The organism is Nitrosomonas sp. Nm84 (genome assembly GCF_003201565.1).
Taxonomy (GTDB): Bacteria; Pseudomonadota; Gammaproteobacteria; order Burkholderiales; family Nitrosomonadaceae; genus Nitrosomonas.
In genome coordinates this window covers 1-230,686 of the sequence record NZ_QJJP01000001.1, presented here as the reverse complement: position 1 = coordinate 230,686, position 230,686 = coordinate 1, and the positions used below count along the sequence as shown (strand labels likewise).

Annotated in this window: 212 protein-coding genes, 6 tRNA genes and 6 pseudogenes (1 of these 224 cut by a window edge); 115 read left to right on the top strand and 109 right to left on the bottom strand. The window is 44.7% G+C overall.

Annotated features, from left to right (window positions below; translation table 11 throughout):
- Nucleotides 1–928, top strand: partial view of a glutamate-1-semialdehyde 2,1-aminomutase gene (hemL, locus tag C8R34_RS01140; RefSeq protein ID WP_110337003.1) — the 3' portion only. It extends 353 nt beyond the left edge of the window; 928 of the gene's 1,281 nt are visible here — the last part of the coding sequence; the start codon falls outside the window, past its left edge; its stop codon occupies nucleotides 926–928.
- Between the two features lie 69 nt (nucleotides 929–997).
- Here the strand turns inward: hemL and C8R34_RS01135 are convergent, their stop codons facing one another.
- Complete coding sequence (locus tag C8R34_RS01135; protein ID WP_258364295.1) at nucleotides 998–1,660, bottom strand: cytochrome c; 663 nt, start codon at nucleotides 1,658–1,660, stop codon at nucleotides 998–1,000.
- A gap of 143 nt (nucleotides 1,661–1,803) precedes the next feature.
- On the opposite strand from C8R34_RS01135, the gene C8R34_RS01130 reads away from it, so the two are divergent.
- The 4 genes from C8R34_RS01130 (at nucleotide 1,804) to rdgB (ending at nucleotide 4,685) form a co-directional block, all read left to right on the top strand.
- A complete protein-coding gene (locus C8R34_RS01130; protein WP_110336999.1) occupies nucleotides 1,804–2,403 on the top strand; it encodes an SPOR domain-containing protein in 600 nt (199 codons plus the stop codon).
- A gap of 118 nt (nucleotides 2,404–2,521) precedes the next feature.
- Nucleotides 2,522–3,328, top strand: a complete 807-nt coding sequence (map, locus tag C8R34_RS01125) for a type I methionyl aminopeptidase (protein ID WP_110336997.1) — start codon at nucleotides 2,522–2,524, stop codon at nucleotides 3,326–3,328.
- 24 nt (nucleotides 3,329–3,352) lie between these two features.
- The gene (rph, locus tag C8R34_RS01120) at nucleotides 3,353–4,090 is read left to right on the top strand and encodes a ribonuclease PH (protein ID WP_110336995.1); all 738 of its coding nucleotides are present in this window, start codon (nucleotides 3,353–3,355) and stop codon (nucleotides 4,088–4,090) included.
- Nucleotides 4,083–4,685 carry an RdgB/HAM1 family non-canonical purine NTP pyrophosphatase gene (gene rdgB / locus C8R34_RS01115; protein ID WP_132467042.1) on the top strand — a complete coding sequence of 201 codons (603 nt, stop codon included), beginning with the start codon at nucleotides 4,083–4,085 and terminating at the stop codon, nucleotides 4,683–4,685. The genes rph and rdgB overlap by 8 nt, the downstream gene beginning before the upstream one ends.
- Before the next feature lie 139 nt (nucleotides 4,686–4,824).
- On the opposite strand, the gene fghA is transcribed toward rdgB, so the two are convergent.
- From fghA to C8R34_RS01100, 3 genes are read right to left on the bottom strand one after another with little or no spacing between them, the layout of a single operon-like run.
- Nucleotides 4,825–5,667: an S-formylglutathione hydrolase gene (fghA, locus tag C8R34_RS01110; RefSeq protein WP_110336993.1), complete on the bottom strand. Its 843-nt coding sequence runs from the start codon at nucleotides 5,665–5,667 to the stop codon at nucleotides 4,825–4,827.
- A gap of 2 nt (nucleotides 5,668–5,669) precedes the next feature.
- Nucleotides 5,670–6,776 carry an S-(hydroxymethyl)glutathione dehydrogenase/class III alcohol dehydrogenase gene (locus C8R34_RS01105; protein WP_110336991.1) on the bottom strand — a complete coding sequence of 369 codons (1,107 nt, stop codon included), beginning with the start codon at nucleotides 6,774–6,776 and terminating at the stop codon, nucleotides 5,670–5,672.
- Nucleotides 6,777–6,782: 6 nt separating this feature from the next.
- A complete protein-coding gene (locus C8R34_RS01100; RefSeq protein WP_110336989.1) occupies nucleotides 6,783–7,280 on the bottom strand; it encodes a low molecular weight protein-tyrosine-phosphatase in 498 nt (165 codons plus the stop codon).
- A gap of 356 nt (nucleotides 7,281–7,636) precedes the next feature.
- On the opposite strand from C8R34_RS01100, the gene C8R34_RS01095 reads away from it, so the two are divergent.
- From C8R34_RS01095 to dnaJ, 5 genes are all read left to right on the top strand, one after another.
- Nucleotides 7,637–7,951 carry a hypothetical protein gene (locus tag C8R34_RS01095; protein WP_258364294.1) on the top strand — a complete coding sequence of 105 codons (315 nt, stop codon included), beginning with the start codon at nucleotides 7,637–7,639 and terminating at the stop codon, nucleotides 7,949–7,951.
- Between the two features lie 284 nt (nucleotides 7,952–8,235).
- Nucleotides 8,236–9,624 (top strand): adenylosuccinate lyase, encoded by a 1,389-nt coding sequence (purB, locus tag C8R34_RS01090; RefSeq protein WP_110337140.1) that lies wholly within the window; start codon nucleotides 8,236–8,238, stop codon nucleotides 9,622–9,624.
- Nucleotides 9,625–9,746: 122 nt separating this feature from the next.
- On the top strand, nucleotides 9,747–10,343 hold the full coding sequence (gene grpE / locus C8R34_RS01085) for a nucleotide exchange factor GrpE (protein ID WP_110336987.1): 597 nt from the start codon (nucleotides 9,747–9,749) through the stop codon (nucleotides 10,341–10,343).
- A gap of 67 nt (nucleotides 10,344–10,410) precedes the next feature.
- Nucleotides 10,411–12,345, top strand: a complete 1,935-nt coding sequence (dnaK, locus tag C8R34_RS01080) for a molecular chaperone DnaK (RefSeq protein ID WP_110336985.1) — start codon at nucleotides 10,411–10,413, stop codon at nucleotides 12,343–12,345.
- 108 nt (nucleotides 12,346–12,453) lie between these two features.
- Nucleotides 12,454–13,560 (top strand): molecular chaperone DnaJ, encoded by a 1,107-nt coding sequence (gene dnaJ / locus C8R34_RS01075; RefSeq protein WP_110336983.1) that lies wholly within the window; start codon nucleotides 12,454–12,456, stop codon nucleotides 13,558–13,560.
- 45 nt (nucleotides 13,561–13,605) lie between these two features.
- On the opposite strand, the gene C8R34_RS01070 is transcribed toward dnaJ, so the two are convergent.
- From C8R34_RS01070 to C8R34_RS01060, 3 genes are all read right to left on the bottom strand, one after another.
- On the bottom strand, nucleotides 13,606–13,842 hold the full coding sequence (locus C8R34_RS01070; RefSeq protein ID WP_110336981.1) for a YdcH family protein: 237 nt from the start codon (nucleotides 13,840–13,842) through the stop codon (nucleotides 13,606–13,608).
- 71 nt (nucleotides 13,843–13,913) lie between these two features.
- Nucleotides 13,914–16,100 carry a primosomal protein N' gene (locus C8R34_RS01065; RefSeq protein WP_110336979.1) on the bottom strand — a complete coding sequence of 729 codons (2,187 nt, stop codon included), beginning with the start codon at nucleotides 16,098–16,100 and terminating at the stop codon, nucleotides 13,914–13,916.
- A 131-nt stretch (nucleotides 16,101–16,231) separates the two neighbouring features.
- Nucleotides 16,232–17,647: an adhesin gene (locus C8R34_RS01060; protein ID WP_110337138.1), complete on the bottom strand. Its 1,416-nt coding sequence runs from the start codon at nucleotides 17,645–17,647 to the stop codon at nucleotides 16,232–16,234.
- Nucleotides 17,648–17,873: 226 nt separating this feature from the next.
- On the opposite strand from C8R34_RS01060, the gene C8R34_RS01055 reads away from it, so the two are divergent.
- The 8 genes from C8R34_RS01055 (at nucleotide 17,874) to C8R34_RS01020 (ending at nucleotide 23,143) form a co-directional block, all read left to right on the top strand.
- On the top strand, nucleotides 17,874–18,986 hold the full coding sequence (locus tag C8R34_RS01055) for an aromatic ring-hydroxylating dioxygenase subunit alpha (RefSeq protein ID WP_110336977.1): 1,113 nt from the start codon (nucleotides 17,874–17,876) through the stop codon (nucleotides 18,984–18,986).
- Between the two features lie 59 nt (nucleotides 18,987–19,045).
- Entirely contained in the window at nucleotides 19,046–19,891 is an 846-nt protein-coding gene (locus C8R34_RS01050; RefSeq protein ID WP_110336975.1) for a DMT family transporter, read from the top strand.
- An 85-nt stretch (nucleotides 19,892–19,976) separates the two neighbouring features.
- Nucleotides 19,977–20,333, top strand: a complete 357-nt coding sequence (locus tag C8R34_RS01045; protein ID WP_110336973.1) for an STAS/SEC14 domain-containing protein — start codon at nucleotides 19,977–19,979, stop codon at nucleotides 20,331–20,333.
- Between the two features lie 128 nt (nucleotides 20,334–20,461).
- Nucleotides 20,462–20,941, top strand: coding sequence for a hypothetical protein (locus tag C8R34_RS01040; RefSeq protein ID WP_258364293.1), 480 nt, complete (start codon nucleotides 20,462–20,464; stop codon nucleotides 20,939–20,941).
- Complete coding sequence (locus C8R34_RS01035) at nucleotides 20,941–21,324, top strand: SirB2 family protein (RefSeq protein ID WP_110336969.1); 384 nt, start codon at nucleotides 20,941–20,943, stop codon at nucleotides 21,322–21,324. Before C8R34_RS01040 ends, C8R34_RS01035 begins: the two co-directional genes overlap by 1 nt.
- A 47-nt stretch (nucleotides 21,325–21,371) precedes the next feature.
- Nucleotides 21,372–21,890: a GNAT family N-acetyltransferase gene (locus tag C8R34_RS01030; RefSeq protein ID WP_110336967.1), complete on the top strand. Its 519-nt coding sequence runs from the start codon at nucleotides 21,372–21,374 to the stop codon at nucleotides 21,888–21,890.
- A 172-nt stretch (nucleotides 21,891–22,062) separates the two neighbouring features.
- Nucleotides 22,063–22,314 carry a hypothetical protein gene (locus C8R34_RS01025; RefSeq protein ID WP_110336965.1) on the top strand — a complete coding sequence of 84 codons (252 nt, stop codon included), beginning with the start codon at nucleotides 22,063–22,065 and terminating at the stop codon, nucleotides 22,312–22,314.
- Between the two features lie 31 nt (nucleotides 22,315–22,345).
- Nucleotides 22,346–23,143, top strand: coding sequence for a carbonic anhydrase (locus C8R34_RS01020; RefSeq protein WP_110336963.1), 798 nt, complete (start codon nucleotides 22,346–22,348; stop codon nucleotides 23,141–23,143).
- Nucleotides 23,144–23,286: 143 nt separating this feature from the next.
- On the opposite strand, the gene lon is transcribed toward C8R34_RS01020, so the two are convergent.
- From lon to C8R34_RS00975, 9 genes are all read right to left on the bottom strand, one after another.
- Nucleotides 23,287–25,704: an endopeptidase La gene (gene lon / locus C8R34_RS01015; RefSeq protein WP_110336961.1), complete on the bottom strand. Its 2,418-nt coding sequence runs from the start codon at nucleotides 25,702–25,704 to the stop codon at nucleotides 23,287–23,289.
- Nucleotides 25,705–25,871: 167 nt separating this feature from the next.
- Entirely contained in the window at nucleotides 25,872–27,149 is a 1,278-nt protein-coding gene (clpX, locus tag C8R34_RS01010) for an ATP-dependent Clp protease ATP-binding subunit ClpX (protein WP_110336959.1), read from the bottom strand.
- A gap of 65 nt (nucleotides 27,150–27,214) precedes the next feature.
- Nucleotides 27,215–27,856 (bottom strand): ATP-dependent Clp endopeptidase proteolytic subunit ClpP, encoded by a 642-nt coding sequence (gene clpP, locus C8R34_RS01005; protein WP_110336957.1) that lies wholly within the window; start codon nucleotides 27,854–27,856, stop codon nucleotides 27,215–27,217.
- Complete coding sequence (gene tig, locus C8R34_RS01000) at nucleotides 27,840–29,162, bottom strand: trigger factor (protein WP_110336955.1); 1,323 nt, start codon at nucleotides 29,160–29,162, stop codon at nucleotides 27,840–27,842. The genes clpP and tig overlap by 17 nt, the downstream gene beginning before the upstream one ends.
- Before the next feature lie 109 nt (nucleotides 29,163–29,271).
- Nucleotides 29,272–29,356: transfer RNA gene (locus C8R34_RS00995), tRNA-Leu, on the bottom strand.
- A 61-nt stretch (nucleotides 29,357–29,417) separates the two neighbouring features.
- Nucleotides 29,418–30,176 carry a YciK family oxidoreductase gene (locus tag C8R34_RS00990; RefSeq protein WP_110336953.1) on the bottom strand — a complete coding sequence of 253 codons (759 nt, stop codon included), beginning with the start codon at nucleotides 30,174–30,176 and terminating at the stop codon, nucleotides 29,418–29,420.
- Nucleotides 30,177–30,338: 162 nt separating this feature from the next.
- Complete coding sequence (gene groL / locus C8R34_RS00985) at nucleotides 30,339–31,997, bottom strand: chaperonin GroEL (RefSeq protein WP_110336951.1); 1,659 nt, start codon at nucleotides 31,995–31,997, stop codon at nucleotides 30,339–30,341.
- Nucleotides 31,998–32,054: 57 nt separating this feature from the next.
- The gene (groES, locus tag C8R34_RS00980; RefSeq protein ID WP_110336949.1) at nucleotides 32,055–32,345 is read right to left on the bottom strand and encodes a co-chaperone GroES; all 291 of its coding nucleotides are present in this window, start codon (nucleotides 32,343–32,345) and stop codon (nucleotides 32,055–32,057) included.
- Nucleotides 32,346–32,643: 298 nt separating this feature from the next.
- Nucleotides 32,644–33,327, bottom strand: a complete 684-nt coding sequence (locus C8R34_RS00975) for an OmpA family protein (protein WP_110336947.1) — start codon at nucleotides 33,325–33,327, stop codon at nucleotides 32,644–32,646.
- Between the two features lie 817 nt (nucleotides 33,328–34,144).
- Here C8R34_RS00975 and cheY point away from each other — a divergent pair.
- Together cheY and cheZ are read left to right on the top strand one after the other, a co-directional pair.
- Complete coding sequence (gene cheY, locus C8R34_RS00965) at nucleotides 34,145–34,546, top strand: chemotaxis response regulator CheY (RefSeq protein WP_110336943.1); 402 nt, start codon at nucleotides 34,145–34,147, stop codon at nucleotides 34,544–34,546.
- Between the two features lie 46 nt (nucleotides 34,547–34,592).
- Complete coding sequence (gene cheZ, locus C8R34_RS00960; protein WP_110336941.1) at nucleotides 34,593–35,342, top strand: protein phosphatase CheZ; 750 nt, start codon at nucleotides 34,593–34,595, stop codon at nucleotides 35,340–35,342.
- A 274-nt stretch (nucleotides 35,343–35,616) separates the two neighbouring features.
- Here cheZ and C8R34_RS00955 read toward each other — a convergent pair whose 3' ends face one another.
- From C8R34_RS00955 to C8R34_RS00940, 3 genes are all read right to left on the bottom strand, one after another.
- Complete coding sequence (locus C8R34_RS00955) at nucleotides 35,617–37,347, bottom strand: thiamine pyrophosphate-dependent enzyme (RefSeq protein ID WP_110336939.1); 1,731 nt, start codon at nucleotides 37,345–37,347, stop codon at nucleotides 35,617–35,619.
- A gap of 749 nt (nucleotides 37,348–38,096) precedes the next feature.
- Nucleotides 38,097–38,170 (bottom strand) — tRNA-Cys (locus C8R34_RS00945).
- Between the two features lie 112 nt (nucleotides 38,171–38,282).
- Nucleotides 38,283–38,357 (bottom strand) — tRNA-Gly (locus tag C8R34_RS00940).
- 374 nt (nucleotides 38,358–38,731) lie between these two features.
- On the opposite strand from C8R34_RS00940, the gene C8R34_RS00935 reads away from it, so the two are divergent.
- From C8R34_RS00935 to C8R34_RS00860, 16 genes are all read left to right on the top strand, one after another.
- A complete protein-coding gene (locus C8R34_RS00935; protein ID WP_110336935.1) occupies nucleotides 38,732–39,877 on the top strand; it encodes an MFS transporter in 1,146 nt (381 codons plus the stop codon).
- An 80-nt stretch (nucleotides 39,878–39,957) separates the two neighbouring features.
- Entirely contained in the window at nucleotides 39,958–41,370 is a 1,413-nt protein-coding gene (gene leuC, locus C8R34_RS00930; protein ID WP_110337136.1) for a 3-isopropylmalate dehydratase large subunit, read from the top strand.
- 7 nt (nucleotides 41,371–41,377) lie between these two features.
- A complete protein-coding gene (gene leuD, locus C8R34_RS00925; protein ID WP_110336933.1) occupies nucleotides 41,378–42,016 on the top strand; it encodes a 3-isopropylmalate dehydratase small subunit in 639 nt (212 codons plus the stop codon).
- Between the two features lie 26 nt (nucleotides 42,017–42,042).
- The gene (leuB, locus tag C8R34_RS00920; protein WP_110336931.1) at nucleotides 42,043–43,104 is read left to right on the top strand and encodes a 3-isopropylmalate dehydrogenase; all 1,062 of its coding nucleotides are present in this window, start codon (nucleotides 42,043–42,045) and stop codon (nucleotides 43,102–43,104) included.
- 155 nt (nucleotides 43,105–43,259) lie between these two features.
- A complete protein-coding gene (asd, locus tag C8R34_RS00915; protein WP_110336929.1) occupies nucleotides 43,260–44,372 on the top strand; it encodes an aspartate-semialdehyde dehydrogenase in 1,113 nt (370 codons plus the stop codon).
- Between the two features lie 193 nt (nucleotides 44,373–44,565).
- Complete coding sequence (locus tag C8R34_RS00910; protein WP_258364292.1) at nucleotides 44,566–47,094, top strand: FimV/HubP family polar landmark protein; 2,529 nt, start codon at nucleotides 44,566–44,568, stop codon at nucleotides 47,092–47,094.
- A gap of 64 nt (nucleotides 47,095–47,158) precedes the next feature.
- Nucleotides 47,159–47,956 carry a tRNA pseudouridine(38-40) synthase TruA gene (truA, locus tag C8R34_RS00905; RefSeq protein ID WP_110336925.1) on the top strand — a complete coding sequence of 266 codons (798 nt, stop codon included), beginning with the start codon at nucleotides 47,159–47,161 and terminating at the stop codon, nucleotides 47,954–47,956.
- Between the two features lie 26 nt (nucleotides 47,957–47,982).
- Nucleotides 47,983–48,600: a phosphoribosylanthranilate isomerase gene (locus tag C8R34_RS00900; protein WP_110336923.1), complete on the top strand. Its 618-nt coding sequence runs from the start codon at nucleotides 47,983–47,985 to the stop codon at nucleotides 48,598–48,600.
- Complete coding sequence (trpB, locus tag C8R34_RS00895; protein WP_110336921.1) at nucleotides 48,597–49,796, top strand: tryptophan synthase subunit beta; 1,200 nt, start codon at nucleotides 48,597–48,599, stop codon at nucleotides 49,794–49,796. Before C8R34_RS00900 ends, trpB begins: the two co-directional genes overlap by 4 nt.
- Nucleotides 49,797–49,927: 131 nt before the next feature.
- A complete protein-coding gene (gene trpA / locus C8R34_RS00890; protein WP_110337134.1) occupies nucleotides 49,928–50,752 on the top strand; it encodes a tryptophan synthase subunit alpha in 825 nt (274 codons plus the stop codon).
- Nucleotides 50,753–50,764: 12 nt separating this feature from the next.
- Nucleotides 50,765–51,634, top strand: coding sequence for an acetyl-CoA carboxylase, carboxyltransferase subunit beta (accD, locus tag C8R34_RS00885; RefSeq protein ID WP_110336919.1), 870 nt, complete (start codon nucleotides 50,765–50,767; stop codon nucleotides 51,632–51,634).
- Between the two features lie 62 nt (nucleotides 51,635–51,696).
- Entirely contained in the window at nucleotides 51,697–52,992 is a 1,296-nt protein-coding gene (folC, locus tag C8R34_RS00880; RefSeq protein ID WP_110336917.1) for a bifunctional tetrahydrofolate synthase/dihydrofolate synthase, read from the top strand.
- Between the two features lie 24 nt (nucleotides 52,993–53,016).
- Nucleotides 53,017–53,709, top strand: coding sequence for an SPOR domain-containing protein (locus C8R34_RS00875; RefSeq protein ID WP_110336915.1), 693 nt, complete (start codon nucleotides 53,017–53,019; stop codon nucleotides 53,707–53,709).
- A 17-nt stretch (nucleotides 53,710–53,726) separates the two neighbouring features.
- The gene (locus tag C8R34_RS00870) at nucleotides 53,727–54,224 is read left to right on the top strand and encodes a CvpA family protein (protein WP_110336913.1); all 498 of its coding nucleotides are present in this window, start codon (nucleotides 53,727–53,729) and stop codon (nucleotides 54,222–54,224) included.
- Between the two features lie 136 nt (nucleotides 54,225–54,360).
- The gene (purF, locus tag C8R34_RS00865) at nucleotides 54,361–55,881 is read left to right on the top strand and encodes an amidophosphoribosyltransferase (protein WP_110336911.1); all 1,521 of its coding nucleotides are present in this window, start codon (nucleotides 54,361–54,363) and stop codon (nucleotides 55,879–55,881) included.
- 90 nt (nucleotides 55,882–55,971) lie between these two features.
- On the top strand, nucleotides 55,972–57,147 hold the full coding sequence (locus C8R34_RS00860) for an O-succinylhomoserine sulfhydrylase (protein ID WP_110336909.1): 1,176 nt from the start codon (nucleotides 55,972–55,974) through the stop codon (nucleotides 57,145–57,147).
- A gap of 157 nt (nucleotides 57,148–57,304) precedes the next feature.
- Here the strand turns inward: C8R34_RS00860 and C8R34_RS00855 are convergent, their stop codons facing one another.
- A complete protein-coding gene (locus C8R34_RS00855; RefSeq protein WP_110336907.1) occupies nucleotides 57,305–57,796 on the bottom strand; it encodes a peptidylprolyl isomerase in 492 nt (163 codons plus the stop codon).
- Nucleotides 57,797–57,826: 30 nt separating this feature from the next.
- Nucleotides 57,827–58,426, bottom strand: a complete 600-nt coding sequence (locus C8R34_RS00850; protein WP_110336905.1) for a peptidylprolyl isomerase — start codon at nucleotides 58,424–58,426, stop codon at nucleotides 57,827–57,829.
- A 151-nt stretch (nucleotides 58,427–58,577) separates the two neighbouring features.
- Here C8R34_RS00850 and cysS point away from each other — a divergent pair, with 151 nt between their 5' ends.
- A complete protein-coding gene (cysS, locus tag C8R34_RS00845; RefSeq protein WP_110336903.1) occupies nucleotides 58,578–59,963 on the top strand; it encodes a cysteine--tRNA ligase in 1,386 nt (461 codons plus the stop codon).
- Between the two features lie 11 nt (nucleotides 59,964–59,974).
- On the opposite strand, the gene C8R34_RS00840 is transcribed toward cysS, so the two are convergent.
- The 4 genes from C8R34_RS00840 to C8R34_RS00825 all read right to left on the bottom strand — a co-directional run bounded on the left by C8R34_RS00840 (nucleotide 59,975) and on the right by C8R34_RS00825 (nucleotide 64,230).
- Nucleotides 59,975–60,628 (bottom strand): class I SAM-dependent methyltransferase, encoded by a 654-nt coding sequence (locus tag C8R34_RS00840; protein ID WP_258364291.1) that lies wholly within the window; start codon nucleotides 60,626–60,628, stop codon nucleotides 59,975–59,977.
- Between the two features lie 137 nt (nucleotides 60,629–60,765).
- Nucleotides 60,766–61,686 (bottom strand): flagellar motor protein MotB, encoded by a 921-nt coding sequence (gene motB, locus C8R34_RS00835; RefSeq protein WP_110336899.1) that lies wholly within the window; start codon nucleotides 61,684–61,686, stop codon nucleotides 60,766–60,768.
- Between the two features lie 38 nt (nucleotides 61,687–61,724).
- Nucleotides 61,725–62,585 (bottom strand): flagellar motor stator protein MotA, encoded by an 861-nt coding sequence (gene motA, locus C8R34_RS00830; protein ID WP_110336897.1) that lies wholly within the window; start codon nucleotides 62,583–62,585, stop codon nucleotides 61,725–61,727.
- 505 nt (nucleotides 62,586–63,090) lie between these two features.
- On the bottom strand, nucleotides 63,091–64,230 hold the full coding sequence (locus C8R34_RS00825) for a glycoside hydrolase (protein WP_110336895.1): 1,140 nt from the start codon (nucleotides 64,228–64,230) through the stop codon (nucleotides 63,091–63,093).
- Nucleotides 64,231–64,987: 757 nt separating this feature from the next.
- Here C8R34_RS00825 and C8R34_RS00820 point away from each other — a divergent pair.
- Nucleotides 64,988–65,401, top strand: coding sequence for a hypothetical protein (locus C8R34_RS00820; RefSeq protein ID WP_110336893.1), 414 nt, complete (start codon nucleotides 64,988–64,990; stop codon nucleotides 65,399–65,401).
- Between the two features lie 99 nt (nucleotides 65,402–65,500).
- Here the strand turns inward: C8R34_RS00820 and C8R34_RS00815 are convergent, their stop codons facing one another.
- The 4 genes from C8R34_RS00815 to C8R34_RS00790 form a co-directional block, all read right to left on the bottom strand.
- Nucleotides 65,501–67,066 (bottom strand): glyoxal oxidase, encoded by a 1,566-nt coding sequence (locus C8R34_RS00815; RefSeq protein ID WP_110336891.1) that lies wholly within the window; start codon nucleotides 67,064–67,066, stop codon nucleotides 65,501–65,503.
- A gap of 784 nt (nucleotides 67,067–67,850) precedes the next feature.
- Nucleotides 67,851–68,312 carry a hypothetical protein gene (locus C8R34_RS00805; protein WP_110336889.1) on the bottom strand — a complete coding sequence of 154 codons (462 nt, stop codon included), beginning with the start codon at nucleotides 68,310–68,312 and terminating at the stop codon, nucleotides 67,851–67,853.
- A gap of 299 nt (nucleotides 68,313–68,611) precedes the next feature.
- A complete protein-coding gene (locus C8R34_RS00800) occupies nucleotides 68,612–68,992 on the bottom strand; it encodes a hypothetical protein (protein WP_132467041.1) in 381 nt (126 codons plus the stop codon).
- A gap of 385 nt (nucleotides 68,993–69,377) precedes the next feature.
- A complete protein-coding gene (locus tag C8R34_RS00790) occupies nucleotides 69,378–70,904 on the bottom strand; it encodes an NAD(P)H-hydrate dehydratase (protein ID WP_110336883.1) in 1,527 nt (508 codons plus the stop codon).
- 86 nt (nucleotides 70,905–70,990) lie between these two features.
- On the opposite strand from C8R34_RS00790, the gene purL reads away from it, so the two are divergent.
- From purL to C8R34_RS00775, 3 genes are read left to right on the top strand one after another with little or no spacing between them, the layout of a single operon-like run.
- Nucleotides 70,991–75,007, top strand: a complete 4,017-nt coding sequence (gene purL, locus C8R34_RS00785; RefSeq protein WP_110336881.1) for a phosphoribosylformylglycinamidine synthase — start codon at nucleotides 70,991–70,993, stop codon at nucleotides 75,005–75,007.
- 35 nt (nucleotides 75,008–75,042) lie between these two features.
- Nucleotides 75,043–76,275: a ChaN family lipoprotein gene (locus tag C8R34_RS00780; protein WP_110336879.1), complete on the top strand. Its 1,233-nt coding sequence runs from the start codon at nucleotides 75,043–75,045 to the stop codon at nucleotides 76,273–76,275.
- 18 nt (nucleotides 76,276–76,293) lie between these two features.
- Nucleotides 76,294–78,339 (top strand): M1 family metallopeptidase, encoded by a 2,046-nt coding sequence (locus tag C8R34_RS00775; RefSeq protein WP_110336877.1) that lies wholly within the window; start codon nucleotides 76,294–76,296, stop codon nucleotides 78,337–78,339.
- 131 nt (nucleotides 78,340–78,470) lie between these two features.
- On the opposite strand, the gene C8R34_RS00770 is transcribed toward C8R34_RS00775, so the two are convergent.
- From C8R34_RS00770 to C8R34_RS16775, 7 genes and pseudogenes are all read right to left on the bottom strand, one after another.
- Nucleotides 78,471–78,860 (bottom strand): PIN domain-containing protein, encoded by a 390-nt coding sequence (locus C8R34_RS00770; protein ID WP_110336875.1) that lies wholly within the window; start codon nucleotides 78,858–78,860, stop codon nucleotides 78,471–78,473.
- Nucleotides 78,860–79,054 carry a type II toxin-antitoxin system VapB family antitoxin gene (locus tag C8R34_RS00765; protein ID WP_110336873.1) on the bottom strand — a complete coding sequence of 65 codons (195 nt, stop codon included), beginning with the start codon at nucleotides 79,052–79,054 and terminating at the stop codon, nucleotides 78,860–78,862. Before C8R34_RS00765 ends, C8R34_RS00770 begins: the two co-directional genes overlap by 1 nt.
- A 177-nt stretch (nucleotides 79,055–79,231) precedes the next feature.
- On the bottom strand, nucleotides 79,232–80,266 hold the full coding sequence (locus tag C8R34_RS00760; RefSeq protein WP_110336871.1) for a bestrophin family protein: 1,035 nt from the start codon (nucleotides 80,264–80,266) through the stop codon (nucleotides 79,232–79,234).
- 187 nt (nucleotides 80,267–80,453) lie between these two features.
- Complete coding sequence (locus C8R34_RS00755) at nucleotides 80,454–80,666, bottom strand: DUF2945 domain-containing protein (RefSeq protein WP_110336869.1); 213 nt, start codon at nucleotides 80,664–80,666, stop codon at nucleotides 80,454–80,456.
- An 11-nt stretch (nucleotides 80,667–80,677) separates the two neighbouring features.
- The gene (locus C8R34_RS00750) at nucleotides 80,678–81,235 is read right to left on the bottom strand and encodes a DUF488 family protein (RefSeq protein ID WP_110336867.1); all 558 of its coding nucleotides are present in this window, start codon (nucleotides 81,233–81,235) and stop codon (nucleotides 80,678–80,680) included.
- Between the two features lie 115 nt (nucleotides 81,236–81,350).
- Nucleotides 81,351–81,620, bottom strand: a complete 270-nt coding sequence (locus C8R34_RS17240; protein ID WP_309146169.1) for a DapH/DapD/GlmU-related protein — start codon at nucleotides 81,618–81,620, stop codon at nucleotides 81,351–81,353.
- A gap of 201 nt (nucleotides 81,621–81,821) precedes the next feature.
- Nucleotides 81,822–81,902, bottom strand: a pseudogene (locus C8R34_RS16775) (maltose acetyltransferase domain-containing protein); the annotation flags it as partial.
- Between the two features lie 452 nt (nucleotides 81,903–82,354).
- On the opposite strand from C8R34_RS16775, the gene hchA reads away from it, so the two are divergent.
- The 3 genes and pseudogenes from hchA to C8R34_RS00730 all read left to right on the top strand — a co-directional run.
- Nucleotides 82,355–83,224: a glyoxalase III HchA gene (gene hchA / locus C8R34_RS00740; RefSeq protein WP_110336863.1), complete on the top strand. Its 870-nt coding sequence runs from the start codon at nucleotides 82,355–82,357 to the stop codon at nucleotides 83,222–83,224.
- Between the two features lie 190 nt (nucleotides 83,225–83,414).
- Complete coding sequence (locus C8R34_RS00735) at nucleotides 83,415–83,597, top strand: hypothetical protein (RefSeq protein WP_110336861.1); 183 nt, start codon at nucleotides 83,415–83,417, stop codon at nucleotides 83,595–83,597.
- 105 nt (nucleotides 83,598–83,702) lie between these two features.
- Nucleotides 83,703–83,892, top strand: a pseudogene (locus C8R34_RS00730) (transposase); the annotation flags it as partial.
- Nucleotides 83,893–84,078: 186 nt separating this feature from the next.
- Here the strand turns inward: C8R34_RS00730 and C8R34_RS16770 are convergent.
- The gene (locus C8R34_RS16770) at nucleotides 84,079–84,201 is read right to left on the bottom strand and encodes a hypothetical protein (protein WP_258364290.1); all 123 of its coding nucleotides are present in this window, start codon (nucleotides 84,199–84,201) and stop codon (nucleotides 84,079–84,081) included.
- A gap of 121 nt (nucleotides 84,202–84,322) precedes the next feature.
- On the opposite strand from C8R34_RS16770, the gene C8R34_RS00725 reads away from it, so the two are divergent.
- Complete coding sequence (locus C8R34_RS00725; RefSeq protein ID WP_110336859.1) at nucleotides 84,323–85,021, top strand: SDR family oxidoreductase; 699 nt, start codon at nucleotides 84,323–84,325, stop codon at nucleotides 85,019–85,021.
- 191 nt (nucleotides 85,022–85,212) lie between these two features.
- Here C8R34_RS00725 and C8R34_RS00720 read toward each other — a convergent pair whose 3' ends face one another.
- The gene (locus C8R34_RS00720) at nucleotides 85,213–85,830 is read right to left on the bottom strand and encodes a hypothetical protein (RefSeq protein ID WP_110336857.1); all 618 of its coding nucleotides are present in this window, start codon (nucleotides 85,828–85,830) and stop codon (nucleotides 85,213–85,215) included.
- A 339-nt stretch (nucleotides 85,831–86,169) separates the two neighbouring features.
- On the opposite strand from C8R34_RS00720, the gene ycaC reads away from it, so the two are divergent.
- The 4 genes from ycaC (at nucleotide 86,170) to C8R34_RS00700 (ending at nucleotide 92,267) form a co-directional block, all read left to right on the top strand.
- On the top strand, nucleotides 86,170–86,799 hold the full coding sequence (gene ycaC / locus C8R34_RS00715) for an isochorismate family cysteine hydrolase YcaC (RefSeq protein WP_110336855.1): 630 nt from the start codon (nucleotides 86,170–86,172) through the stop codon (nucleotides 86,797–86,799).
- A 153-nt stretch (nucleotides 86,800–86,952) separates the two neighbouring features.
- Nucleotides 86,953–88,827: an amidohydrolase gene (locus C8R34_RS00710; protein WP_110336853.1), complete on the top strand. Its 1,875-nt coding sequence runs from the start codon at nucleotides 86,953–86,955 to the stop codon at nucleotides 88,825–88,827.
- A gap of 469 nt (nucleotides 88,828–89,296) precedes the next feature.
- Entirely contained in the window at nucleotides 89,297–90,871 is a 1,575-nt protein-coding gene (locus C8R34_RS00705) for an alginate export family protein (protein WP_110336851.1), read from the top strand.
- A 37-nt stretch (nucleotides 90,872–90,908) separates the two neighbouring features.
- Entirely contained in the window at nucleotides 90,909–92,267 is a 1,359-nt protein-coding gene (locus tag C8R34_RS00700; RefSeq protein ID WP_110336849.1) for an alginate export family protein, read from the top strand.
- A gap of 108 nt (nucleotides 92,268–92,375) precedes the next feature.
- Here the strand turns inward: C8R34_RS00700 and C8R34_RS00695 are convergent, their stop codons facing one another.
- The 10 genes from C8R34_RS00695 to C8R34_RS00650 all read right to left on the bottom strand — a co-directional run bounded on the left by C8R34_RS00695 (nucleotide 92,376) and on the right by C8R34_RS00650 (nucleotide 104,323).
- Complete coding sequence (locus C8R34_RS00695) at nucleotides 92,376–92,777, bottom strand: hypothetical protein (RefSeq protein ID WP_110336847.1); 402 nt, start codon at nucleotides 92,775–92,777, stop codon at nucleotides 92,376–92,378.
- 66 nt (nucleotides 92,778–92,843) lie between these two features.
- Nucleotides 92,844–93,749, bottom strand: coding sequence for a 3-hydroxyacyl-CoA dehydrogenase (locus tag C8R34_RS00690; RefSeq protein ID WP_110336845.1), 906 nt, complete (start codon nucleotides 93,747–93,749; stop codon nucleotides 92,844–92,846).
- Nucleotides 93,750–94,132: 383 nt separating this feature from the next.
- Entirely contained in the window at nucleotides 94,133–95,527 is a 1,395-nt protein-coding gene (gene cls / locus C8R34_RS00685; RefSeq protein ID WP_110336843.1) for a cardiolipin synthase, read from the bottom strand.
- Nucleotides 95,528–95,614: 87 nt separating this feature from the next.
- Complete coding sequence (locus tag C8R34_RS00680) at nucleotides 95,615–97,030, bottom strand: dihydrolipoyl dehydrogenase (protein WP_110336841.1); 1,416 nt, start codon at nucleotides 97,028–97,030, stop codon at nucleotides 95,615–95,617.
- A 181-nt stretch (nucleotides 97,031–97,211) separates the two neighbouring features.
- Entirely contained in the window at nucleotides 97,212–97,598 is a 387-nt protein-coding gene (locus C8R34_RS00675; RefSeq protein ID WP_110336839.1) for a hypothetical protein, read from the bottom strand.
- Nucleotides 97,599–97,732: 134 nt separating this feature from the next.
- On the bottom strand, nucleotides 97,733–98,518 hold the full coding sequence (locus C8R34_RS17235; protein WP_110336837.1) for an OmpA family protein: 786 nt from the start codon (nucleotides 98,516–98,518) through the stop codon (nucleotides 97,733–97,735).
- Nucleotides 98,519–98,535: 17 nt separating this feature from the next.
- A complete protein-coding gene (locus tag C8R34_RS00665; protein WP_258364289.1) occupies nucleotides 98,536–98,874 on the bottom strand; it encodes a DUF4398 domain-containing protein in 339 nt (112 codons plus the stop codon).
- 930 nt (nucleotides 98,875–99,804) lie between these two features.
- Nucleotides 99,805–101,061 carry a folate/biopterin family MFS transporter gene (locus C8R34_RS00660; RefSeq protein WP_110336833.1) on the bottom strand — a complete coding sequence of 419 codons (1,257 nt, stop codon included), beginning with the start codon at nucleotides 101,059–101,061 and terminating at the stop codon, nucleotides 99,805–99,807.
- 166 nt (nucleotides 101,062–101,227) lie between these two features.
- Complete coding sequence (locus tag C8R34_RS00655; protein WP_110336831.1) at nucleotides 101,228–103,024, bottom strand: ABC transporter ATP-binding protein/permease; 1,797 nt, start codon at nucleotides 103,022–103,024, stop codon at nucleotides 101,228–101,230.
- Between the two features lie 21 nt (nucleotides 103,025–103,045).
- Nucleotides 103,046–104,323 (bottom strand): NRAMP family divalent metal transporter, encoded by a 1,278-nt coding sequence (locus C8R34_RS00650; protein ID WP_110336829.1) that lies wholly within the window; start codon nucleotides 104,321–104,323, stop codon nucleotides 103,046–103,048.
- 213 nt (nucleotides 104,324–104,536) lie between these two features.
- Between C8R34_RS00650 and C8R34_RS00645 the strand changes: the two genes are divergently transcribed.
- Entirely contained in the window at nucleotides 104,537–104,941 is a 405-nt protein-coding gene (locus tag C8R34_RS00645) for a hypothetical protein (RefSeq protein ID WP_110336827.1), read from the top strand.
- A gap of 8 nt (nucleotides 104,942–104,949) precedes the next feature.
- On the opposite strand, the gene C8R34_RS00640 is transcribed toward C8R34_RS00645, so the two are convergent.
- The 3 genes from C8R34_RS00640 to C8R34_RS00630 form a co-directional block, all read right to left on the bottom strand.
- Nucleotides 104,950–105,252, bottom strand: coding sequence for a hypothetical protein (locus tag C8R34_RS00640; RefSeq protein ID WP_110337132.1), 303 nt, complete (start codon nucleotides 105,250–105,252; stop codon nucleotides 104,950–104,952).
- Nucleotides 105,253–105,323: 71 nt separating this feature from the next.
- Complete coding sequence (gene ybaL, locus C8R34_RS00635) at nucleotides 105,324–107,033, bottom strand: YbaL family putative K(+) efflux transporter (protein ID WP_110336825.1); 1,710 nt, start codon at nucleotides 107,031–107,033, stop codon at nucleotides 105,324–105,326.
- Between the two features lie 182 nt (nucleotides 107,034–107,215).
- On the bottom strand, nucleotides 107,216–109,111 hold the full coding sequence (locus C8R34_RS00630; RefSeq protein WP_110336823.1) for a hypothetical protein: 1,896 nt from the start codon (nucleotides 109,109–109,111) through the stop codon (nucleotides 107,216–107,218).
- Between the two features lie 382 nt (nucleotides 109,112–109,493).
- Here C8R34_RS00630 and C8R34_RS16350 point away from each other — a divergent pair, with 382 nt between their 5' ends.
- On the top strand, nucleotides 109,494–109,664 hold the full coding sequence (locus tag C8R34_RS16350; RefSeq protein WP_181415464.1) for a transposase: 171 nt from the start codon (nucleotides 109,494–109,496) through the stop codon (nucleotides 109,662–109,664).
- A gap of 87 nt (nucleotides 109,665–109,751) precedes the next feature.
- Here the strand turns inward: C8R34_RS16350 and C8R34_RS17325 are convergent.
- From C8R34_RS17325 to C8R34_RS00575, 9 genes and pseudogenes are all read right to left on the bottom strand, one after another.
- Nucleotides 109,752–109,915, bottom strand: a pseudogene (locus tag C8R34_RS17325) (spermidine/putrescine ABC transporter ATP-binding protein); the annotation flags it as partial.
- 86 nt (nucleotides 109,916–110,001) lie between these two features.
- Nucleotides 110,002–111,516: a ubiquinone biosynthesis regulatory protein kinase UbiB gene (gene ubiB / locus C8R34_RS00615; protein ID WP_110336821.1), complete on the bottom strand. Its 1,515-nt coding sequence runs from the start codon at nucleotides 111,514–111,516 to the stop codon at nucleotides 110,002–110,004.
- 128 nt (nucleotides 111,517–111,644) lie between these two features.
- Entirely contained in the window at nucleotides 111,645–112,244 is a 600-nt protein-coding gene (locus C8R34_RS00610; protein ID WP_110336819.1) for an SCP2 domain-containing protein, read from the bottom strand.
- A 694-nt stretch (nucleotides 112,245–112,938) separates the two neighbouring features.
- Nucleotides 112,939–113,907: a septal ring lytic transglycosylase RlpA family protein gene (locus C8R34_RS00605; protein WP_110336817.1), complete on the bottom strand. Its 969-nt coding sequence runs from the start codon at nucleotides 113,905–113,907 to the stop codon at nucleotides 112,939–112,941.
- Nucleotides 113,904–115,004, bottom strand: a complete 1,101-nt coding sequence (gene rodA, locus C8R34_RS00600; RefSeq protein WP_110336815.1) for a rod shape-determining protein RodA — start codon at nucleotides 115,002–115,004, stop codon at nucleotides 113,904–113,906. The genes C8R34_RS00605 and rodA overlap by 4 nt, the downstream gene beginning before the upstream one ends.
- Nucleotides 115,005–115,174: 170 nt before the next feature.
- The gene (gene mrdA, locus C8R34_RS00590) at nucleotides 115,175–117,088 is read right to left on the bottom strand and encodes a penicillin-binding protein 2 (RefSeq protein ID WP_110336811.1); all 1,914 of its coding nucleotides are present in this window, start codon (nucleotides 117,086–117,088) and stop codon (nucleotides 115,175–115,177) included.
- The gene (mreD, locus tag C8R34_RS00585) at nucleotides 117,085–117,636 is read right to left on the bottom strand and encodes a rod shape-determining protein MreD (protein WP_110336809.1); all 552 of its coding nucleotides are present in this window, start codon (nucleotides 117,634–117,636) and stop codon (nucleotides 117,085–117,087) included. Before mreD ends, mrdA begins: the two co-directional genes overlap by 4 nt.
- Nucleotides 117,617–118,507, bottom strand: a complete 891-nt coding sequence (mreC, locus tag C8R34_RS00580) for a rod shape-determining protein MreC (RefSeq protein WP_110336807.1) — start codon at nucleotides 118,505–118,507, stop codon at nucleotides 117,617–117,619. The genes mreD and mreC overlap by 20 nt, the downstream gene beginning before the upstream one ends.
- 77 nt (nucleotides 118,508–118,584) lie before the next feature.
- Nucleotides 118,585–119,643, bottom strand: a complete 1,059-nt coding sequence (locus C8R34_RS00575; protein WP_110336805.1) for a rod shape-determining protein — start codon at nucleotides 119,641–119,643, stop codon at nucleotides 118,585–118,587.
- A gap of 138 nt (nucleotides 119,644–119,781) precedes the next feature.
- Between C8R34_RS00575 and gatC the strand changes: the two genes are divergently transcribed.
- The 8 genes from gatC to C8R34_RS00535 all read left to right on the top strand — a co-directional run bounded on the left by gatC (nucleotide 119,782) and on the right by C8R34_RS00535 (nucleotide 131,279).
- Complete coding sequence (gatC, locus tag C8R34_RS00570) at nucleotides 119,782–120,069, top strand: Asp-tRNA(Asn)/Glu-tRNA(Gln) amidotransferase subunit GatC (RefSeq protein WP_110336803.1); 288 nt, start codon at nucleotides 119,782–119,784, stop codon at nucleotides 120,067–120,069.
- 122 nt (nucleotides 120,070–120,191) lie between these two features.
- Nucleotides 120,192–121,640, top strand: a complete 1,449-nt coding sequence (gene gatA / locus C8R34_RS00565; RefSeq protein WP_110336801.1) for an Asp-tRNA(Asn)/Glu-tRNA(Gln) amidotransferase subunit GatA — start codon at nucleotides 120,192–120,194, stop codon at nucleotides 121,638–121,640.
- A gap of 23 nt (nucleotides 121,641–121,663) precedes the next feature.
- A complete protein-coding gene (gene gatB / locus C8R34_RS00560; protein WP_258364302.1) occupies nucleotides 121,664–123,127 on the top strand; it encodes an Asp-tRNA(Asn)/Glu-tRNA(Gln) amidotransferase subunit GatB in 1,464 nt (487 codons plus the stop codon).
- 382 nt (nucleotides 123,128–123,509) lie between these two features.
- Nucleotides 123,510–124,184: a response regulator transcription factor gene (locus C8R34_RS00555; protein ID WP_110336796.1), complete on the top strand. Its 675-nt coding sequence runs from the start codon at nucleotides 123,510–123,512 to the stop codon at nucleotides 124,182–124,184.
- 416 nt (nucleotides 124,185–124,600) lie between these two features.
- A complete protein-coding gene (locus tag C8R34_RS00550) occupies nucleotides 124,601–125,326 on the top strand; it encodes a response regulator transcription factor (protein ID WP_110336794.1) in 726 nt (241 codons plus the stop codon).
- Nucleotides 125,327–125,561: 235 nt separating this feature from the next.
- Entirely contained in the window at nucleotides 125,562–126,566 is a 1,005-nt protein-coding gene (locus tag C8R34_RS00545) for a multicopper oxidase domain-containing protein (protein WP_110336792.1), read from the top strand.
- A 39-nt stretch (nucleotides 126,567–126,605) separates the two neighbouring features.
- Nucleotides 126,606–129,389, top strand: a complete 2,784-nt coding sequence (locus C8R34_RS00540) for a multicopper oxidase domain-containing protein (protein WP_110336790.1) — start codon at nucleotides 126,606–126,608, stop codon at nucleotides 129,387–129,389.
- Between the two features lie 450 nt (nucleotides 129,390–129,839).
- Nucleotides 129,840–131,279, top strand: a complete 1,440-nt coding sequence (locus tag C8R34_RS00535) for a mannose-1-phosphate guanylyltransferase/mannose-6-phosphate isomerase (RefSeq protein WP_110336787.1) — start codon at nucleotides 129,840–129,842, stop codon at nucleotides 131,277–131,279.
- Nucleotides 131,280–131,294: 15 nt separating this feature from the next.
- On the opposite strand, the gene C8R34_RS00530 is transcribed toward C8R34_RS00535, so the two are convergent.
- The 15 genes and pseudogenes from C8R34_RS00530 to C8R34_RS00460 all read right to left on the bottom strand — a co-directional run bounded on the left by C8R34_RS00530 (nucleotide 131,295) and on the right by C8R34_RS00460 (nucleotide 142,939).
- Nucleotides 131,295–131,516 carry a heavy-metal-associated domain-containing protein gene (locus C8R34_RS00530; RefSeq protein WP_258364288.1) on the bottom strand — a complete coding sequence of 74 codons (222 nt, stop codon included), beginning with the start codon at nucleotides 131,514–131,516 and terminating at the stop codon, nucleotides 131,295–131,297.
- A 20-nt stretch (nucleotides 131,517–131,536) separates the two neighbouring features.
- Nucleotides 131,537–133,930 carry a heavy metal translocating P-type ATPase gene (locus tag C8R34_RS00525; protein WP_110336785.1) on the bottom strand — a complete coding sequence of 798 codons (2,394 nt, stop codon included), beginning with the start codon at nucleotides 133,928–133,930 and terminating at the stop codon, nucleotides 131,537–131,539.
- Between the two features lie 74 nt (nucleotides 133,931–134,004).
- Nucleotides 134,005–134,634, bottom strand: coding sequence for a hypothetical protein (locus tag C8R34_RS00520; RefSeq protein ID WP_110336782.1), 630 nt, complete (start codon nucleotides 134,632–134,634; stop codon nucleotides 134,005–134,007).
- Nucleotides 134,635–134,755: 121 nt separating this feature from the next.
- The gene (tatC, locus tag C8R34_RS00515; protein ID WP_110336779.1) at nucleotides 134,756–135,550 is read right to left on the bottom strand and encodes a twin-arginine translocase subunit TatC; all 795 of its coding nucleotides are present in this window, start codon (nucleotides 135,548–135,550) and stop codon (nucleotides 134,756–134,758) included.
- Between the two features lie 75 nt (nucleotides 135,551–135,625).
- Nucleotides 135,626–136,015 (bottom strand): Sec-independent protein translocase protein TatB, encoded by a 390-nt coding sequence (gene tatB / locus C8R34_RS00510; protein WP_110336777.1) that lies wholly within the window; start codon nucleotides 136,013–136,015, stop codon nucleotides 135,626–135,628.
- Between the two features lie 317 nt (nucleotides 136,016–136,332).
- Nucleotides 136,333–136,485, bottom strand: a pseudogene (gene tatA, locus C8R34_RS16750) (Sec-independent protein translocase subunit TatA); the annotation flags it as partial.
- 34 nt (nucleotides 136,486–136,519) lie between these two features.
- Nucleotides 136,520–136,870: a histidine triad nucleotide-binding protein gene (locus tag C8R34_RS00500; protein ID WP_110336773.1), complete on the bottom strand. Its 351-nt coding sequence runs from the start codon at nucleotides 136,868–136,870 to the stop codon at nucleotides 136,520–136,522.
- A gap of 3 nt (nucleotides 136,871–136,873) precedes the next feature.
- Nucleotides 136,874–137,200, bottom strand: coding sequence for a phosphoribosyl-ATP diphosphatase (locus C8R34_RS00495; RefSeq protein WP_110336771.1), 327 nt, complete (start codon nucleotides 137,198–137,200; stop codon nucleotides 136,874–136,876).
- Nucleotides 137,197–137,589, bottom strand: a complete 393-nt coding sequence (gene hisI / locus C8R34_RS00490; RefSeq protein WP_110336769.1) for a phosphoribosyl-AMP cyclohydrolase — start codon at nucleotides 137,587–137,589, stop codon at nucleotides 137,197–137,199. Before hisI ends, C8R34_RS00495 begins: the two co-directional genes overlap by 4 nt.
- Nucleotides 137,590–137,639: 50 nt before the next feature.
- Entirely contained in the window at nucleotides 137,640–138,419 is a 780-nt protein-coding gene (gene hisF, locus C8R34_RS00485) for an imidazole glycerol phosphate synthase subunit HisF (RefSeq protein ID WP_110336767.1), read from the bottom strand.
- Nucleotides 138,420–138,490: 71 nt separating this feature from the next.
- The gene (gene hisA / locus C8R34_RS00480) at nucleotides 138,491–139,246 is read right to left on the bottom strand and encodes a 1-(5-phosphoribosyl)-5-[(5-phosphoribosylamino)methylideneamino]imidazole-4-carboxamide isomerase (RefSeq protein WP_110336765.1); all 756 of its coding nucleotides are present in this window, start codon (nucleotides 139,244–139,246) and stop codon (nucleotides 138,491–138,493) included.
- Between the two features lie 54 nt (nucleotides 139,247–139,300).
- Nucleotides 139,301–139,945 (bottom strand): imidazole glycerol phosphate synthase subunit HisH, encoded by a 645-nt coding sequence (gene hisH / locus C8R34_RS00475; protein ID WP_110336763.1) that lies wholly within the window; start codon nucleotides 139,943–139,945, stop codon nucleotides 139,301–139,303.
- 26 nt (nucleotides 139,946–139,971) lie between these two features.
- Complete coding sequence (hisB, locus tag C8R34_RS00470; RefSeq protein ID WP_110336761.1) at nucleotides 139,972–140,559, bottom strand: imidazoleglycerol-phosphate dehydratase HisB; 588 nt, start codon at nucleotides 140,557–140,559, stop codon at nucleotides 139,972–139,974.
- Nucleotides 140,560–140,600: 41 nt separating this feature from the next.
- Nucleotides 140,601–141,686: a histidinol-phosphate transaminase gene (hisC, locus tag C8R34_RS00465; RefSeq protein WP_110336759.1), complete on the bottom strand. Its 1,086-nt coding sequence runs from the start codon at nucleotides 141,684–141,686 to the stop codon at nucleotides 140,601–140,603.
- A gap of 65 nt (nucleotides 141,687–141,751) precedes the next feature.
- Nucleotides 141,752–142,939, bottom strand: a complete 1,188-nt coding sequence (locus tag C8R34_RS00460; RefSeq protein WP_110336757.1) for a class I SAM-dependent methyltransferase — start codon at nucleotides 142,937–142,939, stop codon at nucleotides 141,752–141,754.
- A gap of 87 nt (nucleotides 142,940–143,026) precedes the next feature.
- On the opposite strand from C8R34_RS00460, the gene C8R34_RS00455 reads away from it, so the two are divergent.
- Complete coding sequence (locus C8R34_RS00455) at nucleotides 143,027–143,767, top strand: pteridine reductase (protein WP_110336755.1); 741 nt, start codon at nucleotides 143,027–143,029, stop codon at nucleotides 143,765–143,767.
- Nucleotides 143,768–143,774: 7 nt separating this feature from the next.
- Here the strand turns inward: C8R34_RS00455 and C8R34_RS00450 are convergent, their stop codons facing one another.
- Nucleotides 143,775–144,113: a YraN family protein gene (locus tag C8R34_RS00450; protein WP_110336753.1), complete on the bottom strand. Its 339-nt coding sequence runs from the start codon at nucleotides 144,111–144,113 to the stop codon at nucleotides 143,775–143,777.
- The gene (locus C8R34_RS00445) at nucleotides 144,100–145,215 is read right to left on the bottom strand and encodes a penicillin-binding protein activator (RefSeq protein ID WP_110336751.1); all 1,116 of its coding nucleotides are present in this window, start codon (nucleotides 145,213–145,215) and stop codon (nucleotides 144,100–144,102) included. Before C8R34_RS00445 ends, C8R34_RS00450 begins: the two co-directional genes overlap by 14 nt.
- A 10-nt stretch (nucleotides 145,216–145,225) precedes the next feature.
- On the opposite strand from C8R34_RS00445, the gene rsmI reads away from it, so the two are divergent.
- The gene (gene rsmI, locus C8R34_RS00440; RefSeq protein ID WP_110336749.1) at nucleotides 145,226–146,074 is read left to right on the top strand and encodes a 16S rRNA (cytidine(1402)-2'-O)-methyltransferase; all 849 of its coding nucleotides are present in this window, start codon (nucleotides 145,226–145,228) and stop codon (nucleotides 146,072–146,074) included.
- Nucleotides 146,075–146,124: 50 nt separating this feature from the next.
- Nucleotides 146,125–147,162: a dihydroorotase gene (gene pyrC / locus C8R34_RS00435; RefSeq protein ID WP_110336747.1), complete on the top strand. Its 1,038-nt coding sequence runs from the start codon at nucleotides 146,125–146,127 to the stop codon at nucleotides 147,160–147,162.
- 39 nt (nucleotides 147,163–147,201) lie between these two features.
- On the opposite strand, the gene C8R34_RS00430 is transcribed toward pyrC, so the two are convergent.
- From C8R34_RS00430 to C8R34_RS00405, 6 genes are all read right to left on the bottom strand, one after another.
- Nucleotides 147,202–147,570: a DUF393 domain-containing protein gene (locus C8R34_RS00430; protein WP_110336745.1), complete on the bottom strand. Its 369-nt coding sequence runs from the start codon at nucleotides 147,568–147,570 to the stop codon at nucleotides 147,202–147,204.
- Between the two features lie 13 nt (nucleotides 147,571–147,583).
- On the bottom strand, nucleotides 147,584–148,201 hold the full coding sequence (locus C8R34_RS00425; protein ID WP_110336743.1) for an exopolysaccharide biosynthesis protein: 618 nt from the start codon (nucleotides 148,199–148,201) through the stop codon (nucleotides 147,584–147,586).
- Nucleotides 148,202–148,266: 65 nt separating this feature from the next.
- Complete coding sequence (locus C8R34_RS00420) at nucleotides 148,267–149,490, bottom strand: ABC transporter permease (protein ID WP_110336741.1); 1,224 nt, start codon at nucleotides 149,488–149,490, stop codon at nucleotides 148,267–148,269.
- A 63-nt stretch (nucleotides 149,491–149,553) separates the two neighbouring features.
- Nucleotides 149,554–150,312, bottom strand: coding sequence for an ABC transporter ATP-binding protein (locus C8R34_RS00415; protein ID WP_110336739.1), 759 nt, complete (start codon nucleotides 150,310–150,312; stop codon nucleotides 149,554–149,556).
- Nucleotides 150,312–151,457 carry an efflux RND transporter periplasmic adaptor subunit gene (locus tag C8R34_RS00410; protein ID WP_110336737.1) on the bottom strand — a complete coding sequence of 382 codons (1,146 nt, stop codon included), beginning with the start codon at nucleotides 151,455–151,457 and terminating at the stop codon, nucleotides 150,312–150,314. Before C8R34_RS00410 ends, C8R34_RS00415 begins: the two co-directional genes overlap by 1 nt.
- A 71-nt stretch (nucleotides 151,458–151,528) precedes the next feature.
- Complete coding sequence (locus C8R34_RS00405; protein ID WP_110336735.1) at nucleotides 151,529–153,043, bottom strand: M48 family metalloprotease; 1,515 nt, start codon at nucleotides 153,041–153,043, stop codon at nucleotides 151,529–151,531.
- Nucleotides 153,044–153,274: 231 nt separating this feature from the next.
- Between C8R34_RS00405 and C8R34_RS00400 the strand changes: the two genes are divergently transcribed.
- Nucleotides 153,275–153,535, top strand: coding sequence for a hypothetical protein (locus C8R34_RS00400; RefSeq protein WP_110336733.1), 261 nt, complete (start codon nucleotides 153,275–153,277; stop codon nucleotides 153,533–153,535).
- A gap of 53 nt (nucleotides 153,536–153,588) precedes the next feature.
- The gene (locus C8R34_RS17320) at nucleotides 153,589–153,678 is read left to right on the top strand and encodes a PEP-CTERM sorting domain-containing protein (protein WP_375342109.1); all 90 of its coding nucleotides are present in this window, start codon (nucleotides 153,589–153,591) and stop codon (nucleotides 153,676–153,678) included.
- A 78-nt stretch (nucleotides 153,679–153,756) separates the two neighbouring features.
- Here C8R34_RS17320 and C8R34_RS00395 read toward each other — a convergent pair whose 3' ends face one another.
- The 6 genes from C8R34_RS00395 to C8R34_RS00365 all read right to left on the bottom strand — a co-directional run bounded on the left by C8R34_RS00395 (nucleotide 153,757) and on the right by C8R34_RS00365 (nucleotide 159,610).
- Nucleotides 153,757–155,388 carry an NAD+ synthase gene (locus C8R34_RS00395; protein WP_110336731.1) on the bottom strand — a complete coding sequence of 544 codons (1,632 nt, stop codon included), beginning with the start codon at nucleotides 155,386–155,388 and terminating at the stop codon, nucleotides 153,757–153,759.
- A gap of 31 nt (nucleotides 155,389–155,419) precedes the next feature.
- Nucleotides 155,420–156,796 (bottom strand): phosphomannomutase/phosphoglucomutase, encoded by a 1,377-nt coding sequence (locus C8R34_RS00390; RefSeq protein ID WP_110336729.1) that lies wholly within the window; start codon nucleotides 156,794–156,796, stop codon nucleotides 155,420–155,422.
- 98 nt (nucleotides 156,797–156,894) lie between these two features.
- Entirely contained in the window at nucleotides 156,895–157,104 is a 210-nt protein-coding gene (locus tag C8R34_RS00385) for a zinc-finger domain-containing protein (RefSeq protein WP_110336727.1), read from the bottom strand.
- A gap of 24 nt (nucleotides 157,105–157,128) precedes the next feature.
- On the bottom strand, nucleotides 157,129–158,049 hold the full coding sequence (locus C8R34_RS00380; RefSeq protein WP_110336725.1) for a branched-chain amino acid transaminase: 921 nt from the start codon (nucleotides 158,047–158,049) through the stop codon (nucleotides 157,129–157,131).
- 414 nt (nucleotides 158,050–158,463) lie between these two features.
- The gene (locus tag C8R34_RS00370) at nucleotides 158,464–158,934 is read right to left on the bottom strand and encodes a hypothetical protein (RefSeq protein WP_110336723.1); all 471 of its coding nucleotides are present in this window, start codon (nucleotides 158,932–158,934) and stop codon (nucleotides 158,464–158,466) included.
- A gap of 361 nt (nucleotides 158,935–159,295) precedes the next feature.
- Complete coding sequence (locus C8R34_RS00365) at nucleotides 159,296–159,610, bottom strand: BolA family transcriptional regulator (protein WP_110336721.1); 315 nt, start codon at nucleotides 159,608–159,610, stop codon at nucleotides 159,296–159,298.
- Nucleotides 159,611–159,874: 264 nt separating this feature from the next.
- Between C8R34_RS00365 and C8R34_RS00360 the strand changes: the two genes are divergently transcribed.
- Nucleotides 159,875–160,348: a PepSY-like domain-containing protein gene (locus C8R34_RS00360; protein ID WP_110337128.1), complete on the top strand. Its 474-nt coding sequence runs from the start codon at nucleotides 159,875–159,877 to the stop codon at nucleotides 160,346–160,348.
- A gap of 13 nt (nucleotides 160,349–160,361) precedes the next feature.
- Here C8R34_RS00360 and nadB read toward each other — a convergent pair whose 3' ends face one another.
- Nucleotides 160,362–161,960 (bottom strand): L-aspartate oxidase, encoded by a 1,599-nt coding sequence (gene nadB / locus C8R34_RS00355; RefSeq protein ID WP_110336719.1) that lies wholly within the window; start codon nucleotides 161,958–161,960, stop codon nucleotides 160,362–160,364.
- A gap of 295 nt (nucleotides 161,961–162,255) precedes the next feature.
- Here nadB and rpoE point away from each other — a divergent pair, with 295 nt between their 5' ends.
- The 14 genes from rpoE (at nucleotide 162,256) to lpdA (ending at nucleotide 174,948) form a co-directional block, all read left to right on the top strand.
- Nucleotides 162,256–162,855 (top strand): RNA polymerase sigma factor RpoE, encoded by a 600-nt coding sequence (gene rpoE, locus C8R34_RS00350; protein ID WP_110336717.1) that lies wholly within the window; start codon nucleotides 162,256–162,258, stop codon nucleotides 162,853–162,855.
- 1 nt (nucleotide 162,856) lies between these two features.
- Complete coding sequence (locus C8R34_RS00345) at nucleotides 162,857–163,405, top strand: sigma-E factor negative regulatory protein (RefSeq protein WP_110336716.1); 549 nt, start codon at nucleotides 162,857–162,859, stop codon at nucleotides 163,403–163,405.
- A 104-nt stretch (nucleotides 163,406–163,509) separates the two neighbouring features.
- Complete coding sequence (locus C8R34_RS00340; protein ID WP_258364287.1) at nucleotides 163,510–164,391, top strand: MucB/RseB C-terminal domain-containing protein; 882 nt, start codon at nucleotides 163,510–163,512, stop codon at nucleotides 164,389–164,391.
- Between the two features lie 201 nt (nucleotides 164,392–164,592).
- A complete protein-coding gene (locus C8R34_RS00335; RefSeq protein ID WP_309146168.1) occupies nucleotides 164,593–166,050 on the top strand; it encodes a DegQ family serine endoprotease in 1,458 nt (485 codons plus the stop codon).
- Nucleotides 166,031–166,324: a glutaredoxin family protein gene (locus C8R34_RS00330; protein WP_309146165.1), complete on the top strand. Its 294-nt coding sequence runs from the start codon at nucleotides 166,031–166,033 to the stop codon at nucleotides 166,322–166,324. Before C8R34_RS00335 ends, C8R34_RS00330 begins: the two co-directional genes overlap by 20 nt.
- 98 nt (nucleotides 166,325–166,422) lie before the next feature.
- Entirely contained in the window at nucleotides 166,423–168,219 is a 1,797-nt protein-coding gene (lepA, locus tag C8R34_RS00325) for a translation elongation factor 4 (RefSeq protein ID WP_181415467.1), read from the top strand.
- A 103-nt stretch (nucleotides 168,220–168,322) separates the two neighbouring features.
- Nucleotides 168,323–169,126: a signal peptidase I gene (gene lepB, locus C8R34_RS00320; RefSeq protein WP_110336711.1), complete on the top strand. Its 804-nt coding sequence runs from the start codon at nucleotides 168,323–168,325 to the stop codon at nucleotides 169,124–169,126.
- A 27-nt stretch (nucleotides 169,127–169,153) separates the two neighbouring features.
- The gene (locus C8R34_RS00315) at nucleotides 169,154–169,522 is read left to right on the top strand and encodes a DUF4845 domain-containing protein (protein ID WP_110336709.1); all 369 of its coding nucleotides are present in this window, start codon (nucleotides 169,154–169,156) and stop codon (nucleotides 169,520–169,522) included.
- A gap of 29 nt (nucleotides 169,523–169,551) precedes the next feature.
- The gene (gene rnc / locus C8R34_RS00310; RefSeq protein WP_110337122.1) at nucleotides 169,552–170,256 is read left to right on the top strand and encodes a ribonuclease III; all 705 of its coding nucleotides are present in this window, start codon (nucleotides 169,552–169,554) and stop codon (nucleotides 170,254–170,256) included.
- Nucleotides 170,257–170,309: 53 nt separating this feature from the next.
- On the top strand, nucleotides 170,310–171,203 hold the full coding sequence (gene era / locus C8R34_RS00305; protein ID WP_110336707.1) for a GTPase Era: 894 nt from the start codon (nucleotides 170,310–170,312) through the stop codon (nucleotides 171,201–171,203).
- A gap of 34 nt (nucleotides 171,204–171,237) precedes the next feature.
- Nucleotides 171,238–171,963 (top strand): pyridoxine 5'-phosphate synthase, encoded by a 726-nt coding sequence (gene pdxJ / locus C8R34_RS00300; protein WP_110337120.1) that lies wholly within the window; start codon nucleotides 171,238–171,240, stop codon nucleotides 171,961–171,963.
- Nucleotides 171,960–172,337: a holo-ACP synthase gene (acpS, locus tag C8R34_RS00295; protein ID WP_110336705.1), complete on the top strand. Its 378-nt coding sequence runs from the start codon at nucleotides 171,960–171,962 to the stop codon at nucleotides 172,335–172,337. The genes pdxJ and acpS overlap by 4 nt, the downstream gene beginning before the upstream one ends.
- 2 nt (nucleotides 172,338–172,339) lie before the next feature.
- Complete coding sequence (gene nagZ, locus C8R34_RS00290) at nucleotides 172,340–173,392, top strand: beta-N-acetylhexosaminidase (protein WP_110336703.1); 1,053 nt, start codon at nucleotides 172,340–172,342, stop codon at nucleotides 173,390–173,392.
- Nucleotides 173,393–173,487: 95 nt separating this feature from the next.
- Nucleotides 173,488–174,948 carry a dihydrolipoyl dehydrogenase gene (gene lpdA, locus C8R34_RS00285; protein WP_110336701.1) on the top strand — a complete coding sequence of 487 codons (1,461 nt, stop codon included), beginning with the start codon at nucleotides 173,488–173,490 and terminating at the stop codon, nucleotides 174,946–174,948.
- Nucleotides 174,949–174,974: 26 nt separating this feature from the next.
- On the opposite strand, the gene C8R34_RS00280 is transcribed toward lpdA, so the two are convergent.
- A complete protein-coding gene (locus C8R34_RS00280) occupies nucleotides 174,975–175,424 on the bottom strand; it encodes a hypothetical protein (protein ID WP_110336699.1) in 450 nt (149 codons plus the stop codon).
- 440 nt (nucleotides 175,425–175,864) lie between these two features.
- Here C8R34_RS00280 and C8R34_RS00275 point away from each other — a divergent pair, with 440 nt between their 5' ends.
- From C8R34_RS00275 to C8R34_RS00225, 11 genes are all read left to right on the top strand, one after another.
- Complete coding sequence (locus tag C8R34_RS00275; protein WP_258364286.1) at nucleotides 175,865–176,557, top strand: carbonic anhydrase; 693 nt, start codon at nucleotides 175,865–175,867, stop codon at nucleotides 176,555–176,557.
- 114 nt (nucleotides 176,558–176,671) lie between these two features.
- Nucleotides 176,672–177,286 carry a cytochrome c biogenesis heme-transporting ATPase CcmA gene (ccmA, locus tag C8R34_RS00270; RefSeq protein ID WP_110336695.1) on the top strand — a complete coding sequence of 205 codons (615 nt, stop codon included), beginning with the start codon at nucleotides 176,672–176,674 and terminating at the stop codon, nucleotides 177,284–177,286.
- Nucleotides 177,287–177,288: 2 nt separating this feature from the next.
- A complete protein-coding gene (ccmB, locus tag C8R34_RS00265) occupies nucleotides 177,289–177,948 on the top strand; it encodes a heme exporter protein CcmB (RefSeq protein WP_110336693.1) in 660 nt (219 codons plus the stop codon).
- 198 nt (nucleotides 177,949–178,146) lie between these two features.
- Entirely contained in the window at nucleotides 178,147–178,893 is a 747-nt protein-coding gene (locus tag C8R34_RS00260) for a heme ABC transporter permease (RefSeq protein WP_110336691.1), read from the top strand.
- A complete protein-coding gene (gene ccmD, locus C8R34_RS00255) occupies nucleotides 178,890–179,075 on the top strand; it encodes a heme exporter protein CcmD (protein WP_110336689.1) in 186 nt (61 codons plus the stop codon). Before C8R34_RS00260 ends, ccmD begins: the two co-directional genes overlap by 4 nt.
- Entirely contained in the window at nucleotides 179,072–179,521 is a 450-nt protein-coding gene (gene ccmE, locus C8R34_RS00250; protein ID WP_110336687.1) for a cytochrome c maturation protein CcmE, read from the top strand. Before ccmD ends, ccmE begins: the two co-directional genes overlap by 4 nt.
- A 77-nt stretch (nucleotides 179,522–179,598) precedes the next feature.
- The gene (locus tag C8R34_RS00245) at nucleotides 179,599–181,659 is read left to right on the top strand and encodes a heme lyase CcmF/NrfE family subunit (protein ID WP_110336685.1); all 2,061 of its coding nucleotides are present in this window, start codon (nucleotides 179,599–179,601) and stop codon (nucleotides 181,657–181,659) included.
- Nucleotides 181,656–182,186: a DsbE family thiol:disulfide interchange protein gene (locus tag C8R34_RS00240; RefSeq protein WP_110336683.1), complete on the top strand. Its 531-nt coding sequence runs from the start codon at nucleotides 181,656–181,658 to the stop codon at nucleotides 182,184–182,186. Before C8R34_RS00245 ends, C8R34_RS00240 begins: the two co-directional genes overlap by 4 nt.
- Nucleotides 182,187–182,199: 13 nt before the next feature.
- Complete coding sequence (locus tag C8R34_RS00235; RefSeq protein ID WP_110336681.1) at nucleotides 182,200–182,724, top strand: cytochrome c-type biogenesis protein; 525 nt, start codon at nucleotides 182,200–182,202, stop codon at nucleotides 182,722–182,724.
- Nucleotides 182,721–184,058, top strand: coding sequence for a c-type cytochrome biogenesis protein CcmI (ccmI, locus tag C8R34_RS00230; RefSeq protein WP_110336679.1), 1,338 nt, complete (start codon nucleotides 182,721–182,723; stop codon nucleotides 184,056–184,058). The genes C8R34_RS00235 and ccmI overlap by 4 nt, the downstream gene beginning before the upstream one ends.
- A gap of 5 nt (nucleotides 184,059–184,063) precedes the next feature.
- Nucleotides 184,064–184,528 carry a peroxiredoxin gene (locus C8R34_RS00225; protein ID WP_110336677.1) on the top strand — a complete coding sequence of 155 codons (465 nt, stop codon included), beginning with the start codon at nucleotides 184,064–184,066 and terminating at the stop codon, nucleotides 184,526–184,528.
- Between the two features lie 123 nt (nucleotides 184,529–184,651).
- Here the strand turns inward: C8R34_RS00225 and C8R34_RS00220 are convergent, their stop codons facing one another.
- The 3 genes from C8R34_RS00220 to C8R34_RS00210 form a co-directional block, all read right to left on the bottom strand.
- Entirely contained in the window at nucleotides 184,652–187,618 is a 2,967-nt protein-coding gene (locus C8R34_RS00220) for an EAL domain-containing protein (RefSeq protein WP_110336675.1), read from the bottom strand.
- Between the two features lie 638 nt (nucleotides 187,619–188,256).
- On the bottom strand, nucleotides 188,257–188,709 hold the full coding sequence (locus tag C8R34_RS00215; protein WP_207896419.1) for a hypothetical protein: 453 nt from the start codon (nucleotides 188,707–188,709) through the stop codon (nucleotides 188,257–188,259).
- A gap of 23 nt (nucleotides 188,710–188,732) precedes the next feature.
- The gene (locus C8R34_RS00210; protein ID WP_110336673.1) at nucleotides 188,733–189,014 is read right to left on the bottom strand and encodes an encapsulin-associated ferritin-like protein; all 282 of its coding nucleotides are present in this window, start codon (nucleotides 189,012–189,014) and stop codon (nucleotides 188,733–188,735) included.
- Between the two features lie 478 nt (nucleotides 189,015–189,492).
- On the opposite strand from C8R34_RS00210, the gene C8R34_RS00205 reads away from it, so the two are divergent.
- The 10 genes from C8R34_RS00205 (at nucleotide 189,493) to C8R34_RS00160 (ending at nucleotide 198,508) form a co-directional block, all read left to right on the top strand.
- A complete protein-coding gene (locus C8R34_RS00205; RefSeq protein WP_110336671.1) occupies nucleotides 189,493–191,676 on the top strand; it encodes an EAL domain-containing protein in 2,184 nt (727 codons plus the stop codon).
- A gap of 383 nt (nucleotides 191,677–192,059) precedes the next feature.
- Nucleotides 192,060–192,509, top strand: a complete 450-nt coding sequence (locus tag C8R34_RS17315) for a PQQ-binding-like beta-propeller repeat protein (protein ID WP_110336669.1) — start codon at nucleotides 192,060–192,062, stop codon at nucleotides 192,507–192,509.
- Nucleotides 192,510–192,656: 147 nt separating this feature from the next.
- A complete protein-coding gene (locus tag C8R34_RS00195) occupies nucleotides 192,657–193,457 on the top strand; it encodes a transporter substrate-binding domain-containing protein (protein WP_165872483.1) in 801 nt (266 codons plus the stop codon).
- Nucleotides 193,457–193,834, top strand: a complete 378-nt coding sequence (locus tag C8R34_RS00190) for a hypothetical protein (RefSeq protein ID WP_110336665.1) — start codon at nucleotides 193,457–193,459, stop codon at nucleotides 193,832–193,834. The genes C8R34_RS00195 and C8R34_RS00190 overlap by 1 nt, the downstream gene beginning before the upstream one ends.
- A 26-nt stretch (nucleotides 193,835–193,860) precedes the next feature.
- Nucleotides 193,861–195,009, top strand: coding sequence for an ABC transporter permease (locus C8R34_RS00185; RefSeq protein WP_110336663.1), 1,149 nt, complete (start codon nucleotides 193,861–193,863; stop codon nucleotides 195,007–195,009).
- 4 nt (nucleotides 195,010–195,013) lie between these two features.
- On the top strand, nucleotides 195,014–195,814 hold the full coding sequence (locus C8R34_RS00180; RefSeq protein ID WP_110336661.1) for an ABC transporter ATP-binding protein: 801 nt from the start codon (nucleotides 195,014–195,016) through the stop codon (nucleotides 195,812–195,814).
- Nucleotides 195,811–196,722: an MlaD family protein gene (locus C8R34_RS00175; protein ID WP_110336659.1), complete on the top strand. Its 912-nt coding sequence runs from the start codon at nucleotides 195,811–195,813 to the stop codon at nucleotides 196,720–196,722. Before C8R34_RS00180 ends, C8R34_RS00175 begins: the two co-directional genes overlap by 4 nt.
- Nucleotides 196,723–197,340 carry a membrane integrity-associated transporter subunit PqiC gene (locus C8R34_RS00170; protein ID WP_110336657.1) on the top strand — a complete coding sequence of 206 codons (618 nt, stop codon included), beginning with the start codon at nucleotides 196,723–196,725 and terminating at the stop codon, nucleotides 197,338–197,340.
- A 354-nt stretch (nucleotides 197,341–197,694) separates the two neighbouring features.
- A complete protein-coding gene (locus C8R34_RS00165) occupies nucleotides 197,695–198,087 on the top strand; it encodes a nucleotidyltransferase domain-containing protein (protein ID WP_110336655.1) in 393 nt (130 codons plus the stop codon).
- Nucleotides 198,080–198,508: a DUF86 domain-containing protein gene (locus C8R34_RS00160; RefSeq protein ID WP_110336653.1), complete on the top strand. Its 429-nt coding sequence runs from the start codon at nucleotides 198,080–198,082 to the stop codon at nucleotides 198,506–198,508. The genes C8R34_RS00165 and C8R34_RS00160 overlap by 8 nt, the downstream gene beginning before the upstream one ends.
- A 183-nt stretch (nucleotides 198,509–198,691) precedes the next feature.
- Here the strand turns inward: C8R34_RS00160 and C8R34_RS00155 are convergent, their stop codons facing one another.
- The 5 genes from C8R34_RS00155 to C8R34_RS00135 form a co-directional block, all read right to left on the bottom strand.
- Nucleotides 198,692–199,357 (bottom strand): hypothetical protein, encoded by a 666-nt coding sequence (locus C8R34_RS00155; protein WP_110336651.1) that lies wholly within the window; start codon nucleotides 199,355–199,357, stop codon nucleotides 198,692–198,694.
- Nucleotides 199,358–199,661: 304 nt separating this feature from the next.
- Nucleotides 199,662–201,989, bottom strand: a complete 2,328-nt coding sequence (locus tag C8R34_RS00150) for a nitric oxide reductase activation protein NorD (RefSeq protein ID WP_110336649.1) — start codon at nucleotides 201,987–201,989, stop codon at nucleotides 199,662–199,664.
- A 57-nt stretch (nucleotides 201,990–202,046) separates the two neighbouring features.
- Nucleotides 202,047–202,853: a CbbQ/NirQ/NorQ/GpvN family protein gene (locus C8R34_RS00145; RefSeq protein ID WP_062557613.1), complete on the bottom strand. Its 807-nt coding sequence runs from the start codon at nucleotides 202,851–202,853 to the stop codon at nucleotides 202,047–202,049.
- 105 nt (nucleotides 202,854–202,958) lie between these two features.
- Entirely contained in the window at nucleotides 202,959–203,315 is a 357-nt protein-coding gene (locus C8R34_RS00140; protein ID WP_110336647.1) for a ribulose bisphosphate carboxylase small subunit, read from the bottom strand.
- Between the two features lie 76 nt (nucleotides 203,316–203,391).
- Nucleotides 203,392–204,813 (bottom strand): form I ribulose bisphosphate carboxylase large subunit, encoded by a 1,422-nt coding sequence (locus C8R34_RS00135; protein WP_110336645.1) that lies wholly within the window; start codon nucleotides 204,811–204,813, stop codon nucleotides 203,392–203,394.
- A 198-nt stretch (nucleotides 204,814–205,011) separates the two neighbouring features.
- Between C8R34_RS00135 and C8R34_RS00130 the strand changes: the two genes are divergently transcribed.
- Both C8R34_RS00130 and C8R34_RS00125 read left to right on the top strand, forming a co-directional pair.
- Nucleotides 205,012–205,926 (top strand): LysR family transcriptional regulator, encoded by a 915-nt coding sequence (locus C8R34_RS00130; protein ID WP_110336643.1) that lies wholly within the window; start codon nucleotides 205,012–205,014, stop codon nucleotides 205,924–205,926.
- Between the two features lie 216 nt (nucleotides 205,927–206,142).
- Nucleotides 206,143–206,367 (top strand): hypothetical protein, encoded by a 225-nt coding sequence (locus C8R34_RS00125; protein WP_110336641.1) that lies wholly within the window; start codon nucleotides 206,143–206,145, stop codon nucleotides 206,365–206,367.
- A gap of 25 nt (nucleotides 206,368–206,392) precedes the next feature.
- On the opposite strand, the gene C8R34_RS00120 is transcribed toward C8R34_RS00125, so the two are convergent.
- Nucleotides 206,393–206,719 carry a hypothetical protein gene (locus C8R34_RS00120; protein WP_110336639.1) on the bottom strand — a complete coding sequence of 109 codons (327 nt, stop codon included), beginning with the start codon at nucleotides 206,717–206,719 and terminating at the stop codon, nucleotides 206,393–206,395.
- Complete coding sequence (locus tag C8R34_RS00115) at nucleotides 206,716–207,237, bottom strand: EndoU domain-containing protein (RefSeq protein WP_165872482.1); 522 nt, start codon at nucleotides 207,235–207,237, stop codon at nucleotides 206,716–206,718. Before C8R34_RS00115 ends, C8R34_RS00120 begins: the two co-directional genes overlap by 4 nt.
- 172 nt (nucleotides 207,238–207,409) lie before the next feature.
- On the opposite strand from C8R34_RS00115, the gene rimO reads away from it, so the two are divergent.
- The 3 genes from rimO (at nucleotide 207,410) to C8R34_RS00100 (ending at nucleotide 210,551) form a co-directional block, all read left to right on the top strand.
- The gene (gene rimO / locus C8R34_RS00110; RefSeq protein ID WP_110336635.1) at nucleotides 207,410–208,744 is read left to right on the top strand and encodes a 30S ribosomal protein S12 methylthiotransferase RimO; all 1,335 of its coding nucleotides are present in this window, start codon (nucleotides 207,410–207,412) and stop codon (nucleotides 208,742–208,744) included.
- Between the two features lie 39 nt (nucleotides 208,745–208,783).
- The gene (gene earP / locus C8R34_RS00105; RefSeq protein ID WP_110336633.1) at nucleotides 208,784–209,908 is read left to right on the top strand and encodes an elongation factor P maturation arginine rhamnosyltransferase EarP; all 1,125 of its coding nucleotides are present in this window, start codon (nucleotides 208,784–208,786) and stop codon (nucleotides 209,906–209,908) included.
- A gap of 79 nt (nucleotides 209,909–209,987) precedes the next feature.
- The gene (locus C8R34_RS00100) at nucleotides 209,988–210,551 is read left to right on the top strand and encodes an elongation factor P (protein ID WP_110336631.1); all 564 of its coding nucleotides are present in this window, start codon (nucleotides 209,988–209,990) and stop codon (nucleotides 210,549–210,551) included.
- A gap of 91 nt (nucleotides 210,552–210,642) precedes the next feature.
- Here C8R34_RS00100 and C8R34_RS00095 read toward each other — a convergent pair whose 3' ends face one another.
- On the bottom strand, nucleotides 210,643–211,551 hold the full coding sequence (locus C8R34_RS00095) for a TIGR01777 family oxidoreductase (RefSeq protein ID WP_110336629.1): 909 nt from the start codon (nucleotides 211,549–211,551) through the stop codon (nucleotides 210,643–210,645).
- 290 nt (nucleotides 211,552–211,841) lie between these two features.
- Between C8R34_RS00095 and C8R34_RS00090 the strand changes: the two are divergent.
- Both C8R34_RS00090 and C8R34_RS16740 read left to right on the top strand, forming a co-directional pair.
- A pseudogene (locus C8R34_RS00090) lies at nucleotides 211,842–212,029 on the top strand (transposase).
- Nucleotides 212,030–212,188: 159 nt separating this feature from the next.
- Nucleotides 212,189–212,894: pseudogene (locus tag C8R34_RS16740) on the top strand (IS3 family transposase); the annotation flags it as partial.
- 464 nt (nucleotides 212,895–213,358) lie between these two features.
- On the opposite strand, the gene C8R34_RS00075 reads toward C8R34_RS16740, so the two are convergent.
- The 3 genes from C8R34_RS00075 to gltX form a co-directional block, all read right to left on the bottom strand.
- A tRNA-Glu gene (locus C8R34_RS00075) sits at nucleotides 213,359–213,434 on the bottom strand.
- A gap of 44 nt (nucleotides 213,435–213,478) precedes the next feature.
- Nucleotides 213,479–213,554: transfer RNA gene (locus C8R34_RS00070), tRNA-Ala, on the bottom strand.
- Between the two features lie 53 nt (nucleotides 213,555–213,607).
- Nucleotides 213,608–214,999 (bottom strand): glutamate--tRNA ligase, encoded by a 1,392-nt coding sequence (gene gltX / locus C8R34_RS00065; RefSeq protein ID WP_110337118.1) that lies wholly within the window; start codon nucleotides 214,997–214,999, stop codon nucleotides 213,608–213,610.
- Between the two features lie 191 nt (nucleotides 215,000–215,190).
- Between gltX and C8R34_RS00060 the strand changes: the two genes are divergently transcribed.
- The 6 genes from C8R34_RS00060 to C8R34_RS00035 all read left to right on the top strand — a co-directional run bounded on the left by C8R34_RS00060 (nucleotide 215,191) and on the right by C8R34_RS00035 (nucleotide 224,082).
- Nucleotides 215,191–216,783, top strand: a complete 1,593-nt coding sequence (locus tag C8R34_RS00060) for an acyl-CoA ligase (AMP-forming), exosortase A system-associated (RefSeq protein WP_110336625.1) — start codon at nucleotides 215,191–215,193, stop codon at nucleotides 216,781–216,783.
- On the top strand, nucleotides 216,776–218,011 hold the full coding sequence (locus C8R34_RS00055; protein WP_110336623.1) for a pyridoxal-dependent decarboxylase, exosortase A system-associated: 1,236 nt from the start codon (nucleotides 216,776–216,778) through the stop codon (nucleotides 218,009–218,011). Before C8R34_RS00060 ends, C8R34_RS00055 begins: the two co-directional genes overlap by 8 nt.
- A 452-nt stretch (nucleotides 218,012–218,463) precedes the next feature.
- Nucleotides 218,464–219,255: a PEP-CTERM/exosortase system-associated acyltransferase gene (locus tag C8R34_RS00050; RefSeq protein WP_110336621.1), complete on the top strand. Its 792-nt coding sequence runs from the start codon at nucleotides 218,464–218,466 to the stop codon at nucleotides 219,253–219,255.
- Nucleotides 219,256–219,458: 203 nt separating this feature from the next.
- Entirely contained in the window at nucleotides 219,459–219,767 is a 309-nt protein-coding gene (locus C8R34_RS16735; protein ID WP_258364285.1) for a hypothetical protein, read from the top strand.
- 31 nt (nucleotides 219,768–219,798) lie between these two features.
- Entirely contained in the window at nucleotides 219,799–221,148 is a 1,350-nt protein-coding gene (locus C8R34_RS00040) for an OprO/OprP family phosphate-selective porin (RefSeq protein ID WP_258364284.1), read from the top strand.
- Nucleotides 221,149–221,271: 123 nt separating this feature from the next.
- Nucleotides 221,272–224,082: an EAL domain-containing protein gene (locus tag C8R34_RS00035; protein WP_258364283.1), complete on the top strand. Its 2,811-nt coding sequence runs from the start codon at nucleotides 221,272–221,274 to the stop codon at nucleotides 224,080–224,082.
- Nucleotides 224,083–224,126: 44 nt separating this feature from the next.
- Here the strand turns inward: C8R34_RS00035 and C8R34_RS00030 are convergent, their stop codons facing one another.
- Genes C8R34_RS00030 through C8R34_RS00015 form a run of 4 tightly spaced genes read right to left on the bottom strand, consistent with a single transcriptional unit; the run spans nucleotide 224,127 to nucleotide 228,340 of the window.
- Nucleotides 224,127–225,326 carry an ABC transporter permease gene (locus C8R34_RS00030; protein WP_110336613.1) on the bottom strand — a complete coding sequence of 400 codons (1,200 nt, stop codon included), beginning with the start codon at nucleotides 225,324–225,326 and terminating at the stop codon, nucleotides 224,127–224,129.
- Nucleotides 225,323–226,525, bottom strand: a complete 1,203-nt coding sequence (locus C8R34_RS00025) for an ABC transporter permease (protein ID WP_110336611.1) — start codon at nucleotides 226,523–226,525, stop codon at nucleotides 225,323–225,325. Before C8R34_RS00025 ends, C8R34_RS00030 begins: the two co-directional genes overlap by 4 nt.
- A complete protein-coding gene (locus C8R34_RS00020) occupies nucleotides 226,512–227,195 on the bottom strand; it encodes an ABC transporter ATP-binding protein (protein WP_110336609.1) in 684 nt (227 codons plus the stop codon). The genes C8R34_RS00025 and C8R34_RS00020 overlap by 14 nt, the downstream gene beginning before the upstream one ends.
- Nucleotides 227,192–228,340, bottom strand: coding sequence for an efflux RND transporter periplasmic adaptor subunit (locus tag C8R34_RS00015; protein ID WP_110336607.1), 1,149 nt, complete (start codon nucleotides 228,338–228,340; stop codon nucleotides 227,192–227,194). Before C8R34_RS00015 ends, C8R34_RS00020 begins: the two co-directional genes overlap by 4 nt.
- 130 nt (nucleotides 228,341–228,470) lie before the next feature.
- Between C8R34_RS00015 and C8R34_RS00010 the strand changes: the two genes are divergently transcribed.
- Together C8R34_RS00010 and C8R34_RS00005 are read left to right on the top strand one after the other, a co-directional pair.
- Nucleotides 228,471–230,102: a DNA mismatch repair protein MutS gene (locus C8R34_RS00010; protein WP_110336605.1), complete on the top strand. Its 1,632-nt coding sequence runs from the start codon at nucleotides 228,471–228,473 to the stop codon at nucleotides 230,100–230,102.
- 178 nt (nucleotides 230,103–230,280) lie between these two features.
- A tRNA-Asn gene (locus tag C8R34_RS00005) sits at nucleotides 230,281–230,356 on the top strand.
- The last annotated feature ends 330 nt before the right edge of the window (nucleotides 230,357–230,686 follow it).

The window sequence follows — 230,686 nt, the reverse complement described above, 5'->3', positions numbered from 1 at the left end:
AGCAGGCATGAGCGTGATTCGGCTAGCGCGTGGTTTTACCGGCAGAAGCAAAATCATCAAATTTGAAGGTTGTTATCATGGTCACGATGATTCATTGCTGGTTAAAGCGGGTTCCGGTGCATTAACATTCGGCAATCCGAGTTCTGCCGGCGTGCCAGCGGAAACAGCCGGTCATACGATTGTCCTGGATTACAACGACATAACGGGTATTGAAGAAGCATTTAATAAATGGGGGCAGGAAGTCGCTGCGGTGATTGTTGAGCCGGTTGCGGGGAATATGAATCTGATCGCTCCCAAGGTGGATTTTCTCGCCAGACTGCGGACATTGTGCACACAGCACGGCAGCGTACTGATATTTGATGAAGTCATGACAGGATTCCGCGTGGGTCTTGGATGTGCGCAAGGTCTGTACCAAATCAAACCTGATTTGACCGCATTGGGTAAAGTGATCGGTGGTGGCATGCCGATGGCCGCATTCGGCGGACGTCGCGATATCATGCAATGCCTGGCGCCGTTGGGGCCGGTATATCAAGCAGGTACGTTGTCAGGTAATCCGGTGGCGGTTGCAGCGGGGCTGGCTACACTGAAACAGGTACAAATCCCCGGTTTCTATGAAAAATTAGGCAATAGGACACAGCAATTAGTCGATGGAATTACGGCTATCGCAAAAAAACACGGGATTGATTTTTGTGCGCAATCAATCGGCGGTATGTTCGGGTTGTATTTCAGCAAGGATATTCCCACCAGCTTTGCCGAAGTGATGCGGTGCGACAAGGCAGCTTTTAATCGATTCTTCCATGCGATGCTAGAGGAAGGAGTCTATTTCGCGCCGTCGGCATTTGAAGCCGGTTTTGTATCGTCCATGCATGGTGACAATGAATTGGATAAGACATTGTCGGTGGCAGAAAAAATATTTAAGAGTTGGTAAAACTGGGAGTAATAAAAAAGGCGACATCTGCCGCCTTTTTTATTGTTTACTGGGGTAAATGTTGACAGCTTAACGCATAGTAGAAATATACGTTGCAACGGCACGCTTTTCTGCTCCGCTCATACGAATAAGTACCTTGTGCATGACATCATTATCGTTTGCACGATCGCCCGTGTTAAACAGACTCAATTGCGTCAATGTATATTCTGCATGCTGACCAGCCAATGCAGGATAACGCGGCGGAATGCCGGATCCCGTAGGGCCATGGCAGCTTGCGCAGGCGGGAACACCATGTTCAATATTTCCGCCATGATAGAGAATTTTTCCGGTTGTAAGCAGTTTTTCATCATTAGCAGGTACTTGACTTGGCGTGTGTTTTTGTTTGGCGTAATACTCGCCAAGTTTTTTCATATCTTCCGGTGAAAGCGCTGCGACCATCGAGGACATGACAGGGCTGTTACGTTTTGGTGGAGCGCTTTCAGTTGCTTTAAAATCAGTCAACTGCTTGATGATATACTCGGCATGTTGTCCAGCCAGGATAGGATTCATCGGAATGACGCTGTTACCATCCGCAGCGTGACAACCTGCACATACGCCGGAGGCTATTTCTCCAGCTGTCGCAGGAGCGGCAGGAGCATCGGAAGTAGGAGCAGCAGGAGCATCGGTTGTTGTTTCAGCTGAAATAGGTGCAGACAACACCAGCGCCATCAGCACGATCATATTCTTAATCATTTTCATATTCCGTATTTTAAAAAGCATTTATATGTTGGTAGGGTGGATGTGTTTGACAATTAGTACTAATTATATTTTAGCAAGGCAAAAGCACGTTAACAACAAAATTAAGCTAATATCAAAATTTAGAATTTTATTTTTCAATGAAAATAATCTTTATTCTTTTATTGATTGTTAACATGGTTGCTTGTGTTGCTGGAATGCAATTGCGTTCTCATAAGGAAAATACAGTACAAGCGCCAATATTGTTGAATCCCGAGAAAATTGTTTTATTGCCGATTGATGATAATTGCCTGGAGTGGGGTGGTTTTTATGAAGAGCAATTACAGTATGGCGAGACGGTGCTGTCGGAAATCGTTCCTGAGCAATCCTATCGCCTGGAAGAAGCCGGTAACGCGACGATGTATTGGTTATATATTCCCCCCTTGTCGAGCAAGGAGGCTGCGAATCGTATGATCAACAAGTTGCGTAATCTCGGTATTGTCAGTTTTCGTGTACGGGAGGATGATAAATGGAGAAATGCTGTTTCCTTGGGTATGCTATATGATAAAGATGATGCATTGCAGCAATTACAAGAAATAGAGAAAAAGGGGATTACAGGTGCTACGATTGAGGATCGTAACGTTACACTGAAGAAAATTGTAATTTATAATCCGACGCCAACGATTAAAGAACAGGTACAAAAATTAGTCGAACAATTTGAAGGTACCCGTTTGATCCAAAACCAGTGTGAACGCTTATAATGCACAGTGAATAAAATAGAATGATTAGGCGGGATAGCTTGGAAATTGTTGTTGCAACATACTGAAATATATTTTTGTAAATAATCGGAAACTAATCAAACAAGTAAGTAAGATAATAATGAAGGTATCGATAAAAACACCGCAAGAAATAGAAAAAATGCGTATTGCCGGGCGGCTGGCTTCTGAAGTATTGGATTACATAACACCATTTGTTATCGCTGGAATTACTACTGAAGAACTGGATGTGCTTTGCCATAATTATATGGTGGACGTACAGAAGACGATACCCGCACCGCTTAATTATGCGCCTTCAGGACATTCTCCATATCCCAAATCGATCTGTACCTCGGTAAACAATCAGATTTGTCATGGCGTTCCTGGCAAGAAGACGCTAAAAAGTGGCGATATCATTAATATTGACATTACAGTCATTTACGAGGGGTATCATGGTGATACCAGTCGCATGTTTTATGTTGGTGAGCCATCCATACAAGCGAGACGTCTATGCGAAGTCACTTTTGAGGCAATGTGGCGCGGCATTGATGAAATAAAACCGGGTAAGTTTTTGGGCGATATCGGAAATGCTATTCAAAGATTGACTGAAGGTGTGGGCTATAGTGTGGTCAGGGAATTTTGTGGACACGGTATCGGTGCAAAGTTTCATGAAGATCCGCAAGTACTTCATTATGGACGTCCCAGAACAGGTCTGGAGCTTGAGCCGGGTATGATATTCACCGTGGAGCCCATGATTAATGCCGGTAAAGCGGCTATCCGTCATCTACCGGACGGTTGGACCGTTACCACTAAGGATGGCAGTCTGTCCGCACAGTGGGAGCATACCATTCTGGTTACCGAAGGCGGCCATGACGTGCTGACGGTATCGGCAGGTGCACCTGCCAAGCCGGTTTATCGCTTTGCAAGTTAATTTTATACCCGGAAATTATTAATTATGACACGCAGCCATCATCGCATCTCGGCGCAAATCCGTCCTGTCAGAATTACTCGTCATTACATTAAGCATGCCGACGGTTCGGTGCTGATAGAATGCGGCGACACCAAAGTGATCTGCACCGCCAGCATCAGCGAACAGATCCCACCGTTTTTGAAAGGTCAGGGACAAGGCTGGTTGACCGCCGAGTACGGTATGCTGCCGGGTTCAACACATTCGCGTATGCAACGCGAAGCTGCCAAAGGCAAGCAATCAGGACGCACGATGGAAATTCAGCGCTTGATTGGGCGCGCTTTACGCGCTGTTGTTGATTTAAAGAAGCTGGGAGAGCGCACCATTCAAATTGATTGCGATGTCATTCAAGCGGATGGCGGTACTCGTACTGCCAGTATTACGGGAGCGTTCGTGGCGCTGCACGATGCTGTCGAGAAATTAATTTATCAACAATTGATTGAAACCACACCGATCATTGATCATGTGGCGGCGATTTCGGTAGGCGTTTATCAAGGTATTCCGGTGCTGGACCTGGATTATATTGAGGATTCTTCGTGTGATACGGACATGAATGTGGTGATGACCGGGAGCCTGGGGATCGTCGAAGTGCAGGGAACGGCGGAAGGCAATGCATTCAGCCGGAAAGAACTGGATATCATGCTGAATATGGCGCAGCACGGCATTCAGGAACTGATTGCAATCCAGAAGGAAGTTTTGGCACAGGAAGCGGCCAGTCATGGATAAGCTGGAAAAACTAGTGATTGCAAGCAATAATCAGGGCAAGTTGCGTGAAATTAATGCGCTGCTGGCACCTTTGTCGATCGAAGTAGTGCCGCAGTCTGATTTTAATGCCGGTGAAATTGACGAGCCGCATAGCACCTTTGTTGAAAATGCCCTGGCCAAGGCGCGCCATGCCAGTCGTTGTTCAGGATTGCCGGCGCTGGCGGATGACTCCGGAATTTGTGTTAGTGCGCTGAATGGTGCGCCGGGTGTTTCTTCAGCGCGCTATGCCGGAGAGCCGAGATCCGACCAACGCAATAACCTGAAATTGATCGAAGCGCTTAAGAATAAACCAGATCGGCATGCTTATTATTATTGCGTGATTGTTTTAGTACGTTCCGCTGATGACCCACAACCCATTATTGTCGATGGATCCTGGCATGGCGAAATTATTGAGCATCCGCAAGGTAGCGGCGGATTCGGTTACGATCCATATTTTTTTGTGCCCGAGTTTGGTAAAACCGCGGCGGAGTTGTCGGCGGAACAAAAGAATTCGATCAGTCATCGCGGCAAAGCGTTGGCGCAATTATCGGCGATTTTGCAGTCCGGAAAATTCTAGCAGGTCGTTAAAACTATCTGCGTTGTCACTAGGGTGTTAAAAACAGGCTCAAATTATTGATCATCCATAAATTGCGTTTCTTCACCTGTTTTTGCCTGGTATCGATTTGCCTCGAGAATGTTTTTCAACGGCCTGCTGATCAAAACAGGGCAGTGCGATGATGTTTCAAGTGATCATCGATAAATGTGCTGATGAAGTAATAGCTGTGATCGTAGTCCTGATGGTAACGCAACGTCAGTTTTTGACCGGTTGCGGCGCAGGTATTTTCCAGGTGGTGCGGATGCAGTTGTTCGGTCAGAAATTGATCATTCAAGCCTTGATCGATCAGGATATCCGGCACCTTATGGCCATCCTCGATCAATGCGGTAGCATCGTATCGGCGCCAGTTTTGCTGATCTTCGCTCAAATAATTGCGGAACGCCTTTTGTCCCCACGGGCATTGCATCGGTGCGCAAATCGGGGCGAATGCCGATACTGAGCGGTAAATTTCCGGGTAGCGCAGGGCCAGCGTCAATGCACCATGCCCGCCCATCGAGTGACCGAAAATACCAATGCGGTTTGCGTCGGCGGGAAATTGCTCGACGATAATGCTGCACAATTCCTGTGTGATGTAGCTTTCCATGCGGTAATTCTGCGACCAAGGAGCTTGCGTCGCGTCCAAGTAAAATCCCGCGCCGGCACCGAAATCCCAGGCATCGGTTTCACCCGCAATGCCGGTCTGGCGCGGACTGGTATCCATCGACACCAGCATTAATCCATATTCAGCGGCGTAGCGCTGCGCACCAGCTTTGATCATGAAAGTTTCTTCGGTGCAGGTGAGTCCGGCCAGGAAAAATAGTACCGGAATGCGCTGCTGCTCCGCTTGCGGCGGTTGATAGACTGAAAAGCGCATCGGTAAACCGATAACCGTCGATGGATGCTGATAAAAGCTCTGTATGCCGCCAAAGCAGCGATGCTGGCTGCGGGTTTCGAGTGTTGCCACGGTCAGTAAATCACCACGGAGCGAATCGATTCGCCGGTTTTCATCAACTGAAAGCCGTCATTGATGTTGTCCAGCGACAATGTGTGCGTGATGAGCGAATCGATATCGATTTTTCCTTCCATATACCAATCGACAATTTTAGGCACATCGGTGCGGCCGCGTGCGCCGCCGAAAGCGGAGCCTTCCCATTTTCTACCGGTAACCAGCTGAAAGGGGCGTGTGCTGATTTCCGCACCGGCTTCAGCGACGCCGATAATGATGCTGCGCCCCCAGCCTTTATGCGTACATTCCAGCGCTTGCCGCATGACTTTGGTATTGCCGATGCATTCAAAGCTGTAATCAGCGCCGCCATCGGTCAGTTGTACCACGGCATCCACAATGTTCGGAACATCGTTCGGGTTGATGAAATGCGTCATGCCGAATTTGCGTGCCATGGCTTCGCGTTGCGGATTGACATCAATGCCGATGATTTTGTCAGCACCAACCATTCTGGCACCTTGGATGACATTCAAACCGATTCCACCCAGACCGAAAACTGCGACGTTGCTGCCTGCTTCAACTTTGGCAGTATAAATGACAGCACCGAGGCCTGTGGTCACGCCACAGCCGATATAGCAGACTTTGTCAAAAGGCGCGTCTTCGCGAATTTTCGCCAACGCAATTTCCGGCACCACAGTGTAATTTGCGAAGGTCGATGTGCCCATATAATGAAATAGCGGTTTCCCATCGATGGAGAAGCGCGACGTGCTATCTGGCATCAGGCCTTTGCCTTGTGTGGTGCGGATGGCCTGGCACAGATTGGTTTTTTTGGATAAACAGAATTTGCATTCACGGCACTCCGGTGTGTAGAGCGGAATGACATGATCGCCCTTACGCAACGATTTAACGTTAGGACCGACATCAACTACTACACCGGCACCTTCATGTCCCAAAATGGCAGGAAACAAACCTTCCGGATCGGTGCCAGAAAGCGTGTAATAATCGGTATGGCAAATGCCGGTGGCTTTGATTTCGACCAATACTTCACCAGACTTCGGGCCTTCCAGATCGACCTGTTCGATCGCTAATGGTTGGCCGGCTTTCCAGGCAACAGCGGCTCTTGTTTTCATTGCAATTTATCCTTTATTATTTTGAGATTGCAGATGCGTCAGCAAACCTTGGCTGGCTTCTTCAACCATATCCAGCACCAGTTCAAAACCTTGATGCCCGCCGAAGTAAGGGTCAGGCACTTCAACATGCGCATCAGCATTTTTTCCATATTGCATGAATAATTGAATCTTGTTGATATGCTGCTGAGGGCTGCGCTGTTGCAGTAATGTAAGATTTTCCTTATCCATCGCAAGAATATAGTCAAATTCTTCGAAATCGCTGGACTGTACTGCGCGAGCACGCAAATCGTGCATTTTATATCCACGCTGTAATGCTGTGTTCTGAGCGCGGTGATCCGGTGGATCGCCAATGTGGTAAGCATGTGTACCGGCGGAATCCACTTCAATGCTGTGATCAACGCCGGCTGCTTTGACAAAATGTCTGAATACTGCATCGGCGGTGGGCGACCGGCAAATGTTGCCCATACAGACAAATAATACTTTTATTTTTTTATTCTTGTTCATAGTAAATCTATGGGTGTGATTGGATTTCAGAAATAGCAGGTTTAAAAATAGAAAAATTTGAGCGATACGAGGTAAAGATTAACACGACATTCGCTAAAACGAAATTCAGTTTTGGGTGTGGCGAGGCCTTTAGTAAGGAATAGCGTGCTTCATATTACGGTATTTCTTAATGAAAATACCTGATCGCGATTTCCATCGCGACATAAGATTAAGCGCCATAAATCTTGAGTTGAAATTTGTTGAATTTTATAAAAACAAATCCGTAATCCAGGAATAGCCATGGACAATCAAATTGTTTTTCTAATATAGATAGATGTCAATCGAATTTAGTTGAAATGAGCGAGAGGAGTAAATATATGTCATTAAAAAACTCAATTAAGGAATTTAAGGCTTATCTAGGTGACCGGGAGTCGCTGCTGGATACGAATTATCAGAAAATCGCTGAGAGGATCGAATTGCACTGGGGTTATAAAGAAATTCATTTGTATATCAACAAATTACTCGTTGTTGACAAAGATAGAAGCAGGGAAGGATTTCCATTGGCAGCATTACAGGAAATTTATACTTTGCAAGAAATACATAACAAACTATTTCCTGGAGCAACAATGTTGTCAAATGACAAGCCGCAGAGTATTTCTGATGGGCGTAAGAACAAAAATATATTGTTTTAGTTTGAGTTTTGATATAAGCACTACTTTCGTTTTGTTACAGATTGAATAGTAGGCATACTTACTATTTCCCTTTATTGATTCCCATTGATATGAGATAAATGATATCTCGATATTTTTGGGAAATATCAGATCGGATTTATTCCAAGATAAGCCAGTCTTCACTTTATACCTTCCATGGTTTTAAGCAGAGGAGGGTTTTTTATTGTATTTTTGGAAGGATCATTTGACGCAATTAATATGCAGACAGCATGTTAAAATGTGGTCTCCAAAAAAATATGAATACCATGAATTTTCCTGCTATTACCGCATTATCTCCGTTGGATGGTCGCTATCACACTAAGGTCGAGCCGTTGCGGCTTTATTTTAGTGAATTTGCACTGATTCGCTATCGTGTTCAAGTTGAAGTGGCATGGCTTAAAGCATTGAGTAGTGAACCCGGAGTTATTGAAATTCCAGATTTTTCAACGGCAACCAATACTCAGCTTGATAGTTTGGTGGTTAATTTTTCAGTTGCCGACGCGGAAGCGATTAAGGCCATTGAAGCCACCACGAATCATGATGTGAAGGCTGTTGAATATTGGCTAAAGCAAGTGTTAGCGAGTAACGCTGAAATTACCAGAGCGGCCGAATTCATTCATTTTGCCTGCACTTCTGAAGACATCAATAATCTGTCCCATGGCCTCATGTTGAGAGCCAGTCTGGAACAAGTGATGCTACCCGCGCTCGATAAGATTATTCTCCGATTGATCGAATTGGCACAGCAATTGGCGGATGCGCCGATGCTTGCGCGCACACATGGTCAGCCGGCAACGCCGACGACATTAGGCAAAGAGATTGCCAATGTGGTTTATCGCCTGCAGCGCAGCAAAAAACAGTTGGCAGCAATCGACATATTGGGCAAAATTAATGGCGCTGTCGGCAATTACAACGCACACTTATCCGCTTATCCAGATCTGGATTGGGAAAAATTTGCACAACAGTTTGTTGAAAAATTAGGTCTGCAGTTTAATCCCTATACGACTCAGATTGAGCCTCACGACACCATTGCAGAATTATTTGATGCGTATGCAAGAATTAACACTATCTTGTTGGATCTGAATCGTGATATCTGGGGATATATTTCATTGGGTTATTTCAAGCAAAAAACCAAAGCGGATGAGGTGGGCTCTTCAACCATGCCGCATAAGGTGAACCCCATCGATTTTGAGAATTCAGAGGGTAATCTAGGTATTGCCAATGCATTATTGCGTCATTTGAGCGAGAAATTACCAATATCGCGCTGGCAACGGGATTTGACCGATTCCACGGTGTTACGCAATATGGGTGTTGCGTTAGGGCATACTTTGCTGGCTTATGATTCTTGTATGAAAGGATTAAATAAATTGGATGCCAACCCTGCTCAATTGCTGGGTGATCTGGATAATGCCTGGGAAGTCCTGGCCGAACCGATTCAAACCGTGATGAGGCGTTATGGCGTGGCTAATCCTTATGAACAACTGAAGGCGCTGACACGTGGCAAAGAGGGAATTACCAAGGAAACATTGCATCAGTTTATTGCTGGCTTGACGATTCCTGGCGCAGAAAAAAATCGGTTGTTGATGATGACTCCCCGTAATTATATTGGCAAAGCAAGCGTTTTGGCTCAAAGAATCGAAGGGCAAAAGACTCCATAGAATAATTTGTTGATTTAATGCCTGGATTTTTAAATTTAAACAAGCATAAATAAATTTCTGTTAAATGCTTGAAATTCAGATAGGCGACCACCATATCGCCAAGATAATTATTAGGAGGTACGATGCAGAGTTCAGAAAATTCAAATAATCCAGAATCAAATCAGGCAGAAATTCCGTATGCTGCCGAGGAAAACAAAATACCCGGCATAACCGATGATGCCACTATTCAAACTGAGCAAAAAAAAGATCCGTCATCGCCTAATCTTGAGCACTTACTGAAAGAAGCTGAAATCAAAGCAGCCGAACATCATGATGCCTGGATACGAGCTAAGGCTGAAACGGAGAATATTCGTAAACGCGCTCAAACCGATGTCGCGAATGCGCATAAATATGCCATTGAGAATTTTTCTACTGAATTGCTGACCGTAATGGATAGCCTGGAAGCAGCGCTGGCAGTTGAAAATGCAAGTTTGGAGAATTTCAAGAATGGTATGGAGTTAACGCAAAAACAGCTGATTAATGTGCTTGATAAATTCAACATCAAGGCGATTGACCCCAAAGGAGAAAAATTCGATCCTCATCAACACCAGGCAATGTGCATTGTTGATTCGGAACTATCTCCTAATACGGTGGTTCAGGTTATGCAAAAAGGCTACAAATTGCATGATCGCGTGATTCGCCCTGCACTTGTATCGGTTTCAAAAGCACAAAGTACTTGAATTTTTTTCAAGCATCTCCACTTCAGATCAGTTGATAGACAGAATTAATCTTTAAAAGGATCCAAATATGGCAAAAATCATAGGTATCGATTTGGGTACCACGAACTCTTGTGTAGCCGTTATGGAAAGCGGCAAACCCAAAGTCATTGAAAACTCGGAAGGTACACGCACAACCCCATCTATTGTTGCTTATACCGAAGATAATGAAGTGTTAGTAGGTGCCTCAGCCAAGCGGCAAGCGATTACTAATCCAAAAAATACGTTATTCGCAGTGAAGCGCTTAATCGGACGCCGTTTTGACGAAGAAATGGTGCAAAAAGATATCAAGATGGTGCCTTACAGCATTGTCAGAGCAGACAATAATGATGCATGGGTGGAAGTGCGCGGCAAGAAAATCGCACCACCGGAAGTTTCAGCGCAAGTGTTGATGAAAATGAAGAAAACCGCTGAAGATTACTTGGGTGAGCCAGTCACTGAGGCCGTCATTACCGTACCCGCTTACTTCAATGACTCGCAACGTCAGGCAACCAAAGACGCCGGACGAATTGCAGGTCTGGAAGTAAAACGCATTATCAATGAACCAACGGCAGCCGCATTAGCTTTTGGGATGGATAAAAAAGAAGGCGACCGGAAAATAGCAGTATATGATCTGGGTGGTGGTACTTTTGATATTTCCATTATTGAAATTGCCGAAATTGAGGGCGAGCATCAGTTTGAAGTATTGGCAACTAATGGCGATACTTTCCTCGGTGGTGAAGATTTTGATTCGCGCGTGATTGAATATCTGGTTGATGAATTCAAGAAAGAAACCGGTATTGATCTGAAGAAAGATATGCTGGCATTGCAGCGCTTAAAGGATGCTGCAGAAAAGACAAAAATTGAATTGTCATCCAGTCAACAAACGGAAGTCAATTTGCCGTATATCACTGCCGATGCATCCGGCCCTAAACACTTGGCTGTCAAGATAACCCGCGCCAAGTTGGAAAGTCTGGTTGAAGAACTGATTGAACGTACGGTTGGGCCTTGCCGTACTGCAATTAAAGATGCCGGTTTATCCGCTTCTGATATTGATGATGTGATTCTGGTCGGCGGGCAGACACGCATGCCTAAAGTGCAGGATAAGGTTAAGGAAATATTCGGTAAAGAGCCGCGTAAGGATGTGAATCCCGATGAAGCGGTTGCTGTCGGTGCGGCTATTCAAGGTGGTGTGTTGCAGGGTGATGTCAAGGATGTTTTACTATTGGATGTGACACCTTTGTCTTTGGGTATCGAGACACTTGGCGGTGTGATGACCAAACTCATCCAGAAAAATACTACCATTCCGACCAAAGCACAGCAGGTATTTTCCACCGCAGAAGAGAATCAGACCGCGGTGACCATTCACGTGTTACAGGGTGAACGTGAAATGGCGTCGGGAAATAAAAGTCTGGGGCAATTTAACTTGAGCGATATTCCACCGGCACCACGTGGCATGCCGCAAATCGAAGTGACGTTTGATATCGATGCCAACGGTATTCTGCATGTATCAGCGAAAGACAAAGCGACCGGCAAGGAAAACAAAATCAAAATCCAAGCAAGTTCCGGTTTGTCGGATGATGAAGTTGAACGTATGGTAAAAGATGCAGAAGCGCATGCCGAGGAAGATCATAAAGCATTGGAATTGATTTCCAGCCGCAATCAGTGCGATGCCATGATCCATTCTGTTAAGAAATCCCTGAAAGAGCATGGTGATGAACTGAGTGGTGAGGAAAGATCCAAGATTGAGGCTGCATTGAAAGATGCAGAGGAAGTGCTTAAAACCGATAAAAAAGAAGATATCGATGCCAAGACTCAGGCATTGACTGAAGCCGCACATAAACTGGCTGAGAAAATGTATCAACAAAAAGATCAGCCGGATCAACAAGCACAACCCGGTGCTGGATCTTCATCCGGTCAACATGAAAAACCGGTAGAAGGTGAGGTAGTTGATGCTGAGTTTGAAGAAGTGAAAAATAAGAAATAGATTTTGGTAGAGAAATCAAACGCAGAGGCGTAAGAGAAGATTCTGATATCTTTTCTGCGCACTCTGCGTTTTGGTGTTTAATTTTTATTCCAGTAGCAGGAAATCAATATGAGTAAGCGCGATTACTATGAAGTACTCGGTGTCAGCCGTGGTGTCGACGAAAATACCATCAAGAAAGCCTATCGCAAGTTGGCAATGAAACATCACCCTGATCGTAATGCCGGTGATGTTAAATCAGAAGAAATGTTTAAAGAAGCCAAAGAAGCTTATGAGATATTGACGGACGCTAATAAGCGCGCAGCTTACGATCAGTTCGGTCATGCGGGTGTTGACGCTAATGCCGCAGGTGGTGGTGCGCAGGGATTCAGTGATGCCTTTAGCGATATTTTTGGTGATATTTTTGGCGGCCGTGGCGGGCGCTCGAATATGCATCGAGGTTCTGATTTACGCTATAACCTGGAAATTTCCTTGGAGCAGGCAGCACATGGAACAGAAACGAAAATCCGTATTCCTACCATGGAAAAATGTGAAACCTGTCATGGTGACGGCGCTAAGCCGGGCACATCACCTAAAACCTGCTCTACCTGTAACGGCCATGGACAGGTCAGAATGCAGCAGGGATTTTTCTCTATCCAGCAAACATGTCCCAAGTGTCAAGGCAACGGCAAAATTATTGCGAGTCCGTGCACAACTTGTCATGGTGTAGGGCGTGTAAAACAACATAAGACATTGAATGTAAAAATTCCAGTGGGTGTTGATGATGGCGACCGTATTCGTGTTTCGGGTGAAGGCGAAGCTGGCTCGAATGGTGGCCCGCCTGGCGATTTATATGTAGTGATTCATTTATCGGCACACTCGGTTTTTCGCCGTGAGGGTGATCATTTACATTGTGAAATACCGATTAGTTTTAGTGCCGCCGCATTAGGTGGGGAAATTGAAGTGCCTACTCTGGAAGGGCATGCAAAAATTAAGGTGCCAGCGGAAACGCAGACAGGAAAGATTTTTCGTTTGCGCAATAAAGGCATCAAAGGCGTACGTAGTCATGACAAAGGCGATCTGCTTTGCCATGTGATTGTGGAAACTCCGGTCAAACTGACGGCGCGTCAAAAAGAACTCTTAGAAGAACTTGAGGCAATTAGCCTGGAAGATGGCCCTCGTCACAGCCCTCGGGCTAAATCATGGATGGATAAGGCTCGTGAATTCTTTTCGGAATAACCGAAGGAACGCTATTCCTGCCTTCTGAAAAAGAAGGCGGTTACCTTATGAATTGGTAATTATTTCATACAGCTTATCTTTATGCGCAAGGCGTTTCTTTTTTAATTCTTCCAGATATTCGTCAGTGGTGTTTTCAACGCCTTCTTCAATTCTAAGGATCTCGCGATTGATATCATGATATTCCTCAAACAGGCGCGCGAAATGATGATTGCTGCCCTTTAATTCGTGGATCCGGTCATGATATTCCGGGAATTCATGGTGTAAGTCATGTTTTTCTAGCATTAGAGACTCCTTCCTGATAATTGTTATAGTCTAATTCTGGGTTAATTGCAGGGAATGCGTGCTGATTTGGATCAAAATTCAAGTGGATCCACATCCAATATCCAACGAATTTTATGCGTAGGCAAGGTGTTAATTTGTATATTCCATTGCGCAAGAAATTCCTGCAATTGCTTGCGTGACGCTGATTGTACCAGTAAGTGCGCACGCTCCAAACCTTTTAAGCGGAGCATTTGTGCCGGTACCGGATCGAATATCTCTACTGATTCAGGTGGGTTGGCAAGATTTTCGGCTTGGCTAAGAAAATCCAGTACCGTTTTAATATCATGGGCTTCAGCGCGCAATAGTGCTTGATAAACATAAGGCGGGAATCCGGCCATTTTTCTTTCAGCCAATAGGGTTTGTGCCAATGCATCATAATCGTGCCGCTGCAAAGCCTGATACAGTGGGTGATCGGGAAATTCAGTCTGAATCAGCACGTGACCGGCGACATTGGCGCGTCCTGCGCGTCCTGCGACTTGCATCAGCTGTGCAAATAAGCGTTCACTGGCGCGAAAATCGGTGCTGTACAGCGAAGTATCGGCATGCAAGATTCCCACCAATGATAGATTAGGAAAATCATGTCCTTTGGCCAGCAATTGCGTGCCGATCAGGATATCAACTTGTTGCGTATGGATTGCTTGCAGAATGTCTTGCCAGGCGTTTTTGCGGCGAATACTGTCGCGATCGATGCGCAAAATCCGTGCGGTTGGAAAATGCATTGTCAATGTTTCTTCTATGCGCTGAGTGCCTTGCCCGAACGGGGCAATATCCTGATTCCCGCATTGCAGACAGGCACGCGGAAAGTGTTCCTGATGGCCGCAATGGTGACAGCATAATTTCTTATCACGCAAATGGACCACTAAGCGGCTGGAACATCGTTGGCAGATTGCTGTCCATCCACAGGATTTACACAACAGCACTGGTGCATAGCCACGCCGGTTGATAAAAACAAGACTTTGATGTTGCTCTTTCAGACACTGATCCAATGCTTGGATGAGTGGTTCCGATAGGCCTTCCTGAGTCTTATTGATGCGGGTGTCAATGCATTGAATGAGGGGGAGAGCAGCATTCTGTACGGCGCGAGAAAGCAATCGTACATGCCGATAACGGCCGGTGAGTGCATTGTAATAGCTTTCCAATGATGGGGTGGCGGAACCCAATACCACTGGAATATTCATTTGTTTGGCACGAAAGATAGCCAGATCGCGTGCGGAATATCGTAATCCATCTTGTTGTTTGAAGGAACTGTCTTGTTCTTCATCGACGATGATCAATCCGAGGTTTGGTAGTGGAGTAAAAACTGCCAAGCGTGTTCCCAGTATGATCTTAGCCTTACCCTGTTGTGCTTGCAGCCAACCTGACAAGCGCTCCGTATCGTTGAGCCCGCTATGCAGATTGGCGAGAGGAATGGTGGGGAAGCGTGCGCGAAAAACCGCTTCCAGTTGTGGTGTTAAGCTGATTTCAGGTATGAGTATCAGCGCCTGTCGGTGTTGTGCCAGCACAGATTGAATGACTCTGAGATAAACTTCGGTCTTGCCGCTACCGGTAACGCCGTGTAGTAACCAAGTGATGAATTGCTGGCTGTCAGTAGTGATGGCATTTACAGCAATTTCTTGCTCGGGTGTCAGTACGGGAGGTGCTACAGTCTTTGTTGCCGCAACGGTTTGAACAGGCGATGCTATCACCCATCCCAAGCGCATCCATTCTTGTAAATATTTGATGGTGCGCGGTGAGATTTGTTTGGCTTGGAGACTGGTTAATACGGTTGTTTGCTGAAGTTCGGTAAGCAAGCGGCGAGCGATTCGGTTACGCGCAGGAATACTGGACAAATCAACCTGTTTTCCCATGTCGGAAAGGCAGAATTGGTGGTTGTTCGAGGATTCTTTCAGTTTTGCCGATTTGTTGTTGCGTAGTTTGGCGGGCAAGCTGTTCATGATCACCATACCGAGCGGATGATGATAATACTGACTGCAAAAATGAAATAAATCCATAAGCACGATGGGTAGCGGTTCTATTTCTCGAAAAATGCCGTGCGCGGGCTTCAGTTTCTCAATAGGAACTTGGGTTTTTGTACTAATAGCGATAATGACGCCGGTAACTCGTTTTCTTCCAAAAGGTACGCAGGCACGCAAACCGATATCGTGCTGGGTTGCGTCATCTGATAGATAATCAAATACTGTGTCGACTGGAACATTAAGTGCGACACGGATGATCGGCATAAGTAGTGTAAAGACGAGTTAATTCAATTGGATGCTGCTTGAGACGGGTTACTCACCGGGAATCTGATGCATTCCGGCGAGTAACTGACATTAGGATTAAACGTTTTTCAATGGTTTGTTGACAATCCGATTTATTTGGAAACCCGATAAACCGTGACGGATTCTTCGCCTTTCTTGTCCAGCTTGGCGCTGTTTCCGTCAGGGTTGATCGAAAAGCCGGTTGGGGTGTTGTTGTCTAAATCAGAAAAACCGGCACATCCGTTGGTGTTGTAGGTAAAGCTCGATAAGTTGAGTCTACTGGCACCCTTGTCGTAGTTGTAGGAAGCAAACTCGATACCGGGTTTTCCGCATTTCGCCTGATCTTCACGTTGTGTCGCACCGGTCGGATCAATCATCAAAAATTTGCCATTGGGGAAAAAAACTAAAGTTTGTGTTTTGATGGCTTCGCTGTCATAAGCCCAAGCGCCTACGATACCGTTCGCATCGTTATCAATTTTTGAATAGCGTGTTTCTTTGATTTCTTTTTCTACAACTTCATTTTCATCGCTCAATTGGATCGGTTTTGCGATATGGAAAAGTTCACCAAACACACTGGTTTCTGCACGTGCTCTTTGCACAATGACGATATCGGAGTTGATCAACTCAAAACCATCGGTGCGAACGCGTCGGGTTGGCCCTGGATGTGAGAAACCGGCTTTTAAATTGGTATCTACAGAAGGTGTGCTAGTCAGCTTAAATCCGCGATTATCAAAGTCATCAGCTTTAGCGACGCCATATTCAACGCCGGATTGAAAGATGGTTTTGCCACCACAAACTCGGTTCTCATCGCAGGAATCATCCGTTCTGGCGTCGCCTTGCAGGTATTCACCGCTGCTGTCAGCAGCAACTCGCAGCACGCTGGCTGTTTGGTTGGTATAACTGACCCAGATCTGGGCGCTGAGGAGAGCAACACCTTGCGAAAGAAAGTGTGTGCGAGCCTCTTCGGGAGTTCTGGCTTCGCCATCAATACCGCCGGCCGCCATGATACTTTTTAAATCAGCGGAATCGGCAAATGTTTCCGGATTGCTTTCCAAATTAATGGATCCCTTGATGGCTGCGGCCGTTTCACTCGAAATGGAAATGCCGTTTGAAAGGTTGCTATCCGAATCCAGAGATTGCAGCAGAACCAGCAGATTTTGCAATTTATTGTCACTATCGCCGGCTAACTCAATCGGTGTCACAATCTGTGAACCCTGGACATTGCCCAGTGTCAAACCGCCCAGTTTAAATTCAATTTTGTCACCGTGGTTAAAATTAAATTGACCTACGCCATCGGTTATGCCGGATTTGCCGGAAGTAGCGGCATAGGATACGCCGGAAACGGCGGAATCGACTAAAATACCAGTAGCTGGGCCGGTAGGCATGGTTCTATTCGTTGTTGATGATGCGGAGGACGACGTTGCTGCTGCTTTGTCGTCACCACTATCACAGGCGGTTAAACCGACAATTAATACAGTGGGTAATAGATATGCCCATGAATTTTTTCTCAACTGGTGTGTGGATTTCATTAAGATGCTCTCTTTTTGATTAATTAAATAATTCAATCTTGTACAATTTGCATTCTTTGTACGCATGATAAGTTAGTAGATGAATACTGATATTTTACTATCAACATTGCTATTATAGCCATGCAATCGTTTTTTCGTCTTAACTTGCTCAAATGGGTTTTAAATTTTGGTCTTTTCGTGTATTTTCGCCGCTCATTTTTTATTTGGGAGAATATAGGGTATCAATATGTCTAACATGGCTGAAATCTCACAACTGACAGAGATGTCAGTACAGCTTCCTGTTGATTGGTACTTGGATCCGCAGATTCTTGAGGTTGAAAAACGTATTCTGTTTGATCAAGGATCGAGGTACGTGGGACATGAACTCATGGTGCCCAATGTTGGGGACTATTATGTACCAGAATGGATGAATAATGCCAAAGTATTGGTGCGGAATGAACAGGGTATTGAGCTACTTTCCAATGTTTGCCGTCATCGACAGGCAATTTTGTTGAAAGGCAAAGGCACAAGCAACACCAAAAGTATTGTGTGTCCCATTCATCGTTGGACTTATGCATTGAATGGTAAATTGTTGGGCGCGCCGCATTTTGATCGCAACCCTTGTTTGAATTTAGGCATGACACCATTGCAAAGCTGGAATGGTTTGTTGTTTAGCGGCAAGCGCAAGGTTTCACAGGATATGGATAAACTGAGCGTGCTGAAGGATTTTGATTTTTCCGGTTATCTATTGGATCGTGTGCAGATTGAGCACTATGGTTGTAACTGGAAAACATTTATTGAGGTTTACCTGGAAGATTATCATGTCGATCCATTTCATCCGGGTTTAGGTCATTTTGTGGATACCGAGAAACTCGAATGGGAATTTGGTGATTGGTATAGTGTGCAGACGGTAGCTATCAATAGTGCGCGGTTACAGAAACCTGGCAGTCCGGTATATGCCAAATGGCACAAACAGGTGCTACAGCAAACGGAAGGAGAAATGCCGCCGTATGGGGCGATATGGTTGCTTTATTATCCCAATATCATGCTGGAATGGTATCCGCATACATTGGTAATCAGCACGATATTGCCGACAGGCGTTGAAAGTTGTACGAATGTAGTTGAGTTTTATTATCCGGAAGAAATTGCATTATTTGAGCGCGATTTTGTTGAAGCTGAACAGGCTGCTTATAAGGAGACCGCGTTGGAAGATGACGAAATTTGCAAGTCGATGACTGCCGGCAGGCGTGCATTATATGAGCAAAATCTGAATGAAACAGGGCCATATCAAATGCCGATGGAAGCTGGAATGGAACGTTTTCATCAATTTTTGCAACGGGAAATCGGACCGCATATTTGATTATCGGTTAACTGCAATTTCTGTGTTCTAGGAAGATTAAGCAAGTGCGTTCATTGTGGATGTTGGTGGCTGCTTTTATGTTTGCCTGCATGGGTGTGCTGGTAAAGTTGGGTGCTGCTCATTTTTCCAGTACGGAACTAGTATTTTACCGTTCGTTGTTTGGCGTTTGGATGACCTATTTGATTATCCGTTACTATCGCCTCTCGGTACGCACGCCGCATTGGCGGATGCATTGCTGGCGTGGCATTACTGGCTTGGTCAGTCTGTTGATGTTTTTTTATTGTCTGACGCAATTGCCTTTGGCCACGGCTGTTTCACTGAATTACACCTGGCCGCTTTTTGCTGCGCTGTTTTCTACTCTGATTTTGAAAGAGCATATACACTGGCCATTAATTTGCACTATTCTGCTTGGTTTTATCGGAGTCATTTTGCTGTTGCGTCCGACATTGCCTGAAAATGATTGGATGGCTGGTTTAATGGGTATGGCTTCCGGTTTTTTTGCAGCGATTGCGTATATCAATGTCAAGCAGTTGGGTAACCTGGGTGAATCGGAATGGCATGTGGTGTTTTATTTTACCTTGATCAGTACGCTGCTGACCGGTGTGTGGTTGTTGTTTACAACATTCAGTCCGATTACTTGGACTGGCTTGTTGTTGCTACTGGGTACCGGCATGACGGCAACATTGGCGCAATTGGCTATGACACGTGCATATCATCAAGGCGCGACATTGTTAGTGACTTCGTTAGGCTATAGCACTGTGCTATTTGCGAGTCTCTTGAGTGTATTGCTGTGGAATGAAGTACTATCGCCAGTTGCATGGCTGGGAGTGGGATTGATTATTCTGGGTGGATCGCTCAGCGGTATTTTGAGTTTTAAACTACCAGTCACCATTCCACATAAGTAATTTTATGGCGATTCACCGGAAAGCAAAATTTGCACCATCCCTTGTAATTGCCTATGATGAGCTTGTTATCATTTGAGGTGGAATCATGATTACTATCCAAAAGAAAAACAATCTGATCATTGTCGCAGTGATTGGTGAGTTTACGTTGACTGACTATAAAGAATTTGAGCATCAGGTGCTGTATCAATCACATTTTGACGGCAAAGCAAACCTTTTATTCGATTGGCGCGATATGCTGGATTACACCGTTGATGTTGCATGGGAGGAGATAAAATTCATGCGGGATCACGGTAGCGATTTTAATCGAGTTGCTGTGGTTACTGATGACGAGTGGCAAGCGTGGGGGGCTTGGGTTTTCAATCTTTTTGTTAATGCAAATGTGTCGGTATTCAGTAACTACGAGGAAGCCGAAGAATGGACTTCTGATAAGGTGGATAGCTGAGACAATTGACTGTTATCTTGAATACTTGTTTTTGTGGATATGCCGCATTCATTGAGTCTTAAGAAGATATAGTATATATTCCGGTTCCGATTTCTCTGTAGGTAATAAAAAGGCGTATGGATGAGTTTGTGTTTGCCAGAGTATTACATGTGCTGGGTGTAATTCTTTGGATTGGTGGTGTTGCAATGGTCACCACAGTACTATTGCCTACTTTGGCACGTATGCAATCGGCAACTGAGGCGATGGTTTTTTTTACGCAATTCAGGCGACGATTCGCTGCACAGGCACGTTTTTCCACATTATTTGTGGGCGTAACGGGCTTTTACATGGTGTATGTACTCGATGCCTGGCAGCGCTTCACACAATGGCAGTACTGGTGGATGCATGCCATGGTGCTGATCTGGCTGCTATTTAGCGTGATGTTATTTGTCATGGAGCCGCGCGCACGACGCCGACAAACTGCCGGATCCATACAGGAAAATGTTTCCGCAGAAACGTTCACCAAAATTCGACGTAAGCACTTGCTGTTACTAATATTGAGCTTGATCACCATTGCCGGTGCGGTAGCCGGTAGTCATGGCTGGGTGATTCCGGGAATTGAATCATAATGGACTACGCGTTGCTAAAAATGATTCATGTCGGCAGTGTTATCGTGAGTTATACGTTATTCTTCCTGCGCGGCGTCTGGCTGCTACAGGATTCGAAAAATCTACGTCAGCGCTGGGTAAGAATTCTGCCGCATGTTGTGGATACCATTTTATTGATCAGTGCTGTGGCACTGGCAATGACCATTCAGCAAAGCCCACTGGAACATTCCTGGTTAACCGCCAAGGTAATCGGCTTGCTGCTCTATATTGTCCTTGGCATGATGGCCATGCGATTGGGGAAAACTCGACAAACGAAAATTATTGCCTGGGTTGCGGCACAGTGCGTATTTATTTATATCGTATTGGTTGCGCTGACCAAGAGCCCGGCATTGGGCCTCTTCTAACGAGCAAGACTGCTTCTCGACCCAGAAGAGTACCGCGTTATTGATTGATGGATTATTCCCATTGTTACCTTGAAAAAGCTGGGTATGACCAAGCGCAAGCGATATCAGATCTGGTGAATCTGACTTATCGCGGAGAAACAGGTTGGACCAAGGAAACCCAGATTATTCAAGGTGACAGAACCAGCCGGCAGGAGATAGAAGTTGTCTTATCTAAATCCGATGCGCATTTTTTAGTTGTCAGTTATCCGCAAGCACTGGCGGCATGTATTTATGTCGCCAAAAAACAGGCGCATGCGTATATCGGTTTTTTCTCGGTTCATCCCAGTTTACAAGGAAAAGGACTCGGCAAACATGTGCTTGAGCAAGCTGAAACATTTGCACAGAAAAATATGGGAGTACAAAAGTTTGTCATGTTTGTAGTGTCTCAACGCACCGAATTAATTGCCTTCTATGAACGTAGAGGTTATTTGCGTACGGGTAGAATCGAAGCTTATCCACTGAATTTGGGTATTGGCATACCGAAAATTGCCGGATTAACGATTGAGTACCTTGAGAAGATTATTTGATCGGATACAGCTTATCTGGACTGTGTAGGAACTGATTCTTGTTTGTTTTAACTATAATAACATTGTTCTTTGTAGTTGTTTTCGTTGACATTTTATTAACATTTGCCGTGGTATTGTGTATAACGCATGCGGTAAAATTGTGATCAAAATTCTTTATAGATGAGGAAAAATCATGCTTATAAAACTTTTTATGGTTGTTGCACTGAGTTTAAGTGTTTCTTGTTTTGCCGAATCAGGAAGTAATCAATCAAAATCATTGATTGATACGAATCAACAAACACAGTCATCGTCTGATACAGGTCAATCGCCACAATCTTCGAAGTCTGATTCATTAATGAAAAAGAGAGATGCTCAATCAACGGAGGATCCCGATTCTAAAAAGAAACCGCCGATGATTCAGTACTGTAAAGAGCATCTTTGTTAATTCAGAATTACTTGAGATAGGAGTTTAATTAATGAAAACTAAAATATTGAGAAGTTTGGCTTCCGCAATTTTTACATGCTCTGCAACCATCGCTTTTTCTGCTCCACCGCACTGGAGTCACGATGAACAACCAACATGGTGGGCAATTGAGGATACATCTCAGGATGTACCTCTGAAGTATCCTTACGGTGAATGCGGCATAGGCAAGCGCCAATCCCCGGTTGATCTTGCTGCGGCAACAATAAGCAACACGAAGACACTAAATAGATTGCAAGCCTTGTATGGTACTGATACGCCGGTCTTTTTTAATGGTGGTCATGGTGTACAAGTAAATACCTCACTTAATTATGCAGGTGAGTTGAAAGTTGGAGAAGAATCTTTCCCATTAATTCAGTTTCATTTTCATGAGCCCAGTGAGCATGTCGTCGGCGGTAAAGCATTTCCAGCCGAGCTACACTTTGTTCATATCAATGATGATGGAAGAATAATAGTGCTTGCTACCGCTATTGATGTTGGGGATGAAAATCCAATATTCCAAACGATTCTGGATAATACTCCTCATGAAGCAGGCGGACAGAATCCGGATACTGGCATACAAATCAATCCGGCGCTTTTGCTTCCTGCTACACTTGATCCTGAAAATCTGGATTTTTATACTTTTGCGGGCTCTTTAACTACCCCACCATGTAGTGAAGGGGTGCAGTGGTTTCTTTTATCAAAGACTATCACAATATCAGCAGCGCAACTGGAACAACTAAAAGGGTTTTATACCAATAATGCGAGATCAGCTCAAGATCTAAATGGGCGGACTATATTGTCAACAGAGTAATCTAGATAAGGAAAAGTGGTAAATGTATGAAATTAAGTGCGGTTCACTTGATTACTACATCTAAAAAGACTACGAGCCTTTAATACCCCTGATTCTCCATTAAAGGTATCTTTAATGGAGAATCAATCAAGGATCAACAGTTTTTAGTGCTTAATTACACTTTCTATTAGTTTATCCTCAGTATTGGGTTGCATAGATGATGATTGCTGAGTAATCGGAACGGAAAGTAATTCTGGTTTATGCTCCAGTGCTAGATCAAGTACCTGATCTATCCATTTAACGGGGTATATGGTTAGCTGGTTTCTCACATTTAAAGGAATATCAGTTAAATCTTTAATATTCTTATCGGGAATAATTACTCCTTTAATGCCGCCGCGGTGTGCAGCTAGTAGTTTTTCCTTTAAACCACCTATCGGAAGTACTTCGCCTCTTAAGGTAATCTCGCCTGTCATTGCTATATCTGCTCTCACAGCGATATTTGTTAGAACAGATACCATTGCGACACATATACCGATGCCTGCGCTCGGACCATCTTTGGGCGTGGCGCCCTCTGGGAGGTGTATATGGATATCATTTTTTTGATAGAAATCTTCGGGTATACCTAATAAATGAGAGCGACCTCGAACTACAGAAAGAGCGGCCTGTATAGATTCTTGCATCACTTCACCCAGTTTCCCGGTAGTAATAGTTTTTCCCTTTCCAGGCAATACAACGGCTTCAATAGTCAATAACTCGCCACCCACTTCTGTCCAAGCTAGGCCGGTTACTTGCCCAACTTGGTTTTTTTCTTCAGCAACGCCATATGTATAGCGTCTTACTCCTAAAAACTTGTCTAGGTTACGTGATGTAACAACTATTCTATTTTTTCCTTTCTTAAGTAACATTGCCTTTACAGCTTTCCGGCAGATCTTGGAGATTTCTCGTTCCATTGCCCGTACACCAGCCTCTCTCGTATAATAGCGAGCGATGTCCTGTAAAGCAGAATTTGAAATAGTTAACTCATTTTCCTTGAGGCCATGATTCTGCATCTGCTTAGTTAATAAATAGCGCGTGGCTATATTCAACTTCTCGTCTTCTGTATATCCCGATAATTGGATGACTTCCATACGATCAAGCAACGCCGGAGCAATATTCAGAGTATTTGCAGTTGCCACGAACATGACGTCGGATAAATCATATTCCACCTCAATATAATGATCCACGAATGTATTATTCTGCTCTGGATCAAGCACTTCTAGCAAAGCAGAAGATGGGTCTCCACGGAAATCCATACCCATCTTATCTACCTCGTCAAGTAAAAAAAGTGGGTTCTTAACACTTACTTTACTCATGTTATGTAGGATCTTACCTGGCATTGAGCCGATATAAGTTCTGCGATGTCCGCGAATCTCAGCCTCATCTCGAACGCCACCGAGTGACATGCGTACAAATTTCCTATTTGTGGCATGTGCAATTGACTGACCTAGCGAAGTTTTTCCAACACCAGGAGGGCCAACGAGGCAAAGAATCGGGGCTTTCATTTTATTGACACGTTGTTGTACTGCCAAATACTCAACAATTCGCTCTTTAACTTTCTCCAAACCATAATGATCTTTTTCAAGCGTCGCTTCGGCTGCTTTTAAATCATGATTAATTTTGCTCTTCTTTTTCCATGGCAAAGCCACGAGTGCATCAATATAATTACGTACCACTGTTGCTTCTGCGGACATGGGAGACATTAAACGAAGTTTTTTTAACTCTGATTCAGCTTTAGTGTGCGCTTCTTTAGGCATTTGAGCAGACCTGATCTTTTTCTCAATTTCTTCTAGATCTGCACCATCCTCACCTTCACCCAATTCTTTTTGAATGGCTTTAACTTGCTCATTAAGGTAATAATCGCGCTGACTCTTTTCCATCTGACGCTTAACTCTGCCGCGAATACGCTTTTCAACTTGCAGTATATCTAACTCAGTTTCCAATAAGCTTAACAAATGCTCTAAACGCTTGGATACCTCAAAAATTTCTAGTACTTCTTGTTTTTGTTCAAGCTTTAATGGTAAGTAGGCGGCAATAGTATCTGCTAGACGTCCAGCATCATCTATACCACTCAATGAGGTAATTATTTCGGGTGGAATCTTCTTGTTGAGTTTTACGTATTGATCAAACTGGGTTAGGATAGCACGTCGCATTGCCTCTGCTTCAGAGTTACTCTCGACATCCGATGGCACTTGCAATGCCCTACCCGAGAAGTGGGTTTCAGAATCAATTAATTCCAGAATACGAGCACGATAATTGCCTTCCACCAATACCTTAACAGTTCCGTCAGGTAGTTTTAGCATTTGTAATAAGCTAGCGACGCTACATACATCATAAAGATCCCCAGGTGCGGGGTCATCTTTAGATGCTACTTTCTGAGCGGCAAGTAGAATGTTTTTATTCGATTCCATTGCAAGCTCAAGCGCTTTAATAGATTTCTGTCTTCCCACAAACAGCGGAATAACCATATGAGGAAAAACAACCACATCACGTAACGGTAGAAGCGGCAGAATCAAATGTTCAGAACTATCATCTAAAGAGGTCATATCTACTCATCTATAAAATTTACAACTTGTTAATAAGGTATGCACATCAATAAGAAAAATCAAGACAGTACCACTTCAAATCCAGGCGAAAATAATCAAAATAGAAAATACATATGCACATTTATTCTTATTGGTACTAATAGATTGCTACTTCTTAATCAATTGAATTATTTAGAACGCTTGGCGATTTTTGGCTGATCTGAGTAAATTAGTATTGGCTTAATATCATCATTGGTTGAATTATGATCAATGACTACTTTGGAAATGTTTTCTAACGAAGGAAGATCGTACATAATATCCAATAGAATTTCTTCCAGAATTGAACGCAAGCCGCGCGCACCTGTTTTACGCGTCAAAGCTCTTTTTGCTATTGCTTTGAGGGCTGGTTCTCGAAATTCCAGATCGACACCTCCCTCCATATTAAACATTTTCCAGTATTGTTTTACGAGAGCATTTTTAGGTTCTGTTAGGATTTGAATTAATGCTGCTTCATTGAGCTCCTCTAACGTTGCGACAACTGGTAAACGCCCTACAAATTCAGGTATTAGGCCAAATTTAACTAAATCTTCTGGTTCTATTTGTTGAAGAACCTTATTTATGTCCTTCCTATTATGATTTTTTACATCGACACCAAAACCAATTCCACTTTTTTCTGTGCGCGCTCTAATCACTTTATCAAGACCGTCAAATGCACCACCACAAATAAACAGAATATTGGTGGTATCCACTTGAATAAATTCTTGATTAGGATGCTTTCGTCCCCCCTGAGGAGGAACCATAGCAATGGTGCCCTCAATTAATTTTAATAGTGCTTGCTGAACACCTTCACCTGAAACATCACGTGTAATTGAGGGGTTATCTGATTTACGTGAAATCTTATCAATTTCATCAATGTATACAATGCCTCGTTGTGCTTTTTCAGCATCATAATTACATTTTTGAAGTAATTTCTGAATAATATTTTCAACATCTTCACCGACATAACCTGCTTCTGTTAAAGCTGTGGCGTCTGCCATAATAAAAGGTACATCCAATAACCGAGCTAAAGTTTGTGCGAGTAATGTTTTACCTGATCCAGTCGGACCAACGAGCAGAATATTACTTTTTGAAAGCTCAATATCATCTGCATCATCCGATTTTGCTACGTTTCTCAGGCGCTTATAATGATTGTAGACTGCCACAGATAATATCTTTTTTGCTGATTCTTGCCCAATCACATATTGATCAAGTATCTGGCATATTTCTCGAGGTACAGGTAAGTTTGACTTAACCAGTTTTGTTGACTCATCCCCTTGCATTTCTTCACGAATGATGTCATTACACAAATCAATACATTCATCACAAATAAATACAGAGGGACCTGCGATAAGTTTTCTTACTTCATGCTGACTTTTGCCGCAAAAAGAACAATAAAGAAGTTTCTCGCTACTAGCTTTGTCTGGCATATTTTTATCCCACAGTAACCGAGTTTAAATACCCGTGATTAAAAAAATTGTTCAAGTATTTCACTTTAATTTGCACTTTCTTCTCTATGCGCCAGTACTGCATCAACTAAGCCATAATTTACTGATTCAGTTGCACTCATGAAATTATCCCGATCCGTATCTTTTTCTACATCGGATACTGGATGCCCCGTATGCTTTGCCATGATTTCGTTTAATCGAGCTTTAAGATACAAGATCTCACGTGCATGTATCTCAATATCGGAAGCTTGTCCTTGAAACCCGCCCAGTGGCTGATGAATCATTACGCGCGAATTTGGTAAACAGTAACGTTTTCCTTTTGCTCCTGCAGTTAGTAATAACGCTCCCATACTTGCTGCTTGCCCAATGCATAAAGTACTCACATCTGGCTTAATATATTGCATTGTGTCATAGATAGCCAAACCTGCAGATACAATGCCGCCGGGTGAATTAATATAAAAATGGATATCTTTTTCTGAATTCTCGGATTCTAGAAATAGAAATTGTGCAACAACTAGATTCGCACTTGCTTCTGTAACAGGACCGACCAAAAATACAACTCTCTCCTTTAATAAGCGCGAATAAATATCATAGGCACGTTCACCGCGTCCGCTCGTCTCTATCACCATAGGAATCAAACCCAGATTCATAGGCTCTGTATTTGACATATTATCAAGTAGTCGCGTCATTTCTGGATATCCCCATTAACTCATCAAATGTTACAGTTTTATCTATTAAATTTATTTTATTGAGCGCCCAATTTACTACATTTTCTTCTAACGCTAATGACTCAGCTTCTTGTAAACGTTCTGAAGAAGCATAATGCCATTTAATGACTTGTTCCGGGTTCTCGTAACTTTGTGCCGCATCTTCTATTATATTTCTAACCTGTTCACGCGTAGCTTTCAACGCATGCACTTTTACGAGTTCTGAGAGAATTAGACCCAATTTAACTCGATATTCTGCCTTTTCTTTAAAAAAATCTGGTGCAAGAGATATTTCTTCAGTCTTCATTCCGCGTGCTTCAAGATTACTCTTTGCATTTTGCATTAGCCGTTCTATTTCTTGATTAATTAAAACGCGGGGAGCGGCAATCTGTGTGGTATCCAATAATGATTGCATAATTTGTTCTTTAATTTTTGATCTGACTCGTTTAGAAACTTCACGCTCCAGATCCTGTTGAATTCCTTCATGCAATTTTTTAATATCCCCATCGGGGATACCTAATAACTTAGCAAAATCAGTATCCACATTCGGTAGTATAGGCTCTTCCAGCTCATTTAATTTCACTTCAAAGGCGGCAGTTTTTCCAGCAACGCTTTTGCCATGATAGTCTTCCGGAAAAACAACATCAAATGATTTATTATTACCTATTTTCATACCAATAAGCGCAGCTTCGAAATCCTTAAGAAATTTCCCGTCTCCAATTATCAACTGAATATCTTTGGCCTTTCCCCCTTCAAAATCAACACCATCTATTGCGCCATGATAGTCTATCTTAACCCGATCCCCTTTTTTTGCTGTGCGAGTAACCGGCTCATATGTCACGCGTTGTTTGCGGATCATCTCCAGAGTTCTGTCAATATCGGCGCCCTCTATTTTTACATTAGGTCGATGTATGCTTTGTTTGTCTAGATCACCGATAGTTATTTCAGGATAAACTTCAAATGTTGCGCTAAATATATAAAGTGCATCATTATTATCTAGTGATTTCGCTTCAAATTTCGGGTATCCAGCAACCTGCAAATTCAATTCCTTGATGGTATCTGTGAAATCCTTATGTATGGCATCATTCAGAACGTCTTGTTGAACTTGCGCGCCATACATTTGTGTAACCATTTTTAATGGGACTTTTCCAGGACGGAAACCATGTAACTTGGTAGTTTTTGCCAATCGTTTTAGGCGATTTTGAATTTCACTCTGCAATTTTTCTACAGAAATTGTAATGTCGAAACGGCGTTCCAATGCACCGAGGTTTTCTATGTTTGATCCCATTAAGATTCCTGACTGATTAAATATTTCTCAACACAGCAATGCTATCCATTCGCCATTTTAATTCTATGATATTTGACGAATAAGGTAGTTCTGTAATACTTGAACAACTTGGTGCGAAAGGGGGGACTCGAACCCCCACACCTCTCGGCGCCAGAACCTAAATCTGGTGCGTCTACCAATTCCGCCACTTTCGCATTTTCTTTTATCTTACAATCTTGGTGATTATACCTTTTAATCCCGCTAACCGCAGCCAGATCATTCATTTCCCTGACAAAATACTATCTCGCCACTCACGCCTTTGCTATCTGATCCCATCAAATACAAATACGTTGCCATTAAATCTTCAGGCTGTCGCATTGTTTGCTTAATCTCGCCTGGATGAGTTTTGGCACGTTGTGGCGAATTCACAACTCCAGGCACAATGGCGTTGATACGCAAATTTGGCACAATTTCCCACTCATCAGCTTGAACTTTCACTAACGCTTCAATACCCGCTTTCGCAACCGTAAACCCTCCCCAATAAGCTGATGGATTATGTCCATGAGAACTCGATGTCATAATAACACTGGCATCAGGAGCAGCTTTTAGCAGAGGTAAGCATGCCTTAGTCAGGGCAAAAGGAACAATCAAGTTAACATGCAATAATGTTCGCCATTGTTCAACGGTCTGATTTTCTGCCGGACTCAAGCCATATAGAAATGCGGCATTATGCAAAATTCCATCCAACCGCCCTAATTGTTGCTCTATCGCTTGAGCTATCACCACAAAGTCCTTGTCCTGTGCATTTTCTAGATTAAGCGGATAAATGAGCGCTTGTGCTTTTCCTACCGCTTCAATCTCATCATAAACACGCTCTAGTTTTTCCACTTTACGCCCGTGCAAGATTACCGTTGCGCCATGGTTTGCATAGGCTATTGCCGCGGCACGTCCCAAACCTTGCCCAGCACCTGTGATAAGAATTACACGATCTTTGAGAAGATTCTGTGGTGCTAAGTAACTTTCTAATTTTTTCATAATTGGAATTTATCACGATAAGGCACTATTAGAGAAAAAATAAAACACCTGATAAGTGCCCCTATTTTCCATTTGTTCCAATAAAGACAAAAAAACAGACCCCATATTTCTTGGGGTCTGTTTTTTATATCAATTATCGAGTAATCTGAACAGATATCGATATTACATATCCATGCCACCCATGCCACCCATGCCACCCATGCCACCCATGCCGCCCATACCGCCAGCTGCTGCAGTATCTTCTTTGGGCAGCTCCGCAACCATTGCATCAGTAGTTAACATTAAGCTTGCGACTGAAGCCGCATTCTGCAGAGCGGAGCGCGTAACTTTTGTTGGATCCAGAACACCCATCGCTACCAGATCTCCATACTCACTTGTTGCTGCATTGTAGCCAAAATTACCTTTACCTTCAGCAACTTTGTTTACAACAACAGATGGCTCATCACCACAATTGATTACAATCTGACGCAGTGGTTCTTCAAGAGCACGTAAAACAATCTTAATACCTGCATCCTGATCATGATTGTCGCCTTTAGTTTGTTTCACAGTTGGAATGGCACGTAATAATGCCACGCCACCACCAGGAACAACACCTTCTTCGACTGCTGCTCGCGTTGCATGTAACGCATCTTCAACCCGCGCTTTTTTCTCTTTCATTTCGACTTCAGTAGCAGCGCCAACTTTAATAAGTGCAACACCACCAGCCAGCTTGGCTACGCGTTCCTGCAGTTTCTCTTTATCATAATCGCTGCTAGCTTCATCTATCTGAGCACGAATCTGTTTAACACGACCCTCAATATTACCGGCATTGCCTGCACCGTCAATAATCGTGGTATTTTCTTTGCCAACTTCGATACGCTTGGCTTGCCCCAGATCATTCAACGTAGCTTTCTCTAAAGTTAAACCAACTTCTTCAGCAATCACTGTACCGCCTGTCAGAATCGCAATGTCTTCCAGCATGGCTTTACGACGGTCACCAAAACCTGGTGCTTTGACGGCACAAGTTTTAAGAATGCCACGAATGTTGTTCACGACTAAAGTTGCCAGTGCTTCGCCATCGACATCTTCAGCGATAATCAATAATGGTTTACCTGCTTTGGCTACTTGCTCCAAAATGGGCAACAATTCACGGATATTAGAGATCTTTTTGTCATGCAATAAAATAAAAGGATTGTCTAACAAGGCAATTTGTTTTTCTGCGCTACTTACAAAGTAAGGGGAGAGATAGCCGCGATCAAACTGCATACCTTCGACCACTTCCAGTTCATTTTGTAGTCCTGATCCATCTTCCACAGTGATTACGCCTTCCTTGCCAACTTTGTCCATCGCATCAGCGATGATCTTGCCTATTTCATTATCAGAGTTCGCAGAAATACTGCCAACTTGAGCAATTTCTTTGGCTGTTGCACATGGCTTTGACAGTTTTTTCAACTCACCAATGGCTGCAGTCACTGCTTTGTCAATCCCACGTTTGAGATCCATTGGATTCATACCTGCGGCAACATACTTCATACCTTCTTTAACGATAGCTTGAGCTAGTACCGTTGCAGTAGTGGTACCATCACCGGCTACATCAGATGTTTTACTCGCTACTTCTTTCAACATCTGCGCGCCCATATTCTCAAACTTATCTTTTAGTTCAATTTCCTTAGCAACCGAAACACCGTCCTTAGTAATGGTTGGCGCACCATAAGAACGATCCAATACCACATTCCGGCCTTTTGGCCCTAAGGTTACTTTTACCGCATCGGCTAAAATATTAACACCGGCTACCATTCTATGACGCGCTGAATCACCAAACTTCACTTCTTTTGCTGACATAACTGTTCTCCTAATTTCTCAAAATATTGTCTCTGGTAAGTAATTGGATCAATGCGCTTAACCTTCAACCACACCCATAATGTCTTCTTCCCGCATCACTAAAAGCTCCTCGCCTTGAACCTTGACAGACTGTCCAGCATATTTGCCAAACAATACCTTGTCACCAACCTTAACTTCTAGTGAACGAACTTTTCCATCATCACCAACCTTACCTTTTCCTACTGCTAGAATCTCACCTTGATCGGGTTTCTCTGCTGCACTGTCTGGAATAACAATACCTGATGCAGTTTTACGCTCATCTTCTAATCGCTTAACGATCACACGATCATGCAAAGGACGAATTTTCATGCTGTTTTCTCCTATTAAATTAATAATTCGTAGTTTATGCAATAGCTTGCTGTTTATTTGAAGAACTTCTGAAACAATCAGAGTTGTAATATTACAAGAATTATTAGCACTCATTAACTATGAGTGCTAATAATAGGATCTATCCTTAAGAATTTCAAGAGCAGGAAATACAGAATTTTTCTATGTATATGTAAGGAAGGAAATAAATCCGGAATAAAAAAGAAACATTAGGAATTAAATCAGCGTCGATTCACGCAATAAATTACAAAACAGGTGCGCGGCATTTGACTTAAAATCCTTAGGGTTTATGTGATGTGGGAGATGCCTCTGGTGATGCTTGCTGCTCCGTTACAAAGATTTCTACACGGCGATTTTCTGCTCTTCCTTCTGGTGTGTTATTTGATGTAATTGGTTCGTGAGAACCACGACCATCAATATGGATACGATTAATGGATATACCTCGTCCAACCAGATAATCGCGTGTGCTGGCAGCCCGATTAACTGATAAGGGATTATTAATCGTATCGCTGCCAGTATTATCTGTATGACCTACAATTGTGATGATAGTGTTCGCATTATTAGTCAGGCTTGCTGCGAAGTTATCAAGAATCGGCTTAAAACCTAATTTGATATCAGATTTGCCAGAATCAAAAGAGATATCACTGGGAATATTTAGTTTGAGTCGATTGTCTTCAGTTTGTGAAACTTGTACGCCAGTACCCGCTGTAGCAGTTTCCATTTGCTGTTTCTGTTCTTCCATTTTTCTCGACCATAAATAACCCGCGCCTGCCCCTAGTAACGCTCCCGAGCCTGCGCCGATTGCAGCGCCTTTCCCACCACCGATGAGTGCACCAATCGCAGCACCAGCACCAGCACCAATTGCAGATCCTTGAGCCGTTCCGCGCTGTGACTCAGACATTGTTGCACAACCACCTAATGTTGCGGTAATTGCCAGAATCATAAGTATTGTTCGTGTTTTCATAAAAATTTCCTTATTCATAATAGCGGGTTGAGTTGAAGCAGAAGTTAAGTTAATAATAAGTTCATTTTTTAGTATGTCTATGGATTTTATTCAGTTTGACACTTGGAGGATGACTATAGGTTTTAAGTTGCGCCTAGTCAGTCAATTTCAGCGAATTTACCGGTATTTCACCCTTGTTACTGAAAATAGTGTATAGAATTTAATTTAAATTTCATATGAAATTTTAGATGGTATGGTTAGTTCTACATGGAATTTCGTGACCAATCATATGACTCCGGACAATTATTTTGAAACGCCGAGATAAGTGATTTGAAACAAAGAAAAGACCAACCCATTACACGTTAAATCAGTATCAAATAATCCGAAAATTTAAAGCTTGCCACGAATAAAAAAGAACCGTTGCAACCATGTTGCCGCCACATGGCGATGGACGGTTCTAATTCACAGTAATGAACGGCAATCAGGATCCGATAAACCGATGGACTCCATTTTTGACAGCACATCGCAATGCAGAATGTGTCCAGCTTAGTGGAGATCAAAAACAGCGAGCCGCTTGATTCTCCATACACCAGATTTGACTATAGCTCTCCATTACATTACATCAATCAGGAAAATCCGAGACGATTCAGTTGGGCGTCTATTGCTCCATATTTCAGAATAATTTTATAAACCTGGTCTAAACTTCGGCAACCAATTGTCGATAAAAAGAGCATACAGAAAACCACATACACAAATCAGTTAACTAATTTCTAAGAGTGACCAAAGATTCATTGACTCTGGTAGTTGATAAAAATAGTGCTTATTTATGGAGAAAAAAATGCCTGACAAAAATTTAAAATTCTTGGTAGTGGATGATTTTTCTACCATGCGTAGAATTGTTCGCAACCTTTTAAAAGAACTTGGATTTGTCAATGTTGATGAGGCTGAGGATGGAGCAGTCGCCTTGCGCAAACTACAGGATGGTGATTTTGATTTTATTGTATCGGATTGGAACATGCCCAATATGGATGGATTAACCATGCTTCAGAATGTTCGCGCCAACGAAGCATTAAGAAAGATTCCTGTACTTATGGTTACTGCTGAAGCCAAGAAAGAAAACATCGTGGCTGCTGCACAGGCTGGTGCAAGTGGTTATATCGTAAAACCTTTCACGGCAGCAACACTTGAAGAAAAATTAAACAAAATTTTCCAAAATATGGAAAGTAAGGCATCCGCCTAATTGGTGCAGTGTTTATTTCTTTTCACAGCAAACTATTGAGTCCAAAATGAATACAAAACATCTTATAAAAGCAAAATCTGATGATGCGTTTCAAGATAAAGCCAACCTCAAATCGATCAAATTGACTGATACATCACCCGTATCTGCCATAAAAGATATGGAAGAAAATAAATTAATTGTAACCGATAGGAAAGTCATTGATCAGATTGGGCAATTAACTCGGAATTTGCATGATAGCTTACGTGAGCTAGGATATGATAAGCGCCTTGAAGCAATTGCATCCGAAGTACCCGAAGCACAGGATAAGCTATCTTATGTTGCTAGCAAAACCGAGCAGGCTGCTGAACGTACGCTCAACGCAACTGAAATTGCAATGCCTATTCAAGAAAAACTATCAACAGATGCAGTTCATTTATCTGAACGGTGGAAGCATGCTCTCGAAACACAGCAGACAAACGCTGATACTGAGAAATTCAAGGCATTATTAATTGACACACTTCATTATCTAGATAGGATTCCTGAGAAAACCAACGCTACAAATGCACAGCTGTTAGAAATCATGATGGCACAGGACTTTCAGGATCTGACAGGCCAGGTAATCAAAAAGATTGCGCATATGGTACAAAGTTTGGAGAAAGACTTGATAAATTTATTGCTCGCAAATGTTTCGACCAAGAAAAATATTCCTGTAGAAGACGGTCTTATGAACGGACCAGTAACGAACCCAGAAAAAAGAAGTGATGTGGTGTGTAATCAAGACCAAGTTGATGATCTGCTAGCTAGTCTTGGATTCTAAGTCAGGACCCGGTAAGATAAACTGAGATGCGTTATGTCTCTCTCATAAAAAGGTGACTCTTGGGGTTATCTTTGACTAATACAGGAGTACATGAATGCCCTGCCTGCTAAAGCACATGTTTCGTTTTGTTCTGACTGATTAGAAAAACCATTAGTCGCGCAGCCGGTTAGATCCCAAATAATCAATGATACGATCACAAAAATCTTCACAAGTATTTTTCGTCACACTAAGATTGAAGCTTTAAACAGCCTTGAGAGGTGACTTAATTGGCATATCACAGATCTCGGATATATTTGATATTTGTCCTAAACGCATCCCAGACTTCGTCCATCCGACCTCCCAGCGCCAGCTTGGCCTGTGATTGTATATAACGAGACATTACGCCGACCGAAGTGTGCGGCGGCAGAGTCGGAGCATGCGGGTTAGTGAACACATTTACAAGCGCTGGGCCATTATGTAGCAATGCTACCTGAAGAACATTTTCGAGCTTGGCGGGATTAGTAACCGAATAACCTCGAATGCCACAAGCTTCGGCCACCATCGCAAAATCTGGATTGATCATTTTTGTCTGCCAGTCGGGCAGGCCGGCCACCTGCATTTCCAGTTCAACCATACCCAAACTACGATTATTAAAAACGATCAGTTTTATCGGTAGTTTATACTGGGCAATCGTCACCAGATCTCCCATAAGCATCGAGATACCTCCATCGCCACAAAATGCGATGACTTGACGCTCGGGTGAGTGCAGTGCAGCACCGATAGATTGCGGCATCGCATTGGCCATAGATCCGTGCGAAAAACTACCCAACAATGTGCGCTTCCCGGTGCCGTATAGATAGCGTGCCGCCCATACTGTACTCATGCCGGTATCTGCAGTGAAGATTGCGTCAACGTCGGCTAGCCGATCAATCATCGCGGCGACAAATTCAGGCTTAATCAAGTTTTCCTCGCCGGGATCCGCAGCATGCGCACGGAGATCTTCCTCCACTTCGACATAGTCCGTCAGACAGGCACTTAAAAAAACATCTTCTACCTTAGGATCGATTAATGGCAGCAACTTCCGCAACGTGGGGCCAATATCACCGCACAGCCCCATGTATAATGCAACTCGTCGACCAAGTCGTTCTGGTTTGGTATCGATCTGTACAATTCTGGCTGGACTATTTAGGAATTCCTTCCAAGGAAAATCGCTGCCTAGCATAAGCAGCAGCTTGCCTCCGGTAATGGCGCGAGCACCGGCCTTATTGCCCAGCAAACCCGTCAGTCCTACAGCGTAAGGGTTATCGTATTCCAACATCATCTTGGCCTTAAGCGTATAAGCCACCGGAGCCTTGAGAAGACGAGCCAACTCAATCACCTCAGCACGGGCATCAGCACAGCCAATGCCTGCATAAATGCCGATGTCATCGGAACTATTGATCAATTCCGCCAATAGCTGAATTTCAGCATCGGAAGGAGCCATAACCGGCTGTGGTCGATACAAATCAGTACACAGTGCGTCATCATCGGCGTCACATGTCATCAGATCTCCAGGGAAAGCACATATGCCTACACCTTTACGATTCCATGCGTGCTGAAGCGCCTGTTGCAGCATTCGCGGTAATTGCTGCGGTGTCGTCGCCACCTCATTGTAATGACTGCATCCGTCGAACATGCGAAGATCGGTGGATTGAAAGCTCTCAGTGCCGTAATCCTCAGAGGTAATGGTCGAGGGCAGGGCCAACACGGGTGCACCCCAGCGATGAGCATCATAAAGACCGTTGATAAGATGGACATGGCCCGGCCCGGAACTGCCAGCACAGCACCCGATATCACCAAGCACACCTTCAGCCATGGCAGCATAGGCACCAGCTTCTTCATGGCGAACGTGAATCCAGTCGATGCTGCCATCTCGACGTAGAGCGTCGTTGAAGAAATTCAGGCTATCACCAGTGACGCCATAAATGCGACGGATACCAGCAGACTTGAGCATTTCGACCAATTGTTCGGCAACGGTGAGACCCATGCGATTCTCCTGAATTTTTAAGTGCGACAGCTTGATAAGAACTCAAATAGGAGCATTGAAATATGCAAGATGCTCGCGCATGATAGTTATTTAAAAATAGATTTTCCAAAAAATGATGCAGCTATTCATACACCGATTCAAACAAATCCTCTATAGAAACAATAAGTAATTGAATGTATATGCAATTCTTAAAATATACTGGTTAAAGATATTTCGCAAAACATCGACGGAAACATTTTATATTTCATAGTCAATGCTTAACTGTGGCAAATGAATACATATCTCATAGTTGTACCTTTAATACATTAAAATAAAGACGCTGGGTTTTCTGTTCGTTACCGTACATAGCACATTCAGAATTGGCGGAGTAGTCACAAAAAACTTGGATTGCTTTGAACTTGCGATTCTGATATGTGCTGTCAAGATGGAGCTGGTCATAATGATCTTAATAGCGTAACCGCCAGTACTTGCGTCCATCTTGATGAACCTAAAGATCAAGCCCTTGGCCATCATGAAGTTTACGTATTTTGGCATCTTCAACAACTGAATTCTTGCAGGCTAAGTCTGTCAGTAATTCTTTCAAGGCTATAATAATGCGGTAACTTTGGGTGTGAAAAATAGCTACCACACTTTTTACTGGCTTCTAGCGGATTATTCTGGATTGCTACGAAATGGAGTTTCTTGTAGAGCGGCTTAATTATTATGTATTATGTTTAATGGATTACTTCGGATTCGTACGGAATGGGAGATGGAGGCGGGGGTCGGAATCGAACCGGCGTAGACGGCTTTGCAGGCCGCTGCATGACCACTCTGCCACCCCGCCATGAGTACATAATTTCTATATGCGCTGTAAATCTTACGGAAAAAGCTTGTGAGAGACTACTTGATTTCCGGTTATCAAAAGACATTTCATAAGAACCATTTTTTGTAAAAAATGGAGCGGGAAACGAGGCTCGAACTCGCGACCCCAACCTTGGCAAGGTTGTGCTCTACCACTGAGCTATTCCCGCAATATGAAGTTCCTGTGCGACTTAGATCACTTTGTAAGCAAAGGGTGGATTATAGTGATGCTGTACGTTTTGTCAAGAAATGCCGGTTGATAATTCTTGCTGCAAGTATTGGTCAAATGATGTTTGATGTTACTAGAGAGATGATCGCATTGAATCGATTTAATCTCTCGTTTTATTGCCGCTAATCGTGCAAAATAACTTTCTTGTTTCTTGTAAAATTAATGTCATGATGATTTTGAGATACCGGTGATTTTGTATTTCTTTTGATCAACCAATTGATATTATAGGATTTTTGCTTTCAATTAAATTCTCTATTTCATAGCGTCGCTAAAAGCTATAATTTTCTATCGTTACAGCGTCAATTAGCTTACTTTATGCACTTACTTCCTTATTGGCGTCTTTCCGGTTTTTATTTCTTTTATTTTGCTTTTGTTGGTGCATTTGCACCGTATTGGAGCCTATATCTGCAATCGCTGTCATTTAATGCGCTGCAAATTGGCGTGCTGATGTCATTGCTGCTGGTTACGCGTATTTTTTCCCCGGCTGTTTGGGGCTGGTTGGCAGATCATACTGGCAAGCGTGTTCGAGTAGTTCAGGTTGCCGCTGTCAGTGGCTTTTTAAGCTTCTGCGGATTTTTTTGGGTCGAGTCTTTCGCCTGGATATTTTTTGTCATGCTGTTAATGAGCTTCTTTTGGAGTGCATCTTTGCCATTGATGGAAGCGATTACGCTGTCTCATTTGGGGGATTATACTGACAAATATGGACGTATTCGCTCATGGGGCTCGGTTGGATTTGTTTTTGCAGTGATCGGTATCGGCTATTTCTTGGAAAGTGTGGAGATTGGTTGGTTGCTTTGGATTGTGCTGGCGCTCAAGCTTGGGATTGTGATTTTTTCTTATCAAATTCCTGAAAAGGAAATTATCAATTATGCCACCGGACTTCATTCGGTAAGGCAGATTTGCATGCATCCGGCAGTGATGGCCTTTTTATTCTCCAGTTTCTTGATGTTGTTTGCGCATGGTGCTTACTATACGTTTTTCTCAATTTATTTGGTTGAGCACGGCTATGACAAAGGATTTGTTGGATTATTGTGGGCTGCCGGCGTTGCTTGCGAAATTGCCATTTTTTTTATTATGCCGTGGCTGATGCAGCACTTTAGTTTAAAGCACATTTTAATTTTCAGTTTCGCGTGCGCTATCCTGCGATTTCTGATGATTGGGCAAGGTGTTGAATGGCCGATCATTATTATTCTTGCGCAGGTTTTACATGCAGCGACTTATGGTGCACATCATATTGCGGCGATGATGGCGATCCATCAATTTTTTCAAGGCCGCCATCAAGCGAAAGGTCAGGCGATTTATACCGGTATTGCTTATGGATTGGGAGGGGCTTTGGGATCGGTATTTAGCGGATATACCTGGGATTGGCTAGGTGCGAATGTGACTTTCTTTATCAGCGCTGTTGCAGCGTCAATCGGGTTGATTTTAATCGCATGGAAAATGAAATCGTTCAATAATTAATACAATATAACGTGCTGAGTTTGTTGAATCAGTAAACTTTATGGGATAATTGCGCATTAACCCAATTTTAAATTTGTATGATGCAAACGCTATACGACAAGCTTTGGAACCAACATGTAGTGCATGCTGAATCTGCCGAGCCGGACAGCATGACGTTGATCTATATTGACCGCCATCTGGTGCACGAGGTGACCAGTCCGCAAGCATTTGAAAGTTTGAAGCTGGCTGGAAGGAAACCTTGGCGCCTTGATTCCATTCTTGCGGTTGCGGATCATAACGTGCCGACAACCGATCGTAGTCATGGTATTCATGATCCCATTTCTCGTTTACAAGTCGATACGCTGGATCAGAATTGCGATGAATTGGGGATTACCGAATTTAAGATGCAGGATCTGCGTCAAGGTATTGTGCATGTCATTGGTCCTGAGCAAGGTGCAACATTGCCCGGCATGACGGTTGTTTGTGGCGACTCACACACCAGTACACACGGTGCGTTTGGTTGTTTGGCATTTGGTATCGGCACTTCAGAGGTCGAACATGTATTGGCGACGCAATGTTTATTGATGAAGAAATCCAAAGCTATGCGCATTTCTGTTGATGGCAAATTGGGTCTGGGGATTACCGCTAAGGATATCGCCTTGGCAATCATCGGTGAAATTGGTACTGCGGGTGGAACAGGCTATGCGATTGAATTTTCGGGCAGTGCCATTCGTGCGTTATCCATGGAAGGGCGTATGACGCTGTGTAATATGGCGATTGAAGCCGGTGCGCGCGCCGGTATGGTGGCTGTTGATGATACAACGATCGATTACATCAAAGGACGGCCTTTCGCGCCACAAGGGGAATTATGGGGTAGAGCGGTTGCCTATTGGCGCACACTCCATAGTGATAACGATGCGATCTTTGACCGAACAGTGGTTTTAGATGCTGCGCAAATCAAACCTCAGGTAACCTGGGGAACGTCGCCTGAAATGGTGACGACGATCGATGGTGCGGTGCCCGATCCTGCTCTCATTAGTGATGAAGTGAAGCGCCATGATATGCAACAAGCATTGAATTACATGGGGTTGTACGCAAATACACCGATTCAACAGATTACTCTCGACAAGGTATTCATCGGTTCCTGTACTAATTCGCGTATTGAAGATTTACGTGCAGCTGCGCACGTTGTCAAAGGAAAACATGTTGCGGTTAATATCAAACAAGCGCTGGTTGTGCCTGGTTCGGGCTTGGTTAAGAAACAAGCCGAACAAGAAGGGCTGGATCAAATTTTTCTGGCAGCAGGATTTGAATGGCGCGAACCCGGATGTTCCATGTGTCTAGCTATGAATGATGATCGATTGACAGCCGGTGAACGATGCGCTTCGACCTCGAATCGTAATTTTGAGGGCAGGCAAGGGCCTGGCGGCAGAACGCATCTGGTCAGCCCGGCAATGGCTGCGGCGGCTGCCATCGCCGGACATTTTGTCGATGTGCGTAAGATAGGCGGATAACATATCAATGGAAAAATTTCATACGGTTACTGGTTTGGTGGCGCCACTGGATCGCGCAAATGTCGATACCGATGCCATCATTCCGAAACAATTTCTTAAATCAATCAAGCGCTCGGGTTTCGGTCAAAATTTATTTGATGAGTGGCGCTACCTGGATCACGGGGAACCCGGAATGGATCCGATAAAACGCCAACCGAATCCGGAATTCGTGTTGAATCAACCGCGTTATCAAGGTGCGCAGATATTGCTGGCACGTGCAAATTTTGGTTGCGGATCGAGCCGGGAGCATGCGCCTTGGTCGCTTCAGGATTTTGGTTTTCGAGTCATCATCGCTCCCAGTTTTGCGGACATATTTTTTAACAATTGCTTTAAGATCGGCTTATTGCCGATCATTTTGGATGCGACAGTATTGGATCGTTTGTTTGAAGAAGTAAAATCAACCGCAGGATACTGCCTTACAGTCGATCTGCAGAAACAAACTGTCGTTACGCCTAAAAATGAAGCATTCGGCTTTACTGTCGATGCCTTCCGCAAACATTGTCTGGTGAACGGTTTGGATGAGATTGGTTTGACCTTGCAACATACAGAGAAAATCAAGCAATTTGAACAAAAGAGACGCACTGAGCAGCCTTGGCTGTTCATGTAAATGACATCGCTGAAAGTTAGGATATTATGAAAATTGCTGTTTTAGCAGGCGACGGCATCGGGCCGGAAATTATCGCACAAGCTGTGCGGGTGCTGAATGTTTTAAAAGCAGGTGGCCTAGCTGTTGAATTGGAATATGGATTGATTGGGGGTTGTGCGGTCGATGCAACCGGAGAGCCGTATCCTGAAGCAACGCATCGATTGGCCAGTCAAGCGGATGCGGTTTTGTTAGGCGCTGTGGGCGGTCCGCAATATGATGATTTGCCGCGCCAGCAGCGCCCTGAAAGAGGTTTGCTCGCTATTCGCAAGGCGCTTAATTTGTTTGCCAACTTGCGACCGGCGATACTCTACCCGGAGCTGGCGAATGCCTCCAGCCTGAAATATGACGTAGTTGCCGGCCTCGATATCATGATCGTGCGTGAGCTCACTGGCGATATTTATTTCGGCGAGCCGCGTGGCATTGAACTGCGTGACGGACAACGTGTCGGATTTAATACGATGATATACAGCGAAGCAGAGATACGGCGCATCGCACATGTTGCTTTTAAAGCAGCCAACAAACGGCACGGCAAATTGTGTTCTGTTGATAAAATGAATGTGCTGGAATGTACGCAATTGTGGCGCGATATCGTGATCGAAGTATCAAAAGAGTACCCGCAAGTGATACTCTCGCATATGTTGGTCGATAACGCCGCAATGCAATTGGTACGCAATCCTAAGCAATTTGATGTCATTGTTACCGGAAATATGTTTGGTGATATTTTATCTGATGAGGCCTCGATGTTAACGGGATCCATTGGAATGCTGCCTTCCGCTTCTCTGGATGAAAATAATAAAGGTTTGTACGAGCCGATTCATGGCTCCGCACCGGATATCGCCGGAAAGGATGTGGCTAATCCGCTCGCTACGATATTGTCGGTTGCCATGATGTTACGCTACACGTTTAATCAGGAAGATGCAGCGCAACAGATAGAAAATGCTGTTAAGAAGGTTCTGGCACTAGGTTACAGAACAAAGGATATTGATGAGCCGAATATGAAGTCCGTTGGTACAACAGCGATGGGTGATGCGGTATTATCAATGATGTGAAATGTATTCCGAATAGCGAATTTCATGAAATGATAGAGAATTAAGGTGAATTTCATGTATTAATCATTTGTTATCAATTTGCAAAGTAAGCTAATATTTGTGCGGTGTTTTTTTATTTGATAACCGATTGTCAATTTTAGGATAAGAGAAAAGCAATGAAACAAGTTGGTTTTGTTGGTTGGCGTGGAATGGTCGGCTCCGTGTTAATACAGAGAATGCGCGAAGAAGAAGATTTTTCTTTGATAGATCCTGTTTTTTTTACAACATCTCAGAAAGGTGGCACAGGTCCTGAAATTGGTAAAGAAATTCCACCCTTAATGGATGCCTTTGACATCGCTCAGCTGAACGCAATGGATGTTATTATTTCGTGTCAGGGCGGTGATTATACGAATCAAGTGATTAAACAATTGCGTCAATCCGGATGGCAAGGATACTGGATAGATGCCGCATCAGCGTTACGCATGGAGGATGATGCCGTTATCATACTGGATCCGGTCAATATGCCCGTGATCAAACAAGCATTGCATGATGGCGTGAAAAATTACATTGGTGGCAATTGCACGGTAAGTTTGATGCTGATGGCGGTTGGCGGTCTGTTTGAAAAAGGTATGGTGGACTGGATGAGCGCCATGACCTATCAGGCTGCATCAGGTGCTGGGGCCAAGAACATGCGCGAGTTGTTGCAACAAATGGGTGAAGCCCATAGAGTTGCAAAAGATTTACTGGATGACCCAGCTTCGAATATTCTGGATATTGACCGTGAGGTAGCTGGTACTTTGCGCGATAAGAAATTTCCAACAGAAAATTTTGGCGTGCCATTGGCGGGAAGCCTGATTCCATGGATTGATAAAGAGGTGGCCAATGGGCAGAGTCGTGAAGAATGGAAAGGCCAAGCGGAAACTAATAAAATCCTTGGAAGAAGTGATCGGCAGATACCGGTTGATGGAATCTGCGTACGTGTTGGCGCAATGCGATGCCATAGCCAAGCTTTGACAATAAAATTAAAACAAGATGTACCACTGGATGAAATTGAAGAAATTATCGCCAGTGCTAATGATTGGGTACACGTTGTTCCTAATGAGCGAGGAGCAACTACTTCAAGATTAACACCTACCGCCGTAACCGGGTCGTTATCGATACCGGTAGGTCGCTTACGCAAATTGGCGATGGGCGGGGAATATCTATCAGTTTTTACAGTAGGCGACCAGCTGCTATGGGGAGCTGCGGAGCCATTGCGAAGAATGTTACGTATACTGATTGAACATTGAATGTGTTCACAATCTCCAGTTTTTCAAATTGGTTGGTAGCATGTTATGGGTGATCAAGGGTTTTCTGAAATGAATTAACCTGATTCCAAGCATAATCTCATTATGTGATTATCTTACAATGCTCGCCTGCTGGTATTTATTTTCAAAGAACTAAAGGGGTATCTCAGTGTATAAAACTTCTTTTAGAGTAAGTTTGTTTGTAATCATTCTGATGTTACCTTGGGCCGCTATCCATGCAGCGGGACTCGGTAAATTGACACTCAATTCAGCGTTGGGGCAACCGTTGAGTGCCGAAATCGATATTGTTACCGCCAACCGTGATGAAATTTCATCTCTAAAAGCCAGTATTGCAACTCGAGAAGCTTTTTCTCAAGCCGGCATTAATTACGAGCCTAATTTCTCGACGATTAGAGTTTCGATAGAATCAAGAACAGATGGCAGTCCATTTGTTAAACTTGCTTCGCCTCAGGCTGTTAATGATCCATTTCTAAATATATTGGTGGAATTGAATTGGGCTTCAGGGCGCATATTACGTGAATATGCCGTCTTGCTTGATCCAGTTGAAGCCAATGTACAAGATATCGCTGCACCCAAGGTTAGTCCGAATCCGGTAGCAAATGCAGCTCAGAAAAATGTAGAAAAAGCGCCTGATAGTAAGAGGAATCGACCCGAAAAAAGCTCGTCTAAGCAAGCAAATCGTTCTGCGAATCAAACCAGTGACACCTATGGACCGGTAATTCGGGGAGATACGCTATCGTCGATTGCACGCCAAGTTTTACCCGCGGGTGTCGATCTTAATCAGATGCTGGTGGCACTCTATCGTGCAAACCGTGATGCTTTCATTGCAAACAATATGAATTTACTCAGGGTTGGTGCGGTGCTAAAAATACCTGAAAAAAATGAGGCTGCGGCGATCGATGCATCAACGGCAAGAACTGAAATTAGAATGCAAGTTGCGGATTGGCATAATTATCAAAGCAAAATAGCAGCAATCCATAGTGAATCACCATCTGCCAATATTCAGCAGTCTGATCAAGGGAAGATTACAACAAGTATCGATAAAAAATCGTCTTCAACTCGTGAGTCTGCCAAGGAAGTATTGCGATTATCGAGTGGTGCTCAACCAGCGGATAAAGATGGTCAGATGCCTGAATCCGCTTTAGTAGATCGCCTGCGTATGATGGAAGAAGATGCCATTGCACGAAATCTGGCGTTGAAGGAAGCTAATGAGCGTGTAGCCATGCTGGAGAAGAGTATCGATAATCTGAAACAGTTATTGGAATTGAAAGATTCCGTCTTAGCACAGGCGCAAATAAAAGCAGGTGCTGGCGCCAAGGCTGAGGCCAAGCCGGAAGTGCGCCCGGCAGAGACTGTTAGCGCTATACCTGGAAGCGAAGCTAAACCGGATATCAGTGCTTCGCAAGTACCAGAGCAAGAAGCGCCGCCTGCAAATGAAACAACGATAAAAACAAACGTGGAACCGCAGTCACCGCAAGAAACCGAAGGAGATTCGCTGACCGATCAGATGGTTGGGAATATTGAATACATTGGCGCTGCGACAATTTTAATATTGCTAGCCGTGTTGCTGTATCTTAAAAAACGCCGTAATCAATCGGAAGAAGAAAATGAATTAGATGAAAAGAATACTGATTTTTCTTCCGCGATGAAATCAAGGATGGCCTCAATGGCTGCTGCACAGGCGATGCCTGCGACTGAAATAGATCATACGTTTTCTGAGCATGAAAAGGATGATTTAACCTATGAGAATATGAATTCTCATCCTGAAAGCGAAGGATATGGCGATAGATTTGATAAAGATTCGACTGATTACGAAGAGCATACTGAGCAAATTAAGGAATCCGAGTCAGAAACTAGATTTGCTTCTGAGTTATCGGATGGAAATGAAGTATCGGCCGATGGCGCACAATCAAATCATCCGGCAATCAATCTGAATTTGCAAGAGGATTTTTCAGAAGATAGAGATCAATCAACTGATTTTATTGATAATTATAGTTCTGAAGACTCTGAGAATAAAATCGAATTTGATTTAACGGATGAAGCGAATGAGATTGAGCAAGGTGTAGTTAAAGAACAACCTCTTTCTGCGGTTCATGATGCTGAAGATAAAATTGAATCATCAGATGGTCCTGAAAGCTTACAACAAGAAATTAACGCTTCAGATTATGAGTTAGAGATTGATCTTGACGATTCAAAACATGCTTTGGATCCGATAGATTTTGAAGATAAAGTATCGGAAAAAGACAACTCGATAGCGTTTGAGTCTACGCATTCGGATATCGATCTGGCAGAGAAAGAATCTGCCAATGAAATCGAAATACCTAAAATAAATGCTGAATCCAGATCGGTGGATAATGATTCTAATACATCTGAATTAATGGATGAAGCTTTGGATTTTGATCAGCATCAGGAATCTACAGATAATACCAAGCGGTCGGAACCAGTACCGCATGTACCGGAGCTTGGCTTGGCTGATATTGATCTGGATATCGAAGATTCGGACTCAGTTGACAAGAAAAATCAAGTATCGGATTCAAACGAGAAAAGCGAGCAATGGCAGGAAATTGAAACCAAATTGGACTTGGCGAAGGCTTATCAGGAAATGGACGATAAAGAAGGCGCCAAAGAAATGCTCGAAGAAGTTATTCGTGATGGTGATACAAAGCAAAAGAAAGTGGCAAGAAAATTGTTAAAGAGCTTGTAATAATGAACATTCTCTGCATAGTGACATGGGATATTCAGCAATTTGAAACGACAGTTTTTAATTTGTGCGCGTAGCCCTTGTCCTAGAGTATGATGGCAGCCGCTACTGCGGGTGGCAGAGTCAACCGCAGAGTTGCTCCATCCAAGACGCACTTGAAGCGGCTTTATCTGCGATAGCAAAAGAAAGAATTCGTGTCATTACCGCCGGGCGTACCGATACCGGTGTCCATGCATTGTATCAAGTAGTCCATTTTGACACCTCGGTGCATCGCCCTCTCACTGCATGGGTGCGCGGTGTCAATGCATTTTTGCCCAATGATATTGCTATTTTGTGGGCGACTGAAGTATCAGACAAGTTTCACGCGAGATATAGTGCGGTGGAGCGGCGATATCTGTATTTGTTGCTGAGCCAGCCGGCTAGACCGGGCATCCATCATCATAAGGTCGGGTGGCATCATTTGCCGCTTGCGCTGGAGAGAATGCAATTCGCCGGGAATATTTTAATTGGCGAACATGATTTTTCCGCTTTCCGGGCAGCCGAGTGCCAAGCAAAATCCCCGATACGAACAATGACGCAGTTGCATATCACCCGTCACGGGAATCTTTTCGTTTTTGATTTACGTGCCAATGCATTTTTGCAGCATATGGTAAGAAATATTATCGGTTGCCTTGTTTATATCGGTAAAGGAAAGTATCCTCCTGAATGGATGTATGAATTGCTGGAAAATTGCGATCGAACATACGCAGCACCGACTTTCTCTGCTGCAGGCTTATATCTGGCTGGTGTGAAATATGACGGCGACTGGTGCATGCCGGAATTGGCCGAAGTTCCATTGATTCCGGGCATGTCCTTATATCATTAAGTTTACAGAGAGAATTGTTGGTTATTATGTCAGTGCGCGTGAAAGTATGCGGTATTACACGGTATGAAGATGCAAAGATAGCGGTTCAGTGCGGTGTCGATGCAATCGGTTTTGTCTTCTGGCTGCACAGCGCGCGCTATATTGATCCGGATTCAGCGCACCGGATTGCGGCACATATACCGCCTTTTGTTTGCACTGTCGGTGTTTATGTTGACCCAGATGCCGCTTGGGTGGCAGAGACCACTCGAGTGGCCAAATTAAATCTGCTGCAATTTCATGGTAATGAAACGCCGGAGTTTTGCAGTCAATTTTCCCAACCTTATATTAAGGCGATTAGAGTCAAACAAGATACGGATTTGTTACAATATGCCGAGCGCTATAATACAGCGAGCGGATTATTGCTTGATACGTATGCTGCTGATATGCCCGGCGGTACAGGCCATGCATTTGATTGGCAATTGATTCCACAGCACCTGCCGCTGCCACTTATACTTTCCGGTGGCTTAAATCCGCATAATGTGGCAATGGCAATCAAACAAACCAAACCGTGGGCAGTTGATGTTTCAAGTGGCGTGGAAGCTTCGAAAGGTATTAAAGATGAAGAAAAAATTTTTGCTTTCATGCAAGGAGTTAGACAATCGTGAGTGCTTATGACCTTCCCAGTAAAGATGGCCATTTTGGTCCTTATGGAGGCATTTTTGTTGCTGAAACATTAATTGCTGCGCTGGAAGATTTACAAAAGCAGTATGAACACTATCGTAACGATCCTGATTTTCAGGCAGAGTTTGCTTATGAATTAAAGCACTATGTGGGACGTCCCAGTCCGATCTATCATGCTAAAAGATGGTCTGAACACTTGGGTGGCGCTCAAATACTGTTGAAGCGTGAGGATTTGAACCATACTGGCGCACATAAAATAAACAATACGATCGGGCAAGCGTTGCTTGCACGGCGCATGGGTAAAAAGCGTGTCATTGCAGAAACTGGTGCGGGCCAGCATGGCGTAGCCAGCGCTACGGTAGCGGCACGCTATGGCATGGAATGCGTTGTTTATATGGGCTCTGAAGACGTGAGGCGCCAAGCCACCAATGTCTATCGCATGAAGCTTTTGGGGGCGACCGTCGTGCCGGTGGAATCGGGATCTCGAACATTAAAAGACGCACTGAACGAAGCGATGCGTGACTGGGTTACCAATGTTGAAAGCACTTTTTATATCATTGGAACCGTTGCTGGACCGCATCCCTATCCCATGATGGTGCGGGATTTCCAGGCGATTATTGGAAATGAAGCCAAAGTGCAAATGCAAGAAGATTTTAATCGGCAACCGGATGCGCTGATTGCCTGTGTCGGTGGCGGATCCAATGCAATCGGCTTATTCTATCCGTATATTGATGATGCCAGTGTTCGGTTGATTGGCGTGGAGGCTGCGGGAAAAGGCATTGATACAAATCAACACGCGGCGACCTTGTCGACGGGAAAGCCGGGTATTTTACACGGAAACCGCACCTACCTTATCCAGGATGAAAATGGTCAAATTATTGAAACACATTCAATTTCAGCCGGTCTTGATTATCCCGGGGTGGGACCCGAGCATGCCTGGCTTAAAGATTGTGGGCGCGCTGAATATGTCGCGATCACTGATGATGAAGCACTAGAGGCATTCCATACACTGTGTCGCTATGAAGGTATCATGCCGGCGTTAGAATCAAGTCATGCACTAGCTTATGCTGCCAAATATGCGCCGACCTTGCCTAAAGATAAACTGCTACTGGTTAACCTGTCCGGTCGGGGTGATAAGGATATGGCTACTGTTGCGCAAATGTCCGGCTTAACTCTTTAGTAGCCTAACAGATAATAAATGCTATTTATAATTTAATTTCCTGAAAAGAATCGAGATCGGATAGAGAGATGAGCCTAGATAGTATTAAGAATTTCCTGAATTTTTTTAGTGGACAGGATGATACTAAAAAAATGAATCGTATTGCCAAGACATTCGCCGCATTAAAAAAACAAAACCGCAAGGCGCTCATACCATTTATTACGGCGGGTGATCCTAATCCGGGAATTACCGTACAACTGATGCACCGGCTTGTACAATCGGGTGCTGATATTCTTGAGCTGGGTGTGCCTTTTTCAGATCCGATGGCGGACGGACCAACGATACAAAGATCTTCAGAGCGTGCTTTAAAACATGACGTCAGTCTTAATGATGTATTTGGCATGGTGGCGGAATTTAGGAAAATAGACACGAATACCCCCGTGGTTTTGATGGGCTATGCAAATCCTGTTGAAGCAATGGGTTATGCAGCGTTTGCAATCAAAGCGAAAGAATGTGGCGTCGATGGTGTTTTAATCGTTGATTATCCGCCTGAAGAATCAGGCAAGTGGGTGCAATGTCTGGATCAACAGGAGATTGATGCAATTTTTTTACTGTCTCCCACAACGCCTCAACAGCGTATTGAGCATGTAGCGAAAATGGCCAAAGGCTATATTTATTATGTTTCATTAAAAGGAGTAACGGGTGCATCACATCTTGATCTTCAAGAGGTGAGTACAATGTTGGCGCAGCTGCGCAATTATATTTCATTACCGATTGGTGTCGGATTCGGTATTCGCGATGGCGCAACTGCCAAAGCAGTGGCTGGTTTGGCGGATGCGGTAGTAGTTGGCAGCCGTATCATTGAAGAAATTGAAAGATCTCCTGATGCAGAACTGTTGGATAATGTTGGAAACTTGCTGAACTCGCTACGTAAAGCTATCGATGGCAACGAAAGTAATACTCAACCCACAGCTTAGGAAGCAACACTTATGAGTTGGTTTCAGAATATCATTCCGCCAAAAATTAAAAGAAAAGAAGCCGGTGAAAAGAAAATAGTGCCGGAAGGCTTGTGGAGTAAATGCAGCACTTGCGAAGCTGTTCTATATTATACGGATTTGGCCAAGAACCTGAACGTCTGCCCGAAATGTGGTTTTCATAATCGTATTTCTGCAAGAAGTCGCCTTGATCAATTGCTTGATCCCAAAGATCGACGTGAGATTGGTGCCGAAGTGATTGCCACTGATGTGTTGAAATTCAAAGATAGCAAGCGTTACGTGGATCGCTTGACGCAAGCAAAAGAAAGTACTGATGAAAGCGATTCTTTGGTGGTCATGCAAGGAACTATCAAGACAATTCCTGTCGTTGCTGCAGTGTTTGAATTTGGTTTTATGGGCGGTTCCATGGGTTCTGTGGTGGGCGAGCGTTTTATACGTGGTGTTAAAGCCTGTATTGACCAGCATTTGCCTTTCGTTTGCTTTAGCGCCAGCGGTGGTGCACGCATGCAAGAAGGTTTGTTTTCACTGATGCAAATGGCTAAAACAACCGCTGCTTTGACACAATTAAGCCATAACAAATTGCCTTTTATATCGGTTTTGACGGATCCAACGATGGGCGGTGTTTCAGCGAGTTTTGCTTTTATTGGCGATGTAGTCATCGCGGAACCTGGTGCACTGATTGGTTTTGCCGGTCCGCGCGTTATTGAACAGACAGTCCGGCAAACGCTTCCGGAAGGTTTCCAGCGTGCTGAGTTTCTATTGCAGCATGGCGCGATCGATATGATCGTAGATCGACGGCAAATGCGCGATAAAATCGTTAATCTTTGTACGCAATTGATGCGTATTCCTGCACCTGCATCTTAGTTCCAATATTAAATTACCTAACATTTTTTTGCCATTTATCAATGAGTAATCATTCATATTAAATGGATGCACCAACTAGAGAACCTGATTCGCTCGCTGATTGGTTGGTTTATCTTGAAGCGCTTCACCCAAAAACCATCGAAATGGGATTGGAACGTGTGAATCAAGTTCGATTGGCACTTGGATTAATGCCCGAATTTCCGATCATCATGGTGGGAGGTACCAATGGTAAAGGTTCGGTTTGCACAATGTTGGAATCGATACTCCATTGTGCTGGCTATACAGTAGGTTGTTATACTTCACCGCATTTACTGCGCTATAACGAGCGCATCCGGATTGATAAAAAAGAAATTGACGATAAAACGCTCTGCCATGCATTTGAGCGAATAGATGCTGCTAGAAAAGATTGTCATACGTCATTAACTTTTTTTGAATTTGGTACCCTGGCTGCTGTGGATTTGTTTGTTCAGGCGCGTGTTGATGTGGCGATTTTAGAAGTTGGTCTGGGCGGTCGCCTCGATGCTGTGAATATTTTTGATGCTGATTGCGCAATTTTAACCAGCATTGACCTTGATCATGTTGATTATCTTGGAGATACGCGAGAAAAAATAGGTTTTGAGAAAGCTGCAATTTTTAGAAAAGATAAACCGGCGATTTGTGCGGAAATTGATTTGCCGGACTCTGTTCATCAGCAGATTGAGAATACCGGTGCCAATTTTTTTCAATTTACGAAACAATTTGGTTTTTCAAAACAAGATGCACAGTGGAATTTCTGGGGGCCGAAGGGGTGGCGGCATTCTTTACCTTTCCCTGCCTTACGCGGTGAGAAACAATTGCAGAATGCGAGTACCTGTCTGACCGCATTGGATACGCTGCATGAATTATTGCCTGTCAGCATGCAGGATGTGCGTCAGGGCTTAATTGAAGCGGTTATACCTGGCAGATTTCAGATGGTTTCAACGCAACCGATGATCATTCTGGACGTGGCACATAATCCCAGCGCGGCTTCAGTTTTGTCTAAAAATTTGGCCGCTACGAAGCCGATTGGGCGGACTTATGCGGTATTTGCCATGCTGCAAGATAAAGATATTCATGGTGTTATTCAGCAATTAAAAAATGATATTGATTGCTGGCTGGTATCAACGCCCCATTCTTCGCGCGCCGCTACAGCAGATTATTTGATCAATGAGCTTCATAAAGCGGGCATTTCAAGTGATGAATGGCACGTTCATCAATTTCCAGATTGTGTGACGGCGTTTGTTTTTGCCTGTGAACAAGCGACTAAAAATGATAGAATTTGCGTATTTGGATCTTTCTATACGGTGAGTGACGTGTTGCGGTACGTGAACACGCTTTGAGTAAGCGATAATCGGATATTTCAAATGACTAAAAATATCAGTGAAGAAGAACTGCTACTAAGAAAACGGGCCAGACGGCGCTTGGTTGGTGCAATTGTTTTAGTAATCTTCTCTGTAATTGTGCTGCCAATCATCTTTGATGAGCCTAAACTTGAAAATGAGCAGCATGAAATTGCGATTAATTTACCAACACCGAGTAAAAATGCCAGAACGAATGCTGTATTGCCACCAAAAGAAGAGCTAACCGGACATGAAACGTCCGAGTTTGGCTCTTCATCTGAATTACAAGATAAATCTAAAGTTAACCAGTCGGACATTGAAGAAACAACAGAATTGCTGGGCGTGCGAAAACGTACACCGATTCCTGGCATTAAGCCGAAGATTGATAACAGACATTTAGCTGAAACTAAAAGCACACCTGTGGCTGTAAATACTGCGAGCACAAGCACCGCAACCGGTGCCGACACAACAGCAACTGCAGATGTATCAAAAGGTTTTGTGATACAGCTTGGTGCATTTTCTGATCAATTAAAAGCTAAGCAACAGGTTGAGAATTTGATATTCAACGGATTCAAAGCATATACCGAAACACTTAAAACCGGTAATGCTGAAGTAACGCGTGTACGAATTGGATCATTTGCGACTCGTAATATTGCTGAAAATGAATTAAAAAAGTTAAAAAAACTTGGATTTGATGGCGTCATCACTTCCAAATAGATATTGCTAATTAAATAATGACCGTTTTTGATTACATCATTTTCGGAATTTTTCTTGTATCAATTGTTTTAAGTATTATCAGAGGATTTGTTCGGGAAACGCTATCTGTAGCAGGTTGGGTAGTGGCGTTTATAGTTGCGGGAGCCTACGCTCCTTATTTTGAGCAATTTCTTCCTGCTGAAATCGCTGAGGAGACATTAAGATTCTCACTTGCATTTGTTTTGGCATTTCTTTCGGTATTACTTGTAACGGCTTTGATAACAATGTTGCTGTCCGCATTGATTAAAGGCATCGGACTAGGATTTATAGATCGGTTACTGGGTTCTGTATTTGGTTTCTTAAGGGCGCTGATTATTGTAACGGTAATAGTTTTACTGGCGGGACTTACGACTATTCCCAATCAGACTTTCTGGCAACAAGCCGTTTTAAGTCGACCCCTGGAAACGATAGCAATGGAGGTTTTGCCCTGGCTACCTAATGAGCTATCAAAACGTATTAGTTACGAAAGAAAATAAGATTTTCAATATCATTAATTATTAGAAAGTTTTAAATATATTTGCTTGTAGAATACTATTTTCTATAAAGCGTTTTTATTTTTTGTCTTGGATTTCATGCTTAGGCTGAAGAGAGCAGAATTTACGGAGTATTTCTATGTGTGGAATTCTCGGCATCGTTGCACAATCACCAGCTAATCAATTGCTTTATGATGGCCTGCTAATGCTGCAACATCGTGGGCAGGATGCGAGCGGTATAGTGACCGCACAAGGTAATACTTTTCATATGCATAAAGGGTGTGGTTTGGTGCGTGATGTGTTTCGTACAAGAAATATGCGCGCGCTTGTCGGCAATATGGGCATCGGCCATGTTCGTTATCCTACCGCAGGTTCTGCAAGTTCCTCCGCCGAGGCGCAGCCTTTTTATGTGAATTCACCTTTTGGTATTGTATTAGGTCACAATGGAAATTTAACGAATGCTGAGCAACTGAGTCAAGAATTGTTCAGGACTGATCTGAGGCATGTCAATACCAACTCAGATTCTGAAGTATTGTTGAATGTTCTGGCGCATGAATTACAGGCGAGTGCGCGTAACTATCAACTTGATCCTGAAACGATTTTTACTGCTGTGGCCGGCGTGCATAAACGATGCAGAGGCGCTTACTCTGTGATCGCAATGATTGCTGGCTATGGGTTACTGGCTTTTCGTGATCCTTATGGAATACGGCCTTTAGTATTCGGTAGTATTCAAAATGAGTTGGGTGATGAATATTTAATTGCTTCAGAAAGTGTCGCCTTGGATACATTAGGTTTCAAGCTTATTCGTGATGTAGCGCCGGGTGAAGCAATTTTCATTGATGAAGCGGGAAATTTCTACAGCAAGCAATGCGCAACAAAACACTCGTTGAATCCCTGTATTTTTGAATACGTATATCTAGCCCGCCCTGACTCAGTCATTGATGGTATTTCTGTATATGAGACGCGATTGAATATGGGCGAGCATCTCGCTGAGAAGATTAAGCAATCAATGCATCACCTCGATATCGATGTCGTTATTCCAATACCGGATTCAAGTCGCCCCAGCGCTTTGCAACTTGCTAATCAATTAGGCGTTAATTTTCGGGAAGGCTTTGTTAAGAATCGCTATGTCGGTCGTACTTTTATTATGCCGGGTCAGCAGCAACGACGTAAATCGGTACGGCAAAAATTAAATGCGATGAGTATTGAGTTTCGTGGTAAAAACGTGTTACTGGTTGATGATTCAATTGTACGTGGTACTACCAGCCGAGAAATTGTTCAGATGGCCCGCGAAGCAGGCGCAAATAAAATTTATTTTGCGTCCGCGGCACCACCCGTTAGGTATCCTAATGTGTATGGTATTGATATGCCCACACGCCAAGAATTGATTGCAACAGACCGCAATACCGAGGAAATCTGTCGCGAAATTGATGCGGATTATCTTGTTTTTCAAGACTTAGATGCACTTAATCACGCTGTTTCAAAAATGTCACCGTCTATCAAAAATTTCGAAACTTCTTGTTTCGATGGAAATTACATTACCGGTGATGTGACCGCTGAATACTTACGTGCCATTGAGTTACAACGCAATGCGCATTCTTCTTTAGGGCAATCCAGATCGAATACGCAACTTGATTTAAGTTTAGTTATTTCTGATTAATTCTAACTGGAAATAATTTGATCAGTAGTAATGAAATAGCACAAGATTTCACAATTCAAAAATTTTAGTTATCGCTGAGACCTAATCAATATGTCAGATCATCTGCAGCCAGAAACACTTGCACTTCATACCGGTATTCATCGCAGTCAATTTAATGAACATTCTGAGGCGATGTATTTAACTTCAAGCTTTGTGTTTGATAGTGCCGCCCAAGCAGCAGCTCGTTTTTCTGGAAATGAACCTGGTAATATTTATTCCCGATTTACTAATCCAACAGTAACCGCATTTGAAGAGCGGCTTGCCGTATTCGAAGGCGCGGAAACATGTATAGCCACTTCTTCCGGTATGTCGGCAATACTTGCTTGCGTCATGGGGTTATTGTCTGCAGGCGATCATATTGTGGCTTCTCGTAGTTTATTCGGTGCGACGGTAAATTTATTCAATAACATATTAAAGAGATTTGATATTGAGACAACATTTGTATCGGCTACCGATGTTAATTCATGGGAAGCTGCTGTAAGACCAAGCACCAAGCTCTTTTTCCTGGAAACACCTTCCAATCCATTGACGGAAATTTCCGATATTGTCGAATTATCAAAAATTGCTAAGAAGGCAAATAGTTGGTTAGTCGTGGATAATTGTTTCTGTACACCCGTCCTGCAGAAACCGCTTGAGTTGGGAGCTGATATCGTTATTCATTCCGCGACGAAATATCTCGATGGACAAGGTAGGGTACTGGGAGGAGCCGTACTGGGTAATAAGGACTTGCTGATGGATGGCGGTATATATGGATTTTTGCGTACAGCGGGGCCAACACTGAGCGCATTCAATGCCTGGGTTATATTGAAAGGTCTCGAAACACTTAAAATACGTGTGGAGACACACTCGGCGCACGCGCTGCAAATGGCGCAATGGCTTGAATCCCAACCGAATGTGACACGCGTATTTTACCCGGGGTTGATTTCGCATCCGCAACATGAGTTGGCAAAACGTCAACAGAAATCAGGTGGAGGAATTGTTACGTTTGAAGTGAAGGGTGGTAGAGACGCAGCTTGGCGCGTTGTTGATTCTACCCGTTTGATTTCGATAACCGCCAATCTGGGGGATGCCAAAAGTACATTGACCCATCCCGCAACAACAACCCATGCGCGTATCAGTCAAGAAGCACGCGACGCTGCGGGTATATCTGATGGATTGCTACGTATTGCAGTAGGATTAGAAGCAGTGCAAGATCTTCAAGCTGATTTGGCACGTGGGCTATCGTAACCTTGAATCTCTAGAGAGCTAGCTTGTTGAAAAACGTTTTCAGGAGCACGAGCCGCCGATGCCACGCAAAAACAGATGAGAAAGCACAGTTTATGCGTGATCAATGAGCAGTTTTGAACACCGTAGCGGTTAACACAAATAGTTTTTCAGTGGTTTGCTAGATAACTTCAGCTTTCTGGATGATGATATCGTCAAGCGGAACGTTCTGATGGCCCGCATGATCTCCGGTTTTGACCTTCTTGATTTTATCGATTACATCCTGGCCTTCAATTACTTTTCCAAATACGCAATAGCCATAGCCTTGTGGGGATGATGATTTGTAATTTAAGAAACCATTGTTGGTTACATTAATGAAAAATTGTGCTGTTGCTGAGTGCACATCTGCAGTACGCGCCATTGCGATAGTATAGGCATCGTTTTTTAGCCCATTAGCAGCTTCATTTTGTATGGGTGACTGCGCTTTCTTTTGCTTCATTCCCGGCTCAAACCCGCCACCTTGAATCATAAAGTCGTCAATAACGCGATGGAACAGTGTGTTGTCATAAAATCCATTGGTTACGTAGTTTAGAAAATTCTGTACAGTTTCAGGTGCTTTGTCGCTATCGAGTTCAAGTGTAATTGTCCCCAAATTGGTTTGTAATCTAACCATATCAATCCTTTTATTAATTTGTGATGCTCTTTATTGTGAATTTTTCTCAAGAACAGGTAATTGAATCATATCTTCTATGATTATGCTGGTTTTAGGCACATCACCTGGAAATGGACCACCGGAACCAGTTGGTATTGATGCAATTTTTTGTACAATATCAATGCCACTGATCACTTTACCAAATACAGTATAGCCATACCCACTCTGATTGGAGGTTTTGTAGTTAAGGAATCCGTTATTTGCAACATTGATAAAAAACTGTGCAGTTGCGGAATGTGGATCGGCTGTACGCGCCATCGCAATGGTTCCAACTTCATTCTTTAAACCGTTAGCCGCTTCATTTTGTATGGGTGATCGAGTAGGCTTTTGACTAAAAGTAGTATCAAACCCGCCACCTTGGATCATGAAATTCGGAATTACACGGTGAAATATCGTGTTTTTATAATATCCGCTGTCAACATAATGTAAGAAATTCTCTACGGTTTTAGGCGCTTTATCCGGATAAAGCTCGAAAACTACATTGCCAATATTTGTTTTCATCTCGACGGTTATTATATTGGCTGCAGCAATATTTAAGCTGACTGAAGTTAAAAATAGAAAAATCACAAACTGGCGCAATCGTGTGAGCATATTTGGTCCTGTTGGGTGTGTAGTGGGGATGAGAGTTTCGTTCTGGCAGTATGTTATACTCATTCAGTAATTTCTAGTCCAGTCTCCAGAACGTCCAGAATTTTATCAAAAAGACAAGCAGTTCTACAATTTTATCTCTATTAACCTCTTTATGCTTAAAATTTATAACTCAATCGCTCGCGAAAAACAAGATTTCGTGCCATTAACGCCTGGGAAGGTGAAAATATATGTGTGTGGTATGACTGTCTATGACTATTGTCACTTGGGACACGCAAGGGTTTTAGTTGTATTTGATACGGTCGTGCGCTGGTTTAAGGCAAATAATTTTGCTGTGAGCTATGTACGGAATGTGACTGATATCGACGATAAAATTATTAAGCGCGCACAAGAAAATCATGAATCCATTGAGGATCTGACGAATCGTTTTATTCAGGCGATGAACGAAGATGCTTCAGCATTGGGTATTGTGTCGCCCACCTACGAGCCACGTGCAACAGATTATGTGGAACAGATGATCAGCATGATCAACACCTTGATCAGTAAAAAACTTGCCTACCCTGCCAGTAATGGAGATGTTTATTATTCAGTGCATGATTTTCCAGGCTACGGAAAACTTTCAGGCAAATCGCTGGATGATCTCCGTGCAGGTGAGCGGGTTGAAATCGATTCCAACAAAAAGGATCCATTGGATTTTGTTCTGTGGAAAGCGGCAAAGCCTGGCGAACCGTCTTGGGAATCGCCTTGGGGAAAAGGGCGTCCGGGCTGGCACATTGAGTGTTCGGCAATGAGCGAACAGCTATTGGGTGTACATTTTGATATTCATGGAGGCGGTCAGGATCTGCAATTTCCGCATCATGAGAATGAAATTGCACAAAGCGAAGGGGCTCATGATCATCCATTTGTTAATTATTGGATGCACAATGGGTTTGTGCGTGTTGACAATGAAAAGATGTCGAAATCGTTAGGTAATTTTTTTACTGTTCGAGAAATACTCAAACATTATCAAGCCGAAGTTGTGCGCTTCTTTATTCTGCGCGCGCATTATCGCAGCCCATTAAATTATTCGGATCAGCATCTCAAGGATACAAAACTTGCACTGGATCGTTTGTATATCGCACTCAAAGAAGCTGGCCCGACTGAGGAGAAAGCGGCAATCAACTGGAATAATGCGGCTGCGCGGAAATTCCAAGACGCCATGAACGATGATTTTAATACGCCTGAAGCAATTGCCGTATTGTTTGAGCTTGCCAGTGATATTAATAAAACGGACTCACAGGAGAGTGCGGGGTTACTGAAAACACTAGGTGGTTTATTGGGCTTATTACAGCAAAATCCGCAAGATTATTTACAGAATAAAGCGGCTGTCAATATGCCGGACTCTTTAGCTCAAGACACCATTGAAAAATTGATTCAGCAACGTATCACTGCACGTAAAGAAGGGCGGTACTCCGATGCTGATGCGATTCGTAAGAGTCTCTTAGAACAAGGGATCATTCTCGAAGACAGCTCACAAGGAACTACGTGGCGGCGTCAATAACATTCCAAACACTATATTTTCCACAAATATAGCGTTGAGTTTGAAAAATCGTTGAGCTGAATGCTTTTGTGTGGTGTGAGTCCTGGAATCATGAACGTATTACTGATCAGTAAGCTGCCCGGGCGCATTTCTTTACTGGCTTTGCGCCATAGTGATTCCATCGGAACCGGTGACAGGTAGGCGTATACCACATCATAGTTTGAGAAATCGTGATTCCAGAAATCACCCCAGAATATTTTGCAGGGTAAAGTGCGAAACACATTTCTTAATCGGCTGATTAAAAACGGTAAGGGCGCTGATTCGATACCGTAAAATTTACCATTCTTATGTACATCTGCCAGATTATTTAATAAGCCGCCGCAACCGCTCCCCAAATCAATAAAAGAAAACTCACCTTGCCTGGGCAACAATGATTCAAGCGCAATGTTCACATTTTTGCTTGAAAGATACAGTGGCACCTGAGTTTTGTAGGTTTTTCCATAAACTGATAATAAGCAAATAAAAAACAACAAAAACCAAAGTGGGGAAATATTGAATGCCAGCGTTGTGATGATGAGCGGCATAAACACAAGGTGAATAGGTGTCCACCAATAGGGCATGCGTACATAGTAACTGATGAATCCCGCCAATAAACCCTGCACCATACTCCACTCGAATATGCTCATTGCGATGAAGGATTGAGAGATTATGACAAGCACTACCAATAGTATGGAAACTATCTGAATAAGTAGAGCAGTCATTGAAGAATTTTGATGTTTTAACATAGAATATTGGGAATCATATCGTTAAATGACGAATGCTTTTATGGGGTTTGCAATAATGCTTTGTCAGGCTCGTCTTGTACATCGATATCGACGGTAGGATTATCCATAGTGACCGCTTTTTCAGCTTTTTCATTCATTACTACGATGCTGATCCGACGATTGATCGGATTTAGCGGGTCATTTTTGTCAAATAATACCGCAGAAGATAAGCCAACTACTTGGAGCACTTTATTGGTATCCATACCGCCTGCAACGAGTTCTCGCCGTGATGCATTGGCTCGATCTGCTGATAATTCCCAATTGCTGAAACCTTTATCACCCGATGGAAACGGTTTGCCATCAGTATGTCCGGAAAGACTGATTTTGTTATTGACATCGTTGAGCATTTTTCCAATTTCTCGCAGAATGGTTTTGGTATAGGATTGTAGTTCAGCTTTACCAAGCGCAAACATGGGGCGATTCTGCTCATCGACAATTTGAATTCTTAATCCATCTGTTGTGATATCCAATAAAAGCTGATTTTCAAATTTCTTTAAGGCTGGATTCGCTTCGATGGCTTGCTCTATCTTTTTCTTTAGCCCTTCCAATTTAATCAGTTCAGCGCGTTCTCGTAGAATTTTCTTGGTTTCGCTATCAATTTTTTGTTCATTGATATCGCCTTTCCGCACTTGGCCTTCTTTGCGAGTTAAATCTGTACCGCCACCTTTAAGGACACTGCTACTGTCGCCGCTACCCGATCCGCCTGACATGGCAACTTTCAAAGGTGTTTTAAAGTAATCCGAAATACCTTGCAATTGCGCTTTGGTTGACGATCCCAATAACCACATGAGCAAAAAGAAAGCCATCATAGCGGTGACAAAATCGGCATAGGCAATTTTCCAAGCGCCACCATGATGGCCACCCGCTACTTTTTTAATCCGCTTGATGACTATCGGTCGTTGCGCAAGATCATCAGCCATAGGTATTCTCTCAATTTAAATTAGATATTATTTAACGATTACTTTGCCTTGCTTTGCTTGACATGTTCTTCCAATTCCATGAAAGAAGGTCTCTCGGTGGTAAATAAGACTTTCCGGCCAAACTCAACAGCCAGAACAGGAGAATAACCATTTAAATTTGCCAACAGAGTGATTTTGATACATTCATATAACTTACTGGATTCGTGTAGGTTATGTTCAAGCTTACCGGCTAAAGGACTGACAAAGCCGTAAGCAAGTAAAATTCCTAAGAATGTACCCACCAGTGCCGCAGCAATCAAAATACCCAGTTCTGCAGGAGGGAGATGAACCGATTCCATGGTATGCACGACCCCCATCACAGCCGCAACAATACCAAAAGCAGGTAAACCGTCACCAAGCTTGGATATGGTATGGATAGGTACTTCGCCTTCTTGATGGTGGGTTTCTAATTCGCTATCCATTAAGTTTTCTATTTCTAGAGAATTAAGGTTCCCACCAACCATTAGCCTTAAGTAATCAGTGATAAATTCTGTGATATGGTGATCAGCTAAGATATCAGGATATTTTGTGAAAATAGGACTGTTGCTGGGGTCGTCCACGTCTGATTCAATGGACATCAATCCTTCTTTACGAATTTTTCCGAGCACCTCATAGAGCAGTGTCATTAAATCCATATACAATGCTTTGGTATACTTGGAGCCTTTAAAAACAGTAGGTAAAGCCTTCATGGTTGCCTTAAGTGCTTTATTTGAGTTACCAACTACAAACGCACCAACAGCAGCACCACCAATCATAAGAAGTTCGACTGGTTGCCATAGCGAAGCGAGATGGCCGCCCGCTAAAGCGAAACCACCGAATACCGAGACAATAATGATAATGTAACCAACAATTACGAGCATTGTGCTGACTCCCAGGAATGTAATGATTTAACCATTGATGGTAGATTCTGGTTTGAGAAGGTAACATATCGTTACAAAATTCATTCTTAGAGATAAAACGAGTTTTCCCCGTATTTTCTAGTCTTTTATTATTATTACTGTTTATCACATATAATCATGCTAATAGAGTTGCATCCAAATGACTTGATGCAGAGGACATTAGATAAAAAAGGCTTTGTTAGTGAATTGGATACCCTAATCGATATCTGTGATGCGTAGGCAGCGCTAGTCTTGAGTCGTTGTTTCCAGCAACTACGCGTAGCAGGTAGTATTTGGCGAATTAGATAAGCGATAATTAAACAAAAACAGCGAGATGGTTGGAGTCCTTCGTTATTGGTGCGTCGGTGATAGTAGCTGGTTCATTTTGATTATGACCGCTAAATGAATGGAGATTAATTAAGACTAAGACGAAGGATATATCTTAGGAAGTATAGCCTTCGTCTAATGTATGTTTAAGCTACTGTTGCTAGTCGATACAGGAGGCAATGCTGGTTGGACAGACTGAATTTAGGCCACCCGAAGGAGTCTTTTTTTGTGCTGCTTGATTTAGCATTAGTAATACATCATCATAGTAACCTGGAGAGCGTGTCCATAAGATGTAATTGGCCTTCAGTTTATCTCTCCCAAAATTAAGCAACTCGGTTATGGTTGGCTGATAGCCAGTGTCATCGTGTTTGGTGTTCTCATAATTTGCCTTTTCTACTTGAGCTAACAGAGGAATAACGTTGGTAAGCTGAGGAAAGTAGGTATAGAGTCCTCTGGGTGAATATTTCGACCCTGGAAAGAGCAATCCTGGTTCTTGTGGAAAAATGTCTGTAGCACCCAATGTTGCCCCCATTGTTTTTAATCCATTAATAAGTGAATCTAGAATTCCACGTGGATAGTTTGTAAGCTGGAACGTCATTGTATTGGGAAAATTATTACGCATGCGCTGATTGATGTTGAGCAGATTACTGTAATATGCGTCTATTTGAGCGCTGGTTAGTGGTTCTAGCAGTTGTCCCATGGTAGTTTCTTGTAGACCGAAACCTTCAAAGTTAGGGTGGGAATTTAAATGCTTGCCCAGTGCACGAACCAATGCACCTAAGCGATCACGCACTGCAGTATTCCACAGCTTGAGATTGTATCCTTTGGTATAAGCAAATACTCCGCCTTCATAAATTGCAGCTTTCAGGTAATCTGGTATGAGGATTTCGTTAGGATCGTATGATTTTATTTCCAGCAAAATTATAAGGCGTTTGTCTCGCGCCGCAAGCTCAGTAAGGTGTTTATCGATAGATGCAAAATTATACACACCTTTTGCTGACTCCAACTCTGACCATTCGTAACGTATTGCTATTCCGCGTAGTGCAGAATATGTATCGAGTTCATTGTATATTTGGTCCATATATCTGGCGCTATCTTTGCCTGAACCTACGAGCATAACGTAGTGACCAGGATGCCATTTGATGGGATTTGGAGTGACCGCTCCGTTAGCATACGTTCCCCAAGTGATCAATATCATGCTTAGGATAAATAATAATGTAGTCAATGTGCTGTGTGTTTCTCTAGCTAAGTGAGTAGAGGTAGTGTTGGCTCGAGTTTTAACGATATTTTCAGTGTACATATGAAAGATTCCTTTTAAAGGTGGGAAGCTGTCTGAGAATAGAGTGGCTTGTTACAGAAAACTTGTCAGATCATGTTTCTCGATTATTTTTCAAATGGAATCATGTGAATTTCCACAAATATTCAAAAATATGACTGGATATCGTTTTCCCTCACTGCGATAGCTATTCTCGGACAGCCTCTTGGGATTTACACTTTGAACTTCTTACTGGAAGCAATTAATGATCATCTTCTATAGATGGAATGTATCTTTATAATTTAATGTAAGATTTTTTCTTGCATTGTTTGCTTCGAGAATTTTTGAACGACAAAGTAACACCGAAACTTTAGTGTTTAAAAGAGAGGTTTAAATAGACTAATTCTCAGAATCAAATGAATCGTTGTGTGGCAACTAGTTGTTAATTAATTGTTTTCTATGATGTGGTTTTGTTCGTATATGTCAAGGCAAACTAGTTAACAGGATATGTTATAACTATGTGCTAGTTGAAGATCGCTCGGTGAGCCAGATTTTTATGTGTAGGATATTCGGATAGAGGATATAGACTTTCTAGTAAGGAATCTGAGAAAGTATTAAAATATTCTCCTGACATTACTGTGGTGGAGATATAAGTAGAAATGGATAGGAGTATATCTAAAGCTCATGTTTTTATTGATAGCCGAGAGAATTAATTGGAAAGTTAATTATTTGAACTCGATCACACTGATCAATGGAGATTGAAAGTAATTATCAAGGATATAGATAAACAAATGATGACAGAATGATTATTTTAGAGCGATGCATGCTTCCTATTTTGCTATTGGCTTTATTGGTTACTCAAGTTTCTGGGTGCTCTGTTTTTATGGCCGCAAAACAACCGGTTAAGAAAGATATCAGCTTATTTAGTATAGGTGTGCCAAGGACTGTACTAATTGCCGAATACGGCGCACCCATTATCAGTGAATATAAAGATAATAAAAAAATTGAAATCTTTAAGTTTGTTCAAGGATATAGCACGGGAGCCAAAGTAAGCAGAGCCTTTTTCCATGGCGCTGCAAGCGTTGTTACGTTGGGATTATGGGAACTCGTGGGTATACCGACTGAAATAACATTCAGTGGTGATGAAATGGCTTATTTAGTTAAGTATGATGAGAACGATTTAGTTGATGAAGTAATTGCTATAAAAACAGAGTAGATATTACGAGTTAATAGCCCCGTGTTACAAAACACGGGGCTATTTTATCCTGACCGTAGCTATTAGTTACCATGCGGATTGTGAATCACAAGCGATTTTTTAGCCAATTTGTATGATTCTTGCGATGGAAGGTACTCCTGAAGCATCCCATACAAAAACCATATAGAAACCTGGAGGCGCTATATTGGCCGTTGCCGGTGTTCGCACGGTCACAATGTTGCCTGCGAGTGGGACGGGTAGATCAAAAAAACGCGTCTCGTGATCAAATGTATGCGTGGCTGCACCTACACGTATAAGCGTGACTTTGGAAATGCTGGCGGTTGCTTCGATTGAAAATTCTTGATCCCAAGTGATCATTGTTGTCGGGGCATCAATAATTTCCGGACGAGGTGCAAATTCGCCACTGCCATCTGTTTTAAACAGATAAGGCGGGTAGAAAATTTCACCGTTTAGTTGTTTGAGTGGACCTGGTGCACCACCTCCTCCAGTGATTACAGTTCCATCCGGAAGCAAGAGTGAAGCGGAATGATATAATCTCGCTGTAGCTGCGCTTGCTGTGGTTGTCCAATTCCCAGTATTTGGATCCCAAAGCTCAGATTCTAATGCCATGCCTACTAGATCATTGCCAGTTGATGAACCGCCATTGACCCAGACCCGGCCATCGGCAAGTACAGTAGCACTGCCATACTGACGATCTTTTGCTAGAAGACCGGCTGGGGCTACAATAGGTTCACCGGTACCATTGATATCAACGGTTACGGCTACACGATCTCTGCGGACAGCGAGAATTCGACCAGGAGCGAACATCACACTGGGTATGTTATTGCGTCCCACTGCAGTTTTTGTTTTGTATCTAGTGAGTGTACCAGTACCTGAAATATCGAGCTTATACATTGGCCCATTGTGTCCAAGAATAAATATCGTACCTTGTGGATTCACCCAGGCTCGCGGATAAAACCACGAGGCGCCGCCGAGTCCTCCGTAAGCAGAATCACTGTTTGCTGTGCTGAGTGATCGCCAATTGCCAGCCACCGATCGTACCTCCGGTATGGGCGAATAGGTTTCCACGGTAGCTGGAATAGTTGATGTTCCTGCAAAATTTCTATCGTTACGACCACCCAGTATGACATGTTCGCCATTTGGCATAGTTACTGCCGTCGCGTACCAGCGCTTATAAGCCATATTTTGAGTTTGGCGTATGAGTGTATCCGTAGTCGGATCAAAGATATTAACATCACTATTTGCATAATTACGTTTTGTGTTCACCAAAGCATCTCCGCCGACGATCAGCGCATGGCCGGTTGCAGGGATCAGTGCTTGACCGGCGCAAAAAATATCTGTGTTGGTGGTATTGGGTAAAGTTTCAAACGCATTGGTGCCGGTACCCAAAGAAGGATCCCAAATCGCATAATGCAATTTGGCATTCTGTATACCAGCTGGAGTTGTCCCATAAGCAAATACTCGTCCATCGGGCATAAGCATCATGGCAAGCGGTATGATTGGCCAATTGTGCAGGGGGCCAAATTGTCCTTTCAAGTGCACTTCTGGTCCTGTTGCCAGTGCAGGCGTGATAGCTTCGTAAGTAAATGAGAAGAGGGCAAAAGTAGCTGTTATCAGATACTTTAGGTGCCAAACTCCTCGCGCAGGAAGAAAATGTTTAAACATTATATATAGCTCCTGATACTGAATATAAGAAGTGGAAAAGCATCGATTCTTTTATCATCATGAGGAATAATAAAAGATCTATATTAAACAAACAACAGCGTGCTCATAAACGAGCAGAAAAAACGCTGCGTTATCGCTTATTTATCAAACTTTACTATAGGTGATAGATAAAGATTTGTCATGGGTCAAATCTACTTATTTTATAAGCAAAACATCCTGTGTTTTGGCTAAAAAACTGAATATCTAATTAAATTGGTTTATAAAATGTTCTGTATGAAGATGAGTAAACTACATACGGTGGCGTTGTCGATTAATATGATTTTGTAGGAATCAAGGTAGAGTGATAGATGATAACCATATCGATGTCTTTTTTGAATGTTTTATAACATGTTTGTATCAATCATCAATAAATGTATGGTCAAAAAAAGCAAATACCCCAATAGCAACGCCGCTAACAAACTGAGTATGCACCAAATAAGAAAATTTCTTCAACTCAGTGGGTGTGTAACGTAAGGTCAACAACAGACCGAAGATTCCTTGCCAAACGATCAGTACCAGCAAGGCTGGAAAGAAAAGGATGTGATTATATCGAGAGAATCCCATCATGGTGATATGTAATAGAATGATGGCGACTGTTGGCGATGCCGATGTAAATATGCGTGCGATTCATCCAAGTAAACAAGCGATTAAGATGGGATGGGTTAACCGGGGATGTATAATCCGGCAACAAACGCTGAGCCAATTTTCCCTGGCCCAATGCCAATTTTACAGTGAAAGATTTATGTTAGCGTGTTTGATAACCCATGACCTTAATGATTTCCCACTTGAAATCATGAATGTGAACATCTTCATTGGCTAAGGGCATCGATAAAGCGCCTTTCGATACCGGCGGCAGATCCAGATCAATATGATGTATTTTGGGGTCGTGCGACATGGTGGCATGCGCGTCCATGTGGTGATGGCCGTGGATGGGTTCCATGCTGACAACCAACTGTGTTACATGGTAATTTTCATTGCCGTTGTAGATCGTACCACTAAAAATTCCCCAGCCGAATCCGGCATTAATTTTCAATTTCTGAACGGCTGCTGCGGGCAACTCAATCAAGCGGGATTGTTGTGCATCAGATTGTTGGCAACATGGTGCAACGGTCGGAGATTCGCCAGCCATCGCCGCATGTGAAACGACCAACATTACCAGCGATGACTGCACGAGCATATGCTTAATTGATTGAGATAGATTAGCCATTGAATATCCTTAATGCAGTAAAATTTAAACAAAGATTGATCAGGATTATAAATCAAGGGGCGGATTTTATTGGAACAGATGATGTAGCATCAAGGTAGGACTACGATTCTTATCGTGCCGAATGAAATTGTGGTTTGCAGAAATGAGCGATAGATTGTCCAATGCATGAAACTTCGATTCAATGCATTTTACTTATTAGCAAATCACAATATATTTTGCTGACCGAGTATAAATTGCAAAGTCTGGTATTGTTTGTCTTGCCGAAGGCGCGTTCCAATAACAGACTTTAGATAAAAAAATCAATTTGTAGTGGGTAGCTTTACCAAGGAACGTGGGATTAGGTTATGGCTCTTTAATTCAAATGATCCGGTATATGTACCATTAATAACGTATTCATAGGTTCCTGCAACTAAACCATAGACTTGCAATGGATGGAATATAAGGGAATCACCGGCAGTACATGGCGTTTCTTCCTCTGGAAAGCGCTGCGTATCGAAAGCTACGGTTACTTCGAATTTCTCGTCATTTTGCCTGTCGCTGATGATGGGATAGCCACCGCATGCAGTGTGAAATTGACCTCTTATTTGAAGATAAACCTGAACGGGTAAGGATTCTGTGATAATCAAATCAACTTGTTTAATGCGGTCGTTAGCGATTGAAAGTGTATCAACTCTTTCCAATCGCCATGCATCGATGGATCGAACTGCAGCATTGCCCTTTGGTACAGACCCGGCTGGTTATGAGTATCGATGCGTGGTATATGCAGGGTGTCTGAATAATAAAAGGGGTATGTCTCTCCTGAATAATAAACAGAACCTTCCGACGTCGAATAAACAGTAGCTTCCGCGAGTATTTGCGTGGGTAAAATCAGAAATAGGCTTATGATTAAAGTAATCAGAAACGAAATTTTGTTTTTTTGCTGACGGATCATTTGGATAATCTATCTATCTTAAGTTTAATAAAGAACTAAATTGTTAACATTTAATTGAAACGCTATAAAATATACTCAATTGTTTTTGAAAGTATACTTGCTTTCCTGCAGCACTGTAAGAAATTGTTACCTTGCTATCGAGATGTATTGATCTTCTGATAAATCCAATCATTCAGCGAAACACGCGCAGCAGCAATAATTTCCGATGCAGTCATGCCCAATGGGCCGTGATTATGTTGCAGCAGGCTATCGGCGGCGGCACCATGCAGGTAAACCGCCAGCAACAGCGCATGATCCGGATTCAAGCCTTGTGCGATCAACGAACCGATCATTCCCGCCAGCACATCGCCTGTGCCCGCAGTACTGAGTCCGGGATTGCCGCTGGTATTTATGTAACGTTCTCCATCGGGAAAGCAGCAGATGCTGCCGGCACCTTTCAGTACTACGTAGCAATTGAGTTGTTGTGAAATTTTACATGCGGCATCCATACGGCTGTTTTGTATGGCATCGGTATCCGTTTTTAAAAGACGGGCCGCTTCAGCGGGATGCGGAGTCAAAACACTCGGAGTTTTACGTTGGCTGAGTTTCTTGGCCAGGTGCGGATGCATGGCGATCAGATTTAATGCATCGGCATCCAGCACTAAGGTCCATTCGGTACTGAGTGCGCAATCCAGCCAGGACAGCGCTTCCGGTTCGTCACCTAAACCGGGACCGACCACCAGACAGTCTAACGATTTCAGTTTGAAAAGCTCCGGAGGCGAGCGCAACATTAATTCAGGTTGTAAAAAGTCAACGGGTGGGGCAAGGCGAGTCAGCAAGCCGAGGTAGACGCGTCCAGCGCCCAGATGTAATGCTGAGCGGCCGGCAAGCAACGTCGCGCCGACCATACCGGTAGCGCCGCCCAGAATGGCGAGATTGCCGAACGTGCCTTTGTGGCTATTGGCACAGCGGGGAGGGGGCAGCAGCGATTGTGCCAGTTTTTTATCAAGCAGCCAGATGTGTGGCACGGGTGGTGAGGCGAGCGGGATATCCAGATCACACAGCACAACCGTGCCGCAGCACTCAGGCCCGAAGTTGGTGAACAGACCGGGTTTTAATCCGATGAATGTCACGGTAATGGTGGCGTGTATTGCGGCACCGTAAATGCAGCCGTCATCGCTGCCCAGGCCGGATGGAATATCCAACGATGCGATGGGAACATTCATCTGATTGATGCGATCCACCCATTCCCGGTATTTGCCTTCGATCGGGCGGTGCTTGGATTGATCCAGACCGATACCGAATAAACCATCAATTACGACATCCCAGTGTTGATCGCCGGGGATGTCGGCGGAAATTTCGCCGCCGCTGGCGAGCCAGGCTTGCATCGCTTGCTTGGCGTCGAACGGTTCGCGGTCGCGGTCGCCGGTAAAAGCCACAGTAACCGCATGGCCCCATTCCTGTAGATAGCGTGCCACAACAAAAGCATCGCCGCCGTTATTGCCTGGGCCGGCGAGTACCAGCACAGAATGATTCGTGTGTTTAAGCAATTGGTTGCGAATGACTTGCGCAGCAGCCAGACCGGCCTTCTCCATCAAATGGGGAGGATCGGGCAGCATTGCGGCCTGATGTTCAATGTCACGTATTTCAGCAGTCAAAAAAACAGCATCGGCATTTATCATATTTGTTAGCATCGTCGGATGAGCAGCGATAAGTATATCTTCTCGTGTAAAATTGTAATCTTTAAATAACCGTTTGATATTCCCTGATGCTCCAATTCTGTGGTGGACGTGCGCTATCTTCGTTTCGTCTGGAAAAATTACTCAAAGAAATTAACACGCTGGATCTGCAAGTATCCTCGGTAGCTACCGAATATTGGCATTTTTGTTCGATGACACGGAATTTGCAGATTGAGGAATTCAACGCGCTGAGGAGGTTACTCAATGATGACTCGGCTCAGGAAAGCAATCAGCATCCTGGTGAATTCTTCTTGGTGTTGCCGCGTCCGGGCACAATTTCCCCCTGGTCCAGTAAAGCGACGGATATTGCGCATCACTGCGGGTTAACTGCAGTGATGCGCATTGAGCGTGGTATCGCATATTACATTCAATGTCATACACAGCTCTCAATTGAAGATAAAGCGCGTCTCGTGTCTTTGCTGCATGACCGCATGACGGAAGCCGTGTTTGCTTCGTTTGACGATGCAACCAAATTATTTCAGCATTTTGCACCGAAACCGCTCAACGCGATTGATGTGCGGCATGGCGGTATCGAAGCGCTGCGGCAGGCGAATCAAGCCATGGGACTGGCATTATCAGCGGATGAAATCGAATATTTGTTGCAACATTTTCAACGAGTGCAACGCGATCCGACGGATGTTGAATTGATGATGTTCGCCCAGGCCAATTCCGAACATTGCCGCCATAAAATATTTAATGCGGATTGGATTGTGGATGGAAAATCGCAGGATAAATCGCTGTTTGCGATGATACGCAACACCCATCAAACGCATCCGCAAGGCACGTTAGTGGCTTATGCGGATAACGCCAGCGTCATCGAAGGCGCAGAAATTGCACGTTTCTACCCCGGCGATCGGCAGGTTTATGGCTATGCCCAGGAACAAACGCATATCTTGATGAAAGTCGAAACGCATAATCATCCGACCGCCATTTCGCCTTTCCCCGGTGCGGCCACCGGTGTTGGCGGGGAAATCCGCGATGAAGGTGCAACCGGTCGTGGTGCCAAGCCAAAGGCCGGATTATCCGGTTTTTCGGTGTCCAATCTGAATATCCCCGGCTACACGCAACCGTGGGAATACGATCGTTTCCCTTCTGCCGATGACTCATCAACTTACGGCAAGCCGGCGCGCATTGCTTCGGCGTTGCAGATCATGCTGGAAGGGCCGATTGGCGGGGCAGCGTTTAATAATGAATTCGGACGGCCTAACCTGGCGGGTTATTTCCGTACTTTCGAGGAGCGTGTCGCCGGAGAAATGCGCGGCTATCACAAACCGATCATGTTAGCGGGCGGCGTCGGGCAGATTTCCGATCGGCACGTGCGCAAGGAAAAATTTCCACCGGGTGCATTGCTGATTCAACTGGGTGGACCGGGTATGCTGATCGGCTTGGGCGGCGGCGCGGCTTCCAGTATGGATACCGGCAGCAATACCGAAGCACTGGATTTCGATTCGGTGCAGCGCGGTAATCCGGAAATGGAGCGGCGCGCGCAGGAAGTGATCGACCGCTGCTGGCAGTTGCAAAGAACCGGCGCTGATAATCCGATTTTATTCATTCATGATGTCGGCGCGGGCGGTTTATCCAATGCGTTTCCGGAATTGGTGCATGATTCCGGCAGAGGCGGGCGGTTCAATTTGCGCGATATTCCGTCCGAGGAAACCAGTATGTCGCCAATGCAAATCTGGAGTAACGAAGCGCAGGAGCGCTATGTTCTGGCGATCAAGCCGGAATCACTGGCGGTATTTCAAAGCATTTGTGAGCGCGAACGCTGTCCGTTTTCCGTCGTGGGTGAAGCCACTGCCGATGAACAATTGATCGTGACTGATCAGCAATCGGCAACGCCGCCGGTGGACATGCCGTTGCCGGTATTGCTTGGTAAGCCGCCGAAAATGACGCGCGATGTGATGCACAATAACAGCATATTACCCGCCATTGATTTGTCCGGTGTGAATCTGACCGAAGCCGCCTACCGGGTGTTACGTTTGCCTGCGGTGGCTGACAAAACCTTTTTAATTGCCATTGGTGATCGCAGCGTCGGCGGATTATCGGCGCGTGATCAGATGGTCGGTCCGTGGCAGATTCCGGTTGCCGACGTCGCTGTGACTAGCATGGGTTACCAAACCTATCTGGGTGAAGCATTTGCCATTGGGGAACGTACGCCGTTGGCGCTGATCGATCCTGTGGCGGCAGCAAGAATGGCAGTGGGAGAAGCCATCACCAATATCGCAGCGGCACCGATTGCGGAGATCAGCAAAATCAAACTATCCGCTAACTGGATGGCGGCAGCCGGCCATCCGGGCGAAGATGCCGGGTTATATGACGCGGTGCATAGCGTCGGCATGGAACTATGCCCGCAACTGGGCATCAGCATACCGGTGGGGAAAGACTCGATGTCGATGAAGACGGTCTGGGAAGAAACAGACAAAAACACCCATGAAAGAGTCCGCAAGGAAGTGACAGCGCCGTTGTCGCTGATCATTTCCGCATTTGCCAATGTCACCGATGTGCGCAAAACCTTGACGCCGCAATTGCGCACCGATTGCGGCGATACCGAATTGATCTTGATCGATCTAGGGCAGGGACGAAATCGGCTGGGTGGCTCGGCGTTGGCGCAAGTGTATAAGCAAGTGGGTAATGTGGCACCCGACATCGACGGCAAGACAGGCGCAGACAGGCTCAAGGCATTGTTTGCTGCGAGCCAACAGTTGAATCAGGAAGATAAGCTGTTGGCGTATCATGACCGCTCCGATGGCGGCCTGTTCGTGGCATTGTGCGAAATGGCCTTTGCCGGATACACCGGATTAACGGTGAATCTTGATCAATTGTGTTTTGATGCGCATAGCAGCGATATCGACGGTTCTGAATTGCAGCCGGAACAACTGGGTGGCAGGTTTATGGAGCGTTTGTTTGCGGTGCTATTCAATGAGGAATTGGGTGCTGTACTGCAAATTAACACCGCGCAACGCCATGACGTCATGCAGGTGTTGACCGCAGTCGGCTTGCGCGATGTCAGCTTTGTGATCGGACGGTTGAATGCCACTGATGAAATCCGCTTTATGCGCAATAACAAGCCGGTGTTGGCGGAAAAGCGCGTGGATTTGCAGCGCGCCTGGTCGGAAACTACCTATCAGATGCAAAAACTGCGTGACAATCCGGTGTGTGCGCAACAGGAATACGATCGTATTCTCGATGTCGCAGATCCCGGTCTTCAGGTTGCACTGCGTTTTGATGCGAATGAGGATATCGCCGCACCGTATATTCAAACCGGCGTGCGTCCTCGCATGGCGATTCTGCGCGAGCAAGGCGTCAATGGCCATGTGGAAATGGCGGCAGCGTTCGACCGGGCAGGCTTTACTGCATTCGATGTGCACATGAGCGATATCATTGCAGGTCGTGTGTTATTAAAGGATTTCAAAGGATTTGTCGCATGCGGCGGTTTTTCCTATGGCGATGTGCTCGGTGCGGGTGAAGGTTGGGCCAAATCGATTTTATTCAATGCGCGTGCACGTGATGAATTCGAGGCTTTTTTCCAGCGCGGCGACACGTTCGCATTGGGTGTTTGCAATGGTTGTCAGATGATGAGCAATCTGCATGAAATCATTCCCGGCGCTGAATCGTGGCCGCGTTTTAAGCGCAATGTGTCGGAACAGTTTGAGGCGCGTTTTGCCATGGTGGAAATACAGCCAGGCCCATCATTATTTTTTGACGGCATGGCAGGTAGCCGGATGCCGATCACGGTAGCCCACGGTGAGGGCAAGGTTGAATTTTCTGCCGGTCAACCTGACAATGTGGCTGCATTGGTGACGGTACGTTTTGTGGACAATCATGGGCAAGTCACTGAACAGTATCCCTATAACCCCAATGGATCGCACCAAGGAATAACCGGGCTAACCACATTGGATGGGCGTTTTAATGTGCTAATGCCGCATCCGGAGCGGGTGTTTCGGGTTACGCAGCATTCCTGGTATCCCGAGCATTTGAAGTCCGATGCAAAGGAAGATGGACCCTGGATGCGCTTGTTCAGAAATGCCCGCAAATGGGTTGGATAGCCCGAATCAATTGATCCGTTAACAGGATAACAAAAATGACAAATTTTAGTGTAACTCGACGCAACAGAATGCTGAGTATGATCGTATTGCTACTGAGTTTATGTTGGAGTAACGCCTGGGCCACCGCCGTTAAACCGGCGAAAAAACCCACACTCAATCAGTGTGTGGCATTAGGGGATTGGGTTGTGCCGGGCTCCGGTCGGACGACGCAACAGGACGTGATTGCACGCGCAGCAAAAGCATCGGTAGTATTGCTGGGTGAAACGCACATCAATGCAGATCATCACCGCTGGCAATTGCAGACACTCATTGCCCTGTATGCGATGCGTCCCAATATGGTCATCGGTTTTGAAATGTTTCCACGTCGCGTACAAGCAGCGTTGGATCAATGGGTGGCCGGCAAGCTGAGTGAAAAAGAGTTTCTGCGGGTTGCCGAGTGGGATCGGGTATGGAATACCGACGCCAATCTGTATCTGCCATTATTTCATTTCGCGCGCATGAATCGTATTCCGATGCGGGCATTGAATATTGAAACAAACCTGCGCCGCCAGGTAGCGGAAAAGGGTTTCTATGGCATTCCGGTGGAAGAGCGCGAAGGCTTGACGCACCCTGCAGAACCCAGCCAAGCGTATGTGGATTATTTACTGCCGATTTATAAACAGCACGATCGCAAAGATAAGAAAACAGGCGAAATCTCCCAGGACGATGCTGATTTCAGACGTTTCATCGGCGGTCAACAACTATGGGATCGTGCCATGGCGCAAATATTGCAACAAGCCGTGGCGGAATCCACCGGCGCGGAAAAACCGCTGGTCGTGGGTGTTATGGGCACGGGCCATGTGCTGCACGGTTTTGGTGTCGCGCACCAATTGCATGACCTGGGCGTCAGGAATGTTGCCGCATTATTGCCGTGGGACAGCGATAAATCCTGCAAAAACCTCGTGACAGGCGTGGCGGATGCGGTATTCGGCGTGTTGCCGCATGTTTCCGAATCTTTCCGGCCACAATTCCAACGCCTGGGAATTCGCTACGAAATGGGCCGAGGCGGCGCCGTGGTGCTGCAGGTGGAAAAAAACAGCATTGCTGAAGCCGCCAAGTTGCAGGATTCCGATGTGATTATTGAAATGGCAGGGCTACCGCTTAAAGAGACCGAAGATGTGATCAATATCGTTAAACGTCAGGCGCCGGGAACCTGGTTACCGCTAACCATCAAAAGAGACGAGCAGGAATTACAGATCATTGCCAAATTTCCGGCATTGAAACACTAACCCTTACTGCACGAAACTATGACGGAACGTACATTCATCAAATTCTGCTGGGTTTTTTTATTGAGCTGCGCTATTGCACAATTTGCGCTCGCTGCGCCAGCTCATGAGCCTACTAAGGTTAACGAAATTGATTATGACATCACGGTGCGAATCGATCCGGCTAATCGTACCTTCGAAGGAAAAAGCATCATCACCATCAAACGGCCCAAGGAGTTACGCTTGTTGTTGGGCGCCTCCTTTGAAGTCACCCACGCACTTTTTAACGATGCGCCACTGGGCATTGGCCGTGAACGGAGCAATCAACCGCATTCCTGGCACATACCATTTAGTTTCAGCCAGGAGTATCAATTTGTGATTCATTGGCAGGGAAAATTGGCGCCGCTGGATGATTCGCTCGATCATCAACAGACGCTGGGCAGACCCATCGCTGTCAGCGGTGCAGCCGGCACGTTTCTGCCCGATGCGTCCGGCTGGTATCCGCGCGTTGCAGGCGAACTGGCGCGCTATAAAGTCAAGCTGGAATTGCCTGCGGGGCAACGTGGTCTGGTCGCAGGTCGATTGACTGAGGAAAGTGATTCGGAACAAGGCTATCAAGCAGCGTTTGAATTTTCTCACCCGGCAGAAGGCATCGATTTGATGGCCGGGCCGTATGTGGTTGAAACGCAGACACATCAGAGCATCAACCAGCGTCCAGTCCAGTTGCGCACTTATTTTCATCCGCAAATCAGCGGCTTGTCAACGGATTACTTGGATGCCGTGAAGCGTTATCTGAAAATGTATGAAGCGTGGATCGGCGAATATCCGTACAGCGAATTCAGCGTGGTTTCCAGCCCGACTCCCACCGGCTTCGGCATGCCCACACTGACTTATCTTGGCATCAATGTGTTGCAATTGCCGTTTATCCGCGATACCTCGCTCGGCCATGAAGTGCTGCACAATTGGTGGGGCAACGGGGTGTATCCGGATTACAGGAGCGGAAATTGGTCGGAAGGCCTGACGACTTTCATGGCCGATTACACGTATAAAGAACAGGAAAGCAGCGAAGCCGCGCGGGAAATGCGCCTGGGCTGGCTGCGTGATTTCGCCGCACTGCAACCGGGACAAGACGCACCGCTGACGGCATTTACTTCGCGTACCCATGGCGCATCGAAGATTGTCGGCTATAACAAAGCTGCGATGTTTTTCTTCATGCTGCGGGATCAATTGGGCGATGAGGTTTTTCAGCGCGCGCTGCAGGGATTATGGGCGGTACAGCGTTTTAAGATCACCTCCTGGCAACAATTGCAAAAGATGTTTGAAATCATTTCAGGGCACAATCTGCAGCCGTTTTTCACGCAATGGCTGGATCGCAGCGGCGCACCCACGATTGCGATCAGCGAAGTGAACAGTATTCCGGCTGATTCCGGTCATGGATTGACGATTACATTGAAACAATCCGATCCGATCTATCAATTACAGGTTCCGATTGCCATCCAAAGCGAGCAGGGCACGCAAACTCATGTACTCGATTTGCAGCAGGAGCAACAGACTTTCACGCTGACGCTGTCGGAAAAGCCCTTGTCCGTTTCACTCGATCCGGAGTTGCGCTTATTCCGCCAATTGGCGCCCGGCGAAGCACCGCCTATCCTGCGCGAAGTGATGGTTAATCCATCGACACAGACTGTTCTTTTATCTGATAAAACCGACGTGCGGAAAATCGCCGAAACACTTGCCGGTAAATTGCAAGACCAGAATCCACACATCATTGCATCCAACGCGCCATTATCCGCAGCACCGACGCTCATCATCGGCCTGCAATCCGAAGTCGATGCCTGGCTTGCCGCCAAACAATTGCCAGTCAGACCGGATGAAATCAACAAAAAGGGCACTGCACAAGCGTGGACATTAGCACGTAACGATGGCGCATCACTCGCGATCATTTCCGCAAAAGATGCCGCATCACTTGAAGCCCTGATCCGTCCGTTACCACATTACGGGCGGCAGAGTTATATTGCGTTTGATGGTCGGCAGGCGGTTGAGAAAGGGATTTGGCCGATGCGGGTGCAGCAGGTGATAGTTGAATGATGGCGTCAGGAGAGTTGAGTTCTTATGCCTGAATAATGGATGAAATTGCAGATAGATCGCGATTCGGTATCTAATCCCATGACCCCACTGAATATGTGTCAGAGAATCGAATCACCAAAGTTTAGACGTTGTTAATCTTTTGCTCGGTATAGTTTGACTTTAATAACTTGGCCCAACATTTGGAAATGTTTGTCGAGCGAAAATATTGTACAGTGGTTTTCCTTTGCATTTTGAGCAATGATGAGATCGGGAATGCCAATCCCATTGGATCCGGATTTTAAGTACTTGAATTGCGTATCCATAATATCGTCCCAATCAATTTGCAGCGGGAGTCGATTTATTTCGCTCAGCAATTTAACTACTTTTGCTTGCCGCTTCAGCTTTAAGAAGGGGATTAATTCGGCCAAAATAAAATCGTTGGTAACGATAACGTTTTCGTCGATGAGATCATCCAGTTCGGCTGATTTATTACCGGTTCGAAAATAATCGATCCAGGCAGACGTATCGACCAATACCGCCATTACTGGCGCACTCGAATTTCATCAAGGTTAATATCCAATTCGATTTTTCCTTTGAATTTCTTAAGATCCGAAATTTTTGATTTCCGGATTAACTCCTCTAGTGCCAACACGATAACAGCGGTTTTGGTTTCGGTGTGGGTTACTCGCATTGCTTTATTGAGTAAATTTTCGGGTAAATCCAGAGTGGTTCTCATGATATCTCCTTATGTAATGCATACAAGTGCAGGTAATTATGCATAAAGGATCAAGGTTGGTGTTTGAATTAAACGGCCTGCACGAGATACTGTATGATTACTCTCTTTGTAAATTCCGAATAGGTTTTTTGCCGTTTTTGACACCGTTTTTGTTGCATTTCTGTTGCAACAGAGCCCTCACATCAGTATTCCGTTTTTTGCTCCAACACTGGGAGGCAGTTTTTTTTCTCCCAGCATTTCAAGAAGATCAATTTCAATAGTACGGCATAGGGAAAGCATGGGGATGTCAAAACCCATTCCTTGGAATGGATTCTCCGAATAGTCCCCGACTAGCTCCATCATCACATAAACCCATCCGACCACTGTCGTGATGGAAATGGCGATAAAAATACCCCAATCGTCAATCTGTAGTAAGGAGGGAATCATGCTAAATGGGAAAAGGAAAATGAACAGGCCTATAAAGTAACGATTTATGTTCGCATACTGCCTGGGCAGCGGAAATTTCTTGATGCGCTCGCTTTTTCCTTGATGTTCGTAACAATGAGAAAGCACTTTCATTAATTCCATCTGACCAAAATCGTTAATTAGACCTTGCTCTCGCAATCTTGATAGATCTCTGGATTGCTCATTAATAATTTGCGTGGCTGTGTTGGCATTTGCTATCAGTCTGTCATGTTCATCGGCGGGAAGAAATTTTCCCAACTCAATGCGCGCGACTTCTTCTTCAATCAGACCTAGACCGTATTTTTTCTGGTAATACTTGGCTCGGCTTCCTGTATGTCCTTTTTGTCCAGCAAGCTCCCAGGGAGTGACAATTAAAAGTTGGCTTCTGAGCGTGTAAAGCCAAGCAATGTGTCTGTAAATGAGTCTTTTCTTTATTTGATGGATAGTTTCGTCGGATTGCTTATTTTGGGTAAATTGGTTGGAGATATAACCATCTACATACATTCCCCAAGTTCTACTGCTATTAACTATTGCTCCCCAAATTTTGCGAGCTTCCCACATTCGAGCGTAAGCATTACTGTTTTTAAAACCGATAAAAATAGCGACCGCAGTACCAATAATTGAAACAGGAAGCCATGGTAGCTGAAATGTTACTATCTTGAAGTAATACATCAAGGCGATTGCGGAAGACAGCATCAGGAGCCAAACCAGATGTAGCCAGCTCCAGTCGAATAGGTTAGGTAAAGAGATATTTCTTCTAACAAACATCTAACTGCTCCGTTATGTTTTTAATAATCGTTCTTCTTTTATGTGAGTGTCTGAGTCGTCTCGGTTTTTCAGTGCGGCAGATACGCTCTCTTTTTGCAAATGATTTTTGAGAGATCATGCTGTTTCCAACCGAAAAACATGCAACCGTCAAGTTCGCAAGCAGCGGATTCGCCCCGCGCAAGCGATCCTAATCCAATTTCGTCAACGCCTTGCCCAAGTGAGCGGCGATATGATCGGTCTTGTCGCTTTTAATCTCGTATTGCGGGCGATCTGCCGAGGCACGATGCGTGTAGCCCTTGTAATCAAAATCGGACGTGTGCACTTTTATTATTGTCCCCGAAACGATTCCTGCCTCGGAATTCCAACTCACATGATCGCCAATCTTAAATTGTGCTGCCATTTTTTACTCCTTTACTCCTTGTGAGAGTTAAACAAATTTTCATTTGAATAGTAAACTCGCCCATTTTCAATACGCGCAGGCGATGTGTATGGATGCTCGATCGCCTTGCCAACGCTCATAATGTGCATCACATTCCAGCCTTTTGCCTTCAGATAATCCGCAACCATCGAGCGATGGCATCGCCACCAAACCGCCTCGGCACACATAAATGCCGTTACTTTTTCGGCGCCGATCTCTTCGAGTTGCTCGGCTCCCTTTTTAAATTCCGGTGTCTCCATATAATCCGCGTAGCCGCGAAACGACGCATTCCGCCATCGGTCGTTCACCGAGTCGGGTTGTACGCGACGCCTCCCGCCGAGTGCCTCAATATGTTGATAATCTATATTTGCTGCCCTTAACGACGCTTCAAGATTACCTTGATTAAAATTTGGATATTTCCGCGAACCTGGAAAGTGACGAATATCCGCTACAATCTCGACACCAAAAGAATCAAGCATTGCGATGAATTCTTTGGTTGTGTGAGTAGAGTGACCGATCGTGTAGATCGTTTTGTTCGGATCCTTACTCATGCTGCGTCTCATATTTGATCTGTACTATCAAAATGGAGTCTATCGGTTTTAGCGGCAGGCAGATTGGCATAGTACTACTTGTCGTAGCGGGTCCGGCTGAGCGATGGATTGGACGTCATTCTTCTTCGGTATTCGTTTCGAGGGTGCGTATGACTCGACATGGATTTCCAGCAGCGAAGACACCGGCAGGAATGCTCCGTGTGACAACACTTCCTGCGCCAATCACAGCGCCAGCGCCGATGGTAACTCCGGGACAGATGACCGCTCTGCCGCCGATCCAGACATCGTGTTCAACAGATATAGGGCTTCCAGATTCCAGGCCCCTGCGTCGCTCGGCCGCGTTCATCGGATGCGTTGCACCGTACAGATGAACGCCAGGACCCAACAGTACATTGCTTCCAATCTTGACGGGAGCGATGTCAAGAATGACACAATCGTAGTTTAGGTAAGTGTTCAGGCCTATGTGAATGTTGTATCCATAGTCGCAGTGGAACGGCGCGGTGATCATGACGGATTCGTGTGCGTTCATGAGTTCCTTGAGTATGGCGATCGCTTTCGTGGCTGCTTCGGGTGGCAGGGTGTTGAATTTGTGACAAAGTATACGCGCGCGCAGACGGTCTGCGATCAAATGTGGGTCTGCCGGATCGTAGGATTGGCCGGCAATCATCTTATCGCGTTCGCTCAGGGTGCTCATACGGGTGGGATACGATGCCTAACGTTGGGATCGCTGGATAACAAGAAAGCGCAGCTTTCCGAGTTTTTGTGAATTGAAATGGCATGCAGCATATATTTTAGGTATACAAAAAAGTGCCAGGTCTAGAATCAAGAATTTTTACGCTTGTGCTTATATGAAGAATAACGCCAATAATCGTTGGGTGCAATTGATAGCGAATACCTGGGTCAGGTCGCGAATCAAGAAAAATAGACGTACACTGTAGGCCATGACAAGATCCCTCTGTTTAGAATTTTATTGCGATTAGAAATTCCGGTTCTGTGGGGTGCTTGGGGTTACCTCAGTTTGACAATCGAGACAATTTTTCTGTACATTCAGGCTCTCGAAAAAGGGGATTTATTCTTTTTATACATCGCATCCAAATACGCCCAAACAAGGAGGAATCCATGAGCGATACACAACACGAAGACCGCAGACCAACTCCAGATTTGGCCGAAGAAAACGCCTGTTTCCCCTCACCCTATTCACTGACTCAGTACACCTCTTCAAAGACGGATTTCGACGGCACAACCTATCCTAATCCATATAAGGGTGGAAAGTGGAAAGTATTGATGATCGCATCGCAAGAACGCTACCTGATGATGCAAAACGGCAAATTCTTTTCCACCGGCAACCATCCCGTCGAGATGTTGCTGCCGATGTATCATATGGACCTTGCTGGGTTTGAGATTGACGTCGCCACACCGTCTGGCGATCCGGTAAAGCTCGAGATGTGGGCCTTTCCTCAGGAGGACGAGGTAGTCAAAGCGACATACGAAAAGTATCGCGCCAAGCTTAAAGCGCCGAAGAAGCTGCCAGAGGTTGTGAAGGATCTGGATAATTATATCGGTGTGTTCATTCCCGGCGGTCATGGTGCTCTGAACGATGTTCCCTTCAGCGAGGACGTGAAGAAGGCGTTGTTTTGGGCACATAACAACGATCGCTACGTGATTTCGTTGTGTCATGGACCAGCCGGACTACTTGCCGCAGGTCTCGGTGAAAATAAAGAAGACTTCCTGTTTCGTGGTTATGAGGTCTGCGTTTTTCCTGACAGCCTTGATACCGGCGCCAATATCGAGATCGGCTACATCCCCGGTCCGATGCCTTGGCTGGTCGGTGAGCGCCTGCGCGAGCTGGGCGTTAAGATTCTCAACTCCGATATTACCGGGAAGGTTCATAAGGATCGTCGCCTGCTGACCGGCGACAGTCCATTGGCGTCTAACAATCTCGGCAAACTGGCTGCGGAGACACTGCTCGCCGACGTTGCTACGCGATGAATCTCTCATCGACTGGGGCTGCTTTCAATAAAATATGAAAATATGGGGATGGATCCAGGACTGAGAATGTTTTCGATAGATTGCATGTTTTTTGTTGGGATCTATGCCCGCGATCACCCCTTGCTTCTTCCCGTAACACTGCCTCTTATTCTTCCTCTTCCTGCCGCGCTCTAATCAATGAGATTAAATCATGAGCGAAAAGACTAAAGTTACTTTATATACAATCCTTTTGTTAGCGATATTTACAGCATCGTTTGTACATGCCAATAACGAGAAAGAGTCTTGCGAATCCAATGGGGGTGTTTATGCCAGACAATCCATGACCTGGTCGTATGAATGCATGATACCCGACCCCGCTGAAGTAAAACCATAATCAACTGGCAGGGACTGTGAAATATCCAGAATAATATCTTGATGTCTGCGCAATATTTTGACTAATGCCCAGGTTAATTTTTTCTAAATCCGTAAGGGTAAGTGAGGTCGAGGCGCTGCGGGTAAGGTTGCGGTATTTGGCATATTGAAACGCGGAGGTAAGGTCTATACCAAGGTTGTTGGAGATACCAAGACATAAATGCTGATGCTTGTCCATTACTAGAAAAATAGCACCTGACAGCATAGTTTATACAGACTGTTACCATAGTTACAATGCTCTCGACGTGAATCATTTCTAATTTCCACGGTTTCTCAAAGAATGCGAATTCATATTTAACCTGGTCTACTACAGCCACCTTACTTAAATTGATTTGTGGCAGAACAATACAAATACTTCCTCAAAAGACACTCAATAATTAACAAGCCTATTAAAAGTTATATAACACCTTGGCAATTAGCTACGGCCATATGCGATATTGGCCTTAATTCTCGGCAATTTGCAATTCATCTTCTGATAGTTTCGGGATCTTGTCTAACGTTTTACAAAGAGTTTGCAGTTCCTTCACAATTATCCCTGTAAGTTCAATCGTTGTTTCATTGTTCATACAATTGTTCCAGTGCCTGATTACACTGTTTATTAGGATTTGAGGAATACGCTCATTGACGCCGGTTGTCGAAATGGGTAATCATTTTCGTTCTATCAATCGATATCGCTAGTGAGGGAGTATGAAGACAGCGCTGATTACCGGTGCCAATCGTGGCATTGGACTTGAATTTGTTCGGCAGTATGCCATGGATGGCTGGTGTGTTTTTGCTTGCTGCCGCAGTCCGGTAGTAGCCGATGCATTGAACCACTTGGTTGTGCAATATCCAGATCGGGTAACTACGTATCCGCTAGATGTCGCCAATCATCAGCAGATTGAACAATTGGCACAAGCATTATCCAATCGACCGATTGATTTGCTAATCAATAATGCCGGAGTTTATCCAACGGAGCAGGGTGATGCTTTCGGAGAAACGGATTATGCCGCGTGGGCCCATACTTTTGAGGTCAATACCATGGCGCCCCTGAGAATGGTCGAAGCGTTTATTCAACAAATTTCCAGCAGTCAGCTCAAAACTATTATTACCGTCACCAGCAAGATGGGCAGCATCGCAGATAATCGTGGTGGCGGCAGTTATAGTTATCGTTCCAGCAAAGCGGCTGTCAATATCGTGATGAAAAGCTTGTCGATTGATTTGAGCACAAGCGGAATTACCGCAGTGCTGCTGCATCCGGGATGGGTAAGAACCGATATGGGAGGCCCTAATGGATTAATCTCAGTTGAACAAAGTGTGACAGGGATGCGCGATGTTATCAGTCGTTTAAAATTTAAGGATTCCGGAAAATTTTATGCATTCGATGGACAAATTGTGCCTTGGTGAGAATTTCTGACTTAACACTTATTGAACGTGCAAGGCAAGATATGGCGGAAAGTATTACTTTGATACGGGGAAAACGAACTGACTGGCGTTACAAAAGTAAAAATAATCGGGTTCTTTTGAAACCCCGCTTTTACAGCGGGGTCGCGCATAATCTGCCAAATATTCTGCAAGATTTAAAGAAAACTGCAACCTTACTTCAGCATATCCTTAAATTTTCCTACTTGCGGCGGCGAGGCTAGGTCAGTTTTGTTAAATGTGAATAAGAATAATACGGTATACGCGTTATAAAAAGTGCCGGCAACAAACGGGGAGGACGATGCCAGAAACCGTCCGGAGGGCAATTCAAAAATATCAAAATGGAATCGCGCGTATCCGGATTGATTCTCTGATTTGTAAAACGCTAATTCAGGTAATGCAATGGGTATCAGCGAGGCACTAATAGGCGGAAGGCCGAAGAAAGTAGTTGACAGTTCGGTACCGAGTGAATTGACTATGATATTCACACGGTGGCTCGCATTTTCATCCTGAACATTATAACCATTTAGTCCCAGCCATCCGCCAACAATTCCTTTCATCACATCTTTGTCTCCGCTGACTCCGGTAACATCCAGTTTAACCGTTGCGCCCCGCGGAATAGGAAAAGGTAAGTCGCGTTGCTTAGGCAGGCTACGCATCGCTGCTTCGGTAATCAGTAACTGCTCGGTTGCGGTTCTGGCCGAGTTGGTTACTTTTTGTGTCGATGAGCATGCAGAAAGCAGCCCGGCTAAGGCTACACTCAAGCAAAATGCTTTAACAATTTTCTTGATCATAATTTTTTGCTCCGGATTTTTATTTGTCGATTTTATTCTGCTTAAGCAGCAGAGCAATAGTAGCACAATGTGCAATCAAAACTTACAGATACATGATGACAATGACAATGACAATGACAATGAATGGTTTTGATTCGAAATTTAAAAATAAGAGATTTTAACTGCAAAAATTACAAAAGGAGTCTGTACGCGAACACACGGAGCTCCTTTAATTTTTCCTCTAGTATCTTCACTCGCTAACATCATAGTCTAGAGCCTGAATATTTTGCTTAGAACTTAGAGTTTGGCTGAGCCCATTTTTTAGATATCTCATTATTGACAACCATAAGGAATAAGAAAATGAATAGTAATTTTAAATACAACCGGCTTGACAAGAATGAAGCTGCATTACTGCTGGTGGATCATCAAGCAGGTTTGATTTCGTTGGTACAGGATTTTTCACCAAATGAGTTCAAGGATAGTGTGTTAGCCCTGACGGCCTGTGGCAAGTATTTCAAATTGCCGACCATCCTGACCACCAGTTTCGAAGATGGCCCGAATGGACCGCTCGTTCCGGAAATTAAAGCCATGCACCCCGATGCACCTTATGTCGCGCGTCCAGGTAACATCAACGCATGGGACAACGAAGATTTCGTCAACGCAGTCAGAAAGACCGGTCGCAAGCAGCTGATCATCGCTGGCGTAGTCACCGAAGTTTGCGTAGCCTTTCCGGCATTATCTGCAATTGAGGAGGGTTACGAGGTATTCGTGGTCACCGATGCCTCCGGTACTTTCAATAATATAACCCGCGATGCTGCTTGGGCGCGCATGGAATCCGCCGGTGTACAGATGATGAGCTGGTTCGGTGTGGCCTGCGAATTGCATCGCGACTGGCGTAACGATATCGAAGGTCTGGGTGCGCTATTCTCCAGTTACATTCCTAACTACCGGAATTTGATGACCAGTTACTTCACCATGACCAAGAAATAAGATGGTACGGAGCGCGAGAGAGCGAATAGCTACGGCGTTTCAGCTATCGCGCTTCGTCTGATTTTCTTGTATTACCACTGAGGAGGCGCTCGATTTCAACAGCGTGAGGTTTTCCGCAAGTAATCGCACTCCCCATATCGTCTAAAGGAGAGAATGATGAATAGCCCTAAAGCCCAATTGATCCTTCGCAACGGCAAATTCACGACACTTGATCGTCAGTATCCACAAGCTACGGCTGTTGCGATTTCCGATGGCTGCTTCAGCGCCGTGGGGGATGACAGTGAGGTCATGCGCCTGGCCGATAGCACTACACAGGTAATCGATCTCAATCAGCGCCGCGTCATTCCGGGTCTGATCGACTCGCATCTACACTTTATCCGTGGCGGACTCAATTACAACATGGAATTGCGCTGGGATGGCATTCCCTCGCTGGCTGACGCCATGCGTCGCCTGAAAGAACAGGTGGCGCGTACGCCCGCTCCGCAATGGGTGCGCATTGTTGGTGGCTTCACCAAAATGCAATTTGCCGAGAAACGCTTGCCGACACTCGACGAAATCAATGCAGTTGCACCGGATACACCCGTTTTCATTTTGCACCTCTACGATCGTGCCCTGTTGAATCGCGCAGCACTGCGCGCTTGCGGCTACGATCAGGATACACCTAATCCACCAGGTGGCCTGATAGTCAAGGATTCCAAAGGGGAACCGGTAGGCCTGCTGCTGGCAGAACCCAATGCGACGATCCTGTATGCGGCGCTTGCCAAAGGTCCTAAGCTGCCTTACGAGTATCAGATCAATTCCACGCGCCATTTCATGCGGGAAATGAACCGCCTGGGCGTCACCGGTGTCATCGATGCCGGCGGTGGTTTTCAGAACTATCCGGACGACTACAAGATTATTGAAGAATTGCACCAAGCCAATGAGCTGACCCTTCGCATCGCCTATAACTTGTTCACGCAAAAAGCCGGAGAAGAGGTTGCCGATTTCACTAAGTGGACAAAGATAGGAAAGCCTGGCGACGGCGATGGTTACTACCGGCATAACGGCGCAGGCGAAATGCTGGTTTTTTCTGCAGCAGATTTCGAGGACTTCCGCATGCCACGTCCGGATATGGTACCGAACATGGAAAATGATTTGGAGGCGGTCGTGCGTATTCTCGTCAGCAATCGTTGGCCATTCCGTCTGCACGCCACCTACAACGAAACCATCTCGCGTGCACTGGATGTATTCGAAAAGGTGAACCTGGATATTCCCTTTGATGGATTACACTGGTTCTTTGATCATGCCGAAACTGTGACTGATGCCAATCTCGAACGCATCGCCAAACTTGGCGGCGGCATTGCCATACAGCACCGCATGGCCTACCAAGGTGAATTTTTCGTGCAGCGTTACGGCATCAAAGCGGCTGAGCGCACGCCGCCTTATCGGCGCATGCTGCAAATGGGTGTCAATGTCGGTGCTGGCACTGACGCCACCCGCGTGGCCAGCTACGATCCTTGGAATGCCCTTTATTGGCTGACTAGCGGTAAAACTCTGGGGGGGCTCTCGCTGTACCCAGCAGCGAACCTCGTCGATCGCGAGACTGCGCTATTTCTGTACACGCAGGCGAACACCTGGTTCTCCAACGAGGAAGGTGTCAAAGGCCAAATTAAAGTTGGTCAATACGCGGACCTCGCCGTACTGTCCGCCGATTATTTAAGCGTGCCGGAAGACGAAATTCGCAATCTTGTTTCGGTCCTGACGATCGTCGGCGGCCGCATTGCATATGGTGACGACGAATTCAGCGCGCTTTCCCCACCTCTGCCGCCAGCCATGCCCGATTGGTCTCCGGCGAATCACTACGGCGGTTATTTCAAGCCCTCGGCTGATGCAGCAGCATTAAACAAGTTGGCTCAGACAACCTGCAATTGCGGAATCAGTTGTTCCGTGCACGGCCATGCGCATGGACGCGCGTATCAGGATGCTGTGAATGCCGGTGACCAGCATGGTTTCTGGGGCGCACTCGGCTGTTCGTGCTGGGCAGTATGATGCATGAGACCTTTGCAAGGTATTATTTTATGAAATCTTAAGATAATAAAAACAATAAATTAGAAAAAAAAGATGATGCCTCTGCAAGAGCCTCTGTATTAAACCTTACTTTTTCAATAATAGGCATGTATCAGCAAACAGCTCAAGAACACAAAATTAATCGGATTGCCATTACGGTTCTAGAATTCCCAAAGATGTTAAATTTTCAAATGAACGGAATATTAAGCATCTAGATGATGGTTAATCTTATGATTATAAATAATAAATATTATTTTTGATGATTGCCGATGACATGAAAGAGCGTGCAGCAATCTGCTGGAATCAGCGAATGCTTTGATCGAGTCAAGTCATAGTAAAGCAGCTTCCTCAATTCGTCTGCAGTGATTCCTTAACTAAACAACAGCTAAGAATGTTCAAATTTTGAATCCTTATTTAATCTGATCTATTACAAGTCCCAAACTTAAAACCTATGAATACAAGATTTCTTGGTCAGTTACTTTTAACTGTATTAATAGCGGCTTATGGTGAATGGCTTTTTGTTGATAAATATTTTTTTATAAGCTCGGCAAATGCTGAGGATGTAAAGATCGCAAATGCCGACAAACCATTGCTACTTGGAGAAAAGATATTTATAAGTCAAAGCAATATACTTCATCCCTGTTGTAAGGAAGATAACCGGAATGAGCTATCAAAAAAAGAGACAGAGAGCATCCATTATAAATCGCTGCGCTATCTGGAAGACTATCGCTATCTGAGAAACTCTCAAAATACCGATTTTTGGCGCCCAGTAAAATATATTCCGTTAGGAAAATACATTCCATTAGGTGACCAGGAAGATTGGTATCTAAGTATTGGTGGAGAAATGCGACAACGCTACGAATTTAACCGCAATGAATTGTATGGTGAAGAATTTGTCGGTAATAGCCATAATTGGCTTCAGCGTTATATGTTGCATGGCGACTTGCACTTGGGCACCAATGTTCGCATATTTTCCCAATTTATGAGCACGTGGCAAGATTGGCGAAAAACAGGTCTCAGACCAGAGGTCGATGAGAATGCATTTGATCTCCATCAAGGATTTATGGATTTAACCGCTAGGCTTGGCGGCAATAATTCAGTAACTTTGCGCTTCGGTCGACAAGAATTGGAATATGGCTCAGGACGGCTGATCGCGGGTCGTGAAGTACCCAATAACCGGCGTTCATTCGATGCTATCAAGCTATTGTTTAATTTTGGAAATTGGTCAATAGATAGTTTTCTTGGTCAACCAGTCAAAAATTTAACTGGCGTATTTGACGACGTTCGTAACTCGGATAGATCTCTATGGGGCATCTACGCAGTTAGCGCTTGGCAGCTTTTGCCCGATGGCCATATCGATCTGTATTACTTGGGCTCCGATAATCGCCATGCCGTTTTCACACAAGGCAGGGGGCATGAGACTAGGCATACAGTTGGCACACGAATCTGGGGAAATCCTTTACCTTGGAAATACAATTTCGAATTCATTGGTCAGTTTGGACAATTTGACTCAAACGATATTAGAGCCTGGGCCGTTGCTTCCGATACGCATTACATTTTTTCGCAATTACCCTTGAAGCCTCAATTTGGAATGCGAGCAGACATTACCAGCGGGGACAGCAAATCATCTACACTGGGCACTTACAATCCGCTGTTTCCTACTGGTGCTTATTTCAATCTTGCAGAACTGGGCGGGCCGTCCAATCTTCTCCATCTCCATCCAACGCTTGGCTTTTCGCTAACGGAAAAACTAAAGGCTTCCTTCGATTGGGGATTTTTTTGGCGGCAAAATGTCAATGATGCACTTTATTCCATCACTACTATTCCTATCTTTTCTCCTACTTCCACTGTCGAACAGAAGCATTTTACGGGCAGCTCTCCAGCAGTGGTATTAACCTGGGAACCTGTTCCGCATGTCACAGTTTTGGCGAGCTATGTGCATTTTTTCCCCAGCGATTCTTTTAGAACCGGGCACGAGGCCAAAGAAGTGGATTACTTTACCACTTGGGTAACTTATAAATTCTAGTAAATCCCTTAGTAGGGCTTACTCAGGAAGTATAAGTATGCGCCAGCAGACGGCTAAAAAACGCAAAACCAACTTAATTGCTCTGGTAATGTTTGTCATGTCATTACCAGTGACCGCATCCGAATATAAGCCGCTACGATTCGAAGAAAATTGGGGCGCAAATTGCAACAAAATGGCACCCAAATGCTGGAATATTGCCGAGGGAGCTACGCTTACACTCGGCGCCGACGCGCGCGTGCGCTCCCAAGGTTATTGGCCTCTGGAATTCGGTATCGATAACAACAACAAGGGTGACAGCTACACGCTGTTTCGAGGTTTGGTGCATGGCGATATGCGTTTCGGCAAACATGCTCAGATATTCGCGCAATTCGGTGCCTATGATGAGTCGGGACGTCGCGGAGGCCCAGTGCGCACCGACCAAAGCAATCTTGATTTGCAGCAGGGTTTTCTGGCATGGAATGGCGATAGATTTTCCCTCCGCGTTGGTAGACAGGAAATGACTTTAGGCACCTCGCGCTTGGTCTCGGTACGGGAAGGCCCCAACATTCGTCTTGCTTTCGATGGCGTACGCGTCGGTTGGCAGCAAGGACCACATCGCATTGATGCGCTCGCCTTCCGGCCAGTCCTCAATAAGCCGGAAGCTTTTGATGATGCGAATAATAAATCGCAGTCGCTGTACGGTTTATATGCTACTTTAGCTCCGGAAAGTATTGCACCGCTCAAAATCGATCTCTATTGGCTCGGTTATGAAAGAGATCAGGGGCGGTTTGCAGCAGCGCAGGGGCGGGAACACCGGCATTCTTTCGGCACTCGGTTGTTTGGTTCTGCTAAGAATTGGGACTGGAACCTGGAAGCGGTATACCAGATCGGCGATGTCGGTAGCCAAACCATCCGTGCTTGGACCGTCGCGTCTGATACGGGTTATACCTTTGCTACGCTGCCGTGGTCACCTCGACTAAGTTTGAGAGCGGATATTGCCAGCGGTGATAAGAAACCTGGCGACGGGCAACTCGGTACCTTCAACGCACTCTATCCTAATCCCACTTATTTCACCGAAGCAGCACTATTGGCACCGGCTAATGTCATGGACGTGCAACCAATCGTGACCATCAAACCTGTTCCTACACTAACCCTCGCTGTGGGTTGGAATTTTCTATGGAAACATAATAAAGCCGATGCGGTTTACACGCCACCCGCACCCCTGGTGGCGATACCTGAAACCATTGGGACCGATCGTTACATTGGTGATCAGGTTAAGCTGGAAGGCAGCTATCGCCCCCATCCGCAATGGGAAATACGCGCTGCCGCAGTCCATTTTAACACCGGGGAAGCCTTGACGCAGGCCGGTGGCAAAAGCGTGCATTTTTTCAAGACAAGCCTGGCATTCCGCTGGTGAGCGAGCTTGTCACAACAATGTATTGCACGCCCCGCAATGATTATCAGGTCTGTATAGTGAATTTTGTAGGCTTCAGCAGGAAATTCATAGTAGTCACAAATTATGTGTTTATCGAATATCTGATGATTTCGTAACTTGACCTTGATTGGTTAGTAAATAGCTCAGCCATACACATCCCATAAACAAGTCGACACCTCCCATGAGTAGCGGTTTCAACGGGATTTCATTAGCAGCCCACGCAATCAACAATGCGGTAAATATGTTCAGTTTTCCGGCCACACCGACCCACAACAGCGGTCGGTTGAATTCTCGTTGTCGAGCCAAATAAAGATAAACAAACGCCCAAATCAAAATAGTACCCGCTCCAAATACTGAATAAATCAGCTGCGGTGGGGCTGGTAACTCCGCCGCCTTTCCAATCGTCGCTGGAAACGCGAATGAAATGAATCCCATTATGTTATAAATAACTGAGAAATATAAAAGAATTCTTGATAGCGATTTTAAATCCATGGTATTCCCTTGATCGAGTGGTATCGGAAATTTTGTCGTGAAGTGCAGTTATGTGGCTTAGGTAAATTAATTTTTGGGATAAAGAAAGTCGGTTTTTTCAAATTCTGGATTGGGATAGGTGTAATATCCTTCGCCAGCCAATAATCCAGTCTTACCTTTATCGATGAATTCTGTTTTTAGATACTCGGCTAATGCAGCCATTTCTTTGTTGCCAGCATCGCCTTGGCCTTTCGCAATGTGGTAACACACATTCATTCCCATTTTGTCGATCATCTGAGCTGGCCCGATTTTTCCTTCCATACAAATGCGCCAGGTCCGATCAAGATATTGAGGTGTGCAAACACCTTTCTGGAGGAGTTGTAATGCAGCGACGGCAAAAGGGATGAGCAGTGAATTCAACACGTATCCCGGTTGTTCTTGATGGATAGGAATCGGAACCAATCCTATTTCTTTAGCAAATTCACAGACGGTGTCGAATGTTGCTTGAGACGTTCCTGAAATCATCATGATCTCACCGACATTTGCTTCCCATACATTGACGCAAAAATGAAGCGTTGTCGATCGCTCGGGACGATCCACGTTTTTCATTACTTCGCTGGGTAGCAACGACGATGTATTGGTGCAAAAAATCGTTTTCTGGGGAGCCAGCTCAGAGATCTGCTTCCAAAGTTCCTTCTTGATTTCCATATTTTCTGGCACCTGCTCGATAATCAGATCGGCATCCTTCAGTGCGTCTTTCAAATCTGTGGTGTAACGGAGACGAGCCTTCGTCGCATTAACCTCCGCTTCGGTTGCACCACGTTTTTCCATGAAATGTTTTCCATAGGTATCATGGAAGGCCTTGCCTTTTTTGATACCATCTTCGAAGGCGTCATAAACGGTAACGTTCTTACCATGCCATGCGGTCATCCAAGAGACTTGAGAGCCCATAACTCCAGCACCAGCAGTAGTAACGTTTTTGATCGATGTCATTTTCTTTCTCCCGGTAATCTAAGTTCGTTGAAACAATATTGCTATAAGCGATAGCAACATCAATTGAGCTTTTCGTTTGTAGCAGAAGCCAGAAAAACTCTCAATGCTTTGTATTCACCAAGTCTGAATCAATTTATCATGGAGCTATTTTCCTAAAAAATAGATCATTAGAATCAATCCACGGTATTTAGAATCTCCAATCCTTGACCAGCTTACCCTAAAAAGCTTATATCAGAAGCTCTCATGAATAATGAAAAAAATTATATGATATATGCTGATTTTCATGGCGTCTGAGATTAAGTCTGGATAAAACGTATATGTTTTATTTTCATTTAAAAAATCAGTGCATTAAAATATTGTTTTCGCCTACGCGCTAAAGCAATTCATAGCCAGCGCGCCCACAGTCGTGCCGCTCTTTCTTTGATGCGAACACCGATTGAGCGTTTTCTCCATTCCTCGAGCACGACCTGTTTGGAAGACTCCAGGTCTTGCTCGAACAGTGCATGCATTTGTGTACCAAAATCCGCTCCCAATATGATTGCATTAATTTCTTGGTTGTTAAGGAAGCTGCGCCAGTCGAGATTGGTTGAGCCTATGGTTGACCACACGTCGTCTACGAGTGCGGTTTTGGCATGCAGTAATGCGTCTTGCCGCTCATAGATTTTTACGTTGGCACTCAATAACTCATCGTAATAGGAACGCGATGCATAGAACACCATGTTTGAATCTGTTTTTTCGGGTAGCAGTAACCTTACGTCCACGCCACGCTGAGCCGCTTCCTTCAGTGCGGTAAGCAATTTCGGATCGGGGACAAAATAGGCATTAGTCAGAAAGATTTGGTTTTCCGCACTATTAATAGCGGAAAGTAAAGTGACATAGATCTGACTATAAGGCTCTTCGGGTGAGCTGCCGATGGCGCGGACTACTTCATTTCCTTTCTTAGTAAGCTCAGGAAAATAATTCCTGGATGCCAATGGTTCACCTTTTTGTTCGCCCCATGTGGTCATAAACAGCTTCTGAAATTCACTGACAACCGGACCTATCATACGTAAATGAGTATCTCGCCATGGCGGATCGTCATCGGTCGGCTTAGATCTGCTGAATGATCCTTTAGAATATACGCTGCTGATATTGATACCTCCCACAAAAGCAATCTGTCCATCGACTATCAAAAGCTTACGGTGATCGCGTGCGTTGATTTGCCAGTCTTTTTGTACAACGAGTGGATTGATTGGATTGAATTCCAGCACATTTGCACCGCTTTCCTTTAACGGTTTGAAGAACTCTTTGGGTGTATAAATTGACCCAAAGCTATCATAAATGAGATTTACCTGCACTCCGCTCCTTTGCTTACTAATTAGCAGTTCAGCAAAACGACGTCCGATTTCATCATCTTCGATAAGAAAGGTCTCCATGTTGATATGATCCTTCGCATTTTCTATGGCTGAATACATGGAGTCATAGGTTTTGGGGCCGTCTACCAGCAGTTCTACTTTGTTGCCCATAACCAGCGGGCTGCCGACAATCTCTGATTCCAGTACCAGATGCCTATCGAAGATGGGGGTATCTGCACTATCCTTTTTAAGTCTAGCGAGAATCGCTTTGCTCTGTTGGGTAGTTAAGGGGCCATGCGCGCCATTGAATTGAACAATATGCGATGGCCGCATTGCCATATCTGGCGCTATGATGGGTATTGATTTGCAGCTTACAAAAAGCATCAGGCAAAACATCATAGCGATAAATTTAGCAATTTTTGCAACTTCGATCTTTACATGCATTAGCCTTTCCTTCATGTGGTTTTCATTCGCCTATGAAATGAAAAAAGCAAATCTGGCATAACCAGAAAAAACCGGGTTAACAGCCTGTTAATCCAGTGCTTCCATATTAAACTCACCGCACGTGGACAGATCGGATTCATTGCCAGCAGGAAGCTGTGCCGCCAATGTACGCAATGCGGTACGCAAACCTTCTTCCAGAACCGGGTGATAGAAGGGTATGCGTAGTAATTCTTGCACTGTGAGCGAACGATCAATCGCCAATGCGAGTAAATGTGCCATGTGCTCTCCTGCAGGTGCACACATTTCCGCACCTAGTAGCCGGCCACTCTCCATTTCCGCATAAATATGCAAAATGCCTTTATTACGTTGGCCTGTACGCGCACGTCCCTGGCGCTCAAAACGCACTTCACCAACTAATGTTTTCGTATGGTCGAGTGACTGGTAACGGCTGCCCACGACTGCAATGCCCGGATTAGAAAAAACGATAGCAAGTGGTGTTCGGCGCTTAAAACAAACAGGGATAGGGCGCATGGCATTGAAGCCTGCAATGTGACCTTCATCAGCCGCTTCGTGCAATATCGCTGCTTGATCATTGGCATCGCCAGCCATAAATACGCGCAAATCGGCTACCTGCATGGTGTTGGGATTGACCTGCGGGATACCATGTTGATCGAGTGGAATCCCTAATGTTTCGAGACCTAGATCGCTGATATTGGGATGTCGCCCCAAGGCAGCAAGAACGCCATCGACTACTATTTCTGCAGCTCCAGTGCGTACTTTCAGCCCTTCACCGGCAGCGGCTAATTCAGCTTTATCTCCCAAGTGCAGGGAAAACTCACGTCCCAGTAACTCTATCGCGACTGCATTGACCTGCGGATCCGTTAATCCAGCAATTGTTGGTCGACTACCAAATCCCACCACTTCAATGCCCAGCCGGGAAAGCGCTTGCGCCATTTCAATACCAATAGGACCCATTCCTAATATTGCCATTCGAGAGGGCAGGGTTTCCTGCTCAAATAAGGTATCTGTGGTAAGCAATCGCTTCCCCAGTGACCTCCAAGGCTTGAAAACAACCGGACTCGATCCGGTTGCAATGATGATGTTATGTGCGCGTAATTCCTGCCCGTTGACTTCCAGCCTGCCTGGCGCAAGTAAACGCGCACGCCCGGAAATTGCGCGTTCGCCCAAATCTTGGGTAGTTTTTACAGTGCTGGCGACGAAATCATCGCGTAGGCGTCTTACACGCTGGAGTACGGCGGGTATATCGCAGGTAAGGAAGTCAGCGCCCTGAATACCGAATTCCGCAAAGGTATTGCGGCGATGAAAAGCATTCGCCGCTTCAATCAATGTCTTGGACGGCATGCAACCGACCCGGGCGCAGACAGTACCCCACGGGCCGTCATTAATGATTACGAAGCGTTGTGTATGTTTTCTCACTGCGCGTAATGCAGACAATCCGGCACTGCCTGCTCCGATGATTACAACATCCAATGTTTCATTCATGGCTTCTTCCTTTATAAGAGGTGTATCAGATTTGAGTGTATAATAGTCCGGTTGACTTGGCTCAGATAAATGACGATGAGGAATAAAGTGGAAGCCATAACAAGCAAAGCCCTAGACCGCGGATTATGTTTCAGTCTAGAGCCTCACAATTTACCTGCATGTCTGCAGAGAAGTTTGCTTTCTAAAGTTTCATCTGAGTTTTTGTTTCGTTTGTTTCTTGACTTTTAACAGTCTCTGTCTCTGCAGTACATACGTCTTTTGCGTTACCATCAAAGTCATCACATTTCTCCATAGCTACTGAATAATCAGCATCGATCTGTGCGATACGCGCTTTATAAAGATTTTTATTTGCTTGGTCGGTGTCACGACGTACTTTTACTTCTGCGATACAGATGTCTTTAGCGTTGCCTGAAAGCGATCTGCATTTTTCTTTGTCCACTTTAAATGATGCTCCAATTCTATCTTTATGAGCCATATATTCATCTTTTGACATATTTCCGGCGAGTGCACTGGTGCCGCCAAATACGATGCCTATTAGTACGAGTAAAGTAGTATTGCGAGTTTTCATAATTTTTCCTTGCATATTTATTTTTGGCAACGCTATGAATTCAATTTTGCACTGTCACACGATATAACGATACCCGGTTAGTTGGATGTGGTCGGTTCGGTAACGAACTTACGTCGTGTGCTGAAGGAAAATCGTTAACGGGGGGAAACGACCCCGTTTTCATTGGATAAGATAATTTCTACGCGCCGGTTTAATTGGCGATTCTCGGCGGTATCGTTGCTGGCTACCGGAAAAGATTCGCCATACCCTTTCGCAGCGATACGATTACTACTGATTCCGCTGTCCAGCAAAGCCATCCGTACGGCATGAGCACGGCGCTCAGAAAGTCCTTGATTATAGCTATCGCTACCGGTGCTGTCGGTATGCCCTTCGATCAGTACGGTGCGCTCAGGATATTGTTTGAGAAAATCGGCCAATTTATGCACGGTTCGTAGCCCATTGACCTCAAGCTGTGCCATATTGGTGCGGAATAGTACATCCTGCAGAGTTATCACCAAGCCGCGATCCGTTTTTTTAGCCTTTAATTCCTCCAATTGTCTTTTAGCTTCTTCGGCTTCAGCCGTTCTTGCCTCAAGCAGAACCCGGTCACGCGCTGTATTGGCGTTGGCAACAACTGCTTCAGCTGCTTTCGCCTTGGCAGTTTCTTGCGCGATAGCAACTTGCTGGTTTGCCATATAAGCTAAGTGATTTACTGTGGCGTCACTTTCTCTCTTATTCAAGGCGTTATCTGCTTTATCCAGGAATTTGCTGGCTTCTTTCAATTCAAGCGCAGCCATATCAGTGACCTGTGGATTTGTCAGTGCGTTGTTGTAATTGCTATGTGCTTCAATAAGTGACGGGTTTTGTGGCATTGAGCTACAGCCAGAAAAAATAATTGCGGGAACGACCAGAATCATAGAAAAATACCAATTGTTTTGCATGATAAGCTCCCTAAAGATTATTGGATTTGGCGGTCGATTTCTTGGCGTAACACACGACTGGATTCTTGCAATGCCTCCGCTGCTTTTTGTGCTTTATTTGTTCGAGCCATTGCTTCCGCTAATTGGGCATCAATCTGCGCTTCTTCTGCAAGCTGTCGAGCTAGGACATAATTTTTATCTCCCATAGCATGTTTGGCACCTTCCATTTTATCGATTGCAGATTTGAGCTGTAGTGGGGCAAACTCATTACCACCAGCGCTGAGTGCAGTATCGATCGCAGTTTTGGAAGTTGCTATCTGTTCAGTAGGTGCCGGAGTGCTTGCGCAACCTACCAGAAAAATTGTGGAACATGTCATTACACCCACCATGCGCATCATTGGGTACAATTTTATGTCATTAAAAGTTTTCGGTATTTTCTTGTCCATGGGATTAAACCTCACTATGCATTGTTCAATAGATAAGTATGCAGTGCTTTTGTCACGATTTATTGGTATTCAAAAATCCACATAAACCGGATTTTTGAATATCAATAAAAGCCGGATTCGCATTTCCATCGTACAGGGAGCGGTGCACAATTCGATTGTATTATCTTCGCAGCACATCAATCTGAAAGCTCAGTAACAATACGAACCAGCGAGTTAAGCGGCAAGCAAGCGTTCGAATTCTGTCTTAACAACTTGATAGCATTTGCAAGAACGAACTTCCAGTCCTTCCCGGTCCAACACGGTGATGTGGCCTCGCTTGTAATGGATCAATCCCGCTTGTTGCAGTCTTTCGAGCCTCTGCAATACCTTCGCGGTGCACGCCCTCCATATTGGAGATCAATTCCTAGGTTATCACCAGTTGATATCCATCAGTCATCATTGACAACTCATATCTGTATTAACCACAGCCATATCACTACACACGCTACGCTACGTTAAGAACAGAAGTGTATGGGAAGTATAGTATGTTTTTTTAATAAGCTATGTTCGGTGACGCACATAGCATCTAGGGAAGATCAGAATAAGTGCCTGCACTAGCGAATTGCTGTGTTAGCAGGAGGCAGTTGAAAAATTTTATTTGTGTTGTCGCTACGGTGTAAAAACAGATTAAAGATGCTCATTTATTAGACAAAAATTGCGCTTTCCCGCCTGTTTTTGCGTTGTATCGATTGCCTCGAAAATATTCTCCAACAAACTGTTAGGTGGTGCTCGGAAATTCTCCCCATCTATCCGATATATTGCATTTGCTGCATTCCGTCCGCATTGCACCTCATCTTGCTCGGCGGTTTATTCAGAGCTTCTCTAACGGTGGCGGCGTTGCGCGCGTGCCTCGATGCGTTCGATGTGTATCATGGGCACGAGCAGCCAGATTGCGGCGGTTGCGAACGACGAAATGACGACCAGCCAGATGTAGGCGAATGATCCTTCGCCGAGTTCGGTATACAAGTGTGCGCCGACATTTTGCGAAGCCAGTGTACCAAGGTTGAAGATGGCCATGAGTAGCGCGAAGAATGTGGCTTCTGCCCGCCTAGGGCAGGCGCGTGCCGCGAGATCCAAGAATGCGAGGGTGGTGATCATGCCCGCGATGCCCCAGATCACATGGATCAGCAGCGCGGAAAATTCCCCCATATAACCTAGGTAAGTCAGCAATGTGATGACCGATAGGCCGATGGCGAAATTAATGAGGCGTCGCAGTGGTGTTGAGCGCGCCAGTGGCGCATAGATCAGCGCGCCCAGAATGCTGGCCGCCGAATCGACCGCATTTAGGAAGCCGATGTATTGTTGGTTGAAACCGAGTACGTCAATCTGGTAGTAAAGAAATGCCGGTCCAAACGATGGACTGAAATTAAACAGGAAAATGAAGGCACCAACCAGCCACACCGAACGCTCCCCAAATCCGGACCGTAATGCTGTCCAGATCGCTTTGAATTCCCTCTTTCGGGGATTAATGCGCTTCTCGCGCACGAAAAATCCAGCCATCAGTAACACCACCAGAGGAAATAGGGCGGCAACCGTAAAAGCGGCTTGCAACTGCCGGTACTCGGCAAAATACCCGCCCAGCAACCCGACAATGATCGATGCAGCGGTGATCGCAGTCCATTGTACCGACTGGAAGGCGCCGGTCAGCCCACTTAATTTGCCTTTTTCCACCATCAGTGCATCGGTTAATACGTCGTTGTAGGCGAGACCGAATCCCATGATCGTATACAGGAGGGCAAGTTCCCAATAGGAATAGTTCGCTGAAAGGCCGGCAACCAATCCTGCCATGCATGCCAGGGCAGAAGTCACAATCAGATAGCTTTTGCGCCGTTGGCCGAACAGTGGCACGAAGTCTGAGATTAATCCGTACAGCGGTTTGATAAACCAGGGAATCGATGCCACCAGGAAGAAAGCTGCCACGTCATCAGCTTCAAAACCCTGATCCTTAAAGTTAATCGCAATTACCTGGTTGGGTAGTGCGGCCATGCCCTGGGCGAAGTAGACAATGGCAAACAAAATGGCTAGACGCCGTGCCTCGGCAGTCTTGAACGGATGCAAACGCTGCAACCAGTTCTTCATCGACGCATTCGTCGGCGCAGCATGATGCTGCCTGTCGTGAGAAGGATTTCACGTTGATTCTTACGGATGGTTTTTTTAATCAATTGCGAAAATCGTCGGTTCTATGCTTCGTCTGTCGGTGCGTTGATTTTAACTGTGTTGATAGGAATAAATCCAGTCAGTACAGTTAAACTTGGCGGCGCTCATCTGTTTCTTCTTGTTGCTGTAATTCCCACATACGCGCATACGTACTCTTGGCTGCTAGTAATTGCTGGTGAGTTCCCCGTTCAATGATGCGGCCATGATCCATGACCAGAATTTGATCGGCATCGGCGATGGTGGAAAGCCGGTGGGCGATGGTCAGTGTGGTGCGGTTTCTGGCGATGCGTTTCAATTCCGCTTGAATGCGTTTCTCAGATTCGGAATCCAGCGCCGATGTCGCTTCATCAAAAATCAGAATGTCGGGATTTTTCAGAATCGTGCGGGCAATAGCCACACGTTGTTTTTCACCGCCGGATAACTTCAAACCGCGTTCACCGACGATGGTTGCATATTTTTCCGGCAGGCTTTCGATAAAGTCATGGATATGCGCGGATTGCGCGGCTGCAAAAACTTCTTCCTGAGGTGCATCCGGTTGCCCATAAGCGATGTTGTAATAGATGCTGTCGTTAAATAGCACCGTGTCTTGCGGCACGATGCCCATGGCTTTGCGCAAGCTTTGTTGCGTAACGTCGCGAATATCCTGATCATTGACCAGGATACAGCCTGACTGTACGTCATAAAAACGGAACAGCAAACGTGCCAGCGTGGATTTCCCCGAACCGCTGTGGCCTACCACCGCAATATTTTGTCCGGCGGGAATATCGAAGCTGACATCAAACAGGATCTGGCGATTGGATTCATAGCTAAAATTGACGTGACTGAAACGAACGGTTGCATTTTGGGCAGCAAGGCTCTGGGCATCCGGCTTGTCCTGAATTTCCTTGTTTTCGTCCAATAACGTGAACATACGTTCCATGTCCGCCAATGAGTGCTTGATTTCGCGATAAACAAAACCGAGGAAATGCAATGGCATGTAAAGTTGTAGCATAAAGGCGTTGATCAGCACCAGATCACCCAAGGTCATGCTGCCCTCGACGACTTTATCGGCAGCCAATAACATCAGCAACGTGACACCCACGGCAATAATGGCGCTTTGTCCGGCGTTCAGCGTGGCCAATGACGTTTGATTACGCACGGCGGCTTTTTCCCAGGATTGTAAATGCTCATCGTAACGCCGCGCTTCCCAGGCTTCATTGCCAAAGTATTTCACTGTTTCGTAATTCAGCAGACTGTCGATTGCTTGCGTGTTGGCTTTTGAGTCCATGTTGTTCATGGTGCGGCGAAAAATCATGCGCCACTCGGTAACGATCAACGTCAGTGCAATATAGGCCAGCAAAGTCAGGAAAATGATAGTGGCGAACCAGATGTCGTACTTGCTGATCAATATCGCCAACACCAAACCAATTTCCAATAGCGTGGGCAGGATGTTGAACAACATAAAATTCAGCAGGAAGGAGATGCCGCGCGTACCACGCTCGATATCGCGTGAAACGCCGCCGGTCTGACGTTCCAGATGAAAACGTAATGACAGTGAGTGTAGGTGTACGAATACTTTGTTTGCAACCCGGCGGATTGCACGTTGCGTCACTTTGGCGAAAATCGCGTCGCGCAATTCTCCAAATAACGTACTGCACAGCCGCAAGACGCCATAACTGATTAATAAAAACACTGGTAATACCAGCACGGCGTGCGGTTGATCCAAAGCATCGACAATTTCCTTCAGCACCAACGGCACCGAAACATTGGCAAGCTTGGCCAATACCAGCAGGCTGAGCGCCAAAATAACCCTGACTTTGAATTCCCATAAATAGGGCAGCAGGGCGGCGATCGTTTTCAGGTTGCTGCGTGTGGCCGCAGGTTTCTCAAGGCGAGTAGGGCGCATCGGAATTTGCTGATAACTCAATTACAGTAATAAATAAATGATGGAGCATGCGGATAAGGCGGCTACTCCCAGCCAGCACCAGATCCACATGAATTTCCCGGGACGGTGCTGTTCGGGCATACTGTTGCTGAACATTGCCTGCATGTTGAGTATCGCGAGAATGGGCGCGGCTACGAATGCTACTACGGTGGCGATTTTTACCATGTCTCGCATCGATGTCAGATAAAAGAATATGATGAATAAAGCGCCAGTAATGATAATGAATAACCAGATTAAATAAGTTTTTTCTTGGTCGCGATGCTTGATGCGGTGTGGAAACAACAATTCAAGCGAGATGCTGATCGTACGCGGAAATCCATCCAGTACGGTTAACGTAGTGCTGAACATGGTGGTCAGTGCGGCAATGGCAACAATCGGATAAGCCCATTCTCCCAGCGCTTGCTCATACATGTTCATCAGTTGACCTGCAAATGCCGCACCGCCGGCAGCAAACGTTTCGCCGCTGCCGTACATCACGAGCGCGCCTAATAGCAGGAAGCATATCGCTAGAAACGCAGTGCCGATGTATCCCACCCTGAAATCGAACAATGCCGCTTGCATGCTGGTGATTTTGCCGTCGCTCTCGTTTTTGCTTTGTGACCAGATGGAATGCCATACGGAAAGATCCAGTGGCGCAGGCATCCAGCCCAGAAATGTTGCCAGAAATACTAGATGCACGGTATCAGAGAAAGAGAAAAACACGGTGGCCGTTTGATGGTGACCTGGATTATCGAATAACAGCATGATTACTGCGGTAACCGAAGTGACAGTGAGTACCAAAATGATGATTTTCATCAACTTATCCAACAGCACATAGTGACCACTGACCAGTAGTGTGCAGGAAAATAGTAGTAATGCGCTGCTGATGATAAAGGCAACCATCTGCGGATCGTGTCCGCCAAGTCCTTCAAGTCCAAAGATATTGGTGATCAAACCGGTAGTAACTACAGTAATCGCAGCCTGAACGATAAACATGGTGGATATCGTCATGAGTAGATACAACCATATCGCCCATTTTCCGAGTTTTAGGTAGCCATGCAGTATGTTTTGTCCTGTCGCTGCGGTATAGCGCGGCCCGAATTCAAAGAAAGGATATTTAATCAAATGGATAATGATGACGGCAATGATCAGATCAAATCCAAACATTCCACCTGCTTGCGTAGACTGCACCAAGTGAGATACGCCAACGGCGGCGCCTGCATACAATAACCCAGGGCCCAAGCGTGACAGAAAGTGACTAAAAAATTTGTTGAGTGACATTGTTTTTATTTCTTATGAATGGAATCAAAGTGTGCTCAATGTATCAAATGTTTATCAGTAGCCTGCTCAGCGTGGCCGCAATATTTATTTTTTTACTGCCTTGAGTTCATTGCGCAATGGCGGTAAGGTAACACAAGTACGGGCAGTATATTTTGTTGCAAGCGCATCAATAACCATTACACTAGAATTTTAAAGTACATTGCTGAATCAATCATGGAAATTACCTGTCATCGAGATCTTGAAATCAACCGAGAAGCGCGTTACTTGCCGGCAAGCACTTATAATTTGGCTATCACGCTGTTATCGCGGTGCCCTACCAAACATTTATTTGTTCCTATCCGCAGCATGCAATACATGGCGATTATTGACAGTGAAGAGTTTGTGTTTATTGATGGAGAACGTAAATGCTGGATAGATATTGCATGGCAAAATTTTAAGCCGCATGTGCGTGACGCTTTGGATCAGCCGGTCGCTTATCAAGCAGCTTATTACCGTGACAATATGTCAGTGATCATGGCGCGTTTGCAAAGTGAATTTCCGGCGGCATTGCAAGCGTTGATCAACAAGGAAAGACTGGAGGGACCGGCGAGGATTATCAATTTTCCGGCAAAAAGATAACAGGCCTGCTAATCATCGTCCTTAAGTTCGGTATCCCAGCCTTTTTTCTTGGCATTCTCAATAGCCAGCGTATATAGCCGCGTATGCCGCTCGCGTAAATCATCCGGTAAGCGGCTTGGCAAGTGCGCATAGGGCTCCCAGGCGGCATGGACTTTTTCGTATAGCGTTTGCATTTGCGCGCCGCTCCAGCCGGTGCAGGTTTCTGTTTCCGGCAAAATGCCAAATACCCAGGCATCCCGCACGATACGACCTAAATGGGTAAGTCCTTCGTTGTTATCCTGATCGATACCCACATAAAATTGTTCTGTCATTGCGTTAATCTCGTAAAGGTTTGCATCGGTTGCATAAGTTGCTTGCGTCTCTTGGGTCAGGTAAGCATTTTTCAATGCGGTGCTTCAGATTTTGTGTTGAAACGGTTCAAAATATGATGCGTCATGTTCTTGGCGAGCTCCTCCTCGCCAAAGAATACCGTACCCATATTGTCGTTGCGCAGTAATTTCGATTCATCCTCACTGCGGGTGCGTAGCACAATTTCAATATCCGGGTTCAGCGTGCGTGCGGTATCAATCATTTGGCGCACATTCAACGGATCGGGCGTGGCAATCACCAGCATGCCCGCATCCGTGATGTGCGCTTGTATCAGCACGGAAGGATCTGTGGCATCACCGGACACGGCATTGATGCCTTGTTTGCGCAAATCCTGCACCAGTTCACGGTTTTGTTCCGCAATGATATAGGGAATGTTCTGTTCGTTTAGTGCATTGGCAATACGTTGGCCGACATGGCCATAACCCACAAGCACAACCTGACCTTGCAGAAATTTGCGTTCGGTACTCATGGGTAGTTCTGCGTATGGATCGTCGCGATTTTCATATTTACGCGCTAATGCCGAGTGTTTTAGCATCCAGTTCCGGAATGGCACGATCGCAGCGAAAGCAATGGGATTGAAGGCGATAGAGATTAACGCGCCGGCAAGTACCAAGCTCATGCCTTCCGCAGGCATCAATCCGAGCGATAGCCCCAATCCTGCCAGAATGAATGAGAATTCACCAATTTGCCCCAGGCTGGCTGCTACGATCAAGACGGTATTAAGTGGATAGCCCAGCATCAAAACCAGCAACATGGCTGCTACGGATTTTCCCACCACAATGATTGCCACGACGCCTAAAACCCGCATGGGTTCTTCAACTAGTACGGCTGGATCGAACAGCATGCCGACTGAGACGAAAAACAATACCGCAAAGGCGTCACGCAGTGGCAGGGATTCTTCGGCGGCGCGCTGGCTGAATTTGGATTCGCGCATGACCATACCGGCAAAGAAGGCGCCCAGTGCGAAAGACACGTTAAACAGCGCCGCAGCGCCATAAGCAATGCAGATAGCAGCAGCAACGACAGCCAGCGTAAACATTTCGCGCGAGCCGGTGCGGGCGACCTGCCATAGTAACCAAGGCAATACACGCCGGCCAACAATGAGCATCAAGGCAATGAAAGCTGAAACCAACAGCAAAGTGATGCCAATTGTGTACCATAAGGGATCCGTTGCATTTTCAGCGCCGCTGGATCCTCCCAGCATGGTGGCAAACGAAGGCAACAATACCAGAATCAGCACCGTCACCAGGTCTTCAACGATCAACCAGCCGACAGCGATACGGCCGTTCATGGTTTCCAGAAATCCGCGTGATTCCAGCGCCTTCAGTAGCACTACCGTGCTGGCACAGGATAATGACAACCCCAGCACCAAGCCGGCGCCCGCACTCCATCCCCACCACATTGCCAGCGTCATGCCGAGTGCAGTTGCGACCGCCATCTGAACGATTGCACCAGGTAGCGCGATACGCTTGACAGCAAGCAGGTCATCCAGCGAAAAATGCAGTCCAACCCCGAACATCAGCAACATGACACCGATTTCCGATAACTGAGAGGCAATGCCGATATCCGCGACAAATCCTGGCGTTGATGGACTGATTGCAATGCCGGCGAGCAGATAGCCTACTAACGCAGGTGTCTTAAGCCGTTCTGCGATGAACCCAAAAATCAAAGCCAGACCAAAACCGGCTGCAATCGTTGTAATCAGGGCAACGTTATGTTCCATGTGGATTCCAATGTGTATTATTTGCTGGTTGTTTATGCTTTGCAGGTGTTGAGAAACGATCTGCACTGCTGCTACGGTGTTAAAAACAGGGTAAAACTGCTCATTGATTACCCATAAACTGCGCTTTTCGCCTGTTTTTTCCTGATGTCGTGGCTGCCTAGGAAACGTTTTTCAACGATTCGTTAGTGTGCTTCAAGCTCGACGTTTCCAGGTGTTGTATCAGAGACAATCGGGTTATTTAAGAGTTTCTCAAATTCGATACGTTCTTCTTTGATCGCTTCAAGGATCTGGTGCTTAAATTCTTCGCGTGAAAATGCTTCCTCGAGCATCAGCAGAAGCTTTTCAACAGTCAATCCGATGGTGATGCCGCCAATAATACCACCAATTGCTGCGCCGATGGCTGTGCCGATACCGGGAATGAATGAACCCAGTGCCATACCGGTAGCGGCGCCTGCCGCTGCTCCGCCCAAGGCACTCACTGCTTTGCCCGCGGTTACTTTAATCAGGGCTTGCGCACCGAGCTTGATAATGCCTTTACCCGCCACTTTGGCTGTGATCTTGCCAGCGATGGCACCGGTGATGGCACCGGCGGTACCAATCCCGCCCGAAATCAACATACGGTTTTCCAGATTGACGATGACACTGTGTGCAGGCGGCTCTTTGAGTGCATTCAATGATGCATGCCTGACGATTTCCAGCTGTGAGTTATCGGCGGGCTGGACACGATTTTCGGTCAATATCTGTTCGACTTTTTGCACATGCTGAGCACGTAATTGTTGATTATTTTGTAGCACATTTTCAATGGATTGCTGCACGGGACCGAATACATTGCCTTTCATCAAGTAATTTTGTAGTTTTTCTGCCATCCAATTTTCTAGCACGCCCGTGGCTAATGCCACAATCCGTTCGTATTCACCCGGTAAACTGTAGTACCAATCCAGGTAGTCATCAACATTTTCGGACATTTGCCTAAACCCGGTATCGGTGGCTTCACGTAATTCTTCTAGCGATGTTTCCAGCTTGCCGAGGCTATCGAGATACGCCTGCTCAATTTGTTCTGTTGTGCCGGGTTTGTAGTAATTATCACCGATCATTTCCACCGTTTCGACCACAGCTTGTTGTGAGGTGTGAATTTCTCCGATAGCTTCTGGATTAGAACGTAACCAAGCATCTACGTACACTGTCGAAGGTACATAAATGAACAAGACAAAAAAAGTAGTGAATGCCGACGTAATTGCCCAAGCCCATGGAGAAACCGCAGGTGGCTGATCGCTATCCTGGATGGGGCCAAATACGCGACGGTATTCGGATAGCGATACCATGAAACTGGAAATTCCAAGCGCTACATTATAAAAAAACAGCAAACTGCCTAAAAAAAGAGCGCCCAGATATAGCGTGTCATTGAATGAATGCAAACTGCCTAACGCGTAACGCTTCAATCCTTCAATAAAACCCAATAAACGGTTGGTTTCAAGAATGAGAATGCTGTTGGAAGCGCCAGTCAATTTTTGACTTTCGGTCGCGACGGCTTCTGTCAATGAGGTATATTGACGGTTTATATCCGTATTGTTGACGAATACAACAAAAAACACGGCCATTGCCAGCGCGGTGATCCAGCGCGACCAGGTTAAAGATTTATGCACAGCAATGTAAGGTTTGTATTCGCGCGCTGCGATGGGGAAACAAACAGCATAAATGACGGAAAATACTGGAATGGCCGCGAAGAAGGTAACCCATTCCTGTTTTTCAGCCGCACCGAGATAAAATAACAGCAGAAATGCAAAAATAACCGACCATAACAGCCACCAGATATAGGCCAGAATCCGACGTGTAAACAGCCAATGTAGAATGCCCAATTTTTTGAACTGACTGGAAAGGTAGATTCTTTGTATGGTTACCGCATAGATCGCAGCAAAATAAATGGGTAATCCAAACAGAAATGTTACCAACAACGCAAACCATAGTTGCTGATCGGGAATCAGCCGCCCAAAATAATAAGCAAAACCCAGCCAACTGGCAGAAAATGCAAGATAGCCAAGTGTTCTTACGAGACTGAAGTTTTTAAGCGCTGAAAACACAACAGTGATTCTCCTTCATGGTGAACGACTGGAGATAAGTACAAGCTACAGCAGGATGGGAAGATAAACTAAAGTAGCTGGTTGATAGTAGACTGCATCCGGCTATTGGCTGTCAAGAGAGTGATGGATGAATTAATCGGAATTTTAACAAGCTGTTAAAAAACCATCTGCGTTGCCGCTATGAAGTTGAAAACAAGCTCAAAATGCTCATTGATTACGAGACCCTTGCACGGTCGATACTAGAGTACTGAATCGAGTGATAAATTGTGTTTTAAAACAATATCATTGAAATGATTGATATGAATTTCTCGGAATATGATGTAACCCGCCGACCCGTAAAGGGAACTTCCTGAAGCAGATTGATCAGTTGATCGACTGGAACATGGTAGAGAAAGCAATCGCGGAGCATTATGCACCGGTATCGAGTGCAGCAGGCCGCTCGGTGTATTCGAGGCTGCTGCTGTTCAAGATGTTGTTGGTAGGAATGTGGAACGGCGGTTTAAGCGATGAATCGATGGAAGACTTGGCGAATTCGAATTTACACGTGATGTGATTTCTGAGATTGACGCTGAGACCAACGCATTGAGCGCTTTTCCGATTCTGCGGTTGCCGTAGCTATGATTGCTGGAGTTCGCTATCAGGGTGCGTCAAAACCGGCAATCATGCGCAACAGCGTGGTTTTACCGCAACTGGATGGATCTAGGAGAGTGAAGAACTCGCCTGTGTTGATGCGATGCTGGTGTTATCGACCGCGGTGAAACTTCCAAAGCGTTTGGTAATGTTCCGGATTTCGAGGAGTACCATTACTTTTCTTGTAGAGAAGAAAGTATCAAATTTATCAAAATCTACTGACGCATCGAATATATTTATTCAATAGATGTTATTTGAAATTAGTGGAATATCTGCCAAGCCAGCAATCCAGCCAGTAAAATCGCAATGAGCGCCAACAAGCGATTCTGATGTTTTTCTTCAATGACCAGATCAGTCATCTTTTTTTCCAGCTCGAGATTACGATTTTCAGCAAGAGCCTGATGTATCAAGCGGGGAAATTCTGGCAGAATAATCGCCCAGTTAGGTATTTCTTTTTCTATCCGGCTGGCAAATCCGCGCAAGCCGATCTGTTCAGCCATCCAACGTTCCAAGAAGGGTTTGGCGGTTTTCCACAGATCCAGATCAGGATCCAGATCGCGGCCGAGACCTTCAATATTGAGTAATGTTTTTTGTAGTAGAACCAATTGTGGCTGGATTTCGACATTAAATTGCCGTGACGCTTGAAATAATTGAAATAGCACACGTCCAAATGAAATTTCTTTCAGCGGCTTGTCAAAGATGGGCTCGCAGACAGCCCGTATGGCCGACTCAAAATCATCTATGCGGGTATCTTTAGGCGCCCAACCAGCTTCAACGTGTGCTTGTGCAACTCGCCCGTAATCGCGGCGGAAGAAAGCCAAAAAGTTTTGTGCAAGATAATTTTTATCTTCATCGCTGAGCGTTCCCATAATGCCGAAATCAACCGCAATATACTGGCCATTTGCACCAACAAAAATATTTCCCGGATGCATGTCGGCATGAAAATAACCATCTCGGAATACTTGCGTAAAAAATATTTCCACCCCGACACGTGCCAGTTGCGGAATATCAATGCCTTGTTCTCTTAACTGATCGACATGGCTGATCGGTATACCTTTGACGCGCTCCATCACCATTATGCTGCTGCGGCAGTAATCCCAATAGACTTCGGGCACCAGTAATAGAGGAGAGTCAAGAAAATTGCGGCGCAGTTGGCTACAGTTAGCCGCTTCACGCATCAGGTCAAGCTCATCATCCAAATGCCGGGCAAATTCTGAGACGACTTGGCGTAATTTCAGGCGCTTGCCGTCTGCCCAGATTGCTTCAGCCAGCCAAGCACCCGTATCCATCAGGGCGACATCGTGCGCGATAGTGGGGGCGAGATTAGGGCGTAATATTTTTACGGCTACTTCGGTGCCATCATGCAATACGGCGAGATGAACTTGTGCGACCGATGCGCTGGCTATTGGTGTTTCATCAAACTTAAAGAATACTTTATTGATTTTTTGGCCATATTCTTTTTCTAACGTGGATAATACAAATTTGTAAGAAAAAGGCGGTACCTGATCCTGCAGCTTGGCTAATTCATCAGCGATATCTTGTGGTAACAGATCGCGCCGGGTGGATAGCATTTGGCCGAATTTAACAAAAATCGGGCCTAACGTTTCCAGCGCCAGCCGTAATCTTTCGCCGCGTGGATTATCGAGTTTCCGCCAGAAAGTCATTGTTCTTACAAAAGCCCGCAAGAATTTCAATCGACTATGACTCAAAACAAATTCGTCTAATCCAAACCGGAAAGCAACAGATAGTATTTTTAGAAGGCGGAATAGGCGCATGGATTATATCGATTTGTTGACTAGCATTGGAATTTAACAGAAGCAACTAACATATTACGAGTTTATTTTTATTCATAATCAAAATTCATCTGTGTTGCCGTTTGAAGAAATAAATGTGTTGTGTTTTATTACTTTCCGGTTAAGGTATTTTGCTGCGTTAATCTATCTAATCGTTGTTCTAGTTTCTCAATAGTGTGTTGTAGATTTGTTACTTCTTGAATAAATTGATTACTCGTAGCGCGCTTTGTTAAAACAATATTTTCTTCTGTCCAGTATTCAGCCAGTGCTTGAGAAATACGGCCAAAATTTTTTGTTTGCCATTGCATGAGATGTTCGCCTGTATTTGCGATGCGATGTGCAGGGATGTCTCCAACGATTTTACTCAGATCATGCTCAATAATCATGTTGAGATTAATTTGCTTACCAATATTGATTAATTCTTCAGCAAAAGATTGATTGCCGCTAATTTTTATCAGCTCAAATGCAGCGGTTTCCCTGGCAAGTATTTTGGGCAGAATGAATGGAGACAAGGTGAGTGTCGTATCTGCACAAAAACTATTGTCAATTTGCTGCGTTTCACCTTTTGCATCGATAAGTATTTTGAAATTAACGAAAGGAGGTATCTGAATACAAGCCGTTTGACCAATAAAAGATTGTAGTCGTCCGCACGGCCATCCTTCGCTACGTAAAACATGGTTAATAGGCGCTATCGCAATAGATGTTAGCATGATTATATTTAGGGGCTGAAGATTCTAATAATGAAGAGAGAAAATAATGGTAACCATTTTATTGGATTTGATATTAATGATACGTTTGCAAAATATCAGCATAAAGCCAGCATTCCCTCGCTTACGATAAAGGCCTTTGTGAGTATAGCACTATAAATTATATGACTCCCTGTATCTTCTCGCAGATAGCCATGATAGGTCATAAGATAATCTGTTTGGAGTCTTTGAATGCAATTCATAATATTCAGATATGGTGATTGCATTAATAGCAGCGAGCTAACAGTTTTGACATTAGTGTGCGAAAAGTCACAGTCCTAATCGTGATATAGGGATATATTCCCTCTCTGTTTTCATCTTCAAAAGTACTCAGTAGGTATTATAGTGAAGTCAGATTATCGCAATCTTCTCTCTGCTGTCGAAGGCGCAATGCAAAAAGGAGTGATGCTTTACTGAGGAAGATGTTTTACATTGAGTCTTTTGATTGTGATGAATGATTTTATGACGAGGCCCTTTAATCCCTATTGCTTGCAATAGGGATTTTTTTTGATTGTTTAACAAGCCACCGGAAAACTATCTGTGTCGCCGCTACGGTGTTAAGAACAGGCTAGAAATACTCATTGGTTACGCATAAACTGCGCCTTGCCGCCTGTTTTTGCCTGGTTCGGCTGCCTCGAAAATGTTTTGCAACAGCCTGTTAATCGATGACTAATACAGGTGTAATGGCAAGTTGCTGAGTAATGGTGCTGGCAGCTTGTTTTGCAAGCATTTGATCTGGGTAGGGGCCTGCATGAATTTTATACAAGCCATTATTCTTTGTGATGTTGATGGTTTTGTTGAGCGATGGAATTTTCTTGCGTATGTGTGTGAGAAAATTGTGTGCGTTATCCGGTGAGCCAAATGCTCCCAATTGCAGATAAACCATAGCCATTGCTATATTGCTATCGGCAATAGGCGGTGCTGAGGCTGGTGGTTTAGAGATCGCCAGCCTGGTCGAATCACTATTGAGCATTATACTTTCGACTTCAACTTGGCTACTGCCGCCTGCCAGTATTCCTAATTTATAAGCCGCTGTATAGGAAAGATCGATTAAGCGATCAGATAAAAATGGACCACGGTCATTTAGACGCACAATAATCGATTTGCCGTTTCCCAGATTGGTGACTCGGACGTAACTGGGTAACGGTAAGGTAGGGTGTGCAGCCGTCATCGCATACATATCATAGATTTCCCCCGACGCAGTATTGTTACCATGATAGCGGCGGCCATACCACGAAGCGACGCCACGTTCTCTATAAGGACGAAGCTCAGTCATCGGCTTAAAATATTTACCCAATGCAACATAAGGTTGCATATTAGCCTGGCGTAGCGGTTCAACTTTGGGCACTGCATCCGGAATCAAGTGCAAATCCGGTGGCGGGTTATCACCTGGACCATCATCCAGATAATAACCTCCGCCTTTCCTGGCAACGGAACCGAAACCAGAGTCAATTGTTGCAGCAGCAGAGGAGCGTTTGTGTTTTAGCTTGTCATTATATTGCGGTGTGCTGCTACAAGCTGTCAGCAATGTGAAGATCAGTGCTAATGTTAATCCGGAAACCGGTGATGCGATTACAGACAAAAAATATTTATAGGTTTGCGGAAATGTTAAATAAACGTTTGTCATGTCTTTATGAGTTTAGGATGTGTTTGAATACTCATCAAAATACCAAAACCGAGCAACATTGTCACCATGGATGTGCCACCATAACTGATGAGTGGCAGTGGAACACCTACGACCGGAAGGATACCACTAACCATTCCCATGTTAACGAAAATATAAGTAAAGAAAGTCAGTGTAATTGAGCCTGCAATAAGGCGCGTAAACTGCGTGGATGCATTGGCAGTAATGATCATGCAGCGTCCGATTATCACAAGATATAGCAGTAATAACAGTGTGTTGCCGACTAATCCGAATTCTTCGGAGAAGACTGCAAAGATAAAATCGGTACTTTGTTCCGGTAAAAAATCCAATTGCGTTTGCGTACCGTTTTGCCATCCTTTACCAATAATACCACCGGAGCCTATCGCGATGGAGGATTGGATGGTGTGGTAACCGGCGCCTAATGGATCTTGGGAGGGATCCAGCAAGGTCATAATGCGCTGACGCTGATAATCATGCATGGTTGCCCACACAAACGGAAAACTGCTCGCCGCCGCTACTCCCAATCCGACAATGATGCGCCATGGCAAGCCGGCCAAGAACAGCACATAAAATCCACTGGCCGCAATCAGTATTGCCGTACCCAGGTCAGGCTGCTTTAGGATCAAAAAGACCGGCAACATAAGTAGTATGGTGGCGCCAACATAATCTCGCAAGCGTAGCGTAATTTCATGCTTGTCGAAATACCAGGCCATCATCAGCGGAATGGCAATTTTCATCAATTCGGATGGTTGGATTTTAGTGATCCCGACATCGAGCCAGCGCCTGGCGCCATTGTTGATTTCACCGAATAATGTAACACCAATGAGTAAGGCAAGCCCTGTTACATACATTGGTAGTGCAAGGCGCCTGATTTGTTGTAATGGGATATTGGCAACCAACCACATCACTACCAAAGCTACCGATATGTTGATTACTTGGTGACTGACTTTGCTGATATTTGCACCCGTGGCGCTATAAAGAATGATCAGTCCCACCGACATCAATGTGAGAATGCCAACCAATAGAAAGCCGTCGATGTAGCGCGTGAAGTAGTACCAAATTTTTCTGAGTTCAATCATGGGCTGGTAGAATATTTAAACAGCCTGCTGCAGGCCATTGAAAAACTATCTGCGTTGCCGCTGTGGCGTTAAAAACAGACTCAAAATGCTCATTTATTAAGTATAAATTGCGCTTTTTCGCCCGTTTTTGCCTTGCATCGGCTGCCTCGAATACGTTTTTCAAAAGCCTGTTAGAGATGCTCGTGCGCATGGTCTTCAACAGATTCGGTAAATTGTGCGATCGTTGCTTCAGGAAATTGACCCAATAAAAAATAATCAAATACTTGCCTTGCAATCGGCGCTGCTGTTGAGCCGCCTGTTCCGGTATTTTCAACCAATACCGCTAAAGCAATCTTAGGATTCTCTGCAGGTGCATAAGCAATAAACATGGCGTGATCGCGGTGACGTTCATTGATGGATTTTTCATTGTAGCGTTCTCCTTGTTTGATGCCGATCACTTGTGAGGTGCCCGTTTTGCCGGCAAAGGTGTAGGCGGTATTGATACCGGCTTTAGCGGCAGTGCCGCCAGGGCGTGTGACATCCACCAATGCGTTTTTAACGATTTCAAAATTCTGAGGTTTTAAGTTAACGCTATAGAGCAGTTTTGCAGGAACATCTTCGATATCTCCGGTTTGACTGTTTTGTATTTGTTTGATCAGGCGTGGCAGATATGCCTTGCCATTATTAGCGATAACCATGGTGGCAAAAGCGAGTTGTAAGGGGGTCGCGAGATTATAACCTTGGCCGATTGCGACAGAGATCGTGTCGCCTGCATACCATTTTTGTTTATATTGCTTCATTTTCCAGGCTGACGAGGGCAAAAGCCCGGAAACTTCACCTTCGATATCAATGCCGGTTTTTCTTCCTAACCCAAATTGACCGATAAAGCTGTGTATATTGTCTATTCCCAGATCGTTGGCAAGACTGTAGTAATAAGTATCGCACGAGACTACCAATGATTTGTGTAAATTAACTCTGCCATGACCACCCGGTTTCCAGTCACGATAGCGGCGGTCTACACCCGGTAGTGAAAAATATCCAGGGTCGCTCATACTATATTCAGCCGTGCGTTTTCCCAATTCCAGCGCCGCTAACGCCATAAAAGGCTTGAATGTCGATCCGGGTGGATAAACCCCGCGTAATGCTCGGTTATTCAGCGGTCTGTCAATTGAGTTGTTGAGCAGATTCCAGTTTTCTTGGTCAATACCGCCGATAAAAAGATTGTTGTCGTAGCCGGGTTTGCTGACAAACGCAAGTACTTCGCCGTTATTGGGATCCAATGCAACTAATGCACCACGACGATCACCGAAAGCCTTTTCCGCTGCTTCCTGCAAGCCAAGATCCAACGAAAGAATTAAGTTGTTGCCTGAAACCGGCGGTGTGCGTGATAGAACGCGAATCGAACGTCCTGCCGCATCCGTTTCTACTTCTTCAAAACCCGTGATGCCGTGCAACTGTTTTTCGTAACTTTGTTCAATGCCAATTTTTCCAATATGATGAGAGCCACGATAGTTATTCAGTTCGCCATTCAGTTCAAGTTGCTCAAGATCCTGGTCATTGATACGACTGATGTAGCCGACTACATGCGATACCATTTCTTTTTCCGGGTATTGACGAAATACACGCGCCTTGATTTCAATACCCGGGAATCGATACCGATTGGTTGCAAAACTTGCAATTTCTACATCCGTAAGGCGATTGCGGATCGGTAAGCTTTTAAATCGCTTGCTTTCCTTCATGAGTTTCTTAAAGCGCTGGCGATCATTGGGTGTGATTTCAATAATCGCACCCAGCTCATCCAGCGTGGCATCGATATCCGGAACTTTACTGGGTACGATTTCCAGCGCATATGCGGAATAATTTTGTGCCAAGGCTTTACCGTTGCGGTCATAAATCAAGCCACGGTTGGGAACCAACGGTAGAATAGAGATGCGATTTGCTTCTGCTAAGGTGTGATAGTGTTCTTGCTGGGTAATCTGTAAATAATAAAAGCGCGCATAGAGTATTATAAAAAATATCATTACAAAACCTGCGCTCACCGTAAGACGCAAGCGGAATTTGTGCAGTTCAATCGAATGATTTCGCAGCTCTACTTTATGTTTCATAATGCATTAGGGTCTGATTTCTGCTTCAGCGGCGTACTTAATAGCAATGAAACAGGTACCCATAATAAAGTGCCTGTTACAGTAGCAGAGAAATAGTACCAAGTCGGCAAATCGGAACCGCCGGATACTGCAACTAAAACGGTGACTATTTGCATCGTAAATAATATTAAACTGATCTGGGGTGCTTGTTGCATGACATTGAATATGCGTAATCGCCGCCCGAACACTAATGTCAGGTACACAACAATACAATACGCTAAGGCGTGTTGCCCCAATATGCCGGTATTGCCGACATCCATCATTAGTCCCATGATAAAAGCGATGCTCATGCCCATTTTATGCGGGTAATTGATGCTCCAGTAGACGATTGTGAGCGCTACGAAATCGGGACTAAAAATCAATATATCTTGATGTAGCGGTAAAAAGTTGAACATGAGGGCTATCGCCAAACTGATGGCAATATATCCATTGCTGGGAGGTATATATACATCCTGTCCGAAGTAATCATCCAACCCCAGCCGATTATTCTTATTTTTTTTGTGGTTCAATTTTAGGTGTCTCGATAAGATCATCCAGAACTGACTGCGCTAGCGATAGAATTAAGACTTGCCGGTTTCTATCTACGCCAGCTATCGGTGTACTGATGACTTGAGCAAAATCATCGGCAGGATCACGTTCAATTCTAAGTACCGTTGCGACAGGAATCCCCGGCGGATAGACGCCGCCGATTCCGGATGTTACCAACAGATCGCCTGGTTGGATATCGATATTGACCGATAAGTAACGCAGTTCCAGTTCATCATTTTTACCTGTACCTGAGACGACCGAGCGTAAATTATTACGCAAAACTTGTACAGGAACCGAATGATTCTTGTCGGTGAGCAGCGTCACTTCTGATGACCAAGGATATAGCTGCGTAATTTGCCCAACGATACCTTTATCGTCAATGACTGCTTGACCTAGCTGGATATTGTGGTAGCCACCTTTATTCAACGTGATTTTGTGATTGAATGGATCGCGTGGAGTATACAAAATTTCGGCTAGAACAGCCTTGGTTTCGGTATTGGTTTCAATGCGTTGAACCGCGCCAAGTAATTGACGTAATTGCGCATTCTCGGCTTGTAATGCATGCAATTTTAAGAGTTGTTCTCGATCTTCCATATACTGCTGCTTTAATTTTATATTCTCCTCCACGAGATAGAAGCTGGCAACGAGCCCTTCGATTTGATCATAGATATGGATGGGAATATAAGCGACTTTTTGCAATGGAAAAATGACTACGCCAATCGTTTGGCGTAGCTCAGGAAAATATTTGAAACGCAAATCTTCAGCGATGAGTAAACAGGATAGCAATACAAATACAAACAGTCGTGCAAGCGGACCTGGCCCATGTCTGAAAAACTGAGGAGCTGTTTTCATTACGTCCAGTATTTATAAGGATCTGGTGTTATTTTTAATGCAATGTATCAGTGAAAAAAGTTTATCGCCAAGTTTGATTAATCACGGGCAAAAATGCCAATCGTACGATCCATGTTTTCCAGAGCGATACCGGCACCGCGAACCACACAGGTCAGGGGATCATCTGCAACAATCACCGATAAGCCGGTTTCTTCCATCAATAAACGATCAATGTCGCGCAATAATGCACCGCCACCTGTCATCACCATACCTTTGTCAGCGATATCCGCGCCCAATTCCGGTGGGGTATGTTCGAGTGCAGATTTTACGGCACTGACGATACTATTGAGCGGTTCTGTTAATGCTTCCAGAATCTCATTGCTGGAGATGGTGAAGCTGCGCGGAATTCCTTCGGCGAGATTACGGCCTTTCACTTCAATTTCCCGTACTTCAGAACCTGGAAAGGCTGAACCGATTTCTTTTTTTATGATTTCTGCGGTGGGTTCACCAATCAACATGCCATAGTTACGGCGGATATAGTTAATGATCGCTTCGTCGAATTTGTCTCCGCCTACGCGTACGGAATTAGAATAAACAATCCCACCCAACGAGATCACACCGACTTCCGTGGTGCCTCCGCCAATGTCTACGACCATCGAGCCGGTCGGTGATTCAACTGGAAGATCGGCGCCTAGCGCTGCAGCCATGGGTTCTTCGATTAATTCAACCTTGCGGGCGCCAGCACCATAAGCAGCTTCACGAATGGCACGGCGCTCTACTTGTGTGGAGCCGTAAGGTACACAGATGACAATACGTGGATTGGCTGAAAATAAGCGGGGAGGATTTACTTTTCTGATGAACATCTTGAGCATTTGCTCAGTGACGGTGAAATCCGCAATAACCCCATCTTTCATGGGGCGGATAGCGGTGATGTTGCCGGGAGTACGACCCAGCATCTGCTTGGCTGCGAGGCCGACTTGCTGAATCATTTTTTTGCCGTTGGCACCGCTTTCTTCGCGGATTGCGACGACAGAAGGTTCATCCAATACAATGCCTTGGCCATGGACATAAATCAGCGTATTGGCCGTGCCCAGATCGATTGCCATATCTGTCGAGAAATAGTTTCCAAGAATGTTGTTGTTCAAAAAATTAAACATAGTGGCAAAATCCGTTATTAATATTTATGATCTATGACGAGAGAATGAATAAAAAAATAAAACCATCAAAAAATAATGCGCCGGTTAAACCGGGCATGATACCCTAATACTTATCTAAATATAAGGTTGCCAATTGACATGACTCTCACAGTGAATGACGTAAAACGTATTGCTGATCTTGCATATATTGAGATTGATGAAGGCGAAGCAAAAGAAACTTTGATCCAGTTATCCGGTATTTTTAACCTGATTGAAACCATGCAAGCGGTGGATACGTCGACTGTAGAGCCGATGTCTCATGCCCAAAGTGTAGTGCAGCGTTTACGTGAAGACGAGGTCACCGAGACCGATCAACGCGAATTATGCCAGTCGATAGCGCCACAAGTGGAAGCAGGCCTCTATTTAGTTCCTCAGGTTATTGAATAGATTAAGAAACTTGTATCGCTCAAAGCAATGGGTCAGAAGAATAGTAATAAAAAAACCACTTAACAATTTAAATCAATCATTGTCGTACGTAGCATTTTATATTTCCTTTATCAGTAAATACCATGTTTAATGCCAGCCTTAAACAGCTCTCCAGTCAACTTGCCGAAAAAAAGATTTCCAGCACTGAGCTGACAACAGAATTCCTCAATCGTATTAAAAAACTTAATCCGGAGTACAACGCGTTTATTACGCTCAATGAAGACATAAGCCTTGCGCAAGCGCAGGCTGCGGACAAGATGCTCGCTTCCGGACAGGCAGGTCCATTGACTGGTATTCCCATTGCCCAGAAAGATATTTTTTGCGCCAAAGGTTGGTTGACCACCTGTGGCTCAAAAATGCTGTCGAACTTTATTTCACCGTATGATGCCGGTGTTATTGAACGTTTCAACCAAGCGGGTACTGTCAATATTGGTAAGACCAATATGGATGAATTCGCCATGGGATCAAGTAATGAAACATCATTTTATGGATTGGTGAAAAACCCGTGGGATGTTGCAGCAGTGCCGGGCGGTAGTTCCGGCGGCGCGGCTTGCGCGGTGGCGGCAAGACTGGCACCTGCGGCGACCGGCACGGATACCGGCGGCTCCATTCGCCAGCCGGCTGCGTTATGTGGTATCTCGGGGATTAAACCGACGTATGGATTGGTATCTCGTTATGGCATGATTGCTTTTGCCTCCAGCTTGGATCAGGGTGGCCCCATGGCCAAATCGGCAGAAGATCTGGCGCTGTTGCTGAATATTATGGTCGGGTTTGATCCGCGCGATTCAACCAGTCTGCAACGAGATGTCGAAGACTATGCGCGCGATCTGCAAAAACCCTTGGCGGGTTTGCGCATCGGTTTGCCTAAAGAATATTTCGCAGAAGGCATGAGCAAGGATGTCGAAAGCGCAATAGAGAAAGCACTGGATGAATATCGCAAGCTGGGTGCGGAAATGGTTGAGATTTCGCTGCCGAATGCAGCACTATCGATTCCTGTTTATTATGTTTTGGCGCCTGCTGAAGCATCGAGTAATCTATCCCGCTTTGATGGCGTGCGCTATGGCCATCGTGCCCCATCATACAGCGATCTTGGTGATATGTATCGTAAGACGCGCGCGCAAGGGTTCGGTGCGGAAGTGAAACGGCGCATTCTGATCGGTACGTATGTTTTGTCGCATGGCTATTACGATGCGTATTATATTAAAGCACAAAAACTGCGTCGTCTGATTGCGCAGGATTTTACCGAAGCTTACCAGCAGTGCAATATCATCATGGGTCCCACGACGCCCACGGTTGCTTTTAATCTGGGCGAGAAAAGCGGCGATCCGATTCAGATGTATTTGTCGGATATCTATACCAGCGCAGCCAATCTGACTGGATTGCCGGCGATGTCGATCCCGGTTGGTTTTGGTGATAAGAATCGGCCGGTCGGTTTGCATATCATTGGCAATTATTTTATGGAGGCGCAGATGTTGAACGCCGCGCACCAATATCAGCAGATAACCGACTGGCATCTGCAATCGCCTGTTTAATCGAATCGTTTATTCATGAAACTATCCATTTAGTCGGGAAACACATCATGCAGTGGGAAATTGTCATCGGTCTTGAAGTACATTCTCAGCTTTCAACGCGATCTAAAATATTCTCAGGTGCTTCCACCGCTTATGGTGCGCCGCCGAATACCCAAGCATGTGTGATCGATCTGGCGCTGCCGGGGGTTCTGCCGGTGCTCAATAAGGGAGCGGTTGAACGAGCGGTTAAACTGGGTTTGTCTGTGGGCGCAAAAATCAACTCGCCGTCCATTTTTGCCCGCAAAAATTACTTCTACCCCGATTTGCCCAAAGGTTACCAAATCAGTCAATACGAATTACCGGTGGTACAGGGTGGCAGCATCCAGATTCAGGTGAATGGTGTCGAAAAGAACATTCGTCTGACGCGCGCTCATCTGGAAGAAGATGCTGGCAAGTCGTTGCACGAGGATTTTCATGGCATGAGCGGTATTGATCTGAATCGAGCCGGCACACCGTTATTGGAAATCGTCTCCGAGCCGGACATGCGCAGTAGCGCAGAAGCAGTCGCGTATGCGAAAACACTGCATGCACTGGTGCGCTGGATCGGTATTTGCGACGGCAACATGCAGGAAGGCTCGTTTCGCTGCGATGCTAATGTATCGGTGCGTCCACGCGACACGGAAAAACTCGGTACACGTTGTGAAATCAAGAACCTGAATTCATTTCGTTTTCTTGAAAAAGCCATTGATTTTGAGGCAAGAAGGCAGATCGAAATTCTTGAAGACGGTGGCACAATTCGGCAGGAAACCCGTTTGTATGATGCTAACAAAGACGAAACACGTACCATGCGCACCAAGGAAGATGCCAATGATTACCGCTATTTCCCCGATCCGGATTTGCTGCCGCTGGAAATCCCGCAACACTGGATTGACCAGATCAAGCAAACCATGCCGGAATTACCACAAGTGCGCCGTGATCGTTATGTGTCCAAGTTTGCACTATCCGCCTACGATGCTTCCGCACTGACAAGTTCACGTGAAACGGCCGATTATTTTGAAGCAACGGTTACGCAATTACCCGCGCAAGCCAAATTGTGCGCCAATTGGATTATGGGCGAGATCAGCGGGCAATTGAACAAGGAAGGCATTGAAATCGCCGCTTGCCCGATCAGCCCTGAGCAACTTGCTGTATTGCTGATGCGCATCAGTGACGGCACTATTTCCGGCAAAGCCGCCAAGACGGTATTTGAGAGCATGTGGAGCGGCGAATTGGATAAAAATGTCGACGCTATCATTGCAGCCAAGGGATTGAAGCAAATTTCCGACGATAACGCCATCGAGCAGTTAGTCGATCAGGTATTGGCTGCCAATGCACAGCAAGTCGCTGACTATCGCAATGGTAAGGAAAAAGCCTTCAATTCACTGATCGGCCAGATCATGAAAGCTACCCAGGGCAAAGCGAATCCGGCACAGGTGAATGCCATGCTGAAGAAAAAACTGGCTGAATAAGTCTATGTCTAACGAACTGCTGCTTGCTTGGCGGATTGACACAGTAGTATTTACAACATCGATTCTTGCGCTTAATCAATAAGTGAAATTAATGGATAAGTTATATTTCACTTGCTGTCTCAGTTCTTATCGATTTCTCTAAATGATGCCTTGATAAGTGGTAATTGTCACTTAACGAGGAAATGTTCCGGGCGAAAATTATCAATGTTCACAATGGTTCGATTGTAGCATAATTCATGAGGCAACTTATTTCTTGCCCGACTTTCCTGAGATATGTTGTCGCAATGATAATTAGTGCTAGTAAAGTCTATCTTTTCATTACTTAACGATCTGGAGTCGCTTTATAAAATAGACATCCTGATAGATGGTAATTAACAACTAGATGATAGGGCGCACTAAAATACGCGTACTGGTGGCAGAAAGCTTTGAGCTTGTCCGCATTGGCTTACGTTCGTTATTTCAAAATCATGCTGCGATCAGTCTGGTTGCGGAAACCAGCCATATAGAAGATTTATTTTACTTGGCGGTACAACATAAGCCGGATGTCATTCTGGTGGATTTGCAGTTGAGCAACGGTAATTATGCCGAACATATCGCCAAATTATTGGACACCTGTCCACGCAGTAGAGTGCTGGCTTTTTCCCAACATGATAGCGAGCATGTCTATTTGCAAACTTATCGTTCCGGGGTAGTGGGTGTCATCAGCAAACATCATTCTTGTAAGTTGCTATTAAAAGCCATATATGCGATTCATGCTGGTCAAGCCTGGTTTGACCGTCACATCGCTCAGCTGACTCGACAGGAGCAGCTTGATCGGAATACGCTCATACAAAGACAAATCGATCTTACTATGCCGCGGCAGCCAAAACTAAGCGATAGTGAGCGTCGCATCGCTTATCTTGCTTGTAAGGGGTTGTCAGCTAAAGAAATAAGTTTACGATTTTTTATTACGGAAAGAACCGTGCGCAATCAGCTATCAACGATTTATAGAAAAATAGGTGTTAAAAAGCAGATCGAACTTTGCTTGAAGGCGCCACGTTATAATTATTTCAAATAATCCCACATATACTACCTCGGGATATTTTGTCGGAAAAATTCGAATAAATAGTTATTCCGAGGGGACAAATGACATCTATTGCTTAGAAAATAGATTTGATAGAATTATTCCTTCATGAAATTAGATAGATAGTAGTAATCAATATCGATAATCCGATGATCTGATCGTGAGGCTTGACAGGCAGTTGAAAAACGTTTTCGAAGTGGTCGATACCAGGCAAAAACAGGTGGTAAGGCGCAGTTTATGCGTAATAAATGAACATGTCAGCCTGTTTTAACACCGTAGCGGCAATACAGATAGTTTCTCAGCGATCTGTAAAAAATAAAAATATGGAGGTGATCTCCCCACATGAAGGATCAAGATAGCGACTCAAGTCCTGCGTCTGAGGCTTTTTAAACCTGGGTAAATTTACAAGCATGGCTGAGCGGTCTGACACAAAAATTCGTGTACTCGTAGCAGAAAGTTTTGAACTCGTGCGCATAGGTTTGCGCGCATTGTTTGAAAATCATGCTTCGGTACGTTTGGTTGCAGAAACCGCTTGTATAGAGGATCTGCTCAATCTGGCTGTGCAGCATAAACCGGACGTGGTACTGGTGGATTTACATCTAAACAACGGCAATTGTACCGATCATATTATCAAGTTATTGAATGCCTGCCCAGACAGTAAGGTATTGGCTCTCTCCCATCAAAATAGTGAGCATACGTACCTGCAAACTTTTCGTGCCGGAGCGGTAGGCATTATCAGTAAGCACCAGTCTTCTGAATTGTTATTGAAAGCGATCCATGCGATTCATGCGGGTCAGGTTTGGTTTGACCGCCATGTCACTAAGTTGCTATGGCAGGCACAGTTCGACGGCAACCCAATGCCTGAAATACAACCCGATGCCAAAGCCACGCATCAATTAAAGCTGAGTGATAGTGAGCGCCAAATTGCCTATCTTGCATGTAAAGGTTTGTCGGCTAAAGAAATCAGCTCGCAATTATTGGTTACTGAGAAAACCGTGCGTAATCAATTATCGATAATCTATAAAAAGATCGGCGTAAAAAAACAGATCGAGCTATGCCTGAAGGCACCTCTGTATGGTTATTTCAAAGATTCCTACATGGTCGGGATATTCTTCCCGGAAGATTCTGAAAAATAAATAGATCTTGAGGACAAATGGCATCTATTTGTTTGAAATTAGCTTTGATAAAATTATTCCCTCGCTAAATGAAATAGATAGCAGTCATCAATTACTGCAATCTACTGATCGAATCGTGAGCCTCAAGAGCATCGTGAGTCTCAAAAGAAAGCACCTTTGATATCCGGATGTGCTTTTTTTTTACACGTTTCTCTTGATGTACATTTTTTTTACATTTATAGGAGGGATGTTAAAAATGTCGTTTCAAATTAATCGACCTTGTTGTGCCACGGAGTTCCTAGAGAATTCCAGTGCCACGCAATGGATGCCCCATAATGCTGTAAGGCAACTGCTGATTATGTTTTTGCTTGTGCTGGCAATGTCTTGTCTATTGATCGGCAAAAGCTTCGCAGCAGAGCATATTATTCAATTGACCGCAGAAGAGACTCAGGATGACGGATTCGGCAACAAGCTGATGGCCTACAAGATGGATAGTCATATGGTAGATGGCGTATCCATTACGGACCGATATAGCAAGGTTGCCACAATTCCAGGACCAACGATTGTGTTGACTGAGGGTGATACGGTCAAGATAACAATTTTAAATGAAATTCCCGGCAATACTACTCATGTCCCAGGAATCAGCAAACAAGTCAGCATACATGTGCATGGCGTTCACTACGACATTCTCAGTGATGGCACGCTCAAAGTGATCAATAATCATCTTGATGAAGGGGCGGGTGCAGGATTGGAGAAGGATCAGTATTTTTCCTTCTATGAGTATAAGTGGAATGTCGCGCCAGGTACTGCGGGCACATGGGCATACCATGATCATAATTTTGAAACGCATAACGGTGCGGAACATAAAGGCCTTTTTGGGGCAATCATCGTAAATCCAATCGGCGCTCCCAGTTATGCCAAAGAGTATGTGCTATACATGGGAGATGATGCTTTCTGGGGTATGGAAATTAATGGTGCTGACAAAAAACAATCAAAACATGGCGCCAATCCTACACTGTCAGCACGGAGCGACAGCAATGTCAGATTTCATTTGATTGCTCTGGGTACTGATATTCACACATTTAAGCTGAATGGTTATCGATGGGTCGATCCAGGCACAAATAATCTTATTAATCAGGTTGCTATTGGTCCGCTTGAAAAGCATGTATTTGTAGTCAAGGCGGAACAAAGTTCTTTTTATGTGGATAAAAATTTCTCAAACCAATTGATGGGCATGAGAGGGAAATTTAATGTTCACTAAGCAGGAAAATAGGCACTTAAATGATAAGGATAGCAAAAAATGAATCATAAAAATATTTCTGGCATAACAAGGCCAATAATAACAGTCATATTTTTTGTCATAGCACTGTTAACATCGTCTTTTGCACTGGCCGCTGTGCATAATATTTCACTAACAGCCGAAACACTGCCGAATGGTCAACTGGCATATGCTATGGCCGGCAATGAGGCAGTAATTCCAGGTCCGGCTTTATTTGTAAAAGAAGGCGATAGTATTAATGTAACGCTTACTAACAACACCAGCACGCAAGTGGGATTTAAGGTTCCAGGTCTTCCACTACCAAGCTCAGCCAAAGTTGGACCTGGAAAAACTAAGAGCTATAGTGTAAAAGCCAGCAAGGCAGGTACCTATGTTTATCACGGCAACATTGATGGCAAGGAACAGCTTGGTTTGTTCGGTGCGCTGATAGTCGATAAAGCAACCGGTCCGCTGGATCGTTACGTAGAAGCCAATGGCAATATCGTTCCCGTTACTCAAGCTGATCTGGACAAGCAGTTTGTACTGTTCATGGTGGGTTCAACTTTCTGGGGAACCGAAATTTCCAGCGATGGCACACAAAAGCCGCTCTGGGCCAATCCCAATCCTGGGGCCGTTGAGAACGATATTGTGCGGTTCCACATTCTGGCAATAGGGCCAGGACATACTTTTCACCTGCATGCGCATCGCTGGTTTAAAACTGGAACAAATGAAGTAATTGATACCAAATTGTTAGCAGATGGTTCAGATACCCATTCATTTACAGTCAAAGCCGGGTCTGGGGTCGGTGACGGAGATTGGCAATACCACTGCCACTTGATTGCCCATATGGAAGCGGGCATGCATGGCAGCTTCAAGGTTTATCCTGAAGGCGGCGATGGCGCCAGTATCGTAGGCGCATCTCCATATGGCAATATTTTACTGGGTGATCAGTCAAGAGGACCGGGCTTAGTAACATTTGAGGTTACCGATGAACCTGCCAGCTGGTTTAGAAGTGCACGCGGTGACGCCATTGTTAAGCTCAGTGATCCGGGTGCTACAGGTTCTCCTCTTCAAGGCGCCGATATCAAAACCAAATCCCTGGAAGTGATTTATCCAGGTAGCAGCGTCAATTTTGTCATGTCCGAAACCAATGGCGTACATACTATAAGTTCGTTGTTATGGCCTAGCGGCGCGCATCATATGCCTTTCAATCAAACCGATGCTTACCGGGGAGGCGGGATTGTCAAGCTTGATACACCGGGATTATATGTCTTTACCTGTAAAGTGCATCCCTTCATGTTCGCTGCGGTGATTGTGGATGATCCCTCCACCGAAGGTTTGGATTTAGGGAATCCGCAATCCAATTACACAATTGATCTTGCAACAGGAATAAAAAGCTTGCCAACTAGCAGTGATCTGGCAGTTCGTTTGCTGAAAACATTTTTTATCACCACCGCAACGGCAAACTGGCGAGACTACAGCACGGGACTTTGGAATGTCAGTTATCCAACACTTCCTGTGAGAATCTCCGGAGAACCTTTTGGTAAGATTGCAGACGGTGGCGTGGGATTTGCGCTTCCTCTATCCGCGCTTAATGTAAAAAATGAGCCGCTTTCAGTTGGCAATGCTCCGGCAACCCGAGGTGTAGGCGAAGTATGGGTTAATACTCAATTTGAAAAAACCGCGAGTAAATTCAAGCCGGGAACCAGCACTGTAGTTGATACGGCAACTTGGACTGTTAAACGTAAAGTTGCGTTGCCGCAGATTAACAACAATAATCCGCACAACATGTGGACTAATCGTGATCAATCAATTATTTTTCAAACGCAATGGTTTGATAATAAATTCTCGATGATTAATCGCGAGACTGGGGAGTTAATCAAGAATATCCAAGTGGGATATTCGCCTTCTCACGTGGTGACATTACCGACTACCGATGATATTACCATCGCAATTAATGGCGAGAATGGCATATACATGATTCCCGCAGGAACGACCAAGGTTGAGAAAATGCTGCCGACGCAAGCACAGGGTCACGTTTCTGCTAATCCACATGGTCACTGGATCAGCGCCGATGGCTCAAAAATCGTAACGCCAAATATCGGTACTCATGACGTCGGTGTATACGCTGTCGATAATGGTACTATTCAGGCCAGGACACCTACTGGAGGCACTGCGCCAGGTGCGCATCCGATAGCAATCGGTATGATGCCGGATTCAAGCAAAATTTATGCAACCAATCTGCTGCATCATTCATTGAGTGTGCTTAATGGTAATACAGGCGCACTGATAAAAACTGTCAGTCTCATTGCAGACTATAACCCTCTCGACGGGACGTTTGCAGACAACGATGGAAATGGCAAGTTAGCAGTTGGTGTATTGCCGATTCAAGCGCCGGTTTCTCCGGATGGTAAAGCAGTGGTAATTGCTTCAATGGATGGACAAATTGTTATCATTGACACCGCAACAGATACCATTGTTACATCATTGGATTGCGATCCAGGTTGTCACGGCGCTAACTTTGGTGCAAAAGAGGGTGGAGGCTATTATGCCTATGTTACATCCAAGTTCGGGAACAGATTGGCTGTCGTCGATGTGGATCCGAATGGGGATGGTGATTTAAAAGATGCGGTTATTGCCGGCCATGTTTCTCTGGTTGATGGTGCAGGTACTGCTAAAGATGATACCGTTACCGGGTTGCCGGGATTTGGCGGTCAAGGAGTTCTGGCTGTTCCGAATGTTTATAACGGCTGGGTACAAAATCTTCCTGCAGTTTGGAAAGAAGGTCTGACTCCTGAACAGCAGAATCCAAAAACCCACCACTAACCGTTGTAGAATAGAAGTACTTTTAAGCACGGCTACTAAGTTATACTGGTAGCCGTTTTTATTTATGGATTAAGATACTTATTAGCAAGGACGGAGTTAAAATATTGTTCAATATTGATTGCTATCACCTGAATTTCATGGATCAGTGGTAGCGAAAAATCTTGATTGCCAATGTTTACTGAAACATAAAGTAAAGATTATTCTGTTAGTATTCATTTGGAGCTTAGTATAGGAAATATGTGTTGCTATTTTTGATGACATACTAGAAATCCAGCATGCCGTTTGTCATTGAGTCGGCCAAAATGAATTGACGATAAAATAACAATCGCAAGTGCTTTGCTATACTGATGCTGGAAAGCTGCCGTGAATCGACTCAACATGCTGTGTAGAAAAAATTATTGGATTTTTGCTAGAGATCCTTTACAAAAAACTAAGGAATAATTCCAGAAAATGCATTCGAATATTCATCCCATTATTTTGTCTGGTGGAAGTGGTACCCGATTATGGCCACTGTCGCGCGCCAATTATCCGAAACAGCTGCTGCCGCTCGTTAGTAAAGAAACAATGTTGCAAGCTACGCTGATTCGGGCAAATACTCTATTGAGTGTGCAGGCCCCCATTATTGTATGTAATTCTGAACATCGCTTTCTTATCCAAGAACAATGTGAAGCCATCAACATTAAACCTGAAGCAATCTATCTTGAATCAGCCGGTCGCAATACCGCCCCGGCGATTGCACTCGCGGCATTTCATCTTGCCCAGACCGATGAAGACGCCATCATGCTCGTGCTACCGGCAGATCATGTCATTGATGATGAGGTTGCTTTTTCGCAAGCTGTGAAAACCGCAGCAATTGCTGCTCGTGAAGACTATCTGGTTACTTTTGGTGTGATGCCTGATGCACCAGAGACTGGCTATGGTTATATTAAAATGGGTAAAGCCATCACATTTGCCAAAGCGACATCACTGGCAGCCTATCAAGTGCAATCTTTTTACGAAAAACCCAATCTGGAAACCGCTCAAGCTTATTTGCAGGAAGGTGGTTATACCTGGAATAGCGGTATGTTCGTTTTCACCGCCAAGTGTTATCTGGAAGAGCTACAACGACACAAACCGAATATCTTTGCTGCTGCTCAGGAAGCCTGGTTAAAAAGAATCGTAGACTTGAGTTTTATTCGTCCCGATAAGGATGCTTTCATGGCTTGCCCATCAGATTCCATTGATTATGCCATTATGCAGGTGACGGACCGTGCGGTCGTCGTGCCTGCGCAATTTGGCTGGAGTGATGTGGGATCGTGGGATTCTCTTTGGCAGATTTCTCCCAAGGATACGAACGATAATTTTACCAGCGGAGATACGTTTGTCATGGACACGAAGAGAAGTTACATTCGCGCGGAGAATCGCTTGGTTTCCGTGATCGGTCTCGATGATGTCATTGTAGTAGAAACAGCCGATGCCGTGCTGGTGATGCATAAGAGTAAAACTCAGGAACTCAAGACCGCGATACAACATCTCGGGTCCAATGGTCGCAAGGAGCATCTCGAACATCTGCGTATTCACCGTCCTTGGGGTTGGTATGAAGGTATCGACAAAGGAGAGCGTTTTCAGGTCAAGCGTATCATGGTAAAACCGGGAGAAAAACTGTCATTGCAGATGCATCATCATCGGGCGGAACATTGGGTGGTCGTCAGTGGTACTGCCAAAGTGATCGTGGAAGATAAAGAAATGTTGTTTACAGAAAATCAATCGACTTATATTCCATTGGGGAAGCTCCACCGTCTCGAGAATCCCGGGAAAATCCCGCTGCATTTAATCGAAGTGCAATCGGGGGCGTATCTGGGCGAAGACGATATCGTGAGATTCGAGGATTCTTACGGACGCACCTTATGACGTGGCAGCGTATGTCTACGCATCAACCACCTCAAAACCTGCGTCGATGATCGCTTCTTTGAGTAGATCAATGTTTGTACTCGCTTGATCGTACTGCACGGCCGCTTGCGGAGGATTGAGAGAAGCATCGACTTGGATTACACCGGTCGCGTTCTTGAGGGCGTTTTTGACGCTGTTGACACAACCCATACAGGTCATACCTTTGATTTTAATGGTGGTTGTTAGCATTGCTGTCATTGCTTCCTTTATATGATTATTTAGTGATTTGCCCGCCAGCGTTTCAATAATAGCGAATTGCTGACGACCGATACCGAACTCATCGCCATGGCAGCACCGGCAATGACTGGACTTAGCATGCCCATGGCCGCCAATGGAATACCCAAGGTATTATAGACAAAAGCAAAGAATAGATTCTGGCGGATTTTTCTGAGTGTGGCACGCGATAGGGAAATGGCATCGGCAACACTCATCAGATCACTGCGGATCAACGTAATATCAGCGGCTTCAATGGCAATATCCGAACCGGCGCCAATGGCAAAGCTGACATCTGCGGCCGCCAGGGCTGGCGCATCGTTAATGCCATCGCCAACCATGGCAGTGAATTTACCGACGGCTTTCAGCTTCATGACTTCAGCAGCTTTATCTTGCGGCAGGACTTCGGCGCGATATTGCGTGATGCCTGTCTGCTTTGCAATCGCTGCAGCAGTCACGGCATTATCACCAGTTAGCATGACGATTTCAATACCCATCGATTGCAAACGTTCAATGGCTTTGAGAGAAGTATCCCGCAGGCGGTCGGCAATCGCCAGATAACCAAGTATTGAGCGAGCATTATCCGAAATGGAGGCAACACCGATAACGGTTTTTCCTTCTGCTTGCAAGGCGCTTATTTGCTTTTCATCCACAACGATACTTTGCTGAATTAAAAATTTGGGTGAACCCAGCAGATAGTGCGTGCCATTCATGTGGGCTGTAATGCCACTACCGGTGATGGCAGAGAAATCATGAATGGGTTGAAGTGACAGTTTCATTTTCTGCGCACTATCCAGAACTGCTCGGGCCAGTGGATGCTCGGATCCTTGTTCCAGGGAAGCTGCGATTCGTAGTAAATCCTGTGTACTCATGGATTCAATGGGAACAATGTCGGTGACTTCCGGTTTACCTTCGGTGAGCGTGCCGGTTTTGTCGACAATGACAGTTTGAATTTTCTCGGCGTGTTCCAGTGCCGCTGCGTTCCTGACCAGCACGCCAACCTGTGCGCCGCGTCCGGTACCGACCATGATGGCGGTCGGTGTGGCCAGCCCCAATGCGCAAGGGCAGGCGATAACCAGAACCGCAACGGCATTGATAAGTGCAGCAACAAAGTCACTGGTAAGCCACCAGGTGATTGCCAATGTCAGAATGCTGATCGCTACAACGATGGGGACAAAAATACCTGAAATAGTGTCTGCCATGCGTTGAATCGGTGCCTTGGAGCCTTGCGCCTCTTCGACCAAGCGGATAATGGCGGCCAATTGGGTCTGTGCGCCGACACTGGTTGCACGGCATTTGAGCAACCCTTGCTGGTTCAACGTGGCGGCGAATACTTTTGCGCTGGCTTGCTTGCTGACCGGTAAGCTTTCACCGGTCAACATCGATTCATTCACACTGGATGTACCTTCAACAACGACACCATCGACTGGCAAATTCTCGCCTGGGCGCACGATGAAAATATCACCGACTTGCAGACTGCTGGCTGGCACTTCGATGATTTCTCCTTCGCGCTCGATGCGGGCTGTTTTAGGTTGTAGTCGGATCAGCGCTTCGATGGCCTCAGAAGTTTTTCCCTTGGCGCGCGCTTCCATTAGTTTACCCAGCAGAACCAAGGTGATGATAGCCGCACTGGCTTCAAAATAGACATGCTGATCCAGTGCGAATGCGGTAACCACGGCACTGAAGAAATAAGCCATGCTGGTACCTAACGCCACCAGTACATCCATATTTGCTCCACCGCTACGCAGAGCATGCCAGCCCCCGATATAGAAGCGCCGGCCAATCCAGAATTGCACCGGGGTTGCCAATAGCCATTGCAACCACCGTGGCAGCATGTCCATATCATGACCGGCAAACATGGCGCCCATTTGCAACACCAGCGGCAAGGTGAGGGCGGATGAAATCCAGAAAAGGCGTAATTCGGTCTGATAAGCTGCCAGGCGTCGCGCTTTTTCCTCCGCATGGTTGGATTCGTTGATTTCACTGGCGCCATAGCCTGCATTGATCACCGCTTCGATTAACTGGTCGACTGTTGTCAAACCCGGTATGAAATTAACTTTAGCCGTTTCGGTCGCTACATTCACGGTGGCTGTGACACCGGGCAATTTATTCAGCGCTTTCTCAATATGTCCGGCGCAGGCCGCACACGTCATTTTGTGTAATTGCAGCTGTACCGAACGTGGCGCAATATGAAAACCGGCTTTTTCGATGGCGCCGATCAGCGTGTCAGTTCTAACCTGACTGGCATCATAATTGACATGAGCCTTTTCATTGGCGAAGTTGACGTTAGCCTGAACACCAGAGAGCTTATTCAGATTCTTTTCGATACGTATTGCGCAGGCAGCACATGTCATACCTTCGATCGGCAATTCGATGTGTTTGAGAGATGATGTATTCATAGAATGTTCCTCAATCCATGCGGTATCTGCAAATGCTTTGCCGTAGTTGGCAGATAAGCGCTGAATTCCAATGTTTACTGACGATCCAGCACCAATACGCCATCGATTAACTGGATTCTATCGCCTTGTTGAAGATTGGATGCATCGGGAAGTGCAATAATTGCCTGACTACCATCGCTCATGGTGATGCCGACCTGATACGGATTACCCGGCTGGCCTGGATGATTCATATTCCCACCATAACCACCGGAGATGCTGCCCATCGTGTTTGGGTGAATAATGCCCTGCGAGTGCGGCGTTTGGCGAATAACTTCTCGCGCGACCGTTCCGGCCACAACACCGCCTGCTATGGCATTTAAACCAGGGCCTTGCCCAAGTTTATTGACGAAATCGATAATGCCGCAGTTGGTGCACCCTGATGTAGGCGGCGGCCTGCGTATGGCGCCGGCATCCGTGCTTTTTATACTGATGCTATTGCGAGGAGCGGGAATAGCTGTACCGATACGATGAATTTTTCTGGGCTGTTTGTTTAAATCGGATGGATTTTCCGGTAAAGGCCGAGTAGTCGGTTCTGAAGGTTGCTGATAGTTTTGCGCGGTATCCGACGATTGCGCGAATGCACTATTGGCGGCAAGTATACTAAAAATGCTAATAGCTAAAATCACTGGTTTTGCTGGATCAATAACTGAACGGATATTGAACATCGCTGATTTCCTCGCGCATGAATATTCATTAATGGGGTGCTTGAGTTAGATCTGGAAGGATTGGGTTGGTTTCATTATAGCGATTTCTACTTATTCTTGTTGATTGCCAACACGCATATGATCAATCTGTTTTTGTTGGGGTATCTTTTTGTTCAGGGGAATCTTTCTTGAGATGTGTTGATGGATCGGATTGAGTTCCTTTGTCGCGTTCTTTGGTCATAAAAGTGGCAATGAGTATGCCAAGTTCATACAGAAGACATAAAGGCACTGCCAGCATGAATTGTGAGATGACATCGGGGGGCGTGAAAATGGCTGCAATAACAAATGCGCCGACAATGACGTAAGGGCGTATCTCCTTTAGCTTCTCAATCGTGATGATGCCTGTTCTGACCAAGACGATGACAAATATCGGTACTTCAAAAGTGACACCAAAAGCCATGAACATGGATAAGACAAAGCTTAGATACTTGCCGATGTCGGTCATGACAGCAACACCTTCGGGTGCGAAATAGGTAATGAACTCAAATACCAGCGGCAGCGCCGCAAAGTAGGCAAACGCCATGCCACAGAAAAATAAGAAACTGCTGCCAAAGACTAATGGTAGTGCTAGGCGTTTTTCATGAGAGTAGAGTCCGGGTGCTACAAAAGCCCATATTTGATACAAAGTGTGCGGTAATGTAATGACAAAGGCCATCATCATGGCCACTTTCATCGGTACAAAAAAAGGTGTCGCAACATCTGTAGCGATCATTTGCCCGCCTTGCGGCAGTTTTTCCAGAAGTGGCTGTGCCAGCAGCGTATAGAGCTCACGCGCGTAAAAAGCACAGGGGATAAAACCGAGCATAAGTCCACCTAGTGCACGAATTATTCTGGTACGCAGTTCTACCAGGTGTGATAGGAATGAGCCTTCAAGCATGGCGGTCGTTATGGGAATAATTATATGAAATGAACGTCAATCGTTATTAAGATAACAGCTGCCAGGAAGCTGCTGTTATTTCTTTTCCTGATTGGGGGCATCGTGTAGAGATTCACCGACACCCGAAGGTTGATGTGATTCAGTGTGCGATTGCGGTGTCAACAAGTTCGCTGACGGATTTACATTATTTTTTGCATCAGTAACGGTAGTTTCCAACTGATCGACACTTTGCCGTATTGAATTCTCAACCGATTGAACAGTATCTTGTACGGAGGATTGCATTTTTTTTAGCTCTTCCATGCGCATTTCATTATGAATGTCAGTTTTAACACTATAAACGAAGCCCCGGCAGCGTCCATATAAATGTCCCAATGTCCGCGCGACGGTAGGTAACCGCTCCGGTCCGATGACGATCAGCGCAACGATTGAAATGACCAGTATTTCCATGAAACTGATATCGAACATGTCGTGACTAAACTTTGATAATGAAACGTTTATTAAGCTCGAATGTGTCGGATCTTAATTTTAGAGAAACTGTGAAATATCTACATCTTAGCTTGTGTTTTTTCCTTGACTTCGGTGTCGGTGGTTTGACTATTGACGCTGGTCGATTGCGATGTGTTGTTTTCGGTTGTGGCTTTATCCGCCTGCGTAGGTGCCGTGGAGAAGCTTGTCGGAGTACGGTGCTCTTCTCTACTGCTTTCTTTAAAGGCGCTTGTTGAAGTTTCCTTCCTTGCTTCAACTTCGATGATCGGGTCGTTGGTGCGACTTGATTGGGATGTGGTATTTTCAGCTTCTGGTTCTTTCATCCCATCCTTAAAGCCCTTAATGGCGTTTCCCAGGTCACCTCCCAGATTACGTAATTTCTTGGTGCCAAATACCAAAACGACAATGATCAATACAATTATCCAATGCCAAATACTGAATGTACCCATTACTTTCTCCTGTTAAATGGAACAGAGTACTAGCCTAGCCTTGATGAATCATTGCAGGCAGGCGCTCCCTGCCACCGATGATATGGAAGTGCAAATGAAACACTTCCTGTCCACCTACACGCCCAGTATTGATAATAGTGCGAAAACCATCTTCACAACCTTGTTCTTTTGCTAGGTTAGGCGCTAATAATAGCATTTTACCCAATAAACTCTGATGATTATCTTGAATATCGGTGAGTGAATCAATATGTAACTTGGGAATCAGTAAGAAATGAACAGGTGCGGCGGGATTGATGTCATTGAAAGCAAGAATGTTTTCATCTTCATAGATTTTATTGCAGGGGATTTCTTTTCTGATTATTTTGCAAAATATACAGTTATCCATAGGTTAGCCTATTGTTCTCGATGCTTTCTCTTCTATCCCGGAGATACCTTCACGCCTTGCCAGTTCTTGCAACACATCGTCAGGCGTCAATCCATGATAGGCCAATAATACCAAGCAGTGAAACCATAAATCAGCGGTTTCATAGATGACTTGCTCGACATTGCCATCTTTAGATGCCATCAATGTTTCAGCAGATTCTTCTGCAATTTTCTTGAGTATCTTATCGTGCCCTCCATGAAACAGCTTGGCGACGTACGAGCTATTCGCATCGGCCAGTTTACGTGCTTCAATGGTTTCCGCCAAGCGGCTGAGAATGCTTAAATCAGTCATTTATTATAAATTTCTTCCGGGTCTTTGATTACGGGAGCCGCGACAATCCATTCATTGCCTTCCAGTTTCTGAAAAAAACAATTATGTCTGCCGGTATGGCATGCAATACCGCCTACCTGCTCTACGATGAGGAGTAATACATCCTCATCACAGTCAAGGTAAATATCTTTTATTTTTTGGATATGGCCGGATTCTTCACCTTTATGCCACAATTTTTTGCGGGAGCGCGACCAGTATACCGCCTCATGTTTTTCCACAGTCAGCTTGAGTGCTTCTCGATTCATCCAAGCAAACATGAGAATCTTACCACTATCAGCTTCCTGAGCGATTACTGGTATCAGGCCATCTTCAGACCAGTTGATTTTGTTAAGCCAAGTATCAGGAGGCATAATTAGGTAACACGTTCGTAACGTTTAAGTGATAGATTTTGCCAGCAATCTTAACATGATAAGCGTACTTCAATACCATGTTGTGCCATATACTGCTTGGCTTGTTGCACAGTAAATTCACCATAGTGAAAAATGCTGGCCGCCAACACTGCATCTGCGTGACCTTGCAGGATACCGCCAACCAGATGATCCAGATTGCCAACGCCGCCACTGGCAATAACCGGTATGTCAATTGCATCTGAAACAGCGTGTGTCAAAGCGATATCAAAACCATTGCGCGTACCATCCCTGTCCATACTAGTGAGTAAAATTTCACCGGCTCCTAAGGATTGCATTTTTTTTGCCCATTCAATCGCATCAATGCCCGTGGCTTTACGTCCACCATGCGTAAAAACTTCCCAGCGCGGCAGGCTATCGGGTGAATTCACCTGTTTTGCGTCAATTGCCACCACAATGCATTGAGAACCATAATGATCCGATGCATCGGCCACTAGCTGCGGATTCAGAACCGCGGATGTGTTGATACTGACCTTGTCGGCACCGGCATTGAGTAGGCGACGGACATCGTCGACCTGGCGCACGCCACCCCCCACGGTCAGAGGAATAAATACCTGAGCAGCGACATCTTCAATGATGTGTAGAATGAGATCACGATTATCAGAACTGGCTGTGATGTCCAGGAAAGTGAGTTCATCGGCGCCTTGCTCGTCATAACGACGCGAAATTTCCACCGGGTCGCCGGCGTCGCGCAGTTCGACAAAATTAACGCCTTTAACAACACGTCCGTTGGTTACATCCAAGCATGGAATGATTCGTTTAGCGAGGCTCATCAGATTTAAAAGCCGATTGTGAAAATAAGAGAAAGATAATGAATTGTGAGTGTGCAGTCGTAGCGTCTGTGTTATGAAATACCGCTATCTTTGCTGAGCTTGTCGGCCAATATCTGAGCTTCTTTGAAATCCAGAGAACCCTCATAGATTGCGCGTCCCGTGATGGCGCCCATGATGCCTTCTGATTCAATTTCACACAATTTATGGACATCATCAATATTGGTAATGCCGCCGCTGGCGATGACCGGTATCGTGAGCTCTCTGGCCAATTCAACGGTCGCCTTGATGTTGACGCCATTGAGCATGCCATCCCTGCCGATATCCGTGTAGATAATGGCTTCTACGCCGTAGTCTTCAAATTTTTTAGCCAGATCAACGACGTCATGTCCGGTGATTTTTGACCAGCCATCGACGGCTACCTTGCCATCTTTCGCATCCAATCCGACCATGATCTGACCTGGAAAAGCATTACAGGCATCCTGCAGAAAACCAGGTATTTTAATGGCTGCGGTACCAATAATGATGTAGGTGATGCCATCATCCAGATAACGCTCAATGGTATCGAGATCGCGGATACCACCGCCTAATTGAATTGGAATTTGACCATCAATGGCCGATACAATATCACGTATCGCCGCTTCATTTCTTGGTTTGCCGGCAAATGCACCGTTTAAATCGACAAGATGAAGTCTGCGTGCGCCTTGACTTAACCAATGTGCTGCCATCTCAGCAGGTGCTTCGGAAAATACCGTGGCATCTTCCATAACCCCTTGTTTGAGTCGAACACAATGTCCATCTTTAAGATCTATTGCAGGAATAATCAGCATAGCTTAATCAGAATTAATAGTTGATTAATAGAGTTGGTTTATTACTTCTTGGCTTTAGAAATGTGGTGTCCATTTGGCAAAATTACTCAATAGTGTCAATCCTGCTAATTGGCTTTTCTCGGGATGAAACTGTACTGCGAAAATATTATCCTTTGCAACGGCACAAGTAAATGGAAAAGGATAATTGCTATGTGCAGCAATTGATACGGCATCAGTAGTCTCAACATAATAGCTATGTACAAAATAAAAACGTGCATCTGCCGCAATACCTTCCCATAAAGGGTGTTTAATAGCTTGATAAACTTGATTCCAGCCCATATGGGGTACTTTAAGTTTCTGCCCATCCGCTGTTTTCATGACTGCGGCAGGAAAGTGTACAACCTTGCCGGGCAGAATGTTTAAACCTTTGACATTTCCTTCTTCACTTTCTTCGAACAACATTTGCAGACCGAGACAGATGCCAAGAAATGGTTTGTCTGCAGCCGCCTCCATGACGGCTTCACGCAATCCGCGAGTCTCAAGCTCATGCATACAATTGCGCATGGCGCCTTGTCCGGGTACTACAATCTTTTTCGCTTTCCGCACGATATCCGGGTCGCTGGTAACGGTAGTCGAGACGGTTGGTGCAACATGTTCAAGCGCTTTATGTACGGAACGCAAATTTCCCATTCCATAATCAACAATTGCGATATCAGTCATACGATGATGTTTATGAACAAGGTTACTTATAAAGTGCCTTTGGTGGATGGAATAATACCGACTGCGCCAGGATCATGTTCAATCGCCACACGCAGCGCCCGCCCAAATGCCTTGAATATGGTTTCAGCCTGATGGTGTGCGTTTTTTCCCGACAGATTGTCAATATGCAGGGTTACCAGAGCGTGATTGATGAATCCCTGGAAAAATTCGTGGATAAGGTCAGCATCAAAATCACCAATGCGCGCTCGCACAAAGTCGACATTGAATACCAGGCCCGGGCGTCCGGATAAATCAATGACGACACGTGATAATGCTTCATCAAGGGGCACATAGGCATGGCCATAGCGGCGCAACCCTTTCTTGTCGCCCACTGCCTGAGTAAAAGCTTGACCGAGCGTGATACCAATATCTTCAACGGTGTGGTGTGCGTCGATATGCAAATCGCCCTTGGCAGTAATTTCAAGGTCAATCATGCCATGACGGGTAATCTGATCAAGCATGTGATCCAGAAAAGGTATCCCTGAATTTAAAACGGACTTGCCTGTTCCATCTAAATTCAGATTGATGCCGATTTGAGTTTCCAGCGTATTTCTTGTTACCTGTGCTTGGCGCATAGAATAAAGTTTTTGATTAATACGGGGATTGTGAGTGAGTTTTAAGCTGTTTCACTAAGTATGGCATGCAATGTTGCGCAAAACTGTGCGTTTTCATCAGGTGTACCTACTGTTACACGTAGACAATTTTCTAATAATGGGTGCGTACCATCAAGGTTTTTTATGAGTATTTTCCGCTGCTTAAGTGCCTGAAAGATCTGGCTGGCCGCATGGATACGGAACAGAATAAAATTAGCATCCGAAGGAAATACTTCTATGCCGCTGATTGTACCAAGATATGCATTCATTTTGGTACGTTCTGATTTGATAGCTTCTGCTTGTTCCAATAGCACATGAGTGTGATGCAATACCTTTTCCGCGATTAGTTGCGTCATTATGCCAACATTATAAGGTAAACGCATCTTTTCAAACTGCACTAACCATTCACGTCGGCCTACCAATAGACCCAATCGTAAGCCAGCCAATCCTAATTTGGATAGTGTGCGCATTAATAACAGGTTGGGGTATTGCGCTAGTCTATCCATTAAACTGGCATCGGCAAAAGCATGGTAGGCTTCATCGATAACCACTATGCCGGAAGTTGCCTGAATGATGCGCACAATGGCATCGGCATTAAATAAATTCCCAGTTGGGTTATTGGGATAGGCTAAGAAAATAACGGCTGGTTTGTGCGTTGCAATGGCTGCTAACATGGCCTCCGGATCAAGCGTGAAGTCTTTTTTTAGCGGTACGCCGACATATTGGATATTTGCGAATGTGGCAATCATCCGAAACATGACAAATGCGGGTTCAACGCTCATTAGTACTGCATTCGGTTTGGCAATCGCCATGGCAATGATTTGGATAATCTCATCCGATCCATTGCCCAGCAGAATATCCATATCGTCAGTAATAGCCAGCGCCTGACGCAATGTTGCCTTCAGTGAAATGGCACTGGCATCAGGATAACGATTGACGGGCGCATGCATCGTTAATTGCGCAATCTCATCACGCAAAACGGGTGGTAGCGGATAGGGGTTTTCCATGGCATCCAGCTTGATCATGCCTGTAGCGGGCGGCACATGATAAGCTGACAGCGCGAGAATTTCCGGACGGATAATTTGATCTGGGTTATGAAAAATAGACATAGCCGTTTATTCTAACCCAACGCAGGTTTAAAGTTGAGAGTGAGAATTCAATTTTGTTGAATTATTTACAGTAAGCGGCTCATATCCCTGCTCCTGAACCCGATCAATGATTCCGAAAAATTCTTCTCGAAGGCGATGACCTTAAATAACTCACCCATTTCAGCCGGGCTGACCAGTTTTTGCAGTTGATTCGCTTGCGGTAAGTAATTACTGCTGTCTTCAGAAGATGTTTGTGCCAGAATTTTGGTGATACCACAATTAATCAGGAAATGTGCCTGTGTAGTGTAACCCGCAAGCAGTAATCCAGCATCTTCCGCAGCGCGAGTTATCGCACTGAAGTCCACGTGGCAGGTGATATCCTGCAGGCCAGGCAAGTAGAATGGATCGTTATGCGCATAATGGCGATAATGGCACATTAGCGTACCTTGATTGCGTTGAGGATGATAGTATTCGGTGCGACCAAAACCATAATCAATCAATAAGATAACACCTTGATGCAGAATGCTTGCTAGGCTGCGCATGAAGTAAGTGGCGGCGAGATTGATTTCGCTGACATAGGGGTGAATCAAGTCATTATTGGGATTTACCAGCGGTATTAATTGGCTGGCGCTATCATGAAGTTCTGCATTGTGGATGGGGCGATCCTGCCACGCGAATTGGTCGTTTTCCCAAATGACACCGCGCTCATACAACGTATTGTTATGCCATGTCACGATATGGATCGGCATGGCATCGAGTACTTCATTGGCAAGAATGACGCCATCAAATTGGCTAGGTAATTGCTCCAACCATTCCAGCAAATGTTCAAGATGAGGCGCCTTGCTGGCAAACAGCATGTGTTGTCGCTGACGTAGTTCGGCACTGACTTCAAGAATGAAGTATTTATTCGGTAAAGCATCTAATTTTTCCAGCTCCAACAGCAAATCCAGTGCCAGTTTGCCGGATCCGGCGCCAAATTCAAGAATATCCGCTCGGTTAATTTGCCGGGAAATCTGCAGCACTTGTTGTGCCAACGTGCGACCAAACAACGGAGAAATTTCCGGTGCGGTGACAAAATCACCTGCACTGCCTAATTTGGTTGTTCCACAGGTGTAATACCCCATTCCTGGTGCATACAGCGCCAAGTTCATAAATTGCTCGAAGGAAATCCAACCGTCTGCAGTATGAATCCGATCCCGAATTAGTGTTTGTAGCGAATGGCTATGTGCGAGTGCAGATTCACTGGCGAGTGGTAGAGATGCATGTAAAGACATAAAAAAGGACGTTTATGGTAAATTGCAAATGGCGATTGTCGGTCAAGCCGTAGTGTAGCAGCACTCAATGTTTTGAAGGAGGTGTATGTGCAGGGGAAAGTGATATTGATTACTGGTGGGGCAAAGCGAGTAGGGGCTGCCATTTGTCGCAGGTTGCACACACAAGGTGCGAATATGGTCGTGCATTATCGTTCTTCATTGGATGAGGCGAGCGCTTTGCAAAATGAATTGAATCAAAAACGCCCCAATTCAGTGGCACTCGTGCAAGCGGATTTGCTAGATACAGAGTTGTTGTCCGACTTGGTTGAAAAAGCAGCAAAGCGTTTTGGACAACTGGATGTATTGATTAATAATGCTTCCAGCTTTTTCCCGACGCCACTGGATCAATGTACGCTGAAAGATTGGATTGATCTGGCCGGCAGTAATTTGCAAGCGCCATTGTTTTTATCCCAGGCCGTAGCGCCTTATCTGAAAAAACAATGTGGTTGCATTATTAACATTGTCGATATTCATACCGAACGACCTCTAAAAAACTATGTCATCTACAATGCCGCCAAAGGCGGGTTATTATCACTGACCAAGTCGCTGGCCGTGGAAATGGCGCCGGAAGTGCGTGTCAATGGCGTTTCGCCGGGGCCTATCTTATGGCCGGAAGATGGGGAATGGACTGATGAAGCGGCGCGCCAACAGATTATTGCCAGCACTTTGCTCAAACGCTGCGGCGAACCGGATGATATCGCTAAAACCGTACAGTTTCTGATTGCCGATGCTCCTTATATCACCGGACAGATCATTGCGGTGGATGGCGGGCGCAGTATCCATCTATGATGATTCATCATTCGCCAAACGCATTTTTGATCCATTCAATTTTCTTCCCATCTGCACCTGTCAGCAGCAATGCATCAAAGCGGCAGGGCGGTTCGGTATTGAGTTCGGACAAATAATGCCGCGCGGTGTGCAATAGCTTAGCTTGTTTGGCTGGCGTGATACTGGCGGCAGCACCGCCAAAAAATTCATTTGCGCGCATGCGCACTTCAACAAATACCAGGGTGGCTCCGTCACGCATGATCAGATCAATTTCTCCAAAGCGACAATGGTAATTTTTTGCCACTAGAGTTAGGCGATGGCTTTGCAGGTATGATACGGCCACTTGCTCGGCATCACTGCCCTTCATGAAATGTGGTGTCTTTCGGCTGGTTGATGAGTTGTAGTTTACCTTGCTCAAACTGAGCAGCGACAGGTTCACGTACGAATTGGTTGGGCGGCACAAAATGGATGTGACCGGTTACTCCGTCGAAAGCAACGTCGTAGACAGATTGCGGTTGCAACAGATGGGTCATCAAACGAAAAGCATCGATGCCCAACGCATACAGGCGTTTCATATCGGTACTGCGGGCTTTATCGGTGTGGCGATAGGCCATGACAGCAGGGTGATCGGGTTGTAATAACCATGGCATGTCCACAAACTGAATGCCATTCAGATCATTGTTAAACAGAAAGTTATCGTCACCTATGAAAACTTGCGAGGTGGCATACACGGGAACATCGGGATTAAGGTATGTGCGTAGTGCGCGTGATTTTGCAGCATCCAAAGCAAGGAAAATTAAGCGATCCTGGCCGGTTGTCAAACCACGAAGCTGCTGGAGTTTGGCTGGGTCTTCCGTATAGCGCAATGATTCGGCGGTTCTACCATCTTCACTGTGCCAGCGTTCCGCAAAGGCAGTTTGCAAACGTTTGGATAACGCGCCATCATCGCTGATGATGATGGCATGGTTTTTTCCGCTGGTTAAAGCCAATTCTGCGATTTGACTGGCTTCCGTTTCCATCTGTAAGCCAAACAAATACAGCTTGGACGGTAAAGTCACTGAATTGTCGACGGTATTTAATGCCAGTGTAGGCACTTCCAGAATTTTACTGGACGCCATGGCCGAGACACCATCCCGGGTAAGCGGTCCGACGACGAATACGGCGCCGGCAGCCAACGCCTGCTGATAGGTAATGAAAATATCCAGGGGATCGTCTGTCGTGGCATATAATCGGATGACGTATGGTAAGGGTTGTTCGCGCATGGTAGCAGCAACAAACCCTTCTTTGACCATATTGGCGGCTTCTGCAAATGAAGGGGATTCTAACGGTAGAAGTAGTGCAATATGATGCACAAGTTGAGGCTCTGACGCATTTCCCCACTGCAAACGCACCATTGAATCAGTAGCCGTTGCCACTGGGCTAACAGACAGCGAAATGATTGTCAGAGCAATTATAAAAAAATGTTGCATAGTGAGGATTATGCTGGAAAAAAAAGCATTATATGTGGTTGCTACACCAATAGGAAATTTAAACGATATTAGCTTGCGCGCATTAGACATATTGGCAAAAGTTGATGTGGTTGCGGCTGAACATGTACAAAATTCCAAACATTTGTTGGCGATGCATGCTATCACAGCAAAGTTGATCAGCTTGCATCAGCACAATGAAACGGTCGTTGCAGACAAAATATTAACACTACTGGATGCTGGAAAAAGCGTCGCACTGGTGACGGATGCGGGTACTCCCGGTATTTCTGATCCCGGTGCGATTCTGGTTAGGCGCGTGCGGGAGCAAGGCTTTTCCGTCATTCCGATTCCCGGCGCCAATGCAGCCATTTGTGCGATGTCAGCGGCCGGAATCGTGCATCCGCATTTTCTATTTTATGGTTTTCTCCCTAACAAAACCGGATTGCGCAAACGTGAATTGACAGCGCTGAAGTCGCAATCGTGTACGTTGATATTTTATGAGGCGCCGCATCGGATTCTGGAATGTGTGGCTGATATGGTGGATATCTTTGGCCCACGACGCCAAATGATCATTGCCCGGGAATTAACCAAATTATTCGAGACCATTCATGACGGGACACTGGAAACGGTATATGCCTGGCTACAGGCAGATGCCAATCAGCAGAAAGGTGAATTTGTTTTGATCGTGTCAGGCGCAGAAATCCTGGAGAAAACTGAGATCGGTGAGCAGGCCCAACATACACTGCAATGCTTGTTGGCCGAACTGCCACTAAAGCAAGCGGTTAAGCTGACCACCGAAATTACCGGTGAAAATAAGAATGCGCTGTACCAACTTGCGCTGGCATTGAAACAACCGAAATAGCATGTTGGCTGAGATATAATGCCGCCATTTCAACATACTCCGGATTAATCGTGGACAGTATAACCATCACCCGCCCCGACGACTGGCACTTGCATGTGCGCGATGGCGAGCAAATGCATGCCGTATTGCCGCATAGCGCCAAGCAATTTGCACGTGCCATTATCATGCCGAACCTTAAACCGCCGGTAGTGACAACTGATACGGCGCTGGCGTACCGCGCACGCATACTGGCGGCTTTGCCGGCAACGCTGCAATCCGGTTTTGAGCCATTGATGACCCTTTATCTGACGGATAATACGCCGCCTGCAGAAGTCATCCGGGCTAAAGCGAGCGGGGTGGTACATGGTGTGAAATTGTATCCGGCGGGTGCAACGACGAATTCGGATGCCGGGGTGACCGATATCACCAAATGCTACGCTACCTTGGACGCCATGGAACAAAATGATCTACCATTGTTGGTGCATGGTGAAGTGACGGATCCTGATGTGGATGTGTTTGATAAAGAGAAAGCTTTCATCGACCGAATACTTGCGCCACTGACACAGCGTTTTCCAAATTTACGCATCGTGTTTGAACATGTCACCACTCGCGATGCGGTGGCGTTTGTCAAACAAACATCCAATGCTATCGCCGCCACGATTACAGCGCATCATCTGTTGCTGAATCGTAACGCGATCTTTCAGGGCGGCATCCGACCACATTACTTTTGCCTACCGATATTGAAGCGTGAAACTCATCGGCAAGCCTTGCTGGAAGCAGCTACCAGTGGCAATCCCAAATTTTTTCTGGGTACCGACAGTGCACCGCATTCGCAAGCCAATAAAGAGAATGCCTGTGGTTGTGCAGGGATTTTTACTGCGCATGCAGCCATTGAATTATATGCGACAGCATTTGAGCAAGCCGGCGCGTTGGAAAAATTGGAAGCTTTCGCCAGTTTTCATGGTGCGGATTTCTATCAACTGCCGCGCAATAAAGATGTTATTACACTGAAAAAAGACCGTTGGATTGTGCCGGAATATTTCGAGTTTGCGGGAGAAAAACTGATACCGCTTTATGCGAACACCGGCTTGACTTGGAGGCTGACGTAACGCCGGGAAATACGCACGAATCGGTGCAGACAAAAGAACTTACCAGTGTTTTAACGCTCGATTCCAAAGATAGAGTAGGCGTGCAAACCCGTTATAAGCGACACGTGCAAGCGGCCTGATAATCGGCAATTTAAACACCTGCGCCAGCCAGCGTTGCCCCGGCGTTTGCTGCCAGAGCGCAATGAATGCATCGATACCGACATTAAGTTCGTTGTTGTCATTTTTGACGTGCAAGCGCTCGCGAACTTGTTCGAGCGAATCGTTTACTTCTGCAGCCGCCGTCGGGTTGTTATGTACATCCACCCACTCAATATCGCTAACACCACATTTCTCCATGCGCTGGCGCTGATCTTTGATTCCCGCATTGCAAACCGGACAAGCGCTGTTGTAATAGACTTTAGTAGGCATTGGCAACCCGGGCTTAATAAAACGACGGCATCGACATTCCCATCCACAGCATGACCAGAACAATCATTGTAATACCTATCCCGATGGTTCCAATCATCATGCCGATCAGTATGGTGACGCCATCTCTGTTGAGAAGCCCCAGCGACATGATCAATATTCCGCAACCTGGCGGGAAATTGGTCAAGGGTAGCGGCAGCGATATGGAGAGCGCAAAAACAAAGGAAAAAATACCGATGATTCTTTCCCACGTATGCACGCCGATATAAGTCATGCGTGGTTGCATGCGATTTTCAAGTTTCTTGAGCCATGGATTTGCCTTGGCTACTATTTTCTCCAGATGGACGCGTTGAATGCATTTTTTTTCAATCCAAGCCGGTAGCCAAGGTGCTCGCATACCGAGAACCATTTGTATCGAGAAAATGAATAAGGGGATAGAAAACAGTGTGGTATAGCCTGGTGGAACAGGTACCGGTAGACAAATCGGAAGGGCGGCAATGGCCATTAAGATGCCAAAACCACGCTCATGCAGTGCATTCTTGATTTCACCGACTGTCATGGCTTCTTGTTTATTTTCTACCACGACAATGGCCAGGAAATCGGAAGTGGGGCGCTCTTTTTCTTTGACTGTCATGAGTTACTCCTTTTTCTACAGTGAATATGACTCAATACACAAAATCTAACGGCCTGCCAAGCAAACTATTCATATCGCAACGCATCAACCGGTTTTAGCGAAGCGGCCTTCTTAGCGGGATAAAAACCAAAAAATATGCCAATTGCCGAAGAAAATAAAAAGGCCAGCCCAATCATGCCCAGCGTAATCACGATCAGCATGTCAGCGAATTGGCTGACTAGCCAGGCGCCGCCAATACCCAATAACAAACCGATCAATCCACCCATAATACAGATCATCATCGCTTCTAGCAGAAATTGCGTCAAAATTGCACGCTGATTGGCGCCAATGGCCATACGAATACCAATTTCACGCGTGCGTTCAGTCACAGAAACCAACATGATGTTCATAATACCGATTCCACCTACCAATAAAGAAACTGAGGCAATTGCGCCTAATACAATCGACATGACTTTTGCCGCATCGGTTGCAACATCCGCAATAGCCGTTAAATTGCGCACCGTGAAATCATTTTCTTTGCCTTGTGCAATGCGGTGACGCTGGCGTAGTAATTGGGTAATTTCTATTTCAGCAATATCCATATCATCCGCTGATTTCGCTTGTACCAGCATATATCGGATGGAACCGGGAAACTGATTACCGGTAACCTGTCTTTCGCTGGTTGTGATCGGTATGAAAACCGCGTCGTCCTGATCGCGCCCGGTCAAACTTTGACCTTTGGCCATCAGTACGCCGGCAACCATAAAAGGGCGATTGGTAATACGGATGGTTTTTCCAATCGGATCTTCATCGCCGAACAGGTTTTTCGCTGTGACAGAGCCTAGAACAGCCAAGCGGGCGGCTGAACGCAGATCGGACTCTGTAAAGGCTGTGCCCGATTCCATTTTCCAGTTACCGACCGCAAAATAATTCGGTGTGGTACCTGTGATGATGGTGCTCCAATTCTTGGCGGCGTAATTGAGCTGCACGGTTCCGCTAGTGATAGGTGCAGTGGCGCTGATGGACGATAACTCTGCAATGGCATAAGCATCATTGATGGTTAAGGTTCTGATGCTGCCGCTGCCAAAACTGAACCCGCCGGAAGAGGTGGCGCCCGGAACTACGATAAATAGATTGCTACCCATCGCCGCGATGGTTTCATTGATTTTGGTTCGCGCGCCTTGACCGATGGATAGCATGAGCACCACAGCGGCTACACCAATGATCATGCCCAGCATGGTTAATCCGCTGCGTAACCGATTCTGGCGCAGGGCACGCAATGCTTCACCGATAATGGCAAACAAGTTCATGATGTCAATAGGAGCGGATCATGAACAGAATATAATTCTGAATAATCATTAAACCAACTGAAATCATGTAACTTCATGCAAAGTTGTTGCAACTGTGTTGTTTTTGTCAACAATGATGTGTCCGTCCTTTAAGCGAATTAAGCGTTTTGCGTACGCCGCGATATCGTCTTCATGCGTCACCAGTACGATGGTGATGCCTTGATCGCGATTGAGTTGTTCAAACAACAACATAATTTCACTACTGGTTTGTGTATCGAGATTGCCTGTTGGTTCATCCGCCAAGATCAATGGTGGGTGATTGATCAGTGCACGGCTGATAGCGACACGTTGTTGCTGACCGCCGGAAAGTTGATTGGGCTGGTGCATGGCAAAATTTTCCAGTCCGGTACGGCGCAGAAATTCTAACGCCTGCTTACGGCTATTGGCGCGGTTGACACCCGCGTACAGCAGTGGCGTTGCCACGTTATCCAAAGCCGTCATACGCTTGAGCAGGTTAAATCCCTGAAATACGAAACCAATGCTTTGATTGCGAACATGCGCCAATTCATTACTGGAAAGTGCGGCGACATTTCTTCCGGATAACCAATACGAACCGCTCGTCGGCGTATCCAAGCAACCCAGTATGTTCATCAGTGTGGATTTGCCCGAACCGGAATGTCCCATAATGGCGACGAATTCGCCCTGGTTGATGGTCAAATTGATATTGAATAAAACCTGAGTGGTGATGGTTTTGCCGTTAGCATCTTGCAAACTATAACTCTTGCAAAGATTTTCTATTTGAATGAGTGGATTGGCAGAGTGCGTGGCCTGAATCGACGACATCAGAATACTCTTAACTTAAATTTGCTTTCGGCTTCTTTTTTATTGACGACTTCACTGATGATCACTTTATCGCCTACCTGTATTTCACCGTCGATGATTTCGGTGAAATTGCCATCGGTAATGCCGGCAGCGACATGAACAGGTGTGGGTTGATCTTGCGACAACAGATAGAGCGTTGGCTGGTTCGCAGGTTTGCCGGGTTTGCCGCCTTCACTGGGTTCCGTGCTCTTGGGTTGGAAGCGTAAAGCGGCGTTAGGCACACGCAAGACATCGTTTTTTTGTGTAACCACAAAATGAATATTCGCCGTCATGCCGGGTAATAATGCGCCATCATCGTTATTGACCAGTGCGACAACGTTATAAGTGACGACATTTTCCAGGATGGTCGGATTCAGACGAATCTGTCCGACGGTACCGGTAAATTTGCGCTGCTGGAAGGCATCGACCGTGAAATTGATCAACTGGCCGATGTGTAACTGGCCGATATCGGCTTCTGCCACACTGATGTTGACTTGCATTTGCCGCAGATCCTTGGCGATCTGAAACAGTGTCGGTGTCTGGAAATTGGCCGCTACCGTTTGGCCGATATCGACATCGCGTGCAATGACGACACCCGATATCGGTGAGCGGATTACACTGTAATTCAGATTGGTCTGGTCGCGGTCCACTTGGGCCTTGCTGACAGCCAATTGCGCGCGGGCTGCCTCGGTTTCCTGTTCAATAGCTTGCAATGCTTCGAGTGAAACAAAATCCCGTTCTTTTAGCAGCCGGTGGCGCTTCAGCTTGCTTTCGGCAATTTTTAACGTGACCTGTGCGTTGAGAAGATTCGCTTTGGATTGCTGTAATTGCGCGCGAAATAAGGCCGGATCCAGTTCCATCAATATCTGCCCGACTTTTACTTCATCGTTATAGTCCGCATACAACTTAGCCACGGTACCCGAAACCTGCGTACCGACGTTGACCAGCACAACGGGGGTAAGGGTACCGTTGGCAGAAATGGTTTGTATGATGTCGCCGCGTTCGATTGTGCGGGTTTTATATTGACTGGTTTTAGATTCCTTCTGTCCACCGCTGTACCAATAGACGGCAGTGGCAACAATCATAATTAAAGCAATGACGATCTGTTTGGTGCTGACAGTAAACATTTAAGGTACTTGGTTAGATCCGAAAACTAATATTGATGGAGAAAGTGTAGGCTGGATTTTGCCACGATGCTTTATTTTTCCTCTTTTTCTTCTTCCGCCTTGAGCGCCTGTACTTGTTTCAAGCGTGCTTCCACGCTCGATAACTGATAAAAATTCCCATTGCTGCTTTTCAGTGCGGTTTGCAACTGATCGATAGCGCCTGCGTAGTGTCCTTTCAACATGTATGACTCGGCCAGTGCGCGGTGCTTGAGCATTCTATCACCTAATAAGGCATAGCATTGGGCCTGTAGGTTAAACAATTGAACATCATTTTGAATGAGTTGCAATTGCTTGTTGATAAATTCCAGCGCTATTTCAGTTTGCTTGTTTTGGATTAAAGCCTGGGCATAGCCATGCATCAACGCACGGTGCTGCGGATAGACCTTTAATGCATTTTCATACGTGTTGAACGCCTCGGTGATCCGCCCATTTGCCAGTTTCACACTGGCCGAGAGTGTTTCAATCATGGCGCCGGCGATAATGTTTTTATATTCGACACGTACGGTTTTCCCTAACACATGGTCGGTCAGAATAGGTGCGGAAGGACTGATCTGCAGCAACTGATACAAATGAGCCAATTCGATGTCGGCTTGTTTGTTTTTTTTGTCGCGCAATAGTGCATGGATATAGCCATAGCGTTCAACCACTTCATTGCTATAACGTTTCTCATCCAAGCGTGTTTTGAATTGCACGACTGCATCATGCGGCTTTCCTTGTAGGGCGCGCAATTTGGCACGTACCAGTAAAAAATCGATGCTATCCGGAACCTGGCGGTACGACATTTCGCGGGTGCGGTTCTGGATGTCGGCGATACGTTCATAAGTAATCGGGTGAGTGCGCAGATAGGACGGTGCGCCGTTTTCATGAAAGCGCCCGGCACGTTGCAAGCGTTCAAAAAAAGCGGACATGCCTTGCGGATCAAATCCGGCGTCCAACAAGATATTCAGACCGATACGGTCGGCTTCCCTTTCATGTTTGCGGGTAAAGTCCAGTTTTGATTGAATCATACTGGCCTGGGAAGCAACGAGTACCGCTTGGCTGGCTTGCGAATTGGCGCGCGACGCAATAATGGCCACTGCCAATGCGGCGATTGATTTAATCCAGTCATATTTTTGGGAAGCGATCATGCGCGCCAGGTGTTTCTGTGTCACATGCGCGATTTCGTGCGACATCACCGCAGCCAGTTCGGATTCGCTTTGTGCGGCGACAATGAGCCCGCTATTGAATCCCATGAACCCGCCCGGCAAAGCGAATGCATTGATGGACGAATCCTGTACGGCAAAAAATTCAAATGACTGACCGATACTGGCTTCATCGGAATTGGCAATCAACTTATGCCCGAGATTGCTCAGATAAATTGCTATCTCAGGATCGTCCAAATAACTAGGGTCGGCACGAATCTGGCGCATGATCTGCAGCCCGATTTGGCGCTCCTGATGCGGCGTTATGGTCGCTTGCGACACGTCACCCAGATCGGGTAACTCATGTGCGAAACTGCTTGCCGGAAACAGGAGCGATAACGCAATGATCAGGCAGATTAATTTCATGACTAAAGCTAGTAGCAAAATTTTTATCGAAACCGGTGATTTCCAAATTGGATTGACTGATTAAGCGATGGTTTCTTGTGAATTGTAATTCTTTATGTCTGATTATATAAATTGATAAGGTGTCCATGCATGGCATAGCTCTAATTCTAGAATTATATTTTATTTTCTTATGCTTAAATGCACGCTCTTATTTGAGTGCCAGATCAGTTTGACAAAAAAGAGGAGAAGCATATGAAACGAATATTTTTTATTGCTGGACTAATCACGGCATTCGTATTGCCGATCAATAATGCTTTCTCAGCCGCCATTACATTCACTTACGCAGACCATGGATCAGGAAATCTCGATGGCACCTTGTTTTTTGATGCAGATTTTACGATTGCCGCTTCCATTAACATTTCAGATGTTGGTAATCTCACGTTTACAACGCCTACTCGATTCTTCGTAAATAATACCGTAAATACCGTTGGTTTTTCCCATGGCGGTATCTAACTTTCAATGATGATGCAAATGTAAGCGCAACATTTCAAGCGGTAGTAAGTGCGATACCAGAACCTGAAGTCTATGCAATGCTGATCTCTGGCTTAGTGCTTGTAGGATTTGCGATTCACCACACAAAGAAATGTAATTGCTAATGTTTAAGAACTACACTTTTAACTTGCGATTTCCTGTGATTTTGCCGCGGGGCTAGGTGCAGGGTGCGCGGAGCAAATTTATTCAGCTAGTAAAGTAGACCAGCCCTGATAATTGGATGTAATGGGGTAAAACCACGCGGTGCCGAAATCGCAGTGCGTGATGCGAATTCCCGGCGGTGCTTGGCGGCGTTTATATTCATTCTGATGAATCAATTGAATGATTCTGTTGACGTCTGCGGCGTTGTAATTCAAGGCGATAATTTCAGCCGGTGAAAAGTCCTTTTCGACGTAGGCTTCGATAATCGCGTCCAGAACTTCGTAGGGCGGCAAAGTATCCTGGTCCGTTTGATTGTGCCGCAGTTCAGCGGAAGGCTGGCGATGGATGATGCGCTCGGGAATGATCGGGCTGATTTGATTGCGGTATTCACACAATTGATACACCATGGTTTTACTGACATCCTTCAGTACCGCAAAGCCGCCTGCCATATCGCCGTATAGCGTGCAATAGCCGACTGCCACCTCGGATTTGTTGCCGGTAGTCAGCACGATCGAACCCGAATGATTGGAGAGCGCCATTAATAATGTGCCGCGTATGCGTGCTTGTAAATTCTCCGGCATGGTGTTTGCCCCAGTGGGGTCAGGAAGAATTTGGAAATCATGTTCGATTTTTGCCAGAAATTGATCAAACAGGGGTTGGATACTGCACTCGTAATGTTTGACACTCAATAATTCAGCCATTGTATTGGCATCTTCCAGGCTGATGTCGGCGGTATATTGCGAAGGCAGCATGACGGTTTTAACCTTGTCCGCCCCGAGTGCGTCGACGGCAATTGCCAGGGTCAATGCCGAATCAACACCGCCGGAAAGCCCCAGCAGTACGCCAGGGAAGCCATTTTTATCGATATAGTCTTTAACGCCCAAGCATAATGCCTGATAGACGCTGGCGACCGGAGATTGCGGTGCGACTAGCTTGCCTCTGATTGGTTGTCTGTCGTGAATATCGACTAATTCAATGGTTTCAACAAATTCATCCAGTTGGTGTGTGAGCTCCCCATGCCGATTCATCGCAAAAGAAGCGCCATCAAAAACCAATTCATCCTGTCCGCCCACCAGATTAGTGTGGATAACGGAGATGCCGGTGCGCTTAATAAATTCGTGTGTGGCTTGATAACGAGAGACTTGCTTATTGATATGATATGCCGAAGCGTTCAGCACTAATAAAATATCTGGATTGGAGTAATCCTCTGCGGTGCATAAATGACCTAGCCAAAAGTCAGTGCAGATCTGTATGCCGAATTGAATGCCGGCCAATTCAAATACGCAAGGCTCAGAACCGCTGTCGAAATAGTAGGCTTCATTAAAGAAGGGCGATTTGCTGAGAACTCTTTTGTGATAGGCATGGATGATTTCACCGTTGCGAATCACCGATGCGGTGTTATACAGTTTGCCGTCCTGGAATCTTGGATGACCCACGATCAGTGTGATGCCGTCAATCGCTTTTACCAGCGCTGTCAGCGCATCATTGCACGATTGACAGAAAGTTTCGCGCAATAATAAATCAACAGGAGGATATCCAGAGAGCGCCAGCTCCGGGGTTATGAGCAACTGGGCGCCAGCCCGTTTCGCTTGCTCGACAGCTTCCAGTATCTTTGCAGTGTTCCCTGCAATATTACCCACGGTGCAATTAATCTGAGCAATCGCAATGCGCATGATGTGTCGAACGTATGGGTGCTGTTTTCAGCTAAAAAGGAAGTTGCGCACCTGGTTTGGCCTGCAGGATGTTGTGACGGAAATCTTCCTGAATGCGCTTTAAGGCCGATTCGTTATCGGCCTCAAAGCGTAATACGATGACCGGTGTAGTATTCGATGCGCGTGCCAAACCGAATCCGTCATTGTATTCAACGCGCAAGCCATCGATGGTGACGACTTGTTGTGCATTGTTAAAAACCGCATTTTGTTGTAATTGTGCGATCAGTGCGTGATTTTCTCCTTCAGCCGTGCGCACCTGTAATTCCGGGGTGTTGAGACTGTCAGGGAGACTATTGAGCGTGGCATTGATATCTGCTACGCGAGTCAGCAGCTCCAGTAGCCGCGCACCGGCGTACAGGCCGTCATCAAAGCCATACCAGCGTTCCTTGAAAAACAAGTGTCCGCTCATTTCACCGGCTAACAAGGCTTTCTCCTCGATAAGCTTGGCTTTGATGAAAGAGTGACCGGTCTTCCACATGATCGGTGTGCCGCCATGCTGACTGATCCACGGCGCCAGATTGCGGGTGCATTTCACGTCGAAGATAACTTTGCCACCGGGATTGCGCGATAGCACGTCGGCTGCAAATAGCATCAATTGACGGTCAGCGTTAATAATGTTGCCGTCTTTGGTTACAATGCCGAGTCGATCGCCATCGCCATCAAAAGCGAGCCCAATTTCTGCATCAGTCGTTTTCAGTGCTTGAATCACATCGCGCAGATTATCCGGTACTGATGGATCGGGATGGTGGTTGGGAAAAGTACCATCCACATCGCAGAATAGCTCGGTCACTTCACAGCCCAAGCCACGGTAGAGCGCCGGTGCAAATGCGCCAGCCACGCCATTACCGCAATCAACCACAATTTTGATCGGGCGGGTGAGTTTGATGTCGTTGGTGATGCGCTCCAGATACGCATTGACGATGTTATGTTCGGAATAATTGCCTGTGCCGTCAGTGAGATCGTTATTTTCTATGCGTAAACGCAGAGCCTGAATAGTCTCTGCCGCCAGGGTTTGACCACCCAGTACAATTTTGAAGCCATTATATTCAGGTGGATTATGGCTGCCGGTGACCATCACACCGGAATACTGACATAATTCATGCGCCGCATAATAGAGCATGGGTGTCGCCACCATGCCGACATCTATTACATCGACGCCACTTTTTTGGATACCGCGCGCCAGCGCCTGGGATAGTTCGGTTCCCGATAATCTGCCGTCACGGCCGATGGCTATGGATGTCAGTTTTCGGGCGCGTGCCTCGGAACCAATGGCGTGTCCAATTTTTTCAACATTTTCAGCGGTGATCGTTTTGCCAACAATGCCACGAATATCATAAGCCTTAAAGATTTCATGAGGGATTACACGCATAATTTAATTGCTATAAAGTAGGAAATCATTGATAAAAAATAACGGGTAATCGAATTCATCGACGTAGTGCGTGTTTTCTCGGGAAAGTAATTGATATCTCAGTGATCCCAATGCTCTGGGATAGCACCGCCTTTGAGGGTGTAGTGTGTACCACAATAAGGACATAAGATTTCACCAGTTTCTTCTATCGGAAGAAAAACCCGCGGATGCGAATTCCACAATATCATGGATGGCATAGGACAATGCAATGGTAAGTCGTCGGTTGTTATTTCGATTTCACGTGCTTTGTTATCTACTTGTTGATTCATAAAAACTAACTCCAATATAACTTATTAAACCAAAGTAAGCCAATTCGCATGATTTTTAGCTCGACCTTTCACACAATCAAAGAACATGGTTTGTATTTGCGCGGTAATAGGCCCACGTTTACCGGGTCCTATGATACGGTTATCCAATTCGCGGATTGGCGTCACTTCAGCAGCGGTGCCCGTGAAGAAGGCCTCGTCAGCACAATAAATTTCATCACGGGTAATGCGTTTCTCGATGACTGGAATGCCGATTTCCGCAGCTAATTCAATCACCGAGGCGCGGGTGATTCCTTCCAGACATGACGTCAAATCAGGGGTAAATATTTTTCCTTGCTTAACAATAAAAATATTTTCTCCGGATCCTTCCGCCACATAGCCTTCGACATCCAATAGTAGCGCTTCATCATATCCATTCAATGCAACTTCTTGATTGGCCAGAATGGAATTGGCATAAGTGGTGACTGATTTTGCGCGGCACATATTGATATTGACATGGTGGCGGGTGAACGATGCAGTTTTGACGCGAATACCGTTCTCGAGGGCTTCAGGGCCCAGGTACGTACCCCATGGCCAAGCGGCGATGGCAACATGCGTGGACAGTGTTTTAGCGGAGAGTCCCATGGCTTCAGCACCATAAAAAGCGATCGGACGGATATAGCCGGATGATAATTTATTTTGCTTGACGACATCACACTGCGCTTGCATCAAGGTGGCCTTGTCGTAAGGCATTTTCATCATGAAGATATGCGCCGAGTTAAATAGGCGATCGGTATGTTCTTGCAAACGAAATATTGCAGGCCCTTGTGCAGTTTCATAAGCACGTAGTCCTTCAAACACACCCAAACCATAATGCAGGGTATGGGTTAACACATGTGTATTGGCATCCCGCCACGGAACCATCTTCCCGTCATACCAGATTACACCATCACGGTCAGCCATTGACATTCAGGAACTCCCGATAAAATTCTAAAGCGTATATTCTAACTTATTTTTAAGGTGACGTTGAATCATGGCAGCATAATCATCACCAGTTTGTTGCGCAGCCAGCTACAAAAGAATCGCTCTCAATGCCTTCTGATGCGGTTGATCGGCACAGGTCGCGGCTTGTGTTGCCAAAAAGACTAATTGCATTTGTTATGGACATCGGGCCGAACGCTTGAAGATCATCCCCGATACTTGTCAGGTTGCCATCAGTTTATTCGAGTATAGGTGGTATGCCAGTTACTGAAGCGGTTGGGTAATTCGCGTCATTTACAGCCATGTTCGGTAACATACAGAATGGCATTGAGAATTTGTGGATTGGAATGACTGATATTGCCGCGCTGGCGCGGCACAGGTTTGTACAAGGCAAATTTTATGTCAAAAATATACCAAACTTGCTGTACCACTTAACACGACGAGCTTATAAGAATCTAATTGACCATAGTTCAGACTGCTAGGGGTAATGGCCTTATGCCTGGTGATAATACTTTCTGTCTTGATATTTGCTTCCATTGTCGAATCGAGATTAATCTGTGGAATAAGGATTGTAAAAGTGGTTGATCCTGAATTAACAGTTGTTCGGATTGTTACGCTAACCAGAGTGCCAAGTTCCGTTCCAACCTTTCTGATCTCATCACCTCTGAAAGACTTGGTCGTAATTCCGTCATCATAATTAAGCTGGGGTTTTCCATCAAAACTTGTTGTCGAGTAGGTTATTCGCAGATCGTTACCCTGCAGAATGTATAGATTTGGCGATTGGGGCGTGAGAGAAACGGCTAAAGCCAACGATGTAGTCGCCAGAAAAAATGAAGTAATTAAGATCAAACCTTTGAATGTGGAATTAGCCATACTGCTTCTCCTTCGTTGTAATAAAAGTAAATCAGTCATCCATACATTTTATTTTTGAATAGACTATTGGGAGCCCTATTAAAAATATAATTAAAAGGTATAAATGGTTCCAAGAAAGATCACAGTTTAACCACATTAAAAAGAACGCAAGGATTGAATATAAATAAGAAAGGGGTTCAATTCGCTATTCGCAATAGTAGGCTAAGAATGATGGAGATACCCGTCCACAGAATCGGATCTAGCTCAGTATAGGGTGGCTTCCCTATGCAATATTTTATTCCGTCCGGAAACTCCAATCAGCAGCAAAAACCCTGATTAATTCGACGGTTCAATAACCTGTTAAAGAGCTATTGTTGCGGAATTATCTCAATATTGAACCCCCAAGGCATGGTGGAGAATTATTGGACATCCCGTTTTCTTCAAACCATTCTTCCATAGTCATTGTGCGCAGAACGAGGGCATGGATAGAATGAGTAAGCTCATCAGTCAGAATAGTGTTAATCATCCGATGACGAGCTAAAAGCATTTTTCCATTAAATTTCTCAGAAACGATAGTCACCTTGAAATGAGTTTCTGACCCCTTCGGCACATTGTGCATGTGACTTTCATTGGTTACTTCCATGAACTGTGGTTGCAATGCTTGAAGCTTGGTTTCGATAGAATTTTTTATATGCATAATAAGATTACTTTAATATCGTTTCATTGTTTCTTTTGCAAGAATCCATGTAGCCTATGCTAGCATATCCGATTTCGATTCACCTGTCCTAAAGCTATCTCCGCCATCTCAATCTTAGCTGTGCTAATTGACAATTATTTAGCTATAGAGTAGACAGAAGGTAACGAATTTTTTCGTTACGGTCTCTTCGATCGCGTTCAAAGAATGTCAATGGATCAACGGATTTTAATCAGCACATATTTGGTTCTAGCCAAAGGAGATCTTATGAAAACGCAATTTTGGATTACAACGATATCGATCATCTTTTTGATAGCATTCGGTCCAGCGAATGCGAGTGAAAAAAAAGTCAGTCAACATCAGGTGCCCAAAGCAGTACTCGAAGCTTTTGAAAAAGCTTATCCAAATGCCAAAGAAGTGGAATTCGAAAAGGGGATGATCGAAGGTAAAGCCATTTATGAAGTGGAATACAAGGAAAACGGCAGAGAATATGAGATTACGTATGACTCCGCTGGAGTGATTCTACAAATTGAAGAAACTCTCGACGTCAAGACACTGCCAGAACCAATAATTCAGGCCATTACCAAGGCATATCCGCAAGCGACCATTGAAGATGCAGAAAGAGTGATAAAACCAGATGGAACGGTTACTGTTTATGAGGTAGAAATCAAGACGGAAGGAAAAAAACTCGAACTTGAATTGGATGCTAATGGAAAAATCTTGAAAATCGAGCAGGATTAAGGCCAATAGTGTTTTATTGGGTTTCTTTTTGCAATATAGTATTTCGGGCAACAGATAATGTATCCGGATAGTCCTTACTGTAATGTAATCCTCGACTTTCATGACGCAACATTGCGCTTCTCACGATTAAGTCGGCGCTATCAACGAGATTGCGCAATTCTAATAAGTCGCTGGTAACCCGAAAGTTTGTATAGTACTCATTGATTTCTTCGCGTAAGAGTTCAATTCTGCGTTGAGCACGTTGTAATCGTTTTGTTGTGCGTACAATGCCGACATAACTCCACATGAAACGACGCAATTCATCCCAATTGTGCGCAATGACAATTTCTTCATCGGCATCGATAACACGGCTTTCATCCCAATCAGGTAGTTTGGGTAATGGATTAACGGGCTGATTGGCAATGTCGTTCCCTGCAGCTTGGGCCAGCACTAAGCATTCCAATAAAGAGTTGCTTGCTAATCGATTGGCACCATGTAGTCCGGTGTGTGCGGTTTCTCCAATGGCATAGAGATTATCTAGGTCAGTTTTGCCATTTTTATCAGTAACAACGCCACCGCAAGTGTAATGTGCAGCTGGTACGACAGGAATCGATTCTTTAGTTATATCAATACCTAATTCTAAGCATCGAGCGTGTATAGTGGGAAAGTGCTGCTTTAGAAAGCTGGCTGGTTTATGCGATATATCCAGATAAACACAATCTAGTCCTCTTTTTTTCATTTCAAAATCGATGGCGCGAGCAACAATGTCACGGGGTGCGAGCTCGGCACGTTGATCATGCCACGGCATGAAGCGCTCGCCATTGGGAAGTTTTAATAACCCACCTTCACCACGAACAGCTTCACTGATTAAAAATGATTTCGCATGAGGATGATAAAGACAGGTTGGATGAAATTGGATAAATTCCATGTTGGCGATACGGCAACCTGCTCGCCAACCCATCGCAATGCCGTCGCCCGTGGCGGTGTCCGGATTGGTGGTGTAGAGATACACTTTGCTGGCGCCGCCTGTTGCCAGTATGGTATTTTGTGCAGTGAATGTATATACGCTACCTTTCCGCTTATCGAGTATATAAGCACCAAAGCATCGCCTATGCTGTGAGTCTGTATGACCTGATAGTTTGTCGTTGGTAATCAGATCGATAGCGATATGATGTTCCAATACACAGATATTCGAGTGAGCTCTGATTTTTTCGGTGAGCGCTTGTTGAACAGCTTTGCCCGTTGCATCACCGCTATGAATAATCCGTCGCAAGCTATGGCCACCTTCTTTAGTGAGGTGATATCCCGTTTCACTGGTTTTATCGCTGGTAAAAACAACACCTTGATTGATTAGCCAATGTATTGCCTCAGATGCATTCTCGGCAATATATTGAGTAACTTCCTCATCACATAAACCAGCTCCGGCTATCAACGTATCCTGAACATGCTTTGATGGTGAATCATCAGTTGATAACGCTGCTGCAATACCACCTTGTGCCCATGAGCTGGCACCTGAATCAGCCGTTTGTTTGGTTACTATGCAGACTTTTTTGTGTTGCGCTAAGTGGAGTGCAAGCGCGAATCCAGCTAACCCACTACCGATAATAAGTGTATCAAAATAATTGTTGGACATTAAACTGAATTCGACTCTCAATAATGGAAGCGTTGCGTATTCGTCCAATAATAGCAGACTCAATATGCTTCATGTCTTTATTCACAGATTTGTAAGATAAAACTGTATAGAGAGTGAGACGTGAACTAATTAGCGTGATTAATTGTCTCTACGATGAGCGATAGCGCGATTTTAATTATCTGGTTTCCGAGATTTGTTTGAATGGATATACTTATTCTGTTGTGTAATTGTGCTACATTTAGCAGGACAAGAATAAAATTACAAATTCATTCAAAATGCTCAGGGATCAGGTAGTATGGGTGATCGGGAAGTCGATCAGCAATTAGTAGAACGGGTTCAAGGTGGGGATAAGCACGCATTCGATCTGCTAGTCGTCAAATATCAACGTAAGCTAGCTCGTTTATTATCACATTTTATACGTGATGCTGCTGAGGTTGAAGATGTGACACAAGAAGCTTTTATTAAAGCTTATAGAGCACTGCCTTTATTTCGCGGGGAGAGTGCTTTTTATACGTGGTTATATCGAATTGGCATTAATACTGCTAAGAATTTCTTGGTGTCTCAGGGACGTAAGGTACCGACACTGCAGGAATTTGATAACGAGGATGCCGAGAATTTCGAGGATAGCGGTATATTAAAGGAAATGAACACACCGGAGAGTGAACTGATGAGTAAGCAAATCGCTCAAACGGTTAATCAAACGTTGGATTCATTGCCTGAGGAATTACGTACTGCAATTGTTTTAAGAGAGATCGATGGATTAAGTTATGAAGAAATTGCAAATATTATGAGTTGTCCGATAGGTACTGTACGTTCGCGCATCTTTCGCGCACGTGAAGCAATATCTGAACAATTGCGCCCTTTATTAGGAACCAGTAAAGACAAGAGGTGGTAATGTGAAAAGCAAAATATCAGCATTAATGGATGGTGAGCTTGGTGGACAAGATGCGTCAAATACGATCGCAGTACTTCGGGAAGATGATAATTTACGGGATAAATGGAAAACTTACCACTTGATTGGCGATACGCTGCGACAATCATCACGACTGTCAACAGATGTATCCTTCAACGTTAACCAGAAATTAAAAACCGAACCTACTGCGCTTTTTCCCAAAACATCGAATATACCCAAGCAACAAAAATACAAAGTGTTTGCTTTTTCCATGGCGGCTTCAGTGGTTGCGATGATTTCCGCATGGGCAATCATGTACAACGCTTCCTACGTGCCTCAGCAAGCGCTGATTGCAGAAAATCCAAACCATAATAGTAATCTGACTGCTGCGCCTGTAATGGTTTCATCGCCTGTCTTACTAAATAATTACCCTCCAATTGAGATTAACGAATACTTATTTGTGCATAGAGAATTTTCACCAGGGACAAATATGCGAGGGCAAGTTACTAATGTAAATAACGTCAATGAATATAGCGAAAGATATGGTAGATGATTAGCCGTAAAATAATCACGCTGTTTTTTTTGTTAACATTTGGTTTCTTCCATGCTGCGCTGGCGCAGAATTTACCTCATTCATCAGAAAGCGCGCTGGGATGGTTGAAAAAAATGGCCGATGCTCCGCGTCAGCATAATTACTCAGGAACGTTTGTTTATTTTGCTGATGGGCATATGGAGACATCACGTATAATCCATAAGACTGATCAAGCTGGGGAACGTGAAAAAATTGAAGCTTTAGATGGCGTTCCACGCATTGTTTTTCGCAATAATGATGAGATGAAATGCTACTTGCCTGATAGCAAGAATATTTATACTGAGAAGCGCTGGTTTCGTAAATTCTTTCCTAATCTTCTGCCGCAATCGTTTGATAGTATTGATGACAATTATTATGTCAAAGAAACCAAGCGTGAGCGTATATCTGATAATGAATCCCAGGTCTTATCCCTGACGCCAAGAGATTCTTTGCGGTACGGTCATCAATTCTGGATTGATACCAAATCAGGTTTGTTGCTAAAAGTTGCAGTAATGGATGGAAATAAAACGGTTGAGCAATTTGCATTTGTGCAATTGGAAGTTGACGGGGAAATTCATTCTGACTTGTTAAAGCCTGATCAGTCGATTCTCACACAGGAATGGAAAGTAACCGATTTGGTTACATCAATTCTAAAAGAAGGTGAATTAAAGTGGCAAGTTAAGAACTTGCCGACTGGCTTTAAGAAATTGGTTGAGATGAAGCGTAATTTGACTGAAAAACCCACATTGGTGGATCATATTGCGCTATCGGATGGGCTTGCAACGGTTTCTATTTTCATAGAGCCTATTATTAGGGATGCATCAGCACCAGTACCAGGTGTTTTTACAAGCCGCGGTGCAATTAATATTTATGTTCGTACGCTGGGTGATAATAAAATTACGACTGTTGGTGAAGTGCCTGTGGAAACGATAAAGCTAATAGGCGATTCTGTCTTTAGGCAAGATTGAGTATCAGTCGGTAGAAGCTTATTACACAATTAATCTGCGAATCAGAAAACTGAATAAAGCTAGCAATCTGATGTACACCTTATTTAAGGCGTGTAACGATAATGTGATAGTCTTAGTCGATTAAATTTAACCCTTCCGTTTTTCTTCAACGATATCTGCAATAATTAAACACATTTCCTGATTGATAAGAATATGAATAAAATGCTAATTATCTATACTGGTTACATGGCAAGAACAAGAATAATTTTTCGATTCATAGTGATCTCGCTGTTTTTATCACCATTTGCAGTTTTTGCACAAGCTAATGAGCTACCGGATTTTACCGGGCTTGTAGAAAAACATGGTGCTGCGGTAGTAAATATTAGTGCTGTGCAAACATCAAACACGCTCAATGGTCAGGTACTTCCAGAGATACCGGGTATTCCTGAAAACTCACCTTTTTATGATTTTTTTAAAAGACATATGCAACCATTTCCTGCACCGAGAAGATCTGAACCTAAGTCTTTAGGGTCTGGTTTTATCATTAGTTCGGATGGTTACATTTTGACCAATGCGCATGTTGTTGAGACAGCTGATGAAGTTACTGTGAAGCTTAACGATAAACGTGAATTTGTAGCGGAAATTATCGGTACTGATCGAAAAACAGATATTGCATTAATCAAAATAAATGCAACAGATTTGCCTAAAGTTACACAAGGAAATCCAGAGAATCTCAGAGTGGGCGAATGGGTTATTGCAATTGGATCGCCTTTCGGTTTTGAGCATAGTGTGACTGCAGGGATAGTCAGTGCTAAAGGCCGCTCCTTGGCACAAGAAAATTATGTGCCATTTATACAAACGGACGTAGCAATTAATCCAGGTAATTCAGGCGGACCTTTATTTAACATGAAGGGAGAAGTGGTTGGCATTAATTCTCAAATTTACAGCCGGACTGGTGGATTCATGGGATTGTCATTTGCCATACCGATCAATGTGGCAACTGAAATTGCAGATCAGTTAAAAGCCAGCGGTAAAATAAGCCGCGGCAGAATTGGCGTGATGATTCAGGAAGTCACCAAAGAGCTGGCGGAATCCTTCGGGTTGACGGACAGTAGTGGTGCGTTAGTCGTTTCAGTGGAAAAGGGTGGCCCTGCAGACACGGCAGGAATCAAGCCGCGGGATATCATTTTGAAGTTTGACGAGAAAAACGTTACGACATCTGCCGATTTGCCACGTATCGTTGGTAATACCAAACCAAATGCAAAAGTAACTATTCAGGTTTGGCGAGATGGTGCTTTAAAAACTGTCAATGTTGAGGTTGGGGAAACACCTTCCGATGAAGTGATAGAGAATCGCAAACTCAAGCAAGGAAAAAAACCGGATACTTCAAATCGTCTTGGATTAGCGTTAAGTGAGATTACCGCCGAACAGCGGAAACAATTGGAGATTGCTAATGGGTTATTGGTTGAAGACATGCAACCCGGTATTGCCAGTCGCTCAGGGATTCGAGTCGGGGATATTATTCTTGGGCTTAACAGCAAAGATGTTAAGAGTATTCAGCAATTTAATGAATTGCTTGGACAAGTTAAAAGTGGAAAGAATATCGCCTTGCTTGTTAAAAGAGGAGATATGAATACTTTTATTACGATGAAGCTTACCGATGATGACAAAAAAAATTGAGTCGGATTCGTGTGCCGCAAATCAAGCAAATACACTGATTGTATACGGCCGTGAAAGTTGTCATCTGTGTCAAGATATGATACTTGCGCTGCAAAATTTGCAAGCGCAAGTATCGTTTTATTTTCAAGTTGTTGATATTGATACTAATCCTGAATTGGTGGCACGGTATGGGGAGAAAATTCCAGTGCTGTTGTCATCGCTTACTAATCAAGAGATTTGTCATTATTTCCTGGATTTAGCAGCTTTAGATGATTATCTTAGTAAATTTCGTTAGAATGCTGCCTCTTTTAACTGTCCATCCACTATTTTAATTTCCGCACTAGCGCGACATTAATTTCCACATGACTGGAAACATATTTTATTTCTCATATCCTGATGCGGCATATTCGTAATTTTTCCATCATTGCACATATTGATCACGGTAAATCAACGCTGGCAGATCGTATTATCCATTTGTGCGGCGGCTTATCTGATCGTGAAATGGAAGAGCAAGTATTGGATTCCATGGACCTGGAGCGTGAAAGAGGCATTACCATCAAAGCCCAAACTGCGGCGTTGCACTATAAGGCAAGAAATGGTGAAACTTATTTATTGAATTTAATTGACACACCGGGACATGTCGATTTCTCTTATGAGGTGTCGCGTTCGCTGGCTGCATGCGAAGGTGCTCTCTTGGTTGTTGATGCATCGCAGGGAGTCGAAGCGCAAACCGTTGCCAACTGTTATACCGCAATTGAACAAGGCGTTGAAGTTATTCCGGTTTTAAACAAGATTGACTTGCCGGCTGCTGATCCCGAGCGTGTTATCAGCAATATTGAAGAAGTGATTGGAATCGATGCGCATGATGCGGTCAGAGTTAGTGCTAAAACCGGGCAAGGTGTTGAAGATGTTTTAGAGGCACTGATTGCAAGAATTCCTGAGCCGACAGGCAATCCGGATGCACCATTAAAGGCCTTAATCATTGACTCTTGGTTTGATAATTATGTGGGTGTCGTAATATTGGTAAGAGTCATGGATGGCATCATCAAACCTGGTGATAAAATTTTATTGATGGCCAGTCGGGCAGTACAGTTGTGTGAACAGGTGGGGGTATTTGTACCGAAATCAGCTTATCGTGACGCGCTCAGTGCAGGGGAAGTAGGATTTATCATTTCCGGCATTAAAGAGTTGGATGCGGCGAAAGTTGGCGATACGGTGACATTGGTTAATCATCCAGCGGAAAAGCCACTGCAGGGTTTTAAGGAGATAAAACCACAGGTATTTGCCGGTCTGTATCCGGTCGAATCCAATCAATACGACGCATTACGTTCAGCATTGGAAAAATTAAAATTGAACGATTCGTCACTGCATTTCGAGCCGGAAGTATCGCAAGCATTGGGTTTTGGATTCCGTTGCGGTTTTCTTGGGTTGCTGCATATGGATATTGTCCAAGAGCGACTAGAGAGAGAATACGATATGGATTTGATTACGACTGCACCGACAGTGGTTTATCAGATATTGATGCGCGATGGCACACTCATCGAAATTGAAAATCCATCAAAAATCCCTGATCTTTCTAAAATTGCAGAGATTCGTGAGCCTATTATTACTTCGACCATTTTGGTACCGGAAGAATATGTTGGTGCAGTGATTACATTGTGCGTGAGTAAGCGCGGTAATCAAACGAATATGCAATATCTGGGTAAGCAAGTCATGCTGACTTATGAGATGCCGCTGAACGAAGTCGTCATGGATTTTTTTGACCGATTGAAATCGACCAGTCGCGGTTATGCTTCATTGGATTATGAATTTAAAGAATTTCGTGCTTCTGATTTAGTGAAGCTGGATATATTGATTAATAGTGATAAAGTGGATGCTTTGTCATTGATTATCCATAGAAGCAGCAGTCAATATCGAGGGCGCGAATTAGTGCAGAAAATGCGTCAATTGATTCCTCGTCAGATGTTCGATATTGCCGTACAAGCAGCCATCGGAGCACATATCATTGCGCGTGAAACTGTTAAGGCATTACGCAAGAATGTGTTGGCAAAATGCTACGGTGGCGATATAACACGTAAACGAAAGTTGCTGGAGAAACAAAAAGCAGGTAAAAAGAGAATGAAGCGGGTTGGTAATGTAGAAATTCCGCAAGAAGCATTTCTGGCGATTTTGCAGGTTGACAATAAATAATGATGCGTAAAAATAAAATTCGTTCACCTAACCATAGATTGAGTCTGAGTGAATATAACAAAATACAAAATGGTTTTAATGTTGTATCAGCAAAGGGAATCGTATGAATTTCCCTTTGGTCTTATTTGTTTTGCTCGTAATTACCGGCAGTATTTGGTTGTTAGATACGCTGCTGTGGAAGAATAAGCGCACACCGGAAGACAATGAACCGTGGTGGATTGAGTATCCTAAAAGTTTTTTCCCGATTATCCTGATTGTTTTCAGTTTGCGCTCGTTTGTGATTGAGCCATTTAAAATACCATCCGGCTCAATGATACCCACATTGCTGGTTGGTGATTTTATCCTGGTGAACAAGTATACCTATGGTATCAGGCTCCCGGTAATCAACAAAAAAGTATTTGATATCAATGAACCAAAGCGCGGCGATGTGTTGGTATTTCGTTATCCGGAAGATCCATCGATTGATTACATCAAACGTGTCGTTGGGCTGCCGGGTGACACGATTACTTATCATAATAAGCAATTAATTATTAATGGTGAAACGATCAGAACAGAATATGAAGGTGATTACAAATATGTTGAGTCAGGATTTGGGTATATCTACTCCGATCGTTTTTCAGAATATTTAACTGACGAGAGTCATTCGATTCTTATCAATCAGGATGTGAAAGGCATACAATTTTCAAATGTCAGGCAATTCGAATTTAAGGAAAATTGTAAATACCGTAGCACCGGATTTACGTGTGAAGTGCCACCAGGCAATTATTTTACGCTGGGTGACAATCGTGACAGTAGTAGTGATAGCCGTTATTGGGGATTTGTTCCGGAAGAAAATATTGTAGGTAAGGCTTTTATGATTTGGTGGAATTTTGGAGATTTTGGTCGTATTGGATTAGCAATTAAATAACTATTCAAATTTCTCCTTGGAGGGACCATGCATTACACGGCAATACGGAAACAACAGGGCTTGAGTCTGTCTAGTTTGTTAATATGGTCAATCATCCTAGTGTTGATTGCAGTATTTGGAATGAAGCTTGTGCCAGCCTATATTGAGCATTCCGCAATTACAAAAAATTTAAAGGCTATTGCGAAGGAAGTTGAATTGCAGGCTGGTGATCCTAATCAAATAAGATTATCGTTTAGTAAGCGTGCGCAGATTGATAACATTAAATCGATTAGTGGGCAAGATATTAAGATCAATCGAGAAAACGGACGCGTTGTTTTGAGTGCCAAATATACCGTAAAAATACCGCTTATCTCCAATATATCGTTGAATATTGATTTTGAATCTATGAGCCATTAGTGCTCGGTAATATCATGCCAAATGGAGATATGCAAAGCTCAAGCAATAACGGATTGTTACTCGATACATTTTGTAAGCAGCTCAAATACTCCTTTACACGGCCAGAATTATTGCGGGAGGCGTTAACTCATCGGAGTCATAGCGCATCGCATAACGAGCGTCTTGAGTTTTTGGGCGACGCCATATTAAATTGCGCCATTGCTGGGTTGGTTTATAAATATTTTCCAGACTTACCTGAAGGACACTTATCCCGGCTTCGCGCCAATTTTGTTAATCAACAAGCATTATCAGATATAGCGCTTAGCTTGCAAATCGATAAAATCATTCGATTGGGCGAAGGAGAATTAAAAAGCGGCGGTTGTCATCGTCCATCTATTTTGGCCGATGCTTTCGAAGCCGTATTGGGGGCAATTTATTTAGATAGTGGTTATGCTCAAGTGGAAACTGTAATTGCATTGCTCTACTTGCCCAAGATGGAAAGTATAGACACTAAGAAGCAAGGGAAAGACCCTAAAACCTTGTTGCAGGAATTGCTGCAAAGCCAGAAGTTGGCGTTGCCGGAATATGCTGTGGTTACAACAACTGGGAAAGCGCACAAACAGAAATTTAAAGTGGAGTGTGTGTTGCCGACGTTTAATATTCGAACGTTAGGTGAAGGAACAAGCCGTCGCAATGCGGAGCAAGCAGCAGCAAAATTAGCCTATGAAGAAATCTACGTACCTCATTCAGTATAGAAAATTGGAAAATATGATCGGTGATAATGTTCTAATATTTGCGATTTATCAGAATGACCGTTGATGCCGGTTTTAGCACTGGCTATATTGCGATTATTGGTCGTCCAAATGTTGGTAAGTCAACATTACTGAATAAGCTACTTCAGCAGAAAATCAGTATCACATCCAGGAAAGCACAAACAACTCGTTTCCGCATCAACGGTATTTTAACCGACCAACAAACACAATTTGTCTTTGTTGATACGCCAGGTTTTCAAACGCAATATACCAACCGATTGAACACTGCAATGAACCGGGTGGTAACACAAAGTATTCAAGATGTGAATGTTGTTTTATTTGTTATTGAAGCAATGCGTTTTGATCAGCGCGACCTTGCCGCACTCAAAATTTTACCTCAAAATGTTCCGGTTATTTTGGTGATCAACAAAATTGATAAGCTGGACGATAAAAATCGCTTGCTTCCATTCTTAAACGATATGGCCAAAGTATTTCAATTTGCAGCCATGATACCGGTGAGCGCCGTTCATAAAATTCAATTACCGGAACTGCTAAATACAATCCGTACCTATTTGCCTGTTAATCAACTCTTGTATGATAAAAATGAGGTAACAGACCGTAGTGAGCGTTTCATCGCTAGTGAATTCATCCGGGAAAAGTTATTCCGCTTAATCGGTGATGAAATTCCCTATTCAACCAGTGTCGTGATCGATCAATTTAAGCTGGAAGGGCATTTACACAAAATTTATGCCACGATTCTTGTTGATAAAGCGAATCAGAAAGCGATTGTTATTGGGAAAAAGGGCGAAAAGCTTAAGCAAATAGCTAGCCAAGCACGCAAAGATATGGAATTGATGTTTGGAGGGAAAGTGTACCTTGAAGTCTGGGTAAAAGTTAAAAGCGGTTGGGCTGATGATGAAAGCGTATTAAGGAACCTTGGTTATGAATAATTACTTACACCGGTATCTCGGGGAATTTTGAATGATGATTGAACTGGGCGTCAATATTGATCATGTGGCAACATTACGGCAGGCGCGCGGCACCAGATATCCGGATCCAATCGAAGCAGCAATGATTGCTGAATCTGCTGGCGCTGATGCGATTACCCTGCATTTACGCGAGGATCGTCGCCATATTCAGGATCGCGATGTTGAAATTCTGCGAGACCGGTTAACGACCAGAATGAACCTGGAGAGTGCAGTAACGGATGAAATGGTTGGCATCGCACTCAGAATAAAACCCCATGATATTTGTCTGGTCCCCGAAAGGCGCGAAGAATTAACGACAGAAGGCGGGCTTGATGTCGTGAAGCATTTTGATCAAATCAAGCGTGTGTGCCAGAAGTTGGGAGAAGCCGGAATACGTGTTTCATTGTTTATCAATGCGGATTCGCTGCAAATCAATGCAGCATTTCGTGCAGGCGCACCTGTTATTGAGATCCATACCGGTAGTTATGCCGATGCGTCTACGCCTGAAGTACAAGAAAAACAATTCAATGAGGTACGAGAATCGGTTGCGTTGGGTATTGATTTGGGTTTAAAAGTAAATGCCGGGCATGGCTTGCATTATGAAAATGTTCAACCCATTGCTGCCATATCTGAAATTTCCGAACTCAATATCGGTCACGCCATTGTTGCCCGTGCCATTTTTGTTGGTTTTAAACAGGCCGTGCAGGAAATGAAGCAACTCATGCTCGAGGCGCGTAGATGATTTATGGTATCGGCACCGATATCGTGCAGTCAGCGCGTATCGCACAATCGCTGGAGCGTTTTGGAGATCGGTTTGCGCGGCGTATATTAACCGATAGCGAATGGTTAGAGTATCACGCAAGCAGCAAGCCAATTCTGTTTCTGGCCAGTCGCTTTGCAGCCAAAGAAGCGCTGTCTAAAGCAATGGGTACCGGTTTACGTCATCCGGTTAATTTGGCCTATATTACAATTACCAATGATCAGCTGGGAAAGCCATTTTTTCAATTCCATCCTGAACTCAACCAATTACTTAGCGACGAAGGTATCACGCAGCACCATCTTTCTATCAGCGATGAAATAAATATGGTTTGTGCCTTTGTTGTATTGGAGAAATAACCATGTCGCTTGGGCCAGTGATGCTCGATATCGCCAGCACGCAATTGACCGAAGACGATATAAGAAGGCTTTCACATCCGCTCACGGGCGGTGTCATACTGTTTGCCCGGAATTATTCCAATCATCGCCAGTTAACTGAATTGACGCAGCAGATTCATTCGTTACGCAATCCGCATTTGCTGATAGCAGTCGATCATGAAGGCGGTCGTGTTCAACGTTTCCAGAAAGATTTTACAAAATTGCCTGCCATGCATGCGTTGGGGGAAATCTGGGATAAACAGTCCATTCGTGCGCGTCATCTTGCTAAACAAGTTGGTTTTGTGCTGGCTGCAGAATTAAATGCTTGCGGTGTCGATTTCAGCTTTACACCGGTGTTGGATCTTGATCATGGACAAAGCTGTGTCATCGGCGATCGTGCATTCCATCGTGATCCTAATGTCGTCTCCGATCTGGCAAATAATCTGATGCTCGGTTTGAAAAAAGGCGGTATGCTGGCGATAGGGAAGCATTTTCCCGGTCACGGCTATATTCAAACCGATTCTCATCTGGAAAAATCAATTGATCGGCGTCGATACATTGATATCGAAATGAATGATCTGGTTCCGTTTCAGCACATGATTGATTCTGGATTAGCTGGAATAATGCCGGCACATGTGATCTATCCGGAAATTGATCCCAAGCCTGCCGGTTTTTCGACTGTCTGGTTGCAAAAAATACTGCGTACAGAACTGCAATTCGAGGGGTGTATTTTCAGCGATGATTTGAGTATGCGCGGTGCAGGTGATTATCTGGAATCCATGCTGCTGCGCGCACAAGCTGCACTTACCGCGGGCTGCGATATGATATTGGTTTGCAATAATTCCGCAGGTGCAGATGAAATCTTAACGGAATTACAATGGGAGATGCCAGCGACCAGCCTTTCTCGCTTGGCGCGGCTGCACGCTAGAAATAACTTTGGTTCAATGACAAAGCTGCGTGAGAATGGTGATTATGTGCAAGCTGTGCGAGAGATCAGTATCATTGGATGTGAAAGTGAAGAGTTACCATTACAGTAAATCTGCGATTTACCCAGCGAAAAGAATCATGACCAGTACATTCTGTTTTACTTTAAAATTACTTCATTCATAAGATTTCTTATAAGGTCTTAATCATGTCAGAAACATTTGATGTAGCAGTCATTGGAGCAGGTCCAGGCGGTTATGTTGCTGCGATTCGTTGTGCGCAGCTTGGCTTGAATACGGTTTGTATTGATGAATGGAAGAACCCAAAGGGCAAAGCAAGTCTCGGTGGCACTTGTTTGAATGTAGGGTGTATTCCGTCCAAAGCTTTACTGGAATCCTCCGAGAATTATTTTCAAATAAAACACAAGGTTTCAGCTCACGGTATCGCCACAGAAAATGTGTCTGTGGATGTTCCTGTTATGATTGCGCGTAAGGACAAGATTGTTACTACGTTTACTGCTGGCATTGCGTCGCTATTCAAAAAAAATAAAATTAAATCAATACACGGCAGGGGAACATTATTGAAGCAGGAATCATCCGCCAATGCTTGGCAGATAAAAATTGATGATAATGGCAGTACTGAAATAATCCAAGCAAAGCATGTCATCGTGGCAACCGGTTCAGTACCACGATCGTTACCTTTCACGTCGATCGACAATAACCTGATTCTGGATAATGCCGGTGCGTTAGCTTTAACGGAAGTGCCCAAGCGATTGGGCGTTATCGGTGCTGGGGTGATCGGCCTTGAAATGGGCAGTGTGTGGTGCAGATTAGGTGCGGAAGTCACTATTCTCGAAGCAATGCCTGGATTTCTCATGGCAGCTGATGAACAAATTGCCAAAGAAGCAAAAAGCATATTTACCAAAGAACTTGGTTTGCAAATCAATACCGGTGTCAACATCAAATCGATTAAGGTATCCAATAATAATGTGATTGTGAATTACAGCGATTCCAATAATCAGGAGCAGATTTTGGAGGTTGATAAATTAATTATCGCTATCGGCCGCATTCCGAATACCACAGGATTAGGTGTAGGCGAGAACGGTTTATTATTGGATGAACGTGGATTTATTGTCGTCGATCAATATTGCCGTACCAATCTAACGAATGTTTATGCGGTAGGCGATGTGGTGCGCGGACCAATGCTGGCGCATAAGGCATCCGAGGAAGGGGTAGTCGTCGCTGAAATGATTGCGCATATTGCAAAAAGCCAAGCAGGTGAAAATGAGGTAGTCGATTTTAATACGGTACCTTGGGTTATTTATACTGCGCCTGAAATTGCCTGGGTGGGGAAAAATGAACAAGAATTAAGAGCTGCCGGTATTGCTTATAAGACGGGGCAATTTCCTTTTATTGCTAACGGCCGTGCGCGCGCAATGGGAGAAACGAGTGGTTTTGTCAAGATATTGGCAGATGAAAAAACCGATCGTGTGCTGGGTGTGCATATGATCGGTCCGCATGTTTCGGAGCTTATTTCAGAAGCCGTTATGGCAATGAAATTCTCTGCCAGTAGCCAAGATATCGCTTGTATTGTTCATGCTCACCCATCTTTATCGGAAGTATTCCATGAAGCTGCCCTTGGGGTGGATAAGCGTGCCTTGCATATCTAAATCAATTGGTATGATGCATGTGATAACTAAAAACAATGAGTCTTGTCGGGATCAACACTGCAGGACCAGCGCAGTTGCTTCATTCCAGCAGATTTATTGACGATATATTCGGCTTTTAATTGCTTATTTTGCTCTATTGTCAAGGAAGCTTTTTCCGGTATAAAACGTTCTTGACTCCAGAATCTAATTCTACAAAAATCATCATCAGCGCGGCACAATCTGTTGATAGCGGCACTGTAAATGGTTTTGTCTGTGTAGACGCTGTGATCAATGAGTACCATATGAACAAATTTTCCAGAAGTACCCATTTCAATAGCACGAACCACTCGCCAGCCATTACCGCTTTCCAATTGAGGTGAAGCGTTCGTAGCTGCAGTCGGTTCGTCGTGTTCGTGATCTTCCCCTGCATGAGAAAAAACACTGGATGGTATGGCGAGTATCAAAAATAGTAAAAAGCCGGATAATAGTTTGTGCATATATTCCCTCCTGGCGAATGCCAATTCATTAGCTATAAATATATAAATCGTATTATTGATTAGCACATTGTGCTTCCAGGTAAGTTTCTATTTTTACGCTGGATAATTCTTGCAGCGGGGCAGTATACTCGAAATTCGCTTTATGAACATTATTGACAATTCAAATTTGCTGATAACATATAAGGCAACAAGCAAGCCGGATCAGCTGAAAACGGACAGGAAAGTTGATTGTGCAGCCTCAGGTAAACGAATAAGCCTGCGGTGGTACAGGCTTTTTGCTGAACGGTTTTTTGTGTGAGAGGGTACAGATAGTTTGTTTGATCGATTAATTTTATAGATAGGTTTTTTGAATGTGTTATCAGTGTGAACAAAGTAATAGCCGGGGTGAAAGTCCAAATTTAAATTTATGTCGCAGTAAACGATCTTTTCTCAGGCTGGCCGTGGCATCCGCTGTCAGTTTTGGAATGCTGCGTGCCGGAATGCTAAGTGCCGATGAAAGCATGCCTGTTCAAACTCCTCGCGCAAGTTCTCCTAAACCAGAAAATGTCTTAACGCCAGATCAAGCGTTGGAAAGACTGATGCAAGGTAATGAACGCTATGTTTCAGGAAAATCCAAGCCATTAGACTTTCATGACATTCAGTCCACTTTAGCTGGTGGGCAAAATCCGTATGCCACCATACTGGGTTGCTCTGATTCGAGAGTGAGTCCAGAGCATTGCTTTGACGAGGCGCATGGGGACTTGTTTGTTGCGCGAGGTGCCGGTAATTACCTGACCAACGATAACATTGCTACCATTGAATATTCAGTTGCCGTATTGAATACCCCATTAGTTATGGTTCTCGGTCATGAAAGCTGTGGTGCTGTTAAGGCAGCTGTTGATGCGGTTGATAATCATCGGGATTTTCCTGGTCATATTCAGTTAATGGCCAGTGCGATAGCGCCTTCGGTTAGAGCTGTCAATGATAGATCAAGCAGTCGCGTAATGAATATAACCAGAATGAATGTCATCATGACAGTCGAAAGATTGAGAACTAAATCGCCAATTCTGGATTATTACCACGATCACAAGAAAATTCGCATCGTAGGAGGGATATATCACCTGAATACTGGTAAGGTTGAGCTTGTCGCTTAATTTATTGTGCTGAAGTTTACCGGGTACCGATGCGTGTTGTTACTTAATTATCCGATGTTACAAGCACCTGTAATGAGCTATAATTCTATGTTTTTTCACTAATTGATCAAAATAATGTTGCAGGGGATTAATCTCGCATGCGTTCGTGGTGACCGTGAGCTTTTTAAGAATATCAATTTTTCTCTTGAGGCGGGTGGTTTGATGCAAGTGCACGGTCCAAATGGTAGTGGTAAAACTAGCTTATTGCGTATGTTATGTGGATTATCAAATCCTGCCGCCGGTGAAATTCGTTGGTGTGATAAGGCTATTCATTCCTTAGATGGCGATTATTTTGCTGTGATGACATATATTGGTCATTTAAGTGGGACTAAAGATGATTTGACGGTCATGGAAAATTTGCGAATTTCTAGCGCGCTTGCAGGTTCTGAAATTAGTGCAGATCAAGCTAAGGAGGCGCTTGAATACATTGGATTGAGCGGAAGGGAGGCACTACCTGTTAAGGTTTTGTCGCAAGGTCAGCGTCGGCGCGTAGCACTAGCTCGCTTACTTGTTTGTAAAACTTCAGTGTGGATTTTAGATGAACCTTTGGTTGCATTGGACGTAGCCGCAGTTAAGCTAATCCAAGGATTGTTGGAACAACATTTATTGCAAGGTGGTATGGTGGTAATGACAACGCATCAGGAAATTGATATTGCAGCTGCATCGATTACGCAGTTGCAATTGGCCTGATCATGCTTATGTGGATCATTAAACGTGATCTTTTACTGGCTATGCGACGCCAATCGGATGTATTCACGATCCTATTTTTTTTTATCATTGTCGTTAGTTTGTTTCCGCTAAGTGTGGGGCCGGAAATGAATATGTTGCGAACCATGGCGCCAGGTGTGGTATGGGTTGCGGCCCTTCTGGCTTCAATGCTTTCCCTAGGCAGAATGTTTTCGAATGATTATGTGGATGGTACATTAGAGCAGATGCTGCTATCACCTCAGTCATTATCACTTTTAGTACTTGGAAAAGCCTTAGCGCATTGGCTGGTGACAGGCATTCCATTAGTATTGATGGCGCCGATATTAGGTATTCAGTATGATCTGCCAATAGAGGCATTATTTGTTTTAACGATAACTTTGTTGCTGGGAACGCCAGTATTGAGTTTGATCGGGGCAATCGGTGCCGCGCTTACTTTAGGATTACGGGGTGGAGGTGTACTGGTTTCGCTATTGGTATTGCCATTATATATACCTGTGTTGATTTTCGGTGCGGGTGCGGTTGAAGCTAATATGGCAGGTGTAGGATATGATGCGCATTTGTCATTAATAGGTGCATTTCTTCTTATGTCACTAGTTTTTGCACCTTGGGCCGCAGCATCTTCCTTGCGGGTTTCGTTAGAGTAAAACAGATTTTGAAAAGATTATTGGTAATAAACCCACTGTATTCATTTCATAAATTCTGTTTTCTGAACTTTCAATACTCTGAATTTGCTAACAAGAAAGCAATTCTTGATTTTGTGTTTTTAGTATAGAATTGGCGGCTACAAAATTTAGGGTTCGGTTCCGGACTCAAACTTAATTTGAAGAATTATAAAATTTAATATGTCGATTAATTGGTTCAAATATTCTTCTCCTGCAAGTTTTTATTCATTAGCGGGAAAAATTACTCCAATATTTGCTTTTGCCGCGGTGATATTACTGGTGGCAGGTCTTTATATTGGTTTTTTTGTAGCACCTACTGATTTTCAACAAGGTGAAGCCTATCGGATTATTTTTATTCATGTTCCCGCTGCATGGATGTCGATGTTTCTGTATGTCGTCATGGCTTTTTGGGCGGGTATTGGTTTGGCTTTCAATACACGACTTTCCTCCATGTTTGCTACAGCCATTGCTCCAACAGGTGCCATGTTTACCTTTATTGCATTATGGACGGGAGCGCTATGGGGAAAACCGATGTGGGGAACATGGTGGGTATGGGACGCGCGGTTGACTTCTGAATTGATTTTGCTGTTTCTTTATATTGGTTTCATGTCCTTACAGGCAGCTATTGATGATCCGCGACGTGCAGATAAGGCAGGTGCAATTATTGCATTGGTTGGGGTAGTTAATATTCCGATTATTTATTTTTCAGTGCAATGGTGGAATACCTTACATCAAGGTGCATCAGTAAGTGTAAATCAAGCGCCTTCGATGGCTACCACGATGCTAGTAGGTATGCTCGTCATGGTGTTTGCAAGTTGGATGTATTCCATTGCAGTAATATTAAAGCGTACACGTGTCATTATCCTTGAACGTGAAAGCCATACAGCATGGGTGGCAGAGTTACAAAAGAAAGGAACCGTACAATGAATTGGTCAAATTTATCAGAGTTTTTTTCGATGGGGGGATATGGCTTCTATGTTTGGGGCTCATATGTTGTGACATTGGTTTGTATTGTAGGAGAAATTTTGCTGATTTCAAATCGCCACCGAACTTTAGAGAAGCAGCATGGTCTCATTTTCGATATAAATAGAAAAAGAGATAACAAATGAAACCACGTCATAAGAAACTTGTAATTATTGCATCAGCAGTTACTGCACTAGGTGTAGCTTCAATTCTGGTACTGAATGCTTTTCAAAGTAATCTGGTTTTTTTCTTTAGCCCATCACAGGTTGTAGCAAAAGAAGCACCAATAGGGAAGAGCTTTCGTATTGGTGGACTAGTGGCAGAAGGTAGCGTGCAACGTGATGATAGAAGTACAACAGTTCGCTTTGCAGTGACAGATACGGCGCAAACCATACCGGTTGTATATACAGGCATTCTTCCAGATTTATTTAAAGAAGGTAAAGGTGTTGTTGCGCAAGGAAAAATATCAGCAAATGGTATTTTTGAGGCTGATGAAGTACTGGCGAAACATGATGAAAATTATATGCCACCTGAAGCAGCAGAAGCTTTAGAGCAAGCAGCCAAAGCACAGAAAGCCTCTCTAGTGCAGTAGTCGTTTCATGAGCATTATCTCAATACTTAAACATAATATTGTTTAGTTCTATAATCATTAACTTATAATATAAAATTATGATTCCAGAAATTGGTAACTTTTCCCTAATTCTCGCTTTACTTTTAGCCATCACACAAGGAACACTGCCTATTATTGGTGCTGCACGAGGTATTCCGTCATGGATAGCGTTGGCCAAACCAGTGGTGCAGGGGCAATTCGTTTTTGTTTTAATTGCGTTTCTATGCTTGGGGTATTCGTTTGTCAGTAGCGATTTCTCAGTAATGAATGTGGCAAAAAACTCAAACTCAGAATTGCCTTTTCATTTTCGGGTGGCTGCTACATGGGGTTCTCATGAAGGTTCTTTATTATTATGGGTTTTGATGCTAGCAGGCTGGTCTGTGGCTGTGAGTGTTTTTAGTAAGCAATTGCCAGATGATGTTGTGGCGAGAGTTTTGGGTGTTCTTGGGCTTGTTAGTGTAGGTTTTTTACTATTTATGCTGTTTACTTCAAACCCATTTGACCGGTTATTACCTGCAGCACTAGAGGGCAGTGATTTAAATCCATTACTGCAGGATGCAGGTATGGTGATACACCCCCCGATGCTCTATATGGGCTATGTAGGTTTTTCAGTTGCTTTTGCTTTTGCTATTGCTGCTTTGCTCAGTGGAAAACTAGATGCAACTTGGGCGCGTTGGTCACGCCCTTGGACAATAGTTGCTTGGGTATTTTTGACTATTGGGATCATGCTGGGGAGCTGGTGGGCTTATTATGAATTGGGTTGGGGTGGTTGGTGGTTCTGGGATCCAGTAGAAAATGCATCATTCATGCCTTGGTTAGTCGGTACGGCATTAGTTCATTCATTAGCTGTTACTGAGAAACGAGGTAGCTTCAAAAGCTGGACAGTATTACTGGCGATAAGCACATTCGCATTAAGTCTCCTAGGAACATTTTTAGTTCGATCAGGTGTACTGACTTCTGTGCATGCTTTTGCAACAGATCCAGCACGTGGTGTATTTATTCTCGCATTCTTGGTTATAGTGATGAGTTGCTCTTTATTATTATTTGCCTGGCGAGCACCTAAAGTTGGTTTGGGTGGAAAATTTGAGCTAGTGTCGAGAGAGTCATTATTACTTGCAAACAATATACTGCTATTAGTGGCGGCAGGCAGTATCCTGTTGGGTACGTTATATCCATTGATTATTGATGCGTTAGGTCTTGGAAAGCTGTCGGTCGGCCCCCCCTATTTCGAAGCAGTGTTTGTTCCCGTTATGACACCGGCAATCTTTTTGATTGGTATCGGCCCCATTTCTCGCTGGAAGCAAATGAGCTTGCCTACACTGGTAATTCGCTTACGTTGGGCATTTGCTGTGAGTGTCATTTCTGCTCTCACGACTCCATATTTAATGGGAGAGTGGAAGCCGCTGGTAAGCTTTGGTTTATTATTAGCATTTTGGATTGTTGCATGTGCATTTGTTAATTTGAAGCATCGCTTAAGTAATAGTGGGCAAGGCAGTATATTCGCTCGATTGGCTAGGCAATCCAGAAGTTATTACGGAATGCATTGTGCACATATCGGTGTAGCTGTGTTTATTATTGGCGTAACACTGGTAAATAGCTATGAAACTGAAAAAGATGTTCGTATGGACGTTGGTAGCAGGGTAACCGTTGGAGGGTATACATTCCAGTTTAATGGAACAAGTGATGTCATTGGTCCTAACTATAAAGCAGTTCGTGGTGATATTGATGTAATTCAGGATGATAAAGTTATTCGTGCTATGCATCCTGAGAAACGCACTTACAATGCGTCTGGAATGGCAATGACAGAAGCAGCAATTGATACCGGTTTATTCCGAGATCTTTATGTGGCTTTGGGTGAGCCGCTAGCTAATAATGCCTGGGTAGTTCGTGCTTACCATAAACCATTCGTTGACTGGATTTGGTTAGGATGCTTTTTGATGGCGATCGGAGGCATTCTTTCTGTAACGGATCGTCGTTATCGTTTGAAAATTAGCAAAACAAGTCATAGTGTGGTTAATAATATAGAAACTGAGAGCTCGCAATCATCAGAAGCTCCTCCAGTAGCAGTTACTCCTGCGATAAGTAATTCTGTGCTATCCACAGAAACCAGAAAAGTATGATGCGATATCTAATTCCATTATTTGCTTTTATGGTACTCGCAGCATTTTTGCTGGTTGGCCTTACATTGAATCCGCGCCAGGTTCCATCGCCACTTATTGACAAGCCCGCTCCTGTATTCCAGCTTAACCATTTACATGAGCCTGATAAGGTTATGGCGTCAGGTGACAACCTTGGTAAGGTTTGGTTGTTGAATGTATGGGCGTCGTGGTGTGTTGCTTGTCGTGATGAACATCCACTGTTAGTTCAGTTGGCTAATTCGGGTATTGTGCCAATATATGGACTTAATTATAAAGACGAACGTACTACTGCGATGCAATGGTTGAAACGATATGGTGATCCTTATACGATCAGTATCGTTGATTCGGATGGAAAGGTTGGAATTAATTATGGTGTTTATGGTGTTCCTGAGACATATGTTATTGATAAAAATGGGATCATCAGGCATAAACAAATCGGACCAGTAACTGTGGAATCATTAGAAAAAACAATCATTCCACTCATTATTGAATTGCAAAAACAAGCCTAGAGAATTAATAAATATGTTTAGAGATCATAATCAGCACGACTGGGCTTTGTGTCAATTGAAGAGAGCAAACGGAATTGTCATTTTTCTTTTTCTGATATTTATTATTCCTTCATTGGCGTGGTCTAAGGAAGCGATACCCGTTGCAGAAGATCCTGAAATTGAGAAGAGAATGTTGGCATTAACAATGGATTTACGCTGTTTGGTTTGTCAGAATGAATCAATCGCTGATTCCCGCGCTGAGTTTTCTAATGATATAAGACGTGAAATTCGTGAGCAAATTAAAGCGAATAAAAATGATCAGGAAATTATTCAGTTTTTGGTTGATCGGTATGGTGACTTTGTTCTTTATAATCCGCCCATGAAGCCCACGACAATATTGTTGTGGTTTGGTCCTGTTGCTCTGTTTATTATCGGATTTGGATCGCTGATAATTTATTTAAGGCGTCGGCGCAGACAAATAGAGGATGTGCCATTATCCGAGGCGCAGCTCAAAAAAGCTGAGGCATTACTGAACGAGAATAAAGGTAAGGACTTATGACGTCATTCTGGGTTATCTCTGGTGTTTTTATTGTAACAGCCTTGTTATTTGTAGTGCCTACACTATTGCGAAATAGGAATATACAACAAGAAAATTTAGAGCATGATGCAGTGAACATCACTGTTTATCGTGATCAATTGGCTGAGCTCGATAATGACTTGCAAAATGATATCTTGACTCGCGAGCAATATAGCAAAAGTAAACAAGAACTTCAGCAGCGCATGTTACAAGACGTTCCTGAAGGAGAGAAAGCGATTATTAAGAAAAATAAGAAAATTTACAGTATTGCAACCTCAGTTGTTATTACATTAACTTTGCCACTTACGGCAGTTTTTCTGTATTTGGTAATTGGAGATACAAGAGGTTTATTACCGCAAGCACAACTTGCTAATGCGACACAAATGAATCGCGGTGGCGGTAATGACTCTCCTGCTGGACATGACTTTTCATCTGTTTTGGACAATCTTGTCGCGCGATTAAATAAAAATCCTGAAGACATAGAAGGATGGATAATGTTAGGTCGTACGTATGCGATCATGGAACGCTATACTGATGCGAGTAATACCTATGCTAAATTGGCAGAATTAGTTCCCAATAACCCTCAGATACTGAGTGATTATGCTGACGTACTGGCAATGAAGAATCAAGGGAATTTGGCAGGAAAACCTACCGAATTGATTTATCAAGCTTTGAGTATTGATCCACAATATCCAAAGGCGCTAGCTCTGGCGGGAACAGCTGAATTTGAGCAAGAAAAATTTGAACAAGCTGCGGCTCATTGGGAGAAATTACTGGCAGTAATTCCCGTTGACTCTCAATTAGCTAAATCAGTAAAAGATAGTATTGATGAGGCTAGATCACTGGCAGCAGATGGTGGTAAAAGGGTTGTATCGGAACAACATGCCGCTACAGTCACCGAATCACAATCGCAGCAGAACTCCGTTGCTCAGTCCCAACCTGAAAAGAGCTCAAATGTAGCTGCATCGAATTCGATTTCAATTTCTGGGCAAGTGACTATTAGTAAAGAGCTAACGTCAAAAGCTTCTCCTAATGACACATTATTTATCTATGCTCGTGCTAAAACAGGACCTAAAATGCCGCTGGCTATTTTGCGTTTGAAGGCGAGTGACCTCCCCGCTACCTTTACATTAACTGATGATATGGCGATGATGCCCTCCATGAAAATATCGAGCTTCCCAGAAGTGGTGATTGAGGCCAGAGTCTCGAAATCCGGGCAAGCAGTCACTGCTAGTGGGGATCTGCTAGGATTTAGCGAGCCAGTCAAACTTGGCCACAATAATGTATCGATCGTGATTAATAAACTGGCTCCATAAACAGAATGTTAACGATTAATCACCCTGTTGAAGATTTTGTTTTACCCTCAACTGACAATAAAGAATTTTCGTTGTCAGCCAATAGAGGTAAAAATCTTATTATCTATTTTTATCCTAAAGACGATACGCCAGGATGTACCTTGGAGGGTCAGGATTTTCGTGATCACTGGCATGAGTTTATTGAGAATAATTGTATTGTTCTGGGTATTTCACGAGATAGTGTCAAATCACATCAGGATTTTAAGGAAAAAATGCAGTTTCCTTTTGAATTATTGAGTGATGAAGATGAAAGTGTCTGTAACTTATTTGGCGTCATGAAAATGAAAAACATGTACGGAAAGCAAGTTCGTGGCATTGAACGCAGTACGTTTGTAATCGATACGCAAGGTATATTAAGAAAAGAGTGGCGGGGTGTAAAAGTGCCGGGGCACGTTCAAGAAGTTTTGAGTTTTGTCACTGCATTCAAGTGAATCTGACCTTGTGAACTTGTGATTCTCCGTGTTTTTGCCGCGGGATCTGGTTAGGCATAGACTGCTGGGATGCGAGATGCTGTAGAGAAGGCGAGTATTGGTGCGACGATGAACCGATACAATTTAGTTTTTGCTGAAAGCGAGTATTCCCCGCTTTGACAGTTTCTCATCGATAACCGCTGCCGAAACCGGAGGAGAGAAATAATAACCTTGTCCGATATCGCAGCCGAATTCTGTGAGCTTACGTACCTGTTCATCTACTTCAACGCCTTCTCCGACCACGGATAAATTCAGGTTTTTACCCAAATTTATTATTGTGCGGATGATAGATTCAGCCTTGATATCGTTGATTAAATCATTCACAAAACATTGATCGATTTTAAGCGTGTTGATTGGAAAACGTTGCAACTGCCACAATGACGAATATCCCTTGCCAAAATCATCAATTGCTACTTTAACGCCTATCTCATTAAGCTGATTCAAAGTATTAATCGCTTTTTCAAAATCATCAATCAAAGTACTTTCAGTAATTTCAATCTCGAGTAAATGAGGTGGGAAGTTCTGCTCGTTAAGAATATTAAGTATTTCATTTGCTAAATTCGGTGTACGAAACTGCCGGGCAGATAAATTAACTGCAGCACATAGCTGTATTTTATGATATTGATTCCATTTAGAAACTTGTCGACAAGCTTCTCTTATGGTCCATGCACCGATCGGAATAATCAGGTTAGTTTCTTCTGCGTAAGGAATAAACTCATCGGCACCAATCAATGTTTCATTGTCTACGCGCCAGCGTATCAGAGCTTCTACACCAATAAAATGCTGATCGGAGAAGCGAATCTTAGGCTGATAAAAAACTTCAAAGCTCATGTCTTTTACGGCATGATGTAGTTCATTGATCATTTTTAGCCGATTATTTGCCCGAATTGTCATGTTTCGCTGAAAGAACTGCACTTGATTTTTACCCAAGTTTTTTGCATGGTACATTGCCAAATCGGCATGCTTGGACAGCTCCTCCAATGTATCTCCGTCATCTGGATACAGGGCAATACCGATACTTGCCCCTACTCGTACTTCATTGGGAGGAATGATAATGACGTTATTAATCAACGCGATAATCCTACTGGTCAGCGGGCCAATCTGTTCCGGTGAATCAATATTTGTCAATAACAGAGTAAATTCATCGCCTCCAGAGCGCGCAGCCAGATCGGGTTTTCGTATGCACTGTTTGATACGTTTCGCTACTTCTATCAGCACCTTATCACCAGAGCCGTGACCAAGACTATCGTTTACATCTTTAAACCCATCTAGATCTAAATAGACGATTGCAAACGATTTATGAGCGCGGTGATGATGATTCAATTCTTGTTCAAAGCGCATTTCGAAACCAGCTCGACTCAATAATCCCGTCAATACATCAAAATTCGCTTGCTTCCAGATCATCGCTTCTGTTTTTTTTAGGTCTGATATATCCGAAAATACGCAGACATACCGATCGATATCATTATTATTATCCAACACAACGCTAATCGTTGACCAGGTAGGGAATACTTTCCTATTACTTCGAACTTGCCACGCTTCACCTTTCCATTGTCCTTTACGCATAAGCAACGTCCACATTCCGTCGGGGAGATTCTGTTTTTCAATAAATTTCTCAGAATAGAGTAGTTTTGCATTCTTACCTTTGATACTCTCCAAACGATACCCGGTTATTTTTTCTGCAGATGGGTTCATTGAGCAAATACAAAAATTCGCATCACACACAATTACTGCTTGGTTCATGGTATTAAGTACTTGAGCAGCTAACTCGGCATTCTTTTCACGTTCCAATATTTCACTCAAATCTTCAATAAAAGAGAAGCTCATACCACTTCCATCGGGGAATAGTCGGCTTGTGACATTTACAGGCCAAATAGTTCCATCAGCTTTTACATGTTGTGTACGCATCTGTGCATGCCCTTTTTGTGCCAGCTGGGAAAAATAAGCTGTGATTTCATCAGTTGACTGATTCGCATCCAGTTTACTGATATTCTTTCCAATCAATTCCCATCCTTGATATCCGCTGGTTCGAGTATAGACATCATTAACAAATACTATTGTTCCATTCGATTCCGTTTCCAGATATCCTTGAGAATACATACCGATCGTTATTGAAGCTTTCGTTTCAGCAAATTGCCGTGTTTTCTCCTTTTGTACAATATCTAGCCAAATCGCATGGGTCATCTTATTGAATTCATGTATTAATTGACCGATTTCATTGTTACTTTCTGTGTCAATTGTGACGCGGTAATTTCCAACGGAAATCTGTGAAGTACCTTTGACCAGATCCTGAATTGGCCTGAGAATCTGTCGGTGCATCAGAAATAAGGCCGCTATCAATCCGAGGATAATGGCAATCAGTTCTACCCAAGTATGAAATATCAATTCCTTTTGCTGGTATTCTAAGGATGAGATTTCTCGATTGGTACGAGCTCTTACCTCTTTGAAGAAACTATCTATAGGTGTCATAATATCTGCCTTTGCATGGTGATACTCCAAACCGTGCACCAGATCTCTGGCTTTTTCTAACCATATGCGTTTACGTTCGTCGTCAGGAGATAAGGATGCCGCGCGTATCACCAGATCCATTGCATCGGATTCAAGCTTGACCAGCGCATCTGAACGTGATCGTGCCACTGCAAGCAAGTTAAATTCTTCTTGACTAAACCCTGCTTGCGTCATTTGTTCCATTAAGGAAATCTGTGGTAATCCCTCCTCTCGTGGTTCGCGTTCATTTGGGATTATCAAATCCCAATATATGCTGCCGTAATCTGCTAGTCGGGGAGCCGTTCCATCCCGAATTGCCAATATTTTATAAAAATAGTTTCGATAAGCAGTATTACCGGTTACCACATAAGTGCGAACCATGCGAGTAAGGTCATCAGAGCTCTGCCGTAATTCATTAGCCAGATGAATTGATTTAATATTGTTTCCCTTAGTAAGGGTCAGTTGTTTATTGATTGATGATAATTTCCCAATATTCAGTACCAGAAGACCGGAAATAATCGCAGGGATAGCCAGTGCAATAGCAGCAGTTGTCGCTATCTTCATTTTGATTTCCTCGGAGAATTTTTAGTGTCAAAACTAAGACCACCCCTCGAATAAGTAAAAAGAGCAATTAACCAAAGAATCATAATTGGATATGTACGCACATATCTGTTATTGATAGAACAAACAAAGAATCCATATAATTTAACACTAAAAACTAAAATTGCTGCATTGTTTTCTTTTGGATGATTCTCGCTCTGATCTAATGGAATAGATTTTACATATATAAATAACTTCTACATCTTTCTTATTTTTGACCACCATTCCGGTCATTGTGGTCGAAGAATCCTGTTATGTGCCATATAAAAAAGCTTTGCGATCTAAAATATCCTTGGGAAAACAGAGGGCCATCGTTTCTGCATATGTTTCAAAGACCCATTGCTTTTGCAGTTTTTTCTATATCGCAAGCTGAGGATAATTATCAAAATAAAACAGAATGGCAACTCCAATGATCGAAAACAATAGCTGTTCCAGACTATTGAACATTTTTCCCTTCTCTCTTATACCTTGATATCAATGCCGGCAGCTTTGATGAGCTGCAGGATACGACCAATATTTGTATTGGCTGGTGTAGTGGTTAACTTCGGCAATACCGATGTCAATAGACTGCACATATCGAGGATCTTTATTGGATTCCCGTTTTATGCGCGACGAAAGGCTGGATTTTCTTCCCACAGCAATTTCTCGCCATTGATCCGCGTTACCGCAGTGATATAAGTAAAGCGCCGGGTTCCGGTTGCGTCTTCCATTCGCTGAAGAAACGCTTCGGACCATTTGGGGTTAACAAGTTCACGGAATGGCTTCCATCGTTCTCGGCCAGAAATTTTCTTATTTTGTTCGATCGCTTCGATCTCGGTCTTAGGATTGAAGCCGCTTTGCCAACTTTTACAGCTTACCGCAACAACGCGATCCTCTCCTTGCCGGTGCGGATGAATGCCAACAACATCGATGTCACTGTGGTTCGAATCTAATTGTCGCACAAAATCGGGATGTGCTTCATCAGGTCGAAACTTCAGGTTGTGCTGCACGAAATAGCCCTCGTGAAGTAAGTACTCCGCCACGAGTTGTTCGAGTATATCTTCCTTGATAGACATGTGAAAACGACGGAACTTGCGAGCTAATGCTGCAAATTATCGGTAAATAAATAGTCCTTTATTTTTTTATCAAAAGAAGGATCTTTTCGTCTGATCCATTCAAGCACCATTGCAGCATGTTCTTTTTCTTCATCTCGATTATGCGCTAGAATTGCTTTCAATTGTCTATCCTTGCATGCATCAACTCGCTGGTTATACCAATCTACCGCTTCCAATTCCTCCATCAACGAAGTAATTGCTCTATGCATATCTCTGGTTTCGTCAGTCAGTTCATTTATCGGTTCGTGGTAACCTTCGTTTGCCATTTCTTTCGCCAGTTTTTGATGTATTGATACTTAAAAGTTTAAGCTAAACTTGAATTGACTATTTGCTAATCAATTCTGCGATTAATATAATACCGTAACTTATTATTGATTGCCCTAATTCACTGCGGTGGATTTCATCTTAACCGATCAGTATCATGGCGAGTAATACTCATAACAATCATCAGAAATTCAAATCGACACGTTCATCATCTTTATGACAGACGCTTTTGGGATCTCGTTGTTACTCCCCATCAATAAAGCATATTGCTGCGAATATTCAGCAAATACATTTCATGCCGAACGTTGCATCCTTATTCCGTAATCACTGCAACTATTTATTTCAAAGAATAATTGCCGTATATCGTATGCACATTTGTTCTTCTCTCATAATACCTTGATCAATGGCAACATTATCAGTTCCATCAACGCATACAATTCCATCAAATTTGAATCACTATACTTATGCTAGGAAATCTCTATGTCAACATCTAAATATTCTGTTTTAGATAACCTGGAAGTTTCTGAATTGATGTTTAATTCGTGGCAGGAAACGGTAAATCTCATGGCGGAAATTTTTTCGATACCCGCCGCACTCGTCATGCGGGTACACGCAGAAGATCTCGAAGTATTTGCTACAAGCAGTAATAAAGATAATGTTTATCGACAAGGTGAAAAATCGCCTTTGAATATTGGTCTCTACTGTGAAACTGTAATGAGTACACGAAATGAGTTGCTAGTTCCCAATGCACTCAAAGATCCAAAATGGAATAAAAATCCTGACATTGCTTTAGGCATGATTTCGTATTATGGCTTGCCACTTACCTGGCCTTATGGAGAAATTTTCGGGACTATTTGCATACTCGACAATAAAGAAAATGCCTATTGCCTGCAATACATGAAAATATTGAAGCGTTTCCAACAAAGTGTGCTTTATGGATTGGAAGCTACTTATCAAAAGCACTATTACGCGAAAGAAGCGAGTATAGCCAATGAGAAATTCAACATCATGCTACAAGCTCTACAGCAAAGTCCTAATGCTATTGCCATTACGGATACAAAGCTGGACATTATCTATGCTAACCAAGGTTATGAAAAACTATCAGCGCATTTCAATAATGAATCATCTGACAAGGCATTGAATAATTTATTAAGAAATCAAATGTCCAATTTAACTGAAGAAGATATCCGGCGTGGATTACTGATCAACAATTATTGGACAGGAGAAATTCAAACGCTGGATAAGAATAATCGTCAACATTGGGAACATGTACAAATTTCCAGTATTTTGGATAAGTCTGGAAATCCCAATAATTACTTGTTGATTCGAGAAAATATCACCAAACAAAAAACACACGAAGATAAGCTGCGCCAGCTCGCATTGTTTGATCAATTGACAGGCTTACCGAACCGTAGGCTGATTATTCATCGGTTAAATCAGCTAATCGAAGTTGCCAAAAAAAGTGGACAAAGAGTTGCTGTTATTTTCCTCGATCTCGATGATTTTAAAAAAATCAACGATAGCATGGGACACGAAAGCGGCGATGAATTGATTGTTAATATTGCAGGTCGAATCAATGCCATCCTCCGTACAAACGATATGTTGGGCCGGTTTGGTGGCGATGAATTTATCATTTTGATGGAAAATTTGGACGACATTGCATCTATTCAACAATTAATGGGCAGAATTAAAGACTTATTTAGTAAAAGCTGTCAAATCAGGAATCGGAATTTTCCGATATCTGCAAGTATGGGAGTTGCTGTTTATCCTGATGATGGTGACACGCCGTCACTTTTAATTAGAAGCGCAGATACCGCGATGTATTATTCCAAAAAAAATGGCAGGAATACTTATACATTTCATACAAAATCGATGAATCAAATTGCCGAGTATCGACTCAAGCTTGAAGAACAGCTCAACAAGGCTTTGGGGCTGGGTGAATTTAAAGTATTTTATCAACCTCAAGTTGATATTGTTTCAAGGAAAATAATTGGATTTGAAGCATTGATACGCTGGCATAATTCGGAACTGGGTGAAGTTTCGCCAGATGAATTTATTCCTCTGGCAGAACAAACCGATCTAATAATTCAGATTGGTCAATTTGTTTTGGATCAAGCGCTGATGCAACTTTCAATCTGGCAAAAAACACAGGATCAATCATTAAAAATGGCAGTTAATTTTTCGCCGCGCCAATTCTATGATCCATTGTTGTTTGCTACGATACAAAATGCATTGGCAAAGCATAAACTCAGCGCTAATAGCCTGGATGTTGAAATTACCGAGGGACTGCTAATGAGCAAGAACTCATATGTGTTTGATACACTGACTAGCCTCAGAGAATGCAACATAATGATAACCATGGATGACTTTGGTACAGGTTATTCGTCTTTAAGCTATTTAAACCGATATCCGTTCAATATGATTAAGATCGATCGTAGTTTCATTAAAAGCATAACAACTGATACGCAGAGTCAACATCTGGTTAGATCTATTATCACTATGGCGCATGGCATAGGCTACAAAGTTATTGCTGAAGGTGTTGAAGATGCGGACCAATTAAATATTTTGTCTCGATATAAATGCGATTATGCGCAAGGTTATTATTTTGGAAAGCCTTCATCTGCAGAAGCTATCTACCAAGAACATTTGGCACAATCACTTTAGATAAAATTTATGTCATTTCCTCTTTGCCAAAGAATTCTGACAGTTTTTAAGCATTATCACATTGAAAATATGATGATCAATAGAAGATCACTCTGTGCGATGTTCCGTCATTCATTACAAGCACTTATTTATATTGATTGCTTGTGGCATGGTTAAAAAAACTGATCACTAGATCGTCCATCAATTCTCACCAAAAAACCAAACCATCCTTTATAGTCATCACCTCAGAATGAGTGAATCGATTCAATAATCGGCGATTGTTAGACCAGTTGAACTTAAAATGACATATTATCGCTAATAATGGGAGCTAGACTGATAAGGTCTTCAAATTAGAAAGCTTTCGGAAAAACTGAGATAATTCGACGTGGTTATGATTCAATACGATGCTAGCAGTACAATTTGGCGAGTCGTCAGCTGATCTGGCAACAGCTCGCAGGCACTGCAATAGACTATTCTATTGGTATCATTCAGCCACAATTGGGGTTTTTTGTCGGTATGCTAAGTCTTGTAGGACAATAACCACGAAAGGCGGTATCGTTCTTCACGGAGGCACCCAGGATTATTATCTTCGTGCGTATGATGTAGAAACGGGTGAAGTCCTTTGGCAAGGGAGACTACTTTCCGGTGCGCAAGCAACGCCGATGAGTTATATTGACGAACGTACAGGACGTCAATTCGCTATTACGACAGCAAGTGCGCTTGCTACAATCCGAATGACTGAGGTGATTACATTGTTACCTTTGCGTTACCCAATAAGAAATAGACCCGCTTCCATTGATCAGGTTAATTTTTATTTTAGAGTTGAAACCCCGTCTCAGAGAACGGGAAATTGAACTCGGGCTCATTGGATTCCACGAATAACATCATAAAATAAGAAAGTATTTTTTAAATTCACAGAACTCGTTAAATGTCATCTAAGTTTGACGAATTCTTGTTTAGCGCTTATGTTTGATGAACCTTATAAACTACTAGATTACCAAATGACATTTAAATCTATAAATCGACTAAAGTATTTGTTTTTTCTGACTACCTTTCTGATTCTCGCCAACCACGTCCATGCCGACACTTTTGAAAAAATATTGAAGTCCGAGCAACTACGTGTTGGGGTATCATTGTATGAACCTTGGGCTTTTAAGGATCAAGCAGATAATTTAACCGGATTTGAAATTGAACTGGCTAAACAGCTTGCAAAAGATATGGGTGTTCAACCTACATTTGTTACTCTTGAATGGTCACAATTGATCAGTGCTCTTGAAGCAAAACAGATAGATATTATTATATCCGGCATGGCAATAACCCCGGAACGTGCTTTGCGTGTCAATTTTTCCAGCGCATATGCATCTGCTGGGTTTGACGTTGCAGCTTCACTCTCAAAAACAGCTCACATTAACTCACTGAATGAATTGAATCATCCTGAGATTACGATCGGTGTAGTCAGCAACACTGCACCTGAGCAACTAGCCAAAAAGATGTTTGAGAAAGCCACTATAAAATCATTTAAGCAGCACTATGATGTCAGAAAAGCAATCTTGAATGGTGAAATTCATGCGTGGTTCGATTCGACACCGATACCACGTTATCTGGCGCTCGAATATCCTGACAAGGTGGATACCCCACTTAAAGAACCTCTGCTTGGTTACAAAGCTGGAATGGCAATCCATAAAGGTAATCAAGAATTTCTGAACTATCTTAATTCCTGGATTACCGCTCGGGATGCAGATAGATGGATCTCATCCAGGCATAAGTACTGGTTCGAATCGCTAGATTGGAAAAAGAAATAATGGCAATCATTCCACTCGATCGTGTCGCTATCGCAATGTTCGATCGCAGGGTATTTCTTACGATGTTGCTATTGCTGGCTTCTATCGCAATGGCAGAAACAAGACTAAAGCTCAGCTTTCCAGATGAGTTTTATCGTGAACAGCAGTTATCCGATTCAGAATTTAATCGTGGTACTCAATCTAAAAATGAACCCAAAGCCAAAGCGCGGCAATGGCGCGAGCATGCTGATGAATCATCAAAGGGATATCGCTGGAAAGGAGCTGAATTTCATTATGCGGAGCATAACAAGCAGCATCCACAGACGATTCCCGATAGCCAAGATAGAATTTCTGCGCCACAGATCGAATTGGAACGACAATTTGAATTGCGTTTTTAAATCATTTAACTGATATTCAGCTTTCTATGCAAGCAACTGTCGCAAAACAACCTGCAGCTAAAGTCGATTTGAACCAGATCGGCACAAATGAATTGAATATCATTCTGGGAGGCAACTGGCAAATACAGCAAGACCATCCATCGTTCACTGATATTGAACCATTAGTACGTGATATGCCAAGCATTCGGATAAGTTTCAATAGTCAGGCGCTAGACAGTTGGGATACCAGTTTACTGATTTTCCTTTCCCGGCTATTTAAATTTTCCCAGCAACACCGAATGGAAATTGATTATTCCGGTTTGCCGAATGGCGTGCACCGCTTGATGGATCTGGCAAGCACCAAAACATCCAACGCCAACGCCAACAAAAAAAAGAAGTCTACGAATTTTATCACGGAACTTGGCAACTCGGCCTTGGATTGGTACCGTGGCGCGATAGGGATGCTCGCATTCCTAGGTGAAATAATATTGTCTCTGAAACGTTTCATACTTGGCAAGGCGCAGTATCGGAAATCCGATTTTTTCTTGGTCGTGCAGGAAGTCGGACCACAAGCACTTGGGATTGTATCGCTCATCAGTTTTCTGGTCGGATTGATTCTGGCTTATATGGGAGCAATACAACTGAGCCAGTTTGGAGCACAGATCTTCGTTGCTGATCTCGTTGCTATCGGCATGGTACGCGAAATCGGCGCACTGATGACAGGAATTATTGTTGCGGGCCGCACTGGTGCTGCATTTGCTGCACAACTGGGCACCATGCAGGTAAATGAGGAAATCGATGCATTTAAAACCTTAGGAATTTCACCTATGGATTTTTTGGTGCTGCCACGTTTGCTAGCGTTGGTTCTCATGATACCACTATTGACAATTTACTCCGGAATCATCGGCATCTTGGCCGGATCGCTCGTTGGTTATGCTGTTTTTGATATTGGGATCTTTGAGTATTATCATCAAACGGTGCGTGCACTTGATCTGAATCAGTTCGCAGTTGGAATCGCTAAGGGTACGGTTTATGGCATTTTAGTCGCTTATGCCGGTTGCCTCAGGGGGATACAATGCGGCCGCAGTGCTCAAGCGGTAGGACAGGCAGCAACATCAGCGGTAGTGACGGGCATATTATTGATTGTGATATTTGCATCACTCCTCACCATACTATTTCACAATCTGGGAATTTGATGGAATGACATTACTTTCTGAAACACATCAAGAAAATACTGCTGTCACTCGACAAAATACCCGTCCGCATATTGAAGTGCATGATCTTACCATGGCTTATGGCGACTACATCATTCAACGAAATCTCAATTTCACGATCAACCGAGGTGACATATTTATCATTATGGGTGGCAGTGGCTGTGGGAAAAGCACCTTGATGAAACACCTGATTGGCCTCAAGCCACCCGCCAAAGGCGATGTATTGATCGATAAACAGAATTTCTGGAAAGCGCCATCTGCTCAACAAGAAGAAATCAAACGTCGTTTTGGTGTCATGTTTCAGGCGGGAGCGCTCTGGAGCTCACTGACGCTAGCAGAAAACATCGCGTTGCCTTTGGGTGAATACACGCGATTACCTAAAAAAGAGATTGCGGAAGTGGTCGAATTCAAATTGGCATTGGTCGGTCTAGCGGGATTTGAAGATTTCTATCCCTCTCAAATCAGCGGCGGTATGCAGAAGCGTGCGAGTCTTGCACGCGCGATGGCATTGGATCCAGAGATTCTATTTTTTGATGAGCCTTCGGCAGGATTGGATCCGATCAGTTCGGTACGGTTGGATCATCTGATTTTAGAATTAAGCCACAGTTTGGGTGCAACGGTTGTGGTCGTAACACATGAACTGGCCAGCATTTTTACTATTGGCAATAATTCAGTGTTTCTGGACGCGGAATCAAAAACAATGCTCACCACCGGTGATCCCAAAATCCTGCGTGACGAATCGCACATTCCGCAGGTGCGATCCTTCTTAAATCGAGGAGAAATATGAGTAAGCAAGCAAATCCCGCCACCATTGGCCTTTTTGTGCTGGGTGGCTTTGTCCTGAGCATTGGCATTATTATTTTATTGAGCAGGGGAGGTTTTTATCAGGAGAAACATGAGTTTGTCATGTATTTTGATGGCTCCGTCAATGGATTGAATGTTGGAGCACCTGTTACTATGCGCGGCGTACAAATTGGTATCATCAAGCGTATTTCCCTGATTCACAATTACGCTAAAGGACAAATTATCATTCCCGTCGTTGCGGAATTTTATCCCGGTAACATTATACATGTTGATCAAAGCCGTGGACCGACTCATGAAACAGTAAAGAAACTGGTGGAAAAATTCGGTCTGCGTGCGCAATTACAAACTCAAAGTATTATAACAGGCCAACTCTACGTGCAGTTGGATTACCATCCAGGAACTACCTATAAGTACTATAGCGGTGATGATGGTGATGATGAAACGATTGAAGTCCCTATCATACCATCCACATTGGAAATGCTTGAGAAGAGATTTGAGAAACTTGAGTTGTCTGCATTGGTAGAGGATGTATCGTCCGCTGCCAATGCGGTTTCTCAGCTTGTTAGCAACCCGGAATTAAACCAATCAGTCCGGCAACTTGAGGCAACATTAACAGCAATGAGATCTCTGGTACATTCCATCGATAACAAAATTATTCCTTTGTCGAGTAGAATTGAACAGTTATTGAATGGGTTGCAAGATACGGTATCCAGAATTGATGCTGCAGCGATCAACGTTCAGGAACTAAGTGATACAGAATCACCAACGCTTTATAAATTCAACACAGCAATGGATGAATTGACGCGCGCCACAAGATCAATGCGTACGCTGACTGACATGCTGGAGAATCACCCGGAAGTGCTGATTCACGGAAAGAAAACAGGAAAATAAATGACATTCTCAGAAATTCGGCTGTTAATATCACGCACCGCTATTTACGCATCTAGTTTGATTCTGATCGGGTGTATAACTACCCAACCTACTCAATACTACATGCTAACCAGCCTTGATGATGCTCGTGAAAGCGCCCCCTCAATGCCAGGCTCCTCCGGTGCGCGAATCGGCTTGGGTCCCTTGAATTTTCCAGAATATCTGGACAGACCAGCCATTGTATTACGCAGCCCTGGAGCGGAGATTATTATCAATGACTATCATCGTTGGGCTGAGTCACTAGATAAAAACTTTCTGCGAGTGCTATCAGATAATTTGCAAATGCTATTAGGTAATACATCTGTTGTAATGTTTCCTTGGCACAACTCAAAGGACATTGATTACCAGGTAATTATTCAGGTTGCACGCTTTGATGCAGATCTCAGCAACAAGATTCAGTTATTCGCACACTGGACGATTCAGAGAAAATCTGATGGTAAAATCTTACATACGCAAAAAAGTACTATCACGCAGGAAGCCGATAGTAATGACTTTAACACCATTGTCAAAACACAGAGTAAAGTAATCGGAACATTGAGTCATGAGATAGCTACTGGATTGCAGAAGATTATCCAATAAAGAACGTTTGAATGCCGAATAAATGTGCTTTCATGCGTAAAGAGGGAAAGTTTTCCTAAAAAAGGAAAAAACTTCACTTTTTATCAGAATCACGTGCGACAAGTGTCATTTGGAAATTTTTCTCTGTCACTACAGCGAGATTCTCAGAGTTGTGCAGGGGGCTTTCCTGCCGGACTTGAACTTAAAATCTAGACCTGACCCCGGTTGTGTTCATCAAAGTATTAATAGGCGGTACCAATGCGATCAAACGTTCAAAATCAATTTATTTCTTTAGACTTCCTTAGCGTATGGGTTTATGTTCTTAGATCTTGATTTATTATCACACTGGCTTGCTGGGTCGAGCTGCTTCGCATTGTGAACCAGATTGCCATCATCCAAATGCTGCAAGCCCGTCTAACCAATCTGCTGGCGATCTACGCTTTCGGCAGCCGTATTCAAGGTACTGCACAAGTTGATAGTGATCTCGACCTGGCGGTGCTGGTCGCTGGCTATGCCGAGCCTCTGGTATTGTGGACGCTGGCAGGTGATCTGGCGGATGTAGCTGGTTGCCCGATCGATTTGCTCGATCTGCGCGCTGCTTCCACCGTGATGCAATACCAAGTTATCGTCACCGGTCAGCGCTGGTGGGCACTGGATGTACAAGCGGCTTTGTTCGAGATCGCTATCTTGAGTGAAAAAACGGAACTGGATACTACTCGTTCCGGATTGCTATCCGACATTCAAAAAAGAGGAAAGGTCTATGGTTGATGATGTGCTGATCAACAAGGCTGCCACCATCGAGCGCTGTGTGGCGCGGGCGCGGGAAGAATATGTAAAAAATCCCACTACTTTTCCTATCGATTTCACACGGCAAGATGCGGCTATCCTGAACATTCAGCGAGCTTGCGAAGCAGCGCTGGACATGGGGCAGCACGTAATCCGGCGTGAAAAGCTGGGCGTGCCGCAAAGTGCGCGCGATGTTTTCGCGTTGCTGGCGCAGAGCGGTTGGATCGATACCGTGCTTGCCGACAAACTTAAACGTATGGTGGGTTTTCGCAACATTGCCGTGCACGATTATCAGGCACTGCAACTGCCGATCTTGATTAGTATCATCGAAACGCATTTGGATGAGTTTTTAGAGTATAGCCATGCGTTGCTGTTGGGTAATGCTTCTCAGACAAAAGAGTAAGCGTGAAGCACATCGACGAGAAGGTACTCTGGTTAGCAAAAGTCATGCAGGTTGTGAAATTAAAAGATAAGGCTAATGCGCCTTTTTGTGTCGGCGCATCCTACCGGGCTTGAGCCTGAATATTCTCTGTTCTAGACCTGACCCCGATTGTGCGCTGATTGTGCGCATGCACACTACCCCTATTTACTGCTTAGCTGTATCGCAGCATGGCACATTTGCTTGCTCATTTGCCCTAGTGACAGTTAAGCAAATCGTTGATTGCGACTCATACAAGCCATGCTGAGGTGTCAGGGGTAGTTGCGATTCCGATAAATCTAGATTCGGTCCAATTTCCCATAAGATTTTGAATCGTTGATTACGCATCATTTCCTCGAAAGAATCCCACCAGGTTGCGCCTTCACCTAATCTCAATCCATAGCCGGCCCATATTTCTCCGATGCCAACAAAAGCGCTCACGTCAACTAAGTTATTGAAGACTTCAAGGTATGCAAAAGGCGGGAGTTTGTCAAAAACCTTAAAAGCTTTTTGGGGAAAAATATTCTCGTCTGTTGCAGCCCACCAGGAAGAACCATCTGTAAGCCATATGTCATTAGGCTGGTTTTTGAGTCGGAATCCGACAAAAATATCGCCTGTCTTGGAATGATCCTCTGGCGGAACGACCAGGTAATGACTAAGTCCAACACTGTTGAATGTTTTACCACGTACCGCAACTTCCGGTAAGCATAATTCTACAGGTGAAGAAAATTCAGTAATCTTGGAGCCGATTCTCAAACGATCATCAGCCTGAGTTAGTGGCATGTTCAACAAGTAAATACACAGTACTGTAGTCAGTTTCTTGGAGCTGGGCATTTTTTATCTCCAGAATAATCGTTGTAAATTAAGAATACGTATTTTGCGATAGGTTCGTTTATTGAGGTAGTTACCTCATAGCGGTCGTCAAAAATTGTTGATCTAAGTACGATAACAGCTTTGATATATCATTAATTTCTTCAATTACATTTTCGTTATGGATAGTAAAGATGTGTCAAGGAGTAAATTATAAACGGCATCAATAATATTATAACTATTCAAGAGTTTTCTGTTGCTCTGCTTCTAGTAACTATTACATAACGATACAGGTATTAAATGAAATATTTTTATCTGGCCTAACCATTTATCTCGTCAACCCCGCATACAATACCGGCAATTTCTCCGGCAGCCGCTCCACATGATCCACTACCAAATAGTTACGCTCACCAAAAATCCGCGAAACATACTGATCTGCCCGTGGGTCGAGGCTCATGCAGTAGGTGAGGATGCCTGAGCGGCCAGCTTCTTCCACCGCTTTTTTGGTGTCGTAGCGAAGGTATTGTGGGTCGCGTACGTCGACATCAGCGGGTTCACCATCAGTGATGACCAGGAGCAGTTTTTTTGCAGACTTTTGCAGTTTCAGATAGTGGCTGGCATGGCGCATTGCGGCACCCATGCGCGTGGAAAGTTGCCCGGTCATGCCGGCGAGGCGAGCTTTGGGGATTTCGTTGTAGGGTTGATCGAAATCCTTGAAGCGATAATATTCTACATCATGCCGTCCATCCGAGCAGAAACCGTGAATTGCAAACGGATCGCCGATTTTGTTGATGGCGTTCGCAAGCAACACGGTGGCTTGACGGGTCAGATCCAGCACGGAGTAGTCATGTCCGGCGACTTTTTCATTGGTGGATTCGGATAAATCCAGCAGCACCAGTACCGAGATGTCACGGACCTTGCGTACCGAACGCATCATGATGCGAGGGTCAGGCTGCATGCCCATGCGGATATCGATCATCGAACGGATGGCGGCGTTGATGTCGATTTCATCGCCGTCTTCCAGTTTGCGGATGCGGCGGGTACCTTGCGGTTGCATGGCATCTAGTAAAAACTTCATGCGCGCAATTTCACGCTTGTATTGCTGCGCGATGTCGTCAATACATTGCATGTCGCCCAGCTTGGCGCGTTTTTCCTGTACCGTTGCCCAATCAGGGCGTTCCAGTTGAATCTGGTAATCCCATTCGGAATAGTGATAGGGCGCTGAAACTGGTTCTTTGCCTTCCAGTTCGTTGTAGGAAACACCGGTATCTTCATAGGGAAAGAATTCAGTACTCATGACCCAGATTTCCTGGGCATCATCTCCGGCTGATTCCACTTCGACTTCGTTGGCGAATTCCATCACATTGACATATTTGCGCACTTGTTTCGGTGCTTCATAACCAGCCGATAATGATTTATTGAAATCAAATTCCTCGAATTCCCAGAAATAACGATTGTCATCGCGATAAGGTGCGGTGAGGTGATCCGTGAGCATGGCGAAAGGAATATTTTTTTCTCTAAAGCTGTGGGCTAGTTGAACACCGATATCCCATGAGATTTGGTAGCTGTCCAGTTTGTCCTGTGCTGCTACAAAAAGACGGCGGCCTTCGGCAATCCAGTGATCTTTATCCTGATAATCAGGATCGAGTAAAGCGCGTGCCAGGCGATTGAGGTAATCTCCCATCGTGGCAACCATGTCGGGTTCGGCAGTATGCAACGCTGCCCAAGTTTTGCGCAATCCGGGAAAGCGACGAATAGCAAGTTCTTCGATACGTGCATCTTCAATCACGGAGATTACCGCCATTTGCATTGGATTCAATCCTTCCGCAGAAATGGGTTGTTTGGTTTCCACCAAGTGTGCGGCGGCGTGTGCAGCGGCGGCTCGATAGACTTCAGTGGCGGTAACATCGCCATGACTGTCATAGGCATCAGGTAAGTAGATGAAATAATTTTCAATATAGGGTTTGTAGCCTTCACGCGTTTCAAAATCACCAGAAGTGGGTTTCATGAAAAAATCACGCCCCCAAAGTGCGCGCAGATACATATTGATGCGGCGCTGTACATCGACAAACAGCGTACCTTTGCGCTCTTTTTGCAGAACTGCGAGTGACTCCTTGGATTCCAATCCAAAATACTTTATCTGCTCTTCGTAATCCGTGCGATGCGCATGTGCTCCCCACATGGCCCAACGGCGCAGGCCACCTAGCGTCAATTGTCCAAACAGGATATCCAGTTTGTTGAGCATGGGGCGCATGCCGCGAGGTGCTTGTGCAATCAATGTATTCAGGAATTGCAGGTAATTCTGGAATAACTGGGCATCACCCAGGCGTTTGGCGGCTGTGGGGGAGGTGGCTAATACCAATTCAATTACCGCGCCTGAAGTTCTTGACGCAAGCGAAAGCACGGAAGTCGCCAGATCGCTGATGACATCCTCACCAATTTCTTTGGCGACCAATGGGATTTCATCAATCCAGCAATCCACCAGACTGCGTCCACGACCCAATCCACGCAGTGCTGAGACGCCTTTCAGGTAATTATCCAATCCACGCGCTGAAAAAGTTTTGACTACCTCAGGCCAGGCATGACTGAGTAATTCAAGCGATTCCGGTTCCAGATCTTCCAGTAATTCTTTGTAGTCATCCAGATTAATACTCATCGTGACACACTCTTATATAAGATTATTGAGCAACTGTATGCAATGAACCTGCCAAGTTTAATTAAAGAAAGTTGACACAGCGGCATCCAATGCATCGCGCATATCAGGGTCATCGGTAATGGGGCGCACCAAAGCAACGCGGCAAGCGGCATGGGCATCTACTTTTTTGACGATGAGACTACCGGCGTAAATCAACATGCGTGTCGAGATTCCTTCATCCAATCCATGGCCTTTCAGATTGCGCGCACGTTCGGCAATCGACACCAATTTTTCTGCAATTTCAGTGGATACGCCGGTTTCATGCGCGATAATTTCACTTTCAATGTCATGACTGGGATAATTGAAATCCAGCGCGCCAAAACGTTGTTTGGTCGATTGCTTGAGATCTTTCATCAAACTTTGATAACCTGGATTGTAGGAAATGACAATCTGGAAATCAGCATGCGCATGAACGAGTTCGCCTTTTTTCTCCAATGGCAAGACACGTCGATTATCGGTTAATGGATGGATCACCACGGTGGTATCCTGGCGTGCTTCAACGACTTCATCCAGATAGCAGATAGCGCCATACCGTGCGGCGACAGCTAACGGGCCATCTTGCCAGCGCGTACCATTGGCATCCAACAAAAAGCGGCCCACCAGATCGGATGCGGTCATATCTTCGTTGCAGGCGACGGTAATCAGTGGTTTTTTTAATTTCCATGCCATGTGCTCGACAAAACGGGTTTTGCCACACCCCGTAGGACCTTTCAGCATCATAGGCATGCGCACTGAATAGGCCGCTTCATATAATTCCACTTCATCAGCTACGGGATGGTAATAGGGCTCTGCGGTTACGCGGTATTGATCAATGATTTTGCTCATGATGAACTCCTGTTATAGCAATCTGATAAGTATTATTTTGATCAAAAAAAACCCCCGACCCTGTTGCAGGTAAAGGGGGTTCCAGGGTAAGAAACCCGTTGTGTCTTAAACAGTCTTGCCGCGGTATATCACCATGGCGGTACCTTGTGATTGGTTGAAATTGTTGTAACCAATCAAACGGACATGATTATTCGGGTTGGCTTTATGACATGCAGCAGCCTCCCCCAGCACGCGATCTACATCAGTTTCACCAAACATGGGTAGCTTCCACATGTACCAGTAGGAGTCCATGACATACTCAGGTTCCGTATGTTCGATGGCTGGGTTCCAGCCTTTACTGATCAAATACTGTACTTGCTTTTTGATCTCCTTGTCAGCCATCGCAGGCAGGTAGGAAAATGTTTCAAATTTACGGCTTGCTGGATCACTGACACGTGATTTGTAATCGATTACTTCACTCATTATTTATTCCTTAATTTTAGAGAGGTGAAGAAGAGTAATGTTAGTCATTAGCTCTTCTTCTTTAACTATGCATTGCTTACTTGTGGGCTACGTCCAGTTTGTCAACTGTATCAAACTCGAACTTGATCTCTTTCCATGTTTCCATGGCGATTTTTAGTTCGGGACTGCTTTTCGCTGCCTTGGTCAGAATCGCTTTCCCTTCTTTTTCGATGTCAATACCTTGGTTACGTGCTTCTACGCAGGCTTCTAATGCAACACGGTTAGCAGCAGCACCAGCAGCGTTGCCCCATGGATGACCCAGAGTACCACCACCAAACTGCAAGCAGGCATCATCACCGAAGATTGCGACAAGCGCTGGCATATGCCAAACGTGAATACCGCCCGAAGCAACTGGGAATACACCTGGCATGGAACCCCAATCCTGATCGAAGAACAGACCGCGACTGCGGTCTTCTTTGATGAATTTGTCGCGCATGGTATCGATCCAACCGAGGGTTGCTGCACGGTCACCTTCCAGTTTACCAACCACGGTACCGGAGTGCAGGTGATCGCCACCTGACAAACGCAGCACTTTGGTTAAAACACGGAAATGAATACCATGGTGAGGGTTGCGATCAAGCACAGCGTGCATAGCGCGGTGGATGTGCAACAGCATTCCATTGTTGCGGCACCAGTTAGCCAGTCCCGTATTGGCTGTTAAACCACCGGTCAAGTAGTCATGCATGATAATCGGTGCGCCTAATTCTTTAGCAAACTCAGCACGTTTGTACATTTCTTCCGGGGTTGGTGCGGTTACGTTCAGGTAGTGGCCTTTACGTTCTCCGGTTTCACGTTCAGCTTTTTGGCAAGCTTCCACCACGAATTGGAAGCGATCGCGCCAACGCATGAAAGGCTGACTGTTAACGTTTTCATCGTCTTTGGTCAGATCCAGGCCGCCACGCAGACATTCATACACAGCACGACCATAGTTCTTGGCAGACAGGCCCAGCTTAGGCTTAATGGTACAACCTAACAGCGCACGGCCATATTTGTTCAAACGATCGCGTTCTACTTGAATACCGGTAGGAGGTCCGCCACAGGTTTTGACGTAAGCAATCGGGAAACGAACGTCTTCCAGACGCAGTGCACGTAACGCTTTAAAACCAAACACGTTACCTACCAGCGAGGTCAACACGTTAACGACAGAACCTTCTTCAAAAAGATCGATTGGGTATGCTACGAAAGCATAGAAACAGGTATCATCCCCAGGTACGTCTTCAATCTTATAAGCGCGTCCTTTGTAGTAATCCAGATCGGTAAGCAGATCAGTCCATACCGTGGTCCAGGTACCTGTGGAAGATTCTGCAGCCACTGCAGCAGCAACTTCTTCACGAGGTACACCGGGTTGTGGCGTAATTTTGAAACATGCCAAAAGATCGGTATCCAGTGGCGTGTAATCAGGGGTCCAGTAAGTTTGTCGATATTCTTTTACACCAGCGTTATATATTTTTACGGCCATAGTTTCTTCTCCAGTTAAATTCCACTCAACTTCAGCCAACAACACAGACAGAAAAGAGAGGATATTGCGTTACAAACATCAAACATGACTACTCAAATCTATGAAATGCACTATAGCGTTATTTATCTATAAGAACAAATCAGTAATTCTGATATTTATGATAAGGTTATACTTATGATAATTTTACTGAGATGATACATGCTACATCTTACTTTGCGACAGCTAAAAGTATTCGAATCGGTTGCTCGGCATTTAAGCTACTCGCGTGCAGCTGATGAACTTCATTTGACTCAACCTGCTGTTTCCATGCAAATTAAGCAATTGGAGGACAACGTTAGTTTACCGCTATTTGAGCATTTGGGTAAACGAATTTATCTGACTGAAGCCGGGCGCGAGTTGTATCACTATAGTCGTGCAATTTCCCAACAGCTATCTGATATGGAAGTTGCCTTGGATGAACTGAAAGGCATGGAGCGTGGTAAATTAAACATTTCGGTGGTGACAACGGCCAATTATTTTGCACCGCACTTATTGGCGAAGTTTTGTCAAAGATACAGCGGTGTTACCGTCAGTTTAAATGTTTCCAACCGTGAAGCAGTATTGAAACAATTGGCGGATAATCTGATTGACCTTGCGATTATGGGGCAGCCACCGGAGGATCTCGATATTGATAGCGAATCGTTTATGGAAAATCCATTAGTGGTGATAGCACCACCTAATCATCCGTTGTGCCAAGAACATAATATACCGGTCAAACGACTGGAAAAAGAGATTTTTCTGGTGCGTGAATCGGGCTCCGGAACGCGCGGTGCCATGGAGCGTTTTTTCGTCGAGCATAGCATCAAAATCAATAAAGGCATGGAAACGGATACGACTGAAGCCATTAAGCAAGCCGTACAAGCTGGAATGGGATTGGGGATTATGTCGCAGCATACCGCTGAACTGGAACTTGAGATGAATCGTTTAAAAATTCTGGATGTGCAGGATTTTCCTATTATTCGGTATTGGCATGTGGTAAATAGAAAGAACAAGCGGTTGTCCAGTGTTGCCAATGCTTTCAGAGAATTTCTGCTGAAGGAAGCTGCCACATTGATGGTTGAATCAAAAAAATAAAGGTGATTGTAGTCATAGTAATTTGGTATAGTTGCGTAGGAATAGTCTTACAGTTGTTTGGTGAAATCAGAATAAATAATTCAATGAGATTAAGAAAAGAAGGGCAGGCGATATGAGTGATATCGCTATTGATTATGAGCATTCTGTCAATGATGAAGGTACAATTAGTAAACTATAATGCATTTGTAACAACACAATATCGAGAGAGGAAGAACAATGTCAGGGCAAGGATCTGGTGGAAATGTACTTGCAGCGGTTTGTAGTTTTTTTATTCCTGGTTTGGGACAACTGGTGCAAGGGCGGATATTGGCGGCAATTTTATTTTTTGCCATCGTCGGGGTAGGTTACTTTTTCGCAGTGCTGATTATTCCTGCAGTCATTGGCGGAATTTTTCATCTGTGGTCGATTATTGATGCAGCAAGGTTTGTTGGCGTTGATTAGATTGCTTTTAATTCATAAATAGTTGTCATTTATTTTGTTGACCAGCGATGTGTTCCAGCCATGACTGTACTGCCATTTTAAATGTGGTCAGTGGAATTTTCTCAGGCTTTCCGCCTTCTTCTGCAAAGTCCTCTTCAATTTCGACATAATCCGGGAATAATCGCAGGCAGTATGCATTACCGATGCGTTCCCATTCAGGAAGCTGTCCGGAGTGAACAGCGCTGATTTTCTGTGACAGTTCACTCGCATCTTCTGGGCTTCTTTGTATATCGATCGTCAAATAAGCAATGATCAGGCGATGCGTGGGTTCATCGGGATGATGCCCCGGCCAGGTAAAAGGATGATCATTCATTCGAAAATTGGAAATGCTGTATTAATTTTGCCTTGTTTGGCGGGTGCAAAGCCGATGGTAAAAAACTTTCCATCTTTGCTGCAGTATTGGAGGTTCTCGTCTTGATTCGCTGCAGATTTGTTTTCAGGTTTGTTTTTTCCGCATTGCGTCCAATCGGGAGAACCAGATGGGCACTTTGTGCTTGAACTTGCCGTTGCATAACTGATGGAATTTAACACTTGTGAGAGGGTGCAATGGTCCGGAAACATGGATGAGAATTTGTTTTTATCCGAATGATCCTTATATGACCAACGACTGGTATAAATTCCCGCTGCATTGGGTTTGCTTTGAACGGTCAGGTGTGCGACGGTCGAAGGATTGTTGCCGCCAGGTCGCGAATGAAAACCTTTGGGGCGATTGTGGCTCCATTCACCACAAAAAATATGCTGTTGATTGATCTGCAATCCATTGTTCAATGTCGCCCAATGCGGTAGTGACGCGCAATCAATCTGGGCGAATACTGACGTTGGTGTGAGCATAAGCAAGTATAGAATTACTTTCAATATATACCGGATTTGCAAATAATCCATGTTTTTCCCTTTTTGCCAATTGCTAATGTATTAGAAGATAAAAAATTGTAATGGGCAGTTATCAGATAAAATTCAGTATTTGCTCAATAGCTGGATCATATTCTTATTTAATTATTTTTACATGTCATCTAAACATACTGCACAAAAAGTTGGTTTTATTTCATTGGGTTGTCCAAAAGCACTGGTAGATTCCGAGCAAATTCTGACACAGTTACGAGCTGAAGGTTATGAAATATCACCTTCGTACGAAGACGCTGATCTGGTTGTCGTTAATACCTGCGGATTTATCGATAGTGCGGTGGAAGAATCGCTGGATGCTATTGGCGAAGCGCTGGCCGAAAATGGCAAAGTCATTGTCACAGGCTGTTTGGGTGCCAAAGAGGATGGTGATGTCGTTAAAAAAGCCCACCCGCAAGTGTTGGCGGTTACCGGACCGCATGCACTGCCGGAAGTGATGTCCGCGATCCACACGCATTTACCGCAGCCGCATGATCCCTATACCAGCCTGATACCGCCCCAAGGAATCCGGTTGACGCCCAAACACTATGCTTATGTGAAAATTTCCGAGGGATGTAATCATCGCTGCACATTTTGCATTATTCCTTCAATGCGCGGCGACCTGGTGAGTCGGCCGATTCATCAAGTGATGCAGGAAGCGGAACATCTCGTAAACGCTGGTGTAAAAGAGCTGTTGATTATCTCGCAAGATACCAGTGCGTATGGTGTTGACGTGAAATATCGTACCGGTTTTTGGCAAGGCAGACCGGTTAAGACCAGGTTGACTGAACTTGCACAGGCGCTGGGCACATTAGGGGTCTGGGTGCGCTTGCATTATGTTTATCCCTATCCGCATGTGGATGAAGTGATTCCATTGATGGCGGAAGGTAAAATACTGCCTTATCTGGATGTGCCATTCCAACACGCCAATTCACGCATCCTGAAAGCCATGAAGCGTCCGGCGAATGCTGAGAATAATCTTGCGCGCATTCAGCAATGGCGCCAAGTCTGTCCTGATATTACCTTGCGCAGTACCTTTATCGTGGGTTTTCCGGGTGAAACTGAGGCGGAGTTTGAGGAATTATTAGCATTTTTGCGGGAAGCGCAATTGGATCGTGTGGGATGCTTTGCTTATTCGCCGGTGGCGGGCGCAACGGCTAACCAGTTATCTGATCCTGTGCCGGAGGATATCAAGGAAGATCGCCGTGTGCGTTTCATGCAATTGCAGGAGGAGATCAGTCGTCAACGTTTGGCCGCAAAAATAGGCCGAAGGATGACCGTGATGATTGACGAATTGACTGAGGATGGCGTTGTTGCCAGAAGTAGTGCCGACGCACCGGAAATCGATGGTCTGGTGTACGTGGATCAAGTGACTCATGGTCAGCCGGGTGATTTCATTGAAGTTGAGATTGTGGATTCGGATACGCACGATCTTTTCGCCAAGCAGATTAACACATAGCGCGTAATTCACTGTTCGCGCAATCTTCCCTATATTGCCATGCAGCGCCGCTGGGATATTTTTTGCAGAGTTGTTGATAATTTTGGTGATATTGGCGTCTGTTGGCGCCTGGCCAGACAATTAACGCATGAACACCACCAAAGTGTGCGGCTATGGATTGATGATCTGGCCAGTTTTGCCTGTATAACGCCGACTGTCGATCCAAACATCCAATATCAAGTAATACATGGTGTTGAGATTGGTCGCTGGCAAGAAGTATTTATTGCCGTTGAGCCTGCAGAGGTGGTGATTGAAGCGTTTGCCTGTGAGCTGCCGGAGGTTTATGTGGCTGCACTGTTGCAGAAAATAAAGCAACCTGTCTGGATCAATCTGGAATATCTCAGTGCTGAACCGTGGGTCACTCAATATCATGCGCTACCGTCACCACATCCGCGTCTTTCTTTAACCAAGACATTCTTTTTCCCTGGTTTTGTGCAAGGCACTGGCGGGTTGCTGCGCGAAAGGGATTTGATCGGGCAAAGGGAAGCTTTTGGCATGGCAGTAGAACATGCATTTTTACAACGCCAGGACTTGCCTGAACGTAACTCTGATGAAATACGTATTTCACTATTTTGTTACGACACTGCGCCAGTCGAAAAACTGATCCAAATATTATCAGAATCGACAGTGCCGGTTTTATTAGTCGTGCCAAAAGGAAAGGTGGCTGAGAGCATCATGGCATTCTTTGCATGTGAATCGGCGTTGATGACGCATGGGCAACTAACCGTGCAGGTCATTCCGTTTATGGAACAGACTGATTATGATCGGCTGCTCTGGAGTTGTGATGTTAATTTTGTGCGCGGTGAAGACTCTTTCGTGCGCGCCCAGTGGGGAATGAATCCTTTTGTCTGGAATATTTATCCGCAGACGGAGAGCGCGCATTGGAAAAAACTGGATGCATTCCTTGAGTTATATACCGTCGATATGTCGATGGAAATGGCTGCGGCAGTACGCGAAATGTGGCATTGCTGGAATGGTAGGAGTGAAGTAAATAGCGCAATCTGGATGAATTTCTTATCCTTCCGCAAGCCTCTTGCGTACCATAACAAAAACTGGGTTAAGCAATTACTGAAACAGAATGATTTGACATCCAGTCTGGTGCAGTTTGCTGAAAATCGGCTATAATCCGCTGCTTATAAATTTGATGCTGGGTTTTATTCAACAACATCATTTTTGCTTTTAACTAAAATTCTGGAATTGAACTATGAAAACCGCAATGGAACTACGCTCAGGTAACGTCGTAATGGTTGGTAATGATCCCATGGTCGTGCAGCGGGCGGAATTTACCAAATCTGGCCGTAATGCATCGGTGGTCAAAATGAAACTTAAAAACTTATTTTCCAGCACGACGACCGAAAGTGTTTACAAAGCCGATGAAAAATTCGAACTGGTTGTACTGGATCGCAAAGACTGCACGTACAGCTATTTTGCCGATCCGTTGTATGTTTTCATGGATGCCGACTATAACCAGGTTGAAGTGGAAGCTGATAATATGCCGGACGTTCTGAATTATTTGATCGATGGCATGGAAGATGTTTGTCAGGTAACCTTTTATGATGGCAAAGCGATTTCCGTTGAATTACCCAACACGATTGTGCGCGAAGTTGAATACACAGAGCCTGCGGTGAGAGGGGATACCACGGGAAAAATCATGAAACCGGCGCGGCTTGTCGGAACAGGATTTGAAATTCCAGTGGCTGGTTTTGTGGAAATTGGCGACAAGATTGAGATCGATCCGCATAACAATGAATTCAGAAAACGGGTTTGATGCATGTTCGGGTCTAAAAAAGCGGCGTTAGCCGCTTTTTTTATTGAATCATGAGTAAGCGCGAGTACTTCCACGCATTATGTGGCTGTATTTAGCTTTTTCCGAATAAATCATCCAGTGTGGCTGATAGCTGAGTAAATTTGAATTCAAAGCCACATGTTTGCAGCAACTGAGTGGGTACGATGCGATAGCTATTGAGCGCCAGTGCAGCGGCTTCTCCTAATGCCAGTTTCAAAACAAAAGCCGGAGTTGGAAAGAATGCGGGCCGATGGAGCGCTTTGCCGAGCGCGGTCGCAAAGTCATTGAATCGTACCGGATTGGGTGAAACGACATTCACCGCGCCGTGATAACGCGTATCCACAGCAGCGGCCACGTACGCTGAGACCAGGTCGTCAATATGAATCCACGGCAACCATTGGCACCCATCGCCGACAGGTCCACCTAATCCCAGTTTAAATATGGGCAAGAGCTTTGCCAGCATGCCGCCATCCCCCAATACAATGCCGGTGCGAATGCTCACCCGGCGTATTCCTTTGCTTTCAATCGCCGCGGCTTCTTTTTCCCAATCACGGCAGATGGTTTGCATGAAATTTCCCTGTTCAGGTACTGCATAGGATTCATCATAAGTTTCATCGCCATGGCCGGGATAAATGCCAATCGCTGAAGCGCAGATAAAACATTTCAGGCTGGAAGGCGCTGCTGCTACCAGCTTACGAGTGCTTACAATGCGCGAATCATAGATCTCGTGTTTGCGCTGGACTGTCCACCGACCATTACCCAGATTTTCACCCATCAAATGAATGATTATTTGGATATTTTTCAGTGCTTCGGCAGGCACTTCCTCATAGGCATAGTTCCAATCATACGCCGACACGCCTAGCTTTTGGCTAGCCTGCACAGCATTCCGGCTAAGCACCTTGATCGTATGGTGATCTTGCTTTAGACGCTGTACAAGGTGCCGGCCAATGAACCCTGTCGCGCCAGTTATGAGTATGTTCATTTTTTCTATGACTCATTTCAAAACTGATCGGTTAATACTTAGTAATGTTCTACATTTTGTGTAAGTGGATCTTTATCAGTGTGCACTTTTCAATCAAAATAGTAAATAAATAAGGTAATCCCCCGGCTATGCCGAGGGAATGATAAAGGTTTGATCGGGAGAAACGGTCACCTTGATTCTTTTAGCTTGACCAAAAGCTAGGAGAATCAAATGAGAGATTACAGAGGGTGACGCATACGACATGGGATTGTAAGTATCACGTAGTATTTATTCCGAAGAAACGAAAGAGGATGATATTTGGAGTGATACGTAAGCATCTAGGGAAGTGCTGCATGATTTGGCATAGCAAAAGGGGTGCGAAATATTGGAAGGGTATTTGATGCTAGATCATATTCATATGTGTATAAGTATACCGCCGAAATGTTCGAGTATCGCAGGTAATAGGCTACATTCATCACCTCATCGCCCAGGTGATTGATAACCTTCACGGAGATGCGTCCTTTTTGGGCTTATCAAAAGGCCGGGATATATTGTACTGTTCAGCGAATTCCAAGCTTCCTGATTGATCTCGGCTTTTAGTGTGGTTTTCAGCGATTTGTATGGATCGTTTGCCCCAAGAAAATAGGCATGACGAACAAAGAAACTCTCAGCACAAGTGCTTGCACTGATGCGCCGGATAGACGAATTGCTTCTGAACCATCCCTTTGCAGGGGCCAAAATGCTCAAACGTGAAGGAAGTTTATTCGGCCAGCGTCGTGTATCCACGCTGATGAAGCGAATGGAATTCACGCAATCTACCGCAAGCCCAGCACCAGCAAGCGGTATCAGGCGTATCCAGTCTATCCGCATCGGTTACGCAATTTGTCCATCACCCGCTCCCATGCCTGGGCAGCAGATATCACGTACATTCCAATGAAACGTGGCTTCGTTTATCTGTTCGCCGTATCGACTGAGCAAGCCGTCGGGTGCTGTCATGGCGATTATCTAACACCCTGACTGTCGACTTCTGCATTGAATCTGTGCAAGAAGCCATAAACATGCATGGCAAACCGAATATTTTCAATACTGACCAAGGTTGCCGATTCACCAGCTTGGAATTCACCGGGCTGCTAAAGGATAACGGTACTCAGGTCAGTATGGACGGCAAGGATAGCTGGCGTGATAATGTATTTGTCGAACGGCTTTGGAAGAGCGTTAAATACGAAGAGGTATATCTGCACGCCTACGACAGCGTATGTGATGCAAAACAAGGCCTAGAGAAATATTTCGTGTTCTACAACCAAAACAGACCTTACACCGCGTTTGACGACAAAACACCAAATGAGTTCTACTTCAATAACCTGCCTGCAATGCAAAAAACTGTCCAATCCAGTGAGGCCACTTCTACTGCAGATCATCCGCAAAGAGAAAAGTATACAGTTCTGAAAACCAGGATTTTGGATATACCGGATTGAATTCAGTCAATTATATCTAAGTAATAATTGGAAAAAACATGGCTAAAATCCAGGTATCAGCTTTATACACCAAGGTGTAACAAGCAGGGCTGGAACTTAGTCGTGTTCTATTTATAGGTAATATATCGTTTGTACTGACGGAGGCGAGGATTGGATGGATTGTAGGCAAGTTTTGCATTGCCCACATTGACAGCGACAATTTTCGCCATTAATCCCAATTTATTTTAAAAATTTTGATTATTTTTACGCTAGTTTCGATTTTGAAGGCATGAACTTTTGCCTTCATAGATTACGCACGGATTACGCATGGGAAACAAAAAAGATATAAATTTTTTATAACTCCTTGTTTTTATTGGCGTCCCCAACGAGATTCGAACTCGTGTTACCGCCGTGAAAGGGCGATGTCCTAGGCCTCTAGACGATGGGGACTAATTCATGTTTATATCGTTATAGCTTCACTAGCAATGATAAACTGGTGGAGATAAGCGGGATCGAACCGCTGACCTCTTGCATGCCATGCAAGCGCTCTCCCAGCTGAGCTATACCCCCTAATCAAAGGAACAGCGATTATACTGATGCCATGATTTATTGTAAAGAAAAGATCAATCTGGAAATTTGCTGAGACGATTATTGATACGAGCAAGTGTTTCTTCACGGCCCAGTAGTTCCAATACTGCATCAATTGAAGGAGTGTGTACTTCTCCGGTTACCATCACCCTCAGCGGCATTGCGATCTTCGGCAACTTAACATCATGATTCTTGGCTGCTGTTTTTATTTCATGATGAATTGATTCGCGCGTCCATTCAATATGATTCAGTTTCTCAATTAAATCAGCTAAAAGAGATTTTGTTTCCGAATTAAGGTATTGCGCTTTCAGTTCATCGGTTGGGTCTAGTGGACGATAAAAGTAAACTGCTGCGTTTGCCAATTCTTCGATGGTATTCACTCTTTCTTTTAATAAATTGACAACATGCGTCAAATTGGGGCCACCAGAAACATGACAATTATCTTTATTAAGGAAGGGCACGACCAATTGAGCCAAACGTGAGTTATCAGTTTTTTTAAGATATTGCTGATTAATCCAATGCAGTTTCTCTGGGTTGAATTTCGCAGGGGAGCGACTAATTGATGATAAATCAAACCATTCGATCAATTCTTCCCGGCTGAATATTTCTTCATCGCCATGTGACCAGCCAAGCCTTGCCAGGTAATTCAATAAAGCTTCCGGTAAATAGCCATCATCACGATATTGAGTCACTGAGACGGCACCGTGGCGCTTGGATAAACGTTCACCATTGGAACCTAGGATCATGGGAACGTGTGCATATTCTGGCAACGATGCATTGAGTGCTTTGAGAATATTGATCTGTCGTGGCGTATTATTAACGTGATCATCGCCTCGTATGACATGACTGATATTCATATCGAGATCGTCAAGTACAACGCTGTAATTATACGTAGGGATTCCATCACTTCGTAACAGTACCAAGTCATCGAGTTCATGATTGGCAACACTGATGCGGCCCTTGATCTGGTCATTGAACGTAACATAGCCTTCTAATGGGTTTTTGAACCGAATGACCGGTTTTACTCCAGCAGGTGGTGTTTGTGTTGAGTCACGCCAGCGGCCATCGTATCTCGGCTTTAAGCCTGCAGCTAATTGTCGCTCACGCATGTCATCGAGTTCTTCTTTAGTCGCATAGCAATGATAAGCCTGATTATTTCGTAATAATTGCTCGGCGACTTCGTGGTAGCGCTGTAATCGTTGCATTTGATAGAATGGACCTTCGTCATATTCCAGCCCCAGCCATGCCATGCCATCAAGAATTGCCTGTGTGGATTGCTGAGTTGAGCGTTCTTGATCAGTATCTTCAATGCGTAGAATAAACTTGCCGCCATGCCGACGCGCGTAAGCCCAGGAAAAAAGTGCGGTGCGTGCGCCGCCAATGTGAAGATAACCGGTTGGACTGGGTGCAAATCGTGTACGTACCATCATGATTATTGTGTCAACTATTATGCCGAGCTGAAGAAAAACGATAGTTTACGCGATTCTGCAGAGGCGGTGTTCATCATCATTTGATGTTGTATTAATGGCTAAAGGATACTATTCAAAGCTGACTATAATTGTTAATAATTTCACTCCGGTTGATTTTTCCATGTATATAACGGTGATCTGCTTTATCAATGACTGACTTAATCCATGATCTAATTTTTACAACTGCTGAGCGACTGCCTGCTGCTGAGGCCTTGTCATATCAAGGTCAACATATGTGCTATGCAACTTTGGCTGAAGAAGTTGCAGCAAAAGCAAGTGGTTTACATGCATTGGGATTAAATCGTGGTGAGCGTGTCGCTGTTTATCTTGAGAAACGTTTTGAGACGGTGATTGCGCTATTTGCTGCAGCGGCGGCAGGTGGCGTGTTTGTGCCGGTCAATCCGGTATTGAAACCTGAGCAGGTGGCTTATATCCTGACGGATTGCAATGTGAGAATACTGATTACCTCGCGGGAACGCTTGAAGGTATTGCAAGCGGTTTTGCTGTTTTGCCATGATTTGCATACGATTGTCGTGACGGATGCCAAAGACGATTTGCCAACCATTGTCGGATTTCTCATCGTCGACTGGAGAACAATTGATGCTGCGCACAAAATCGCAGCATCAGTCTGCACAATCGATAGCGATATGGCTGCGATTATTTATACTTCAGGCAGCACCGGTAAACCCAAAGGAGTTGTACTTTCGCATCGTAATCTGGTGGCCGGTGCAAAAAGTGTCGCGCAGTATTTGCGGAACCGACCGGATGATCGCATTCTGACTGTACTGCCGCTGAGCTTCGATTATGGATTGAGTCAACTAACAACGGCTTTTTATGTGGGTGCAACGAATATTCTAATGAATTATCTGTTGCCGCGCGACATTATCAATACAATAAAAGAACAACAAATCACTGGCCTTGCAGCAGTGCCGCCGCTATGGATCCAATTGGCACAACTGAATTGGGGGGAGATATCATCATTGCGCTATATCACCAGTTCGGGTGGTGCCATGCCGGGTACGACATTAAATCAGTTACGTATCGCATTGCCGGCTACACAAATTTTCCTGATGTATGGTTTTACCGAAGCTTTTCGTTCCACCTATCTGGCGCCGGAGGAAATCGACCGGCATCCTGATTCTATGGGTAAAGCGATACCGAATGCGGAGATACTGGTATTACGTGAAGATGGCTCGCACTGCGTGCCGGGTGAGCCCGGCGAATTGGTGCACCGGGGTGTTTTAGTGTCGCTGGGTTATTGGAATGATATCGAAAAAACGGCAATGCGTTTTAAACCGATCAAGGCGCAAGCCGGATTGTCTATTGCCGAAATCGCGGCATGGTCGGGTGATACCGTACGCATGGATGATGAGGGATTTTTGTATTTTATTGAACGTCGTGATGAGATGATCAAGACCTCGGGTTATCGGGTCAGCCCGACAGAAATAGAAGAAGTTATTTATGCAACGGAATGTGTCATAGAAGCGGTTGCTCTGGGTGTTCCGCATGCCGTGCTGGGACAAGCGATTGTCGTGATTGTTGTCGCACGCAATGATATTACGGTGGATATCGATACTTTGATGGCGGCATGCAAACATTGCTTGCCTGCTTATATGTTGCCGCATCATATTGATGTGCGTGAAGGTGATTTGCCACGCAACCCGAACGGTAAAATAGACCGCAAGTTATTGTTACAGGAAATGCGACATTTATTTACGGAGCATATCAAAGACAATGCGTGATTCACTCCCAAAACATGCCCCGTTTGTGCAATTTCCGATACGAAATGATTGCCTGTATATAGGCGGTGTTGCGCTGACCCGATTGGCGCAGCGAGTAGGCACTACGCCTTTTTATGCCTATGACCGGCAAAAAATCACCGAGCGGATTGCCTTGTTGCGTCGGCATTTGCCGCCGGAGATTCTGTTGCATTACGCGATGAAAGCTAATCCTATGCCGGCAGTGGTGCAGCACTTGGCGGGACTGGTGGATGGCATGGATGTCGCTTCCGTCGGGGAAATGAAAATTGCATTGGATACAATTCTGCCGCCGGGTAGCATCAGTTTTGCCGGACCAGGAAAAAAAATGCATGAACTGAGCAGCGCTATCGCTGCCGGTGTTGTTTTGAATGTCGAATCCGCGCAGGAATTGGAATTGATCGCGCAAACGGGCGAAAGCTTAGGCATCACTCCAAAAGTGGCGATCCGCGTTAACCCAGACTTTGAACTCAGATCTTCCGGAATGAAAATGGGTGGTGGGTCTAAGCCATTTGGTGTAGATGCCGAGCGCGTACCTGATATGCTCATGCGATTAGGTGCGATGGGATTAGATTTTGTTGGTTTTCATATTTTTAGCGGTTCTCAGAACTTGAATGCAGCAGCGATTGGTGAGGCGCATGCAAAAACTTTTGAGCTTGCTGTCAGAGTTGCTGAGCATGCGCCATCAGCCGTGCGCTTGCTAAATATCGGCGGCGGTTTTGGCGTTCCCTATTTTCCTGGAAACCAAGCACTGGATCTGCCTGCCATTGGTGAGAATTTGCAGCGTCTGATGCCGGAAGTAAAACGGCAATTGCCGGACACCCGGATTGCGATTGAATTGGGACGATATATGGTGGCGGAAGCGGGGATTTATGTCTGCCGTATTCTGGAACGGAAGTTATCGCGCGAGCAGGTTTTTTTGGTGACCGATGGCGGTTTGCATCATCACTTGGCTGCTTCGGGTAACTTTGGTCAAGTGGTTCGAAAAAATTATCCTGTTATCATCGGAAATAAGGTGCAAAGCGCTGAAAAGGAGATTGTCTCAATCGTAGGACCGCTGTGCACGCCATTGGATATCCTGGCAGAGCAGATGCAGATCACTAAAGCCTCGGTGGGTGATCTGGTTGTTGTATTACAGTCAGGCGCTTATGGCTTGACAGCTAGTCCAACTGCATTTCTTAATCACCCAGTGCCAATGGAAGTGTTGGTGTAGTCTGTTGCGCTATGAATGATAGGTTTCTATCAAATATTGTGCGGTACCTCTGATTCAATCACGATCAAGTGTTTCAGGGTATGTGTTGTTTATTGTGTACAGATTTGCATTTTTGTTGTAATTCTTTCTACTAATTAATAATGATCAGTTGAATATTCACCTTAAATGACTAATATAATTAGTCTGCATTAGTTATTGAATGGAAAAGTATTTATTCGACCATGGAATTAACTTTCTGGCAATATGGAATGGCAAGGAAAGAAACTCCAATGAGAAGAAGAAATAGGGCAATGTTTTTATGTTTATTCATACATGTAATAAAAGTGGTCTAGTTTATATTTCTGCTGTGCATAAGTAACTGGCTGCAATTCTTGTTTTTTGATGAGAGAATGCGCTTGGAGTGATTGTTCAAATAGAGATTTTATTGTTGCAGAGCTAAACTGGGTGATTCTATGAATGATTTATATTTAAACTTCCAGAAATATTTTGAAGTTGTGGTAGTTGATACGCCTGAGTTACTTGAGAGTGCCTATAAACTTCGCTATCAAGTATTGTGTATCGAACAACGTCTCCCCGGATTTGATGCATCACTTTATCCGGATGAATTGGAAAAAGACGATTATGACAATCATTCTCTTCATGTTCTTTTGCGGCACCTGCCATCTGGAAATTTTATTGGTACGGTGCGTTTGATAATCCCGAATCCGATACAACCCGAGAAATTATTTCCGATTGAATTGTATGGTCAATTAGATCCAACACTCTGCGATATTAAAACATTACCACGGCATCAAGCTGGTGAAATTTCTCGTTTTGTTATTACGAGTCAGTTTCAGCGGCGAAGAGGAGATCGCAATATAGACGAAATTGATCGTAGAGTAGAAAAAACAGAGAATAAAGAAGGAAATACGGATATCAGAGAAAGGCGATCCGCAGACCGTCGAGACCGTCGGTTAACGCCTCCTCTAGCCTTATTACTTGCAGCAGGTATCGTGCGTTTAAGCGCTGAACAGAAAATCAATATTTGGTTGTCAGTTATGGATCCTGCTTTAAATAGACTACTAGGCTATTATGGTTTGGAATTAAATGCAATTGGCCCCCTTGTCGAATATCACGGCCAGCGTCGACCTTATTTCGCAAAGATAGGCGACGTATTAAACAGAATGTACAAAGAGCATCACGATGCTTGGGAAGTTGTGACAGATTATGGCAAATATAATCAATTCGTTCTCACCAACCCATAAAAAGTATTGAATTAGGAACTTATTTTTTGAATCTACTTCAATTCTTAATACGAATACAATTTTCAAGATATTGTTTGCCTAGGGTTAAGGCATATTTCTATTACGTTTTATTAATATGCGTGTTATGTGTAAAGACCGAAGTCCGGGCGGATAATGATTATGCGATTGTTACTTATCCAGGAGTCGGCGAGAAAGTGCTCTCGGTGAATTCGTTACGTTCTATCTTCAGTATGCATTTAAAAACTTGGCCTGATGGAACTAAAATCAGGGTTTTTGTACTACCCGATGATGATCAACTGCATCAAAGTTTTTCCAAGGAAAAATTAAACGTATTTCCTTATCAATTAAGGTCCATGTGGGACCGGCTGGTATTTTCAGGGACTGGTCAAGCACCCATCAAAGTAAATTCAAGTGAAGAAATGCTTGCCAAGGTTGCTAGTACACCTGGAGCGATAGGTTATTTATGGAGAGCAAATATTAGTGAAAATGTTAACGTGCTCCAAATTAAGTAGCTTACTGAGATGGACGGTTAGGCGATTGGTTTTGCTATCGCTTATCGGAAGCTTCTCTGCTCAGGCGCAACAGCCTAATCAACCGCGGAAGGAACCCGAATCCATTCAGTCGCCCACTAGGCTGCAAACATCAGAGTTGCCGGCGCAAGCGACTGAATCTGCTGAAGCTAAGAAAAAGCCTGGTGCGATAAGTTCGGCGTTAAATTGGTGGCGCACGACAGAGCTTCCCGGAGATCTCCAGATTCATGGTTTTGCTAGCCAAGCATATATCTTAACCTCTGATAATGACGTATTTGGCAACAGTGATGATGGTGGTAGATTTGGCCTCACAGAGGCTGGACTCAATGCTTCAGTACGGCCATTGCCTAGGTTGCAGTTATCAGCACAGGTGCTATCCCGTCGTGCAGGTGAAGGAAATACCGGCACGCCACGTCTTGATTATGGCTTTTTGGATTACCGACTGTTCTCTCAGGAAGTGAATCAGTTTGGTATACGCGTTGGCCGGTTGAAGAATCCATTTGGTTTTTATAATGATACGCGAGATGTGGCGTTTACTCGTCCGGGCATTCTGTTACCACAATCGATTTATTTTGATCGTACGCGTAATTTAGGTCTTTCGAGTGATTCCGTGCAGCTCTACGGTGACACAACATTATTCAATTTGGGTACAGTTTCTACCCAATTTGGGGTAACGCTGCCAGTCGTCAATGACAGGGATACGGAAAGTTCGCTGCTTGCAGGTGTACGGGTAGGACAATTAAATCGCGAAGTTTCGTATATTGGTCGTGCAATTTTTGAAACGAATGATAAACGACTTCGTCTGGGTGTCAGTGGCATATGGTTAAATACATCCTATGATCCTAGCATCAGCCATAATGATAGGTTGGGTCCCGGCGCCTTGCAATTCACTCCGGTTATTTTTTCCGCTCAATATAACGCGGAACGCTGGACGCTGACCTCTGAGTATGCAATTCGTCATTTTAAATATGATAATAATTTTAATTTGGTACTGCCAAATGGTTATCATCTGCTCGATAACCAAAATTTTTATGGCGAGAGCTATTACTTTCAAGGTGAGTATCGTTTTACTCCAAAATGGGAAGCTATTGTGCGTTATGATGCTCTCTTTACCGATAGATCAGATCGGAATGGCAGCAAGTTTGCGCATAACGTTGGCGGGATCGCTCCTGCGCATTCCCGTTTTGCCAAGGATATCATGGTAGGTTTGCGCTGGAACGTTACGCCCGAGTTCATGTTGCGTGCCGAATACCATCACGTCAATGGAACCGGATGGCTTTCGAGATTAGACAATCCAGCAAGTGAAGGCCCGCTAAGCCAGCATTGGGATCTGTACGCAATCCAGGCTTCTTTTCGCTTCTAAGCAAGGTTTTAATGAACAAAAATTCCGAGTTATAAATTGGAAAAAATTCACTTGACTCATGATCGCAAAGAGACAAAATTCCGGAGCTTAAGGTGGAAGATTTCACTGAGCAGCAGCCTGATATTGCTTGCCGTTGTCACGCTGTTTTGCTTTGTGAGCTATTTAAGTTTAATGGCCAATTTTGATAATCAACAGGATACTGATAACAGGCGTTACTCAAGAGAAATCGATAATTTAATTAAAAATACCTCACAAAGTTTATATCGTCTCGCCGAGATAGTGCCATTTCTGGACGGTATGAAGAATGCGTTGCGAACGAGCGATGGTGAGAGTATTAGTAAGATTTTTGATCAACACTGGGCATTATTACAATTTCATAATGGTGTTGAATTCGCACATTTTTATAATTCATCCAATCAGCTGAATGCGGGCTGGGGCAATTTAGAATCGAATATCGATGATGAAAATTTATTGCTGAGTTGGGTCAGTGATGTTAATCGCTCAGAACAACCAATCAATCCCTTACTGTGTAGAGATAGTTGTATACAATTTATCGTTGCACCGTTATTGGTGGAAGGAAAGAAAGTCGGCGTAGTGGTATTGGGTATTTCATTAGCGGATGTACTTTTAGCCTTCAAGCGGATATTTGGTGCTGATATCGGCTTGTTGATCAAGAAACGGGGTAATCTGTTACTTCAAGATGATACCGATGCGTTGCAATGGGATTTTCAAATCTCCGCACTGACTGACCGGGAACGGAATTCTCAAATTCTCAAAACAGTTTCGCAGCTATACCCTGATATCGATGTGCTGAATGAAAGTATCCAGGTTAACTGGCATGACTTATATCAGCAGGTAAAGTTATTTCCTTTAGATTCAATCGAGCCTGATAATGCGAATTTGGTTGTCATCACAGATGTTACGGCTACGGTGAATAATATTCATGCGTCGATTTGGAAAATTGCGTTAATTGGTTTGCTTGGCCTGATTATCTCTGAAATTTTATTATTCCTGATTTTTACCCGCTTGCTGTCGCGCTTAAAAAATGTTGCATTTGCACTTCCGTTGCTTGCGAATGGGCAGTTTGAAAATTTCCGCTTATCGCTGGCTTCAACTGATCGGGCGCAACGGTTTAGTGATGAAATTGATACGCTATCCGAGGCTGCGGTTACGCTGTCTGTGCAGTTGGAAAAATTAGAGCTAAAGGTTTCCACCCGCACTAAAATGCTTATCGAGCAGCGGGATGAGCTGAGCAAGGAAAGGGATTTTGTGAAAAATCTGCTGGATACGGCGCAGGCAATCGTTTTGACACAAAATTCAGAAGGTAAGATCATTTCACTCAATGCGTATGGAGAAATGCTAACGCGTTACACAGAAAGGGAGTTATTGGGTAAACCCTTTCTAAATGTATTGATTCCTGAATTCGAATCGCAAGATTCGCTGGCGCGTTTTAAAGAAGTTCATGCAGGACAGAAAATGCAGCTTCGTCATGAAGCGATTACACACTGTAAAGATGGCGCAACGCGTCATGTTGCCTGGCTGCATTCGCACCTGAGTCGGAATTCTGAAGAAGATCCATCCATTTTATCAGTCGGTTTAGATGTTACTGAATACAAACGAGTTGAAGGTCACTTAGCCTGGTTGGCGGATCATGATCCGCTGACTAACATGTTTAATCGGCGGCGTTTCAGCGAAGAGCTGGAGCAGGTGCTAAGCCGGGCGGAGCGGTATCGACATCCGGGTGCTTTGTTATTCTTTGATTTGGATCGCTTCAAATATGTGAATGACACCAGCGGACATCAAGCCGGCGATACACTGCTTAAAATCGTTGCGGGCATGCTGGCGCAAACCATTCGCACCGATGATATTACCGGCCGTTTAGGGGGTGACGAATTTGCCATCATCTTGCCGGAAATCAATGCCGATGGCGCGATCGAAGTCGCCAAAAAAGTGCTGAATCAATTGGATCAGGCGCAATTAACCATTAATAATCGCACCCATAAAATCTCCGCCAGCATTGGTATTGCCTTGTTTCCCGAGCATGGTGCTAATATCCATGATTTGCTGGCTGCTGCTGATCTTGCCATGTATCAGGCAAAAGCAATGGGGCGCAATGCTTGGTATTTATTCTCGGATAATGATCGTAGCCGTGAACGTATTCACACATTGGTTTACTGGAAAGAAAAGATCGAATACTCGCATTTGCATGATAATTTCATGCTGTACTTGCAACCCATCATGACAGTCAAATCGAAGCAAGTTTCACACTACGAAGTACTGCTGCGAATGCAGGACACCGATGGCACAATTCGTTCACCTGCCGATTTTATCCCCGCTGCGGAGCATACCGGGTTAATTCACGCTATTGATCATATGGTGTTGCGCAAATCGATTGCACAGGCCGCCAAGATTTATCAAGCAGGACACTTGGCTAATTTCTCCATCAATTTATCCGCACATGCTTTCAATGATCCTGAATTATTGCCGATCCTCAAACAACAACTGGCGCAGCACCGAATCAATCCGGAAAATTTAATGTTTGAGATAACCGAAACCGCAGCACTAGAAGATTTGCCTGGTGCGCGCGGGCTGATGAGAGAGATTAAGGAATTGGGTTGCGGTTTTGTGCTGGATGATTTCGGTGTCGGTTTCTCGTCGTTTTATTACTTAAGAGAATTACCGGTTGATGTTGTAAAAATCGACGGCTCATTCATACGCAATTTATCTGAAAGCAGTGATGATCTGATTCTAGTCAATGCGCTATGCAGCGTCGCCAGAGGTTTTGGTAAGAGAATCACGGCAGAATTTGTTGAAAATGCTGAAATATTCTCATTGATTGAAAAACTGGATATTGATTACGCACAGGGGTATTACATCGGAAAGCCATCGCCGGCACGTGAATTTCTAGCAGCACAAAATAGCGCTGACGATTGATCTGGAAATGATGGATGGACTACACAACAAAACGCAATACATTGTTATTCTGTGCGCAATGCATCAACCGAGTTTAAGTTTGCAGCGCGCATAGCCGGTATCACACCGGCTGCAAGACCAATCAGAATCGATACACATAAAGCACCCAGTACATAATCCCATGGAATATTGACAGGCAAGCCGCTAATCAGCAGTTTGAGCAGACCTGCAATACTTGCACCGACAATTAATCCTATCAGGCCACCAACCGTGGAGAGCGCAGTGGATTCCAATAAAAATATGATGCGAATACGCGCGCGCGTCGCACCTAATGCGGTAAGCAGGCCGATTTCTGATACCCGCTCCGAAACCGCGATATGCATTAGCGTCACCATGCCAACTGCACCGACCAGCAAGGAAATACCTCCTAATGCGGCGACCGCAAACTTTAATACATTCAATACCGTGGATAAGGTACTGAGCATTTGTTTTTGCGGTGTGATGGTAAAATCCACGCGCCCATGCCGTGCCACGAGGATGCGCTGAATATCGTCGACTACCGCTTGTATCGGTGCATCGGAGAAATAGGAAAAATTGATTTCCATCACGCCTTGCCGGTTGAATACCTCCAATGCACGAGTTGTAGGCATAAAAACCGTGTCGTCCAGATCAAAACCGAGTACTTGACCCTTGGATGCCATCACACCGATGACCCGGAAGCGCGATCCGCCTATTTGCAGCAACGCCCCCAGCGGATTGATAGCACCAAATAATTCGGTGCGCACTTTTGCACCCAGCACCACATACGCACGCGGATTACGCGGATCATCATGTGGCAGAAATTGCCCGATCTCGACTTGCATGTTGAATGCTTTGGCGAAATCCGGTCCTTGTCCGTAAGCAGTTACGCGCCGACTGCGGCCTTGCGCGCGGATTTCTGCATTGCCGACTACATTGGCATTGGTGTATTGCGCATAGCGACTTTGTTTGAGTGCCATGGCATCTTCTATCGTCAGCAATCGCGCACTACCGATGGCACCCAATGAACCGCCATGGGTATGGATTTTTCCAGGGTTGATATTGACGATATTGGTGCCGAATTGCGTGAATTCCGATAACACAAAACGCTGCACACCGTCACCAATCGCGGTCAGGAGAATAACCGCCGCAATTCCCACAGCAATTCCCGATGCCGATAATAGGGTGCGCAAACGATGCGCTGTCAGCGAACGAAAAGCAAATCGGAAGGTATCGGTCAGGTTCATTTCTTGCTTAGCGCTTGCACGGCATCCAATCGCGCCGCCTGACTTGCAGGGAGTATGCTTGCCAGAATGCCGGTCACGAGTGCGACACTGATGCCTGCGATCGCAGCCCAGGCGGGCGCCCAGGCGGGAAGTTGCGGGTATGTCAGACGCAGCAACAAACTACCGAATTCTCCTAATAAAAATCCTAGTATGGCACCGACCAATGTCAACCATACGGCTTCAGCAAAAAATAAGCGGTGGATGTCAGTGGACGTGGCGCCGATGGCTTTCAGCAAGCCGATCTCCTCGGTACGTTGGTTTACTGCAACCAGCATCACATTCATGATCAAAATCCCGGCGACAAGCAGGCTGATTGCTGCAATTCCGGCAACAGCCAACGTCAGTGCATGCAGAATCCGGTCAAAAGTGTTGAGAATGGCATCCTGCGTAATGACGGTAGCGTCATCTTCGCCGTCATGACTTTGCCGCAAGCTGGCTAAAATGGCTTGCTTGGCGGATTCAATTTCACTGTGGCTTTTGGCTTCTACCAGGATACGGAATAACGACGTGGTATTGAACATCGCCTGTGCGTAATCAATGGGAATGATGACGATTTCATCGGTATTGTAGCCCATCGATTCGCCTTGGGATGCTAAAACGCCGGATACCAGAAAGCGACTATCACCCAATCGAACCCGTTGACCAACGGCTTGACTGCGAGGGAAGAATTCATTGGCTATCTTTACACCCAAAACGATTTGGGCGCTACGTTCGGTGCCGTGTGCCAGAAAGCTTCCTTGCGCCAGCTTCATATGTCGAATGGGTATCAAATGAGCGGTACTACCCAGCACGGTGACTTCGCGCAGGCGATTGGCGGCAGATAATTCCGCAGCGCCGACATTGAGTGGCGCATAGCGACGGACTTGCGGTAACCGACCCAGCAATTGTGCATCTTTTAACGTCAAATCGCGCGGTGTCTGGCCTAATACCGCGCCCAAAAATGCGCCGGAAGTTTCCGCGCGTCCTGGCAAAACGACGAGTAAATTAGTGCCGATGGAAGAAAATTGGTTGACGACATAATTTCTAGCGCCGTCACCCAAAGCCGTCAGCACGACCACCGCAGCCACACCCAGCGCCATTGCCAGTATGATCAGCAGTGAGCGGACGCGATAGCTCATCACGGATTTCAACGAAGTGTGCAGTGTGTCAGTGAGCGTCATCAGTTTGATCCGTTAAAATCTTGCCGTCGCGCATGGCGATCTGTCGGTGTGCGCGTGCGCCCAATTCGCGGTCATGCGTGACGATGATCAGCGTGGTACCGCCATGGTGCAGGTTTTCCAGCAGTAGCATCACTTCAGCGCCGATCTGATGATCCAAATTGCCGGTCGGTTCATCCGCCAGGATAACGCTGGGCCGCATGATGGTTGCGCGCGCAATTGCCACGCGCTGGCGTTGTCCGCCGGAAAGTTCAGAAGGGCGGTGATGTGCGCGCGGTGTCAGTTCAAATGCTTGCAAGGCATCATTGACACGCAGTTGCCGCTGCGCGGGCGGCATACCGCTTAAAATTAACGGTAGTTCGATATTTTCTGCAGCGGTCAGGCGTGGAACGAGATGAAACGATTGAAAAACAAAGCCGATTTTTTCTCGGCGGATCTGTGCTTGTTCTGTTTCCGACAAATCGGTAATCAGCTTGTTATCCAATTCATAATTGCCGCTGTCAGGTTTGTCCAGTAAGCCGATAATATTCAGTAGTGTGGATTTTCCTGAACCGGAAGGTCCCATGATCGAAACATATTCACCCGAAGCGATATGCAGGTTAATATTGTTCAACGCATAAACCGTCTGGTCACCCATGTAAAATGTGCGGGTAATGGCTGTCAGACGAATCATTGGGTTTTTGACTGTACGGCAGCACCAGCCTTGATGTTGTCGTGATCGAATGAAATCAATACATGATCGCCTGCTTTCAAGCCGCTGCGAATTTCAGTAAAACTCCAGTTGCTGAGGCCGACTTCCAGTTGCCGTTCCGCTAACCGGCTGTTGTCGTCTACCATCCATACCATGTTGTTTTGCCGTATCGCTTGCGTGGGAATACGTAATACGTCGATTTTGCGATCCAGCACAACTTCAACATCCGCGCTGTAGCCCACCAACAAAGCATCCACGGGTACTTGCTGGAAATCCACTTCGATATCCACAGTGCGTGCCTGTTTTTCGATTTCGGTCACGTATGGTGCAATGCGCCGGATTTTTCCGGAGAAAACTTTTCCTGGTATGGCATCCAGCGTGATACGAGCTTCTTGTCCAACCTTGATTTTAGGCGCATCGACTTCATCCATCGGTGCTGTGGCATACAAGCAACGATCATCAATCAGATCTATCGTGGGTGGCGTAGGGATGCCGGGAGGCGAGGGCGTAGTGAATTCGCCCAACTCACCGGTGATTTTGCCAATGACACCTGAAAAAGGTGCAGTGATCACGGTGCGATCAATTCCGGCTTGAGACACGCGAATTTGTGCTTCAGCGCGCTTGATATCGGAGATGGCCGCTTCACAACTGGCTTGTCGGGAACGTGCGTTGGCGTTGATATCATCTGCGCGCTGTGAACTAACAAAGCCTTGCGTCACCAGTTGTTGTGTGCGAACGGATTCGCGCCGGGCATTCTCAGCCAGAATGCAGGTTTCACGGCGTCGTTCCTGTGCCATGGTCAGTTGTCGTTGCGCCAATTCACGTTGTGCTTGTAAATCTTGATTCCAAAGTTCCAACAAAACCTGATCTTTTTGCACATGATCGCCTTCTTTTATCCATATTTTGGCGATTTTTCCGCCGGAAATGGGAGCGAGGTTGGATCTTTGGCAGGATTTAATCGTACCGGCGCGCGTGTTGACAATCGTTGCTTCCACATTGCCTGCAGCGATCGTGGCTAAATCCACTTGCAATGGCTTGGGGCGAGTGTAATACCAACCGGCAAGCGCAATTGCGCTCATCGTAGCAATCAAGCCGATTAGTCGTAGCGGTTTTTTGATGGATATCATCTGAAACTAAGCGCTCGTATGTAATAAAATGACATTGTGTTTCATTTCAAATATGCGTATTTTACACATTCAATGAGCACTGCTTGTTGGCAACGCACAAAACAAAAAATACCTTTAACAAACTATCCCTATGATTGATATTTGGCGCAAGAAATTCATCTTATCCGACTCCGATCAACCCGCGACTATCGATGATATTCGCCCAACCGATGCGAATCATGACGCACTGGATCCGAAAACTTTTGAGGCGATAGAAGCGGCGACGCTACTTAGCGCGATCGATAGTACCCAAACAGAAACAGGATATCTGACGCTGTATCGATCCATCTCCCGTCCTGTTCAGGATGCGCAAACGTTACAGCAGAAACAGATTGCTTTGCGCGAAATTGAATCGAATCCGGAATTATATAGCGTGCTGGGTCATTTTGTGAGTAAAGCGGTTTCGGGAGAAAGGTCATTGAAGTATCTTTTGTATGGCGAATTTTCAGGCGGCCTGGCTACCGATGAACCGAGTACTCGTTCAGATAAGCTTGAATTTGGCGGTTATGGCTACCGGCAATACAAGGATGGTACTCAGTTTGCCGTGGATTTGGTTGCTGGCGTCGAAAAAATACCACGCCCACAATCCGCTTATTTGCGTACGCTGCTGGATGCCATCCGTGACTTCGGACAGTCGCGTATTTATGCATTAATGCAAGGCCCGGTTTATTCTTCCGGCAGCAAGTTTAAAACGAAAAAAGAGAAATCAGCATTGGATCTCTATGCGCGTTTCCGACCTGCGTTGCTTAAAATCATACCGACGCTGATTTTCTTTTCCGCATCGTATGGCATCCTGCTCTTCTTTGATACGTTGATGCCGCAATTCGGTGCATCACATATCGGTTATGGCATTCTGGCGCTCACCGCGCCGGTTTTGCCGATTATCCTACTGGCAATGGGTGTTTCAGACCGCGATTCGATCATTTATCCGTTACGAAAGCAATTCCGCGAAAGCCCGGAATTGGCGAGGGCAGTGGAGGCATTAGGTATGCTTGACGAATTGCTGTCTTTTTATCGCTATGGGAAAGCATGTATTGGTGACAAGACATTACCGGAGATTCTTGATGAAAAACAACATCGGCTGACCGTCAGCCAAGCCAGGAATCCACTATTGATCAAGGTGATCCCGGATTATGTGCCAAATGATATCCACTTGGATCCAGCCGGCCGCGTACTGATCATTACCGGTCCGAACAGCGGTGGTAAAACGGCTTACTGCAAAACTATCGTACAGATCCAATTATTGGGACAAATTGGTTGCTATATTCCCGCTGCCCACGGGCAATTGGTGCCGGCAGAGCATATCTATTATCAGGTTCCCGATCCAGGCCAACTCAGCGCCGCGATGGGGCGCTTCGGCCACGAACTCAAACGCACGCGCGAAATATTTTTTAATTCCACGCAACGCAGCTTGGTGGTGTTGGATGAATTATCTGAAGGTACAACATTTGAAGAAAAAATGACTATTTCGGAATATATCCTGAAAGGCTTTCATAAACTGGGTGCAAGCACACTGCTGGTAACGCATAACCACGAATTATGCGAACGACTGCAAAGTGATGGCATTGGTCGGTATCTGCAAGTGGAATTCATGCCGCAAGGCCCAACGCATCGTTTGATTGAAGGGATATCCAAAGTCAGTCATGCGGATCGTGTTGCCAGTGCAATTGGATTTAGTCAAAAGGATATTGAAGAACACCTGGGGAGGCAAAATGAACAGTGACCAGATCAGTTGTACTGTACTAGCTCAAACCGTTAATCCTTGAATACCCTCCTGAGCTTCATATAAAACAAGACAGATCTTGTACTAAAATTCAGGATGATTCATTTGTTCGCTACAATTCTCTACGCAGATAGTTGACCGAGAAGCTTCAAAACGTTAACATGCACCTCTCATCAATTCCCTGATAGCTCAGTCGGTAGAGCGACGGACTGTTAATCCGCAGGTCCCAGGTTCGAGCCCTGGTCGGGGAGCCAAAATAAACAATGAGTTACATAAAAGAAAGAAACTGATAACAAGTATTAGTAGCCGTATAGTAGACTAATCAGATAAAAGCTCGTTCAGTGTAATCTCCCTCTACTCCCAAAGTTTGCTATCAATTTGCACTCAAAAAATTTTGCCTCTCTTTTGTGTAAGGTTTAACAAAAAATATCCAAACCATCCAAATAAACACACGTCATTTCATCGAATATCATCTTTCAACATACGTCATGTCAATCGGCGTGCAAAACTTACCGGGATTTTGGGTAAATCGGCGTTGAAAAGTTTCCACCCAGGATTGTTAAATATCCGACATTTAGTCGGAG

Coding starts and splice junctions, on each gene's coding strand:
- hisH (WP_110336763.1), bottom strand. CDS start 139,945: ATGACTGATATCGCAATTGTTGATTATGGAATGGGAAATTTGCGTTCC.
- C8R34_RS00155 (WP_110336651.1), bottom strand. CDS start 199,357: ATGCCCAGCTCCAAGAAACTGACTACAGTACTGTGTATTTACTTGTTG.
- C8R34_RS00205 (WP_110336671.1), top strand. CDS start 189,493: ATGTCAACATCTAAATATTCTGTTTTAGATAACCTGGAAGTTTCTGAA.
- rimO (WP_110336635.1), top strand. CDS start 207,410: ATGTCATCTAAACATACTGCACAAAAAGTTGGTTTTATTTCATTGGGT.
- C8R34_RS00975 (WP_110336947.1), bottom strand. CDS start 33,327: ATGAAAACACGAACAATACTTATGATTCTGGCAATTACCGCAACATTA.
- C8R34_RS00405 (WP_110336735.1), bottom strand. CDS start 153,043: ATGAAATTAATCTGCCTGATCATTGCGTTATCGCTCCTGTTTCCGGCA.
- C8R34_RS00860 (WP_110336909.1), top strand. CDS start 55,972: ATGTCAGATCATCTGCAGCCAGAAACACTTGCACTTCATACCGGTATT.
- map (WP_110336997.1), top strand. CDS start 2,522: ATGAAGGTATCGATAAAAACACCGCAAGAAATAGAAAAAATGCGTATT.
- C8R34_RS00390 (WP_110336729.1), bottom strand. CDS start 156,796: ATGCGTGTAATCCCTCATGAAATCTTTAAGGCTTATGATATTCGTGGC.
- C8R34_RS00240 (WP_110336683.1), top strand. CDS start 181,656: ATGATGCGATATCTAATTCCATTATTTGCTTTTATGGTACTCGCAGCA.
- C8R34_RS00900 (WP_110336923.1), top strand. CDS start 47,983: ATGTCAGTGCGCGTGAAAGTATGCGGTATTACACGGTATGAAGATGCA.
- C8R34_RS00690 (WP_110336845.1), bottom strand. CDS start 93,749: ATGACATCGATCAAAAACGTTACTACTGCTGGTGCTGGAGTTATGGGC.
- C8R34_RS00245 (WP_110336685.1), top strand. CDS start 179,599: ATGATTCCAGAAATTGGTAACTTTTCCCTAATTCTCGCTTTACTTTTA.
- trpA (WP_110337134.1), top strand. CDS start 49,928: ATGAATCGTATTGCCAAGACATTCGCCGCATTAAAAAAACAAAACCGC.
- C8R34_RS01055 (WP_110336977.1), top strand. CDS start 17,874: ATGTCTAACATGGCTGAAATCTCACAACTGACAGAGATGTCAGTACAG.
- nadB (WP_110336719.1), bottom strand. CDS start 161,960: ATGTCCAACAATTATTTTGATACACTTATTATCGGTAGTGGGTTAGCT.
- dnaK (WP_110336985.1), top strand. CDS start 10,411: ATGGCAAAAATCATAGGTATCGATTTGGGTACCACGAACTCTTGTGTA.
- C8R34_RS00410 (WP_110336737.1), bottom strand. CDS start 151,457: ATGTTTACTGTCAGCACCAAACAGATCGTCATTGCTTTAATTATGATT.
- purL (WP_110336881.1), top strand. CDS start 70,991: ATGCTCCAATTCTGTGGTGGACGTGCGCTATCTTCGTTTCGTCTGGAA.
- C8R34_RS00840 (WP_258364291.1), bottom strand. CDS start 60,628: ATGAGCATATTCGAGTGGAGTATGGTGCAGGGTTTATTGGCGGGATTC.
- C8R34_RS00775 (WP_110336877.1), top strand. CDS start 76,294: ATGACGGAACGTACATTCATCAAATTCTGCTGGGTTTTTTTATTGAGC.
- mreC (WP_110336807.1), bottom strand. CDS start 118,507: ATGAAAACAGCTCCTCAGTTTTTCAGACATGGGCCAGGTCCGCTTGCA.
- C8R34_RS00420 (WP_110336741.1), bottom strand. CDS start 149,490: ATGAACTTGTTTGCCATTATCGGTGAAGCATTGCGTGCCCTGCGCCAG.
- rnc (WP_110337122.1), top strand. CDS start 169,552: ATGCAAAGCTCAAGCAATAACGGATTGTTACTCGATACATTTTGTAAG.
- dnaJ (WP_110336983.1), top strand. CDS start 12,454: ATGAGTAAGCGCGATTACTATGAAGTACTCGGTGTCAGCCGTGGTGTC.
- C8R34_RS00150 (WP_110336649.1), bottom strand. CDS start 201,989: ATGAGTATTAATCTGGATGACTACAAAGAATTACTGGAAGATCTGGAA.
- C8R34_RS01025 (WP_110336965.1), top strand. CDS start 22,063: ATGCTTATAAAACTTTTTATGGTTGTTGCACTGAGTTTAAGTGTTTCT.
- C8R34_RS00385 (WP_110336727.1), bottom strand. CDS start 157,104: ATGAATCAACAAGTAGATAACAAAGCACGTGAAATCGAAATAACAACC.
- C8R34_RS00495 (WP_110336771.1), bottom strand. CDS start 137,200: ATGACTGATTTAAGCATTCTCAGCCGCTTGGCGGAAACCATTGAAGCA.
- rph (WP_110336995.1), top strand. CDS start 3,353: ATGACACGCAGCCATCATCGCATCTCGGCGCAAATCCGTCCTGTCAGA.
- C8R34_RS00360 (WP_110337128.1), top strand. CDS start 159,875: ATGAAAACGCAATTTTGGATTACAACGATATCGATCATCTTTTTGATA.
- C8R34_RS00790 (WP_110336883.1), bottom strand. CDS start 70,904: ATGATAAATGCCGATGCTGTTTTTTTGACTGCTGAAATACGTGACATT.
- C8R34_RS00805 (WP_110336889.1), bottom strand. CDS start 68,312: ATGGCTAATCTATCTCAATCAATTAAGCATATGCTCGTGCAGTCATCG.
- C8R34_RS00765 (WP_110336873.1), bottom strand. CDS start 79,054: ATGAGAACCACTCTGGATTTACCCGAAAATTTACTCAATAAAGCAATG.
- C8R34_RS00555 (WP_110336796.1), top strand. CDS start 123,510: ATGATAGGGCGCACTAAAATACGCGTACTGGTGGCAGAAAGCTTTGAG.
- C8R34_RS00575 (WP_110336805.1), bottom strand. CDS start 119,643: ATGTTTAATTTTTTGAACAACAACATTCTTGGAAACTATTTCTCGACA.
- C8R34_RS00415 (WP_110336739.1), bottom strand. CDS start 150,312: ATGTCGTCGATTCAGGCCACGCACTCTGCCAATCCACTCATTCAAATA.
- C8R34_RS00545 (WP_110336792.1), top strand. CDS start 125,562: ATGTCGTTTCAAATTAATCGACCTTGTTGTGCCACGGAGTTCCTAGAG.
- C8R34_RS00525 (WP_110336785.1), bottom strand. CDS start 133,930: ATGAATACATCATCTCTCAAACACATCGAATTGCCGATCGAAGGTATG.
- C8R34_RS00315 (WP_110336709.1), top strand. CDS start 169,154: ATGCATTACACGGCAATACGGAAACAACAGGGCTTGAGTCTGTCTAGT.
- cls (WP_110336843.1), bottom strand. CDS start 95,527: ATGCATGTAAAGATCGAAGTTGCAAAAATTGCTAAATTTATCGCTATG.
- motB (WP_110336899.1), bottom strand. CDS start 61,686: ATGGCTGATGATCTTGCGCAACGACCGATAGTCATCAAGCGGATTAAA.
- C8R34_RS00060 (WP_110336625.1), top strand. CDS start 215,191: ATGACTGACTTAATCCATGATCTAATTTTTACAACTGCTGAGCGACTG.
- acpS (WP_110336705.1), top strand. CDS start 171,960: ATGATTTATGGTATCGGCACCGATATCGTGCAGTCAGCGCGTATCGCA.
- C8R34_RS00760 (WP_110336871.1), bottom strand. CDS start 80,266: ATGTTTGTTAGAAGAAATATCTCTTTACCTAACCTATTCGACTGGAGC.
- hisI (WP_110336769.1), bottom strand. CDS start 137,589: ATGCCTCCTGATACTTGGCTTAACAAAATCAACTGGTCTGAAGATGGC.
- tatC (WP_110336779.1), bottom strand. CDS start 135,550: ATGCTTGAAGGCTCATTCCTATCACACCTGGTAGAACTGCGTACCAGA.
- C8R34_RS00010 (WP_110336605.1), top strand. CDS start 228,471: ATGATTGATATTTGGCGCAAGAAATTCATCTTATCCGACTCCGATCAA.
- lepB (WP_110336711.1), top strand. CDS start 168,323: ATGAATTTCCCTTTGGTCTTATTTGTTTTGCTCGTAATTACCGGCAGT.
- C8R34_RS00195 (WP_165872483.1), top strand. CDS start 192,657: ATGACATTTAAATCTATAAATCGACTAAAGTATTTGTTTTTTCTGACT.
- tig (WP_110336955.1), bottom strand. CDS start 29,162: ATGGGATCAAACATAGAAAACCTCGGTGCATTGGAACGCCGTTTCGAC.
- C8R34_RS00190 (WP_110336665.1), top strand. CDS start 193,457: ATGGCAATCATTCCACTCGATCGTGTCGCTATCGCAATGTTCGATCGC.
- C8R34_RS00755 (WP_110336869.1), bottom strand. CDS start 80,666: ATGGCAGCACAATTTAAGATTGGCGATCATGTGAGTTGGAATTCCGAG.
- C8R34_RS00020 (WP_110336609.1), bottom strand. CDS start 227,195: ATGATTCGTCTGACAGCCATTACCCGCACATTTTACATGGGTGACCAG.
- ybaL (WP_110336825.1), bottom strand. CDS start 107,033: ATGGAACATAACGTTGCCCTGATTACAACGATTGCAGCCGGTTTTGGT.
- ccmE (WP_110336687.1), top strand. CDS start 179,072: ATGAAACCACGTCATAAGAAACTTGTAATTATTGCATCAGCAGTTACT.
- C8R34_RS00955 (WP_110336939.1), bottom strand. CDS start 37,347: ATGGGTCTCACCGTTGCCGAACAATTGGTCGAAATGCTCAAGTCTGCT.
- C8R34_RS01070 (WP_110336981.1), bottom strand. CDS start 13,842: ATGCTAGAAAAACATGACTTACACCATGAATTCCCGGAATATCATGAC.
- C8R34_RS00160 (WP_110336653.1), top strand. CDS start 198,080: ATGGTTGATGATGTGCTGATCAACAAGGCTGCCACCATCGAGCGCTGT.
- hchA (WP_110336863.1), top strand. CDS start 82,355: ATGAGCGATACACAACACGAAGACCGCAGACCAACTCCAGATTTGGCC.
- C8R34_RS00280 (WP_110336699.1), bottom strand. CDS start 175,424: ATGCACAAACTATTATCCGGCTTTTTACTATTTTTGATACTCGCCATA.
- C8R34_RS00180 (WP_110336661.1), top strand. CDS start 195,014: ATGACATTACTTTCTGAAACACATCAAGAAAATACTGCTGTCACTCGA.
- C8R34_RS00815 (WP_110336891.1), bottom strand. CDS start 67,066: ATGTTTAAACATTTTCTTCCTGCGCGAGGAGTTTGGCACCTAAAGTAT.
- C8R34_RS00870 (WP_110336913.1), top strand. CDS start 53,727: ATGACCGTTTTTGATTACATCATTTTCGGAATTTTTCTTGTATCAATT.
- C8R34_RS00680 (WP_110336841.1), bottom strand. CDS start 97,030: ATGAATGAAACATTGGATGTTGTAATCATCGGAGCAGGCAGTGCCGGA.
- motA (WP_110336897.1), bottom strand. CDS start 62,585: ATGCTCGTAATTGTTGGTTACATTATCATTATTGTCTCGGTATTCGGT.
- clpX (WP_110336959.1), bottom strand. CDS start 27,149: ATGCCAGACAAAGCTAGTAGCGAGAAACTTCTTTATTGTTCTTTTTGC.
- C8R34_RS00425 (WP_110336743.1), bottom strand. CDS start 148,201: ATGACAGTCAAAGAAAAAGAGCGCCCCACTTCCGATTTCCTGGCCATT.
- C8R34_RS00130 (WP_110336643.1), top strand. CDS start 205,012: ATGCTACATCTTACTTTGCGACAGCTAAAAGTATTCGAATCGGTTGCT.
- C8R34_RS00710 (WP_110336853.1), top strand. CDS start 86,953: ATGATGAATAGCCCTAAAGCCCAATTGATCCTTCGCAACGGCAAATTC.
- lon (WP_110336961.1), bottom strand. CDS start 25,704: ATGACCTCTTTAGATGATAGTTCTGAACATTTGATTCTGCCGCTTCTA.
- C8R34_RS00175 (WP_110336659.1), top strand. CDS start 195,811: ATGAGTAAGCAAGCAAATCCCGCCACCATTGGCCTTTTTGTGCTGGGT.
- C8R34_RS00735 (WP_110336861.1), top strand. CDS start 83,415: ATGAGCGAAAAGACTAAAGTTACTTTATATACAATCCTTTTGTTAGCG.
- C8R34_RS00665 (WP_258364289.1), bottom strand. CDS start 98,874: ATGACATGTTCCACAATTTTTCTGGTAGGTTGCGCAAGCACTCCGGCA.
- C8R34_RS00365 (WP_110336721.1), bottom strand. CDS start 159,610: ATGCATATAAAAAATTCTATCGAAACCAAGCTTCAAGCATTGCAACCA.
- folC (WP_110336917.1), top strand. CDS start 51,697: ATGGATGCACCAACTAGAGAACCTGATTCGCTCGCTGATTGGTTGGTT.
- C8R34_RS01065 (WP_110336979.1), bottom strand. CDS start 16,100: ATGCCGATCATCCGTGTCGCACTTAATGTTCCAGTCGACACAGTATTT.
- C8R34_RS00550 (WP_110336794.1), top strand. CDS start 124,601: ATGGCTGAGCGGTCTGACACAAAAATTCGTGTACTCGTAGCAGAAAGT.
- C8R34_RS00335 (WP_309146168.1), top strand. CDS start 164,593: ATGCTAATTATCTATACTGGTTACATGGCAAGAACAAGAATAATTTTT.
- C8R34_RS00055 (WP_110336623.1), top strand. CDS start 216,776: ATGCGTGATTCACTCCCAAAACATGCCCCGTTTGTGCAATTTCCGATA.
- C8R34_RS00500 (WP_110336773.1), bottom strand. CDS start 136,870: ATGGATAACTGTATATTTTGCAAAATAATCAGAAAAGAAATCCCCTGC.
- C8R34_RS01045 (WP_110336973.1), top strand. CDS start 19,977: ATGATTACTATCCAAAAGAAAAACAATCTGATCATTGTCGCAGTGATT.
- C8R34_RS00850 (WP_110336905.1), bottom strand. CDS start 58,426: ATGCTCACACGATTGCGCCAGTTTGTGATTTTTCTATTTTTAACTTCA.
- cheZ (WP_110336941.1), top strand. CDS start 34,593: ATGAATACAAAACATCTTATAAAAGCAAAATCTGATGATGCGTTTCAA.
- nagZ (WP_110336703.1), top strand. CDS start 172,340: ATGTCGCTTGGGCCAGTGATGCTCGATATCGCCAGCACGCAATTGACC.
- C8R34_RS00030 (WP_110336613.1), bottom strand. CDS start 225,326: ATGAACCTGACCGATACCTTCCGATTTGCTTTTCGTTCGCTGACAGCG.
- C8R34_RS00750 (WP_110336867.1), bottom strand. CDS start 81,235: ATGAGTAAGGATCCGAACAAAACGATCTACACGATCGGTCACTCTACT.
- C8R34_RS00125 (WP_110336641.1), top strand. CDS start 206,143: ATGTCAGGGCAAGGATCTGGTGGAAATGTACTTGCAGCGGTTTGTAGT.
- C8R34_RS00100 (WP_110336631.1), top strand. CDS start 209,988: ATGAAAACCGCAATGGAACTACGCTCAGGTAACGTCGTAATGGTTGGT.
- purF (WP_110336911.1), top strand. CDS start 54,361: ATGTGTGGAATTCTCGGCATCGTTGCACAATCACCAGCTAATCAATTG.
- hisA (WP_110336765.1), bottom strand. CDS start 139,246: ATGCTGATTATTCCTGCAATAGATCTTAAAGATGGACATTGTGTTCGA.
- C8R34_RS00185 (WP_110336663.1), top strand. CDS start 193,861: ATGCAAGCAACTGTCGCAAAACAACCTGCAGCTAAAGTCGATTTGAAC.
- C8R34_RS00140 (WP_110336647.1), bottom strand. CDS start 203,315: ATGAGTGAAGTAATCGATTACAAATCACGTGTCAGTGATCCAGCAAGC.
- C8R34_RS00855 (WP_110336907.1), bottom strand. CDS start 57,796: ATGGTTAGATTACAAACCAATTTGGGGACAATTACACTTGAACTCGAT.
- C8R34_RS00115 (WP_165872482.1), bottom strand. CDS start 207,237: ATGCTCACACCAACGTCAGTATTCGCCCAGATTGATTGCGCGTCACTA.
- clpP (WP_110336957.1), bottom strand. CDS start 27,856: ATGACGCGACTACTTGATAATATGTCAAATACAGAGCCTATGAATCTG.
- C8R34_RS17235 (WP_110336837.1), bottom strand. CDS start 98,518: ATGCAAAACAATTGGTATTTTTCTATGATTCTGGTCGTTCCCGCAATT.
- C8R34_RS00675 (WP_110336839.1), bottom strand. CDS start 97,598: ATGAAAACTCGCAATACTACTTTACTCGTACTAATAGGCATCGTATTT.
- grpE (WP_110336987.1), top strand. CDS start 9,747: ATGCAGAGTTCAGAAAATTCAAATAATCCAGAATCAAATCAGGCAGAA.
- C8R34_RS01035 (WP_110336969.1), top strand. CDS start 20,941: ATGGACTACGCGTTGCTAAAAATGATTCATGTCGGCAGTGTTATCGTG.
- C8R34_RS00015 (WP_110336607.1), bottom strand. CDS start 228,340: ATGATATCCATCAAAAAACCGCTACGACTAATCGGCTTGATTGCTACG.
- ccmD (WP_110336689.1), top strand. CDS start 178,890: ATGAATTGGTCAAATTTATCAGAGTTTTTTTCGATGGGGGGATATGGC.
- gatC (WP_110336803.1), top strand. CDS start 119,782: ATGACTCTCACAGTGAATGACGTAAAACGTATTGCTGATCTTGCATAT.
- C8R34_RS00135 (WP_110336645.1), bottom strand. CDS start 204,813: ATGGCCGTAAAAATATATAACGCTGGTGTAAAAGAATATCGACAAACT.
- C8R34_RS00725 (WP_110336859.1), top strand. CDS start 84,323: ATGAAGACAGCGCTGATTACCGGTGCCAATCGTGGCATTGGACTTGAA.
- tatB (WP_110336777.1), bottom strand. CDS start 136,015: ATGTTCGATATCAGTTTCATGGAAATACTGGTCATTTCAATCGTTGCG.
- C8R34_RS00450 (WP_110336753.1), bottom strand. CDS start 144,113: ATGAAGGGCAGTGATGCCGAGCAAGTGGCCGTATCATACCTGCAAAGC.
- C8R34_RS00145 (WP_062557613.1), bottom strand. CDS start 202,853: ATGAGCAAAATCATTGATCAATACCGCGTAACCGCAGAGCCCTATTAC.
- C8R34_RS16350 (WP_181415464.1), top strand. CDS start 109,494: ATGGTAGAGAAAGCAATCGCGGAGCATTATGCACCGGTATCGAGTGCA.
- C8R34_RS00220 (WP_110336675.1), bottom strand. CDS start 187,618: ATGAAGATAGCGACAACTGCTGCTATTGCACTGGCTATCCCTGCGATT.
- C8R34_RS00460 (WP_110336757.1), bottom strand. CDS start 142,939: ATGTCTTTACATGCATCTCTACCACTCGCCAGTGAATCTGCACTCGCA.
- ycaC (WP_110336855.1), top strand. CDS start 86,170: ATGAATAGTAATTTTAAATACAACCGGCTTGACAAGAATGAAGCTGCA.
- cysS (WP_110336903.1), top strand. CDS start 58,578: ATGCTTAAAATTTATAACTCAATCGCTCGCGAAAAACAAGATTTCGTG.
- C8R34_RS00770 (WP_110336875.1), bottom strand. CDS start 78,860: ATGGCGGTATTGGTCGATACGTCTGCCTGGATCGATTATTTTCGAACC.
- C8R34_RS00530 (WP_258364288.1), bottom strand. CDS start 131,516: ATGACAGCAATGCTAACAACCACCATTAAAATCAAAGGTATGACCTGT.
- C8R34_RS01030 (WP_110336967.1), top strand. CDS start 21,372: ATGGATTATTCCCATTGTTACCTTGAAAAAGCTGGGTATGACCAAGCG.
- ubiB (WP_110336821.1), bottom strand. CDS start 111,516: ATGCGCCTATTCCGCCTTCTAAAAATACTATCTGTTGCTTTCCGGTTT.
- C8R34_RS00025 (WP_110336611.1), bottom strand. CDS start 226,525: ATGACGCTCACTGACACACTGCACACTTCGTTGAAATCCGTGATGAGC.
- accD (WP_110336919.1), top strand. CDS start 50,765: ATGAGTTGGTTTCAGAATATCATTCCGCCAAAAATTAAAAGAAAAGAA.
- C8R34_RS00700 (WP_110336849.1), top strand. CDS start 90,909: ATGCGCCAGCAGACGGCTAAAAAACGCAAAACCAACTTAATTGCTCTG.
- C8R34_RS00875 (WP_110336915.1), top strand. CDS start 53,017: ATGACTAAAAATATCAGTGAAGAAGAACTGCTACTAAGAAAACGGGCC.
- mrdA (WP_110336811.1), bottom strand. CDS start 117,088: ATGAAACATAAAGTAGAGCTGCGAAATCATTCGATTGAACTGCACAAA.
- C8R34_RS00235 (WP_110336681.1), top strand. CDS start 182,200: ATGTTTAGAGATCATAATCAGCACGACTGGGCTTTGTGTCAATTGAAG.
- C8R34_RS01060 (WP_110337138.1), bottom strand. CDS start 17,647: ATGAAATCCACACACCAGTTGAGAAAAAATTCATGGGCATATCTATTA.
- C8R34_RS00655 (WP_110336831.1), bottom strand. CDS start 103,024: ATGCGCCCTACTCGCCTTGAGAAACCTGCGGCCACACGCAGCAACCTG.
- hisB (WP_110336761.1), bottom strand. CDS start 140,559: ATGCGCCAAGCACAGGTAACAAGAAATACGCTGGAAACTCAAATCGGC.
- C8R34_RS01130 (WP_110336999.1), top strand. CDS start 1,804: ATGAAAATAATCTTTATTCTTTTATTGATTGTTAACATGGTTGCTTGT.
- C8R34_RS00050 (WP_110336621.1), top strand. CDS start 218,464: ATGAATGATTTATATTTAAACTTCCAGAAATATTTTGAAGTTGTGGTA.
- C8R34_RS00170 (WP_110336657.1), top strand. CDS start 196,723: ATGACATTCTCAGAAATTCGGCTGTTAATATCACGCACCGCTATTTAC.
- leuC (WP_110337136.1), top strand. CDS start 39,958: ATGCAAACGCTATACGACAAGCTTTGGAACCAACATGTAGTGCATGCT.
- cheY (WP_110336943.1), top strand. CDS start 34,145: ATGCCTGACAAAAATTTAAAATTCTTGGTAGTGGATGATTTTTCTACC.
- pdxJ (WP_110337120.1), top strand. CDS start 171,238: ATGATTGAACTGGGCGTCAATATTGATCATGTGGCAACATTACGGCAG.
- C8R34_RS00430 (WP_110336745.1), bottom strand. CDS start 147,570: ATGCCTACTAAAGTCTATTACAACAGCGCTTGTCCGGTTTGCAATGCG.
- C8R34_RS00120 (WP_110336639.1), bottom strand. CDS start 206,719: ATGAATGATCATCCTTTTACCTGGCCGGGGCATCATCCCGATGAACCC.
- C8R34_RS00610 (WP_110336819.1), bottom strand. CDS start 112,244: ATGCTAACATCTATTGCGATAGCGCCTATTAACCATGTTTTACGTAGC.
- C8R34_RS01095 (WP_258364294.1), top strand. CDS start 7,637: ATGTCATTAAAAAACTCAATTAAGGAATTTAAGGCTTATCTAGGTGAC.
- groES (WP_110336949.1), bottom strand. CDS start 32,345: ATGAAAATTCGTCCTTTGCATGATCGTGTGATCGTTAAGCGATTAGAA.
- C8R34_RS00705 (WP_110336851.1), top strand. CDS start 89,297: ATGAATACAAGATTTCTTGGTCAGTTACTTTTAACTGTATTAATAGCG.
- C8R34_RS16770 (WP_258364290.1), bottom strand. CDS start 84,201: ATGAACAATGAAACAACGATTGAACTTACAGGGATAATTGTGAAGGAA.
- C8R34_RS00260 (WP_110336691.1), top strand. CDS start 178,147: ATGTCGATTAATTGGTTCAAATATTCTTCTCCTGCAAGTTTTTATTCA.
- C8R34_RS00720 (WP_110336857.1), bottom strand. CDS start 85,830: ATGATCAAGAAAATTGTTAAAGCATTTTGCTTGAGTGTAGCCTTAGCC.
- C8R34_RS01020 (WP_110336963.1), top strand. CDS start 22,346: ATGAAAACTAAAATATTGAGAAGTTTGGCTTCCGCAATTTTTACATGC.
- ccmB (WP_110336693.1), top strand. CDS start 177,289: ATGCTTATGTGGATCATTAAACGTGATCTTTTACTGGCTATGCGACGC.
- C8R34_RS00605 (WP_110336817.1), bottom strand. CDS start 113,907: ATGACAAACGTTTATTTAACATTTCCGCAAACCTATAAATATTTTTTG.
- leuB (WP_110336931.1), top strand. CDS start 42,043: ATGAAAATTGCTGTTTTAGCAGGCGACGGCATCGGGCCGGAAATTATC.
- C8R34_RS00225 (WP_110336677.1), top strand. CDS start 184,064: ATGTTAACGATTAATCACCCTGTTGAAGATTTTGTTTTACCCTCAACT.
- purB (WP_110337140.1), top strand. CDS start 8,236: ATGAATTTTCCTGCTATTACCGCATTATCTCCGTTGGATGGTCGCTAT.
- C8R34_RS00400 (WP_110336733.1), top strand. CDS start 153,275: ATGAAACGAATATTTTTTATTGCTGGACTAATCACGGCATTCGTATTG.
- leuD (WP_110336933.1), top strand. CDS start 41,378: ATGGAAAAATTTCATACGGTTACTGGTTTGGTGGCGCCACTGGATCGC.
- C8R34_RS01105 (WP_110336991.1), bottom strand. CDS start 6,776: ATGAAAACAAGAGCCGCTGTTGCCTGGAAAGCCGGCCAACCATTAGCG.
- hisC (WP_110336759.1), bottom strand. CDS start 141,686: ATGTCTATTTTTCATAACCCAGATCAAATTATCCGTCCGGAAATTCTC.
- C8R34_RS00520 (WP_110336782.1), bottom strand. CDS start 134,634: ATGTTCAATATCCGTTCAGTTATTGATCCAGCAAAACCAGTGATTTTA.
- C8R34_RS00695 (WP_110336847.1), bottom strand. CDS start 92,777: ATGGATTTAAAATCGCTATCAAGAATTCTTTTATATTTCTCAGTTATT.
- asd (WP_110336929.1), top strand. CDS start 43,260: ATGAAACAAGTTGGTTTTGTTGGTTGGCGTGGAATGGTCGGCTCCGTG.
- C8R34_RS00395 (WP_110336731.1), bottom strand. CDS start 155,388: ATGCGCATTGCGATTGCTCAGATTAATTGCACCGTGGGTAATATTGCA.
- ccmI (WP_110336679.1), top strand. CDS start 182,721: ATGACGTCATTCTGGGTTATCTCTGGTGTTTTTATTGTAACAGCCTTG.
- C8R34_RS00540 (WP_110336790.1), top strand. CDS start 126,606: ATGAATCATAAAAATATTTCTGGCATAACAAGGCCAATAATAACAGTC.
- C8R34_RS00650 (WP_110336829.1), bottom strand. CDS start 104,323: ATGTCACTCAACAAATTTTTTAGTCACTTTCTGTCACGCTTGGGCCCT.
- C8R34_RS00825 (WP_110336895.1), bottom strand. CDS start 64,230: ATGTACACTGAAAATATCGTTAAAACTCGAGCCAACACTACCTCTACT.
- C8R34_RS00935 (WP_110336935.1), top strand. CDS start 38,732: ATGCACTTACTTCCTTATTGGCGTCTTTCCGGTTTTTATTTCTTTTAT.
- hisF (WP_110336767.1), bottom strand. CDS start 138,419: ATGAGCCTCGCTAAACGAATCATTCCATGCTTGGATGTAACCAACGGA.
- earP (WP_110336633.1), top strand. CDS start 208,784: ATGCAGCGCCGCTGGGATATTTTTTGCAGAGTTGTTGATAATTTTGGT.
- C8R34_RS00535 (WP_110336787.1), top strand. CDS start 129,840: ATGCATTCGAATATTCATCCCATTATTTTGTCTGGTGGAAGTGGTACC.
- C8R34_RS00990 (WP_110336953.1), bottom strand. CDS start 30,176: ATGAAAAAATTAGAAAGTTACTTAGCACCACAGAATCTTCTCAAAGAT.
- C8R34_RS17315 (WP_110336669.1), top strand. CDS start 192,060: ATGCTAGCAGTACAATTTGGCGAGTCGTCAGCTGATCTGGCAACAGCT.
- C8R34_RS00645 (WP_110336827.1), top strand. CDS start 104,537: ATGGAAATTACCTGTCATCGAGATCTTGAAATCAACCGAGAAGCGCGT.
- rodA (WP_110336815.1), bottom strand. CDS start 115,004: ATGATTGAACTCAGAAAAATTTGGTACTACTTCACGCGCTACATCGAC.
- C8R34_RS00780 (WP_110336879.1), top strand. CDS start 75,043: ATGACAAATTTTAGTGTAACTCGACGCAACAGAATGCTGAGTATGATC.
- ccmA (WP_110336695.1), top strand. CDS start 176,672: ATGTTGCAGGGGATTAATCTCGCATGCGTTCGTGGTGACCGTGAGCTT.
- lpdA (WP_110336701.1), top strand. CDS start 173,488: ATGTCAGAAACATTTGATGTAGCAGTCATTGGAGCAGGTCCAGGCGGT.
- rdgB (WP_132467042.1), top strand. CDS start 4,083: ATGGATAAGCTGGAAAAACTAGTGATTGCAAGCAATAATCAGGGCAAG.
- rpoE (WP_110336717.1), top strand. CDS start 162,256: ATGGGTGATCGGGAAGTCGATCAGCAATTAGTAGAACGGGTTCAAGGT.
- C8R34_RS01050 (WP_110336975.1), top strand. CDS start 19,046: ATGTTGGTGGCTGCTTTTATGTTTGCCTGCATGGGTGTGCTGGTAAAG.
- C8R34_RS00820 (WP_110336893.1), top strand. CDS start 64,988: ATGATTATTTTAGAGCGATGCATGCTTCCTATTTTGCTATTGGCTTTA.
- C8R34_RS00660 (WP_110336833.1), bottom strand. CDS start 101,061: ATGAAGAACTGGTTGCAGCGTTTGCATCCGTTCAAGACTGCCGAGGCA.
- C8R34_RS00380 (WP_110336725.1), bottom strand. CDS start 158,049: ATGTCAATGGCTGACCGTGATGGTGTAATCTGGTATGACGGGAAGATG.
- C8R34_RS00445 (WP_110336751.1), bottom strand. CDS start 145,215: ATGCAACATTTTTTTATAATTGCTCTGACAATCATTTCGCTGTCTGTT.
- gltX (WP_110337118.1), bottom strand. CDS start 214,999: ATGGTACGTACACGATTTGCACCCAGTCCAACCGGTTATCTTCACATT.
- C8R34_RS00330 (WP_309146165.1), top strand. CDS start 166,031: ATGATGACAAAAAAAATTGAGTCGGATTCGTGTGCCGCAAATCAAGCA.
- era (WP_110336707.1), top strand. CDS start 170,310: ATGACCGTTGATGCCGGTTTTAGCACTGGCTATATTGCGATTATTGGT.
- C8R34_RS00640 (WP_110337132.1), bottom strand. CDS start 105,252: ATGACAGAACAATTTTATGTGGGTATCGATCAGGATAACAACGAAGGA.
- C8R34_RS00095 (WP_110336629.1), bottom strand. CDS start 211,551: ATGAACATACTCATAACTGGCGCGACAGGGTTCATTGGCCGGCACCTT.
- C8R34_RS01100 (WP_110336989.1), bottom strand. CDS start 7,280: ATGAACAAGAATAAAAAAATAAAAGTATTATTTGTCTGTATGGGCAAC.
- rsmI (WP_110336749.1), top strand. CDS start 145,226: ATGCTGGAAAAAAAAGCATTATATGTGGTTGCTACACCAATAGGAAAT.
- C8R34_RS01135 (WP_258364295.1), bottom strand. CDS start 1,660: ATGATTAAGAATATGATCGTGCTGATGGCGCTGGTGTTGTCTGCACCT.
- C8R34_RS00210 (WP_110336673.1), bottom strand. CDS start 189,014: ATGGCAAACGAAGGTTACCACGAACCGATAAATGAACTGACTGACGAA.
- groL (WP_110336951.1), bottom strand. CDS start 31,997: ATGTCAGCAAAAGAAGTGAAGTTTGGTGATTCAGCGCGTCATAGAATG.
- C8R34_RS00215 (WP_207896419.1), bottom strand. CDS start 188,709: ATGTCTATCAAGGAAGATATACTCGAACAACTCGTGGCGGAGTACTTA.
- gatA (WP_110336801.1), top strand. CDS start 120,192: ATGTTTAATGCCAGCCTTAAACAGCTCTCCAGTCAACTTGCCGAAAAA.
- C8R34_RS00370 (WP_110336723.1), bottom strand. CDS start 158,934: ATGGCTAATTCCACATTCAAAGGTTTGATCTTAATTACTTCATTTTTT.